The sequence below is a fragment of the Streptomyces taklimakanensis genome (assembly GCF_009709575.1).
Taxonomy (GTDB): Bacteria; Actinomycetota; Actinomycetes; order Streptomycetales; family Streptomycetaceae; genus Streptomyces; species Streptomyces taklimakanensis.
This window is the reverse complement of record NZ_WIXO01000001.1, coordinates 2,859,231-3,089,916: the sequence shown is the minus strand read 5'-3', so window position 1 is coordinate 3,089,916 and position 230,686 is coordinate 2,859,231. Positions and strand designations below refer to the sequence as shown.

196 protein-coding genes, 4 tRNA genes and 8 pseudogenes (1 of these 208 running past the window's edge) are annotated in these 230,686 nt (G+C 71.3%); 112 read left to right on the top strand and 96 right to left on the bottom strand.

Annotation, left to right across the window (positions count from 1 at the left end):
• Positions 1-682: 682 nt before the first annotated feature.
• Positions 683-2,170, bottom strand: coding sequence for an aldehyde dehydrogenase family protein (locus tag F0L17_RS13460; protein ID WP_155071265.1), 1,488 nt, complete (start codon positions 2,168-2,170; stop codon positions 683-685).
• 130 nt (positions 2,171-2,300) lie between these two features.
• Between F0L17_RS13460 and F0L17_RS13455 the strand changes: the two are divergent.
• Both F0L17_RS13455 and betT read left to right on the top strand, forming a co-directional pair.
• Positions 2,301-2,519 (top strand): annotated as a pseudogene (locus F0L17_RS13455) (GMC oxidoreductase); the annotation flags it as partial.
• 4 nt (positions 2,520-2,523) lie between these two features.
• Positions 2,524-4,686 carry a choline BCCT transporter BetT gene (betT, locus tag F0L17_RS13450; RefSeq protein ID WP_162466160.1) on the top strand — a complete coding sequence of 721 codons (2,163 nt, stop codon included), beginning with the start codon at positions 2,524-2,526 and terminating at the stop codon, positions 4,684-4,686.
• Positions 4,687-4,754: 68 nt separating this feature from the next.
• On the opposite strand, the gene F0L17_RS27555 is transcribed toward betT, so the two are convergent.
• Positions 4,755-5,801, bottom strand: a complete 1,047-nt coding sequence (locus F0L17_RS27555; protein ID WP_338018076.1) for an LAETG motif-containing sortase-dependent surface protein — start codon at positions 5,799-5,801, stop codon at positions 4,755-4,757.
• A gap of 204 nt (positions 5,802-6,005) precedes the next feature.
• Between F0L17_RS27555 and F0L17_RS13440 the strand changes: the two are divergent.
• The 3 genes and pseudogenes from F0L17_RS13440 to F0L17_RS13435 form a co-directional block, all read left to right on the top strand.
• Positions 6,006-6,389: pseudogene (locus tag F0L17_RS13440) on the top strand (protein spdB); the annotation flags it as partial.
• Positions 6,389-6,735: pseudogene (locus tag F0L17_RS27550) on the top strand (RRQRL motif-containing zinc-binding protein). The pseudogenes F0L17_RS13440 and F0L17_RS27550, both read left to right, overlap by 1 nt.
• Positions 6,736-6,737: 2 nt before the next feature.
• Positions 6,738-6,989 (top strand): hypothetical protein, encoded by a 252-nt coding sequence (locus tag F0L17_RS13435; RefSeq protein ID WP_155071262.1) that lies wholly within the window; start codon positions 6,738-6,740, stop codon positions 6,987-6,989.
• A gap of 150 nt (positions 6,990-7,139) precedes the next feature.
• On the opposite strand, the gene F0L17_RS13430 is transcribed toward F0L17_RS13435, so the two are convergent.
• Positions 7,140-7,502 carry a hypothetical protein gene (locus tag F0L17_RS13430; protein ID WP_155071261.1) on the bottom strand — a complete coding sequence of 121 codons (363 nt, stop codon included), beginning with the start codon at positions 7,500-7,502 and terminating at the stop codon, positions 7,140-7,142.
• A gap of 194 nt (positions 7,503-7,696) precedes the next feature.
• On the opposite strand from F0L17_RS13430, the pseudogene F0L17_RS27545 reads away from it, so the two are divergent.
• Both F0L17_RS27545 and F0L17_RS13425 read left to right on the top strand, forming a co-directional pair.
• A pseudogene (locus tag F0L17_RS27545) lies at positions 7,697-7,923 on the top strand (ATP-binding protein); the annotation flags it as partial.
• 53 nt (positions 7,924-7,976) lie between these two features.
• Positions 7,977-8,984, top strand: coding sequence for a tyrosine-type recombinase/integrase (locus F0L17_RS13425; RefSeq protein ID WP_202917871.1), 1,008 nt, complete (start codon positions 7,977-7,979; stop codon positions 8,982-8,984).
• 141 nt (positions 8,985-9,125) lie between these two features.
• Here F0L17_RS13425 and F0L17_RS13420 read toward each other — a convergent pair.
• A tRNA-Ser gene (locus F0L17_RS13420) sits at positions 9,126-9,212 on the bottom strand.
• A gap of 47 nt (positions 9,213-9,259) precedes the next feature.
• Positions 9,260-10,930 (bottom strand): trypsin-like peptidase domain-containing protein, encoded by a 1,671-nt coding sequence (locus F0L17_RS13415; RefSeq protein WP_162466159.1) that lies wholly within the window; start codon positions 10,928-10,930, stop codon positions 9,260-9,262.
• A 177-nt stretch (positions 10,931-11,107) separates the two neighbouring features.
• On the opposite strand from F0L17_RS13415, the gene F0L17_RS13410 reads away from it, so the two are divergent.
• From F0L17_RS13410 to F0L17_RS13400, 3 genes are all read left to right on the top strand, one after another.
• The gene (locus F0L17_RS13410) at positions 11,108-11,935 is read left to right on the top strand and encodes a glycerophosphodiester phosphodiesterase family protein (protein ID WP_338018075.1); all 828 of its coding nucleotides are present in this window, start codon (positions 11,108-11,110) and stop codon (positions 11,933-11,935) included.
• A 225-nt stretch (positions 11,936-12,160) separates the two neighbouring features.
• Positions 12,161-12,646, top strand: coding sequence for an ATP-binding protein (locus F0L17_RS13405; RefSeq protein ID WP_162466158.1), 486 nt, complete (start codon positions 12,161-12,163; stop codon positions 12,644-12,646).
• A gap of 106 nt (positions 12,647-12,752) precedes the next feature.
• Positions 12,753-13,721, top strand: a complete 969-nt coding sequence (locus F0L17_RS13400) for a DUF5926 family protein (RefSeq protein WP_155071258.1) — start codon at positions 12,753-12,755, stop codon at positions 13,719-13,721.
• A gap of 241 nt (positions 13,722-13,962) precedes the next feature.
• On the opposite strand, the gene F0L17_RS13395 is transcribed toward F0L17_RS13400, so the two are convergent.
• Together F0L17_RS13395 and F0L17_RS13390 are read right to left on the bottom strand one after the other, a co-directional pair.
• Positions 13,963-14,541, bottom strand: coding sequence for a hypothetical protein (locus F0L17_RS13395; RefSeq protein WP_155071257.1), 579 nt, complete (start codon positions 14,539-14,541; stop codon positions 13,963-13,965).
• A gap of 345 nt (positions 14,542-14,886) precedes the next feature.
• A complete protein-coding gene (locus F0L17_RS13390; protein ID WP_155071256.1) occupies positions 14,887-15,573 on the bottom strand; it encodes a bifunctional DNA primase/polymerase in 687 nt (228 codons plus the stop codon).
• 750 nt (positions 15,574-16,323) lie between these two features.
• Here F0L17_RS13390 and F0L17_RS13385 point away from each other — a divergent pair.
• Both F0L17_RS13385 and F0L17_RS13380 read left to right on the top strand, forming a co-directional pair.
• Positions 16,324-17,871, top strand: coding sequence for a PP2C family protein-serine/threonine phosphatase (locus F0L17_RS13385; protein WP_202917870.1), 1,548 nt, complete (start codon positions 16,324-16,326; stop codon positions 17,869-17,871).
• 157 nt (positions 17,872-18,028) lie between these two features.
• Positions 18,029-19,513, top strand: a complete 1,485-nt coding sequence (locus F0L17_RS13380) for an aminopeptidase P N-terminal domain-containing protein (protein WP_162466157.1) — start codon at positions 18,029-18,031, stop codon at positions 19,511-19,513.
• Positions 19,514-19,648: 135 nt separating this feature from the next.
• On the opposite strand, the gene F0L17_RS13375 is transcribed toward F0L17_RS13380, so the two are convergent.
• On the bottom strand, positions 19,649-20,296 hold the full coding sequence (locus tag F0L17_RS13375) for an ATP-binding protein (protein WP_155071255.1): 648 nt from the start codon (positions 20,294-20,296) through the stop codon (positions 19,649-19,651).
• A gap of 237 nt (positions 20,297-20,533) precedes the next feature.
• On the opposite strand from F0L17_RS13375, the gene F0L17_RS13370 reads away from it, so the two are divergent.
• The 9 genes from F0L17_RS13370 to F0L17_RS13330 all read left to right on the top strand — a co-directional run bounded on the left by F0L17_RS13370 (position 20,534) and on the right by F0L17_RS13330 (position 30,915).
• A complete protein-coding gene (locus F0L17_RS13370) occupies positions 20,534-21,433 on the top strand; it encodes a hypothetical protein (RefSeq protein ID WP_155071254.1) in 900 nt (299 codons plus the stop codon).
• Positions 21,434-21,656: 223 nt separating this feature from the next.
• The gene (locus tag F0L17_RS13365) at positions 21,657-22,460 is read left to right on the top strand and encodes a YcnI family copper-binding membrane protein (protein ID WP_155071253.1); all 804 of its coding nucleotides are present in this window, start codon (positions 21,657-21,659) and stop codon (positions 22,458-22,460) included.
• Positions 22,461-22,582: 122 nt separating this feature from the next.
• Positions 22,583-23,290, top strand: coding sequence for an SCO family protein (locus F0L17_RS13360; RefSeq protein WP_155071252.1), 708 nt, complete (start codon positions 22,583-22,585; stop codon positions 23,288-23,290).
• Positions 23,287-23,757, top strand: coding sequence for a copper chaperone PCu(A)C domain-containing protein (locus F0L17_RS13355; RefSeq protein ID WP_162466156.1), 471 nt, complete (start codon positions 23,287-23,289; stop codon positions 23,755-23,757). The genes F0L17_RS13360 and F0L17_RS13355 overlap by 4 nt, the downstream gene beginning before the upstream one ends.
• A gap of 37 nt (positions 23,758-23,794) precedes the next feature.
• Positions 23,795-25,834, top strand: coding sequence for a copper resistance CopC/CopD family protein (locus F0L17_RS13350; RefSeq protein ID WP_155071251.1), 2,040 nt, complete (start codon positions 23,795-23,797; stop codon positions 25,832-25,834).
• 77 nt (positions 25,835-25,911) lie between these two features.
• On the top strand, positions 25,912-27,177 hold the full coding sequence (efeB, locus tag F0L17_RS13345; protein WP_155071250.1) for an iron uptake transporter deferrochelatase/peroxidase subunit: 1,266 nt from the start codon (positions 25,912-25,914) through the stop codon (positions 27,175-27,177).
• A gap of 42 nt (positions 27,178-27,219) precedes the next feature.
• Entirely contained in the window at positions 27,220-28,158 is a 939-nt protein-coding gene (gene pheA, locus F0L17_RS13340; protein ID WP_155071249.1) for a prephenate dehydratase, read from the top strand.
• Between the two features lie 649 nt (positions 28,159-28,807).
• Positions 28,808-30,085, top strand: coding sequence for a serine--tRNA ligase (gene serS, locus F0L17_RS13335; RefSeq protein ID WP_162466155.1), 1,278 nt, complete (start codon positions 28,808-28,810; stop codon positions 30,083-30,085).
• Positions 30,082-30,915: an HAD-IIB family hydrolase gene (locus F0L17_RS13330; protein WP_162466154.1), complete on the top strand. Its 834-nt coding sequence runs from the start codon at positions 30,082-30,084 to the stop codon at positions 30,913-30,915. Before serS ends, F0L17_RS13330 begins: the two co-directional genes overlap by 4 nt.
• Positions 30,916-30,945: 30 nt before the next feature.
• On the opposite strand, the gene F0L17_RS13325 is transcribed toward F0L17_RS13330, so the two are convergent.
• The 5 genes from F0L17_RS13325 to F0L17_RS13305 form a co-directional block, all read right to left on the bottom strand.
• Positions 30,946-31,443 (bottom strand): MarR family winged helix-turn-helix transcriptional regulator, encoded by a 498-nt coding sequence (locus F0L17_RS13325; protein WP_155071248.1) that lies wholly within the window; start codon positions 31,441-31,443, stop codon positions 30,946-30,948.
• A 169-nt stretch (positions 31,444-31,612) separates the two neighbouring features.
• Positions 31,613-32,332, bottom strand: a complete 720-nt coding sequence (locus tag F0L17_RS13320; protein ID WP_155071247.1) for an ABC transporter permease — start codon at positions 32,330-32,332, stop codon at positions 31,613-31,615.
• 49 nt (positions 32,333-32,381) lie between these two features.
• On the bottom strand, positions 32,382-33,299 hold the full coding sequence (locus tag F0L17_RS13315; RefSeq protein ID WP_155071246.1) for an ABC transporter ATP-binding protein: 918 nt from the start codon (positions 33,297-33,299) through the stop codon (positions 32,382-32,384).
• A gap of 119 nt (positions 33,300-33,418) precedes the next feature.
• Entirely contained in the window at positions 33,419-34,357 is a 939-nt protein-coding gene (locus F0L17_RS13310) for an ABC transporter permease (protein WP_238419367.1), read from the bottom strand.
• On the bottom strand, positions 34,347-35,402 hold the full coding sequence (locus F0L17_RS13305) for an ATP-binding cassette domain-containing protein (RefSeq protein ID WP_162466153.1): 1,056 nt from the start codon (positions 35,400-35,402) through the stop codon (positions 34,347-34,349). Before F0L17_RS13305 ends, F0L17_RS13310 begins: the two co-directional genes overlap by 11 nt.
• Before the next feature lie 229 nt (positions 35,403-35,631).
• On the opposite strand from F0L17_RS13305, the gene F0L17_RS13300 reads away from it, so the two are divergent.
• Complete coding sequence (locus F0L17_RS13300) at positions 35,632-37,557, top strand: SDR family oxidoreductase (protein WP_155071245.1); 1,926 nt, start codon at positions 35,632-35,634, stop codon at positions 37,555-37,557.
• Between the two features lie 30 nt (positions 37,558-37,587).
• Here the strand turns inward: F0L17_RS13300 and F0L17_RS13295 are convergent, their stop codons facing one another.
• The gene (locus F0L17_RS13295; RefSeq protein ID WP_155071244.1) at positions 37,588-38,475 is read right to left on the bottom strand and encodes an LLM class flavin-dependent oxidoreductase; all 888 of its coding nucleotides are present in this window, start codon (positions 38,473-38,475) and stop codon (positions 37,588-37,590) included.
• 202 nt (positions 38,476-38,677) lie between these two features.
• Here F0L17_RS13295 and F0L17_RS13290 point away from each other — a divergent pair, with 202 nt between their 5' ends.
• Positions 38,678-39,547: a Cof-type HAD-IIB family hydrolase gene (locus F0L17_RS13290; protein WP_155071243.1), complete on the top strand. Its 870-nt coding sequence runs from the start codon at positions 38,678-38,680 to the stop codon at positions 39,545-39,547.
• Positions 39,548-39,647: 100 nt separating this feature from the next.
• On the opposite strand, the gene cydD is transcribed toward F0L17_RS13290, so the two are convergent.
• From cydD to hisC, 4 genes are all read right to left on the bottom strand, one after another.
• The gene (gene cydD, locus F0L17_RS13285) at positions 39,648-43,202 is read right to left on the bottom strand and encodes a thiol reductant ABC exporter subunit CydD (protein ID WP_162466152.1); all 3,555 of its coding nucleotides are present in this window, start codon (positions 43,200-43,202) and stop codon (positions 39,648-39,650) included.
• Complete coding sequence (cydB, locus tag F0L17_RS13280; protein ID WP_155071242.1) at positions 43,199-44,266, bottom strand: cytochrome d ubiquinol oxidase subunit II; 1,068 nt, start codon at positions 44,264-44,266, stop codon at positions 43,199-43,201. The genes cydD and cydB overlap by 4 nt, the downstream gene beginning before the upstream one ends.
• Positions 44,267-44,286: 20 nt before the next feature.
• Positions 44,287-45,798, bottom strand: coding sequence for a cytochrome ubiquinol oxidase subunit I (locus F0L17_RS13275; protein WP_162466151.1), 1,512 nt, complete (start codon positions 45,796-45,798; stop codon positions 44,287-44,289).
• 151 nt (positions 45,799-45,949) lie between these two features.
• Entirely contained in the window at positions 45,950-47,029 is a 1,080-nt protein-coding gene (gene hisC / locus F0L17_RS13270) for a histidinol-phosphate transaminase (RefSeq protein ID WP_155071241.1), read from the bottom strand.
• A gap of 382 nt (positions 47,030-47,411) precedes the next feature.
• Between hisC and F0L17_RS13265 the strand changes: the two genes are divergently transcribed.
• From F0L17_RS13265 to F0L17_RS13245, 5 genes are all read left to right on the top strand, one after another.
• Positions 47,412-48,524, top strand: coding sequence for a LacI family DNA-binding transcriptional regulator (locus tag F0L17_RS13265; RefSeq protein ID WP_155071240.1), 1,113 nt, complete (start codon positions 47,412-47,414; stop codon positions 48,522-48,524).
• Positions 48,525-48,744: 220 nt separating this feature from the next.
• Positions 48,745-49,920 carry a metallophosphoesterase gene (locus F0L17_RS13260; protein ID WP_155071239.1) on the top strand — a complete coding sequence of 392 codons (1,176 nt, stop codon included), beginning with the start codon at positions 48,745-48,747 and terminating at the stop codon, positions 49,918-49,920.
• A 147-nt stretch (positions 49,921-50,067) separates the two neighbouring features.
• The gene (locus tag F0L17_RS13255; protein ID WP_338018074.1) at positions 50,068-50,916 is read left to right on the top strand and encodes a Mut7-C RNAse domain-containing protein; all 849 of its coding nucleotides are present in this window, start codon (positions 50,068-50,070) and stop codon (positions 50,914-50,916) included.
• Positions 50,917-51,029: 113 nt separating this feature from the next.
• On the top strand, positions 51,030-51,890 hold the full coding sequence (locus F0L17_RS13250; RefSeq protein WP_155071238.1) for a M23 family metallopeptidase: 861 nt from the start codon (positions 51,030-51,032) through the stop codon (positions 51,888-51,890).
• A 138-nt stretch (positions 51,891-52,028) separates the two neighbouring features.
• A complete protein-coding gene (locus tag F0L17_RS13245) occupies positions 52,029-52,964 on the top strand; it encodes an SCO4651 family lipoprotein (protein ID WP_155071237.1) in 936 nt (311 codons plus the stop codon).
• A 136-nt stretch (positions 52,965-53,100) separates the two neighbouring features.
• Here the strand turns inward: F0L17_RS13245 and F0L17_RS13240 are convergent, their stop codons facing one another.
• Complete coding sequence (locus F0L17_RS13240) at positions 53,101-53,643, bottom strand: GNAT family N-acetyltransferase (RefSeq protein WP_202917869.1); 543 nt, start codon at positions 53,641-53,643, stop codon at positions 53,101-53,103.
• Positions 53,644-53,710: 67 nt separating this feature from the next.
• Between F0L17_RS13240 and F0L17_RS13235 the strand changes: the two genes are divergently transcribed.
• Positions 53,711-54,229, top strand: a complete 519-nt coding sequence (locus tag F0L17_RS13235) for a tetratricopeptide repeat protein (RefSeq protein ID WP_155071236.1) — start codon at positions 53,711-53,713, stop codon at positions 54,227-54,229.
• Between the two features lie 124 nt (positions 54,230-54,353).
• On the opposite strand, the pseudogene F0L17_RS13230 reads toward F0L17_RS13235, so the two are convergent.
• Positions 54,354-54,503 (bottom strand): annotated as a pseudogene (locus tag F0L17_RS13230) (thiamine biosynthesis protein ThiC); the annotation flags it as partial.
• Positions 54,504-54,573: 70 nt separating this feature from the next.
• Here F0L17_RS13230 and F0L17_RS13225 point away from each other — a divergent pair.
• Entirely contained in the window at positions 54,574-56,142 is a 1,569-nt protein-coding gene (locus F0L17_RS13225) for a recombinase family protein (protein WP_338018073.1), read from the top strand.
• Positions 56,143-56,304: 162 nt separating this feature from the next.
• Here F0L17_RS13225 and F0L17_RS13220 read toward each other — a convergent pair whose 3' ends face one another.
• From F0L17_RS13220 to F0L17_RS13205, 4 genes are all read right to left on the bottom strand, one after another.
• Complete coding sequence (locus F0L17_RS13220; RefSeq protein WP_155071235.1) at positions 56,305-57,747, bottom strand: replication initiator; 1,443 nt, start codon at positions 57,745-57,747, stop codon at positions 56,305-56,307.
• A gap of 262 nt (positions 57,748-58,009) precedes the next feature.
• Positions 58,010-58,201 (bottom strand): hypothetical protein, encoded by a 192-nt coding sequence (locus F0L17_RS13215; RefSeq protein ID WP_155071234.1) that lies wholly within the window; start codon positions 58,199-58,201, stop codon positions 58,010-58,012.
• Positions 58,198-59,502, bottom strand: coding sequence for an FtsK/SpoIIIE domain-containing protein (locus F0L17_RS13210; RefSeq protein ID WP_155071233.1), 1,305 nt, complete (start codon positions 59,500-59,502; stop codon positions 58,198-58,200). The genes F0L17_RS13215 and F0L17_RS13210 overlap by 4 nt, the downstream gene beginning before the upstream one ends.
• A complete protein-coding gene (locus tag F0L17_RS13205) occupies positions 59,502-59,843 on the bottom strand; it encodes an SCO3933 family regulatory protein (protein ID WP_155071232.1) in 342 nt (113 codons plus the stop codon). Before F0L17_RS13205 ends, F0L17_RS13210 begins: the two co-directional genes overlap by 1 nt.
• Positions 59,844-60,009: 166 nt before the next feature.
• Between F0L17_RS13205 and F0L17_RS13200 the strand changes: the two genes are divergently transcribed.
• Positions 60,010-60,783, top strand: a complete 774-nt coding sequence (locus F0L17_RS13200; protein ID WP_155071231.1) for a GntR family transcriptional regulator — start codon at positions 60,010-60,012, stop codon at positions 60,781-60,783.
• A 453-nt stretch (positions 60,784-61,236) separates the two neighbouring features.
• Here the strand turns inward: F0L17_RS13200 and F0L17_RS13195 are convergent, their stop codons facing one another.
• The 9 genes and pseudogenes from F0L17_RS13195 to F0L17_RS13160 form a co-directional block, all read right to left on the bottom strand.
• Positions 61,237-64,836, bottom strand: coding sequence for a DEAD/DEAH box helicase (locus F0L17_RS13195; RefSeq protein WP_162466150.1), 3,600 nt, complete (start codon positions 64,834-64,836; stop codon positions 61,237-61,239).
• Positions 64,829-67,573: a DUF1156 domain-containing protein gene (locus F0L17_RS13190; protein ID WP_238419356.1), complete on the bottom strand. Its 2,745-nt coding sequence runs from the start codon at positions 67,571-67,573 to the stop codon at positions 64,829-64,831. The genes F0L17_RS13195 and F0L17_RS13190 overlap by 8 nt, the downstream gene beginning before the upstream one ends.
• Before the next feature lie 15 nt (positions 67,574-67,588).
• Positions 67,589-67,777 (bottom strand): annotated as a pseudogene (locus F0L17_RS28515) (DUF1156 domain-containing protein); the annotation flags it as partial.
• A gap of 241 nt (positions 67,778-68,018) precedes the next feature.
• Positions 68,019-68,432 carry a DUF7680 family protein gene (locus F0L17_RS13185; RefSeq protein WP_155071228.1) on the bottom strand — a complete coding sequence of 138 codons (414 nt, stop codon included), beginning with the start codon at positions 68,430-68,432 and terminating at the stop codon, positions 68,019-68,021.
• The gene (locus F0L17_RS13180) at positions 68,429-71,428 is read right to left on the bottom strand and encodes a DUF499 domain-containing protein (RefSeq protein ID WP_162466148.1); all 3,000 of its coding nucleotides are present in this window, start codon (positions 71,426-71,428) and stop codon (positions 68,429-68,431) included. Before F0L17_RS13180 ends, F0L17_RS13185 begins: the two co-directional genes overlap by 4 nt.
• A gap of 553 nt (positions 71,429-71,981) precedes the next feature.
• Complete coding sequence (locus F0L17_RS13175) at positions 71,982-72,344, bottom strand: hypothetical protein (protein ID WP_162466147.1); 363 nt, start codon at positions 72,342-72,344, stop codon at positions 71,982-71,984.
• A gap of 364 nt (positions 72,345-72,708) precedes the next feature.
• Positions 72,709-73,038 (bottom strand): hypothetical protein, encoded by a 330-nt coding sequence (locus tag F0L17_RS13170; protein ID WP_338018072.1) that lies wholly within the window; start codon positions 73,036-73,038, stop codon positions 72,709-72,711.
• 123 nt (positions 73,039-73,161) lie between these two features.
• Complete coding sequence (locus tag F0L17_RS13165; protein ID WP_155071226.1) at positions 73,162-73,404, bottom strand: DUF7848 domain-containing protein; 243 nt, start codon at positions 73,402-73,404, stop codon at positions 73,162-73,164.
• Positions 73,405-73,810: 406 nt separating this feature from the next.
• Positions 73,811-74,356 carry an ATP-binding protein gene (locus tag F0L17_RS13160; RefSeq protein WP_155071225.1) on the bottom strand — a complete coding sequence of 182 codons (546 nt, stop codon included), beginning with the start codon at positions 74,354-74,356 and terminating at the stop codon, positions 73,811-73,813.
• 218 nt (positions 74,357-74,574) lie between these two features.
• Here F0L17_RS13160 and F0L17_RS13155 point away from each other — a divergent pair, with 218 nt between their 5' ends.
• Complete coding sequence (locus F0L17_RS13155; RefSeq protein ID WP_155071224.1) at positions 74,575-75,945, top strand: NsdA family TPR-like regulatory protein; 1,371 nt, start codon at positions 74,575-74,577, stop codon at positions 75,943-75,945.
• A 23-nt stretch (positions 75,946-75,968) separates the two neighbouring features.
• On the opposite strand, the gene F0L17_RS13150 is transcribed toward F0L17_RS13155, so the two are convergent.
• The gene (locus F0L17_RS13150) at positions 75,969-76,889 is read right to left on the bottom strand and encodes a phosphotransferase enzyme family protein (protein WP_155071223.1); all 921 of its coding nucleotides are present in this window, start codon (positions 76,887-76,889) and stop codon (positions 75,969-75,971) included.
• A 202-nt stretch (positions 76,890-77,091) separates the two neighbouring features.
• Entirely contained in the window at positions 77,092-78,891 is a 1,800-nt protein-coding gene (gene thiC, locus F0L17_RS13145; RefSeq protein WP_155071222.1) for a phosphomethylpyrimidine synthase ThiC, read from the bottom strand.
• 168 nt (positions 78,892-79,059) lie between these two features.
• Here thiC and F0L17_RS13140 point away from each other — a divergent pair, with 168 nt between their 5' ends.
• A complete protein-coding gene (locus F0L17_RS13140; protein ID WP_162466146.1) occupies positions 79,060-80,661 on the top strand; it encodes a YibE/F family protein in 1,602 nt (533 codons plus the stop codon).
• Positions 80,662-80,770: 109 nt separating this feature from the next.
• Here the strand turns inward: F0L17_RS13140 and F0L17_RS13135 are convergent, their stop codons facing one another.
• Together F0L17_RS13135 and F0L17_RS13130 are read right to left on the bottom strand one after the other, a co-directional pair.
• A complete protein-coding gene (locus F0L17_RS13135) occupies positions 80,771-80,974 on the bottom strand; it encodes a DUF5326 family protein (protein ID WP_155071221.1) in 204 nt (67 codons plus the stop codon).
• Positions 80,975-81,131: 157 nt separating this feature from the next.
• Complete coding sequence (locus tag F0L17_RS13130) at positions 81,132-81,449, bottom strand: cupin domain-containing protein (RefSeq protein WP_155071220.1); 318 nt, start codon at positions 81,447-81,449, stop codon at positions 81,132-81,134.
• A 71-nt stretch (positions 81,450-81,520) separates the two neighbouring features.
• Here F0L17_RS13130 and F0L17_RS13125 point away from each other — a divergent pair, with 71 nt between their 5' ends.
• The 6 genes from F0L17_RS13125 to F0L17_RS13100 all read left to right on the top strand — a co-directional run bounded on the left by F0L17_RS13125 (position 81,521) and on the right by F0L17_RS13100 (position 86,662).
• Entirely contained in the window at positions 81,521-81,898 is a 378-nt protein-coding gene (locus tag F0L17_RS13125; protein ID WP_155071219.1) for a phage holin family protein, read from the top strand.
• An 88-nt stretch (positions 81,899-81,986) separates the two neighbouring features.
• Entirely contained in the window at positions 81,987-82,553 is a 567-nt protein-coding gene (locus F0L17_RS13120) for a low molecular weight protein-tyrosine-phosphatase (RefSeq protein ID WP_155071218.1), read from the top strand.
• Positions 82,550-83,593 carry a fructosamine kinase family protein gene (locus F0L17_RS13115; RefSeq protein WP_338018070.1) on the top strand — a complete coding sequence of 348 codons (1,044 nt, stop codon included), beginning with the start codon at positions 82,550-82,552 and terminating at the stop codon, positions 83,591-83,593. Before F0L17_RS13120 ends, F0L17_RS13115 begins: the two co-directional genes overlap by 4 nt.
• Positions 83,594-83,659: 66 nt before the next feature.
• Positions 83,660-84,901, top strand: coding sequence for a cystathionine gamma-lyase (locus F0L17_RS13110; protein ID WP_155071217.1), 1,242 nt, complete (start codon positions 83,660-83,662; stop codon positions 84,899-84,901).
• Between the two features lie 275 nt (positions 84,902-85,176).
• Complete coding sequence (locus tag F0L17_RS13105) at positions 85,177-86,076, top strand: LysR family transcriptional regulator (RefSeq protein WP_155071216.1); 900 nt, start codon at positions 85,177-85,179, stop codon at positions 86,074-86,076.
• A gap of 76 nt (positions 86,077-86,152) precedes the next feature.
• Positions 86,153-86,662, top strand: coding sequence for an NUDIX hydrolase (locus F0L17_RS13100; protein WP_155071215.1), 510 nt, complete (start codon positions 86,153-86,155; stop codon positions 86,660-86,662).
• A gap of 127 nt (positions 86,663-86,789) precedes the next feature.
• On the opposite strand, the gene F0L17_RS13095 is transcribed toward F0L17_RS13100, so the two are convergent.
• The 4 genes from F0L17_RS13095 to F0L17_RS13080 form a co-directional block, all read right to left on the bottom strand.
• Positions 86,790-87,935, bottom strand: coding sequence for a pyridoxamine 5'-phosphate oxidase family protein (locus F0L17_RS13095; RefSeq protein ID WP_420802417.1), 1,146 nt, complete (start codon positions 87,933-87,935; stop codon positions 86,790-86,792).
• A 12-nt stretch (positions 87,936-87,947) separates the two neighbouring features.
• The gene (locus F0L17_RS13090) at positions 87,948-89,336 is read right to left on the bottom strand and encodes a globin domain-containing protein (RefSeq protein WP_238419354.1); all 1,389 of its coding nucleotides are present in this window, start codon (positions 89,334-89,336) and stop codon (positions 87,948-87,950) included.
• 631 nt (positions 89,337-89,967) lie between these two features.
• Positions 89,968-91,407 carry a serine hydrolase domain-containing protein gene (locus tag F0L17_RS13085; RefSeq protein WP_155071213.1) on the bottom strand — a complete coding sequence of 480 codons (1,440 nt, stop codon included), beginning with the start codon at positions 91,405-91,407 and terminating at the stop codon, positions 89,968-89,970.
• Positions 91,408-91,888: 481 nt separating this feature from the next.
• Positions 91,889-92,341 (bottom strand): GNAT family N-acetyltransferase, encoded by a 453-nt coding sequence (locus F0L17_RS13080; protein ID WP_155071212.1) that lies wholly within the window; start codon positions 92,339-92,341, stop codon positions 91,889-91,891.
• Between the two features lie 144 nt (positions 92,342-92,485).
• Between F0L17_RS13080 and F0L17_RS13075 the strand changes: the two genes are divergently transcribed.
• Positions 92,486-92,914 carry a VOC family protein gene (locus F0L17_RS13075; RefSeq protein WP_155071211.1) on the top strand — a complete coding sequence of 143 codons (429 nt, stop codon included), beginning with the start codon at positions 92,486-92,488 and terminating at the stop codon, positions 92,912-92,914.
• Here the strand turns inward: F0L17_RS13075 and F0L17_RS13070 are convergent.
• The 6 genes and pseudogenes from F0L17_RS13070 to dnaB form a co-directional block, all read right to left on the bottom strand.
• A complete protein-coding gene (locus F0L17_RS13070) occupies positions 92,884-93,621 on the bottom strand; it encodes a helix-turn-helix domain-containing protein (RefSeq protein WP_162466145.1) in 738 nt (245 codons plus the stop codon). The genes F0L17_RS13075 and F0L17_RS13070 overlap by 31 nt on opposite strands.
• A gap of 353 nt (positions 93,622-93,974) precedes the next feature.
• Positions 93,975-94,328 (bottom strand): annotated as a pseudogene (locus F0L17_RS13065) (VOC family protein); the annotation flags it as partial.
• A gap of 130 nt (positions 94,329-94,458) precedes the next feature.
• On the bottom strand, positions 94,459-95,076 hold the full coding sequence (locus F0L17_RS13060) for a TOPRIM nucleotidyl transferase/hydrolase domain-containing protein (protein WP_155071210.1): 618 nt from the start codon (positions 95,074-95,076) through the stop codon (positions 94,459-94,461).
• Between the two features lie 52 nt (positions 95,077-95,128).
• Entirely contained in the window at positions 95,129-95,548 is a 420-nt protein-coding gene (locus F0L17_RS28510) for a LysR family transcriptional regulator (RefSeq protein WP_155071209.1), read from the bottom strand.
• Between the two features lie 174 nt (positions 95,549-95,722).
• Complete coding sequence (locus F0L17_RS13050; RefSeq protein WP_155071208.1) at positions 95,723-96,223, bottom strand: TnsA-like heteromeric transposase endonuclease subunit; 501 nt, start codon at positions 96,221-96,223, stop codon at positions 95,723-95,725.
• 222 nt (positions 96,224-96,445) lie between these two features.
• On the bottom strand, positions 96,446-97,939 hold the full coding sequence (dnaB, locus tag F0L17_RS13045) for a replicative DNA helicase (RefSeq protein ID WP_162466811.1): 1,494 nt from the start codon (positions 97,937-97,939) through the stop codon (positions 96,446-96,448).
• Positions 97,940-98,431: 492 nt separating this feature from the next.
• Here dnaB and F0L17_RS13040 point away from each other — a divergent pair, with 492 nt between their 5' ends.
• On the top strand, positions 98,432-99,778 hold the full coding sequence (locus F0L17_RS13040) for an MATE family efflux transporter (RefSeq protein WP_155071207.1): 1,347 nt from the start codon (positions 98,432-98,434) through the stop codon (positions 99,776-99,778).
• Positions 99,779-99,892: 114 nt separating this feature from the next.
• On the opposite strand, the gene rplI is transcribed toward F0L17_RS13040, so the two are convergent.
• The 4 genes from rplI to rpsF all read right to left on the bottom strand — a co-directional run bounded on the left by rplI (position 99,893) and on the right by rpsF (position 101,616).
• Positions 99,893-100,339, bottom strand: coding sequence for a 50S ribosomal protein L9 (gene rplI / locus F0L17_RS13035; RefSeq protein WP_155071206.1), 447 nt, complete (start codon positions 100,337-100,339; stop codon positions 99,893-99,895).
• An 18-nt stretch (positions 100,340-100,357) separates the two neighbouring features.
• Positions 100,358-100,594 (bottom strand): 30S ribosomal protein S18, encoded by a 237-nt coding sequence (gene rpsR, locus F0L17_RS13030; RefSeq protein ID WP_027765513.1) that lies wholly within the window; start codon positions 100,592-100,594, stop codon positions 100,358-100,360.
• A gap of 68 nt (positions 100,595-100,662) precedes the next feature.
• Positions 100,663-101,214 (bottom strand): single-stranded DNA-binding protein, encoded by a 552-nt coding sequence (locus F0L17_RS13025; protein WP_155071205.1) that lies wholly within the window; start codon positions 101,212-101,214, stop codon positions 100,663-100,665.
• A 111-nt stretch (positions 101,215-101,325) separates the two neighbouring features.
• On the bottom strand, positions 101,326-101,616 hold the full coding sequence (gene rpsF / locus F0L17_RS13020) for a 30S ribosomal protein S6 (protein ID WP_155071204.1): 291 nt from the start codon (positions 101,614-101,616) through the stop codon (positions 101,326-101,328).
• A gap of 307 nt (positions 101,617-101,923) precedes the next feature.
• Between rpsF and F0L17_RS13015 the strand changes: the two genes are divergently transcribed.
• The 3 genes from F0L17_RS13015 (at position 101,924) to F0L17_RS13005 (ending at position 104,599) form a co-directional block, all read left to right on the top strand.
• Positions 101,924-102,241, top strand: coding sequence for a hypothetical protein (locus tag F0L17_RS13015; protein WP_155071203.1), 318 nt, complete (start codon positions 101,924-101,926; stop codon positions 102,239-102,241).
• A 126-nt stretch (positions 102,242-102,367) separates the two neighbouring features.
• Positions 102,368-103,486 (top strand): lipid II:glycine glycyltransferase FemX, encoded by a 1,119-nt coding sequence (locus F0L17_RS13010; RefSeq protein WP_155071202.1) that lies wholly within the window; start codon positions 102,368-102,370, stop codon positions 103,484-103,486.
• Between the two features lie 81 nt (positions 103,487-103,567).
• Positions 103,568-104,599: an alanine racemase gene (locus tag F0L17_RS13005; protein ID WP_155071201.1), complete on the top strand. Its 1,032-nt coding sequence runs from the start codon at positions 103,568-103,570 to the stop codon at positions 104,597-104,599.
• Between the two features lie 239 nt (positions 104,600-104,838).
• Here the strand turns inward: F0L17_RS13005 and F0L17_RS13000 are convergent, their stop codons facing one another.
• Positions 104,839-105,921, bottom strand: a complete 1,083-nt coding sequence (locus tag F0L17_RS13000) for an inositol-3-phosphate synthase (RefSeq protein ID WP_155071200.1) — start codon at positions 105,919-105,921, stop codon at positions 104,839-104,841.
• Between the two features lie 71 nt (positions 105,922-105,992).
• On the bottom strand, positions 105,993-106,607 hold the full coding sequence (locus F0L17_RS12995; RefSeq protein ID WP_155071199.1) for a PadR family transcriptional regulator: 615 nt from the start codon (positions 106,605-106,607) through the stop codon (positions 105,993-105,995).
• A 486-nt stretch (positions 106,608-107,093) separates the two neighbouring features.
• On the opposite strand from F0L17_RS12995, the gene F0L17_RS12990 reads away from it, so the two are divergent.
• From F0L17_RS12990 to F0L17_RS12980, 3 genes are all read left to right on the top strand, one after another.
• On the top strand, positions 107,094-109,745 hold the full coding sequence (locus tag F0L17_RS12990; RefSeq protein WP_155071198.1) for a transglycosylase domain-containing protein: 2,652 nt from the start codon (positions 107,094-107,096) through the stop codon (positions 109,743-109,745).
• A gap of 126 nt (positions 109,746-109,871) precedes the next feature.
• A complete protein-coding gene (locus F0L17_RS12985; protein ID WP_155071197.1) occupies positions 109,872-111,413 on the top strand; it encodes a glycosyltransferase family 87 protein in 1,542 nt (513 codons plus the stop codon).
• Positions 111,414-111,531: 118 nt separating this feature from the next.
• A complete protein-coding gene (locus F0L17_RS12980) occupies positions 111,532-112,896 on the top strand; it encodes an MFS transporter (protein ID WP_155071196.1) in 1,365 nt (454 codons plus the stop codon).
• Here the strand turns inward: F0L17_RS12980 and F0L17_RS12975 are convergent.
• Positions 112,868-114,352 carry a CCA tRNA nucleotidyltransferase gene (locus F0L17_RS12975; RefSeq protein ID WP_162466144.1) on the bottom strand — a complete coding sequence of 495 codons (1,485 nt, stop codon included), beginning with the start codon at positions 114,350-114,352 and terminating at the stop codon, positions 112,868-112,870. The two genes, F0L17_RS12980 and F0L17_RS12975, sit on opposite strands and share 29 nt — an antisense overlap.
• A 272-nt stretch (positions 114,353-114,624) precedes the next feature.
• Here F0L17_RS12975 and F0L17_RS12970 point away from each other — a divergent pair.
• From F0L17_RS12970 to trxA, 7 genes and pseudogenes are all read left to right on the top strand, one after another.
• Positions 114,625-117,070, top strand: a pseudogene (locus tag F0L17_RS12970) (DUF6049 family protein); the annotation flags it as partial.
• Positions 117,071-117,128: 58 nt separating this feature from the next.
• A complete protein-coding gene (murJ, locus tag F0L17_RS12965) occupies positions 117,129-119,492 on the top strand; it encodes a murein biosynthesis integral membrane protein MurJ (RefSeq protein ID WP_155071195.1) in 2,364 nt (787 codons plus the stop codon).
• A 132-nt stretch (positions 119,493-119,624) separates the two neighbouring features.
• Positions 119,625-121,412, top strand: a complete 1,788-nt coding sequence (locus F0L17_RS12960) for a protein kinase family protein (protein WP_162466143.1) — start codon at positions 119,625-119,627, stop codon at positions 121,410-121,412.
• Between the two features lie 81 nt (positions 121,413-121,493).
• On the top strand, positions 121,494-122,225 hold the full coding sequence (gene sigM, locus F0L17_RS12955) for an RNA polymerase sigma factor SigM (RefSeq protein WP_162466809.1): 732 nt from the start codon (positions 121,494-121,496) through the stop codon (positions 122,223-122,225).
• A gap of 596 nt (positions 122,226-122,821) precedes the next feature.
• Positions 122,822-123,169, top strand: a complete 348-nt coding sequence (locus F0L17_RS28320; RefSeq protein WP_162466142.1) for a hypothetical protein — start codon at positions 122,822-122,824, stop codon at positions 123,167-123,169.
• 131 nt (positions 123,170-123,300) lie between these two features.
• Complete coding sequence (gene trxB, locus F0L17_RS12950) at positions 123,301-124,299, top strand: thioredoxin-disulfide reductase (RefSeq protein ID WP_162466141.1); 999 nt, start codon at positions 123,301-123,303, stop codon at positions 124,297-124,299.
• A 58-nt stretch (positions 124,300-124,357) separates the two neighbouring features.
• On the top strand, positions 124,358-124,687 hold the full coding sequence (trxA, locus tag F0L17_RS12945; protein WP_162466808.1) for a thioredoxin: 330 nt from the start codon (positions 124,358-124,360) through the stop codon (positions 124,685-124,687).
• A gap of 113 nt (positions 124,688-124,800) precedes the next feature.
• Here the strand turns inward: trxA and F0L17_RS12940 are convergent, their stop codons facing one another.
• From F0L17_RS12940 to rpmH, 9 genes are all read right to left on the bottom strand, one after another.
• Entirely contained in the window at positions 124,801-125,418 is a 618-nt protein-coding gene (locus F0L17_RS12940) for a GNAT family N-acetyltransferase (protein ID WP_155071193.1), read from the bottom strand.
• A 45-nt stretch (positions 125,419-125,463) separates the two neighbouring features.
• Positions 125,464-126,567 carry a ParB/RepB/Spo0J family partition protein gene (locus tag F0L17_RS12935; RefSeq protein WP_162466140.1) on the bottom strand — a complete coding sequence of 368 codons (1,104 nt, stop codon included), beginning with the start codon at positions 126,565-126,567 and terminating at the stop codon, positions 125,464-125,466.
• On the bottom strand, positions 126,564-127,637 hold the full coding sequence (locus tag F0L17_RS12930) for a ParA family protein (protein WP_155071192.1): 1,074 nt from the start codon (positions 127,635-127,637) through the stop codon (positions 126,564-126,566). Before F0L17_RS12930 ends, F0L17_RS12935 begins: the two co-directional genes overlap by 4 nt.
• Before the next feature lie 235 nt (positions 127,638-127,872).
• Complete coding sequence (rsmG, locus tag F0L17_RS12925) at positions 127,873-128,604, bottom strand: 16S rRNA (guanine(527)-N(7))-methyltransferase RsmG (RefSeq protein ID WP_162466139.1); 732 nt, start codon at positions 128,602-128,604, stop codon at positions 127,873-127,875.
• Positions 128,601-129,098 (bottom strand): R3H domain-containing nucleic acid-binding protein, encoded by a 498-nt coding sequence (locus tag F0L17_RS12920; RefSeq protein WP_162466138.1) that lies wholly within the window; start codon positions 129,096-129,098, stop codon positions 128,601-128,603. Before F0L17_RS12920 ends, rsmG begins: the two co-directional genes overlap by 4 nt.
• An 11-nt stretch (positions 129,099-129,109) precedes the next feature.
• Entirely contained in the window at positions 129,110-130,219 is a 1,110-nt protein-coding gene (yidC, locus tag F0L17_RS12915) for a membrane protein insertase YidC (RefSeq protein ID WP_162466807.1), read from the bottom strand.
• Positions 130,220-130,231: 12 nt separating this feature from the next.
• Positions 130,232-130,519, bottom strand: a complete 288-nt coding sequence (gene yidD, locus F0L17_RS12910) for a membrane protein insertion efficiency factor YidD (protein WP_162466137.1) — start codon at positions 130,517-130,519, stop codon at positions 130,232-130,234.
• Positions 130,516-130,908, bottom strand: a complete 393-nt coding sequence (gene rnpA, locus F0L17_RS12905; RefSeq protein ID WP_162466136.1) for a ribonuclease P protein component — start codon at positions 130,906-130,908, stop codon at positions 130,516-130,518. Before rnpA ends, yidD begins: the two co-directional genes overlap by 4 nt.
• Positions 130,909-130,941: 33 nt before the next feature.
• The gene (gene rpmH, locus F0L17_RS12900; RefSeq protein WP_037911426.1) at positions 130,942-131,079 is read right to left on the bottom strand and encodes a 50S ribosomal protein L34; all 138 of its coding nucleotides are present in this window, start codon (positions 131,077-131,079) and stop codon (positions 130,942-130,944) included.
• A 377-nt stretch (positions 131,080-131,456) separates the two neighbouring features.
• Between rpmH and dnaA the strand changes: the two genes are divergently transcribed.
• The 11 genes from dnaA to F0L17_RS12845 all read left to right on the top strand — a co-directional run bounded on the left by dnaA (position 131,457) and on the right by F0L17_RS12845 (position 146,517).
• Entirely contained in the window at positions 131,457-133,283 is a 1,827-nt protein-coding gene (gene dnaA / locus F0L17_RS12895; RefSeq protein ID WP_162466135.1) for a chromosomal replication initiator protein DnaA, read from the top strand.
• A gap of 1,069 nt (positions 133,284-134,352) precedes the next feature.
• Positions 134,353-135,483 (top strand): DNA polymerase III subunit beta, encoded by a 1,131-nt coding sequence (dnaN, locus tag F0L17_RS12890; protein ID WP_162466134.1) that lies wholly within the window; start codon positions 134,353-134,355, stop codon positions 135,481-135,483.
• 214 nt (positions 135,484-135,697) lie between these two features.
• Positions 135,698-136,633 carry a phosphogluconate dehydrogenase (NAD(+)-dependent, decarboxylating) gene (gene gnd / locus F0L17_RS12885; RefSeq protein WP_155071189.1) on the top strand — a complete coding sequence of 312 codons (936 nt, stop codon included), beginning with the start codon at positions 135,698-135,700 and terminating at the stop codon, positions 136,631-136,633.
• Positions 136,634-136,649: 16 nt separating this feature from the next.
• Entirely contained in the window at positions 136,650-137,771 is a 1,122-nt protein-coding gene (gene recF, locus F0L17_RS12880; RefSeq protein WP_155071188.1) for a DNA replication/repair protein RecF, read from the top strand.
• 44 nt (positions 137,772-137,815) lie between these two features.
• The gene (locus F0L17_RS12875; RefSeq protein ID WP_338018256.1) at positions 137,816-138,355 is read left to right on the top strand and encodes a DciA family protein; all 540 of its coding nucleotides are present in this window, start codon (positions 137,816-137,818) and stop codon (positions 138,353-138,355) included.
• 452 nt (positions 138,356-138,807) lie between these two features.
• On the top strand, positions 138,808-140,904 hold the full coding sequence (gene gyrB / locus F0L17_RS12870) for a DNA topoisomerase (ATP-hydrolyzing) subunit B (protein WP_162466133.1): 2,097 nt from the start codon (positions 138,808-138,810) through the stop codon (positions 140,902-140,904).
• 42 nt (positions 140,905-140,946) lie between these two features.
• The gene (gene gyrA, locus F0L17_RS12865; protein ID WP_155071187.1) at positions 140,947-143,577 is read left to right on the top strand and encodes a DNA gyrase subunit A; all 2,631 of its coding nucleotides are present in this window, start codon (positions 140,947-140,949) and stop codon (positions 143,575-143,577) included.
• A gap of 120 nt (positions 143,578-143,697) precedes the next feature.
• Positions 143,698-144,339, top strand: a complete 642-nt coding sequence (locus F0L17_RS28315) for a DUF3566 domain-containing protein (protein WP_162466132.1) — start codon at positions 143,698-143,700, stop codon at positions 144,337-144,339.
• Positions 144,340-144,433: 94 nt separating this feature from the next.
• Positions 144,434-144,507: transfer RNA gene (locus tag F0L17_RS12855), tRNA-Ile, on the top strand.
• 278 nt (positions 144,508-144,785) lie between these two features.
• Positions 144,786-144,920 carry a DLW-39 family protein gene (locus tag F0L17_RS27540; protein WP_217655894.1) on the top strand — a complete coding sequence of 45 codons (135 nt, stop codon included), beginning with the start codon at positions 144,786-144,788 and terminating at the stop codon, positions 144,918-144,920.
• Between the two features lie 250 nt (positions 144,921-145,170).
• Positions 145,171-146,517 (top strand): hypothetical protein, encoded by a 1,347-nt coding sequence (locus F0L17_RS12845; RefSeq protein WP_155071186.1) that lies wholly within the window; start codon positions 145,171-145,173, stop codon positions 146,515-146,517.
• A 49-nt stretch (positions 146,518-146,566) separates the two neighbouring features.
• On the opposite strand, the gene F0L17_RS12840 is transcribed toward F0L17_RS12845, so the two are convergent.
• Both F0L17_RS12840 and F0L17_RS12835 read right to left on the bottom strand, forming a co-directional pair.
• Positions 146,567-148,021, bottom strand: a complete 1,455-nt coding sequence (locus tag F0L17_RS12840) for a serine/threonine-protein kinase (protein ID WP_155071185.1) — start codon at positions 148,019-148,021, stop codon at positions 146,567-146,569.
• A gap of 123 nt (positions 148,022-148,144) precedes the next feature.
• Positions 148,145-148,699, bottom strand: a complete 555-nt coding sequence (locus F0L17_RS12835) for a helix-turn-helix domain-containing protein (RefSeq protein ID WP_155071184.1) — start codon at positions 148,697-148,699, stop codon at positions 148,145-148,147.
• 128 nt (positions 148,700-148,827) lie between these two features.
• Between F0L17_RS12835 and F0L17_RS12830 the strand changes: the two genes are divergently transcribed.
• Positions 148,828-148,900: transfer RNA gene (locus F0L17_RS12830), tRNA-Ala, on the top strand.
• A 115-nt stretch (positions 148,901-149,015) separates the two neighbouring features.
• Here the strand turns inward: F0L17_RS12830 and F0L17_RS12825 are convergent.
• Positions 149,016-149,723: a DUF5324 family protein gene (locus tag F0L17_RS12825; RefSeq protein ID WP_162466131.1), complete on the bottom strand. Its 708-nt coding sequence runs from the start codon at positions 149,721-149,723 to the stop codon at positions 149,016-149,018.
• A gap of 210 nt (positions 149,724-149,933) precedes the next feature.
• Here F0L17_RS12825 and F0L17_RS12820 point away from each other — a divergent pair, with 210 nt between their 5' ends.
• Positions 149,934-150,461: a peptidylprolyl isomerase gene (locus F0L17_RS12820; RefSeq protein ID WP_162466130.1), complete on the top strand. Its 528-nt coding sequence runs from the start codon at positions 149,934-149,936 to the stop codon at positions 150,459-150,461.
• A gap of 205 nt (positions 150,462-150,666) precedes the next feature.
• The gene (locus tag F0L17_RS12815) at positions 150,667-151,563 is read left to right on the top strand and encodes a rhomboid family intramembrane serine protease (RefSeq protein WP_155071183.1); all 897 of its coding nucleotides are present in this window, start codon (positions 150,667-150,669) and stop codon (positions 151,561-151,563) included.
• A 371-nt stretch (positions 151,564-151,934) separates the two neighbouring features.
• Here F0L17_RS12815 and crgA read toward each other — a convergent pair whose 3' ends face one another.
• Positions 151,935-152,192, bottom strand: coding sequence for a cell division protein CrgA (gene crgA, locus F0L17_RS12810; protein ID WP_162466129.1), 258 nt, complete (start codon positions 152,190-152,192; stop codon positions 151,935-151,937).
• A 165-nt stretch (positions 152,193-152,357) separates the two neighbouring features.
• Between crgA and F0L17_RS12805 the strand changes: the two genes are divergently transcribed.
• The 5 genes from F0L17_RS12805 (at position 152,358) to F0L17_RS12785 (ending at position 156,203) form a co-directional block, all read left to right on the top strand.
• Positions 152,358-153,125, top strand: coding sequence for a DUF881 domain-containing protein (locus tag F0L17_RS12805; RefSeq protein WP_338018069.1), 768 nt, complete (start codon positions 152,358-152,360; stop codon positions 153,123-153,125).
• A gap of 138 nt (positions 153,126-153,263) precedes the next feature.
• On the top strand, positions 153,264-153,443 hold the full coding sequence (locus F0L17_RS12800) for a hypothetical protein (protein WP_155071182.1): 180 nt from the start codon (positions 153,264-153,266) through the stop codon (positions 153,441-153,443).
• Positions 153,440-154,072, top strand: coding sequence for an aminodeoxychorismate/anthranilate synthase component II (locus tag F0L17_RS12795; RefSeq protein ID WP_155071181.1), 633 nt, complete (start codon positions 153,440-153,442; stop codon positions 154,070-154,072). The genes F0L17_RS12800 and F0L17_RS12795 overlap by 4 nt, the downstream gene beginning before the upstream one ends.
• Before the next feature lie 113 nt (positions 154,073-154,185).
• Entirely contained in the window at positions 154,186-155,370 is a 1,185-nt protein-coding gene (locus F0L17_RS27535; RefSeq protein ID WP_420802472.1) for a class E sortase, read from the top strand.
• Positions 155,371-155,531: 161 nt separating this feature from the next.
• Positions 155,532-156,203 (top strand): class E sortase, encoded by a 672-nt coding sequence (locus F0L17_RS12785; protein ID WP_338018067.1) that lies wholly within the window; start codon positions 155,532-155,534, stop codon positions 156,201-156,203.
• A gap of 175 nt (positions 156,204-156,378) precedes the next feature.
• On the opposite strand, the gene pknB is transcribed toward F0L17_RS12785, so the two are convergent.
• From pknB to F0L17_RS12755, 6 genes are all read right to left on the bottom strand, one after another.
• Positions 156,379-158,388 (bottom strand): Stk1 family PASTA domain-containing Ser/Thr kinase, encoded by a 2,010-nt coding sequence (pknB, locus tag F0L17_RS12780; RefSeq protein WP_155071179.1) that lies wholly within the window; start codon positions 158,386-158,388, stop codon positions 156,379-156,381.
• Positions 158,389-158,518: 130 nt separating this feature from the next.
• The gene (locus F0L17_RS12775; protein WP_162466128.1) at positions 158,519-159,988 is read right to left on the bottom strand and encodes a penicillin-binding transpeptidase domain-containing protein; all 1,470 of its coding nucleotides are present in this window, start codon (positions 159,986-159,988) and stop codon (positions 158,519-158,521) included.
• Positions 159,985-161,388 carry an FtsW/RodA/SpoVE family cell cycle protein gene (locus F0L17_RS12770; RefSeq protein ID WP_155071178.1) on the bottom strand — a complete coding sequence of 468 codons (1,404 nt, stop codon included), beginning with the start codon at positions 161,386-161,388 and terminating at the stop codon, positions 159,985-159,987. Before F0L17_RS12770 ends, F0L17_RS12775 begins: the two co-directional genes overlap by 4 nt.
• Before the next feature lie 13 nt (positions 161,389-161,401).
• Positions 161,402-163,078, bottom strand: coding sequence for a protein phosphatase 2C domain-containing protein (locus F0L17_RS12765; RefSeq protein ID WP_162466127.1), 1,677 nt, complete (start codon positions 163,076-163,078; stop codon positions 161,402-161,404).
• Positions 163,079-163,103: 25 nt separating this feature from the next.
• Positions 163,104-163,601, bottom strand: coding sequence for an FHA domain-containing protein FhaB/FipA (locus tag F0L17_RS12760; RefSeq protein ID WP_155071177.1), 498 nt, complete (start codon positions 163,599-163,601; stop codon positions 163,104-163,106).
• 10 nt (positions 163,602-163,611) lie between these two features.
• On the bottom strand, positions 163,612-164,421 hold the full coding sequence (locus F0L17_RS12755; RefSeq protein WP_162466126.1) for an FhaA domain-containing protein: 810 nt from the start codon (positions 164,419-164,421) through the stop codon (positions 163,612-163,614).
• Positions 164,422-164,736: 315 nt separating this feature from the next.
• Between F0L17_RS12755 and F0L17_RS12750 the strand changes: the two genes are divergently transcribed.
• From F0L17_RS12750 to F0L17_RS12735, 4 genes are all read left to right on the top strand, one after another.
• Positions 164,737-164,820, top strand: a tRNA-Leu gene (locus F0L17_RS12750).
• Between the two features lie 428 nt (positions 164,821-165,248).
• A complete protein-coding gene (locus F0L17_RS12745) occupies positions 165,249-166,640 on the top strand; it encodes a DUF2252 family protein (protein ID WP_162466125.1) in 1,392 nt (463 codons plus the stop codon).
• 247 nt (positions 166,641-166,887) lie between these two features.
• The gene (locus F0L17_RS12740) at positions 166,888-167,820 is read left to right on the top strand and encodes a hypothetical protein (protein ID WP_338018066.1); all 933 of its coding nucleotides are present in this window, start codon (positions 166,888-166,890) and stop codon (positions 167,818-167,820) included.
• A 93-nt stretch (positions 167,821-167,913) separates the two neighbouring features.
• The gene (locus tag F0L17_RS12735; protein WP_155071175.1) at positions 167,914-168,255 is read left to right on the top strand and encodes a rhodanese-like domain-containing protein; all 342 of its coding nucleotides are present in this window, start codon (positions 167,914-167,916) and stop codon (positions 168,253-168,255) included.
• A 113-nt stretch (positions 168,256-168,368) separates the two neighbouring features.
• Here F0L17_RS12735 and F0L17_RS12730 read toward each other — a convergent pair whose 3' ends face one another.
• The 5 genes from F0L17_RS12730 to paaA are packed head-to-tail and all read right to left on the bottom strand — an operon-like array spanning position 168,369 to position 172,033.
• Positions 168,369-169,436 (bottom strand): 2Fe-2S iron-sulfur cluster-binding protein, encoded by a 1,068-nt coding sequence (locus tag F0L17_RS12730; RefSeq protein ID WP_155071174.1) that lies wholly within the window; start codon positions 169,434-169,436, stop codon positions 168,369-168,371.
• Positions 169,433-169,972 (bottom strand): 1,2-phenylacetyl-CoA epoxidase subunit PaaD, encoded by a 540-nt coding sequence (gene paaD / locus F0L17_RS12725; protein WP_420802416.1) that lies wholly within the window; start codon positions 169,970-169,972, stop codon positions 169,433-169,435. Before paaD ends, F0L17_RS12730 begins: the two co-directional genes overlap by 4 nt.
• A complete protein-coding gene (gene paaC / locus F0L17_RS12720; RefSeq protein ID WP_162466123.1) occupies positions 169,969-170,691 on the bottom strand; it encodes a 1,2-phenylacetyl-CoA epoxidase subunit PaaC in 723 nt (240 codons plus the stop codon). The genes paaD and paaC overlap by 4 nt, the downstream gene beginning before the upstream one ends.
• Positions 170,688-170,975 (bottom strand): 1,2-phenylacetyl-CoA epoxidase subunit PaaB, encoded by a 288-nt coding sequence (gene paaB, locus F0L17_RS12715; RefSeq protein WP_155071173.1) that lies wholly within the window; start codon positions 170,973-170,975, stop codon positions 170,688-170,690. Before paaB ends, paaC begins: the two co-directional genes overlap by 4 nt.
• Positions 170,972-172,033, bottom strand: a complete 1,062-nt coding sequence (gene paaA / locus F0L17_RS12710; RefSeq protein WP_155071172.1) for a 1,2-phenylacetyl-CoA epoxidase subunit PaaA — start codon at positions 172,031-172,033, stop codon at positions 170,972-170,974. The genes paaB and paaA overlap by 4 nt, the downstream gene beginning before the upstream one ends.
• Before the next feature lie 367 nt (positions 172,034-172,400).
• On the opposite strand from paaA, the gene F0L17_RS12705 reads away from it, so the two are divergent.
• Genes F0L17_RS12705 through F0L17_RS12695 form a run of 3 tightly spaced genes read left to right on the top strand, consistent with a single transcriptional unit; the run spans position 172,401 to position 175,236 of the window.
• Positions 172,401-173,024, top strand: a complete 624-nt coding sequence (locus F0L17_RS12705) for a DUF5819 family protein (RefSeq protein WP_155071171.1) — start codon at positions 172,401-172,403, stop codon at positions 173,022-173,024.
• On the top strand, positions 173,024-174,532 hold the full coding sequence (locus tag F0L17_RS12700) for an HTTM domain-containing protein (RefSeq protein WP_238419351.1): 1,509 nt from the start codon (positions 173,024-173,026) through the stop codon (positions 174,530-174,532). Before F0L17_RS12705 ends, F0L17_RS12700 begins: the two co-directional genes overlap by 1 nt.
• Positions 174,529-175,236 (top strand): TrmH family RNA methyltransferase, encoded by a 708-nt coding sequence (locus F0L17_RS12695; RefSeq protein ID WP_162466122.1) that lies wholly within the window; start codon positions 174,529-174,531, stop codon positions 175,234-175,236. Before F0L17_RS12700 ends, F0L17_RS12695 begins: the two co-directional genes overlap by 4 nt.
• Positions 175,237-175,365: 129 nt before the next feature.
• On the opposite strand, the gene paaN is transcribed toward F0L17_RS12695, so the two are convergent.
• Positions 175,366-177,078: a phenylacetic acid degradation protein PaaN gene (paaN, locus tag F0L17_RS12690; RefSeq protein ID WP_155071170.1), complete on the bottom strand. Its 1,713-nt coding sequence runs from the start codon at positions 177,076-177,078 to the stop codon at positions 175,366-175,368.
• 217 nt (positions 177,079-177,295) lie between these two features.
• On the opposite strand from paaN, the gene F0L17_RS12685 reads away from it, so the two are divergent.
• Positions 177,296-177,922, top strand: coding sequence for a TetR/AcrR family transcriptional regulator (locus F0L17_RS12685; protein WP_155071169.1), 627 nt, complete (start codon positions 177,296-177,298; stop codon positions 177,920-177,922).
• 28 nt (positions 177,923-177,950) lie between these two features.
• Here the strand turns inward: F0L17_RS12685 and F0L17_RS12680 are convergent, their stop codons facing one another.
• Positions 177,951-178,448, bottom strand: coding sequence for an Lrp/AsnC family transcriptional regulator (locus F0L17_RS12680; protein ID WP_155071168.1), 498 nt, complete (start codon positions 178,446-178,448; stop codon positions 177,951-177,953).
• Positions 178,449-178,629: 181 nt separating this feature from the next.
• Here F0L17_RS12680 and pdhA (F0L17_RS12675) point away from each other — a divergent pair, with 181 nt between their 5' ends.
• The 9 genes from pdhA (F0L17_RS12675) (at position 178,630) to F0L17_RS12635 (ending at position 188,310) form a co-directional block, all read left to right on the top strand.
• Positions 178,630-179,799: a pyruvate dehydrogenase (acetyl-transferring) E1 component subunit alpha gene (gene pdhA, locus F0L17_RS12675; RefSeq protein ID WP_155071167.1), complete on the top strand. Its 1,170-nt coding sequence runs from the start codon at positions 178,630-178,632 to the stop codon at positions 179,797-179,799.
• A complete protein-coding gene (locus F0L17_RS12670; protein WP_155071166.1) occupies positions 179,796-180,866 on the top strand; it encodes an alpha-ketoacid dehydrogenase subunit beta in 1,071 nt (356 codons plus the stop codon). Before pdhA (F0L17_RS12675) ends, F0L17_RS12670 begins: the two co-directional genes overlap by 4 nt.
• Positions 180,866-182,251 (top strand): dihydrolipoamide acetyltransferase family protein, encoded by a 1,386-nt coding sequence (locus tag F0L17_RS12665; protein ID WP_155071165.1) that lies wholly within the window; start codon positions 180,866-180,868, stop codon positions 182,249-182,251. The genes F0L17_RS12670 and F0L17_RS12665 overlap by 1 nt, the downstream gene beginning before the upstream one ends.
• Before the next feature lie 16 nt (positions 182,252-182,267).
• On the top strand, positions 182,268-183,170 hold the full coding sequence (locus F0L17_RS12660) for an NTP transferase domain-containing protein (RefSeq protein WP_155071164.1): 903 nt from the start codon (positions 182,268-182,270) through the stop codon (positions 183,168-183,170).
• Positions 183,167-184,681 carry a molybdopterin molybdotransferase MoeA gene (locus F0L17_RS12655; protein WP_155071163.1) on the top strand — a complete coding sequence of 505 codons (1,515 nt, stop codon included), beginning with the start codon at positions 183,167-183,169 and terminating at the stop codon, positions 184,679-184,681. The genes F0L17_RS12660 and F0L17_RS12655 overlap by 4 nt, the downstream gene beginning before the upstream one ends.
• 4 nt (positions 184,682-184,685) lie before the next feature.
• Positions 184,686-185,744: a potassium channel family protein gene (locus tag F0L17_RS12650; protein ID WP_155071162.1), complete on the top strand. Its 1,059-nt coding sequence runs from the start codon at positions 184,686-184,688 to the stop codon at positions 185,742-185,744.
• Positions 185,745-185,753: 9 nt separating this feature from the next.
• Positions 185,754-186,743, top strand: coding sequence for an NAD(P)H-quinone oxidoreductase (locus tag F0L17_RS12645; protein WP_155071161.1), 990 nt, complete (start codon positions 185,754-185,756; stop codon positions 186,741-186,743).
• A 249-nt stretch (positions 186,744-186,992) separates the two neighbouring features.
• Positions 186,993-187,673 (top strand): hypothetical protein, encoded by a 681-nt coding sequence (locus F0L17_RS12640; protein WP_155071160.1) that lies wholly within the window; start codon positions 186,993-186,995, stop codon positions 187,671-187,673.
• A 76-nt stretch (positions 187,674-187,749) separates the two neighbouring features.
• The gene (locus F0L17_RS12635) at positions 187,750-188,310 is read left to right on the top strand and encodes a bacterial proteasome activator family protein (RefSeq protein WP_155071159.1); all 561 of its coding nucleotides are present in this window, start codon (positions 187,750-187,752) and stop codon (positions 188,308-188,310) included.
• 194 nt (positions 188,311-188,504) lie between these two features.
• Here the strand turns inward: F0L17_RS12635 and F0L17_RS12630 are convergent, their stop codons facing one another.
• The gene (locus F0L17_RS12630) at positions 188,505-190,208 is read right to left on the bottom strand and encodes a protein kinase domain-containing protein (protein ID WP_155071158.1); all 1,704 of its coding nucleotides are present in this window, start codon (positions 190,206-190,208) and stop codon (positions 188,505-188,507) included.
• Between the two features lie 446 nt (positions 190,209-190,654).
• Here F0L17_RS12630 and F0L17_RS12625 point away from each other — a divergent pair, with 446 nt between their 5' ends.
• The 7 genes from F0L17_RS12625 to F0L17_RS12590 all read left to right on the top strand — a co-directional run bounded on the left by F0L17_RS12625 (position 190,655) and on the right by F0L17_RS12590 (position 200,140).
• Positions 190,655-192,418, top strand: a complete 1,764-nt coding sequence (locus F0L17_RS12625; protein ID WP_155071156.1) for a protein kinase domain-containing protein — start codon at positions 190,655-190,657, stop codon at positions 192,416-192,418.
• A gap of 184 nt (positions 192,419-192,602) precedes the next feature.
• On the top strand, positions 192,603-193,649 hold the full coding sequence (locus F0L17_RS12620; RefSeq protein WP_162466121.1) for a phosphotransferase: 1,047 nt from the start codon (positions 192,603-192,605) through the stop codon (positions 193,647-193,649).
• A 511-nt stretch (positions 193,650-194,160) separates the two neighbouring features.
• Positions 194,161-195,345: a pyruvate dehydrogenase (acetyl-transferring) E1 component subunit alpha gene (gene pdhA, locus F0L17_RS12615; protein ID WP_162466120.1), complete on the top strand. Its 1,185-nt coding sequence runs from the start codon at positions 194,161-194,163 to the stop codon at positions 195,343-195,345.
• Positions 195,346-195,373: 28 nt separating this feature from the next.
• Positions 195,374-196,339, top strand: a complete 966-nt coding sequence (locus tag F0L17_RS12610; RefSeq protein WP_155073555.1) for an alpha-ketoacid dehydrogenase subunit beta — start codon at positions 195,374-195,376, stop codon at positions 196,337-196,339.
• A 27-nt stretch (positions 196,340-196,366) separates the two neighbouring features.
• Positions 196,367-197,866 carry a dihydrolipoamide acetyltransferase family protein gene (locus tag F0L17_RS12605; RefSeq protein WP_155071155.1) on the top strand — a complete coding sequence of 500 codons (1,500 nt, stop codon included), beginning with the start codon at positions 196,367-196,369 and terminating at the stop codon, positions 197,864-197,866.
• Positions 197,867-198,113: 247 nt separating this feature from the next.
• Positions 198,114-198,830, top strand: coding sequence for a GntR family transcriptional regulator (locus F0L17_RS12595; protein WP_155071154.1), 717 nt, complete (start codon positions 198,114-198,116; stop codon positions 198,828-198,830).
• Positions 198,827-200,140 carry an MFS transporter gene (locus F0L17_RS12590; RefSeq protein ID WP_162466119.1) on the top strand — a complete coding sequence of 438 codons (1,314 nt, stop codon included), beginning with the start codon at positions 198,827-198,829 and terminating at the stop codon, positions 200,138-200,140. The genes F0L17_RS12595 and F0L17_RS12590 overlap by 4 nt, the downstream gene beginning before the upstream one ends.
• 118 nt (positions 200,141-200,258) lie before the next feature.
• Here F0L17_RS12590 and F0L17_RS12585 read toward each other — a convergent pair whose 3' ends face one another.
• Positions 200,259-201,083, bottom strand: a complete 825-nt coding sequence (locus F0L17_RS12585) for a maleylpyruvate isomerase family mycothiol-dependent enzyme (protein ID WP_155071152.1) — start codon at positions 201,081-201,083, stop codon at positions 200,259-200,261.
• Positions 201,084-201,239: 156 nt separating this feature from the next.
• Between F0L17_RS12585 and F0L17_RS12580 the strand changes: the two genes are divergently transcribed.
• From F0L17_RS12580 to F0L17_RS12555, 6 genes are all read left to right on the top strand, one after another.
• Positions 201,240-202,049 carry a nitrilase-related carbon-nitrogen hydrolase gene (locus F0L17_RS12580; protein ID WP_162466118.1) on the top strand — a complete coding sequence of 270 codons (810 nt, stop codon included), beginning with the start codon at positions 201,240-201,242 and terminating at the stop codon, positions 202,047-202,049.
• 76 nt (positions 202,050-202,125) lie between these two features.
• The gene (locus tag F0L17_RS12575; RefSeq protein ID WP_155071149.1) at positions 202,126-202,419 is read left to right on the top strand and encodes a YiaA/YiaB family inner membrane protein; all 294 of its coding nucleotides are present in this window, start codon (positions 202,126-202,128) and stop codon (positions 202,417-202,419) included.
• A 63-nt stretch (positions 202,420-202,482) separates the two neighbouring features.
• Complete coding sequence (locus tag F0L17_RS12570; RefSeq protein WP_162466117.1) at positions 202,483-203,529, top strand: endonuclease/exonuclease/phosphatase family protein; 1,047 nt, start codon at positions 202,483-202,485, stop codon at positions 203,527-203,529.
• A gap of 161 nt (positions 203,530-203,690) precedes the next feature.
• Entirely contained in the window at positions 203,691-204,185 is a 495-nt protein-coding gene (locus tag F0L17_RS12565; protein ID WP_155071147.1) for a DoxX family protein, read from the top strand.
• Positions 204,186-204,198: 13 nt separating this feature from the next.
• Positions 204,199-206,085: an NHL domain-containing thioredoxin family protein gene (locus F0L17_RS12560; RefSeq protein ID WP_155071146.1), complete on the top strand. Its 1,887-nt coding sequence runs from the start codon at positions 204,199-204,201 to the stop codon at positions 206,083-206,085.
• A 296-nt stretch (positions 206,086-206,381) separates the two neighbouring features.
• Positions 206,382-207,248: an alpha/beta fold hydrolase gene (locus tag F0L17_RS12555; RefSeq protein ID WP_155071144.1), complete on the top strand. Its 867-nt coding sequence runs from the start codon at positions 206,382-206,384 to the stop codon at positions 207,246-207,248.
• Positions 207,249-207,389: 141 nt separating this feature from the next.
• On the opposite strand, the gene F0L17_RS12550 is transcribed toward F0L17_RS12555, so the two are convergent.
• The 3 genes from F0L17_RS12550 to F0L17_RS12540 all read right to left on the bottom strand — a co-directional run bounded on the left by F0L17_RS12550 (position 207,390) and on the right by F0L17_RS12540 (position 211,070).
• Positions 207,390-207,620: a DUF6458 family protein gene (locus F0L17_RS12550; protein ID WP_155071143.1), complete on the bottom strand. Its 231-nt coding sequence runs from the start codon at positions 207,618-207,620 to the stop codon at positions 207,390-207,392.
• Positions 207,621-207,819: 199 nt separating this feature from the next.
• The gene (locus tag F0L17_RS12545; protein WP_155071142.1) at positions 207,820-209,124 is read right to left on the bottom strand and encodes a M18 family aminopeptidase; all 1,305 of its coding nucleotides are present in this window, start codon (positions 209,122-209,124) and stop codon (positions 207,820-207,822) included.
• Positions 209,125-209,243: 119 nt separating this feature from the next.
• Complete coding sequence (locus F0L17_RS12540) at positions 209,244-211,070, bottom strand: acyl-CoA dehydrogenase (protein WP_155071141.1); 1,827 nt, start codon at positions 211,068-211,070, stop codon at positions 209,244-209,246.
• Positions 211,071-211,283: 213 nt separating this feature from the next.
• Here F0L17_RS12540 and F0L17_RS12535 point away from each other — a divergent pair, with 213 nt between their 5' ends.
• Positions 211,284-211,817, top strand: a complete 534-nt coding sequence (locus F0L17_RS12535) for an SseB family protein (RefSeq protein ID WP_155071139.1) — start codon at positions 211,284-211,286, stop codon at positions 211,815-211,817.
• A gap of 114 nt (positions 211,818-211,931) precedes the next feature.
• Entirely contained in the window at positions 211,932-212,888 is a 957-nt protein-coding gene (locus F0L17_RS12530) for a pirin family protein (RefSeq protein ID WP_155071138.1), read from the top strand.
• A 49-nt stretch (positions 212,889-212,937) separates the two neighbouring features.
• Here F0L17_RS12530 and F0L17_RS12525 read toward each other — a convergent pair whose 3' ends face one another.
• A complete protein-coding gene (locus F0L17_RS12525) occupies positions 212,938-215,256 on the bottom strand; it encodes an ATP-binding SpoIIE family protein phosphatase (protein ID WP_338018065.1) in 2,319 nt (772 codons plus the stop codon).
• Positions 215,257-215,490: 234 nt separating this feature from the next.
• Between F0L17_RS12525 and aspS the strand changes: the two genes are divergently transcribed.
• The gene (gene aspS, locus F0L17_RS12520; RefSeq protein ID WP_155073551.1) at positions 215,491-217,257 is read left to right on the top strand and encodes an aspartate--tRNA ligase; all 1,767 of its coding nucleotides are present in this window, start codon (positions 215,491-215,493) and stop codon (positions 217,255-217,257) included.
• A gap of 115 nt (positions 217,258-217,372) precedes the next feature.
• Here aspS and F0L17_RS12515 read toward each other — a convergent pair whose 3' ends face one another.
• Positions 217,373-218,629 carry a phospholipase D-like domain-containing protein gene (locus tag F0L17_RS12515; protein ID WP_155071137.1) on the bottom strand — a complete coding sequence of 419 codons (1,257 nt, stop codon included), beginning with the start codon at positions 218,627-218,629 and terminating at the stop codon, positions 217,373-217,375.
• A gap of 298 nt (positions 218,630-218,927) precedes the next feature.
• On the opposite strand from F0L17_RS12515, the gene F0L17_RS12510 reads away from it, so the two are divergent.
• Both F0L17_RS12510 and F0L17_RS12505 read left to right on the top strand, forming a co-directional pair.
• Positions 218,928-219,089, top strand: a complete 162-nt coding sequence (locus tag F0L17_RS12510; protein ID WP_155071136.1) for a hypothetical protein — start codon at positions 218,928-218,930, stop codon at positions 219,087-219,089.
• Positions 219,090-219,271: 182 nt separating this feature from the next.
• On the top strand, positions 219,272-219,652 hold the full coding sequence (locus F0L17_RS12505; protein WP_155073550.1) for a phosphotransferase: 381 nt from the start codon (positions 219,272-219,274) through the stop codon (positions 219,650-219,652).
• Between the two features lie 157 nt (positions 219,653-219,809).
• On the opposite strand, the gene F0L17_RS12500 is transcribed toward F0L17_RS12505, so the two are convergent.
• The 3 genes from F0L17_RS12500 to F0L17_RS12490 form a co-directional block, all read right to left on the bottom strand.
• Positions 219,810-222,023: an MMPL family transporter gene (locus F0L17_RS12500; protein ID WP_155071135.1), complete on the bottom strand. Its 2,214-nt coding sequence runs from the start codon at positions 222,021-222,023 to the stop codon at positions 219,810-219,812.
• Between the two features lie 73 nt (positions 222,024-222,096).
• Positions 222,097-222,705 carry a TetR/AcrR family transcriptional regulator gene (locus F0L17_RS12495; RefSeq protein WP_155071134.1) on the bottom strand — a complete coding sequence of 203 codons (609 nt, stop codon included), beginning with the start codon at positions 222,703-222,705 and terminating at the stop codon, positions 222,097-222,099.
• Between the two features lie 145 nt (positions 222,706-222,850).
• Complete coding sequence (locus tag F0L17_RS12490; RefSeq protein WP_155071133.1) at positions 222,851-223,771, bottom strand: ANTAR domain-containing protein; 921 nt, start codon at positions 223,769-223,771, stop codon at positions 222,851-222,853.
• A 172-nt stretch (positions 223,772-223,943) separates the two neighbouring features.
• On the opposite strand from F0L17_RS12490, the gene F0L17_RS12485 reads away from it, so the two are divergent.
• Complete coding sequence (locus F0L17_RS12485; protein WP_162466115.1) at positions 223,944-224,750, top strand: alpha/beta fold hydrolase; 807 nt, start codon at positions 223,944-223,946, stop codon at positions 224,748-224,750.
• Positions 224,751-224,795: 45 nt separating this feature from the next.
• Here F0L17_RS12485 and F0L17_RS12480 read toward each other — a convergent pair whose 3' ends face one another.
• Positions 224,796-225,764, bottom strand: coding sequence for a DMT family transporter (locus F0L17_RS12480; RefSeq protein WP_155071131.1), 969 nt, complete (start codon positions 225,762-225,764; stop codon positions 224,796-224,798).
• Between the two features lie 102 nt (positions 225,765-225,866).
• On the opposite strand from F0L17_RS12480, the gene F0L17_RS12475 reads away from it, so the two are divergent.
• Complete coding sequence (locus F0L17_RS12475) at positions 225,867-226,541, top strand: TetR family transcriptional regulator (RefSeq protein ID WP_162466114.1); 675 nt, start codon at positions 225,867-225,869, stop codon at positions 226,539-226,541.
• Positions 226,542-226,599: 58 nt separating this feature from the next.
• Here F0L17_RS12475 and F0L17_RS12470 read toward each other — a convergent pair whose 3' ends face one another.
• Both F0L17_RS12470 and F0L17_RS12465 read right to left on the bottom strand, forming a co-directional pair.
• A complete protein-coding gene (locus F0L17_RS12470) occupies positions 226,600-226,992 on the bottom strand; it encodes a VOC family protein (RefSeq protein ID WP_162466113.1) in 393 nt (130 codons plus the stop codon).
• Positions 226,989-227,291 (bottom strand): metalloregulator ArsR/SmtB family transcription factor, encoded by a 303-nt coding sequence (locus F0L17_RS12465; protein ID WP_162466112.1) that lies wholly within the window; start codon positions 227,289-227,291, stop codon positions 226,989-226,991. The genes F0L17_RS12470 and F0L17_RS12465 overlap by 4 nt, the downstream gene beginning before the upstream one ends.
• A gap of 130 nt (positions 227,292-227,421) precedes the next feature.
• On the opposite strand from F0L17_RS12465, the gene F0L17_RS12460 reads away from it, so the two are divergent.
• Together F0L17_RS12460 and F0L17_RS12455 are read left to right on the top strand one after the other, a co-directional pair.
• Positions 227,422-228,942 carry an MFS transporter gene (locus F0L17_RS12460; RefSeq protein WP_338018064.1) on the top strand — a complete coding sequence of 507 codons (1,521 nt, stop codon included), beginning with the start codon at positions 227,422-227,424 and terminating at the stop codon, positions 228,940-228,942.
• A complete protein-coding gene (locus tag F0L17_RS12455) occupies positions 228,929-229,507 on the top strand; it encodes a TetR/AcrR family transcriptional regulator (RefSeq protein ID WP_155071130.1) in 579 nt (192 codons plus the stop codon). Before F0L17_RS12460 ends, F0L17_RS12455 begins: the two co-directional genes overlap by 14 nt.
• Positions 229,508-229,595: 88 nt before the next feature.
• Here the strand turns inward: F0L17_RS12455 and F0L17_RS12450 are convergent, their stop codons facing one another.
• The 3 genes from F0L17_RS12450 to F0L17_RS12440 all read right to left on the bottom strand — a co-directional run.
• Positions 229,596-230,126, bottom strand: a complete 531-nt coding sequence (locus tag F0L17_RS12450) for a pyridoxamine 5'-phosphate oxidase family protein (protein WP_155071129.1) — start codon at positions 230,124-230,126, stop codon at positions 229,596-229,598.
• Between the two features lie 191 nt (positions 230,127-230,317).
• Complete coding sequence (locus F0L17_RS12445; RefSeq protein WP_155071128.1) at positions 230,318-230,521, bottom strand: DUF397 domain-containing protein; 204 nt, start codon at positions 230,519-230,521, stop codon at positions 230,318-230,320.
• 10 nt (positions 230,522-230,531) lie between these two features.
• Positions 230,532-230,686, bottom strand: partial view of a helix-turn-helix domain-containing protein gene (locus F0L17_RS12440; protein WP_338018063.1) — the 3' portion only. The gene runs 658 nt beyond the window's last position; 155 of the gene's 813 nt are visible here — the last part of the coding sequence; its start codon lies off the right edge, out of view; its stop codon occupies positions 230,532-230,534.

Sequence of the window (230,686 nt, the reverse complement as noted above, 5' to 3'; positions counted from 1 at the left end):
CCCGGGTAATCGGCCCCAGGTGCCGAGCCGGATCCCCCTCAGGTCGGACGGGCGGCGACTTCCGCACCTCCCCCAGACGGAGGAGGACCCCCGGCCACCCCCAATCCGGAATGGGGGTTCTCCCGGGGAAGCACGTCCCCGGGCACCTCCGCCCGGTGTCCCCCGCACACGACGGCGCGGCCGCCCCGAGTGCGGCCGCGCCGTCCCATCCCTTCTCCCATCGGGCGTCCGCCGGTTCCCCGCCCGGCGGCGCCCGTCGGCTCACCGGAGCCCGTGAAGCGGACGCACCGTCGCGCCGGGGCGAACGGTGCGGGTAGCTGCCATGTTCTGTCCTCCTGTGGAGCGTGTGTGCTTCCGGTCCAACGACGTCGCGCAGCAAGGCTGCCCGCCGGAAACCCGGCGAATCCCTCCCGGGTCCTCATTCGCTCGCACGCATGACGATGTGTCGATAAACCCCTCACGCAACCACATACCCCCCTCCCACCCGTCCGCAGCAGGGCGGGGGCCGGAATCCGCACCCCGCGCTCCCCGGCCGCGCCCCGGACGCACGGCACACGCGCCGGTCCCAAAGGCCCCGGCGCGCCGTCGAGGGCGCACACGACGCGCCACGCGCTCCCCCGCACCCGGGCCGGAGGTCGGGTTCCGCGCCGCCGTGTCCGCTCGGTGCCCGCTCGGTGCCAGCTCAGCGCGCGAACCAGCGCTGCGGCTCCGGGGCGGTGTTCTCGTAGATGTGCTTGGCCTGCCGGTACTCCGCGAGGCCGTCGTACCCGAGTTCCCGACCGATGCCGGAGCGCTTGAAGCCGCCCCACTCGGCCTGCGGCAGGTACGGTCCGAAGTCGTTGATCCACACCGTGCCGTGCCGCAGCCGGCGCGCCACCCGCTCGGCCCGCCCGGCGTCCCGCGTCCACACCGCCCCGGCGAGCCCGTAGTCGGTGTGGTTGCCCAGCTCGATCGCCTCCTCCTCCTCGGTGAAGCGCTCCACCGTCAGGATGGGACCGAACGTCTCCTCCTGGACGATCCGCATGTCCCGCGTGCAGTCGACGAAGACCGTCGGCCGGTAGAAGAAGCCGTCGCCCAGTTCGGGGTCGTCCGGCCGCTTGCCGCCCGCGACCAGCCTCGCGCCCTCCCGGAGACCGAGTTCCACGTAGGACTCGACCTTGTCGCGGTGCTCCGCGGAGACCAGCGGGCCGCTCTCGGTGTGCTCGTCCATCCCGTTGCCGAGCCGGATCCGCTCGGCGCGCTCCACCAGCGCGTCGACGAACCGGTCGTGCAGGGAGTCCTCGACGACGAGGCGGGTGCCGGCGGAGCACACCTGGCCGGCGTGGAAGAAGACGGCGGTCAGGGCGTAGTCGATCGCGGCCTCGAACTCGGCGTCGGCGAAGACGATGTTGGGGTTCTTGCCGCCCAGCTCCAGGGCGATCCTCTTCACCGTGTCGGCCGCCGAGCGCATGATCGTACGGCCCGTCTCCAGTCCGCCGGTGAAGGAGACCAGATCCACCTGGGGGCTCTCCACCAGGGCCGCGCCGACCGTTCCGCCCGACCCGAGCACCAGGTTGACCACGCCCGCCGGCGCCCCTGCCTCCTGGAGCAGCTCCACCATCTTGATCGTCGTCAGCGGAGTGATCTCGCTGGGTTTGATCACCATGGTGTTCCCGGCGGCCAGCGCCGGGGCCACCTTCCACGACACCTGGAGGAGGGGATAGTTCCAGGGCGCGATCATCGCGCACACGCCGACGGGCTCGTAGACGACGCGGCTGCGCACGCGTGGGTCCCCCGCGTCCACCAGCCGACCGGAATCGGCCTCGGCCAGATTGGCGTAGTAGCGGAACACCTCGGTCACGTCATCGACGTCGATGCCGCTCTCGGTGAGGGTCTTGCCGGTGTCCAGGGTCTCCAGGCGGGCGATCTCCGCCCGGTCCCGTTGGAGGAACTCGGCCACCCGGTGCAGCAGTTCGGAGCGTTGCCGCGCCCGCCAGGAGGGCCACTCACCGCCGTCGAACGCCTCCCTGGCCGCGCTGACGGCGGCCTGTGCGTCCGTACGCCCGCCCTCGGCCACGGTGCGCACCACGGACTGGTCGTAGGGGTTGATGATCTCGCGCGTGGCACCGTCGGACGCGGAGGTCCATGCGCCACCGATGAACAAACTGGACGTGACAGCCTCCTCCGCCATAACCCAAATGAATATCAACCATTGCCCGCAAATAGCATCAATGTCAGATTAGTCACACATAAGAGCGAGGCGCAAAGCGGACCCGAGGAGCGGCATGGGCCAAGCGGGCTACGACCACATCATCGGCGGGATGTCCGTCACCGACCCGACGTCCATGCGCGTCCACGGTGTCGACGGACTGCGGGTGGTGGACGCCTCCGCGGTGCCCTACCTCACCAACGGCAACATCCACGCGCCGGTGATGGTGCTCGCCGAAAAGGCGTCCGACCTCATCCTGGGCGAAACGCCCCTGCCACCGGCCACCGTCGAATTCCACCGGCACCGCCGGCACCGCGCGCAGGAAGGATGAGAACGTGGCGACGGACGGAGAACACGGCCGGAGCCGTGCCGGTGAGGCCGACGGCACCGCCAGAACCTCGACACAGGAGCCGGAAGCGAACGGAGGAGACGGAGGGGGCCGTCTCAAACCCGTCGTCTTCTTCGGCTCCTCCGTCCTGATCCTCGCGATCTCGATCTGGGCGATCATCACCCCCACCGGCGCCGAGAACGCCATCGGCACGGCGGTGAACTGGGTCTCCACCGGCTTCGGCTGGTACTACTTCCTCGCCGCCACCCTCTACCTGGTGTTCGTGGTGTACGTGGCGGCGTCCCGGTACGGCACCGTCAAGCTCGGCCCCCGGCACTCCACCCCCGACTACGGGATCTTCGCCTGGGGCGCGATGCTCTTCGCCGCGGGCATCGGCGTCGACCTGATGTTCTTCTCCGTCGCCGGCCCGGTCAGTCACTACCTGACGCCCCCCGAAGGCGATCCGGAGACCCTGGAGGCCGCCCGCCAGGCCGTGGTGTGGACACTGTTCCACTACGGCATCACCGGTTGGGCCATGTACGCCCTGATGGGCATGGTGCTCGGCTACTTCTCCTTCCGCTACAGCCTCCCCCTGGCCATCCGCTCCGCGCTCTACCCCCTCATCGGTCGGCGCATCCACGGCAGGATCGGCGACACCGTCGACCTCGCGGCCGTCATCGGGACGGTCTTCGGGATCTCCGTCTCGCTCGGCATCGGCGTCGTCCAGCTCAACTACGGCCTGAACTTCCTCTTCGGCGTGCCCGAGGGCGTCGCCGCCCAGACCGGCCTGGTCATCGTCTCGGTGATCATGGCCACGGTCTCCGCCGTGGCGGGCGTGGACCGCGGCATCCGGCGACTGTCGCAGCTCAACGTCCTGCTCGCCATCGTCCTGATGCTGTACGTGCTGATCGCCGACGACCCGATCCGGCTCCTCAACGCCCTGGTGCTCAACGTCGGCGACTACATCAGCCGCTTCCCCTCGATGACGCTGAACACCTTCGCCTACGACCGGCCCCGTCCCACCGAGTGGCTCAACTCCTGGACGCTGTTCTTCTGGGCCTGGTGGATCGCGTGGGCGCCCTTCGTCGGACTGTTCCTCGCCCGGATCTCACGCGGCCGCACCATCCGACAGTTCGTCTCGGCGGTCCTCGTCATCCCGTTCCTGTTCACGCTGACCTTCCTCTCCGTCTTCGGCAACAGCGCGTTGGGCAAGATCCGCCAGGGTGACGACGATTTCGGCCAGACCGCCGTGAGCGCCCCCGAGCAGGGCTTCTACGGGCTGCTCGACCAGTACCCCGGCGTCGTCTTCAGCGCCGTACTGGCCACCTTCGTCGGGCTGCTGCTCTACGTCACCTCCGCCGACTCCGGCGCTCTGGTGATCGGCAACCTCAGCTCCCACCTGCCCACCCCGACCGTCGACTCGGCCCCGTGGCTGCGCATCTTCTGGGCGCTGACGACCGGCCTGCTCACCCTGGCCATGCTCATCGTCGGCGGTGTGGACGCGCTGACCAACGCCACCATCATCATGGGCCTGCCGTTCTCGTTCGTGATGTTCCTGGTGATGGGCGGCCTGTACCGGGCCCTACGGGTCGAACGCTTCCGCGAGGACGCGCTGGCCACCACCCTGCCGTCCTCCCTGTCCGGCCGGACCGCCCACCGCGGCCACCTCCCCGAACCCAACTGGCGCCAACGACTCGCCCGCGCCATGAGCTTCCCGGGCAGGCGGGCCGGCATCCGGTTCGTCGACGAGGTGTGCCGCCCGGCGTTCCGGGAGGTCGCCGAGGAACTGCGGGCCCAGAACGTGGAGGCGGCCGTCACCGAGGAGATGGACGAGGAGATCGGCATCCCCCACCTGGAGCTGCGGGTGCCGATCGGGCAGGGGGAGGAGTTCCTGTACCGGGTGTGGCCGATCGAGGCGCCCACCCCGGCCTTCGCCACCCGCTCGGTCACCCGGCAGGACAGCTACATCCGCTTCGAGGTGCACCTGTCGGAGGGCAGCCAGGGCTACGACGTGATGGGCTACCACCGCGACCAGCTCATCGCCGACATCCTCGACCAGTACGAGCGGCACCTGGAGTTCCTGCGCCTGCACCGGGAGGCCGGAGCCCACTCCTCCCTGCCCGACCACCGCCCCGACACGGCCGAGGTCCACCTCCCCGACGAGGACTGACGGCGGGAAGGAGGAAGGGGCCGCAACCCGGCGCGGGTGCGGCCCCTGACGCGTCACGGCCGGCGCCGTCAGACGGCGGCCTGGGCACCGTCCGTCCTGCGGCGACGGACGAGGAAGATCGCTCCGGCGCCGACCGCCATGGTCACACCGCCGATCAGGGCGATCGTCGGCAGCGCGGAGGACGAACCGGTCTCGGCCAGGGAGCCCTGGAGATCGATCTCGGTGTCGCCCACGGGCTTGACGGAGGGGACCGGCTTCTTGGCCCCGCCCTGCGGCTTGGCGCCGGGGACCTCGCCGGGCTCGGCTCCGGCCTTGAGGACCTCGAACTCGTAGTAGCTGTCGTCGCCGGCGTAGACGCACTCGCCCGCGTCGTTGGCGTACAGGCCGACGCTGACGGCGAAGCCCAGTCCGACCGGGGCGGAGGCGTCCACGCTCAGGCGCAGGTCGACGCTGTAGGAGGTGTGGGCCTTGACGTCGCTGTAGCCGACGTAACCGGCACCCTCGTCGTTCTCGTCGAGGGAGATGTTCCGCCAGGCGCCGGTGGCCGGGTCCCGGTACTGCAACGTCAGGTGACCGGTGGTCACCTCCCAGCTCGCCTCGTCGATCTGCGCGGTGAAGACCCCGAAGTCGACGCGCCGGTAGTCGGTGTCCGAGTTGTTGGCGACGTTCAGCTTGAAGGTGTGGAAGCCGCTGCCCGCGACGACCTTGGAGGGCAGTCCGGACAGGCTGGTGCGCAGGTCCTCGTCGACGAGGAGTTCCTCGCCCTCGTCGCTGCACTCCACCGGTCCCTCGCCCGGGGACGGCTCGTCGGAGGGGGAGGGCGAGGCGGCCGGGGTGGAGGGCATCGGCGACGGGGTACTCCCGTCCTGCTCCCCCTCATCCTCGGCGGACTCCTCCGTCGGCTCCCCCGTCTCCTCGACCGGCTCCTCCGTCCCCTCCTCGATCCCTTCGGCCGGAGTCTCGGTGACGACCTCCGCGTCCGGAGTCTCGACGGGGGTTTCGGCCGGAACGTTCGTGGAGACGCTCGGCTCCGGCGTCCCCTGGGTCGCGTGGGCCACGGGCGCGACAAGCAGCGCGGCGGGCGCGACGACGGCCGATACGACAGCGGTCGCCACAGCATGGCGAAGCTTCATGAAGACCTCTTCTGGGTCCAAGTGCCACGGACGGCACCAACAGGTAGCGGCCGGACGCCCTCGGAAGAGCAGTGCGGCGCGGCCGTGTGAACACTTGTGTGACTCAGGAGGTGTTTCAACGGTTGTACGCACAAACCGGACTATGGTGTGTGTTGTTCGTCACAGCGGCCGACTCCTCCTCACGTCGAGGTGCGGTTGACGGCCGTGACGGCGGCCGGTGCCCGCGTCCAGGCGAAGACGGCGCAGACCCTTGCCGGGGCATGGTCGATGCTGGAGACGGCCCGGCAGGGTGAGGAGACCGGCCGGGCGCTGACCAGCGTGACGGGCCGCGTCACACCCGGCGACACGGCCCGCTGGGAGCTTCCCATGTGGGGACCGACCGAACCGGTTCCGGCACTGGAGACGGCCGCTCCGGCGCTCACGGACGAGGCGCTGGACGCGCTGGTCCACCAGATCCGGCACAGCCAGACCCCGCCCCTGTCCTACCGGGAGATGGCCACCCGCTTCCGCGCGGCCGGCCACTCCGCCTCCGAGGTCCGCCTGCGGGTCGCCTGGAAGCGCGTCGCCTGATGGGCGCACTACCGGTGTTCCGGTGGCGCCTGGCCCCCGACGGTTACGCCACCCGCCGCCAACTGCGGGCGCGCGGTCTGCGGCCCGGCGGTCAGGGCGTGGCCGCGCAGCTCGAACGGCCGCGCCGCCGCCGGGGGCCGCTGGTCGCCCACCTCTACCGCGTCGACCTGGCCAAGCCGGTGCGGCCGATGACCCCGGGCCGGTGGGCGGGCTCGCAGCGGCGAACGCCGCCCACCGCACCTGCCCGCAGTGCCGAACCGATGCGGGCTACGTCATCCCGCCCTCGCTCGGCATGCGCGTGCCCTGCGCCTACCCCGACCCCGCCGACTCCCCGAGGAGTGCCTGATCATGGGCAACGCCGACATCCGTCGTCTGGACCGCGTGATTCAGGCGACCACGAAGAAGCTGGAAGCGGGCCGCCGGGGTGAGTGGTGGCCGCTGAACGGCCACGAGCGCCGGGCGATGGCCCGCGCCCTGGCCGGTGGCGCCTACAAGGTCGCCCGGGGCCGCAGCGCCGACCGCGCCGAGGAGCGCATGGACAGCAGCTCGGCCGGAATGCGGCTGAACTCGGAGCTGACCGCGCTGCACGGCGAGCGGTAGCGGCTCATCACCGAGGCCGCCCGCGCCAAGGCGGTCAAAAAGTTTTCCGGCTGGTGACGACCATCGGATCGCTCTGCGCCGCGCCCGGCCGCTAGGCAAAACCGGCTGGTACGGGCGACGACCGGTAGAGCGTTCCGCGGCTTTGCCCTCTCAACCAGCGGCCAATGTGCGCCACTTGTCTGAGTGCATGAAAGGTGTCACCACGATGGTCTGGAAAGGTCCCGGGGTGCGGAAGGCGATCACCAGCTCGCCCGGCTCGTCACCGTCGCGCACTCCGGCGATCTGGGATCGAGAGGTTCGCCAGCCGCCGTCCGCGGCCGTGAGTTCCGAGTTCGCTGTGAAGTGCACGTGGTCGTCGTAGACCTCCAATACACCCGCAACCCCCTGGCGGACTCCGGATGCCTCGTAAGCGGTGGCATCGGCGACCAGAGCGTGCCCGGAGTTCACCGCATCGACGATTCGCTCGATCTGGGCGCTCGCTTTGCGACTGCGCCACCACCTGCGAACTCCCACACGGTTCTCCGTTCTCTACTCGCCGAGCTGCCCCAGCAGTGTGCATCACCAGGGTGACCAGGCAGTACGCGGGATGCACGTGGTCCTCATGTCTGCCCGCCGGCCACGGCACCGTCTCATGTGCGCCGACCCCGGCCATCCCTGGCGCCCTCTCCTCAACTGCTTCCTTCCTGCTGCGACAGGAGCATCCCCTCATGGGTGACAACATCGTTCACCTGCACAAGAACACCGAACCGGCCGCCGACACGGCCACCGTGACCACCCTCACGGTCGCGCCGGACGCGCCGCCGGCCCGGCCCATACCGCTGTGGGTCCGCTCCGGCCGCGCGGTGAAGAGGGCCGCCACGCACGAGCGCACGAAGGTGGCCCCGTCCGCGCAACGGCCCGGCACGGCCTCTACACCCTCAACGGCGGGCGGGTTCATCACCGTGCGCCCCCACTACATCGACGACGCGAGGGGCGCCGAAACCGGATGTGCTCCGCAGGTCGCTCTACGCCTGGGCGTTCCGCGCGGCGCCGGGGAGCGACGGCACTCTCGCCTCCCTCGCGGACACGACGGAACTCCCGGCGGACGTGCGGGCCGCCCTCGTGTGGGTCGAGAAGCACTCGCTCAAGGTGACCGAGGCGGCCCGGCCGGAGCGGATGCGGGCGGCCCTGGACGCCCTCTCGCGGAAGCTGGACGGGACACCGGCCGCCGACAACAAGCGCATGGTGCTCAGCAACGCCCTGCGCTACGCGGTGGAGAGGGGCGTTCTCTCCACCAACCCGCTCACCCGGGTCGACTGGACTCCCCCGGCCCGTGACGACGAAGTCGACTTCCGCTACGTGCCCAACCCCCGGCAGGCGGCGGCGCCCATCGACGCGGTACGGGAGCAGGGCGAGCGGGGCGCCCACCTCGCCCCGTTCTTCGGCTGCCTGTACTACGCGGCCATGCGACCGTCCGAGATCGCCGCACTGCGGGCCGCGGACTGTCGGCTGCCCGAGGAAGGCTGGGGAGAGCTGATCCTCGCGGGCAGCCGGCCGGAGGTCGGCTCGGGGTGGACCGACGACGGCGAGTCCTACGAACAGCGCGGGCTCAAGCGCCGGGCGCGCCGGTCCACCCGGCCCGTGCCGATCCCGCCCGTCCTCACGGCGATGCTGCGCGAGCACATCGAGGCGTACGGCACGACGGAGGACGGCCGGCTCTTCCGCGCGGCCAAGGGCGGCCGCGTCCGGTCCACCGAGTACTGCGAACTCTGGGACGCCGCCCGCGAGAAGGCGCTGTCGAAGGCCGAGGCCGCGACCCCGCTCGCGGACGTCCCCTACTCCCTCCGGCACGCCGGAGTCTCACTGTGGATCAACTCCGGTGTGGACCCGGTGGAGGTGGCCCGACGGGCGGGCCACAGTCTCACCGTCCTGTTCCGCTTCTACGCCAAGATCCTGCGCGGTCAGCAGTCGCTCGCCAACCAGCTCATCGAGAAGGGGCTGAGCGGCGGCGCGTGACCGGGATCCTGGCCCATGGATGGCCCACACGCGCTGGTCAACGGCGGGATACCGGCGGCCCGGGGTCAGACAGGGCGAACGCCGAAGGGGCGCCTCCCGGTGAGGGGCGCCCCTTCTGAGCTGCTGGTTCGTTCACCTCGGCGGAGGCTGTGGGATTTGAACCCACGGTGGTGTCGCCACCACGACGGTTTTCAAGACCGTTCCCTTAGGCCGCTCGGGCAAGCCTCCCCACGCCGCGCCGTGCGGTGCGGCGTGGGGACAGCCTAACCGGTCCGTCAGTCTCCCTTGCGGGAACCCAGCGTCAGCTCGGTCTTGGTCTCCTTGCCGTCGCGCTCGTAGGTGAGGGAGATCTCCTCGCCCGGTTCGTGGGCCCAGATCTCGCTGATCAGGGTCGGACCGCTGTCGATCGAGACGCCGTCCAGGCGCGTGATCACGTCGCCCGGCCGCAGGCCGGCCCGGTCGGCCGGACCGCCCGGCGTGATCGGCTCACTGCCGTCGCCGGTGTTCTCGATGATGCGGGCGCCGTCGCCCTGGACGCGCAGGTCGACCTGGACGCCGATGACCGGGTAGACCGGTTCGCCGGTCTCGATCAGGGTCTTGCCCACGCGCTGGGCCTGGTTGATCGGGATGGCGAAGCCGAGGCCGATGCTGCCCGGCGTGCCCTGGCCGAGGCCACCGCCGGCCGACTGGATCGCGGAGTTGATGCCGATCACCGCGCCCTCGGCGTTGAGCAGGGGGCCGCCGGAGTTGCCGGGGTTGATGGAGGCGTCCGTCTGGAGGGCGCTCATGTAGGACGCCTGGGAGCCCTGGCCGTCGCTGGAGGCCACGGGGCGGTTCTTGGCGCTGATGATGCCGGTGGTGACGGTGCCGGACAGGCCGTACGGGGCGCCGATCGCGATCGTCGCGTCGCCGACCTGGACCTTGTCGGAGTCGCCCAACGGCAGCGGGGTGAGTTCGGCGTCCCCGGCGTTCCTGAGTTTGATGACGGCGACGTCGTAGCCCTGGGCGCGGCCGACGACCTCGGCCTCGTACTTGCGGCCGTCGGAGAAGGTGGCGGTCAGTTCGCCCCCGTCGGCGGCGCTGGCCACCACGTGGTTGTTGGTCATGATGTGGCCCTGCTTGTCGTAGACGAAGCCGGTGCCGGTGCCGCTCTCCCCGCCGCCCTCGGCCTCGATCGTCACGACGCTGGGCAGGGCCTTGGCCGCGATCCCGGCGACGGAGTCGGGGGCGCGGTTGACCTGTTCGAGGTTGCCGCCGGAGGAGATGGTCGTCGAGGTGTTCTCGGCGCGGTCGGCGGCCCAGAAGCCGATGCCCGTGCCGACGCCGCCCGCGAGGAGGGCGGCGACCAGGATGGCGGCGATCAGGCCGCCGCCCAGCCGGCGCTTGCGCTCCGGGGGCGGCGGGGGCGTGAAGGGGGCGCCCCAGGCGGAGTGGGGGGCGCCGTAGCCGTCGTGACCGCCCGGGAAGCCCCACTGCCCGGCCTGCTGGGGCTGTTGGTGCGGTTGGTGCTGCTGTGCCTCGTGCGGGGCGGTGTGGGCCTGGGGCGGCGGGGCGGGGGACGCCGCGGGCGGGGGGGTGGTCTGCTGTGCCGTCGACGGCTCGTGCTGCGGGGATGGCTGCGCCGAAGGGTGGGGGCGGTCCTGCGGGGGCTCCGCCTCGGGGTCGATCTTCCGCAGGTGGGTCGTCGCCGCGTCGCCGTCGGACGTCGGGGGGGCGGGGGGCTCGGGGGAGGGCGCCGGCGGCGCCGGCTCCGGGGCGGGCGCGGGCGCGGAGGCGGGGGCGGGCGCGGAGGCGGGGGCGGGCGCCTGGAGGTCGTAGTCCTCCGACGGGGTGTCGGGTGTCCTGGGCGCGGCGGCGTCGTTCGCGCCGGACCCGTCGGCCGGCGGGTGCGGCACGGGGGCGCCGGCCGCCGGGTTCTCGGCCGCGCCCTCGTTCTCGGTGCTCACAGCTCTCTCCTCAGGTACACGACAGCGCACGTCTCGTGGGCGGCGTGCGGCGTATTCGGATGTGGTGCCAGCTTCTCCCAGGCTCCGTCAGGCCGGCGTAAACGCGACCGCCCGTCCGGACGCGTACCCGGGCGCGGGCGATCCACGGCGCAGGGAACGGAGTGGCACCATAACGCGGTGAGCTACGGAAACCTCCGGGGATCGTCCGGCTCCCGCCGCCCCATCTCCGTCATCGCCCACCGCGGCGCCTCCGAGGACGCGCCGGAGCACACCCTGGCCGCGTACCGCAGGGCCATCGAGGACGGGGCCGACGCCCTGGAGTGCGACGTGCGGCTCACCGCCGACGGGCACCTGGTCTGTGTGCACGATCGTCGCGTCAACCGTACCTCCAACGGGCGCGGCGCCGTCTCCGCGTTGGAGCTGGCCGACCTGGCCGCGCTGGACTTCGGTTCCTGGAAGGGCCGAGCCGATTCGCACGAGTCGCCGGAGCGCGAGAGCCGCGACCACACCTCCGTGCTGACCCTGGAGCGACTGCTGCGCCTGGTGGAGGAGCAGGCCGCCGCCGGACGACGCGTGGAACTGGCCGTGGAGACCAAGCACCCCACCCGGTGGGCGGGGCAGGTCGAGGAGGAGTTGCTGCGGGTGCTCGCCCGCCACGGTCCGACCTTCCCCGTGCGCGTGATGAGCTTCTCGGCCCGCTCGCTGCACCGGGTGCGGGAGGCGGCGCCGTGGCTTCCGACCGTCTACCTGATGCAGTTCCTGCTGCCGCGCCACCGCGACGGGCGGCTGCCTCCGGGGGTGGGGATCGCCGGCCCGAGCATCCGGATCCTGCGCGGCCATCCCGAGTACGTGGCGCTCGCGCACAGCCTGGGCCACCAGGTGCACGTGTGGACGGTGGACGATCCGGCCGACGTGGAGCTGTGCGCGGTGCTCGGGGTGGACGCGATCATCACCAACCGGCCCCGGCGCGTGCTGGAGCAACTGGCCGCGCGGGAGGAGGCGTAGGGGGCCCGTTCCGGAAGGAGCGGCGGTGTGCGGTACGGGGGGCGCGCTCCGGCGTGTCCCGGCGCCTCCGGTTGCTCCCCGGGGGCGTACCCCGGCGCACGGCGGATCGCCGGCGGTGGTGGAGCTTCGGTGAGGGGTGCGTCACGGGACCGGTCCGTCCGGTTTCCGGCCATGGACAAAGGGGCATTCATCACGTGGCGTGGGGCGAAGAAGGAGGTCTCGGGGGTGGCGTTGGTGGTTGCACAGGAGGCGCCGACGTCGTCGACGATGGCCGTGCCCCACGGCCCCGCGGGCGTGGGAGCGGCGAGGCGCCGGATGCGCGAGGAACTCCTCGGCTCCGGGACGCCCGAAGCGGTCGTGGACGACGCGGTTCTGATCCTTTCCGAACTCCTCAGCAACGCGTACCGGCACGCCCGCCCACTGGGCACGGGCGACTGCGTGCGCGCGGCATGGGGCCGTACGGCCGACGGCGGGGTGAGGGTCTCCGTCACGGACGGCGGGGGCCCGACGCGCCCACGCCCGTCCAACCCGTCGGTGACGGCGCGGGGCGGCAGGGGGTTGTCGATCATCACTTCCCTCGCCCGCGACTGGGGCGTGCGGGACGGCGTGTCCGGCGGTGTGACGGTCTGGGCGGTCGTGGCGCCGTCCGAGGGCGGTGGCTTCGGTCCGGACATGGAGTTCGACCTGGCGGGTCTGGAGGACATCGCGTGACGGCGTAGGCGTTTCGGGTGGCTCCCGTCGCGTGCTCGGACGGCCCGGCCCACAGGGGCTAGGCTCGCGCCGACAAGCGTCCGTACGACCGGGAGAACCGCACGCCATGGCCAAGAAGCGCCGCCCCCAGACCAAGGCCGCCAAGCCGCAGCTCGTCGACGGCGAGGTCCCCGTCGTCGGTGCCCGCGAGCCCTGCCCCTGTGGGTCCGGCCGTCGCTACAAGGCCTGCCACGGGCGTGCCGCCGCCCAGGCGGTGACCGAGCTGGTGCGCCGGCCGTTCGAAGGACTGCCCGGGGAGTGCGACTGGGTCGCGCTGCGCGAGCTGGTGCCCGCCGCGACCGTGCCGCTGAAGTTGAGGGACGGACTGCCCGAGGACGTCCCCTCCGTGACGCTGGCGACCGTCCTGCCCATGGCCTGGCCCGCGCTGCGCCGCGACGACGGCGCCGTGCTGCTCGGGTTGCAGAACGACACCCCCTCCGGTGACGTCAGCCGTGACCTGGCCGACGTGCTCCGGCGTGCCCTGACGGCGCGGCCGGGCACCCCGGTGGCCGCCGAGCGCACGGGTGCCGACGCGCCGCGGCTCCAGGACCTGCTGGATGTGGAGGCGCCCTTCGTGCCCGAGGTGCACGACGGCTTCGAGTTCTGGGTGGAGGACGCGGCGAACCAGAGTCCGGAGGTGGCCGCCTCACTGGAACGCGCCAATTCGGCCGCCCTGCCGACTGCTCGTCTGGGGGTTGTGGAGGCCGCCTACTGGTGCGAGACCCCGGAGAAGAACCACCTGCGCTGGGTCATGCCGCACCCGGAGGACGAGTTGCTGGACGCGCTGGCCCGGCTGCACGCCGCGGGCGCCTCGTCGCTTGGCGAGGGCACTCGGCTGGTGGGCTCCTTCCGGGCGCACGGGCTCCTGGTTCCGGTGTGGGACCTGCCCGTTTCGATGCGCGCGGAGGACTGCGAGAAACCCGCCGCGGCGTTCGCCGAGCGGCTCGGGGAGGCGCTGGCGACCGATGGCCCGCTGTCGGCGGACGAACGCCGGGCGCGCAACGGGTTCACCAACCGCCAGATCACTCTCAACTGAGAGACGATTCAAAATGGAACGACCCGGGAATTCATAGAGTGATTCCCGTCACAACGGGGTGTATCCGCAGGTAAATCGACGGCTTGAAGAGAGCGGTGGAATTTGCGAACGGCCCATAACTTGTTACCGTTCTAGCAGCCCGGTCGCTGGTGCATCCCCCGTCGCCAGCGACCGGGTCTTTCCATGTCCGCCCGCGTGTCGGCTCCCCCCGGGCACATCGGGCGTCGCGCCGACTCCCGTGTCACGGAGCGAATTCGCTACCGGAACGCAGCAGCAGCCCCTCACCGTCCGGTGCCGCGACCTCCGCGATCGCCGTGTACGGATCGGCCTCGGGCTCCTTCTCCCGATCGTCTTCTCGTGTTCTTTCCGTTCCACGGCGCGGGGTGTCGCATACCCCCGATCCACCCGCCGCGGGCATTTCGCAGGAAACGGTCACCGAATGGCCGCCGGGGCCGAGGAGACTGAGAGCGCCGTACAACGGTTCGCCGGTGGTGTTCCGGTAGTACATCCGGCCCCAGGTCACCCCGTTCCGGGACAGCACACAGGTCTGCGCCCCAACGCCCCGGGGGGCCGTGGAGGGCCGACCGCAGACGGCGGTGACCTCCGACGGACCGGCGCCGGGGACGGGCCCGGAGGGTGCGGACGGGGCCGGGGTGGTGACGGCGGCGGCCGGACGCGAACGGCCACCGGCTCCCTCCGCCGACGCCGGACCGTCCTGTCCGGCGGTCGCCACGGCGAGCGGCAGGATCGCCGCGAGCGCCACCCCACTGGCGAGCGCGATCGCGCGGAGGTTGGAGGCGCACTGCTGTGGCTCGTCCATGGGCGTCCACCTGTCAACTCGCTGGAGGGGGAGAGCTTTTCACGCTCCTCGGCGGACCCGAACATATCGGGAGAAAGACGGCACTCACGGGGACAGAGTGCCTGTTTCCCTCCATCTCGGACGCGCTGCTACCCGTACGAGTGAACGCGAGGGCGGACGACCGGCCCCGCCGGGCGCGGGCGGAGGGGACGGGCGGAGGGGTGGGAAGACGAGGGCGGGCCGTGGCGGCCGGGAGCCGGCCGCCGGTGGCCCGTGAGTCGTGCGCCTGTGGTGGTGCCGAGGGAGGGAACGGAGGAACGGGACGGGAGTGCGGGAGAGAAGGCCGATGGGACGGAACGGCGCCGGTCAGTACGCCAGTCGGCTGCCGGTGTCCGGCACCTGCGCGCTGGCCCGCACCAGTACGTCCGCCAACGGCTCCATCCGCGGCAGCCACGGGGCTCCGCCGTTCCCCGCCGACGGCGGCCTCTCCCACCGGACCTCTCCGGCCCCGATGCGCGACGGCGGCAGCGGGACGTAGCCGCCCTCGCCGTGGAAGCGCAGCGAACTGGGCACCCAGTCCTGGGCGTAGAGCAACTCGCCCAACTCCTGCAGGTCGTACGGCGCCACCAGCAGCGCGAAGCGGGTCGGAGTGGCCACCACCGGGCCGGTGCGCAGCCCGAGACGGTCGAACTCCTCCAACGCGCGGGCCCCGGCGGCGGCCGGGAGGCTCACCGCACAGGGGGCGCGGCCGCCGGTGGCCAGGAGGACCGGCGCGTCGGACCGGTTCGTCCACCACCAGCGCACCATGCGCTCATCGGTGGTCGCGGCCAACAGTTCGGGATCGAAGGGGTGGGCGCCCGGCACGACGCAGTCGGGCCGCGGGCAGGAACAACGCCCCGTCGGCTGCCCGGACCGGCGTACGGTCGTGCGCCGGGTGGAATTCCGCGGGGGCACACCGGGCACCACGGGCCACCCCCACCGTGTGGCGTAGACGAGTGCCGCGTTCCGCAGCGCCCAGCGGGTCATGCGTCGCCTTCCGAGGATCTCGCGCATCAGCGCTCGTTCCTTTCCGTAACGCCAAAAATCGACAAGGACCTGACAGAAACGGGGGTCCGTGACGGCCGCCCCGTCCCTCACACCTGTTGCATCTGTGGATCTCGGTGACCGCACGCGCGCGGCCGGAGCAGCGCGTCACCGTGTCGTTTCCGGTGACCGGCCGGACGTCCCGTGCCCGCGGGTCGGGCGTGGTGCGCGACGGAACGGTGCGTGCGCCCGGCTCGGCGCGTCCGGCGGGACGTCCGTACGCGGTGGGCCGTCGGTGGCGAGCGGAGGACTTCGCCGTCGTACGTCCGTGCCACCCGGCGACCGCTCCGCCGACCGTGCCCTGATCTCTTCGCCCGTACGGAGCGCGCCCCGCACTCTCTCGTGGGACGCCCCGGTTCGCCGCCGGGTTCCGCCGCGGTCCGAACGCCGCCGACCGCCCCGCTTCCTCTTGCCGTACGTAACCCACGTACCCACAACGACCGTGATGACGCGTTGTCGTGCAGACGTCAGTCGACCGTGCACCGGTCGATCCATGATGCATTTTCGGCCAAGCTTACGACCCCGTGGGGAACCGTGTCCCGTCCTTCGCGCATCCCCGTGTGACAACCGGGTCCCAGGGACATCGGCCGGCCCGCCGGTGCAGTGCTGGACATTGCGTCATCAGGGCGTGTACACCTGAATACATCGATGGCGGAGCAGCACGACATGGGGGTTTGCGATGCTGTTGAGGATGCTGATCCGCGGTGAGGGTCGCTGCCCATGAGTGCCCAGCAGCCGCCGAAACTGGCCGGAATCGATTCACCTGCCCCTCCTCCCCAGCACACTGCCCCGCACCCCTCCGCCTCACAGACCGCCCGATCCGCCGTTCCGCCCGCCTCCCCCGAGCCGCGCCGGACGCCGCCGATCGACGATCCGGCCCTGACGCGTCCCGTGGACCAGCTCGCCGCCGTACAGGACCGGCTCGCCGGCTGGATCTCCGACCTCACCACCCTCCACGACCTCACCGAACGCCTGGTGCGGACCGACACCCTGGACGGCGCGGTGCGCGAGGCGCTCGGTGCCGGGGCCTCCCTCGTGGGCGCCCGGCGCGGGCTGATCACCCTGACGCCCTCCACCGCCCACGGCGACGGTGACGGCGACCACCACGGGCTCGGCCCCGACACCACCGTCGGGTTGGGCCTGGGCGCGGCGGACCTCGGTCACATCGAGACCATCCCGCGCGAGTCCTCCTCCTTCGCCCGTCTCCTCGACGGACTGCCCGGGGCCGGCGCCAAGGACGGCCAGGACGGCGCGGGCGCCCCCCGGGAGATCGCCAACCCCCACATCGCCGAGGACGCCGACCTCGACCCACGCCACCGCGAGGTCGCCGCCCGGCTCGGTTTCGCCGCCAGTTACGCCGTCCCGCTGGAGACCGAGGCCGCCGGGCGCATCGGCGTCGCCGTCTGGCTCTACGACGAGCCCGCCCAGCCCTCCGAGCGCCAACGCCACCTGCTCGGCCTGTACGTGCGGCACGCCGCCGAGCACATCGCCCGCCAACTCGACCTCACCCGTGCCCGTTCCACCGCGGACACCGTGCGCGAAGGGCTGCTCCCGTCCCGGCTGCCCCGCGTGCCCGGCGTGCGGTTGGCGGTGCGGCACCGCACCGGGCCGCGCGGCGGCGGCGACTGGTACGACGCGCTGCCACTGCCCGAGGGCGCGCTCGGGCTGTCCGTGGGCGGGGTCACCGGCTCCGGACCGGACGCGCTGGCCGCCATGGGGCGGCTGCGGGCGTCGCTGCGCGCGTACGCGGTGATGGAGGGGGAGGACCCGGTGGCGGTCCTGTCCGACCTGGAACTGCTGCTGCGGCTGACGGAACCGGCACGGTCGGCGACCGCGCTGTTCGGGTACGCCGAGCGGACCGGGACGGTGGGCGGGCCGACGGGTTCCGGGGCCGGCGCCAGGGTCGTGCTGGCCGGGGCCGGACACTGCCCGCCACTGATCGTCGGGCCGCGGCGCACCGAGGTCGTGGAGACCACGCTCTCCGCTCCGCTGGGCATGCTCGCCTGCTGGGAGGCGCCCAGCGTCGAGGTGCGCCTGGCCCCCGGGGAAACGCTCCTGCTCTACAGCGACGGCCTGCTGCACCGCACCGGCGAGCCGATGGACCGGGCCTTCTCCCGGCTCCGGGCCGCCGCCGTCGCCGCGGCGCCGGCCGTCCGGGAGGACCCCGAGGCGCTGCTGGACCACCTCCTGAGCACCGTGCTGCCCGACGGACGGGCCGACGACCCCGACAGCCCCGAGGACGTCGTCCTGCTGGCCGCGCGCTTCTGAACCGCGGCCCCTCCGCTGGAACGCGGCTCCGAACCTCCTCCCTCGGGGCCCGCCCCGGTCCCCGTCACGACCGTTCCGGGACGCCCGCGACGGGCCCGACCTACGATGGGAGACGGCCCGCACCCGGCCCACACCACCAGTACGAGGAGGCAGCGACGTGGCTGACCAGCAGACCCCGGAGACCCCGGAGGAGCAGGGCGAACCCACCGAGCCCACGGCGGAGGAGCCGATCAAGCAGCGCAAGAACGGCCTGTACCCGGGCGTCTCCGACGAACTCGCCGAGAACATGCGGACCGGCTGGGCGGACACCGAGCTGCGCGACCTGGAGCCGATCCCCCAGGCCGACCGCACCGCCGAGCGGCGCGCGAAGCTCTCCGCCCGCTTCCCCGGCGAGCGCCTGGTGATTCCCGCGGGCACCCTCAAGACCCGCTCGAACGACACCGACTACCCCTTCCGGGCCTCCGTCGAGTACGCCTACCTCACCGGCAACCAGACGGAGAACGGCGTCCTGGTCATGGAGCCCCGGAACGACGGCGGCCACGACGCGGTCCTCTACCTGCTGCCCCGCTCCGACCGGGAGAACGGCGAGTTCTGGCTCGACGGCCAGGGCGAGCTGTGGGTGGGCCGTCGGCACAGCCTGGCCGAGGCCGAGCGGCTCCACGGCCTGCCGTGCGAGGACGTGCGCACCGTCGCCGACGTGCTGCGGGAGGCCAGGGGCGACGTCCGCGTGGTGCGCGGCCACGACGCCGGGGTCGAGGCCGCCCTGGCCGACAAGGTGACCGCCGAGCGCGACGAGGAGTTGAGGGTCTTCCTCTCCGAGATGCGTCTGGTGAAGGACGACTTCGAGGTCGGCGAGCTGCAGAAGGCCGTCGACTCCACCGTGCGCGGCTTCGAGGACGTCGTGCGCGTCCTGGACAAGGCCCAGGCCACCTCCGAGCGCTACATCGAGGGCACCTTCTTCCTGCGCGCCCGCGTGGAGGGCAACGACGTCGGCTACGGCTCCATCTGCGCCGCCGGCCCGCACGCCACCACCCTGCACTGGGTGCGCAACGACGGTCCGGTCCGCCCCGGTGACCTGCTGCTGCTGGACGCGGGCGTGGAGACCCACACCCTCTACACCGCCGACGTCACCCGCACCCTGCCGATCAACGGCCGTTTCACCGACCTCCAGCGGAAGATCTACGACGCGGTGTACGACGCGCAGGAGGCGGGCATCGCGGCGGTGAAGCCGGGCGCGAAGTACCAGGACTTCCACCGTGCCGCGCAGCGCGTGCTGACGGAGCGGCTGGTGGAGTGGGGCCTGGTGGAGGGGCCGGTCGAGCGGGTCCTGGAGCTGGGGCTCCAGCGGCGCTGGACGCTGCACGGCACCGGGCACATGCTCGGCATGGACGTCCACGACTGCGCCGTCGCGCGCCGTGAGGCGTACGCCGAGGGAACGCTGGAGCCGGGCATGTGCCTGACCGTCGAGCCGGGGCTGTACTTCCAGGCCGACGACCTGACGGTGCCCGAGGAGTACCGGGGCATCGGCGTGCGCATCGAGGACGACATCCTCGTCACCGAGGACGGCAACCGGAACCTCTCGGCGGCGCTGCCGCGCCGTGCGGACGAGGTCGAGGCCTGGATGGCCCGGCTGCGCGGTTGATCCGCCTCGGGGTGTCCTGGGTGGAGGCCTGGGTGGAGTCCCGGGCCGGTTCGGTCCGGCGACGGGAGGGGGCGCGGGGATCCCCGCGCCCCCTCCCGTTTGGTGTGCGGCTTCCCCTCTCCGGTGATGCGCGGGTCAGGACGCCTTGAGCAGCGCGTCCTTCTTCCACTTGAGGAGTTTGTCGAAGCAGACCACCGCGCCGTCGCCCGGTCGGTTGCGGAAGTCGACGTGGTCGGCGAGGGCCTTGATCAGGAACAGGCCCCGGCCGTGCTCCGGAGCATGACCACCGTCGTGCGGGCCGTCGTGCCCGCCGGCGGGTGCTCCGCGGCCGGTCCCGTCGTGGGAGAAGCCGACGCTCCCGGCGAGCAGCGGGCCGAGCGGGTTCGGCGCCGTGCGGCCACTGGCGCCGCCCACCTCGTCCGCGCTGTTGACGGTGCTCCGGGGGGCGGCGTTCGTGGTGTCCGTGGCGTTCGTGGTGTCGGTGACGTGCGGTGCGCCACCCGGTACCTCCCCGAAACCCGGCCCGTGATCGGTGACCTCGATGCGACACATGTCGTCATCGATGAACGCCGTCACGTGGTACTCCCCGGCGCCCGACCGCCCGGGATCCCCCGGCCCGCCGTGCTCGACCGCGTTCGCGCACGCCTCGGAGAGCGCGATCGACAGGTCGTAGGAGACGTCGGGATCGACGCCCGCCGTCTCCATCGCGCCGAGCAGGAGGCGCCGGGCGAGCGGGACGCTCGCGGCCTCACGCCGCAAGTGGAGGGACCACCAGATGCTCATGCTCAGCCTCCTGGCCGCGGCTCGACATACCCTCACGTATTGCCCGGGTCGGCGGCGGTAAGCCCGGGGGCGGGACGCCACCGCTCGTTCGGCGGATGAAACGAGTACCGCAAGATACGTAAAAGAGATGAATTATCCCCAACGCTCCGCTCCTCACCGGCCACGGAGTGTCAGCGGGGTGCTCGGGACGGACGCCCCGTGTTCCTCTCGGGGCGGTGGTGAGAAGATGGCCCGGTCATGAGAGCCCCCGTCGCGCGAGCCGGCGCCGACCTGCGACTGCTGCGAGCCGTGGTGTTCGCCGCGGTCTGCGTCACGCTGTCCGCGACCGGGCACGTCCTCGCGGCCGGGCAGGGGCTTCCCGCCTGGGCGTTGGCCGCGGGCTTCGCGGCCGTCCTCGCCGTCGCCGTGCCGTCGGCCGGACGCGAGCGCGGCCTGCCGGGCATCACGGCCCTGTTGACGCTCGGGCAGACCGGGCTGCATCTGCTCTTCTCCACCGCGCAGACCTCGCCGCCGACCGGGGGCTCCGCCTCGGGCGGCGGCGACCGCGACGGGGTGATCGCCCTGGCCGCGCGGCTGCTGTGCGGCGGCGGGTCCGCCACCGGTCTGACGGAGGCCGAGGCCCGGCGCGTCGTCGCCGAGGCCGGGCTCTCCGGCACGGCTCCCGGGTCCGCCACCGAGGCCGCGGCCCGGAGCACGGCGTTCCACGGTGGTCACGGTCTGACCGCGCCCGCCCCCGGTCCCGAGGCGGCCGGCACGGCCGCCGAGTGCCTCCAGGCGGCGGTGCGCACCGCCCTGTCGTTGCTCTCCGGCCCCATGGTGCTCGGTCACCTGCTCGCCGCGTTCGCCGTGGGGTGGATGCTGCGCCGGGGCGACGCCGCCCTGTGGCGGTTGGTGCGGTTGTCGGGCCACCTCACCGACGAGCTCGCCGACGTGCTGCTCGTACGGGCTCTGCGCGCGGCGCTGCGCTGGGCGCGGGTCCTGTGTCGGGGGATGTCGCCCGACGGGGCCGTGCCACCCCGCGTCCCGCGCGGCGGCGGGGCCGAGGACGCCGTGCCGCCTGCCCCACCGCTGCTGGCGCACTCGGTGGTCCGGCGCGGGCCGCCCGTCTCCCGGCACGACCTCGCCCTCGCGGCCTGACGCGCACGCCCCCACTTCCGTCTCCGGAGGACGTGGTGCGCGCGCCACGCCGCGCGCACCACGCCCAGGCTCGATCCGACCCGGGGCGCACGCCCCGCGCACTGCACACGGTCGGCACCACCGCGCGAACACCAGGCGCGGCGGCGCACGACGGTGCCCGTGCGCCCGTGCGCCCGGCCGCCGGAGGAGCGTTCCCTCCCGACGTACGAGGAGTGTCACCAGCATGCAGTTCCCCACCCGGTTCGCGCTGCCGTCCCTGCCCTCCGCCCGCCGGTTGGCCGCGGTCGGCGCCACCGTCGCGGCCTGCGCCGTCGCGCTCGCCGGACCCGCGGCCGCCCACGTCTCCGTCAACCCCGAGACGGCCGAGCAGGGCGGCTACGCCACCATCAACTTCAAGGTCCCCAACGAGCGCGACAACGCCTCCACCGTGAAGCTGGAGGTCACCTTCCCCGCCGACCACCCGCTCTCCTCGGTGATGCCGCAGCCGGTCCCCGGCTGGGAGGTGGAGGTCACCAGGACCAAGCTGGACGAGCCGCTGGAGGTCCACGGCCGGAAGGTCGACGAGGCCCCCTCCAAGATCACTTGGACGGAGACCGGGGGCGGCATCGAGCCGGGCACCTTCCAGCAGTTCCCCGTCTCCGTCGGACAACTGCCCGAGGACGTGGACCACCTCGTGCTCAAGGCCGTCCAGACGTACAGCAACGAGGAGGTCGTGCGCTGGATCGAGGAGCCGGTCGAGGGCGGGGAGGAGCCGGAGAGTCCGGCCCCCGTGCTGAAGCTGGTCCCGCCCGCCGACGGTGACGGAGGCCACGGCGCCCCGGCCGACGAGGCCTCCGACACCGAAGGCGATGCCGCCGACTCCGACGGCGCCGCGGAGAACGCCGGCGCCGCGGAGAACACCGCGTCCGACGGGTCCTCCGGCGCCACCGACACCACCGCCCGCGTCCTCGCCGTCATCGGCATCGTCGTCGGCGCCGGCGGCGTCGCCTTCGGTGTCCTGGCCGGACGACGCCGCACCACCGCCTGACGCCGCCCGCGCCGTCCGGCGGCCCGGCCCGTCCCCCCACCCGCTCCCGGGCGGGGCGGGCGGTCCGGGCCGCCGGGCCCGCGCGCGACACCACCACCATCCCGAGGAAGAAACGAACCACCATGCACCGCACCACGCGCCGCCACCCCCGGCGCACCCGGCCCACCGCCCTTCCCGCCCGCCGCGCGCTCGGGCTCGCGCTCGCCGGCGCGCTGCTCGCCACGGGCGCCACCGCCTGCGGCTCCGGCGGGGAGGACGGGTCCGACCGGGCCCGGACCGCCGCGGAGGCCACCGACTCCGTCAAGCGCGGCACCGTCCTGTCCAACCCCTTCGACAAGCCCGACCTCGTCCTCACCGACACCGAGGGCGAGAGCTACGACCTGGTCGAGGAGACCGCCGGGCACCCGACGCTGATCTACTTCGGCTACACCCACTGCCCCGACGTCTGCCCGCTGACGATGAGCAACATCGCCGTCGCCAAGTCCGAGCTGCCCGAGGCGGAGCAGGAGAAGCTGCGCGTCGTCTTCGTCACCTCCGACCCCGAGCGCGACACCCCCGAGTCGCTCGGCACGTGGCTGCGCGCCCAGGACCCGGACTTCATCGGGCTCACCGGCGACTTCGACACCATCCAGGCCGGCGCCCGCGACCTGGGCATCGGTCTGGAGCCCCCGGTGGTGGAGGAGGACGGCGACGTCGTCTCCTCCCACGGCACCCAGGTGCTCGCCTTCCTGCCGAAGGACGACAAGGCGCACGTGCTGTACACCTCCGACGTTCCCGTCGAGGTGTACCAGCAGGACCTGCCCAAGCTGGTGAAGGGGGAGCTGCCGTGAACCGACGGCCGCGCGCCCGCCGCGCGCTCGGGCTCGCGCTCGCCGGCGCGCTGCTCGCCACGGGCGCCACCGCCTGCGGCTCCGGCGACGGGGGGAGCGCAGACGCCCCACGACTGACCGTCGAGGGCGCCTACATGCCCGAGCCGGTGACCGCCGACACCGCCGGCGGTTTCCTGGTCATCCACAACGACGGCGGTACGGACGACGCCCTCACCTCGGCGAGCAGCGACGTCTCCGACGACGTGCAGATCCACACCACCGCCGGCGGGCGGATGCGCCAGGCCCCCTCCCTGCCCGTTCCCGCGGGCGGTTCCCTGGAGCTCGGCCGCGGTGGCGACCACCTGATGTTCATGGAGCTCGACCACCAGCCCACCGAGGGCGAGACGGTCCCGGTGGAGCTGCGCTTCGAGAAGTCCGACCCCATCAGGGTCGAGGTCCCGGTCGAAGCGACCAACCACGTCCCCTGACCGCCCCGGCGGTCCCGAAGAGTGAGGTCACCCCGCCATGACCACCGCCACCCCCCACACGGCGTCCCGGCCACCCGGAGCCGCGGCGCGGTCCGCGCCGTCCGTCCGCGCCGTCCTGACGGTCCTCCTGCTCGCCGCGCTGACCGCGCTCGGTCTGCTCGGCGGCGCCGCCCCGGCCGGCGCGCACGCCTCGCTCTCCGGGAGCAGTCCGGAGCAGGGGACGGTGGTCGAGACGGCACCCCGCGAGGTGACGCTCACCTTCACGGAGAGCGTCTCGCTCTCGGAGGACTCCCTCCGCGTCCTGGATCCGGACGGCGAGCGCGTGGACACCGGTGATCCGTCGCCCAGGTCCTCGGACGGCGGGGGGTTCCACTACGGCGTCACCCTCCGCGACGGCCTGGCGGACGGTACGTACACCGTCGCCTGGCGGGCCGTCTCGGCCGACAGCCACCCCATCGCCGGAGGCTTCACCTTCTCCGTCGGCGCTCCGTCGGAGACCTCCGTCACCGTGTCGGGGGAGCAGCCGGGCGGCGGCCCGGTCGGCGTCCTGTACGACATCGCCCGCTACGCCGCCTACGCCGGGTACCTGCTCCTCGTCGGCGGGGTGGTGTTCGTCCTCGCCTGCCGGCCCGGCGCCGCGCGGATCGCCCCGGTCCGGCGCCTGGTGACGGCGGGCTGGACGGCGCTGACCGCCGCCACCATCGCGGCACTGCTGCTGCGGGGCCCCTACACCGGCTCCGGCGGACTCGGCGACGCCCTCGACGCGGACGTGCTCCGGTCGGTCCTCCAGACCCGGCAGGGCACGGCGCTGGTGTCCAGGCTGCTGCTGCTCGCGGGGGCGGCGCTGTTCGTGTCGGTGCTCTTCGGGCCCTACGCGCGACGGTACGCGGACGGGGCCGCCGGCGGCACCGGTGACGAGGACGAGCGGACCCGGCGCGACCTGACCCTCGGCCTCTGTGCCGGCGGCGCGGTGATCGCCGTGGGGATCGCCGCGACCTGGGCCATGGCCGAGCACGCCTCGACCGGCATCCAGACCGGCGTGGCGATCCCGTCCCACATCGCGCACCTGCTCGCCGTCGCCGTCTGGCTGGGCGGGCTGGCGGCCCTGCTCGTCATCCTGTGGCGGGGACCCACCGTCCCCGCCGGGACGGTGCGCCGCTTCTCCCGGCTCGCCCTGGGGAGCGTGGCCGTGCTCGCCCTGACCGGCCTCTACCAGTCCTGGCGGCAGGTGGGCGACTGGTCGGCCCTCACCTCCACCTCGTACGGACGACTGCTGTTGGTCAAGACCGCGTTGGTGGTGCTGATGCTGTCGGCCGCCCGTCTCTCCCGGCGCTGGACCGCGCGCCTGGCCGGCCGTCCGACGGGCGCGGCGGAGGAGCACACCGGGGACGCCGAGGACGCCGGGGAGCGCGGAGCGGCTCCAGCCCGCGTCGGCACGGCCCCCCACGCCGCGTCCGGCCCGACGGACGACCGGGCCCCCGAACCGACCCCCACCCCCGAACGCGCCGCGCAGCTCGCCCGCCAGCGGGCCGCCGTCGACGCCGAACGGCGCAGACGGGAGCGCGACGCCGATCCGACGCGCTCCGGACTGCGGCGCTCGGTGCTCGCCGAGACGGCCGTCGCCGTCGCCGTCCTCCTGGTGACGACCCTGCTCACCGCCACCGAGCCCGCCCGCACCGCCGAGGCCGCCGGGCGCGCCGGCGCGCCGGCCGGACAGCCGGACGTCGGCGACGGGCCCGTCTCGTTGGAGATCCCCTTCGACACCGGCGGGCCCGACGGCAGGGGATCGGCCCGGCTCGACGTCGATCCCGGCCGCAGCGGCGACAACACCGTCCACCTGCGCCTCACCGATCCCGCGGGCGAACCCCTGGACGCACCGGAGGTGAGGGTCTCCTTCACACTGGAGGCGCGGGACGTCGGTCCGCTGACCGTCCCCCTGAACAAGGCCGTCGCGGGCCACTGGTCGTCGTCCCCCGACTTCCAGCTTCCCCTGCCCGGCACCTGGGAGGCCTCCGTGACCGTGCGGACCTCGGACATCGACCAGGTGACCGAGCGCATGACCTTCCTCCTCCCGTGAGCCGCCCCGCCGTCCCCCCTGCCGTCCCCCGAGCCGCACGCCGTCCCGACGGCCCGAGCACCGAGACAGAGAGCACGATGAAGGACCACCACGCCACCCGCCCCGCCGGGGAGCCCACCGGCCCCTCCCGCCGTCGGCTGCTGGGCACCGCCGGGGCGGCCGGCGCCGCCGGGTTGGCGTTCGGCGCGGCCGGCGGCGCCCTGGGAACGGCCGCGGCGACCGAGCGGCCCACCGCCCTGTCCAGTGTCGGCGCCGCCCGCCGGCCCTTCCACGGCGTCCACCAGCCGGGCATCGCCGACCCCGCCCAGGCCCACGGCCACCTGATCGCCTTCGACCTGGCCGCGGACACCGGCCGCACGGAGGCCGCCGCGCTGCTGCGCCGCTGGTCGCGGGCGGCGAGGGCGCTGATGGCGGGCGAGGCGCCGCCCGGCCGGCTGCACGACACCGGCATCGCCCTGGACGCCGGGCCGTCCTCCCTCACCGTCACCTTCGGCTTCGGCCGCACCTTCTTCGACCGCACGGGCCTGACGGCGCGCCGCCCGGCCGCGCTCGAACCGCTGCCGCCGTTCTCCTCGGACGAGCTGGACCCGAAGCGTTCGAACGGCGACCTGTGGATCCAGGTCGGTGCCGACGACTCCCCGGTGGCCTTCCACGCGTTGCGCGCCCTCCAGCGCGAGGCGGCCGGCACGGCGCGGGTGCGGTGGCAGATGACCGGCTTCAACCGCTCCCCCGGCGCCACCGCCTCGCCCCGCACCGCGCGCAACCTGATGGGCCAGGTCGACGGCACCAACAACCCCAGACCGACCGACGAGGACTTCGAGCGGCGGGTCTTCGTGCCCGCCGGCGGCGACCCGGAGTGGATGGCGGGTGGGTCGTACGCGGTGGTGCGACGCATCCGGATGTTGCTGGACGCGTGGGAGGAGGTGCCGCTCGCCGAGCAGGAGAAGGTGATCGGCCGCCGCAGGTCCGACGGCGCCCCGCTGTCGGGCGGCACCGAGACCACGCCCGTCGACCTGGACAAGCGGAACGCGGACGGAGAGCCGGCCGTGGCCGCCGACGCCCACGTACGGGTGACGGCTCCGGAGACGAACGGGGGCGCGGCGATGCTGCGGCGCTCCTTCTCGTACCACGACGGCTTCCGCGACGACGGCGCTCCGGACGCCGGCCTGTTGTTCGTCGCCTGGCAGGCCGATCCGCTGCGGGGTTTCGTGCCGGTGCAGCGGAAGCTGGACCGGGGGGACGCCCTGTCCCGTTTCATCCGGCACGAGGCGAGCGCGTTGTTCGCGGTGCCGGGGGGCGCGCGGGAGGGCGAGTACGTCGGTCAGCGGCTGCTCGAAGGCTGAGACCGGCGGTTGCCGCCTCCGCGGCGGGACTACTGTGGCGGCATGTCACCCGTGAGCCGCTACACGTACCTGGGTCCCGAGGGCACTTTCACCGAGGCCGCGCTCCGTACTCTCCCGGAGGCGGCCACCCGTGAGCTGGTGCCGATGGTGTCGGTGCCCGCCACCCTGGACGCCGTGCGGAACGGGGAGGCCGGTGCCGCGCTGGTGCCGATCGAGAACTCGGTGGAGGGCGGGGTCACCGCGACCGTGGACGAGTTGGCCACCGGTCGGCCCTTGATGATCTACCGCGAGGTACTGCTGCCGATCGCCTTCGCGCTGCTGGCGCGGCCGGGCACCGACCTGGCGTCGGTGAAGACGGTGACCGGGCACCCGGTGGCCCAGCCGCAGGTGCGCCGCTGGCTGGCCGAGCACCTGCCCGACGCGCGGTGGGAGTCGGCGGCCTCCAACGCGGACGGTGCCCGGTTGGTGCAGGAGGGGCGGTACGACGCCGCGTTCGCCGGTGAGTTCGCGGCGGCCACGTACGGGTTGGTGCCGTTGGTCACCGGCATCCACGACGCGGACAACGCGGAGACGCGGTTCGTGCTGGTGGGCCGTCCCGGCCGACCGGCGGCGAGCACGGGCGCGGACAAGACGTCGTTGGTGCTGTGGCTGGGCGACGACCATCCGGGCGCGCTGCTGGAGCTGCTCCAGGAGTTCGCGGTGCGGGGCGTCAACCTGGTGCGGATCGAGTCGCGGCCGACGGGGGAGGGCATCGGTCGGTACTGCTTCTCGGTCGACGCGGAGGGACACATCACCGACCGGCGCGTCGGCGAGGCGTTGATGGGGTTGCGACGGATCTGCCCCGGGGTGCGCTTCCTGGGGTCCTATCCGCGGGCGGGGGTGGACCCGTCCCAGGTGACGCCGTTGCGGCGGGGGACGACGGACGAGGAGTTCGCGGAGGCCGCGGACTGGCTGACGCGCTGCATCGACGGGCGCGGCTGAGGCCCGGGGCGGGGACACCGAACGGGAGCGCCGAACGGGGAGCGCCCGGGGAGGCGGGAGGTCCTGCCCGTTCCGGGATCTCCACAGAGTTATCCACAGGCGCGGCGAACGGCCTGTGCACAACGCGAAATCACGAAACGGACATATTCGACATATGCACCATTAGCCTCTTCTCCTGCCACACCCGGTCAGATCACTTGAGCCCTCCTTGATTCAGGTGATCAACATCCGAGCGGTTGGCATTTCCGTCCGAAAGGGCGTGTAGGAGAGGCGAAAAAGGGGAATCGATGGCCGAGCGCGAATTCCGGCAGGTCACTGGCGTCTCCGTCTTCCACAGCCTCGCGAGTTCTCCTGTGGAAAACTTGACTCAACTTCCCAAGTCTGTGGATAACTTGCTCGGTGGACCCCACCGCGCGCCCTCTTCGCCCCGGCCGCGCGCCCCCGGCGCTCCGACACCCCCGCACTCCCCACCCTCCCGCCGACGTCGCATTCCGTCCACTCCCGCGCCCCGTTTCCCCCGGTACGGTGATGTCGGGAATTCCCTTGACGCGCTCCCCTCCTTTTCTCCAGTAAAGGGCAAAAGCCGCATATCCCCACACAGCCCCGTATCGAGTCGAGCGAGACACCCTCCCCCCGGTACCCTGGCCGCGTGATTGACCTTCGCCTGCTCCGTGAGGACCCCGACCGTGTGCGCGCCTCCCAGCGCGCCCGTGGAGAGGACGTCGACCTCGTCGACGCCCTGCTCTCCGCCGACGAGCGGCGCAGGTCGTCCGGCGTCCGCTTCGACGAACTGCGCGCCGAGCAGAAGCAGCTCGGCAAGCTGATCCCCAAGGCCACCGGCGACGAGAAGGCCGAACTGCTGGAGCGTGCGGGCGAGTTGTCCGCCGCCGTCAAGGCCGCCGACGCCGAACGGGACGAGGCCGAGGCCGAGGCACAGCGGCTGCTCCTGAAGCTGGGCAACCTCGTCCACCCCGACGTCCCCGTGGGCGGCGAGGACGACTTCACCGTCCGCGAGACGTACGGCACCCCCCGCGACTTCGCCGCCGAGGGCTTCGAACCCAAGGACCACCTGGAGCTCGGCCAGGCGCTCGGGGCCATCGACGTCGAGCGCGGCGCCAAGGTCTCCGGCTCGCGCTTCTACTACCTGACCGGTGTCGGCGCCCTGCTGGAGTTGGCCCTGGTCAACGCGGCGATCGCGCAGGCCACCGAGGCGGGCTTCACCCCCATGCTGACCCCGGCGCTGGTCAAGCCGCGCGCCATGGAGGGCACCGGCTTCCTCGGTCAGGCCGCCGAGAACGTCTACCACCTGGAGAAGGACGACTACTACCTCGTCGGCACCTCCGAGGTCCCGCTCGCCGGCTACCACATGGACGAGATCGTCGACGCCGAGAAGCTGCCGCTGCGGTACGCCGGCTTCTCCCCCTGCTTCCGCCGCGAGGCGGGCTCGTACGGCAAGGACACCCGCGGCATCTTCCGCGTCCACCAGTTCGACAAGGTGGAGATGTTCTCCTACGTCGCCCCCGAGGACTCCGAGGCCGAGCACCGGCGGCTGCTGGAGTGGGAGAAGCAGTGGCTGAACTCCCTGGAGCTGCCGTTCCGGGTGATCGACGTGGCCACCGGCGACCTGGGTTCCTCCGCCTCCCGGAAGTTCGACTGCGAGGCGTGGATCCCGACCCAGGGCAAGTACCGCGAGCTGACCTCCGCCTCCAACTGCAACGAGTTCCAGGCCCGCCGGCTGTCCATCCGGATGCGCCAGGAGAAGAAGGTCCGTCCGCTGGCGACGCTCAACGGCACGCTGTGCGCGGTGCCCCGCACCATCGTCGCCCTGCTGGAGAACCACCAGCGGGCCGACGGCTCGGTCCGGGTGCCCGAGGCACTCCGCCCCTACCTGGGTGGGCGCGAGCTCCTGGAACCGGTCGCCGGGTGAGTGCCGAAGCAGCCCCCGGGTTCCCCTTCCGGCTGGTCGCCACCGACCTCGACGGCACGCTGCTGCGCAGCGACCACACCGTCTCGACCCGTACGCGCGACGCGCTCGCCGCCGCCACGGCGGCGGGCGCCGCGCACATCGTCGTCACCGGCCGCTCCGTGCGCTGGACCAAGCACATCCTGGACGACCTGGGCTACGACGGGTTGGCCGTCTGCGGGCAGGGCTCGCAGCTCTACCACGCGGGCGAGCACCGGGTGCTGACCTCGGTCACCCTCGACCGCCGGCAGGCGCGGCTCGCGCTGTCCAAGATCGAGGCCGAGGTCGGCCGGCTGGCCGTGGCCGTCTCGCGGGACGGCGTGGACGGCGACGTGATGTTCGGCCCCGGCTACCGGCTCCAGGGGGAGACCACCCTCCCGTCGACCCTGGTCTCCGGCGAGGACGAGCTGTGGGAACTGCCCGTGAACAAGCTCTACCTCCAGCACCCCGGGGGGATGGGCGACGACGCCCTGGCCGAGGCGGCCCGACGGACCGCGGGCGACCTGGTGAGCGTGGTGGTCTCCGGCGAGGGCATCGTCGAGATGCTGCCGCTGGGCCTGAGCAAGGCCAGGGGCCTGTCGATGGCCGCGCGCCGACTGGGCGCCTCGGCCACCGCCACGATCGCCTTCGGCGACATGCCCAACGACATCCCCATGTTCGCCTGGGCGGCACACGGCGTCGCCATGGGCGGCGCCCACCCCGAGGTGCTGGCGGTCGCCGACGAGGTGACGGCGTCCAACGACGAGGACGGCATCGCGGTCGTCCTGGAGCGCCTGCTCGACGGCGTCCGCTGAGGTCCGCTCGTCGCCGGGCCGCTCCCGGCCTCACTCCGAAGGAGACGACGGGGGCGGCGGGGACGGCGGGGCCTCCCCGCTCCCGTCCCCCAGGACCGCCCGGCAGATGGCGTGGAGCTGGGCGGTCTGCTCGGGGGTGAGGTGGTCGAACAGCGAACGGCGGACCTGCGCCACGTGCCCGGGAGCGACGGACTCCAACTCCGCGAACCCCTCGTCGGTCAGCGTGGCCAGAGTGGTGCGGTGGTCGGCGGGGTGCTGGCACCGGCTGACCCACCCCTTGGCCTCCAGCTTGGCGACGGCGTGCGAGAGCCGACTGGCCGAGGATCGGGTGGTCCGCGCCAGACGGCTCATGGTGAGGGTGCGATCGGGCGCCTCGGAGAGCATGGCCAGGATCTGGTAGTACGCCAGTGGCATCCCGGCGTCGTGCTGCAACTGCCGGTCCAACTCCTCCCGCACCCGTTGGGTCGCCCCCAGGAACGCACGCCAGGTCCGCTGCTCTTCGTCGTCCAGCCACCGTGTCGTACCCATATGTCCCAGCGTACGGGGACGTGTACGGACCCGGATCGCGGCGCTCTGCCCGGTCCCGCCGACGGTCGCCCCGCTCCGTGGGTTCTGCGCCGGGCCGGACGGACCGGGCCGCCCACCGCTCGGGGGAGGGAGGGAGCGGTGGGGCCCGGACGCGTCCGACGGCGCCGGCTCACTCCTCGCCGGCGATGGTGAGGGTGCGCAGCTTCCGCCCGGCGTACCAGGTGCCGGCGGCCGTCACCGCCGCCATCAGCACCACGGCGGCGGGCAGCCCGACCTCGGAGGTGATCTCCGCGCTCGGCGCCGTCTTCTCGGCCAGCGCCAGGGCCCACTGCTGGACGCTGAGGGTGCGGGCGCCGGGCACGAGGTTGCCGACCAGCGCCTCCCAGATGAGGGCGTAGACCAGGCCGAAGACGACGGCGTGCCGGCTGACGGTGCCCAGCAGCAGGAAGACGGCGCTGTAGGCGATGGACGCGGCGACCGCGGCGACGGTGTAGGCGACGGCGATCTGCCCGCTGTTGCCGTTCAGGACGAACCCGGCGATCAGCATCGGGACCGCCGAGAACACCATGGTGACGGCCACGGCGACGGTCAGCTTGGTGAGGATGATCGTGGGCCGCTTCAGCGGCTTGGCCAGCAGGTAGACGATCGAGCCGTCGTCGATCTCCGGGCCGATCGCGCCGGTCCCGGCGACCACGCCGATCAGCGGGACCATCGTGGCCAGCGCGAAGCCGCCGAGCACCTCGATGGCGACGGAGTCGTCGGCGCCGGTCAGCAGGCGGATCGCGACGGAGATCACGATCAGCAGGGCGGGCAGGACGAAGAGGATCAGCGCCCGGCGGCGGCCGAGCAGGGCCCGGTACGTGAGCCGGGCGACCGTGGGGTCGTACATGGCGGTGGGGCTCCTTGGGACGGTTGCCGGTCCGTGGGTCTTCCGGCCCTCAGGCCGTGACGAGGTAGGAGAAGACGCTCTCCAGGGACTCGTCCGAGGGCGAGACCGTGAGGAGCCGGATGCCGTGCTCGCGCGCGATGCGCGGGAGCTGCTCGGTGAAGCGCGTGAAGTCGATCGCCTGGATCCGCAGGGCGCGCTCGGACCAGTCCAGTTCGATGCCCGCCGTGCTGGGGTCGGCGATCAGCGCGGACGCCAGTGCGCGGTCGTCGCTGGAGCGGACGAGGTAGCGGTGGGGCCGGTCGGTCATCAGCCGGCGGATGCGGCGGAAGTCGCCGGACGCCGCGTGCCGGCCGGCCACGATCACCTCGATGTGGGAGGCGAGTTGCTCGACCTCCTCCAGGATGTGGGAGGAGAACAGGACCGTGCGCCCGTCCGCGCCCATCCGCCGCAGCAGCTCCATCAACTGCATGCGCTGGCGCGGGTCCATGCCGTTGAACGGCTCGTCCAGCAGCAGCACGGAGGGGTCGTGGACGAGCGCGGAGGCCATCTTCACGCGCTGCCGCATGCCCTTGCTGTACGTGGAGATCTTCCGGTCCTGGGCGTACTCCATCTCCACGGTGGCCAGCGCCCTCCGCGCGGCCTCGCCCGGGTCGGGCAGGCCGTGCAGCTCGGCGTTGGCCAGCACGAACTCGTGTCCGGTGAGGAAGTCGTACATCGCCTCGCGCTCGGGGACGACGCCGATCTCCCGGTAGACCTGCTCGTTGCGCCAGATCGGCGCGCCGTCGAGGGTGACGGCACCGGTGGAGGGGGCGAGGAAGCCGCCCATCATGTTGATCAGCGTGGACTTGCCCGCGCCGTTGGGTCCGAGGAGGCCGGTGACGCCGGGGCCGATGTCCATCGTCACGTCGTTGACGGCCACCACGTTGCCGAACCAGCGGGACACGTGGTCGATGCGGATGGTGGTCATGGCTCAGGCCGCCTTCTCGTTCGTCGTCTGACTGTTCACGGCCCCGCGCTCCCTCGCCCGCGCGGCGCGGGGACGCGGGCCCGTCGTCGTCCGCGGCGCACAGGCCGCGCGCGTGCCGCTCACAGGCCCGCCTTGCGGTAGCGGCTCATCAGCGCGGCCCAGCAGGCCGCGATCAGGCCGAGGACCACCAGGACGTACACGGCCGCGGCGGCCGCGCCCGGTTCGTGGCCGCCCGGGAAGCCGGAGGTGCCGCCCAGGAGCGCCGCCTGGACACCGTCGACCAGCGAACCCGGGGAGGCCAGGCCCAACCAGGCCACCGCTCCGCCGGCGTCCTGGGTGTGCGCGATGGCCTGGACGGTGGTGACGGCGAAGTACGGGATCGTCAACACCGCGATGACCGCGGCGACGCCGAATCCCCGACGCGGGGTGAGTGCGGCGACGACCAGGCCGATGCCCGAGTGGAGGACGGACAGCACCGCGACCGAGACCAGGCCCTGGAGGAAACCGGTTGTCTGGTCGGCGAAGCCCAGCTCGGCCAGGAGTCCGCCCGCGTACATCACCACCAGCGGCAGGGAGGTGAACAGGAACATCGCCGTCGACATCGCCGCGTACTTGGCGGCCACGTAGTCCATGCGCTCGATCGGTCGCGAGAAGTACAGCGGCACGGTGCGGAAGCGCAGGTCCAGGGAGACCGACTGCGGCGCCTGGGAGGCGAGGTAGAGGCCGATGACCGGTTGGAGCATCAGCGCGTAGTCGGTGTACTTCACCGGCATCTCGTCGGCCTTGGTGAAGACGGTGACGGCGACGATGATCCCGGCGGGCAGCACCATCACGGCCAGCAGGACGAACGGCAGCACCTTGGACTTCGCCGAGCGGCCGAGGCCGTAGGCGCCGCGCAGGGACTGCGAGAACAGGGAACGGCGGGCGTAGGACCTGCCCAGGCGAGGGCCGTCGTAGTGGCGGTAGCCGATGTTGTGGATGCTGGCGTCCTCGCCGCCGCGCGCGGCGGGGACCGCGGGGCCGGCGGTGCCGGCCGGAGCGCCCTGGTCAGGCCGCATCGGTGCCGCCTCCCTTCTGGGTGGTGCCGGTGGTGGTGGCGGTGGTGGCGGCGGTGCCGGTGGTGGCGGCTGCCGCGGTGCTCGCGGCGTCCGCGGTGGTGCCGGACGTCTGGAAGACCTCGGCGATGCGGTGCCTGCGCTGTTCCATGCGCACCAGCCCCAGCCCCAGCTCGGCGACCGCGTCCCGAACGGTGTCGTACACGGTGTCGTCGGACGCCTCGACCAACACCACGTGCCCGGCCCCGGGCAGTCCCTCGCCGCCCGCTGTGGCGGGCGCCACGGTGAGCCCGGCCCCGGCCAGGGCGGTGCGCAGGGCGCCGGTGCCGTCGGGGTGGGCGTCGGTGTCGGTGACCTCGACCGCCAGGGTGGCGGTCCGCTGGGTGAAGTCGGCGGTGGCGGAGGAGCGCAGCAGCTTCCCGCCGTCGATGACGACGACGTGGTCACAGGTGCGCTCCAGCTCGCCCAACAGGTGCGAGGTGACCAGCACCGAAATGCCGAAGTCGGTGTGGACGCGGCGGATCAGGCCGAGCATGTCGTCCCGGCCGACCGGGTCCAGACCGTTGGTCGGCTCGTCCAACAGGACCAGGCGCGGGTCGTGGACGAGGGCCTGGGCCAGCTTGACCCGCTGCTTCATGCCCGTCGAGTAGCCGCCGATGGGCCGGTAGCGCTCCTCGTACAGGCCGACGTGCCGCAGGGTGTCGGCGGTGCGCTCGCGGGCGGCGGTGGCGGGCAGCCCGGACATCCGCGCCATGTGGACGACGAACTCGGTCGCCGAGACATCCGGTGGGAGGCAGTCGTGCTCGGGCATGTAGCCGACGCGTTCACGGATCGCCCCGCCGTCGGTGGAGACGTCCATGCCGAGCACGGAGGCGGTCCCCTCACTGGCCGGGGAGAGTCCCAACAGGATCTTGATCAGGGTCGACTTGCCCGCGCCGTTGGCCCCCACCAGGCCGGTCACCCCAGGGGCGATCTCCATGGTGAGCCGGTCGAGCGCGGTGACCCTCGGATACCTCTTGGTGAGGTTTTCGGTCGCGATGACAGTCACGCGTCGACGGTAGTGGCGCCGGCCGCCCACCACCTCCCCCGGGGGGCGTGGATCTCCCTCGTGCTGGAGGTGGACATGCCCTTAGGGGGCCGGTCCGTGCGGACGAGCGCGGTCGACGGGACGAACCGGTGTCACGGCGCGGGAAACGGCTACTCGCGGTTCCGGAGCCGTACGGCGCCGGGCAGTGCCGTACGGCGCCGGGCGAGCCGAGCGAGGAGGAGAGGCAGGCATGGACGGTGCGCGGGCGGAGTCGGACACGGGGGGTGCGGGGGCGCGGGAGCGGACGGTCGCCGGGGACGGTGTCGAGCTGCGCGTCGCCGAGCTGGGGGAACGCACGGACGGCGATGGCCGCCGCCGTCCGACGGTCGTCCTGGTGCACGGCTACCCCGACTCCAAGGAGGTCTGGCGGCCGGTGGCGGAACGGTTGGCGGACCGCTTCCACACGGTGCTCTACGACGTGCGCGGCTGTGGGGACTCCACGGCTCCCGCACCGCTGCGCGGCGGCTTCACGCTGGACCGGTTGACCGCCGACTTCCTGGCCGTCGTCGACACCGTGAGCCCGGACGCGCCGGTGCACCTGGTCGGACACGACTGGGGCTCGGTCCAGGGGTGGGAGTTCGTCACCTCCCCCCGGGCGAGGGACCGGATCGCCTCCTTCACCTCGCTCTCCGGGCCGTCCCTGGACCACCTCGGGCACTGGTTCCGCGAGCGGCTCGCCGAACCCACCCCACGCCACGCCGCCCAGGCGCTGGGGCAGGGCGTCAGGGCGTCGCACGTGTACCTGATGCACCTGCCCCGCGTCCCGGAGGCGCTGTTCGGCGGGGTCCTGCCCGCCGTCCTCCGCCGCGCGGCCCGCGCGGCGGGAAGCGGTTCCCAGTACGGCCGGCGCGGCGGCTGGTTCCGGAGCGAGGACTACCCGACCGCGTCCCTGCCCCGCGACGCCGCGCACGGCGCCTGGCTGTACCGGGACAACGTGCGGTCCCGGCTGCGCGCCCCGCGCGAGGAGGCCCGCGTCCACGTGCCCGTGCAACTCGTCGTGCCGACCGGAGACCCGTTCCTGTCCCGTGCGGTCCTGGACGAGGTGGAACGGTGGACTCCCCGGCTGACGCGTCGCCTGCTGCGCGCGGGCCACTGGGCACCGCTCACCCATCCCGACCGGCTCGCCCTGTGGATCGGCTCGTTCGTCGGGGCGTGCGAGGAGCGGCGGGAGGATGACGGGGGGCGTGCGCCGGTTGCCACGCGCTCCTCGCCGGACCGGCACGCCTGGCACGGCCGGCACACCTGGCACGGTCGGCGCGACCGGCGAACCCGCAGGCAACAGGAGTACACCGAGCACTTCGGCGAGCAACTGGTGCTGGTCACCGGCGCGGCCCGGGGCATCGGCCGGGCGACGGCGCTGGCCTTCGCCCGGGCGGGAGCGCGGGTAGTCGCCGTGGACACCGATGCCGCCGACGTCGCGCGCACCGCGGAGTCGGCGCGACAGGCCGGCGCCGCGGGGGCCTGGCCGGAGACGGCCGACGTCTCCGACCGACGGGCGATGGAGGAACTCGCCGACCGGGTGACGCGCGAGCACGGCGTGGTGGACGTGCTGGTCAACAACGCCGGGATCGCGGCGGCCGGGCCCTTCCTGGAACACACCCCGGAGGACTGGGAGGCCGTCCTGGGCGCCAACCTGTGGGGCGTCATCCACGGTTGCCGGCTCTTCGGGCGCCCGATGGTCGAGCGCGGCCAGGGCGGGCACATCGTCAACGTCGTCTCCTGCGCCGCCTACGAACCCACCCGCGCCCTGCCCGCGTACTGCACCTCCAAGGCCGCCGCCCTGATGCTCAGCCAGGTGCTCCGCGCCGAGTTGGCCGGGGAGCGCATCGGGGTGTCGGCGATCTGCCCCGGCATCGTCAGCACCTCGATCCTGGAGGACACCCGGTTCCGCGGCCTGGACGCGCGGGACACCGAACGCCGTCGCGAACGGGCCCGGCAGGTCTACCGGATCCGCAGGTTCGCGCCCGAGCGGGTCGCCGACGCGGTGCTGCGCTCGGTGGTGCGGAACCGGGCGGTGGTGCCGGTCAACCTGGAGGCGTGGGGCGGGATCGTCCTGTCCCGGCTCTCGCCGGGACTGCTGCGGGCGTTCGCGCGGATCAACGTCCGGGCGGGCTGAGGTCCCCCGGGGCCCGCCGAGCCGGGGGCGTCAGAGGACGGTTCCGGCGATCTCCTCGAAGACCCCCTCGTCGGCCTCGAACATCGTGCCCCGGATCGGCCAGTGCACCACGAGCTCGTCGAAGCCCAGCTCCCCGCAGGAACCGGCGAAGTCGACGAACGCCTCGCGCGAGGCGAGCGGGCGGTCCGGGGTGAAGCCGGTGAGCAGGGTCCTGGGGAGCCCGGCCGGGTCCCGGCCCTCCTCCTCGCAGATCCGCTCCAGGCGTTCGACCTGCGCACGGAGCGCGTCGCGCGACTCCACCGGGGTGCCCTCGGCGGCCCGGGGGTCGCCGGTGGTCACCCAGGCCTGCCCGTACCGCGCGGCCAGCCGCATGCCGCGCGGCCCGGTGGCGGCCACCGCGAAGGGGAGCCGGGGACGCTGGACGCAGCCGGGGATGTTCCGCACGTCGTGCGCGGAGTAGTGGGTGCCCGCGTGGGTGACGGTGTCCTCGGTCAGCAGTCGGTCCAGGAGGGGCAGGAACGCGTCGAAGTGGTCGGCCCGCTCGCGCGGCGTCCACGGTCGCTCGCCGGGTGCCCTCAGCGCCGTGGCGTCGTACCCCGAACCGCCCGCGCCGACACCCAGCGTGATCCGCCCGCCGGAGAGGTCGTCGAGGGTGATCAGTTCCTTGGCGAGGGTGACCGGGTGCCGGAAGTTCGGCGAGGTGACGAGGGTCCCCAGGCGCATCCGCTCCGTGGCGCCCGCGGCGGCGGCGAGGGTGGGCAGCGCACCGAACCAGGGGCCGTCGCGGAAGGGCTCGCGCCAGGAGAGGTGGTCGTAGGTGTAGGCGGTGTGGAACCCCAGTTCCTCGGCCCGCCGCCATCGCTCGCGCCCACCCTCGGACCAGCGCAGCACGGAAAGGATCACGGTGCTCAGTCGCATGCCCCGAGCGTATGCGCGGGAAGGGGGCGCCGGATCCCCGGCCCTCGGGCCCGCGGTGGCGGCACGGCCGGCGCGGTGCGCGCCGGGATCGTCGAGGACTTCCGGGGCCGAACGTCCTGCCCCGGTTGCCCGCATCCGTCCTGTTCGCGGGCGTTCACCCCCTGGCTCGTTCGGGCGCCTTCGCGCACGTGTGTGCGGGCATATGCGCGACCATGGGAACGTGACTCACGTTTCTGCGCCCCCGATGACGCGTCCGCGCCTGATCGCGACCGATCTGGACGGCACGCTGCTGCGCGACGACAAGTCCGTCTCCCGGCGCACGGTCGAGGCACTGGCCGCCGCCGAGGCGGCGGGGATCGAGGTCTTCTTCGTCACCGGACGACCGGCCCGCTGGATGGACGTGGTCAGCGACCACGTCCACGGCCACGGGCTGGCGATCTGCGCCAACGGAGCGGCCGTCGTGGACCTGCACCGCGGCCGGCGGATCGTGCGGGTGCGCGACCTGCCCACCGACACCGCCCTGGCCGTGGTGGGGGAGCTGCGGAACGTCGCACCGGACGTGAGCTTCGCCGTCGAGCGGACCGGCGGCATCCACTACGAGCCGCGGTACCCGCAGTTCCACCTCGATCCCGGCGCGGTGCACGCACCGGTCGAGAAACTGCTGGCGGAGGGCTCCGAATTCGCCGACCAGCCGGTGCTGAAGCTGCTGGCCCACCACACCGACCTGGCACCGGACGAGTTCCTGCGCCTGGCCCGCGGGGCGGCGGGCCGGCACGCGGAGTTCACCCGCTCCAGCCCGAGCGCGCTGCTGGAAATCAGCGGGCCCGGCGTCAGCAAGGCCAGCACCCTGGCCCTGTGCTGCGAACGGCGCGGCGTCGTGCCCGAGGAGGTCGTCGCCTTCGGTGACATGCCCAACGACCTGGAGATGCTCTCCTGGGCCGGGACCTCCTACGCCATGGCCAACGCCCACCCCGCGGTACTGGCCGCGACGACGCACCGCACGGCCACCAACGAGGACGACGGAGTGGCCGCCGTCATCGAGCGGCTGCTGGAGCTGCCGCCCGCCGACTGACGGCCCCGACGGTACCGGAACGTTTCGGCACGGGACCGTCCCGGCGCGGGGCGCGGGCCCGCCGACCGGGGCCGGAGCACGACGGACCGACGACCGACCGTCATCGCCGGCCCGCGCCCACCGGCTCCTCGGTGGTCCGCTCCCGCTCCAGCATCCGCCGGAAAGGACCGTCCGCCTCGGCCAGCGCCCGGTACGGCCCGCGCTGGACCGCGCGCCCACCGTCGAGGACGACCACCTCGTCCACCGCCTCCAGACCGGCCAGGCGGTGGGTGATCAGCACGGTGGTGCGGCCCTCGGTCGCGGCCAACAGGTCGGTGGTCAGGGCGTCGGCGGTGGCCAGGTCCAGGTGCTCGGCCGGTTCGTCCAGCACCAGCACGGGGAAGTCGGCCAGCAGCGCGCGGGCCAGGGCCAGGCGTTGCCGCTGACCGCCGGAGAGGCGGGCGCCGAACTCGCCGACGAGGGTGTCCAGGCCATCGGGCAGTCCGTCGACCCAGGCGCCGAGGCGGGCCGCGGCCAGGGCGGCGCGGAGGTCGTCGTCGGTCGCGGACGGCCGGGCGAGACGGAGGTTCTCGCGCAGGGAGCTGTCGAAGACGTGCGCGTCCTGCGCGCACAGACCGACCAGGCGGCGCACGGCGTCGCCGTCCAGGGCGGTGGCGTCGACGGCGTCCGGACCGAGGGTGTAACCGCCGTCCTCGGGATCGAGGAAGCGCAGCAGGACGTGGGCGAGGGTGGTCTTGCCCGAGCCGGACGGTCCGACGACCGCCACGCGCCGCCCCCGGGTCAGGCACAGGTCCACCCCCGTGAGAGCGGGACGGTCCTGGCCCGGGTGGCGGGCCGTGAGACCGGCGAGGACGACGGGGAACGGGGACGCGGGCGCCGGAAGTGGATGCTCCGGCTCACGGACGGGCGCGGGAGCGTCGAGCACCTCGTGGAGTCGTTCGGCCGAGCGACGGGTGCGCTGTCGGTACTGGGCCGCCTGCGCCAGTCCGGCGACCGCCTCGAAGGAGGCGAGCGGCGTCAGGACCACCACCGCCATGAGGAGGCCGGCCAGCCGTCCGTCGTGGACGGCGGCGGCACCGAGCCAGGCCGCGGCGGCGACGGTGAGCCCGGCGACCGACGCGGAGAGTCCGCTGCCGAGCGCGGTGACGGCGGAGCTGCGGGCGGCGAGACGGGTGAGCGCGGTGTCGGCGGTGCGCACGGCACCGACACGGCGGGGCAGCGCACCGGCCACGGTCGACTCGGCGATGCCGGTGAGCAGGTCGACGGTGCGGGTGGTCAGCTCGGCACGGGCGGGCGCGAGCTGCCGCTCGGTGCGCCGGGCCGCGGCGGCGACGAGCGCCGGAACGGCGGCTCCCACGACGAGGAGGCCGAGGGCGAGGGCCGCGGCGGCCTCGGGAAGCAGCCACGCGGTGAAGCCGACGGCGGTCAGGGAGACGACGACGGCGACGGCCGCCGGGAGCAACCACCGCAGGAAGTGGTCCTGGAGGGCGTCGACGTCGGCGACGAGCCGGGTGAGCAGGTCGCCGCGCCGGGCGTGGCGCAGCCCGGCGGGGGCGAGGCGCTCCAGGCGGCGGTGGACGGCGACGCGCAGGTCGGCCAGGAGGCGCAGCACGGCGTCGTGGGAGACGAGGCGCTCGGCGTAGCGGAAGACGGCGCGTCCGATGCCGAAGGCGCGCGTCGCGGTGACGGCGACCATCAGGTGGAGCACGGGGGGCTGCTGGGAGGCGCGCGAGATCAGCCAGCCCGAGGTGGCCATCAGGCCGACGGCGCCGAGCAGCGCGAGCGCTCCGAGGAGCAGGGCGAGGGCGAGGCGGGCCCGCTGGGGGCGCGCGATGTGGCGGACGCGGGTGAGGGTGCTCGGCTCGGAGGCGGGAGAGACCGCGGGAGAGGCCGCGGGGGCGGGGGACGGGGCGCGGAGCGGGGTGTGGGTGGGGGCTCCGACCGATGTGCCGGTGATGGCCGGGGAGGTCGGCGCGGTGCCCGGTGTCCCCTTGCCCGCTGTCCCCTTGCCCGCTGTCCCCTCGGCCGGTGCGGTCGTGGGGGCGAGACGGACGACACGGTCCGCGACGGTGAGCAGCGCGGGGCGGTGGACGATCAGGAGGACCGTGCGGTCGCGGGCGAGACGGGCGACCGCTTCGACGACGGCGGCCTCGGTGGCGCCGTCGAGGGCGGCGGTGGGCTCGTCGAGCAGGAGCAGCGGCCGGTCGGAGAGGAAGGCACGGGCCAGGGCGACGCGTTGGCGCTGCCCCGCGGAGAGCCCGGCGCCCAGCTCGCCGAGGAGGGTGGCGGGCGAGAGGTCGGGGGCGCCGGCGTCGCGGAGGGCGGCGCGGACCTCGGCGTCGGTCGCGTCGGGACGGGCGAGGCGGACGTTCTCGGCGACCGTCCCGGCGAACAGGTGGGGGTGCTGGGGGACCCAGGCGATCTGGGAGCGCCAGGTGGACAGGTCGAGGTCGGCCAGATCGAGGCCGTTGATCCGGACACGGCCGGAGGTGGGGGGCGTGAAGCCGAGGAGGACCCCCAGGAGCGTCGTCTTGCCGGAGCCGGAGGGGCCGGTGACGGCGACGGTCTCCCCCGGGGCGACGGTGAGGGTGGTGGCGGGCAGCGAGTCGGTGGCGCGGCCCGCGTGGCGGACGGTGAGGCCGTCGAAGGCGATGGTGGCGGTGCGGGCGTCCGGGGCGGGGACGGTGCCGTTCGGAACGGGCTCGGTCTCCAGGACGTCGAAGACCTCCCCGGCGGCGGACAGTCCCTCGGCGGCGGCGTGGTAGTGGGCGCCGACCTGGCGCAGGGGGAGGTACGCCTCGGGCGCGAGGATCAGCACGACCAGGCCGGTGCGCAGATCCAGGTCGCCGTGGACCAGGCGCATGCCGATGCCGACCGCGACGAGCGCGACGGAGATCGTCGACAGGAGTTCGAGGACGAAGGAGGAGAGGAAGGCGATCCGCAGGGTGCGCAGGGTGGCGCGGCGGTAGTCGGCGGTGATGGCGCGGATCTTCTCGGCCTGGGCCTTGGCCCGGCCGAACACCTTGAGGGTGGGCAGCCCCGCGACGACGTCGAGGAAGTGGCCGGAGAGACGGGTCAACGACCGCCACTGGCGGTCCATGCGGGCCTGGGTCGCCCAGCCGACCAGCGCCATGAAGACCGGGATGAGCGGCAGGGTGGCGACGATGATCGCCGCGGAGATCCAGTCGTCGGTGACGATGCGGGCGAGCAGGGCGGCGGGGACGACGACGGCGAGGGCGAGTTGGGGGAGGTAGCGGGCGAAGTAGTCGTCGAGCGCGTCGATGCCGCGGGTGGCGAGGGTGGCCAGCCCACCGGTGTGCCAGGCCCCGAGCCGGTCGGGGCCGAGGGCGGTGGCGTGGTCGAGGAGGCGGAGCCGGAGTTCGGACTTGACGGCGGCGGACGAGCGGTGGGCGGCCAGCTCGGTGAGCCAGGAGACCAGCCCGCGGCCGACCGCCACGGCCGCGAGGAGGACGAGCGGAGTGGTGAGGTCGGTCGGCGCGGCGCCCTGCCGGAAGACCCGTACGACGACCTCGGCGACGAGGACGGCCTGGGCGATGATCAGGCCCGCCCCGGCCAGGCCGAGCACCACGGCCGCGACCAGGAAGACGCGGGTGGTGCGGGCGTACCGGAGCAGGCGGGGGTCGACGGGCTTCACGAGCGGGTGGGCTCCGGTTCCTGGTGGGAGGCGCCGCCGGGTCCGTCACCGGGGGCGCCCCCGGGGGCGTCGTCGGCGATGTGCTGGGTGCCGATCCGCTTGCGGAACACCCAGTACGTCCACCCCTGGTAGAGGAGGACGAGCGGGGTGGCCAGGGCGGCCAGCCAGGTCATGATCGTCAAGGTGTAGTCGCCGGACGCGGCGTTGGTGACGGTCAGGCTCCAGTCGGGGTCGAGCGTGGAGGGCATGACGTTCGGATAGAGGGCGAGGAAGAGCGTCGCGACGGCGGCGACGACGGTGGTGCCGGAGAGCGCGAAGGACCAGCCCTCACGCCCGGCGGCGATCGCGCGGACGGCGGCCAGGAGGGCGCCCGCGGTCACGGCCAGGGTGAGCAGGCCGACGGGACCGCCCCGGTCGAGCTGGGTCCAGCCGAGGAAGGCGACGGCGAGGACGGCGGTGACCAGGCCCAGGCGGACGGCGAGCGCGCGGGCGCGGACGCGGATGTCGCCGACGGTCTTCAGGGCGGCGAAGACCGCGCCGTGGAAGGTGAACAGGGCCAGGGTCGTCGCCCCGCCGAGGAGGGCGTGGGAGCCCAGGAGGTCGACGAGGCCGCCGACGTACTCCTTGTCGGCGTCGATGGCCACGCCGCGGACGATGTTGGCGAAGGCCACGCCCCACAGGAAGGCCGGCAGCAGGGAGCACCAGAAGATGGCGCGCTCCCAGTTGGTCTGCCACGCCTCCTCGGGCCGCTTGGCCCGGTACTCGAAGGCGACGCCCCTCACGATCAGGCACCCGAGGATGAGGAGGAGGGGGAGGTAGAAGCCGGAGAAGAGGGTGGCGTACCAGTCGGGGAAGGCGGCGAAGGTGGCGCCGCCGGCCGTCAGCAACCAGACCTCGTTGCCGTCCCAGACGGGTCCGATGGTGTTGATCAGGACGCGGCGCTCGCGGCGGTCGCGGGCCAGCAGCCGGGTGAGGACGCCGACCCCGAAGTCGAAGCCCTCCAGGAAGAAGTAGCCGGTCCACAGGACGGCGATGAGGACGAACCAGACGTCGTGGAGTTCCATCGCGGGAAACCTCGGGGGACCTAGTAGGAGAAGGCCATGGGCCGGTCGGCGTCGTCGTGGTCGTGGCCGCCGATCCGGGTGGGCGGGTCGAGGTCGGCCGCGGTGAGCTCGGGCGGTCCGGCCTTGACGTACTTGGCCAGCAGCTTCACCTCGACGACGGCGAGGGTGGCGTACAGGAGGGTGAAGACCGTCATGGAGGTCAGCACCTCGGCCTGCGAGACGCCGGGGGAGACGGCGTCGGAGGTGCGCAGCACGCCGTAGACCACCCAGGGCTGGCGGCCCATCTCGGTGAAGATCCACCCCCAGGCGTTGGCCACGAGCGGGAAGCCGAGGGTGAGGAAGGCGAGCTGCCAGTAGCGGCGGCTGAGGGCGGGGCCGAGGAGGCGGTCGCGGGTGAGGGCGAGCCGGGGCACCTCGTCCTCGGCGGTGCGGTGGCGTTCGGCGAGCCAGAACCGGCGGCGGGTGAGCCACAGGCCGACCACGCCGAGGGCCGTGGAGGCCATGCCGAAGCCGATCATCCAGCGGAAGCCCCAGTAGGCGACGGGGATGTTGGGCTTGTAGTCGCCCTCGCCGTACTTCTCCCGGAGGTCCTCTTCGATGTCGTTGATGCCGGGGACGGGGGTGTCCAGGTCGCTGTGGGCGAGGAAGGAGAGCAGGCCGGGGATCTCGACGGCGACCTCGTTGTGTCCCTCGTCGACGTCGCCGTAGGCGAAGACGGAGAAGGGGGCGGGCCCCTCGGTCTCCCACAGGGCCTCGGCGGCGGCCATCTTCATCGGCTGCTGCTCGTACATGATCTTGCCGAGGTGGTCGCCGCTGACGGCGGTCAGGGCGCCGGCGGTGACCAGGGTGACCAGGCCCAGACGCAGGGAGGTCCGCATCACGGGGACGTGGCGGCGGCGCAGCAGGTGGTAGGCGGCGATGCCGACCATGAAGGCGCCCCCGGTGAGGAAGGCGGCGGTCATGGTGTGGAAGAACTGCGCCACGGCGGTGTTCTGGGTGAGCACCGCGAGGAAGTCGGTGAGTTCGGCGCGTCCGCTCTCGGGGTCGATGCGGTAGCCGACCGGGTGCTGCATCCAGGAGTTGGCGGCCAGGATGAAGTACGCGGACAGGATCGTGCCGATCGAGACCATCCAGATGGTGGCCAGGTGGATCTTCTGGGGGAGCTTGTCCCAGCCGAAGATCCACAGGCCGATGAAGGTGGACTCGAAGAAGAACGCGATCAGTGCCTCGAAGGCGAGGGGCGCGCCGAAGACGTCCCCGACGAAGCGCGAGTAGTCGGACCAGTTCATGCCGAACTGGAACTCCTGCACGATGCCGGTGACGACGCCCATCGCGATGTTGATCAGGAAGAGCTTGCCCCAGAACTTCGTGGCCCTGAGGTAGACCTCCCGTCCCGTCCGCACCCAGGCCGTCTGGAGGCCGGCGGTGAGGGCGGCGAGGGAGATCGTCAACGGCACGAAGAGGAAGTGGTAGACGGTGGTGATGCCGAACTGCCAACGGGCCAGCGTCTCCGGTGCCAGAGCCAGTTCCACGGCACTCTCCCAAAGGTGGACATGGTGTGATGTGACACACGCGCTCGTGAATGCGTTCACATTCACAAGCCAGTATGACCCACCGATGACCACACCCTCCCGCCGGGGGGCGGGAGGGTGTGGAAAGTCACGGCCGGCGGACCGGCGGGGGCTACAGACCCTTGCGGAAGGTCTGCGCGGTCTGGAGGAAGAGGTCGTTGGCCGCGGCCTCGCCGATCGTGACGCGGGCCCCCTCCCCCGCGAACGGCCGCACCATCACACCCGCCGCCTCGCAGGCCGCGGCGAAGTCGGCGGTGCGGTCGCCCAGACGCAGCCAGACGAAGTTGGCCTGGGTCTCGGGCACCGTCCAGCCCTGCGCGGTCAGCTCGCCCACCACCCGCTCGCGCTCGCCGACGAGGGAGTCCACGCGCTCCAGCAGCGCGGCCTCGCTGCGCAGCGAGGCGATCGCCGCGTCCTGCGCGATCTGGCTCACGCCGAACGGCACCGCCGTCTTGCGCAGCGCCGCCGCCACCGGCTCGTGGGCGATCGCGAAGCCGACCCGCAGTCCGGCCAGGCCGTACGCCTTGGAGAAGGTCCGCAGCACGCACACGTTCGGACGGTCGCGGTACAGCTCGACGCCGTCCGGGATCTCCTCGTCGCGGACGAACTCCCGGTACGCCTCGTCCAGCACCACCAGGACGTCGGCGGGGACGCGGTCCAAGAAGCGCTCCAGCTCGGCCCGGCGCACGGCGGTGCCGGTGGGGTTGTTGGGGTTGCAGACGAAGACCAGGCGGGTGCGGTCGGTGACGGCGTCGGCCATCGCGTCCAGGTCGTGCGTCTCGTCCCCGGTCAGCGGCACCCGCACGGAGGTGGCCCCGGAGATCTGGGTGATGATCGGGTACGCCTCGAAGGACCGCCAGGCGTAGACCACCTCGTCACCGGGCCCGGCGGTGGACTGGAGGAGCTGTTGGGCGACGCCGACGGAGCCGGTGCCGGTGGCCAGGTGGGTCACGGGCACGTCGAAGCGGGACGCCAACTCCGCCATGAGGGCGGAGCAGGCCATGTCCGGGTAGCGGTTGAAGGAGCCGGCCGCCGCGGCGGCGGCCTCCAGCACACCGGGCAGGGGTGGGTACGGGTTCTCGTTGGAGGACAGCTTGTAGGCCCTCGGGCCGTCGGCCGCCGGGGGACGGCCGGGCTTGTAGGTGGGGATCCCGTCCAGTGCCGCGCGCAGCTTCGGGGCCATCTCCGTCATGGCAGGTCCTCCTCGACCCTCCGGGCCTGTCGTGGAGCGGCCGTGCCGGCGCACGGACCGCTCGTACCGCTAATGCTGCACACCCTAGAAGGATTCGCGGACGTGTCGTAGGGGTCGGCGTGAGGGGCGTACCGGAGCCGGCGTGCGCGGGTGGCGCGAACCATGGCGCGCATCACCCCTGGGGGTGAGTTGAGACAGCTTTGAGACATGGACCGTTCTGCTGGAGCAATCGGCCAAACGTTCACAGAAACAATGGAGCATCCTGCCAACTGCCCCTTCTTCCATGGTCGTTATGGGGAAATTGGCTTGCAGAATCGTCTCTTCACCCCTTGCCCCGTACGCCCCCGCAAACAGTGCGACACGGCCCTAGTATCGGCACGCCATGACAGCAGCAGGGAAGCACCAGGTGGGCCGGGCTCGCGGTCGCCGACTGGGACGTGCGGGCATCCGCGACGTGGCCGCCGCGGCGGGAGTGTCCATCACGACCGTCTCCGACGCGCTCAACGGCAAGGGCCGTCTGCCCGACGCCACCCGCCGCCACGTCCGCGAGGTCGCCGACCGGCTCGGCTACCGTCCCTCAGCGGCCGCCAGGACACTCCGCACCGGCAAATCCGGGCTGATCGGGCTCACCGTCACCACCTACGGCGAGGAGCCCTTCACCTTCACCGAGTTCGCCTACTTCGCCGAGATGGCCCGCGCCGCCTCCTCCGCCGCCCTGGCCCGCGGCTACGCCCTGGTGATCCTCCCCGGCAGCACCCGGCAGAGTCCCTACGACGTCTGGTCCAACGTCGCCCTCGACGGCACCGTCGTCATCGACCCCTCCGACCGCGATCCCGTCGTCACCGAACTCGTCCGACAGGGCATTCCCGTCGTCTCCGACGGCCGTCCCTGCGGAGAACTCCCCGTCACCGCCTGGGTCGACAACGACCACGAGGCCGCCGTCACCGGCCTGCTCGACCACCTGGCCGCCGCCGGTGCCCGCCGCATCGGCCTGCTCACCGGCACCAGCACCGACACCTACACCCGGCTGTCCACCAGCGCCTACCTCCAGTGGTGCGAGCGTGCCGGCCAGGACCCGGTCTACGAGGCCTACCCCGCCCACGACCCCTGCGCGGGCGCCGTCGCCGCCGACAGACTGCTGGCCCGTCCCGATCGGCCCGACGCCGTCTACGGACTGTTCGACCCCAACGGCACCGACCTGCTCGCCGCCGCCCGCCGCTACGGTCTGCGCGTCCCCGACGACCTGCTGCTGGTGTGCTGCAGCGAGTCCGCCGTCTACGCCACCACCGAGCCGCCCATCACCACCCTGTCCCTCAAGCCCGGACGCATCGGCACCACCGTCGTGCAACTGCTGATCGACGCCATCGAGGGCACCGGAAGCAGCCGCCCGGTGCACCGGATCATGCCCACCGACCTGATCGTCCGCACCTCGTCACAGCGCCGCCGCCCGCGGACGACGGTGAGCGCTCCGCGCTCGCCCGAGCGGCGCGACTGAGGTTACGACCCGGTAATTTCGGGAGCAACTCGGAGGAAACCCGAGCGGGAGACACTCCCGGTCCGACTCCCGTCCGACAGCCGCCCGAATCGTCCTCCCCCGGGTGCGTCACAAGGCGCGACCTGCGTTCCTATGATGGGCGCACGACACCGGGACCGGCTCTCGCCACGGGACGCCCCGAGGGAGACGGAGAGAGGGTTCGGCAGGTGAGGCGCGCGCGATGCTGGAGGGGTCGATGACTCAGGGGGCCGGTCGGGAATCCGACGTGTGGCACGGCGCGGGCGCCGTCGGTGCGGGCACCACGGGCACGGGTCCGACGATCACCGGCCCCGTCGGCGCGGGCCCGGCCGGTGCGGCGCACGCCCACCCCGGCCCTCCCCCTCCCCCTCCCCCCATGCCCCCCGGTCCCGCACCGCACGGCGGCGCGGCCGCCGTACCGGGCGCCCCCGGGCACCCGGGCGTCGAGCCGCACCCGGACGGCTACACCCCCACCCAGCGTGACCTGCCCGTCATCGGGGCCGGGGCATCCCCCACTCCCACCCTGGTCGACTCCCCCTCCCCGGTGCCCGGACCACCCGAGGAGCAGGGCCCGCTGTACGTCGTCGGCGACGTCCACGGCTACCTCGACGAGCTGCGGGCCGCCCTGTCGGACCAGGGCCTCATCGACGCCGAGGACCACTGGACCGGGGGCAACACCCGGCTGTGGTTCCTGGGCGACTTCACCGACCGCGGCCCCGACGGCATCGGCGTCATCGACCTGGTGATGCAGCTCTCCGCCGAGGCCGCGGCCGCCGGCGGCTACTGCAAGGCCCTGATGGGCAACCACGAACTGCTGTTGATCGGCGCCAAGCGGTTCGGCGACACCCCCGTCAACTCCGGCGCGGGCACCGCGTCCTTCCAGGCGGCCTGGCTGCTCAACGGCGGCCAACACTCCGACATGGAACGGCTCCAGGACCACCACGTCCAGTGGATGTCCCGGCTGGACGCCATGGCCCTGGCCGACGACCACCTGCTGGTGCACTCCGACACCACCGCGTACCTGGAGTACGGCAGCAGCATCCCCGACGTCAACGACGCCGTCACCGAGGCCCTCACCCACCACGACGCCGACGAGACCTGGGACCTGTTCCGCAAGTTCACCAAGCGCTTCGCCTTCCGCGACGAGGGCGGGGCGATGGCCGCGCGCGAACTGCTGGACACCTACGGCGGGCGGCGGATCGTCCACGGCCACAGCCCGATCCCGTACTTGTTGGGCGAGGTCGGCTCCGAGGACGGCGGGGACGGCGCGCCGGCTGTCCACGGGCCGCACGTCTACGCCGACTCGCTCGCGGTGGCGATGGACGGCGGAGTGACCATGGCCGGGAAGCTGCTGGTCGCCCCCCTCCCGCTCTCCTGAGGACGGTCGGGCCCCGGCGGGGGTCCCAGCTCCGTCGTCCGCGCCCTTCCCGGACCCGTGGAACACCGAGGGCGCACGGCCCGAGGGAGACCGCCGACCGGCCAAAACCGGTGGGAACGGCGAGGCCCGGCCGGCACCCTGGGGAGGGTGACGGACCGACCACACCACCAGGCCCCGAGCGGCTCCCCGACACCGCGCGAGCTGCTCCTGCGCGTCTCCCCCGAGCTGCGGATCTTCCTCCCCTCGCGCCACCGCGACACCGAACTCCTCCCCGTGCCGTACGACGGCACGTCCTCCCTCGGCCACGTCGTGCAGTCCGCGGGCATCCCGCTGACCGAGGTGGGCGCGCTGGTCCCGGAGGTGGACGGCGCGGCGGGCGGCACCGGGGGGCGGGTGGAGCCGGAGCACCGGCCGCGGGCCGGCGGGACGGTGCGCGTCGAGCCGGTGTCCAGGCCGCAGCCGGTCCCGGGCGGCCCACCCCGCTTCCTGCTCGACGTCCACCTGGGCACCCTGGCCCGGCGGCTGCGCCTGGTGGCGGGCGTGGACACCGCGTACCACAACGACATGGACGACCCCTCCCTGGTGGAACAGGCCAACGCCGAGCGGCGCGTCCTGCTCACCCAGGACCGCGGGCTGCTGATGCGGCGCCGGCTGTGGATGGGCGCCTACGTGCGGGGCTCACGGCCGGACGACCAACTCGCCGACGTGCTGGAGCGCTTCGCACCGCCCCTGACGCCGTGGACGAGGTGCACGGCGTGCAACGGGCTGCTCGACCCCGTGGCCAAGGAGGAGGTGGAGCACCTGCTCCGTCCCGGCACCCGTCGCACGTACGACGACTTCGCCCGCTGCCGCGACTGCGGGCACGTCTACTGGCGCGGAGCCCACGGGGACCGGTTGGAGGCGCTGGTCGCCGGGGCCGCGAGGACGGCCACGCCCGACACGCCCGACGCGCCCGACGCGCCCGACACGGTGGGGGGCCGTCCCCACGAGGGGTGACCGCCCGCCGGACACCGCCGCGCCGCCCTCACCGACGCACCCGCGCCGAACGCCTCGGCCACGCCACCGGGGGAGAGACCCGAACGACTCCTCCCGGGGAAGGAGAACGCCCGATGCCCGAGTCCCGCAGGCCCGGCACCACCGGTACGGCCCGCGTCGTCGCGGTCGCCGCCGTCCGGTGGCTGCGGCCCTGGCTGTACGGGCTGACCGTGGTGCTCGTCCTGACCGATGTCGTCTCCGACGTCCTCGACCTGGGCCCCGGCGTCCCCGGCCCGGTGCTGCTCGTCGCCGCCGCGGTCGCGCTGTCCACGGAGCCGCTGCGGTGGCTCGTCACCCGGAACGGCGGCGGGACCGAGCCCGGCCCCGTGGAGGTCGCGCCCCCGGTCACCGGCCGCTGGAGCGCCCTCAACAGCCCGGCGGACAAGGTGCCCAGCCACGGTGTCCGGGCCTACGGACAGGCGTACGCCATCGACGTCCTCCGGGAGTCGGGGGAGGGGGAGCGGGTCCGTCCGGCCTTCGGCTGGTGGCCGCCCGCCCGCCGCAACGGTGCCTTCCCCGCCTTCGGGGAGCCGGTGCTCGCCGTCGCCGACGCCACGGTCGTACGGGTGCGGGACGGCCGCCGCGACCACCTCAGCCGCAACTCCTTCCCCGCCCTGCCGTTCTTCTTCCTCGAAGCCTCCCTCCGCGACACGGCCGGAGTCGGCGCCATCGTCGGCAACCACCTGGTCCTCGACCTCGGCAACGGCACCTACGCCCTCTACGCCCACCTCGGGCGCGGCTCGGCGGAGGTCCGCGAAGGCGAGCGGGTGCGCACCGGCCAGGTGATCGCCCGGGTCGGCAACAGCGGCAACTCCACCGAACCGCACCTGCACTTCCAACTGATGGACGCCGCCGACCCGTACACGGCACGCGGTGTCCCCTTCACCTGGCGCGGCGTCGGAGTCCCGGCGAACGGCGAGGAGTTCACCGCCTGAACCTCCCCCGCCCCGACCGACCCCGGCCGTGCCCCCCTTGACGGAACTGTCCATTTTTCATCGGTTGACCAGGATGCGACCGGAAACGCGTGGAGCGACGGACGAGTACGACTTCGCGACACCGAGGGAGAACCACGCATGGCGCGCGTTTCACGTCGGACCAGGACGGGTGCGGTACTGGCCGCCGGACTGCTGGCCGGCACGGCACTGGCCGGATGCGGGAGCGAGGAGGACGGGACCGGCGAGAAGGCCGCCGGAACCGGCGCCGAGGAGCGGAACGACGCCGCCGAGGTGGTACGGACGGCCCACGAGAAGACCGTCGCCGCCGAGACCGCCGCGATGACGATGAAGGTGGACGCCACCGTCGGCGGCCGGCAGCAGACCGCCACCGGCAACGGCACCATCGACCTGTCCGACGGCACCAGCGACATGACGATCGAGATGGGCGGAGAGCGCGTCGAGCAGCGCATCGTCGACCAGACCCTCTATCAGAAGCTGCCCGCCGCCCTGCGCGAGAAGCTCTCCGCCGACAAGCCGTGGATCAAGGTGGACCTGCGTGAGGTCGCCGCCCGGAACGGCACCGTGGGCGGTGTCCGGCTCGAGAACCCGGCCCGGGCCGTCGACTACACCAAGGCCCTCTCCGACGACGACGCCAAGCGCCTGGGCACGGAGAAGATCGACGGCGTCAACACCACCCACTACCGCGTGACCGTCGACGTCGAGGAACTGGCCGGCGAGGACGACGCCCGGGGCGAGCGGCTCCGGCAGCAGCTCGGGGAGTCCCTGCCGATGGACCTCTGGCTCGACGAGCAGAACCGCATCCGCCGACAGCAGTTCGAGATCTCCCTCGACAACGCCTCCACCGGATCGCAGTCCTCGCGGAGCCCGCAGGACTCCGGCAAGGCCCAGGAGCAGCCGCAGGACGCCACGGTCCGTACCGTGATGGAGTTCGGCGACTTCGGCACCGAGGTGGACGTCTCCGCGCCGCCCGCCGACAAGACCGCCGACGTCACCGACAAGCTCGCCGGCCAGAGCGGGCGGAACGACGGCGCCCGGGCCTCCTCGGACGGCTGACCCGCCCGCACCGATGCCGGGAGGACCGGTCCCCTCCCCGGTCTCTCCCGGCCCCTTCCGGCCCTGTGGCCGCCCGCGTCCGTACGGACGGGCACGTCGGCGCCCTCGCTCGGCGATGCCGGACCCGCTCCCGCGGTCAGCTCGGTGCGAGCAGGTGGTAGAGGACGTGGTCCTGCCACTGTCCCGCGATCCTGAGGTAGGAGGGGGCCACCGCGAACGGTCTGAACCCGTTGCGGGCGAGCACCCGCTGTGAGGCGGTGTTGTGCAGGAGCGTCCCCGCCTGGAGCCGGTGCAGACCGAGTCTCCCGAAGGCCACCTCGACGGCCTCCGCCACCGCCGCCGAGGCGATACCGCGGCCGGTGTGCGACTCGCTCACCCAGTAACCGAGGTCAGCCGACTGGAACGCACCGCGGACGACGTTGTTGAGGTTGACCCGGCCGATGGGACGGTCGTCCTCGTCGACGATCACCAGCGGCACCATGCTCCCGCGCGCGTACGCGTCGAGTTGTGCCTCCAGCACGGCGCGCTGCCCCTCCACGGTGAAGTAGGCCTCGTCGCGCACCGGTTCCCACGGCGCGAGGAACGCGCGGTTCTCCCGCACACGATCGGTCAACGCTTCGACGTCGTCCACGGAGACGACACGGGTGACGGGCATGTCGCGGACCATGCCGTGCATCATGCCGGCACCCCTCCCACGACTCACCGACCGGGACCGGGCGGCGCCGGGACGCTGGAATGCTGGGGAGATGACGACATCCACGGAAGCGGAGTGGGAGCGGCGGATCGACGAGCTGTGGTCCGCCTTCGACGACCACGAGCCCGCCGACTTCCTCGCCCGCATGGACGAGTTGGTCGCCGAACTGCCGCCGGACGACCCCGTGGCCCTGTACGAGATGGCGTCCGCCCACGACTCCCTGGGGCACGAGGAGGAGGCCGCGCCGCTCTACCGCCGGGCACTGGACGCCGGGCTGCCCGAGGGGCGGCGACGCCAGGCGACGATCCAACTCGCCAGCACCCTGCGCAATCTCGGCCGGGTCCAGGAGAGCGTCGCCCTGCTCACCGCCGAACGGAGCGCCGGATCGGACGAATTGGACGACGCCGTCGCCGCGTTCCTGGCCCTGGCCCTGGTCGACGCCGGGCGGGAGCGGGAGGCCGTCGCCCTCTCCCTCGCCGCCCTCGCGCCCCACCTGCCCCGCTACGGCCGCTCCCTGACCGCCTACGCCCGCGGCCTCACCGACGAGGTCGGGGAGGCCGGGCGGGCGTAGTAGGGCACCCGGCACGGCGCGGGAGCGCGAGCGGCGCCGGACGGGCCCCTCCTCCCGGACGGCGGTGCCCGCGACGGAGTACCGATCGCGGGCACCGCGAGCGTCGATCGGAGCGGGCGGGCGTTCAGTCCGCGATGGGCAGGTAGACGCGGTTGCCCGCCGCGGCGAACTCCTCGGACTTCCGCCGCATGCCCTCCTCCGGGTCGAGCCCGTCGGCGGCGAGGTCGCCGCCGTGCTCCCGACGGATGTCCTGGGAGATCTTCATCGAAAAGAACATGAGCAGAGCCCCCACACGGTCTACGGTGGATGCATCACCGCAGGTCACCGCAGACAAGGGGGCACGCGTGTCGTCACGCGAAGAGATCATCAGCAAGTTACGAGGGGCCCCCGAGGGCCTGCCGTCCGTCGACGAGGTCCGCGCCATGCTCGCGGCGAACCCGGACCTCAAGTGCGTGGTCTGCTACGCGCGCATCTCGTTCGACGGCCGGATGAAGGACGCGCACGGCATCGAGGACCAGCACCGCGAGATGACCGACAACGCGCGGCAGTTCGGTTGGCTGGTCGTCCGCCGTTACACGGACAACGACAAGAGCGCCAGCGACGAGCGGATCGTCCGCGACGACTTCGAGCAGTTGGTCAAGGATCTCGCCGCCGGGCAGACGCCCGAGGGCTACCCCATCCACGGCGTGATGGCCGTCAACGACGACCGCCTGTACCGGCGCCCCGGCGACTGGGAGCGCTACCTCAAGGCGTTCACCGCCCACGAGGGACGCGTCTATCACGACTCCAACGGTCTCCAGGACCTCTACGCCGAGGGGTTCGAGATCAAGGGGCTGGTCGGCGTCGCGATGTCGCTCGCGGAGACCAGGAAGAAGCAGCGCCGTGCGCGCAACAGCCACCGCAACCGGGCGATCCGCGGCCAGTCCGTCGCCGCATGGCGCCCGTTCGGCTGGGACGACGACAAGGTCTCGCTCCGCCTCGACGAGGCCGAGGCGATCCGCCAGGCCGTGAAGGACGTGGTCGCCGGAGCCTCCATCTCGGAGATCACCAGGCGGTGGAAGGAAGCCGGTTTCATCACCAGTCGCGGCAACCCCTTCCAGTACCAGACCGTCAAGCAGGTGCTCCTGAACCCCCGGCTGTGCGGCTACCGCCAGATCAAGGGCGAGTTGGTCAGGGACGGTGACGATCAGCCCGTCATCGGCGAGTGGGAGCCGATCATCACTCCCAAGGAGTGGTTCGCCGTCACGGCGACTATCAGGGAGCGCGGGCAGGGCACCGGGCTGCCGCGCGGCGGACTCGTTCACAAGTACCTGTTCACCGGGATTCTGCGGTGCGGCAACGTCCTGGAGGACGGCACGGTCTGCAACAACAAGATGATCGGCATCAAGGCCAACGACTGGTTGAAGTACCGGCACGCCTACATGTGCAAGAAGACCGTGGACGGCGGTTGCAACAGGACGTACAAGCGCGGTGACAAGACCGACAAGTACGTCGAGGCCCTGGTCATCGCGAAGTTGGAGCAGCAGGCCGCCAGCAAGGCCAGGGACCTCCCTGAATGGGGCAAGGAAGACCAGCTTGAGCGCGCCATCCGGAGCCGCAAGGAGCTGGAGCGCCGATGGCAGGAGGGGGAAGGGGATGAGGCAATCGATGACGAGACCTTCTTCCGCAACCTCCCGGCCATCGAGGAGCGCATCAAGCGGCTGCGCGCCGAGCAGGCCGAGTACCTGGCGAAGAAGGCCGCAGCCGAGTCCGCCGAGGAGGACATCGCCGCATCCTGGGAGACGCGGACGCTCTCCCAGAAGCGCGAGCTGATCAAGAGCGCGCTTCACGCCGTCATCGCCGTCCCCGGCGGCAAGGGGCAGAAGGCTTTCGACGTGACCTTGCTCAGGCCGGTGTGGAGGTCTTCCGAGTGAGGATGACACCCAGGATCTCCCCCATGCGCTTCAACTGAGCGTCGGAGAACGGGGGCGATTCGCGGACGTGGTGTTCTATCCACGCACGCGCCTTCTCCTCCTCGGTCGGCTCCCGCTCTCCCCCGCTCCAATCCTCGCCAGCTCTCCGGTCGGAACCACGACTCATCCCGCACCACCGTCCAGGTCGCCCGCTGCCAACTCGGCACGGGCGATCTCGCGGTTCCGGGCCAGGTCTTCTGCGATGCCCGCGGCGATGAGGGCGGCCCCGGGGGAGTGACCGGAGCCGACGTAGCACCAGTGGGCATCGGTGACCGTGTCCGGGCCGGGGGACAGCTCCGAGCCCTGTGCGGTCCGTTCGTACTCGGCGCGTTCGGCGCGCAGGGCCGCGTAGGTGGTGGAGTAGGCGCGGGATTTGGTGAGGATGTGGCCCCGGTAGCCGAGGGTGTGGGCCCAGGCCCGCAGCCGCAGCGGTTCCAGTTCGGGCAGGCCGCCCAGGCGCCAGCAGGTCGCCATGAGGGTGCGTATGTGCGCGGAGACCGGGGCGGTGTGCAGGTCGTCGGGGCCGGTCAGTCGGTGGTCGAGGCCGGCGGCGGTGTCGGCGGCGCCCTTGGTGACGTACTTGGCCACATATGCGGCGACCGCGTCGTCGGTCAGCCCTTCGGGGCCGTCGAAGGCGCGTAGCGGCCGGACGTCGAGCTGAGTGCCCCAGCGCAGGACGTACTCACCGAGCGCGGCACTGTGGACCGTGGGCAGGCGGATGGCCGCCGCAGCGGTGTGCACGGCACGGGTGAGGGTGTCGGCGTCGAGCCAGGCCGGAGGCGCGATGGCCGGGCCGCCCGCGCCGTCGAGGCGCAGCACGGCATGGACGTGGACGGCCGCGCGCTTCTGGTACTCGGCCACCTTGGCGTAGGACAGGCGCACCGCCCGGCGCAGCCCGGTCCGGGTGCGCCCGGTACGGGCGGCCAGGTGGTTGTAGAGGTTGTCGGTGAACGCCTTCCACAGCCGCCCGGTGTAGGCGTGCCACAGCACGTGGCCGCAGTAGTCGTAGCAGCCGGGGCAGATCGGTTGGCCAACGAGCGGATCGGACGCGTCGTGCACGGCCGGGCAGCCGGCCGGGCGCCCGTGCTCACACTCGTCGGCAGCCCGCCGGGGGCGGCACGGTGAGCCGTCGGTCGCGCGGTGGACCGGGCCGAAGCCGGGGGCGGTCAGGGTCAGGAACAGCCGCGGCCGGTCCCGTACGTCGTCGGGGACGTTCTTGCCGCCGACCAGTCCGGCGCGCACCAGGTGGAAGGTGTCCCCGGCGTGGAGGCGGGAGCAGGGGGCGCAGACGGTGGAGCGGCGGTTGCGGCAGCGGACCGACAGCCGCTCGCCCGGCTCGTTCGTGGTGTCGTAGTGGTGCAGGACTTCACCGGTGAGCGCGTCGTAGGTGGTGGTGGAGCCCGCCAGGTGTACGGGGTGTGTGCAGCCGCCGGTGGCGGTGATCTGCTCCAGCCAGCGCGGGAACAGCGGGTCGGAGGCGAGGCGGATGATGTCGCGTTCGGCGCCGGAGAGATGGCGCAGGCGCGCCGCGCGGTCGAGCACGGCGCGCCTGTCAGCCGAGGTCATGGACTCGGCGGTGATGGTGGGGACCTCCCGGGGTGGGCCGCCGCAGCGGCTCGGATGGATGAGGCTGGGTGGCTTGCGTCCATGGCGATCACTCCTTGACGGATCGGTGTGATGGTGGGCGGGTCAGCGGATGGTTCCGGCGCCCCGGCAGACGCGGCAGCGGTGGCGGCGGCCGGTCCAGGTCTTCCGGGAGCCTTCGCCCTTGCAGATGGGGCAGCGCACGCGGCGCATCGGCATCAGCGGCTCTCTCTTCCTTGTCGTCTCAGGTGTGGAGGAAGCCGCCGGACAGCCAGTCCACGACGGCCAGGACGGTGTCCCGGACTGGGGTGAGGGCCAGGTAGAAGCCGAACAGGCCGACTACGGCCGCTTCCCAGGCCCGCATGTCGCGGGAGCGGACCAAGAGCACGGTGACGAGTCCGAGGACCACCACCAGCGGGATGGGGGAGCCGGTCATCCCTGCTCGCACCCGTCCAGAGCGGCGGTCAGGATGGGCAGGCGCGGAGCGATGCCCGCGTGCTCCGCGGCGATGCGCCGCGCCTCGTCCGGAGTGGTCAGGTGCGAGCGGCCCCTCACCCAGCCGTCGGTGTCATCGGTGGTGACCGCGACACCCTTCTGTCCAGTGCCGATGGTCTGCGCGACGATCACGGCGTCTTTGTGGAGATCGCCCAGGGTCATCTCCGCCGTGCCGGGATCGTTGACCCGATGGCAGATGCGTCCGGTGAGCTGGGCCCGCAGCGCGGTCACGCCCGGCCCCAGGTCGGAGCCGACCCGCTGTCCGGCGACCACCAGGTGCACCCCCAGGGCCGCGCCGAGCTGGGCCAGCCGCAGCAGGTAACTGGAACACTGTTCGGCCTCCGCCCGGTCCTCCTTCGACCCGCTGGTCAGATACAGCTCCGCCAGTTCGTCGACGATCACCACCACGGGCACCGGCCGCGACTTCTCCGGCAGGTCCCAGATGGACCGGGCACCGGCCCGGCGGCACAGGTGCATACGCTCCTGCATGTCGGTGACGAGCGCGCTCAGCACGGCCACCGCCTCACGGCGACAGGTGGTCAGCACCGACAGTCGGTCCCCGAACAACCCCAGCTCCATGCCGCCCTTGCAGTCGATACCGACCAGGGCGACCGGCTGCGGCGCGAGTTGTGCGACGAGCCGGGCCAGGAGCGTGGACTTGCCCGACTGCGTGGCCCCGACGATCAGCCAGTGCGGTACGCGCCGGAAGTCCATCACCCACGCATGGCCGGTCTCCAGCACACCGACCACCGCCGACAGCAGCGACGACGGATCGGTGTCGTCCGGCATGCGCGGATCATCGAGCGGATCGTGTGCCGTCGCCGTGATGAGCACGACGCCCCGCCGAGGGGAGGTGACCCGCGCACTGTGCACGCCCCAGGCATGCGCCAGCGCTTCGGCCGCTTCCACGAACGGGGCCGGAGTCTGCCCAGGGCGGAGCCGCACCAGCAGCGACAGGCCGTTCGGCAGAGCGCACGGGAAGGAGATCCGCGGAGGCGTCGAGCGCAGTGCCGTGCCCTTGACCACCACTGCGCCGAGCACGCGCCGAGGCGGCCGGTAGGAGACGGACAGGTCGTTGAGCTGTGCGACCTTCCGCCAGGTCAGTACCACCCGCGCGGCGGTGCGCGGGTAGCCGGTCAGGTACCAGTGCCAATCCGGCCGCCGCCGGCGAAGCCACTCGCCGCCACCCAGCAGCCAGACCACCGCCACCAGCGCTAAGACGACCGGGATCAGGTCTGCCATCAGACGCCACCGCCCTTGCCGGACGGCGGGGTGACCGGGGTGACGGCAGCCGCGCGGAAGCTGATGCCGTGTCGGTCGCCCATGGACCAGGCGAACGCCTCCAGGCCGGTGATGCGGACCTCGGCCCCCTCGGTGACGCCCCTGGGTTCTCCGGTGACTGCGACCTCGATCACCGACACCCGCCGCCCTTCCTGGCGGACCATGACGCCCACGGTGTAGATCGTGTTGCCCTCTCGGTCCTTCTTGACCTCCTGCTTCTCAAAGTCCGCGATCTTCGGTTCCGGCGCGACGGCGCACCGCAGTACGCCGAGCCGGGATGTGTCCACGGGAATGGACTGCATCAGTGGTGGCCTCCTTGGCCGATCGGACACCAGTACTACACTGACGTCACTCGTGCTGACGAGTGACGACTATGCATGCCTTGACGGCCAAGCGCAACCACTTATGCTGACGAGTGACATCGCGCCGAGCGAGCGGCGCCGCTCCTCACCTGACAGCGAGGCACCTATGGGAGAGATCCAGCGCCCCGGAGCGCTCTACAAGCAGGTGGCCGCCGCCATCCGCGACGCCATCGCATCCGGGGAGTTCGCGCCGGGCGCACCGCTGCCCTCAGAGGCCCAGCTCATCGCCCGCTACCAGGTCTCCCGTCCCACGGTGCGCAATGCGATCGCCGCCCTGCGCAGCGAAGGACTCATCGACGTCATCCACGGCAAGGGCAGCTTCGTCCGCGGCGCCCCCACCCCGGTCCTCACCATCGACCGCACCGTCACCCGAGACACCGCAGGCCACTTCACCACCGGCCACGACGCATGGAAGACCGCCGAGGAGCCCAGCGTCTACCGCACCAAGACCACGGCCACCACCGGCCCGCTCCTCGCCTTGGACGAAGGCGAAGCCCTCTTCGGCGTCGACCGACTCCTGACCGACCCGGCCACCGGCACCCGCGCCCTGCACCGGACCCTGATCCCGTTCGCCACCGCCGAGGGCACCGCACTGGCCGAGCACCCCGACACCGAGCCCGCGCGAATCTACGCCCTGCTCACCGAGGCCGGACACACCCTGTCCTGGACCGAGACCACCCGCGCCCGCATGCCGCTGCCCGACGAGCGCACCACGCTCCAGCTCCCCGACGCCACCCCGGTCATCCACACCACCCGCACCACCCTGGGCCGCGACGACCGCCCGCTGATCCTCGAAGAGCTCACCACCAGCGGCGACCGCGCCCAACTCGCCTACCGCATCACCGCCGACAGCCCCCACCAGGCCCAGCCCACCGGCTGACCCGCCACCTGTCGAAACCCGTCTTCACTTACTCAAGTGCGGCTCGCTGCCGCTCGCCGCGCGCGGCCCGGCTCCCCGCCGGGCCTGCGCTCCTGTCTCCGCCCCGCTCCGCCCCGGCGTCCGCCGGTCGCGCGCCAGCAGCAAGCCGATGGTTGCTGACTAGGCGCCCTCGTGGCTGGGGGTCGGCTCCGACGGCTTTACGCACCTGCCCGGTCCGGGACCCGCGTCGAGCAAGCCCAGGGGGCCACTCGGACACATTGCGGGCAGGTCCACAGCCTGCCCGAGTTGCCAACCAGCGTACGGCCCCCTGGCCACGCTCGACCCCAGCCCGGGCAGGACACCGCCCAAACCCGCTCCGCCGCCCGCTCAACCATCTACGTGTCGGCCGACGCCAGAAAACTCCGATCAGCTGGCTCTCTAGCACCGTGCTCGTTTTACGACCCTTAAGTAAGATTATCCCTTAAACATAGCTGCCCGCAGTGAAACCATCAACTCCCGCAGCTGAAGCCCTAGAGCACGTCGGCGTTCATCCCATTCGTCTGGACTAATCGGCTCTACTTGAGTACTAAGTCGAGCCGGGATGAGCTGAGCCAACGGAATACCTAGTTTCTTACGAGTCGCGTCCGCATATCCCCAGATAGTCGTCTCTCCATTGAGTTTGTGCCATACGGTGATCGGATCAACCTTGACGCCACCGTCGTAACGGGCAGCTGCGCATCCGCTAGCGAGAGCCTCGTGAACGAGCTCAACGAACTTCATATGGATACCGGACAGAACCTGCTGTCTCCTGGTGGTAGCAAGCGCGTCCTCATAGTTACGCTGCTTACGCGCCGCATGAATCCTGATGTTGTTGGCTTCCTCCTCGGCCTGGCCACGGGCGGCTGCCGCACCAAGCGAGTCCACGTCCCTTAGCCCTTGGACAGGCACGGGGGGAGTACGGTCAGCTCGTACCGCAACAGTGGGCCATGCCCCATCACCAGTGATGACAAGGGCGCTATCATCAGGGACATTCGGGCCAGCTCGGCGGGCAAGAGCTTCGGCTAGAGCCGGGTGGCCATAGGTTGCCAACGCAGTCCAGCTCTCACCGTCGCGCGATGCGCGGGAAGGATCGAATGTCACAGGACGTCCTTCCTTATCGAGCACCGCAGCGAACCGCTCGACGAGAACCTCTCTAAGATCTTCCAGCGTGACCGGCGAAGGCGCATGAATGGGCAAAGGCATCGGATCTTCCGCGCCGAAATCGACACCCTCTTGACGCAATTGGTCGATCTGGTTGACCAGCGCATTGATCGCCTCTTGCTGCACTGTTGCCCGCTCGCTTTTGGGTGCCCTAAAGATGGTTTGAAAGGCATGCTCTGTCGCACCTAGGATCGGCTGGAGCTTCCCTAGCAACTGCCTGAAGTCGTCGATTCGCCCGGCAAGTGCGGCGTAAACATCCTGCTCGACCGTGTTCGGTATGAAGTAACTCCGGATGTGCACGACATTACGAGCCTGGCCCAAGCGGTCCACTCGCCCGATGCGCTGCTCGACACGCATGGGGTTCCAGGGCATGTCGTAGTTGATGAGGTAGCTGCACGCCTGCAAGTTGAGACCTTCACTGGCCGCGTCGTTGGCCAGGAGCACCGTCACCCTCCCAGACCGTACGGCGTCAACGAGGTCGCGCTTGGAGATGTCGACCCATCCTTCGGCCTCCCGGAAGACCTGACCACCCTCACCGGTGAAGGTCGCAAGCTGGGAGCGATAGGCGCCAACGAGTTTGTTGCGGAGGTACGTAAGTGTGTCGGTGTACTGGGTGAAGACGATGGTCGAATGACCACGCCCTCGCGCCGCGTTGAGGTCGGAACGCAGCCGATCGAACTTCGAGTCCGGAACGTGCTGCATTCGGTCAATGTAGCCACGGATATCGTCTATTTCCGCAGGCGTCAGCGGCAGCGCCTGAACGTCGTTGACCCGGTGCCCATCGCCAGTCTCCAGGCCCGCATCGTTCCATGCTTCTTCCAGGTCCTCCACAGCCTGGTCGTCATCCAGCGCGAGTTTCTCGCGGTTAAGCCTCTTCGTGAGAGTGGACTGGATCGCAGCCCACGAGGAGGTGAGACGCCGACGGTAGACCGTCAGCACGAAGCCAGCGCCGCGCCTGCTGCCGTGCGCTGCCATGAGGCGGTCAATGAGGTCGTCAAGCTCATCGTAGAGCTCCTGCTCCTCATCCCTGAATGGAATGACGATCGGCTTGGTATCCCGGTCCGCGAGATTCTCTGTGAGCAGGCCGCGATCCCGATACATCTTCAGCGTTTCGCGGCTGTGCCTGGTGACAAACTGTCCGACAGGACTGAGCAGGGAGAGCCACCCTCGCAGAGCTGCGCGCCCTTCCGGTGCCAGCTCCCTGACGATCTCCTCACCGCTCAGGTCGCCGGTGCCGAACTTCTCAATCCGCGCAGCAACAACTGGTCCCAGCCGTTCCCTGGTCTGCCGCAAGAATGCATCTTCGGCAGCAGTTCGCGGCAGGCGGGGTGTGTCCCGCAGTGTCTGGTCCAACCAGGACCAGGCCGTCTTAGGATCCTTTGGACCGTCCCCTTTGCCAACTTCGCGGAAGTACTTTTCAAATGCTCGGGGGTCGGCCAGGGGACCTTGCAATCCCACGTGCACGAGCAGATCGCGTAGCTCGATAGGAGCAACCTGCATCGGTGTAGCGGTCAGCAGCCACAACGCCTTCGCCGCGCCCTGCTGAGTGATGCGGTCGAGCAGTTCCAGCAACCGTCCCGGGCGGTATTCATTCTCATCGATGTGAGTGCGACGTGCGTGGTGCGCCTCGTCAACAATCACCAAATCATACGGCCCGTTCGCAAGGAGTCGCTTCTGTTCGGTTGGCCGGCGCGCCAGATGGCTGGAGGCGATCAAGACATCGGCGGACTCCCAAGGGCTTTGGCCTGAGGGGATTACTCGTACGTCTTTTGGATGAACACCGTAGATTTTTCCCCCGTCGAGCCGAGGAACCCATAGGCCGAACTTCTCAAAAAGCTCATCTTGCCACTGACGGCAGACGTTGGCAGGCGCGAGGATCAGAGCACGACGGACACGCTTCGACAGCAAGAGGCGACGCAACGACATGCCAGCGGAAATCGTCTTACCGAGCCCGACCTCGTCCGCCAGAAGCCACGACCGCGGGTAGAGTCCAGCGAGCCGTTCGACCACCTGCTGCTGGTGAGGGAAGAGCGTGATGCCTGTGGTGGCGACCGGCAGCGCCTCAGCACCTACGAGGGCGGGAGCCACTTGCAGGTATCGGGCGACAACGGCATCGTCGCCCATTGGCTCCGGTTCCTCCGGGTCTCGTTCTCCCGGAAGGACGTCCGGCGCCATGCTGAGCAGGCGTTCCGCCGCCGCATCGGGCAGCGGGTACACCTTGAAACCGACCATCCGGCCAGCCCAGCGTTCTTCGAACTTCAGCTTCCAATGGCTGAAGTACGTGGCAGCCTCCGTCCAGGACGGATAGACCGAGAACGACTCGAAGTTGCGGGTCCACGCCTGCGCGGACTCGTTGACGGACCCCTGGAAGGCGACCCCGTCCCCGATGCTATCCCACAGAACTCCGATCTTCTCGTGAAAATAGGGGTCCATGTCGCTGCCGATCCTCGGCATTCCGTCGCGATCGATCGGGATGGCAATCCGTACTTCGAGGCGCCCTTCCCTAGCCAGCCAGGCCAGTACCTCCAGACGTCGGCGGTCTACTTCCGACTCGGTGACCAGCGCGTCTGCGAGCTTTTTGGCGAACGCTGGCCCGATGGCAGTCTCGCCAAGGAGAGCCTCTCGGTCCCCAGGACTTACTTCCGCACCGCAGAGCAGCCGCACACGCCCGCCACCGTTGACGAACCGCGACAGTCCCCGCGCTGCAACGCTCAGCGACGATGACCGAAAATAACCAACCGACCGGTCATACCGCACTGCCCGGGACAGGGCGGGCACGTAGAACGTCTCCAGGATACGGTCGCTCGAGTCGTAGCCAAGCTTCAGGTCCAAGCCCTTCAGCCCAGGCCGCGCCGCCGAGTTCGCCTCAGACATCGAAGAGCACATCCTGCTGGTCGTCCAGGGCAGCGAGGTCGCTCTCATCAGCTGGCGCCTCTACGTGATCGAAAAGAGCGGTGCGCAAGCTGTCGAGAATTCGTGCTTCAGGCCGTGCAAAATCACCCTTATCCTTCACTCGGGGAATCGCATGCAACGCTGCACGGAAAACTGCAGTGAACGTGGGGTCGTCAGCCAGGCGAGTGCGGTTCAGCCAGGCTTTGGCTGCCCCGAGCCCCTCCGAGTCGTAGATCAGCATCAGAGCGTGCAGCCGATCGATCCAGCTGTCATACTCCCCAGCGTCCGGGTCAAGGCCACCCGCCGTAGCTCGCTGCGTCGGCGTCAGCAGGGTGACACTGCCGCTCGATTGTCTGACTACCTTGCGCCGCTTGGCGAGATCATCGAGGTCTAGGTGCGTCGCGATCGACAACTTACGAGCTTCGTCGTACGGGAATTCTGCGGCAGCGAAGTCGTTCCATGCAAGCAGGTACCAATCAGTGACTCGGTCGAAGTCGATGTCCCGACCGCCGAGCAACTGTCGCTTCTTCAGCGAGGCGACCTTCTCTCGCGCCAGATCAAGCGCCGCATCAGGTCGCAGCACTTCAGGGTTTCCCTCGTCATCCAGTTTTCCGGTGTAGACAGGCCAGCGCTCTGATAGCACAGACAGCACAGGCCCATAAGTGGCAATTGTGAGGTCCACGCCAGTCATTCCTTCGGCAGCGAATCGAGTCGCCGCCTCTTCTGCAGCACGCTCGACCTCATGTCGAATATCTGCCCAATATGCCGGTTCGCTATTCATTCGCTTACGGCAGGCCAGGAAGATTGTTGACTGTGCCGCATTCTTCTTTGCTTGATGCGTGGAGTGCTCGCTTTCGGTGTGCACCGGCCAGGATGCATTGATGGAAAATCCTGCATCGAGTAGAGCTGCTCCCAGAGTGTCCCAAGCATCAATCCGCTTGTGCGTGAACATTACCGTCAAGGCTCCCCGTTCCTTTAGCACACGGTGCGATTCCTTGAACGATTGACGCAGCAACTCTTCGTATCGACCATCGGCTAGCTCTACAGCGGTCTTCCCTGTTTTAGCACTACGCCCCTTCTTCCGTGTCGCAGTAGCGACATCCTTGAAGATTGCGGGATTCGCAACGGCTTCCGAAGCCTTATCGGTCAACACCAGGTCGACAAATTGAGGCCAGGTATCACGCAGGGCCCGCTTGAGCCAAACATAGAAGAAGTCAGAGATTTCCGCATACATGACATTGTCATAATATGGAGGATCTGTGACGATAGCGTCCATCGATGAATCCTCAAGCGGGAGATCGGTGGCCGATCCCCGGATTACTCGCGCCGTCGATTTCCGGGCATCCGAGAAGAGGGATTCCCGTTGAGACATGAGCGCGGAGATCTTCTTGTGATTCACGACCGCATTGTTGACTGCCCATGGCGCCAGAGCATGCGCGCCGTCAAATTCCGCGAACGACCACTTGAAGTTGAAGTTATGCTTGTCGAAAGTGCTCCTAATTTTGGACCGAGAGGAATCCCAACTACATTGCCTACTGTTGTAGTCGACCATTTTGTCAAGGGCAAAGGCGAGATATAGAGCAAGAGCCTTTGCCTTCTCACTGCCGATCTTCTCGCGGGCCTCGCTTACAATGGTCCGCAACTCCTCAAGCGCTGTCACATTAGCGAGAAGTTGGCGAGTCGAGAAGAAATCAGACCATTTATTAATTCCGTACATTCGATGCCCGCGATCGTAATTGGATACGCTGTCGATCGCCTCTGCGGGAATAAGGTCGGAAATTTCCCAGCCTGGCATCCGTGCAGCAAGTTCCTTCTCTGCAGCGGAAACTGCGGCTAGGTCACTGGTGTTAGGCGTGCGAAACTTTCGACCGTTTTTTCCAGCTCGAGTTACGGCTACGGCGAGAAGCATCTGGCCCATTTTGCCAGATTGGGATGCCTGGCGAATATAATCACCAGAGATGGTTTCGCCAGTCCAGATGCTGGTTGCGGTACCACCCTTATAGGTAGATCGGGTACCCCACAGTTTGGCCTCGGGCCCCTCAACGATGCGGAGCTGATAGGTGTCGGATCCAGGCTCGACTTCAAGGGCAACTGCAACACTTTTTCCGGGAGTTGATCTCACTAGCCAGAAGTCGGGTGCCAACGGTGTCGACCGCCCCGTGGTTGGGCACAGCACCGTGTGTGCCCAGATGTAAGCCAGACGCTCATCAGGGTTCTTGGTGGGGAAGAATTTTTCCAGGCGCTTCCGAATGCGCTCAGACCACTTCTCTCCCCACTCGGCAATAATCTGAGAAAAGGAAGGCCCTAGATTACCTGGAAGGACCACAGTCCCTTGGAGAATTGCAGAGGCTACTGGATTCAGTTCATTTGCTACTGAATTAAATCCATAGCGGGCCGCCTCAAAAGGAATCGAGCCGCCCCCAGAGAACAGATCGAGTACTGCAGACCGGCTCTCAGTGGATTCTTCGCCAGCGCGGAGGGAGGCGAGTCGATGGATGCGATCAATGGTTTCCTGGTCAGGGTTAACAGTGAACGCACGATCGTAGCCGTACGCATTTCCATCTGTCCTGACACCCCTTGCCAGTGCTTCCTTGATGGCCTTCCGGCCAGCAACAGGGTCTCCGAGAATTCCTAGAATCTTTACGAACCACGCATGGTATTCATCTTCGCCTTCTGGGAATTCCTTGCGCAGGCCATCCAGGATCCGTGCTGCGTCCACGTCACGCTCGGCCTCATTTGGAGACGGCCAGGCAGGAAGCGCAGACCCTAGCACAGCGGCACGGCTGGCGATAAGAGGCCGCCTCGCCCACCAAACGTGAAGAAAGTTAATCGGCGGGTATGCCTTGGCGCTTCCCCGCTCCCGTAGGCTCTCAGCGCCAATTGTCGCGGCAGGCAACCACTGCTCGATCAAACTGCGGCTCACTGCCGGCCTCCTCCTGCACCACCCAGCAACCCCCGGCTGCTGGGTATCGTGTCTTCCAGATGTGTCATGGACCTCTTCCAGCAGAGGCCTGCCTGAGACGTTCGAAGAGCCAGGATGCTACCTCGCAGTGACACTGGCTGGGCATCCCGCCTGTGCGCATCTACCGCCCCGCCCATAACGGCAACAGCCAGCAACGATGCGTCGAGCACCCTGCCGTCAATCCTCTGTTGCGGGAGCGAGATCACCGACGCTTGCCGCCGTCAAGGAGGATGCGCAGCGCCTTGAGCCCATGGCGATGCTGTACTTGGGCGTGCCAGTAAGCGGCCTCTTCTCGGCTCATCCCTGCCACGCCCTCGGCGATGTCGATGATCCGGTCTGTGCGACGGAGCGGCTTCACGGCACGTAGCAGGAGCTCTGCATGCGCCCCAAGCATGGGGTCAAGCGCAATCGGTTTACACGAGGCCCAGTCTCGGCCGCGTAGGCCGGCGGAGCGCAGGACGTCCTGCAGAGGGGCAGCGATGTGTGCGGCGCGCCCACCATTGACATGGATCTTGCGGTGGCCGCCGTCGAGGTCGTCCGCAGCGACGTCGACGGCGACGATCCGCCCATCCTCATCACGGGTGATCAGAACGGTGTACTGCTCGGCTCGGCTCATCCGTCGCCCTCGGTACGCATTGTGATGGTGCATTTCGTTGGGCCGGTGTCTCGCGCCGCCTGAGCGAACCGTTCCACAACATCGCCGGACAGCGGCAACGGGTCTGCGAAGGCAGCAGTCACCGACGCCTTGACTACAGACTCATGGGGCCCGAGCAACTGCTTGATGGCCTCGCGTAGTGGTGCGTAGTCAGCTGGGGTACCCACGAACTCGATCTTGGCTGCGTGCGAGTGATTAGTCCCGAGGGTGACGACAACTTTCACGTCATAGACCAATTCAGCGCCCAGCGTTGTTGCTGGCACGACCGAGTGGAGGCGCAGCAGTTCCGTACTGCCCCCTGCACCGAGATGATCAATACCGATCGTCAGCTCACACAGACTCTCACGCTGCTTATCAGCCGCTGCGCTCCGCGCTTGGGCAAATGCGCTGCCAGCCGCACCGCTACCTGTGAATGTTGTGGGTTTAGCCGAAGGAAGAGGCGATTGAGCGCCGTCTTCCTTTTCGAAAATATCCGGACACCCGCGCCCAGGGTGAACCGTGTCGCAGAGCGGGCAAACCTGCTCAGCCGGGGCGGGGGCGGAACCAGGCGGATGCAGGAATACATCGGCTGCAATCCGGAAGCTTGCACCCGGCCGATCCTTGGTTGCCCAGCCGTCGTCTCCGCGATCCGGGTCCTGGTACTCCCACACACCGTTGCGGACGCCAGCACTGACCAGGGCGACCAACTGCATCCGGTCGAAGACCATCTTGAGATCGGAGCGCCGGGCAAACGCCTGCTCCAGCTCCTCAGTCGGCTGCGGCCGATTCAGCAGGTCGCCCAGCTTGTTCTTCACATAAGCCGGATCCAGCGGCCTGTCGCCAGCACGGAGTGTTTTCTCCATAGCGGCGAGACGCCCCAAGATCGCGTCGGCCTGGTTCGGAAACACCGAAGAGCTGGTGACCTGATCGAGTTGGACAGCTTCCAGCCCATGCGCGGTGGGTACATACAACACGTTGACGTGGTTACAGACAGCGACTCTAGCCAGGAGTGCTGACTCTTTGGCCCTGTCCTTGAGCTCGGAGCGCTTCTCGGGCGTAAGGGCGTTGAGGGTGTCTGAGCTCGTGGAAAGTTCTTCGAGCGCCAGGTGTTTCTTCACGGCCCGGACCATCGCCTCATGAGTCCCCAGCGAAGGCGCGAGGAAGACGAGGCGGTTCTTGTATTGGCGGAGACCACCAGCCGGGGTCCGTTCCCACAGTTCCTGAATCTTCGCCGGGGTGGGGCCATGCGGATCCACCCCGCGGGGGTCGCCGAAGTCGTCCCAGTGCATGACGACGAGCCAGGCGTCTGCAGCATTGTCCGGAACCTTAGCGTCCTCCCAGTGTCGGCGCACCTTGAGGGTGCTGTCGCGGAACTGGGTGGTGAGGATTTTGGTGGCCTTCTTCCGCGCGTTGGTCACGCTTATTTCGCTCTCGGCCTCCTGAATCAGTTTCACCAGGGATGCTTCGGTCGAGAACCGGTAGCCGCGTACATCGGCGTGCAGGTACCAGCAAGCTGCCTCAAGGCCGTCGAGGGCCTTCTGCAAGAGGTTCGGGTCGTCGCCCGGAACCAGGGCAGCACCGAAGAGCTCAGCCGGTTGCACGCCGGGGACGTCACGGGTGAGCGAGTACAGATAGACCGACGTTGCCAAACGGCGAGCGTAGAAGGATCCCATCCGTTCATCGACACGCTCTGCATGCGAGGGCTCCGCCCTTGCCTGCGAGGCGATGTCCGCGCGGATCACCGGCTCGAATTGCGGGCGCTCAAGACGGCTGGAGAGGTCCTCGGCGATTACCCGCTCGCTGAGATCAATGTGGTGGGGGTGGATCAGGTAGGTGCGCTCAGGCTGCTGTGCCCACAGTCGGCGGACAACACGAGCGAGCAGCCGCAGCGCACCTCGGGTGCGCTGGAAGTTCGGGATCGTGGACAGGCGCTTGTCCAGAATCCTGATGAGCGTCGGGTGGAAGGGGTACGTGCGAGCGATCTCCGTCGCCCAGCCTGTGCCGACCATGCCCTCGGGCAGATCGAGTCCGCTCGCGTAGGCGGTATCCGCCGCTTCTGCGTACGCCTGAGCAACCTCCGCCGCAGCACTGCCATTGTCGCGCTGCTTGAAAAGACGACGCGTGAGGATTTTGGGGAGGTCGGCTTCCTCGCTCGGCCGCAGCACGAGCTCCTTGCGAGCCATGAGGGAGCGAGCCTCGTTTACGGCCTCCAGGATGTCACTGGTCGCCTCGCCGAATGCGTCAGTCACGCCGGTGGTGGTGATCACGAGGACTGCGCGAGGGAGGCCGTCAACGGCTTCCATCAAGGCCATCAGAAACGCCGTCGTCTGCTGAGCGAGTGTGCTCTCGCCGACGCGAACGCCCTTGGCAACCTGGTAGTAGCGGGCGATCTCATCGATGAGGAGAAGCGACGGGCGATCGCCGAGCAGCCGCTTGATCGCATCCGAGCCAGGCGCCGTTAGGGCCTCGTCGTCCGCCCGCACAAACTCGTACCCAGCCGTTCCGCCGACCTGGAGGGCCAGGTACCCCCAGGCGGTGCGGGGCGTGATGCCCGCGATCTCGGGGAAGCTCTGTGCTCCGGTGCTGGTGCCAACGAATGCGCCGACCTGCTCGACGGGCTCGCTTGGCAGCAACGAGGCATCCATGAACTCTGCCGCACGCGCTGCATCGAGTTGCCCGCGGGCAGCGTGAAAGAGGGCGATGAGATTGTGGGTCTTGCCGCCGCCAAGGTTTGTCTCCAGTCGGATCACACTGGCGCCGTCTGGCTTGCCGCCGCCGATGCGCCCAAGCGCCTCATTGAGGAGCGACTTCAGACCAGCCGAGGGATAGGTTGCGGCGAAGAAGTGTTCGGTGTCGCTATACGCCTCCGGAGCCGTGCCAGCGATGACCTCCTCCAGGGACGCAGCAAAGCGCGACTCCGTGAGCTCACCAGCCAACACGTCGTCGCGTGGCTCGACCATCCCGAACAAATTTTCCATTTTGCCTCCCCTTCCCGCAGTTGCGTACACAGTATCCGTCGACCACCGTCCGACGAGGAGGTCGCTCATGCTGACAACTGCCAGTGAGTTGAGCGTGCTCTGAGCCTGGACTTATCGGGCTGGTTCCACCGAAGGTAGGACATGTACAGCTCACCCTCATTGGTAACCATGCTGACGCAGATGATGGCCACAGGACGTGCTCCCATCCTGCCGTTGCGGTTGTCTGAAGTGTCATGTGTTAGCCGAAACCGCCGTCCGGCGACCAGGGCTATTTCCTGGTGCTTGCAGAGTGTTGTACAGCAGCGGAGCACAGCGACCAGCGCGACCGCGGCCGGCCGTCAGCGGCTCTAGGTGGCTAGCTGATCGGGCGAGGAGACCTCAGTGACCGAGGTTGTTCGGCACGAAGTGCAGACGTGCCACAGCCGTGCCAGATGCAGAGGTAAGCCACGGTCAACAGCGGTTAGTGGTGGGAACAGGGCCAGGACGTGAGACCGCAGGTCACGCCGGGCGTGGCCCTACCGCTCTCCTAAAGCGGGTGTCGCGGGGCGGCGTGTCACTCTTCGCGGTACTGAGCGAACACCTTCTGCTGCTCGTCTCGCCAGCTCCAGTTGACCGACCGAGAGAAGGGAAGGCTTCGGGCAAGGCTGGAGAACTGGTCGGATGGCTCCCGGCTGGCCTTGTTCACCACGATTGCCGAGAGCATCGGTGCTCGTCCGTCCTCGTTGCTGTAGAGGCAGACATCCCTGAGCAGGTAGGTCATGATCCCACGGTGAGGCGGGATGGAGTCGAAGCCCTGTGCTGCCAGCTCGGCGCTAAGATCTCCATACGTGATGGTCTGTCCCTGCCGGGCCCGCTTCCGCAGGATCTCTACGGCCGCTTCGACCGCTGCCGGGTACTTCGGATCTTTGATCCTCACTGCCCCTCCCACATCGCATGAACGATGCCTAGCCTGCGCATCGTATCGGCTGAATGCCGGTCCGGTGCTGCCACGAGCGGTACAGCAGCGAAGTACAGCAACCTCCCTGACCTCAGCCGACCACCAACGGCCATCAGCAACCTTCCGACCAGCCCACTGACCTTCAATGCCCCCTCAGCCAGTAGTTCGGGACGAAGGGCAGCCGTGCCAGATGCGTGCCAGAACGGACGGAGAGAGGCGGTCAGCAACGGTTACTTCGGCGTGCCGCGCGGTGGGGTTCGTGGGAGTTCCCGCGCAGGTCAGGGACGCGATGCAGGGTTGATCGCGCGGTGATTCCCAAGCTCATAGCCAGCAGCGTGCCCCGCTACCCCACCAGCCCGGCTACCCTCCGGGCTACCTCGGGAGAACACTTCAGGGTGACGACTCCGGAGCCGTCCGGGTCGGTGTCCGCTCGGAGCTGTATGTCTGCCGCTTTCACGCCCGCAGTTTCGAGTGCATCAGCCAGGGCCCGCGCGGCGTCCGTCGCTTCCCGCCAGCCCGACAGGTAGTCGACGCCGCGGACCCACAGCGTCGCGTCAAGGTCGAGCCCGTCGCTCGTGAAGCCCGTCTCCCCCGGGTCGTGCATCGGCTCGTGCTCCTCTCCCAAGTAGTCGCCTGAACTGCGCTGCTCTGAGACCGAGTTGGTGAAGGGCACGCCGAAGTGCCCCGGTACCATCGGCACCGGGGTCCTCCGGGATCTCCGCCGGGCCACCCCTGGCCTGCCAGGGTTGAGGGGGTGGCCCGGTTGTCGTCTGTGGTGGTGCGGTTCCGCTCCGGCTCAGGGGGGCCGGGGGCCCTCCAGCGGTGCGGCGCGGAAGAGGGTGGTGATGGTGGCCCGGAAGCCGGTGTGGCCGGTGCGGCCCGCGTGGCGCAGGCACCACAGCTCAGGGGTCCTCTTGTCGGCGGACGGTCCCGAGGTGGCGTCGCACGTCGTGCACGCCGCTTCGTAGGCCGGGGTGCCGTCGTCCGGGTCGATGCTCAGCGACCAGTGCACGAACTGCATCCGTGACCGGACGCTCATCGGTGCGTCCCCTGACAAGCCCGCCACGCCGGCACGTTCTCGCCCGCGCGGAGCCGCAGGGCCGGACCGCTCGTGAAGATGAGGGTCACGGTCGGGCCGCCGGAGCCGTGCGGCTGCCTGCGTACGGCCTTGACCTCCTGCCACCGCCCTTGTCGTGTCTTGACCAGGTCGCCCCGGCGTACTAGCGCTGCCAGCATCCGTATCCCTTCTGATCCGTGTTGTTGTGTGCCGTGTCGGGCGGCTCCCCGGGGACGAGTGGGGAACCCGTCCGGCGGGAAGCCGCCCACCGCCCCGGAGCAAGGCCGGTCGGTCTCCGGCGCGGTCCCCGAGGACGCCGCCCGGACCCGTGAGCACGCATCGGGGCCCGGCTGCCTGCGGCGCCTGCGGAGTCTGTGGGAGCGGGTCATCAGCCGGCCCCGCCGTTCAGGTCGAAGCGGCAGAAGACGCTCTTGCCGCCGGTGTCCCGAGGCGCCCACCAGGTCGCGTCGGAGAGGTTCTGGACGATGAGCAGTCCGCGCCCGTTGTCCGGCAGCGTCATCTCGGGTGAGGCGGCGGAGGACAGCGGGGTGAGGAGGTCCCCGACCGGCAGCATCGGCGGTGTGGAGTCCTGGTCGCACACCTCCACGAACAGCCACTTCGGCCAGGCCCGGAAGGCGACGGAGAGATGCCTTTCCCCACCGAGCCCGTCCTGCCAGCCGTCCGGGATCGCGTGGTGCACGGCGTTGCCCACCAGTTCCGAGACGCACAGCGTCACGTTGTCCACCAGGTGGCACAGCCCCCAGTCCCGGAGCACTTCCGCCGCCGTACGGCGGGCGATGCGCGCGGTGTCCGGAGAGTTCGCGTCGAGCACGACCGCGCGGAAGCGTTCGGCCGCCGAGAGCGACGCGGGCTCCAGGGGGGTGCGGCCCGCAGTCCGCAGGAACGGCTCATGTACTGCTGTGCGCGTCTCCATGGCGTGCCCCTTCGAGCCATCGGCGGAAGCGGCGCCCCGCCGTCGTGAGAGAACAGTCAAAGACGGTTTTCACGCAGGTGGGAGTGATCGCCGAAGGGTCCGTGTGCACACCCGGGGGTTCACGCAGGGGCGGGGGGTTCATCAGTGAACCCCCTGACCAGCGGGGGATTTCCCGTGCAACGATGAGCGTCTGACGCCTTCTCGGGAGGGCAGGGAGCATGCACAGGGAACCGAATCACCGGCTGGCCGCCGTCATGGCCGAGGCCGGAGCCTCGAACAAGGGACTCGCCAGGCGCGTGAAGGACATCGCCGCGCGGCGGGGCGTGCACCTCGGGACCACTCACGTTTCCGTTCAGCGCTGGCTGGACGGGGGCGGCATCCAGCCGCAGACGGCCGTGTTCCTGGCGGAAGCGCTGAGTCAGAAGCTGGGGCGGAGGATCACGCCGTCGGATCTCGGATTCCCCGGGACGGCACCGGCCGTGTCCGCCGGCGGCGCCGCCTACGCACGCTCGCTGCCCGAAGCCCTCGGCCACCTGGACACCCTCACCCGGCTCCGCCCCGAGGACGGCCGGAGTGGCGCGGACCTGTTACCCGAGGGCGACGTCAACTCGGCCGTCCTGTCGTGGCTGGTCTCCCGCTCGGACGGACTCGCCACCGACACCCCCGGCGTCCGCCGTGTCGGCATGCGGGACGTGGCCGCCATGCGGACGGCCGCGGAGATGTTCATGCACCTCGACTTCAAGTTCGGGGGCGGGCACGGCCACAAGGCGTTGCGCCACTACTTCCGCGAGGACGTCCTGCCGCTGCTCAAAGCCAGCTACAGCGAGCGTGTGGGCAAGGCCCTCTTCGAGGCCGCGACCGAGATCGCGCAGCTTCTCGCGTGGACCGCGTACGACACCGGCAACCACACCCTGGCCAACCGCTACATGATCGCCACCCTGCGGCTCACCCAGGTCATCGACGACCGGATGATGGGCGCCCGCATCCTCACCAACATGAGCCACCAGGCCAACTACCTCGGCCAGGCACCCCGCGCCGTCCAGCTCGCCCGCGCATCGCTCGAAGGCGGCCGGGGACGGGCCACACCGCGCGCCATGGCCCTGTTCGCCGCCCACGAGGCCCGCGCCCTGTCCACCGCGCAGGACCGCACGGCGGCGGCCCGCGCCATGAACGAGGCCGAACGGTACTTCGAGCGCGCCGACACCGCCGACGACCCCGACTGGCTGTCCTACATGGACGAGGCCGAGCTGTACGGGGAGTTCTGCCACTGCTTCCGCGACCTGGGCCAGGGCGCCGAGGCCGTGCGCTTCGCCGAACGCGCCGTCGCCATCACCGACCCCAGATACGCCCGCACACTCGGGTTCTGCCGGATGGTGCTCGCGCAGAGCCAGCTGCTCAACGGCGAACTGGAAGCAGCACTCGGCACGGCGACGCTGGCCGTCGAGAACGGGGACGCGCTCCAGTCGGCCCGCTTCGTGCGGTACGTCACCGACTTCCAGCGCGAGGTGTCCGCACACGCCCAGAACCCCGCCGTCCAGCGCTTCAACGAGCAGGTGCGCGACGCCCTGGCCGAGCTGGACGAGGAGTAGGCCGACCAAGGGCGGGCGGCCGGTCAGCCCGGCTGCCAGTTCCGGGGCGCGTCGTCGTCCCGCAGGGACGCGATGCGCCGCGCGTACTCCTCGGCCACCGCGGGCCCCTCGGCGATGTTCTGCATGAGCCAGGTCGTCATGTGGAACTCCTGGATGCCGCGCAGGACCGGGAAGCCCTCCCAGTCCCGCAGGTCCCGGCCGTACGCACCGACGAACGCCGCGTACTGCTCCGCCGTCTGCCACCCCAGGCTGTGGTGCTCGGTGGCGGTGACCATCAGGTCCCACTCCGGATGGTCGTGGCTGAACCCCTCGAAGTCGATCAGGAGCGCCCGGCCGCCGGAGTCCACCATGAGGTTCTGCACGTGAGCATCACCGTGGACCGGTCCCCGGGGGGAGTCGAAGTGCAGCTCCGCCAGCCGGTCGCGGAGCTCGCGGCCCCGCTTGCGCAGGAACTCCCGGTCGTCCTCCGGTATCCCCGTCGCCTTCTCGACCCGCAGGTCGGTACGGCCGAAGGCGTCGTAGGCAGGCAGCTCCAGGCCCGCGGGGAGCCGCATCGCGTGCAGGTCCCGCAGCAGGCCGCCCAGCTCCCCGTAGGTGGGTTTCCGGTCGCCCTCCTCGACCAGGTGCCAGAAGGTCACCGGGCGGCCGGCGACGACCACCGGCTGTTCGAGGTCGTCCACGGTCCGCGCGGCCGGGAAGCCCTCCTCGGCCAGCCAGCGCGAGACCGCCACCTCTCTGCGCACCGAGGGCAGGTAGTCGGTCGACCGGGCGATGCGCACGATCACCGGGTGCGCCGCCAGCCGGAAGAGGGCGTTCTCACCGAGGCGGATCAACCGCGCGCCGCCGCTGTCGAGCCCGGCCGACCGGCAGGCCGCAGCCATCACCCGGGCGGCCCCCTCCGAGGTGAACCCCTCTTCCGTCTCCCGCGCAGCGTCGGACGGCATGCCGAACCAACTCCCCAAGGTCGTGACCCTCAGCCGCGCGCCGCCGAGGCAGACGACGGCACGCAGCGGACATCAGCCCGACCGTACCCAGGGAGAAGGAACCACGACGAGACCAAGCGGTGACGGCCGTTCCCCGCGCGTCGTCACATGGGTGAGCGGCCCCGGGGCACCGAGGCCGCTCACAGTCGCGGACAGGAAGGGATCAGTCGGCGATCGGGAGGTAGACGCGGTTGCCCGCCTCCGCGAACTCCTTGGACTTCTCGGCCATGCCGGCGACGGCTTCACGCTCTTCGTCGCTGGTCAGCTCCATGGAATCCCCATAGTCCTCCATGATGCTTTTACTAATCTTCATCGAACAGAATTTCGGTCCGCACATCGAGCAGAAGTGCGCCGTCTTCGCCGGTTCGGCCGGGAGCGTCTCGTCGTGGTAGGCGCGGGCCGTGTCCGGATCGAGGGCCAGGTTGAACTGGTCCTCCCACCGGAACTCGAAACGGGCGTCGGAGAGGGCGTCGTCCCACTCCTGGGCGCCGGGGTGGCCCTTGGCCAGGTCCGCGGCGTGGGCGGCGATCTTGTAGGTGATCACGCCGGTCTTGACGTCGTCGCGGTCCGGCAGGCCCAGGTGCTCCTTGGGCGTGACGTAGCAGAGCATCGCCGTGCCCCACCAGGCGATCATCGCCGCGCCGATGCCGGAGGTGATGTGGTCGTACGCCGGGGCGATGTCGGTGGTGAGCGGGCCGAGGGTGTAGAAGGGGGCCTCGTCGCAGATCTCCTGCTGGAGGTCGACGTTCTCCTTGATCTTGTGCATCGGGACGTGGCCCGGTCCCTCGATCATCGTCTGCACGTCGTGCGACTTGGCGAGCCGGTTCAGCTCGCCCAGCGTGCGCAACTCGGCGAACTGGGCCTCGTCGTTGGCGTCCGCGATGGAGCCCGGCCGCAGCCCGTCGCCGAGGGAGAAGGTGACGTCGTAGGCGCGCAGGATCTCGCAGAGCTCCTCGAAGTGGGTGTAGAGGAAGCTCTCCTTGTGGTGGGCCAGGCACCAGGCCGCCATGATCGAGCCGCCGCGCGAGACGATGCCCGTCTTGCGGCGGGCGGTCAGCGGGACGTAGCGCAGCAGGACGCCGGCGTGGACGGTCATGTAGTCCACGCCCTGCTCGCACTGCTCGATGACGGTGTCCTTGTAGATCTCCCAGGTCAGTTCCTCGGCCTTGCCGTCGACCTTCTCCAACGCCTGGTAGAGGGGGACGGTGCCGATGGGGACGGGGGAGTTGCGCAGCACCCACTCGCGGGTGGTGTGGATGTTGCGGCCGGTGGAGAGGTCCATGACGGTGTCGGCGCCCCAGCGGGTGGCCCACGTCATCTTCTCCACCTCCTCCTCGATGGAGGAGGTGACGGCGGAGTTGCCGATGTTGGCGTTCACCTTCACCAGGAAGTTCTTGCCGATGATCATCGGCTCGGACTCCGGGTGGTTGACGTTCGCCGGGAGGACGGCGCGGCCCGCGGCGATCTCGTCGCGGACGTGCTCGGGCGTACAGCCCTCGCGCACCGCGACGAACTCCATCTCGGGGGTGATCTCGCCCCGCTTGGCGTACGCGAGTTGCGTGACGGCGGTGGTGCCGCCGCGTCCCCGGCGCGGCAGGCGGGGGCGGCCGGGGAAGACGGCGTCGAGGTTGCGCAGGCCGCCGCGCGGCGAGGTGTGTTTGATGCCGTCGTCCTCGGGCCGCACCTCGCGGCCCGCGTACTCCTCGGTGTCGCCCCTGGCGATGATCCAGTTCTCCCGCAGCGGTGCCAGCCCGCGGCGGACGTCGGTGTCGATGTTCGGATCGGTGTACGGGCCGGAGGTGTCGTACAACGTCACGTCCCGGCCGTTGGTGAGGTGCACTCGGCGGACGGGCACCCGGATGTCGGGGCGCGAGCCGCTCAGATAGCCCTTGTGCCAGCCGATCTCGCGCGGCCGCGCGTCGTCGGAGGTGTTTTCGGGCGTGCGTGCATCCTGCGTGGTCATGAGACCCAACTCCCTACGCCGGCATTACCCGGTAACAGGTTCGGCGGTCGACGCAGCCGTTTCCGTGGAATGTCCACGGAGGTCAGCGCCCTCTCAGCCCCGTGCTCGGAGCTCCCGCGGTGTGCGAAGCGCCCCTACGCTAACGGCTGACACCGGCCATGCGCCAGGGTGCCCCTCGCCGGCCCCTGCGATGATCGGGCCGTGGACTCCTCCCCTCCCCAGCCCCCTCCCCAGCCCCCTCTTCAGCCGCCTTCCCGGACTCCTTCCCGGGCTCCCTCGACGCCGCCGGCGCCGTCCGTCCACGGCTCGGTGCCCCGGCCGCCGCGTGAACACGGCTCCGAACACGGCCATGGCCCGGGGCACGGCTCGGGACACGGCTCGGGGCACGGTCACGGGCACCACCACGGCCCTCCCGCCCCCGTGTCGGCACGGCTGCGCCGGGTCATAGCGGCGGTCCTGGTGCCGTTCGCCGTGGTGGTGCTGACCGGCCTGGTGGCGCTGTGGCCGGGTGGGACGCCGGACGGCGAGGGGAACAGCGGCGTCGGCTTCGACCGCCGGACGTTCGACGCGCGGGTCACCGCCGTCGAGGAGGTGGACTGCGCGGAGGTGGGTGCCGCCGGCGGGCCGTCGCTCGGCTCGGAGTCGGGCGGTTCGGAGGGCGCGTCGGGCGCCGCCGGTGCGGGTGGCACGGACGGCGCCGGGGGAGAGGAGGGCGGTGGCAGCTGTCTGCGGGCGACCGTCGAGGTCACCGAGGGCGAGGACGCGGGCCACACCTTCCCCGAGATCGTCACTCCGGACGCCACCCGGCGCCTGTCGGCGGGTCAGGGGGTGGTGGTGGCGTACGCGCCGCAGGCCCCGCGCGAGCTGCAGTACAGCGTGGTGGACGTGCGGCGCGGCGTGCCGATGGTGGCGCTGGGTGCCCTGTTCGCGCTGGCTGTGGTGGTCGTCGGACGGCTGCGCGGGGTGCTGGCACTGGTGGGGCTGGTGGTGAGCTTCGGGGTGCTGACGCTGTTCATCCTGCCCGCGATCCTGCAGGGCTCCGATCCGCTGCTGGTCGCGGTGGTCGGGGGCAGCACGATCATGCTGGCGACGCTGTACCTGTGCCACGGCGTCAACGCCCGCACCTCGGTGGCGGTCCTGGGCACACTGGTGTCGCTGTTGCTGATCGGGCTGCTGGGCTCGGTGTTCATCGCCTGGGCGGCGCTGACGGGCAACACCGACGACCAGACCGGTCTGGTGCACACCCTCTACCCGGACATCGAGATCCAGGGTCTGCTGCTGGCCGGGGTGCTGATCGGCTCGCTGGGCGTGCTGGACGACGTGACGGTGACGCAGACCTCGGCGGTGTGGGAGCTGCGGCAGGCCGATCCGGGGGCGAGCTGGCGGAAGCTGTACGGCGCGGCGATGCGCATCGGGCGCGACCACATCGCGTCGGTGGTCAACACGCTGGTGCTGGCGTACGCGGGAGCCGCGCTGCCGCTGTTGCTGCTGTTCTCGGTGGCCGAGGACGGGATGGCGCAGGTGGCCGGCAGCGAGCTGGTGGCCGAGGAGATCGTGCGGACGCTGGTCGGTTCGATCGGTCTGGTGGCCTCGGTGCCGGTGACGACGGCGCTGGCGGCGCTGGTGGCGATCGCCGACCGCGGCGCGTCCGGCGGTGGCGCGTCCGACCGTGGCGCCGGTTCGGCCGGTGGCGGCGAGGGGGCCGGCGGTCGGGTCCGTCGGGGCCGCTCCGGTTCGGGCTCGCGGGGTCGGCGGCGGGCCCGGCGGTGACGTGACGGTGATGCGGTGCCGACGTGCGGTGCCCGCCGTACGTCCGCGCGTACGGCGCGGGGTGCGGCGGGCGTCCTCGTGGGTCGGGCCGGTCCGTGGCTTCCGTGCGTCAGGTGCCCGACGAGATGAACTTCCGCACCACGTACACCAGGCCGCCGACCAGCGCGACGAACAGCAGCACCTTGAACAGCAGGCCCACGATGAAGCCGACGATGTTGGCGATCAGGCCGCCGAAGACGAAGAGCGCGACGAGCGGGATCGCGACCCACTTCACCCACCACGGCAGCGCCGCGAAGGTCCTCTTGAGATCCATGCCCGTACCCGCTTCCTCGTACCGGTGTGGCGAGCCCTCGTCGGGGCGTTCCACGATCCTTGCGCATCCGATGCTAGGCGGGGAGACGCCGTGCCGGGAGGTGCCCCGGCCCCGGTCCTTCCCTGAACCGCCCCCTACGGAACCCCCGAGGCCGTCGTCACCCTTCCGGGGGAGAGAAGACCACCAGCACCCGAAGGTCCTCGGTGATGTGGTGGAACCTGTGCGGCACCCCGGCCGGGACGTAGACGACACTGCCGCGCGCCACCTGCGTGGTCTCGTCGCCCACGGTGATCAGCGCCCGCCCGCTGGCGACGAAGTACACCTCGTCCTGGCCGTGCGGCTGCTGCGGGTCGAGCTGCCCGCTGTCGAGGGCGTACAGGCCGACGGACATGTTGCGTTCGCGCAGGAACTGCAGGTACGCGCCGTCGTTGGCGAGCCTCTCGGCCTCCAGCTCCTCCAGTCGGAACGCCTTCATCGCGACACCTTCATGGTTTCCGGACCCCTCGACGGTATGCGGTCGGACCCGTTTCTGAAACGATCCCGGGCATGGTGAACTTCCTCGTCAAGACGATCGCCAACGCGGTGGCCCTGGCCGTGGCCGTGTGGCTGTTGGACGACATCACGCTCGCCGGCGGTGACACCGGCGAGAAGACCCTCACGCTGGTTCTCGTCGCGCTGATCTTCGGTCTCGTCAACCTCGTGGTCAAGCCGATCGCGAAACTGCTCTCCTTCCCGGTGATGATCCTCACGCTCGGCCTGTTCGCCCTCGTGGTGAACGCGCTGATGCTGCTGCTCACCTCCTGGTTGGCCGGACTGGCCGACCTGGCCTTCCACGTGGACGGCTTCTGGACGGCGGTGCTCGGCGGCCTGGTCATCTCCATCGTGTCGTGGGCGGTGAACATGCTGCTGCCCGACGGCGACTGACCGGCGAACGCGAGCGAAACGGTGGCGCGGGTCCGGGGCTCGGGACGGTCCGTTCCGAGCCCCGGGGCGGCTCCGTGATGATGGGGACATGCGCACTTCCACGTCCGACACCCCGGAGTCCCCCGACGCCCCCGGTGCCCCGGGCACCCGCCCGCCGTACCGCGTCTGCTTCGTCTGCACCGGCAACATCTGTCGCTCCCCCATGGCGGAGGTCGTCTTCCGCGCCCGGGTCGAGGAGGCCGGGCTGGCGGACGCGGTGGAGGTCGACAGCGCGGGAACCGACGGCTGGCACGCGGGGGACGGCGCCGATCCCCGCACCGTCGCGGTGCTGGCGGCGGCCGGGTACGCGCAGGAGCACGTCGCCCGGCAGTTCCGGCGCGAGTGGTTCGAGCGGCTGGACCTGGTGGTCGCCCTGGACGGGGGGCACCTGCGGAGGCTGCGGGCGATGGCCCCCGGGCCGGAGCACGCGGCGAAGGTGCGTCTGCTGCGGTCGTACGCCCCCGACGCGGGCGGCGAGGGCTGCGACCTGGACGTCCCCGACCCGTACTACGGCGGCCCGGAGGGCTTCGAGGAGTGCCTGGGCCTGGTCGAGGAGGCCGTGTCGGGACTGTTGGAGGAGGTACGGGCGGCACTGGACGGGACGGTGTCGCGGTGACGGACGGCGGATCCGTACGGGGTGCCGCCGGGGCGTCCGGCGCGGCGGACCGGGTGGCCGCCCGGGTCGCGGCCCTGATGGGACACGGGAACGGGCCCGGCGCCCGACCCGTCGACGTGCGTCCGGTGAGCGGCGGTGACATCTGCGACGCGTACCGGATCGTCCTGCCCGGTGGCCGGGCCGTCTTCGCCAAGGCCCTCCCCGACGCCCCCGAGGGCTTCTTCGCCGCCGAAGCCGCCGGTCTGGAGCTGTTGGCCGCCACCGGGGCGCCGGCCGTGCCCACCGTGCTCGCCGCCGAGGAGGACGTGTTGGTGCTGGAGTGGGTCGAGCCGGGCCCGCCGAGCGCCGCGCAGGCCGAACGGCTCGGCCGGGAGCTGGCCGCCATGCACACGGTGCGGGCCCCGGCCTGGGGAGGTGCCCTTTCCAACCGTTTTCCCGACCGTTTTCCCGGTCGTTTTCCCGGCCGTCCTTCCGGCCCTCCCGTCTTCCTGGGCTCGGTGCCCCTGCCCTCGCCGCCCGCCCCGTCCTCGCCCAAAGCCCCACCGGATCGGCGGGCGCCTTCGCGGGAGGAGGGCTGGCCCGCCTTCCACGCCCGCCACCGCCTGCTGCCCCTGCTGCGGCGGGCCGTGGACGCCGGTGGGATCGGCGGTCGGGACGCCCGCGACGTGGAGCGGTTGTGCGAGGAGCTGTCCGCGGACCCGGCGGACGGCACGGGCCTGTCCGGGCCACCGCAACCGCCCGCCGTCGTCCACGGCGACCTGTGGTCGGGCAACGTGCTCTGGGCGGCCGACGGCCGGGCCCGTCTGATCGACCCGTCGGCCCAGGGCGGCCACCCCGAGACGGACCTGGCGGTGTTGGAGCTGTTCGGCTGCCCGCACCTGGAGCGGCTGCTCTCCGCCTACGAGGAGGTTCGTCCGGTGCCCGGTCGCCGCTCCCGGCTTCCGCTCCACCAGCTCCAGCACCTGCTGGTGCACGCCGTGCTCTTCGGGCCCGGCTACGGGACCCGCTGCGGTACGGCGGCGCGGGCCGCGCTGGGCTGAGCCGGTGGAGCACCACGTACGCTCGGGGCCGTACGACGACGGGGGGAGCCGGGAGGAGAGCGGCGCATGACGGACGCGAGGAACGCGCAGGACGCGCGGAGCACACAGCGCACGGAGGTCGCGCGGGGCGCGCGGGACGGCGACGGCACCCGGGTGGTGCGGGCCGGACTGCCGGCGGAGGAGCCGTACGCGCCGCCGATGCCCGGCCCCGTCCTGGCCGCGCACTACCACCTGCCCGGCGATCCGGCGCACGCCCCCTACACCTACGGCCGCGACAACAACCCCACCTGGACGGCTCTGGAGCGCGCCATCAGCGAGTTGGAGGCACCCGGCGACGAGACGGCGCGCACCACCGTCTTCGCCTCCGGCATGGCGGCGATCTCCGCGGTGTTGCTGTCCCGGGCGAAGCCCGGTGACGTGGTCGTCCTGCCGTCGGACGGCTACAACCTGCTGGTCCCGACGCGCGAGCGTCTGGAGGGCTGGGGAGTGGAGGTCCGCACGGCTCCCACCGGCGGGGACGCGCAGTTGGACGCGCTGGACGGCGCGTCGCTGCTGTGGCTGGAGACGCCCTCCAACCCCGGACTGGACGTGTGCGACATCCGGCGTCTGGCCGACGCGGCCCACGAGCGCGGTGCGCTGGTCGCCGTGGACAACACCCTGGCCACTCCGCTGGGGCAGCGCCCCCTGGAGCTGGGGGCGGACTACTCGGTGGCCAGCGGCACCAAGGCGCTGACCGGCCACGGCGACGTGCTGTTGGGGTACGTGACGTGCCGGAGCGAGGAACTGGCGGCGCCGGTGCGGTCGTGGCGCAAGACCGTCGGGGCGATTCCCGGACCGCTGGAGTCCTGGCTCGCCCACCGGTCGTTGGCCACGTTGGAGTTGCGCACCGCCCGACAGGCCGCCAACGCCATCGCCGTCGCCGAGGCGCTGCGCGGACGCGGCGAGGTGAGCGACGTCCGACACCCGGGGCTGCCGGACGACCCGGCGCACGGGACGGCGGCGCGGCAGATGCGGCGCTTCGGCTGCGTGGTGTCCTTCACCCTGCCCGACAAGGAGTTCGCCGAGCGGTTCCTGGCCGCGCTGCGTCTGGTGGGCGACGCGACCAGCTTCGGCGGGGTGCGCTCGACCGCCGAGCGGCGGGGCCGCTGGGGCGGGGACGACGTGCCGGAGGGCTTCGTGCGGTTGTCGGTGGGCGTGGAGGACGCGGCCGATCTCGTGGCCGACCTGCACGCCGCTCTGGACACCGCCTTGGACGCCGCCTTGGACGCCACCGGCGGGCGCGACCGACCCGGGGCGCGGAACGGCTGAACACCGTCCGTCCGCGCCGTCCGTGTGGCGCCTCGCCGGCCCGTACCGCCCCTCGTCGAGCGGGAAACGCGGGCGGCTTGAGACTCCCCCCTCGTGTCTCAAGCCGCCCGTGCGACGCGCGTGGAATGCGCAAGGTCAAGGCTAGTTGACCGAGTGTCATTGTCCAATCACCATATCGACACCCACCCATCACCCCGCTTATCGTTCATCACGTCCCGTATCCGCGGGAAGCACTGCGGAAGGGGCGGTCGACGCCGACGGGAGGGAGCCGAGACATGGATCTGGCCCTGCTGCGCACCTTCCTCGCCGTGCACCGGGCCGGTTCGTTCACCCGTGCCGCCGCGCTGCTCGGGCTCTCCCAACCCGCCGTCACCGGCCAGATCCGCTCGCTGGAGCGGCAGGTGGGGCGTCCGCTGTTCCTGCGCGGCGCCCGCGGCGTCACCCCCACCGGCGTCGGTGACGAACTGGCCCACAAGGTGGCCCCGCACCTGGACGCCCTCCAGGAGATCGCCCGCGGCGACCTGGACCCCGCCGCCCCCACCCGCGCCCTCCACCTCACCGGCCCGCCGGAGTTCACCTCCTTACGGGCCATGCCGGCCCTCGTACCGCTGGTTCGCCAGGGACTCGCGATCCGCGCCGCGTTCTGCTCCTCGGAGGAGAGCCTGCAGGGGTTGGCGGACGGCCGGCACGACCTGGCGATCCTCCCCTCCCGGCCGCGCGGCCCGCTGCTGACCGCCACTCCCCTGTGCGACGAGGAGAAGGTGCTGGTCGCCGCGGAACACTGGGCCGACCGGACCGGCGGACCGGACGCGGTACGGGCCAGGGGGCCGGCCGCGTTGGAGGGCGTGCCGGTGGTCTGCGTCCACGAGGGTCTTCCGCTGCTGACCCGCTACTGGTCCACGGTCTTCGAGGAACCGCCCCCGCGTCGCTCCGGCGTGATCGTCGTGCCCGACCTGAGGGCGGTGCTGGAGTGCGTCGCGGCGGGGGCGGGGATGGCGGTGCTGCCGCGCTACGTGTGCCGGGAGGCGCTGGACCGTGGCCGGGTCGTCGCCCTGTTCGACCCGCTCGTGCCCCCGTTGCGCACCTACTTCCTCGCGGTACGCCCCGGTTCGCTGGCGCAGCCGCACATCGCGCGGGCGCACGAGTGGCTGTTGCGGGCGGCCGCCGACTGGTGACGGGGAGCGTCGGTGCTCCGCGGTCCCGCGCCGCGGTGGAGGTTTCGCCGACCCGGCGCCGGGCCAGATCTTCCCCATGACCGCCGACGCGCGCCCCGTGGTCAAACGCACCGCCCGGGCCATCCTGCTCGACGACGACGAACTGGTCCTGATCAAGCGCACCAAGCCCGGCCGCGATCCGTACTGGATCACTCCGGGCGGTGGTGTCGAGCCGGAGGACGCGACCGTCGTCGACGCCCTCCACCGGGAGGTGGACGAGGAGTTGGGGGCGAAGGTCACCGATGTGGTCCCGGCCTTCGTCGACACCGTCGGCCACGATCCCGCAGAGGATCCGGAGGCCGCCGATCCGGGCTTCGGACCGGGCGTGAAGGTGCAGCACTTCTTCGTCTGCCGGCTGGTCTCGATGGACCTCTCGCGCCGCCACGGCCCCGAGGTGGACGAACCGCGCGGCGAGTACGAGGTCGTCCGCGTCCCCTTCACGCGGGCGGGCATCGCCTCCGTGAACGTGGTGCCGCCCAGGCTGCGGGACTTCCTGACCACCAACATCGAGGGCGTGCTGGCCCTGCTGGCACCGGATCTGGGGTAACCCGCCGGTGGTGCCCCGACGGTGGTGCCCCGACGGCGTCGGCCCGGCGACCGTCAGGGCCGCCGGGCGTCGGGGGGCCGGGCGTCGGGGGGGGCCGGGCGTCGGGGGTGCCGGGGAACCGGCCCGCTCAGCCGAACCAGTCGGTGTACCGGGCCTGTTCGGTCTCCTCGCCACGGCTGAGGGCCCTGGCCAGGATGCGCTCGGCGAGCGCCTGCCAGGCCGTCGGGTCGTCGGCGTCGGGCAGGCCGGCTCCGGCCGGAACGAGCTCCCCGCCCGGGGCGGGGGGCACCGGTTCCGAGGAGGCGGGTTCCGGATCCGGCGTCCGCGGGGCGGGCGGCTGCTGGGTGGACTGCTGCGGGGCGGGCGGCTGCGGGGTGGGCGGCCCCGCGGCGGGCACCGGCGCCGGCCGGTCGTCCGGTGCCGTGGGCTCATGGTTCGGCCGGTGGTCGGCGGCGCGCCCACGGGCGCCCTCCGCCACCCCGAAGAAGTCGCCGCCCTTGCGCCGGTGGTCGTCCGTGCCCCAGTCGCGCGGCGTTCCCTTGGGCGCCTTCTGGAGGTGTGGGATGTGCTTGGCGCAGTGGATGTACGCCTCCTCCACCGTCACCCGCACCCACACCAGCGCCCGGCGACCGGGCACGGAGTCCACGGGCAGGTCGGGCACGGCCCGGCGTATCTCGGCGTCCTCCACGACCTCCGCACGGCCGTTGATGTGCAGACCGACCCGGGAACGGAAGAAGTCGATCAGCAGGATGCCCAGATGCGGGTTCTCCTCGATGTTGCCCAGGCTGGCGTGCACGCCGTTGCCCCGGTACTCGGGGTAGACCAGGGTCCGCTCGTCCACCACGTGCAGGAAGCCCGGCGGGCCGGCCCGGAAGGAGTTGTCGCACTCGCCGTGCCGGTCGGAGGTGGCCAGGAAGAACATCTCCTGTTGCCCGACGAACTCCCGCATCCGCTCGTTGAGGTGGTCGAGCATCTGGTCGTCGTAGAAGCGGTCGGCGCGCGCGGTGGTGCCCAGCCTCCGCTGCACCTCGTGTTCGCCGTCGCTGCCGGGCCGCCGGTGCGTGGAGGTGTCGCCCGTCCCGACGGCGTCCTCCGCCGACGTCCCGCTCCGCCCGTCGTCCGCTGCCGCCGACCGCGCGGGACGTCGTCCCTCGCCTTCCCCGCGGACCGTTCCGAGCATCATGGTCGCGTCGGTCGCTTCCCTGACGTCTTCCCTGGCGTTTTCCCTGGCGTCCACGTCGTGGTTCACGCCGTGGTTCACGTTCCGTCTCACTCGTGTGCCACCTCAGCCCCTCGCGGCGGCCTGGCCGTCGAGGGAGTCGTGCCGTATGCGGTGGGCGGGGATGCCGGAGCCCACCAGCGCTTCCACACCGCTGCGGATCATCCCGGGCGGCCCGGACAGATAGCCGTCGTAGGAGTGCCACGGGCCGCACTGCCGCACGGCGTCCGGGAGCCGGCCGACGAGGCCGTCCGCAGGTCCCTCGACCACCGGGCGCACCGTCAGCCAGCGGTGCCGCAGTTCCAGCTCGCGCAGGGACTCCAGGTCGTACAGGTCCTGGTCGCTGCGGGCGCCGTAGAACACCTCGACCGGTCGGGCCCGGCCGTGCCCGACGACGTCCTCGACCAGTGCCTTGATCGGCGCGATGCCGGTGCTGCCGCCCAGACAGAGCAGCCCGTTGTCGGAGGAGTGGTTCACCGTCATCGTCCCGGCCGGGGAGCCGAGCCGCAGGACGTCGCCGGGACGGGCGCGGTGGACGAGCGCGGTGGAGACCCAGCCCGCGGGCACGGCCTTGACGTGGAAGACCAACAGGCCGTCGGGGCGCGGGGCGCACGCCAGGGAGTAGTTCCGCCACACCTTCGGCCACCAGGGCGTCTCGACACTGGCGTACTGCCCGGCCCGGAAGGGATAGGGATGGTCGGGCCGGACGGTGATGACGGCGATGTCGGAGGTCCGCATCTCGTGCGAGACCACCTCGGCGTGCCACCAGGCGGGCGCGTGCCGCTCGTCCTCGGCAGCGGCGTCGATCATGACCTGGGAGATGGCCGTGTAGGCCCGCACCCAGGCGGCCTCGGTCTGCTCGTCCCAACTGTTCACGGCGTAGCGGGTGAGCGCGTCGATCAGGCACTCGCCGACGGCGGGGTAGTGCTCGGGCCGGGTGCCGTACTTGCGGTGCCCGCGACCGAGGTGGGAGAGGTACTCCACCAGCACGCGGCTGTCGTCGATGAGCCGGGCAGCGGTGAGCAGTGCCCGGAAGAGCCGGTCGCGCTGGGCGTCCATGGCGGCGGGGAACAGGGCGCGCAGCTCCGGGTGCCGCACGAAGAGCAGGGCGTAGAAGTACGAGGTGACGGCCTGGGATATCGGCTCGATCTCGTCCAGGGTGCGGCGGATCAGCGCCACGTCGTGGGACGGGTCGAGCTTGCCGTAACCGGGGTTGGCGGGGAAGTCCGGCTCGGACCCGGACTCCGGGCGGCGGCCCGTCACGGGGGCGGGAGCGGGGGTCGGACCGGATCCGGGGTCGGGGTCGGGACGGGACGACCGCGCCGCGCTCCTCTCTCCCTCACCCGGGGCGAACCAGCTCCACTCCCCGCCTCCGTCACCACCGTCGCGGCCCGCCGAGGGCGGGCCGCCGGCCGTCTCCCGTGGAAGCCCGTTGTCTGCGGACGTAGTGGCCATGGTCAGTCTCGCCTCGAACATCTTCCGATAGGTCCGGCAACTTCCAAAGGCGCCCCGAAGGCGGAAACCACCCGTTCGGATCTCCCCGTGTCATCGGCCGCGGATTTGCTTGAGCAGGCATGTGCGGTGATGTGGACTCGACCATACCGGCGACCCGCCGATACACAAGCACCCATAGCGGTTCCGGTAATTCGACCGCCCGCGCCGCGCCGGGGTTCCGGGGCGACCCGCTCCTCCTCCGCCCACCCCGGACCGCCCGCGCACGGCTCCGCGACCGGGCCGGGAACCCCCCGCTCGGAGCTGGGGATTCACCGCCCGGTGGAGGCGCGGGGCGGTGCGGCCCCGTCCTCCGGCGACCCGTCCCACCGGATGCCCCGTCGCGGGTCGGGCACACCTCCCGTACGGGATCTTCACTCCCTCCGGGCGGTCGGCGGAAGACCGGCGAGAGCGATGTGTCCGTACTTTTCCATGACGGACCCCGCCCCTTTCCCGGCCGCCGGTATTCGACCGAACGCGACCGCCGAAACGGCGGAGGGCCCCACTCCGGACGCGTCGGGCCGGCTCCGCACCCGCGCCCTCGACACGTCCCGGCGGCCCGGCAGCCGCTCTCGCGGACCCCCGCCTCCGGGTGTCAGTCCGCGCGCCACCCCTCGGGGTCCACCCCGCCCGGCACCGGCGCCTGCGGATCGTACGGGTGCCGGGTGAAGACGAACGTCCCCAGGTCCAGATGGCTCACCCCGCCGTCCGCGTCGCGCGCCACGCGCAGCGTCTCCCCCGCGTAGTAGCCGTCCAGCCCCGTCCAGGTGCCGTCCGCCTCCGGGCGGAAGCGGGAGGCCCGTCCCCTGCCGCCGAGCGGCACCAGCTCCAGCGCCCGCCCCTCGCGCAGCCGCAGCGCGAACCCGGACGGCCCCCAGTACCAGGGCCCGGTCAGCGCCAACAGCTCCGGATCGGCCGCCGAGCGGGGACGCCAGGGCGGTGGGAGGGACGGCTCGCGCTCGGCCACGGTGTCCAACAGTTCGGCGGCCAGACCTCCCACCGGCAGCCCCGCGGTGGCGTTGGCCAGGACCACGCTCGCCAGGCGCTCCTCCGGCGCGGTCCACACGGCGGCGAGGAACCCCGGCATGGAGCCGGTGTGCCCGGCCAGCAACCTCCCGCCGGAACGCACCAGTTGCATGCCCAGCCCGTACGACTGGTCCCAACCGGAGGCCTCCGGGGCCACCGCCGGAGTGCGCATCTCCGCGAGGCTCTCCGCGCCGAGCACCCGGTCGTCACCGGCGGTCAGGAACGCCGCGAAGCGGCACAGGTCCGCGGCCGTGGACCACAGCTGTCCGGCGGGTGCCATCCGTCCGGTGTCGCAGAGCGGTTCGGGCAGCACCGCGTCCGCCCACGGGTGCACCGCCCAGCCACGGGCGTACGGTTCCTCGGGCAGCGGCGTCGTGCGGTCCATGCCCAGCGGTCGGAGCACCTCCTCGCGCAGTACGTCGCTCCAGGGTGCGCCGCGCAGTCGCTCCACGAGGGCGCCCAGCAGCGCGTAGCCGAGGTTGGAGTAGTGGTGCCGCCGCCCGGCGGGGTGCCGCACGGGACGCTCGCCGAACAGGTCCGCCGGCTCGGAACGCAGTTCACCGGGCGTCCGCTCCCACCAGGGGCCGCGCGGTTCGGCGGCCAGCCCGCCGGAGTGGGACAGCAGTTGGGCGATCGTCGCCGAGGCCGGCTCCTCCCCGGCCTCGGCGGGCACCTCCAGATACCTGCCGAGCGGGTCGGCCAGATCGAGCAGCCCCGCGTCGCGCAGCCGCATCACCTGCACGGCGACGAACGTCTTGGTGAGCGAACCGATCCGGTACTGGGTGTGGGGGGTCGGCTCCCCTCCCTCCGGCTCCTCACCGCCGGCCGCGACCGCGCCGCCGCGCTTCCCCGTCCACACCGTCCGTCCGTCGCGCACCACGGCCGCGACGGCCGACGGCACCCGTCCCTCGGCCTGTGCGACGGCCAGCCCGTGGCCGAGCGCGCGCCGGGTCTCGGGCAGCAACCCGGCGTCCTCGCGCGAGTCGGATTCTCCGTTGGAAGTGATCATGCGACCACTCTCCACACCCCCACCGACAGTCGCCACCGTTTTCCACAGGGGAGATTTTCGTGCGGTTTCACGCCATTCACCCTTTTTCCCTGCATCTTCTGCGTTGCTCCCCCCGGTGAGGGGCCATCGGGTGCCGCCCGGTCGGCGGCGGAGGAGGAGACGGCGGTGGTGGACGGTCGTCCACGCCGTCGCACCTCGGGCGCGCACCTGCCTGTCGGGCCGCGAACAAAACACTCGTCCACACCCTGTGGACAACCCGGCCCGCGCCCGCGCGGCCATCGACCCGACGGCCCCGGCGAACGCATCGCCCACTCGGGGCGGGGAGCGCGGGCCGCGCCACCGGCCGGACGGTCGTCCCCATGGTGAACCACCTCGTCCGGGCCTTCGGCGAGCAACACCGCGAGCCGTTCGGAGTCCGTCGAGGACCCCGAACGGGCCAGGCGGACCTCCGCGAGAGGCGGCCGGCCCGTGGCGCCGGTCCTCAGAACACCAGCTTGAAACCCACGTGCGAGGCGACGAAGCCCAGCCGCTCGTAGAACCGGTGGGCGTCCGCGCGGGTGGCGTCGGAGGTGAGCTGGACCAGGGCACAGCCCTGCCGGCGCGACTCCTCGATCGCCCACTCGATCAACCGGGTGCCCAGACCGCCGCCGCGTTCGTCGGAGTGGACGCGCACGGCCTCGACGAGCGAACGGCTCGCACCGCGCCGCGACAGCCCGGGAACGACGGTGAGCTGGAGCGTGCCGACGACCCGGCCGCCGCGGACGGCGACCACCAGGTGCTGCCGGGGGTCGGCGGCGATCTCCTCGAAGGCCGCGCGGTAGGGGGCGAGGTCACCGGGCGACTCGCGCCGCGCGCCCAGCGGGTCGTCGGCGAGCATGTCCACGATGGCGCCCAGATCGCCGGCCGCCGCGGGCCGTATGTCGAGATCGCTCATGATCGCAGCCTAGGCCGGCCCGGTGCCGTGCGGCGGTGGTGAGGCGGATTCCGAGCCCGCCGTCGGACACCACGCCCCAGAACGGACCCGAGGACGTCCGATTCCTTCAAGACCACCGGGCCACCCGCCGCATAGCGTGCCCACATGGCACCTCGCTTCGACCTCATCGGCCTGACCGTGACCGACATGGCCGCCTCGCTCGCGTTCTACCGCCGCCTCGGGCTCGACATCCCCGCCGACGCCGACGGACTGCCCCACGTGGAGGCGGCGCTGCCGGGCGGGCTGCGCATCGCCTGGGACACCATCGAGACCGTCCGCTCCTTCGACCCCGACTGGACCCCGCCACGGGGCGGCGACCGCATGGGCCTGGCCTTCCGCTGCGACGACCCGGCCGACGTCGACCGGCAGTACGGGGAGCTGACGCGGGCCGGGTACACCGGACACAAGGAACCCTGGGACGCCTTCTGGGGACAGCGGTACGCCATCGTCCTCGATCCGGACGGCAACGGGATCTCCCTCTTCGCCCCCCTGCCGGGCGGGGATCAGGCTCCCGACAGCAGCACCGAGAGCTGAATCCCGGCCAACGCCCTCACCTCGCGCGACAGATGGGCCTGGTCCGCGTACCCGGCCGCCACCGCCACCGACGCCGGCGGCGCGCCTCCGCGGGCCAAGCTCAGCGCCCGCACCAGCCGGAGCACCCGCGCCAACGTCTTCGGCCCGTACCCGAAGGCCGCCAGCGAGCGGCGGTGGAGCTGCCGCTCGCTCAGCCCCACCCCGCGCGCCACCCCGGCGACGCTCCCGCCGTCCCGCAGCCCGATCGCCACCGCCCGCACCAGCGGGTCGTCCGGCGCCTCGCGCAGCCGCCCGACGGCCATCTCCTCCAGCACCGCCGCCTTGTCCGACGCCTGCGCCACCCGCTCGGTCAGCTCCCGCACCCTCCGCTCCGGCCAGAGGGCGGCCAGCGGCACCCGCGCGTCCCGCAGCTCGCAGGCCGGCAGGCCCAGGACGCGCGGTCCGGTGCCCGGGGCGAAGCGCAGGCCCACGTGCTCGGCGCCGCGGGAGCGCCTCCCGGACCCAACGGGCCCCGGGGCACGGTCCTCGACGAGGTGCGCCCGAGTGTCGGGGCCGGCCACCAGCAGCCCGCCGTCCGTCCAGATCACGTCCATGCAGCCGTCCGGCAGCACCCGGACCGGTCCCCCGGCCCGACGGGCGTCCGGGAGCGCCTCCCGGCGCCACACCACCGCGCCGGTCACCCGTCGGGAGCGCCACTCCTCGTACACCTCTTCAGCCTCCCACCGTCCGCGCCCCGCCGGGCGGGTTCCTCACGGGCCCGGTGCCGACGGCAGCGGACCGAGGTGCTCCTCGACGCGGCCGCGCAGCACCAGGTACTCCTCCCAGCGGCGGCGCGCCCGTCCCGCGGGCCGCTCCACCGCGTCGCTGTAGGTTCCGCGTCGGCTTGTCCACTGACGTCGCTCTGACCATCGGCTCCCGCCTCCGTCCCCTCAGGTGTCCACAGGGTCTCGTCCCGTCGTTGTGTCCATTTCCTGATGGCGTCCCGCCAAGTGGTGTCAACGACCCTCGCGCTGTGTCGGAGGTCCTGTCTTCATGCACCCACCCCACTCCGAGGCCTATCGGGGGTCATCACACAGAACTCGTGACCGTCGGGATCGACGAGCACCACATGCCCCTCCTCCGGGCGTTGACCGATGTCGATGTGCCGGGCACCGAGTCGGAGCGCCCTCTCCACCACCTGCTTCTGGTCGCCGAGGGACGTGCTCGTCAGATCGAAGTGCATGTGGTTCTGGCCTGTCTTCCGCTCCTAGGTCGGGAGGAAGCGGAGCCGGAACCCGGTGTCATCGCGGGGAAGCAGTGTGGTGCCGTCGGAGGAGTCCTCGGCTGTCTCCCAGCAGAGAAAGTCCGCCCAGAAGCGCGCGAGACGGAGCGGGTCGTGCGCATCGAAGCAGAGCGCGTACAGGTGAGAAGTCATCCGTGGGTCTCCCGGTAGGGGCAGGCGGGTCGTGCTGGAGCCTGCCCAGCCGTTGCCACCCGGTCAACTGATCGACGCCCCGCGCTCGTGCGCTGTCGAGCACGCTCGAAACGGCAGTCCGTCCACCGCCTCACAGGCTCGCGAGCAGTCCGTCGAGCGGGGGCGGTGTCCGGGCCGGTGTGAGGGCCTCGACAAGGAGACGGCCGTATCGGATCTTGCGGCCCTTCTTCGTGCCGAGGAAGCGCCGCACCTGCTGATGCCGGGGCCGGCCCTGCTGTGCGGGCTGACGCTGGAAGGACCGCCAGGCACGAAAGTCGCCTTCAGCGTGGAGGATCTCCTCGACTTCTGCCGTGCCGAGCGCGCGGATGAGTTCGTCCTCCAGGTCTGCGGTACATACGTGGATGTCCTGGAGCGGTGCCTGCGCCCGTGTCAGGCCGCGCTCGTAGAAGCCCTTTTCGCCCTCATCGCACAGTCCTGTCAGGCGCAGACCGAGGCCGGGCGGCCCGAGGAGCCCGGCATAGCGGCCGACGCTCATCGCCCCGCCCATCGGCACGACACACACTCCCTCGGCGGCCAGGTCCCGGCCCCGCCGGGCGGCCAGCGCCTCGACGGCCGCGAGATCGCTCAGCCCTTCCAGGAGCACAGCGGTCCGTGCCCCCAGGCTTTCCGCCAGATCGCGCGCCGGCCCGTCGGGACCGCCCGTCGCCCAGCCGGTGACCGCATCCTGGAACGCCCTCATGTCCGCCATGGGGCGAGTCTGCACGTCAACCGGTGACACGGCACGGGATTATTCGACGGCCTCAGGAGCTGCGACGGTCCTCAGGCCCTTGCCGCCCAGTCCACCAATCCCCTGGCATTTCCTCGACCGCATCGGCCACCTGTTGTCCGAATTCGGTGGCCTGCCTGGCGCGGCCGCGCTCGGCTCGTTTCAGAAGAGGTGGTCCGAGATTCTGCTCCAAGATCCGGATCTGGTTGATGAGAACAGACGGGTGGATGCCCAGGTTGTGAGCGGCTTCGGTGCGGGTTGGATGGGCCGGACATCGAGCGAAACGCCGCAGCCGCTGCTCGGCATGTGGACCGGTGAAGGCTCTGCGCGAGATCTCGGGATGGCAGGCCGCCGAGTCGGCTACGTGGAGCGCACTGTGGTGGCTGCCCCCACCACGAGAACGAAGGGGAACGCCGTGACGGTGAGCCCATCCGGTCGTGTTGGCGACGCTCATGTCCTTCTCGCGGGCGAGATCTCGGGAAGGGTCCGGCGAAGATTGACGCACTGCTCGAACAGCCGGTCACGGTCGATGATCCCGTAGCGGTTGTAGTCCTGAGGGCCGTCTCGTGAGGGGATGCCGTAGATCTGAGCAAGGCGGATCGGGATCTGGCGGGAGAAGTCGGGGAGGTCAGCGATCCGCTGGAACGATCGGTATCGGCTCGCTCCACACCTCGTACTGCCACCCGCGCGAAGTGACCGCCTCCCGCGTCCATGCGAACGTGAGGGCGACCTCCGGCTTGTGAAGCCGGTGCTGCGGCTTGACGTCCACCACCAGCGGGCCCTCATCGGTCAGCAGCAGGTAGTCCGGGATGTGCTTGCGGACCTTGCCGTCGATATCGACCTCGGGTAGGAACGGTTGGGCGACGATGTGCCGCACCTCTGGAGCGAAGTCGGCGAACAGCAGCCGCCCCAGTTCCAGCCGCGACTCACAGATCACGTGGTCGCCCATGGTCACCGACCAGTACGCGCCCCAGTGGTGCTGCTGTTCCTTGTGCCAACGGAACGCCCGCCACGGCCGGGCCTCCCGCAGCGGCCCGAGCGACACCGACGGCCACTCCAGGTCCTCCACCACGGCCTCGTCCCCGCGCCGGACGCCCAGCCGTACCGGCGCGGACACCGCTGTACCCATCGGGCCACCGACTCCGCGTTTCCCGAGACAGCCCCACTGGCCGCCGAACGCCGAGGTCCCGCCCCCAACCCGCACTCAGACGACGACCAGGGCGGTCCTGTGCACAAGGGGGGGAACTACTCCCTCACACGGCATGAATCCCATTCCCCTGTCCGATTGGCCACGCGGTGGACATCGCCGGTGGGAGAAGGACACGAGATCTGGGAACCTACACGCGCCCCGTCACGTCTGGGCCATGTCCACGAATCGCGAGTAGTGGCCCTGGAAGGCCACGGTGATGGTCGCCGTCGGACCGTTGCGGTGCTTGGCCACGATCAGGTCCGCCTCGCCCGCGCGCGGCGACTCCTTCTCGTAGGCGTCCTCACGGTGCAGCAGGATGACCATGTCGGCGTCCTGCTCGATCGAACCCGACTCACGGAGGTCCGAGACCATCGGCTTCTTGTCCGTGCGCTGCTCGGGACCGCGGTTGAGCTGGGAGAGCGCGATCACCGGCACCTCCAGCTCCTTGGCCAGCAGCTTCAGGTTCCGGGACATCTCCGAGACCTCCTGCTGACGGCTCTCGGGGCGGCGGGAACCGCCCGACTGCATCAGTTGGAGGTAGTCGATGACGACCAGCCGCAGGTCGTTCCGCTGCTTCAACCGGCGGCACTTGGCGCGGATCTCCATCATCGTCAGGTTCGGCGAGTCGTCGATGTACAGCGGCGCCTCCGTGACCTCCGGCATCTGGCGCGCCAGCCGGTTCCAGTCCTCGTCCGTCATGCTGCCCGACCGCATGTGGTGCAGCGCCACCCGCGCCTCGGCCGACAGCAGACGCATGGCGATCTCGTTGCGCCCCATCTCCAGCGAGAAGATCACGCTGGGCAGGTTGTGCCTGATCGAGCAGGCGCGGGCGAAGTCCAGGGCCAGGGTGGACTTGCCCATGGCCGGCCTCGCCGCGATGACGATCATCTGGCCCGGGTGGAGGCCGTTGGTGAGGGAGTCCAGGTCGGAGAAGCCCGTCGGGACGCCCGACATCTGGCCGCTGCGCGAACCGATCGCCTCGATCTCGTCGAGCGCGCCCTCCATGATCTCGGCGAGGGGGAGGTAGTCCTCGGAGGTGCGCTGCTCGGTGACGGCGTAGATCTCGGCCTGGGCGGAGTTGACGATCTCGTCGACGTCGCCGTCGGCGGCATAACCCATCTGTGTGATGCGGGTGCCCGCCTCGACCAGGCGGCGCAGGACGGCGCGTTCGTGGACGATCTCCGCGTAGTACTGGGCGTTGGCCGCGGTGGGGACCGTCTGGACCAGGGAGTGGAGGTAGCCGGGGCCGCCGACCTTGGCGATCTCGCCGCGCCGGGTGAGTTCGGCGGCGACCGTGATGGGGTCGGCGGGCTCGCCCTTGGCGTAGAGGTCGAGGATGGCCTGGTAGATCGTCTCGTGGGCCGGACGGTAGAAGTCCTGGCCCTGGATGGTCTCCACCACGTCGGCGATGGCGTCCTTGGACAGCAGCATGCCGCCGAGGACCGACTGCTCGGCCTCGAGGTCCTGCGGGGGGACGCGGTCGAAGGCTCCCCCGGAGCCGGAGCCGCCGTGTCCGCCGTGGCCCCCGGGCTCGCCCGCCCAGGGCTCGGGGCCGCGGTCGTGGCGTTCGCCGTCCGGTTCCGGACCGCGGCGCTGACGGGACACGGGGAGGTGGTCGCTCGGGCCGGCTCCCACCGAACCGAGGGCTCCCGCGATGTGACCGGGCGCCGGGCTGTCGACGTGTTCGGACTGCGCCACCCCGTCACCTCCTCCCGTGGTTCACGGCCGGGCCCCTCTTTCCTACGGCACGGCTCTGACAGCGAAGGCCCGTCGATTCACCGGCCGCGGCGGGGCGGGGCCGCGGTGAAGAGGAGGAGAACGACGGGCGGGCGCCGGTCAACGGTAGGGCTGCGGAGAGCCACAGCCAATCCTGTTATCCACAGGGCATGTGGACGACCGGCCCCATCCTGTGGAGAACTCGGCGAAACCTGTGCACGGGGCGGGGGACGGGCCTGTGGAGAACTTGTCGCCTCCCTTTCGAGACCGGCTCTGACCTGCTATTTCGCCGTCCACCGGCTGTGCAGGAGAAAAACTTCGCATCGTGTGCCGAGATCGCGACAAACGGCGCAGCGGATCTCACCCCGCGTGAGGAGTGGTAATAACCACATAGCTATTGCGACCATTACCTGTGGATGTTTGGATCGGATCATGACACACGCTCCCCAGCCCGCCGGACGCACCGCGGTGCGCCGCCACGACCGCGAGATCGTCGCACTGGCGCTTCCCGCCTTCGGCGCGCTCGTCGCGGAGCCCCTGTTCGTCATGGCCGACAGCGCGATCGTCGGACATCTGGGCACCCCGCAGCTCGCCGGGCTCGGCGTCGCGGCCACCCTGCTGACGACGGGGGTGAACGTGTTCGTCTTCCTCGCCTACGCCACCACCGCCGCCGTCGCCCGCCGCGTCGGCGCCGGGGACCTGCCCGCGGCGATCCGCCAGGGCATGGACGGCATCTGGCTGGCACTGCTCCTCGGCGCGGCGGTGGTGGCCGTCGTCCTGCCCACCGCGCCCACCCTGGTCGACCTGTTCGGCACCTCCGCCACCGCGGCACCGTACGCCGTGACCTACCTGCGGATCAGCGCGCTGGGCATTCCGGCGATGCTCGTCGTCCTGGCGGCCACCGGAGTGCTGCGCGGCCTCCAGGACACCCGGACGCCGCTGTACGTCGCCGTCGCGGGATTCTCCGTCAACGCCGTGCTCAACCTGGTCCTGGTCTACGGTGCCGGGCTCGGCATCGCCGGTTCGGCCTGGGGCACGGTGATCGCCCAGTGCGGCATGGCGGCCGTCTACCTGGCCGTGGTGGTCCGGGGCGCCCGGCGGCACGGGGCCTCGCTGCGGCCGGACGCCGCCGGGATCCGGGCGAGCGGCCGGGCCGGGGTGCCGCTGTTGGTCCGCACGCTGTCGCTCCGAGCCGTGCTGGTGCTGGCCACCGCCGTCGCGGCGCGGCTGGGGGACGCGGAGGTGGCCGCCCACCAGATCACCCTGACGATCTGGTCGCTGCTGGCCTTCGCCCTGGACGCGATCGCCATCGCCGGACAGGCGATCATCGGCCGCTATCTGGGGGCGGAGGACGCGGCCGGGGCGCGGGCGGCCTGTCGGCGGATGGTGCAGTGGGGAGCGGCGTCCGGCGTGGTGTTGGGCGTGCTGGTGGTCGCGGCGCGTCCGCTCCTGCTGCCGCTGTTCACCTCGGACGCGACCGTGCACGACCGGTTGACGCCCGTGCTGCTGGTGGTGGCGGTGGCCGCACCGGTCGCGGGGGTGGTGTTCGTGCTGGACGGGGTGTTGATGGGGGCCGGGGACGGGCCGTACCTGGCCTGGGCGTCGCTGGCGACGCTGGTGGTGTTCGCCCCGGCGGCGCTGGCCGTCCCCGTGGTGGGGGGAGGGCTGACCGCTCTGTGGTGGGCGGTGGCGGGCCTGATGATGGTGGTCCGGTTGATCACCCTGTGGCTGCGGGCCCGTTCGGGGCGGTGGATCGTCACCGGAGCGGTGCGCGCCTGATCCGGGGCCGGACGCCGGGCGGCGCCGGGCCCCGGGAACGGCGCGGGCCGCGGCCCCCGTGTGCGGGAACCGCGGCCCTGTACGCCCTTGTCCGCCGTGGGCTCGTGCCCTGGCTCAGGCGGCGCCGACCTCGACGCCGACCTTGGCGACGACCTCGGGGTGCAGGCGCACCGTGACCTGGTGCGAGCCCAGGGTCTTGATCGGCGAACCCAGCTCGATGCGGCGCTTGTCGACGTCCGGGCCCCCCGCGGCCTTCACCGCGGAGGCGATGTCGGCCTGGGTGACGGAGCCGAACAGGCGACCCTGGTCACCGGCGCGGACCTTCAGGCGCACGGTGACGCCCTCCAGCTTGCCCTTGATCTCGTTGGCCTGCTCGATCGTGGCGATCTCGCGGATCTTGCGGGCGCGGCGGATCTGCTCGACGTCCTTCTCCCCGCCCTTGGTCCAGCGGATGGCGAATCCGCGGGGGAGCAGGTAGTTGCGGGCGTACCCGTCCTTCACCTCGACGATGTCGCCGGCGTTGCCGAGACCGGAGACCTCATTGGTCAGGATGATCTTCATGCGTCGGTCATCCTTTCCTTATCGAGCGGTCGAGGTGTAGGGCAGCAGCGCCATCTCACGGCTGTTCTTCACGGCCGTGGCGACGTCGCGCTGGTGCTGGGTGCAGTTGCCGGTGACCCGGCGGGCACGGATCTTGCCGCGGTCGGAGATGAACTTCCGCAGCAGGTTCGTGTCCTTGTAGTCGACGTACTTGATCTTTTCCTTGCAGAACACGCAAACCTTCTTCTTCGGCTTGCGAGCAGGCGGCTTCGCCATTGTCTCTCTCCGTATGGTTCAAGAAGTCTGTGCTGTGAGCGCAGCCCTCCCGGAACCCTCGCGGGCCCTCAGAAGGGAGGCTCGTCCGAGTAGCCACCGCCGGAACCGCCGGAGCCACCGCCCCAGCCGCCACCGCCGCCCTGGCCACCGGCCGGCGCGCCGGTCGCCCACGGGTCTCCCGCGGGTGCGCCGCCGCCCTGCTGGCCGCCGCCGGGGCCACCGCCCCAGCCGCCACCGCCGCCCTGGCCACCGCGGCCGGTGGTCTTGGTGACCTTGGCCGTGGCGTTGCGCAGGCTGGCGCCGACCTCGTCGACGTCCAGCTCGTAGACCGTGCGCTTGACGCCCTCGCGGTCCTCGTACGACCGCTGCTTGAGCCGGCCCTGCACGATGACGCGGGTGCCCCTGGTGAGGGACTCGGCGACGTTCTCCGCGGCCTGCCGCCACACCGAGCAGGTCAGGAACAGGCTCTCGCCGTCCTTCCACTCGTTGGTCTGACGGTCGAAGATGCGCGGAGTGGACGCGACGCGGAACTTCGCGACCGCCGCACCGGAGGGGGTGAAGCGCAGCTCGGGGTCGTCGACCAGATTGCCGACGACCGTGATGACGGTCTCGCCTGCCATGGGTGAACCTCTCGGCGGGTGCTGCTGGCTGCTAGTGCTGCTGTGGTGCTGGTGGTGGTCTCCGGAAGGACCGGGGTGCCACCGGTGCTCGATCCGTACCGAGCCGGCGGCTCAGTGCGTCTCGGGGCGGAGGACCTTGGTCCGCAGAACCGACTCGTTCAGGTTCATCTGACGGTCGAGCTCCTTGACGACCGCGGGCTCGGCCCGCAGGTCGATGACCGAGTAGATGCCCTCGGGCTTCTTCTTGATCTCGTACGAGAGACGACGACGGCCCCAGGTGTCGACCTTCTCGACCTTTCCGTTGCCCTCACGGACGACGGAAAGGAAGCTCTCGATCAGCGGGGAGACGGCGCGCTCCTCGAGATCGGGGTCGAGGATGACCATCACCTCGTAGTGACGCATGTCGGAACCCACCTCCTCTGGACTCGGCGGCCACGGTCGTTCCGTGGCAGGAGGGTCGTGATGCGTGAGCAACGGTATCGGCCGGCACTGACAATCCCGGACGGTCCCGGGTCTCCCCGGCACGGACTCGGGTCCGTGCCTCGGAGCAGGCGCGACAAGGGCCGACACCGCGCAGACGGTACAGAGTACCCGGCACCGCCACTCGGGTTGAAATCCGGTCGCTCATCACCGCAATCTGGACACAACGGATGTGAGTGGCGTCACCCGGCGTCCTTTCGGCGACCGCACGAGCAACGGGAGGCACCCGATGGCACAGGCGGTGCACAGGGGCAGGAAGAGGAACGGCATCACGGCCGTCCTCAACAGCGACGGACGGGCGCACCCGCTGGTGAACGGCCTGGTGGCGGCGACGGCGGTGCTGGCACTGATCGCGGTCGTCACGGCCTTCTTCCCGGGGCTGAGCCTGATCACGTCCTGGGCGGGGCTGCTGGGCGTGGTGGCCGGCGGCTGGGGCCAGATGATCTCGGCGACCACGGAGGAGCGCTTCGTGCTGGTCGTCGGGATGGGCGCGGCGGCACTCGGCCTCTTCTTCGGGATGTGGAACGGGGGGCTGTTCGGCACCTGACCGACGACCCCGCGCCGTCCCCCCGTCCGGCTCGCCGCCGTCCCCCCACTGGCACGTACGGGGCGCTTCCGACCACAGTAGGCTTCCGGCCAGACCCTGCGAAGTACGCCGGAGGAGCGCCCCGTAATGAGCCTGACCCTGAGGACGATCAGTCGCGAGCAGCACCTGGCGTATATCCGTAACCTCCCATCGGCCAGCCACATGCAGGTCCCGGCATGGGCGGACGTGAAGGCCGAGTGGGGTTCGGAGAACCTGGGCTGGTTCGACGCGAGCGGCGAGCTGGTCGGCGTGGGCCTGGTGCTCTACCGACAGCTGCCGAAGGTCAAACGCTACCTCGCCTACCTGCCCGAGGGGCCGGTGATCAACTGGTACGCGCCCAACCTGGAGGAGTGGCTGCGTCCGATGCTGGCGCACCTGAAGTCCAAGGGCGCCTTCTCGGTGAAGATGGGACCGCCGGTGGTGATCCGCCGCTGGGACGCCCCCGCGATCAAGGCGGGCATCCAGGACCCGGACGTCAAGCGGCTGCGGGACGTGGAGGCCACGCACATCGAGCCGCGCGCCTTCGAGGTGGCCGACCGGCTGCGCCGGATGGGCTGGCAGCAGGGCGAGGACGGCGGCGCCGGCTTCGGCGACGTCCAGCCGCGCTACGTCTTCCAGGTGCCGCTGGAGGGCCGCACCCTGGACGAGGTCCACAAGGGCTTCAACCAGCTGTGGCGCCGCAACATCAAGAAGGCCGAGAAGGCCGGCGTCGAGGTCGTGCAGGGCGGCTACGAGGACCTGCCCGCCTGGCAGGAGCTGTACGAGGTCACCGCCGAGCGCGACCGCTTCCGGCCGCGTCCCCTGGGCTACTTCCAGCGGATGTGGAAGGCGCTGAACAACGAGGACCCCAACCGCATGCGGCTGTACTTCGCCAAGCACGAGGGCGAGGCGGTGGCCGCGGCCACGATGCTGATCGTGGGCGGGCACGTGTGGTATTCCTACGGCGCCTCGGCCAACCACAAGCGGGAGGTACGCCCGTCCAACGCGATGCAGTGGCGGATGCTCCAGGACGCCTACGCGCTGGGGGCGAGCGTGTACGACCTGCGGGGCATCAGCGACTCCCTGGACGACGGCGACCACCTCTTCGGGCTCATCCAGTTCAAGGTGGGCACGGGCGGGCAGGCAGCCGAGTACCTCGGGGAGTGGGACTTCCCGCTCAACAAGCTGCTGCACAAGGCGCTCGACATCTACATGTCGCGCCGCTGACGCCTGCCCCCCGACCCCCACGCAGCACGCCGGCGGGCCGTGTACGGTCCGCCCGGACGATGAGAAAGGTTCCGCACGGCCATGGCGCTCTCCCTCTACGTCGACACCGAACGCTGGCGGGCGCACCAGCGGACGGTGCTCGAGCAGTTCCCGGGCCTGGTCCCGGTCTGCAAGGGCAACGGGTACGGATTCGGTCACGAGCGACTGGCCGAGGAGGTGGCACGCTTCGGCTCGGACGTCATCGCCGTGGGCACGACGTTCGAGGCCGCCCGCATGAAGGACTGGTTCAGCGGGGACCTGCTGGTGCTCACCCCCTTCCGCCGCGGTGAGGAACCGGTGCCGCTGCCGGACCGGGCGATCCGCACGGTCTCGTCGGTGGACGGGGTGAACGCGCTGGTGGGCGCCCGGGTCGTCATCGAGGTGATGAGCTCGATGAAGCGGCACGGAGTGCGGGAGGAGGACCTGGGCAAGCTGCGCGCCGCCATCGACGACGTGCGGCTGGAGGGCTTCGCGATCCACCTGCCGCTGGACCGCACCGACGGCTCGGACGCGGTGGAGGAGGTCATCGCCTGGATGGACCGGCTCCGGGCGGCCCGACTGCCGCTGGAGACGATGTTCGTCAGCCATCTGAAGCCGGAGGAGTTCGCCCTGCTCCGGCAGCAGTTCCCCCAGACCCGTTTCCGGGCGCGGATCGGGACGCGGCTGTGGCTGGGGGACCACAAGGCGACCCAGTACCGGGGCTCGGTGCTGGACGTGACGCGGGTGACCAGGGGCGACCGGTTCGGCTACCGCCAGCAGAAGGCGCTGGGGGACGGCTGGCTGGTGGTGGTGGCCGGCGGCACCTCGCACGGGGTGGGCCTGGAGGCACCCAAGACGATGCACGGCGTGACACCGCGGGCCAAGGGGGTGGCGCGGGCCGGGTTGGCGACGGTCAACCGCAACCTCTCCCCGTACCTGTGGGACGGCAAGCAGCGGTGGTTCGCCGAACCGCCGCACATGCAGGTGTCGATCCTGTTCGTGCCGGCGGAGGCGGCGGAGCCCAAGGTCGGCGACGAGCTGGTGGCGATCCTGCGGCACACGACGACGCAGTTCGACCGGTTGATCGAGCACTGAGAGGTCCGGCCCCGCCGCCCGACCGGCCGTCGTCCCCCGGCGGCGGGGCCGGTGGGCGGCGGGCGGCGGGACGGCAACGGTGAGGGCCCGGACACGATGTCCGGGCCCTCACCGTGTGCCGCCGGCCGGGCGGGGTGCGGCGCCCACGGCCCGACGGAGCCGCCCACCGGCCCCGTCAGCGCGCCGCCCGCCTGCCGTCGGCTCGTCGCCGCCGGTACGTCGAGGTCGGCCCGGCGTCGTCAGCGCTCGAGCTCGCCGCGGATGAACGCCTCGACGTTCTCGCGGGCCTGGTCGTCGAAGTGCTGGACCGGCGGGGACTTCATGAAGTACGAGGAGGCCGAGAGCACCGGACCGCCGACGCCGCGGTCCTTGGCGATCTTCGCGGCGCGCAGGGCGTCGATGATCACACCGGCGGAGTTCGGGGAGTCCCAGACCTCCAGCTTGTACTCCAGGTTCAGCGGGACGTCACCGAAGGCGCGCCCCTCCAGGCGGACGTAGGCCCACTTGCGGTCGTCCAGCCAGGCCACGTAGTCGGACGGACCGATGTGGACGTTGCCCTCGCCCAGGTCCCGGTCGGGGATCTGGGAGGTGACGGCCTGGGTCTTGGAGATCTTCTTGGACTCCAGGCGGTCGCGCTCCAGCATGTTCTTGAAGTCCATGTTGCCGCCGACGTTGAGCTGCATCGTGCGGTCGAGGACGACGCCGCGGTCCTCGAAGAGCTTGGCCAGCACGCGGTGCGTGATGGTGGCGCCCACCTGGGACTTGATGTCGTCGCCGACGATCGGCACACCGGCCTCGGCGAACTTGTCCGCCCACTCCTTGGTGCCGGCGATGAAGACCGGCAGGGCGTTGACGAAGGCGACCTTGGCGTCGATGGCGCACTGCGCGTAGTACTTGGCGGCCTCCTCGGAACCCACCGGGAGGTAGCAGACCAGGACGTCCACCTGGCGCTCCTTGAGGACCCGGACGATGTCGACCGGCTCCTCGGCGGACTCCTCGATGGTCTCGCGGTAGTAGCGGCCCAGGCCGTCCAGGGTGTGACCGCGCTGGACGGCCACACCGGTGCGGGGCACGTCGCAGATCTTGATGGTGTTGTTCTCGCTGGCGCCGATGGCGTCCGCCAGGTCCAGGCCCACCTTCTTGGCGTCCACGTCGAACGCGGCCACGAACTCGATGTCCGAGATGTGGTAGTCGCCGAACTGCACGTGCATCAGACCCGGCACGCGGCTCTTCGGGTCGGCGTCCTTGTAGTACTCGACGCCCTGCACCAGCGAGGCGGCGCAGTTGCCCACGCCGACGATGGCTACGCGAACCGAACCCATTGGCGGTTGCTCCCTGTGTTCTGTGGTCGTTTCCGACGGTGTTTTCCGGCGAGGACCCGCGGCGCGGACCCTCACGTGGCGGTGTCATCGGACGGATCGGGCGGGGTCTCCCCCCGTTGCTGATCACGCCCCGCCCGCTCGCTCTCGATCAGCTCGTTGAGCCAGCGGACCTCGCGCTCCACGGACTCCATGCCGTGTCGCTGCAGTTCGAGGGTGTAGTCGTCCAGACGCTCGCGCGTACGAGCCAGGGAGGCCCGCATCCTGGCCAGGCGCTCCTCCAGCCGGCTGCGCCGGCCCTCCAGCACACGCATCCGCACATCGCGTGAGGTCTGACCGAAGAAGGCGAAGCGAACGCCGAAGTGCTCGTCCTCCCAGGTGTCCGGGCCGGTCTGGGAGAGGAGCTCCTCGAAGCGCTCCTTGCCCTCGGCCGTGAGCCGGTAGACGATCCTGGCCCGTCGGCCGGTGAGCGGGGCCGTGAGGGAGTCGTCCGGTTCGCCCCCGGACTCCTCGATCAACCATCCCCGCTGCACCAGCGTCTTGAGGCAGGGGTAGAGGGAGCCGTAGCTGAACGCCCGGAAGACGCCCAGCGATGTGTTGAGTCGTTTGCGCAGCTCATAGCCGTGCATGGGCGACTCACGGAGCAGTCCGAGGACGGCGAACTCCAGGATGCCCGAACGCCTGCCCATCGCCGTCACCCCTTCCCGTCGTCTTCCCGTCGTCATCTCCCGTGGCTTCGCCGCCCCGCCCACGGTTCGCCCCGCGGCCATGTCCCACGGCGGTGTCTCACGGCGGTGTCTCACGGCGATGCATCGATCGATGTCTCGTGGCGATGTATCGAGTCGATACATCGTAACGATAGCGCAGACAATAGAACGTGACTCCGGAGGGAACAAGGGGATGACGCCCACAAGCGGAGTGAGCGGGTTCACATCCTGAATTCACCGAGGCCCGCTCATCCCTTTTCTCCTTGTACGCGGCAGTTGGCGGCCTTTGGCGCTGCGTAGTCTGTCCGCTGTGCAGAAAGTCCCCGGGAACCGACGAGGCCACGAACGCGTCCTCGTCCTGGGTGCAGTGCGGTCAGTTCTGGGAACGTGGGCGGACCGCACTTCGGGGGACTGGAAGTACACTGCCGCCTTCAGGCGCGAGCGCCTGCCCTAGGAGTAGCTGTTCCAATGAGCGAGCACCGTCGTAAGCCGCCGCAGTCCCGTGGTCGGCGCGCCGCACCGCCGCCGTCCGGTGGCCGTCGTGCCGCACAGCCGCGCGGCGCCGCCCCCGACCCCCACGGCATGCCCATGGACCGCCCCCACGGCGGCCGTGCCGAGGCCCGGCGCGCCGCGGCGGGAGGCGGCCGGCGCCGCGCCGCCGGGGCCACCGCGGCGAGCGGCCGAGCGCGTTCCGCCGCACCGGGGCGGAAGCGCCTCATCGACTATCCGCGGTCGGACAAGTACGGCTGGCGGCGCTGGATGCCGTCCTGGAAACTGATCACCGGCTTGTGCGCGACGGGCTTCGCCCTGCTGATCGGCATGGTGGGCCTGGCGCTGGCCTGGGTGGAGGTGCCGTCCGAGGCCAATGCCGCGGCGACCCAGCAGAACAACGTCTTCTACTGGTCCGACAACACCGTGATGGCCCGGGTCGGCGAGACCAACCGGCAGAACGTCAGCATCGACGAGATCCCCGCCTCGATGCAGAACGCGGTCGTCGCCGCGGAGAACGCCACCTTCTGGAAGGACAAGGGCGTCGACCCGGTCGGCATCGGCCGGGCGGTCGTCAACATGGCCACCGGTGGTGACACCCAGGGCGGCTCGACCATCACCCAGCAGTTCGTCAAGAACAACTACCTGACCCAGGAGCAGACCATCACCCGCAAGGTGAAGGAGCTGTTCATCTCCATCAAGGTGAACACCAAGATGGACAAGGATGCCATCCTCCAGGGGTACCTCAACACCAGCTACTACGGACGCGGTGCGCACGGCATACAGGCCGCCGCCCAGGCCTACTTCGGGAAGGACGCCAAGGACCTCGACCCGGCCGAGAGCGCCCTGCTGACCGCGGTCCTCAAGGGCGCCGATCTGTACGACCCGGCCGGCGGCGTGGGGCCGGACTCCACTCCCCAGAAGAACCTCAAGCGCGCCAAGAAACGCTGGAACTGGGTCATGGACCGCCAGGTCGAGCTGGGGATGATGAGCCAGAGCGAGCGGGACAAGTACACGTTCCCCGAGATCGCTCCCCGCAAGCCCCAGGCGGGCCTGAGCGGCCAGAACGGCTATCTGGCCTCCATCGCCGAGGAAGAGGTCAAGAAGAAGCTCGGCCTCAGCAAGAAGCAGTTCGACCAGGGCGGCTACCAGATCTACACGACCTTCGACAAGAAGAAGGTCGCCGCGATGGCCAAGGCCGTCGAGCAGATCAGCAAGAAGCACATCAAGCCCGAGGAGCGTCCCGAGAAGGACAAGTTCGTCCAGTTCGGTGCCGCCTCGGTCGAGCCGGGCACGGGGAAGATCGTCGCCCTCTACGGCGGCCCCGGCTTCGACAAGGGCCACTTCATCAACAACGCGGACACCGCGGGCATCCCGGTCGGTTCGACCTGGAAGCCGTATGTGATGGCCGCGGCCATGGAGTACGGCACGTACAAGAGCGACGGCGTGGGCATCTCGCCGGCGAGCAAGTACAACGGCGACAACGAGCTGAAGGTCAAGAAGCAGGACGGCACCGACTACCTGGACAAGAACGGCGACCCCTTCTACCAGGTCAACGACGGTGACCGGAGCCACGGCTACATCACGCTGCGCAAGGCCATGGAGATCTCCGCCAACACCCCCTTCGTCCAGCTCGGCATGGACGTGGGCATGAAGAAGGTGCGCGACGTGGCGGCGAGCACGGGCATCGAGGACGACAGCTTCGACCCCAACCTCAACCCGTCCTTCGCGCTGGGCACCTCCACTCCGGGCGCCATCGAGATGGCCAACTCCTACGGGACCTTCGCCGCCTCCGGAACCCACGTCGACGCCTACTCGGTCACCAAGGTGCTGCACAACGGCGAGGAGAAGGAAGGCTTCGAAAAGCCGCAGAAGGAGACGGTGATGGACTCCGACATCGCCGACACCATCACCGACGTCCTGCGCGGCGTGATCGAGAAGCCGCACGGCACCGGGTACGCCTGGGCCCGTGAGCTGGGCCGTCCCGCAGCGGGCAAGACCGGTACCACCGACGAGAACAAGTCCGCCTGGTGGGTGGGGTACACCCCGCAGTTGTCCACCGCGGTCACGATGTTCCGCACGGATCCCGACGAGGGCAAGCTGCTGTCGATGAACGGCACCGGTGGCTTCGAGTCGATCCACGGTGGTGAGCTGCCCACCCAGGTGTGGACGGCCTACATGAAGCCGGCCCTCCAGGGTCAGCCCGCCAAGGACTTCCCCGAGCCCGGTTCGGTCGGCAAGAAGATCGACCAGGTCGGTGCGCCGTCGCCGTCCCCGTCCGCGAGCGAGGAGCCCGAGCCGTCTCCGTCCGAGACCGAGACGGCCGAGCCCAGCCCGGACCCGAGCACCCCCACCCCGACGCCCCCGTCGCCGTCCGGCTCGGAATCCTGCCGTCCCATGGACTTCCTCTGCGAGGACACGGGTGGCAACGACAACGGCGGCAACGACAACGGGGGCACGGAGACCGAAGGCAACGACAACGGCGGCACGGAGACCGAAGGCAACGACAACGGCGGCACGGAGACCGAAGGCAACGACAACGGCGGCACGACCACCGAGGGCAACGACACGGGACGTCCCGGCAACAACGACAACGGCGGCAACTCCATCTGGGGTCCCAACGGCGGCTGACCCGACACGCCGCTCCGTCGCCCATCGCCCAGGGGGCGGCACCGGACTCCGGTCCCGGTGCCGCCCCCGTCGGCTGTGCGGCTCCGGACACGTCACCCGGCGGGGCGGTGCGGCAGTATGTGGCCCATGACGAGCGTGCGCCAGGCCCCCCAGGCACCGGACCCCCAAGCCCCGGATCCACAGGACCCGGTACGGCCCACCGAACAGGACGAGATCGCGGCCCGCGGTAGCGAGCTGATCGGTGGACCGGTGGGCCGTCGCGCGTCGACCGGGCGGCACTGGTGGTCTCCCGTGCGGATCGTGCTGTTGGTGGCGATGGGCATGTTCGCGCTTGGGATGGTGCAGAAGCTGCCCTGCTACGAGAGCGGCTGGTTCCGCGGTGCGACCAGCCAGTACGTGCACGCCTGCTACTCCGACATCCCGCACCTCTACACCGGGCGCGGTTTCGCCGAGGACCTCACGCCGTACTTCGACCGCATCCCTCCGGAGGTCTCCGGAGGGATGGAGTACCTGGAGTATCCGGTGTTGACCGGGGTGTTCATGGAGGTCGCCTCCTGGTTCACCCCGAACGGCGGCGAGATGATGCAGCGACAGCAGATCTACTGGATGGTCAACGCCGGAATGCTGATGATCTGCGCGGCCGTCCTGGTGGTGTGTGTCGCCCGCACCCACCGGCGGCGTCCCTGGGACGCCCTGCTGGTGGCCCTGGCTCCCTCCCTGGCTCTGACCGCGACCATCAACTGGGACCTGCTGGCCGTGTCCCTGACCGCGGCGGCGATGGTGATGTGGTCACGGGAGCGACCGCTCGCCTTCGGGGTGCTGCTCGGTCTGGCCACCGCTGCCAAGTTCTATCCGTTTCTGTTGCTGGGGCCCCTGCTGGTGCTCTGCGTACGCGCCGGCCGTTGGAAGGAGTTCGGAGTCGCGCTGGGGGGCGCCGTACTCTCCTGGCTGGCGGTGAATCTGCCGGTGATGACACTGGCGACGGAGGGCTGGGGCAAGTTCTACGCCTTCAGCCAGGAGCGAGGCGTCGACTTCGGATCCTTCTGGCTGATCGTCTCGCAACGCACCGGTGATCCGGTGGAGAACGCCAACACCTATGCCATGGTGCTGGTGGCCCTGGGGTGCGCGGCGCTCTGCGTTCTGACACTGCGGGCTCCGAGGCGGCCACGCTTCGCACAGCTCGCCTTCCTGGTCGTCGCCCTGTTCGTGGTGACCAACAAGGTCTACTCACCGCAGTATGTGTTGTGGCTCATCCCCCTGGCCGTCCTGGCCCGGCCCCGTTGGCGTGACTTTCTGATCTGGCAGGCCTGTGAGGTGATGTACTACCTCGGCATCTGGTACTACCTCGCCTACACCGGCAGCGGTGACGACCGCCACGGACTGCCGACGGAGGGGTACCAGTTGGCCATCGTGATCCACCTCCTGGGCACGCTGTACCTGTGCGCCGTGGTGGTGCGGGACATCCTCACGCCGGAGCGCGACGTCGTACGACTGGACGGCTCCGACGACCCGTCGGGAGGTGTCCTGGACGGCGCTCCGGACGTCGTCTCCTTCGCTCGCCCGCACCGGATCCGCCCGACGCTTCCGAACGATTCCTTCGAGGCAGTGCGTCAGTGGGACGTTCCGGACGGGGCGGAGCAGCGAGGCCACACAACCAACGGGAGCTGAGCCCGGAGCTCGAGCTCTCCCTTCGGGAGCGCGGAGCGTTTCACGTGAAACATCGACCTGCTCGCCGTGGGCGGGAGCCCCCCGCACCCGACGCCGGCGAGTGTGTGAGGCTGACCGCATGGCTGTTGTGCGTGATCTGCGCGTGCTCCTACGCTTCTCCGGCTTCCGCCGACTGCTGACCGTGAGGCTGCTCTCCCAGTCGGCCGACGGAGTCTTCCAGGTCGCGCTCGCCGCCTATGTGGTCTTCTCACCCGAGCAGCAGACCTCTCCCGTCGCCATCGCCTCCGCGATGGCGATCCTGCTGCTGCCGTACTCGCTGCTCGGCCCCTTCGCCGGGGTACTGCTCGATCGCTGGAAGCGACGACAGGTGCTGCTGTACGGCAACCTGCTGCGGGCCGTACTCGCCACCGTGACGGCCCTCCTGGTGCTGGCATCGGTGCCGCTGTGGCTGTTCTACCTCGCGGCGCTCTCGGTCACGGCCGTCAACCGCTTCGTCCTGGCCGGCCTCTCCGCGGCGCTCCCCCATGTGGTGGACGGCGAGCGGTTGGTCATGGCGAACTCCCTGTCTCCCACCGCCGGCACCCTGGCCGCCACCGCCGGTGGTGGGCTCGCCTTCCTGGTGCGGATCCCCGCGCCCCGGGGCACGGGGTCGGACGCGGCGGTCGTGCTCTTGGGGGCCGGTCTCTATCTCCTGGGTGCGTTGGCAGCCCTCCGGATCGGCCGTGCGACGCTCGGCCCTGACGCCACCGTACGACCACCCCGGCTGGGCACGGCCGTCGTCGAGGTCACGCGCGGGCTGGTCGCCGGAGTACGTCATCTGGGCGAGCGGCGCGGAGCCGCACGGTCGCTCGCCTCGATGGGGGTGATGCGCTTCTGCTACGGCGCCCTGACGGTGATGGTGTTGATGTTGTGCCGGTACGCCTGGGACGACGGCACCGGGGACACGGTCGCCTCCCGCACGGAGATCGCCGGTGTCGCACTCGGCGGCATGACACTGCTCGGGCTGGCGGTGCTCATCTCCGGAGTGGGGTTCTTCGTGGCGGCGGTGCTGACTCCCTGGGCCGTGCGGCGCACCGGCCGGTTCGGCTGGATCGCGGTGTGCTCGGCCGGCGCCGCCCTGCTGGTTCCCGCGTTGGTGTTGCCCTTCTCTCCCGTCCCGGTGCTGTGTGCGGCCTTCGCAGTGGGCCTGGCCACCCAGGGCGCCAAGATTTCCACGGACACGATCGTCCAGTCGTCGGTGGACGACGACTACCGAGGACGGGTCTTCTCCCTGTACGACATGCTCTTCAACGTCGCCTTCGTGGGCGCTGCGGGCGTAGCGGCCCTGATGCTCCCGTCCGACGGGCGATCGGCCACCCTGACGCTGATGGTGACAGTCCTGTACGCAGGGGTGGCCGTCGCCATGTTTCACGTGAAACACGCAGACGGCCACCATGGCGGACAAGACGGCGCGATCAGCCCCGGTCGGCCCACCACTGCCTGAGGGCCTCGGTCGCCGCTTCTCGCCCCATCGGGCCGTTCTCCAACCTCAGCTCCAGCAGGTGCCGGTAGGCCTCGCCCACCTCGGGTCCTGGCCTCAGCCCGAGGATCTCCATGATCTCGTTTCCGTTGAGGTCGGGGCGGATGGAGTCCAGTTCCTCCTGCTCCTTCAGCCGTGCGATGCGCTCTTCCAGGCTGTCGTACGCTCGCGCCAGGGCGTTGGCCTTGCGCTTGTTCCGTGTGGTGCAGTCCGAACGCGTCAGTTTGTGCAGCCGCTCCAGCAGCGGGCCGGCGTCACGGACGTACCGCCGCACCGCCGAGTCCGTCCACTCCCCGGTGCCGTAGCCGTGGAACCGCAGATGCAGCTCGACCAGGCGCGATACGTCCTTCACCATCTCGCCCGGGTACTTGAGCTTGGTCATCCGGGACTTGGTCATCTTGGCGCCGACCACCTCGTGGTGGTGAAAGGAGACCCGCCCGTCCTTCTCGAACCGACGTGTCCTCGGCTTGCCGATGTCGTGCAGCAGTGCGGCCAACCGCAGGGTGAGGTCGGGGCCGTCGTCCTCAAGGTCGATGGCCTGCTCCAACACGGTGAGGGTGTGCTGGTAGACGTCCTTGTGACGGTGGTGCTCATCGCGCTCCAGGCGCAGCGCGGGCAGCTCGGGCAGCACCCGCTCCGCGAGCCCGGTCTCCACCAACAGCTCCAGGCCCTGGCGGGGCCGATCGGCGAGGACCAGCTTGTTCAGCTCGTCACGGATGCGCTCCGCCGAGACGATCTCGATCCGTCCGGCCATGGCCTTCATCGCCGCGACCACGTCGTCCGCCACCTCGAAGCCGAGCTGGGCCGCGAAGCGGGCGGCGCGCATCATCCGCAGCGGATCGTCGGAGAAGGACTCCTCGGGGGTCCCGGGGGTGCGCAGCACTCGACGGGCCAGGTCGTCCAGGCCGTGGTGCGGGTCGACGAAGGTCTTCTCCGGCAGCGTCACCGCCATGGCGTTGACGCTGAAGTCACGGCGAACGAGGTCCTCCTCGATGGAGTCGCCGTAGGAGACCTCGGGCTTGCGGGAGGTACGGTCGTACGCCTCCGAGCGGTACGTCGTCACCTCGATCTGGTAGTCGTCCTTGCGACACCCCACCGTGCCGAAGGCGATGCCCACCTCCCACACCGCGTCCGCCCAGGGCCGCACCAGCGCCAGGATGTCCTGCGGACGGGCGTCGGTGGTGAAGTCCAGGTCGTTGCCGAGCCGTCCCAGCAGGGCGTCGCGTACGGAGCCGCCGACCAGGGCCAGGGTGAAGCCGGCATCCTTGAAGCGGCGGGCGAGGTCGTCGGCGACAGGGGACACCCGCAGCAGTTCGCTCACGGCTCTGCGCTGAGCCTCCCCGAGCACCGCTGGGGAAGCTTCCCGGGAGAGCCCGCGGGCCGGCTGCTGGGCGTGGCTGTCAGTGTTGGCGTTCGGCACAGCAGAACAGGGTACGTGGCCCGCCCCCCGGCCGTTCCTCCCCGTTCCACCGCCTCCGGGTCGCGCCCCTCCGCGAGGCCACGGCCGGCCACGCCTCGACACGGATCGTGGACCGGGTGGGGACGGACCGTGGCTCCCTTCCCGGTCCGGCCCGCTCCACGGCACTCACGGGCGACGGGAGTCGTTAGCATCTGGGTGCGTGCGTGCGCCAGGCACACCGGCCGCACACACCGGCACCGGAGGACCGACCGGCGAACAGGATGGACGAGCACGTGGCCGAGGCGGCAGAGACCCCAGGGACGACCCCCATCGCTCCCGCCCGACGCCGCCGGATGGTGTGCCTTCCGGCCGCGCTGACCGCCGCCCTGCTGCTCGTCGGTGTCCCTCCCGCCCTGTCGGAGGCCACCGCCGCGGACCGCGGTACCTCCGTGGCCCTCACCACAGCCGCGGCCGCCGCACCGACCGCCCCCACGGCTCCGTCCGCCGACGACTCGACGGCCACCGTCTCCGTCACCGGACTCACTCCGTCCGTCCCGAGTGAGGACGACACGGTCACCGTCTCCGGCCGGGTCACGAACACGAGCGGTTCCACCATCGAAGACGCCCGTGTCGCGCTCCTCGACGGTCCCCGGCTGACCACGCGCAGCGCCATGGCGGAAGCCGCGTCGCGTACGGGCTTCGCCCCCGGTGCCGACGGTGTGGAGGTCGGTGGCAAGGGCACCGCCCGGATCGGCGACCTCCCGGCGGGCGGCAGTCGCTCCTTCACCCTGGGCGTGCCGGTGGAGAAGCTGTCGCTGGACGAGCCCGGGGTGTACCAGCTCGGTGTCTCCCTGTCGGGCAAGCAACGCGGTGACGCCTACGAACGCGTCCTGGGCATCGGACGGACCTTCCTGCCCTGGCAGCCCACCGCCCCCGACGAGCCGACCCAGCTGACCGTCCTGTGGCCGCTGATCTCCTCCACCCACATCGGCGCCTACACCAAGCCCGAGGACCTGGAGCAGACGCCGGTGTTCGAGGACGACGGACTCGCCAGGGAGATCGCTCCTGGTGGGCGCCTCCAGCAGCTGGTCTCCCTCGGCAAGGACCTGCCGGTCACCTGGGTGGTCGACCCGGATCTGGTGGCCTCGGTCGCGGCGATGACCGAGCGGTACGAGGTGCGTACCGAGGACGGCACCACGGTCGAGGGCAAGGCCCAGGCGGATGCCCGCACCTGGCTGTTCGACCTCCAGCAGGCGGTGGAGGACGACGAGGTGGTCGCGCTCCCCTTCGGTGACCCCGACCTGGCCTCCCTCGCACACAGCGGCAGAAACGTCCCCGGAGCCCTCGGTCTCCTCGGTCCGGCCACCGAGCTGGGCAGGAAGACGGTGGAGACCGAGTTGCACGTCGATCCCAGCACCGACTTCGCCTGGCCGGTGGAGGGCGCCGTCGACCCGTCGGTCGTCTCCGTGGCCACCTCCGCCGGTGCCCACAACGTCATCGCCCGCAGCGACAGCCTGCGCGAGAACGGCGGGCTGAACCACACCCCCACCGCCGCCCGGCCGATCGGCGGCGGCACCACGGCGATCGTCGCGGACGCCCGGCTGTCGAAACTGTTCCAGGGCGACATGACGCGCGCCGCGAACTCGGTGGAGGCCGTACAGCGCTTCCTCGCCCAGACCCAGGCCATCACCGCGCAACAGCCCGGCAAGCAGCGCAGCATCGTCGTCGCCCCGCAACGCAGGCCCACCGCCAGTCAGGCCCAGGCGATGGCCGAGGCCGTCGACGCACTTCAGCTCGACGGCCGCTGGGTGGAGTTCGTGAGCCTGACGGAGGCGTCGAAGGCCAAGCCCGACCCCCGGGCCAACCGCACGGTGCCGGGACAGGGCTCCTACCCCTCGGCGCTGCGCAAGCGGGAACTGCGCACCGAGGCCTTCGAGGAGATCCGCGCCGTCAGTGACTCCCTGGAGGACTTCAAGAGCATCCTCTCCCAGCCCGACCGGGTGGAGACTCCCTTCAGCAACGCCCTCCACCGCGCGATGTCCGCCTCCTGGCGGGGTGAGCGGGAGGAGGCCGCCGAGTACCGGGCGGCGGTGGGGGAGGACCTGGAGGAGCTGACCGACGGGGTCCGACTGGTTCGGAAGTCGGAGATGAAGCTCTCCGGCCACAGCGCCACCATCCCGGTGACGGTGCAGAACAGGCTCCTCCAGGACGTGGAGAACCTGGAACTGCGGCTGACGTCCGGACGCCGGATCGGCCTGAAGGTCGACGAGGCGCAGCCGGTGAGGGTGGCGGGTGGCCACAGCCAGTCCGTGAAGGTCCCCACCACCGCCAAGGCCAACGGGCGCACCTGGGTGCAGGCGCAGCTCTACACCGAGGACGGCGAACGCTGGGGCGATCCGATCAGGTTCCAGGTGGAGGTCACCGAGATCACCTCCGCGGTGATGCTGGTGATCTCCGGCGGTGTGCTGTTGGTGGTCCTGGCCGGGGTGCGGATGTACACCCAGCGCAAGCGCAGGACAGAGCCCTTCCCCGACCCGGACGCCCCCCTGGCGTCCCCGGCCACCGACGTCGGAGAGGATTCCGTGGACGACCCGCGGGACGGCTCGGGAGGCGGAACGGCCGGCGAGGGCTCCGGCGGGGGGCGTGACGGGGAGCAGGCGGGTGACCGGTCCGAGGACACAGGCTCCCCGGGCCACCAGAGGAAGCGCCCCCTCCGTCACGGGTGAGAAGGTGGACCGTCGAGCAAGCTGTCGGGGCCGAGCACAGCGGCCGCGGACGATGAGGTGGGGTTGCAGCGATGAACGCACCGTACGACCGTGACCGCGGCGGCAGGCCCGGGGACCGGGACACCGCCGGAAGCGGCCGGGAGCCGTACGGAGACGGCCCGTACGGGCGGGAGCAGGAGTACGGGCAGGACCCGTACGGCCGGAGCACCCCACGCCCCGACGTCCGGGACATGTACCGACAGCCACCGCCGTCCCGGCACGCCCCCGACCCGCGGCGCTGGGCGCCCACTCCCGCGCCGGAGCCGGAGGGCCCGTCCCGGCGGCTTCCCTACGGGGACGACCCGGCGACCGTGCGCTTCACCGGGGTGGACGACCTGTTGAGCGGAGCCCCCGGCGAGGAGGACGGACGGGCGCGCGACGGTGCTTTCGAGCACCTCTACCGCGACCAGCGGGCTCCCGCACCGCAGCAACCGCACCCCCATGCGCACCCGCCGCACTGGCACCAGGGCCCGCCGCCACCGCCGTACCAGCAGCCACAGCAGCCCCAGGCGGGTGCTCCGGGCCCGTACGGCCACCAGGGGGAGCCCATGCCCTCCCAAGATCTCTCCGGCCCCCCTGGGCCTTCCCAGGGCTTCGAGGGACAGCACCCTCCGGCGCCCGGTGCCTCGTACCCCTCCTCCCCGTCGTCACCGTCGTTCGCCCCCGGCCCCCAGACCTCACCCGATCCGGAGGACGCCGCGGAGCCACCGGCCGAGACCGCCGCCAAGCCGACCCGCCGCGGCGGGGGCGGGGGCGGGGGCGGGGGCGGGGGCATTCTGAAGTCCAGCGCCATCATGGCCGCGGGCACCATGGTCTCCCGGCTCACCGGCTTCCTCCGCACCCTGGTGATCACCGCCGCGCTCGGTGCCGCAGTGCTCGGCGATGCCTACACCGTCGCCTACACGCTGCCGACGATGATCTACATCCTCTCCATCGGCGGCGGCCTGAACTCCGTCTTCGTGCCCCAGCTCGTCCGGGCCATGAAGAACGACGAGGACGGCGGCGAGGCGTACGCCAACCGTCTGCTCACCCTGGTCGTGGTCCTCCTCGGCGGCCTGGTGGCGCTCACCGTGCTCGGGGCCCCGCTGCTGGTGCGGCTGATGTCGGTGTCCATCGCCGGCAACCCCGAGGCCAACAACGTGGCGGTCACCTTCGCCCGCTACTGCCTGCCCACCATCTTCTTCATGGGCGTCCACGTCGTCATGGGCCAGATCCTCAACGCCCGCGGCCGTTTCGGCGCGATGATGTGGACCCCCGTCCTGAACAACGTCGTCATCATCACCACCTTCGGCCTGTTCATCTGGGTGTACGGCACGGCCCGCACCTCCGGGATGAGCGTGGAGACGATCCCGCCGGAGGGCGTCCGGCTGCTCGGCGTCGGCACCCTGCTGGGTCTGGCCGTCCAGTCGCTGGCGATGATCCCCTACCTGCGCGCCGCCGGGTTCCGCGTCCGGCTGCGTTTCGACTGGCGCGGCCACGGGCTGGGCAAGGCCGCTCGACTCGCCAAGTGGACCTTCCTGTTCGTCCTCGCCAACCAGGCGGGCGTGCTGGTCGTCACCCAACTCGCCACCTGGGCCGGTAAGGCGGCCGAAGCCGATGGTCACTCCGGCGCCGGCATCCTGGCCTACAGCAACGCCCAGCTGATCTGGCAGATGCCGCAGGCCATCATCACCGTCTCGGTGATGGCCGCGCTGCTGCCGCGGATCTCCCGCGCGGCCCACGACGGCGACCCGGGTGCCGTCCGCGACGACATCTCCCACGGGCTGCGCACCTCGGCCGTCGCCATCGTGCCCGTCGGCTTCGCCTTCGTCGCCCTCGGCGTGCCGATGTGCCTGCTGATGTACTCCTCCGCGACCGTCGACGCGGCCATGTCGATGGGGTACACCCTGATGGCCTTCGGTCTCGGCCTGATCCCCTACTCCGTCCAGTACGTCGTCCTGCGCGGTTTCTACGCCTACGAGGACACCCGCACCCCCTTCTACAACACCGTCATCGTGGCCGCCTGCAACGCCGTCGGCTCCGTGCTGTGCTTCCTGGTACTGCCCAGCCGTTGGGCGGTCGTCGGCATGGCCGCCGTCTACGGCGTCGCCTACGCCGTGGGCGTCGGCGTCGCCTGGAAGCGGCTGAGCCGGAGGCTCGGTGGCGACCTGGACGGCTCCCGCGTGGTGCGTACCTACATCAGGCTCTGTGGTGCCGGTGTTCCCGCCGCGCTCGCCGGCGGGGGTGTCGCCTACGCCGTCCTGGGCGCCCTCGAGCCCGGTTTCCTCGGTGGCGCGGCCTCACTGGTCGCGGGCGGGTTGGTGTTGGGCGTGGTCTTCGTCCTGGCCGCCCGGCGTATGCGGATCGAGGAGCTGACCGCCATGATGGGCATGGTCCGGGCCAAGCTCGGCCGCTGACGGCCGCTCGCCGACCGCCGCCGTACAACCATGGGCCGCACTCGTGTGTCGTGCACACCGGCGGACTGCGGGCACAATTGTCTCTGGCTGTGTTGGGAACAGGCTGCAACGACTGGGGAGGCGGGACCGACGGTGGCGGAACGGAGCACGGCTGCCGTCGACGTGGCCGATGTGAGCGGTGGGGCGAGTGGCAAGGAGAAGCCCTCGACCACCGAAACGGAGCAGGCCACGACCGACGGCGCGACGGAGCACGACAGTGATGACAACGCCACGGCGGACAGCACCCGCGCCAAGGGCACCACAGCGGATACCGACACCTCCGCACCACGTTCCTCCAAGCCGGTGAGCTCGGCCTCCCAGCCTCCCCAGCCCCCCGAGTTGCACAGCGGCCACAAACTCGCCCGCCGCTACCGTCTGGAGGAGTGCGTCACCCGCCTCGACGGTTTCAGCAGTTGGCGCGCCGTCGACGAGAAGTTGCGCCGTGCCGTCGGTGTCCACCTCCTCGCAGCCGATCACCCGCGTGCCCGACCCGTCCTCGCCGCGGCCCGTTCCGCGGCCCTCCTCGGCGACCCCCGCTTCGTGCAGGTCCTGGACGCGGTCGAGGACGACGACATCGTCTACGTCGTCCACGAGTGGCTTCCCGACGCCACGTCCCTCGCCACCCTCCTCTCTTCCGGCCCGCTGCCGACCCATGAGGCCTACCAACTCGTCAGCCAGGTCACCCAGGCGATGGCCGCCGCCCACCGCGAGGGACTCTCCCACCTGCGGTTGACCCCGGGTTGCGTACTGCGCACCGGCGCCGGTCAGTACCGCATCCGCGGCCTCGCGGTGAACGCGGCCCTGCGCGGCATCACCTCCGACCATCCCCAGCGCACCGATACCGAGGCGATCGGCGCCCTGCTCTACGCCTCCCTCACCCAGCGTTGGCCGTACCGCGAGGACGCCTACGGGCTCAGCGGCATGGCCGAGCTGACCGGCGACTCCCTGGTGCCACCGGACCAGGTCCGGGCCGGGGTGCACCGCGGCCTCTCCGAACTGGCCATGCGCGCACTCGTCAACGACGGCGCCACCGCCTCCCGCCAGGAACAGCCGTGCACCACTCCCGAGGAGTTGGCCAAGGCGATCGCCGCGCTGCCGCGCATCCGCCCGCCGGAGCCCGAGTTCGTCGCACCGCCCTTCCACCCCACCACCTACCGGCAGGGGTCCTACGGCGCTCCCGCGAACCGTGTCGCCGCCGGCCCGGCGGCTCCCGCCCCCTCCCCCGCTGCCCTCGCCCCGCCCGCGCCTCCGACCTTGCCCGGCCGCACCGGCAGGTTCCTGAAGTGGAGTGTCTCCGCTCTCCTCATCGCGGCGCTGGGCCTGGGGAGCTGGCAACTGGCCGACGCGTTGATCAACGGGGACTCCGGCGCGTCGTCCTCAGACGACCAGGGCCAGGTCGAGCAGCAGAAACAGCCGGGGGCCGATCCCACCGGCAAGCCGGTGAAGGTCTCCGCCGCCCATGCCTTCGACCCGCTCGGCGATGGCGCGGAGAACGGCGACGACGCCGACGCGGCCATCGACGGGGACACGGGCACCTCCTGGCCGACGGTCCCCTACTTCGGGAATCCCCGACTCGGCAACCTCAAGGACGGGGTCGGGCTGATCCTCGATCTCGGCAAGCCCCAACAGGTCAGCAGCATCGAGGTCACCTTCAGGGGCAGAACCTCGGTGGACTTCCTCGCCGCCGCCAAGGACACCACCGCTCTGCCCACCTCCGTGGGCGACTTCAGCAAGGTCAGCAGCGGCACCGGGGAGAAGGTCGAGCTGCGGGCCAAGAAGCCCATCACGACGCAGTACGTCCTGGTATGGCTCACCGAACTCCCCATGAGCCCGGAAGGCAACTACCGTGGCCGCATCGCGGAGGTCGAGGTCCGTAGCTGACCGGCTCACCGGCCGGCACCGACCCGCTCGGCTACCGCGGACACAACGGTTCGAGGAGGGAAGCGGTCGGTGGGCGACGAGGTGAGGGACGGTTCCGACGACGGCACGGAGGGCTCGCGAGATCCCGGTGACGTCCGCGATCTCGACGACCGGGAACTCCTCGCCCGCCACGTCGCCGGCGACACGAGCGCCTTCGGTGAGATCGTGCGTCGCCACCGCGACCGGCTGTGGGCGGTCGCCCTGCGCGTGCTGGGAGACCGTGAGGAGGCCGCCGATGCCGTCCAGGACGCCTTCGTGTCCGCCTACCGCGCCGCCCACACCTTCCGCGGCCGATCGGCCGTCACCACCTGGCTGCACCGGATCACCGTGAACGCGTGTCTGGACCGTGCCCGCAAGGCCGCCGGCCGCCGCACCTCGCCCGTGGCCGAGCCCGAGCGCCTGGAGCGTTTGCTGGAGCCTCACGAGTCCGCCGCCGTACCGGCCGAGCGCCAGGACCTCCGACGGCAGCTCGTCGCCGCGCTCTCCGAGCTGCCGCCCGAACAACGGGCCGCGCTCGTCCTCGTCGACATGCAGGGGTATCCGGTGGCCGAGGCCGCCCGGATCCTCGATGTCGCCGTCGGAACCGTCAAGAGCCGCTGCGCTCGGGGGCGCGCCCGACTGTTGCCGCTCGTCAGCCATCTGCGCCCTCAGGGACCCGCAGGGGATAGCCTGCGGGAAACAGGGGGAAGGAACCGGACGCAGGGGACGTCCGTCCCACCGGCACGAGAGAAGCCGGGTGCCAGGGCCGTGAAGGGCGGAGGTGAACACGCATGACATCCACGTCCTCCGCGCCGTACGGAAGGGAAGAGCACCCCGAGGTCACCGAGATCTCCGACCTCACCGAGGGGCTGCTCCCTCCTGATCGATCGGCCCGGGTACGCGCCCATCTGTCCGACTGCGGGCTGTGCATGGACGTGCGGACATCCCTGGAGGAGATTCGCAGCACCTTGGGGACCCTTCCGGGACCGGCGCGCATGCCCTCCGACATCGCGGGCCGCATCGACGCCGCCTTGGCCGCCGAGGCCCTCTTGGACGCGTCGGGTGCCGGCTCCGCCCCTTCCGTGGACGCTCCCACCTCCCAGCGGGAGCACGACATGTCCCGCCCCCCTCACCCTGGGCGAGACACCGTTTCACGTGAAACAACGCGCGCCGATCGCCCTGCGGGGCACGCCCGGGGAGCAACCGGACCGGGCCGCTCGTCCCGTGATCGCACCCGGCGACTGCGCGGTGCCCTCATCGGTGCCGTGGGGACCGCGGCCGCGCTCGCCTTGGGCGTTCTCCTCCTGCCGGGCCCGGAAACGGGCGGTGGAGCCGATCAAGCCGCCTCGGGGACTGCGGAGAGTTCCACGGAAGACCGATCCGATCTGGCGTTGGAGGAACAGGTCCGGTCCCTCCTCTCCGACGGCGCGGCCGAGAAACCGAAGCAGAAGAAGAACGCGAACCCCGGGCTGCTGGAGTCCGAGGAGTCCGACTTCAGCACCAAGGCCAGCCCCGAAGCCCCCGCCGTACCGCCGTGCGTCCGCGAGGGCATCGGCCGGGACGAGACCCCCTTGGCCGTCGGTCTGGAGCCCTACCGCGGACAGCAGGCGTACATCGTGGTCCTGCCGCATCACAGCGGTGGAACACATGTGGACGCCTACGCGGTCGACGCCGCCTGCGTCGAGAAGAATCCTCCCGCTCCGGGCGAGGTCATCGGCACCGGCACCTACGAGCGCTGAGTCTCTCCGCGCGCGCCGTCACGGACGGGAATGCCCGCCTCATAGGATTCGTTGGGTGGGATGGGTCTCCAGCGGAGGCCCATCCCCACGGCATCCACCGGCAGACCCATCGGCAGACAAGGAAGACTCCCGTGAGCGACGTCCGCAACGTGATCATCATCGGCTCCGGGCCGGCCGGCTATACCGCAGCGCTCTACACTGCTCGCGCTTCGCTGAAGCCTCTGGTCTTCGAGGGCTCGGTGACCGCCGGTGGCGCGCTGATGAACACCACCGAGGTGGAGAACTTTCCCGGCTTCCGCGACGGCATCATGGGCCCGGACCTGATGGAGAACATGCGCGCCCAGGCCGAGCGCTTCGGCGCCGAGCTGGTCGCCGACGACGTCACCGCCGTGGACCTGGAGAGCGAGGTCAAGTCGGTGACCGACTCCGCCGGCACCGTCCACCGTGCCCGGGCCATCATCATCGCCACCGGATCCCAGCACCGCACGCTCGGTCTGCCGAAGGAGGCCGAGCTGTCCGGGCGCGGCGTGTCCTACTGCGCCACCTGCGACGGTTTCTTCTTCAAGGGCCAGCACATCGCCGTGGTGGGCGGTGGCGACACCGCGATGGAAGAGGCCACCTTCCTCTCGCGGTTCGCCGAGAAGGTGACCATCGTCCACCGCCGCGACACCCTGCGTGCCTCCAAGGCCATGCAGGAGCGGGCCTTCGCCGACGAGAAGATCGAGTTCGCCTGGAACAGCGAGGTCGCCGAGCTCCACGAGGCCGGAGGCAAGCTGTCCGGGCTGACCCTGCGCGACACCGTCACCGGTGCCACCTCCGAGCTGCCGGCGACCGGCCTGTTCGTCGCCATCGGTCACGACCCGCGCACCGAGCTGTTCAAGGGCACCCTGGAGCTGGACGGCGAAGGCTATCTGAAGGTCGCCGCGCCCTCCACCCGGACCAACATCCCCGGCGTCTTCGCCGCCGGCGACGTGGTCGACCACACCTACCGCCAGGCCATCACCGCCGCCGGCACCGGCTGCTCCGCTGCCCTGGACGCCGAGCGCTACCTGGCCGCTCTGGTCGACGCCCCCGAGAAGCACGTCGCCGAGCCGGAGAAGACCGACGAGGCCGCGGCCGCCGTCCTCTGACACGCCCGAGAACAGCTTCACCTCGAAGCCCACATTCCCTACCCCGAGAAACAAGGAGATTGCCATGGCCACCGTGACCGCCACCGACGCCGACTTCGAGGACGTCGTCCTCAAGAGCGACAAGCCCGTCCTGGTCGACTTCTGGGCGGCCTGGTGTGGTCCGTGCCGTCAGATCGCCCCGTCGCTGGAGGCGATCTCGGAGGAGCAGGCGGACAAGATCACCGTCGTCAAGCTCAACATCGACGAGAACCCGGCCACCGCCGCCAAGTACGGGATCATGTCCATCCCGACGATGAACGTCTACCAGGGCGGCGAGGTCGTCAAGACGATCGTCGGCGCCAAGCCCAAGGCCGCCATCGAGCGCGACCTGGCCGACTTCATCGGCTGATGTTTCACGTGGAACAGGCCCGCTCCCGATCGGGGGCGGGCCTGTTCCGTTGAAAGACGCGTGTCCTCTCCCGAGCGCATCTCCTCTCCCGAGGAGCCGTCCGCCTCGGGGCCTCACAGAGGGCGGAGGGCGGGTTCCTTCTGCACTGCTCCCAGCAACCGATCGATGGCCTGCTCGACATCCTGCCGCCAGGAGAGAGTGGTCCGTAGCTCCAGCCTCAACCGGGGATAGGAGGGGTGCGGCCGGACGGTCTTGAAACCGACCGCGAGGAGGTGCTCTGCGGGAAGCAGGCAGGCGGGCTCCTTCCAGCGCGCATCCCCGAACGCCTCGATCGCTTTGAAGCCCCGCCGCAGTACGTCCTTCGCCACCGTCTGCACCATCACCCGTCCCAGCCCTTGCCCCTGGTACCCGGGCACCAGCCAGGCCGTCATCAGCTGCACGGCATCCCGCGAAACGGGGCTGGTGGGAAACGCGGTCGACCGCGGCACATAGGCGGGCGGCGCGTACAACACATACCCCACCGGCACATCATCGATGTAGACGATCCGCCCGCAGGACCCCCACTCCAGCAGGACCGCCGATATCCAGGCCTCTTTCTCCAGCTCCGGCCGACCCGCCTTCACCGCGGCCTCACCGCTGACGGGATCCAGCTCCCAGAAGACACACCTGCGGCAGCGTTTCGGAAGGTCCGGCAGGTTGTCCAAGGTGAGAGGAACGAGCCGACGCCCCATGGACACATGGTATCCATGGGGCGCCGTCTTTCCGGTTCATCCGGCTCACTCGCCGCTGTCGTCGTCTCCCTTGGAGAGCTGCTCCTCCAGCAGTTGGTTCTCGCCGGGAGCGAGCTGACTCAGGATTCTCTCCAGATCCTCCATCGAGGCGAACTCGACGACGATCTTCCCCTTCTTCTGTCCCAGATCCACCTTCACCCGGGTCTCGAAGCGGTCCGAGAGACGGGTCGCCAGGTGGTCCAGGGCGGGGGAGACCCGCTTACCGGCTCGTGGCCCCTTGCGTGCCCTGCTCTTCGGCTTTGCCCCCATCAGGGTCACGATCTCCTCGACCGCCCGCACCGAGAGTCCCTCGGCCACGATGCGGTGAGCGAGCTTGTCCTGCTCCTCGGAGTCCTCCACCGAGAGCAGGGCACGGGCGTGCCCTGCCGACAGCACTCCGGCAGCCACTCGCCGTTGCACCGACGGCGAGAGCCGCAGCAACCGTAGTGTGTTGGAGACCTGAGGACGGGAGCGACCGATACGGTCGGCCAACTGATCGTGAGTGCAGTTGAAGTCCTTCAGCAGTTGGTCGTATGCCGCCGCTTCCTCCAACGGATTCAACTGCGCCCGGTGCAGGTTCTCCAGCAGGGCGTCCAGAAGGAGCTTCTCGTCCTCCGTGGCACGGATGATCGCCGGGATCTTCTCCAGGCCGGCTTCGCGACAGGCCCGCCAGCGCCGCTCTCCCATGATGAGCTCATAGCGCTCCGCCCCCAGCTGCCGTACGACGACGGGCTGAAGGAGGCCCACCTCTCGGATGGAGGTGACCAGCTCCGCCAGAGCGTCCTCGTCGAAGACTTCCCGGGGCTGCCTGGGGTTCGGTGTGATCGAGTCGATCGGCACCTCGGCGAAGTGCGCCCCGGCCGACTCACCGGTCACCGTTCTGTCCACCGTCTCGGTTTCACGTGAAACACCGGATGCGGATCCGTCGTCGGTCAGAGCCGCCACCTTGGCCGCCGCCACCCCGCGTCCCGGCGTCAACACCGGAACCGCGGTGGGAGAGAGCGTACCGTTCTCGTCCACCACCGGGGTGATGGTGTCGTCCGTTCCCGTGGGCGCCGCGGGGATCAGTGCACCGAGCCCTCGACCCAGCCCTCTACGCCGTTCTGTCACTGAGTCCCCTCCACCATGTGCTGTTCCTGCTGCGTGCGGACGCCCCGCAGCGCGATTTCCCGGGCCGCTTCCAGATAGGAGAGCGATCCGCTGGAGCCCGGGTCGTAGGTGAGAACCGTCTGCCCATAACTGGGCGCTTCCGAGATGCGGACCGAACGGGGAATGTTGGTCCGCAGCACCTCCTTGCCGAAGTGCCCACGTACCTCCTCCGCCACCTGGGAGGCCAGCCGCGTCCGACCGTCGTACATCGTGAGCAGGATCGTCGAGACATGGAGCTTGGGGTTGAGGTGGCCCTTCACCAGCTCGACATTCCGCAACAGCTGTCCAAGCCCCTCCAGCGCGTAGTACTCACACTGGATCGGAATGACCACCTCGGCACCGGCGACCAAGGCGTTGACGGTCAACAGGCCGAGCGAGGGCGGACAGTCGATGAAGATGTAGTCCAGGGGCTGCTCATAGACCGCGATCGCCTTCTGTAGACGGCTCTCACGCGCCACCAGCGACACCAGTTCGATCTCCGCACCGGCGAGATCGATCGTGGCGGGGGCACAGAAGAGGCCTTCCACCTCCCGCACCGGCTGGACGACATCGGAGAGGGGCTTGCCGTCCACCAGGACGTCGTAGATCGACGGCACCTCGGCATGGTGGTCTATCCCCAGCGCCGTGGAGGCGTTTCCCTGTGGATCGAGGTCGATCACCAGCACCCGGGCCCCGTGCAGGGCCAGCGAAGCCGCGAGGTTCACCGTGGTCGTGGTCTTGCCGACCCCGCCCTTCTGGTTGGCCACCACCATCACCCGTGTCTCCTCGGGCCTGGGGAGGGTCTCACCGGCACGGTTCATCGCCTCGACCGCCTGCTGGGCAGCACGTCCGACCGGGGCGGAGGCATCCGCTTCGTAGCCGGAGGAAACGTCCATCGGGGGCGGTGTCTCACTCGGCGTTTCACGTGAAACATCCGCCGTTTCGGAACGGGGACCCGGGACCGGATCGGTCATCGGTCCCGCGATATGGCCGTCGGACCGCAACGGTTCACTCTCCTCGACATCAGGCTCGCTATGGGAAGAGCCTGCCATGCCCTCCGGGCCGGGAACCAGCGAGCCCCGCTCACCTGTGGACGAATCCACCGTGGAGCGGGGCTCTGATGGGCTCGGAGTGTCCGCCGCACGCCCTCGGCGAATGAATCCATGCAGCAAAAAGCGACGTTTCACGGGAAGCACGATGCATCCGCACCGTGCTTCCCACGCGGAGACACTCCGAAGCGGAATCTCTATGGGGGCTCTACGGAGTAATCGGACTCGTCCGGATCCGTCACCGCCGACGGCGCACCCCTCGGGAGCGACCGGTTCTGGCGGCCTTGGCCCGCTTGGCGGCGAAACGGACTCCACCGGGGCTCTCCCCGACCTCGGCCCGCACCACGGTGGCCGGCTGCTCCACCAGTCCCTTGCCGACTCGGAGCACCGATGACTCCACCACGCCGAGTTTCTGGAGCGCGGCCCGCGCCGCCTTCAGCTCCTCCTCCGCGGTGTCGCCCTTCAGTGCCAGCATCTCGCCGTAAGGCCGCAACAGTGGTACACCCCACCCCGCGAGCCGATCCAACGGCGCAACCGCCCGAGCCGTCACCACGTGCACCGGCGGAAGCGAACCGAGGACCTCCTCGGCCCGGCCCCGCACCACGGAGACATGATCCAGGCCCAACAGTTCCACGGCCTCCTGGAGGAAGGTCGTCCGCCGCAGCAACGGCTCCAGCAGCGTGATCCTCAGATCCGGCCGCACCAGTGCGAGCGGAATGCCCGGCAGACCGGCGCCCGATCCGACATCACAGACCGTGACGCCCTCGGGCACCACCTCCGAGAGCACCGCGCAGTTCAGCAGATGGCGCTCCCAGAGCCGCGGCACCTCGCGCGGCCCGATCAGTCCACGCTTGACCCCCACCTCAGCCAGCAGCTCCGCGTAGCGGGACGCATCGGCGAGGCGCTCACCGAAAACCTCCCGCGCCACCTCGGGCGCGGGAGGAAGGTCCGACGACGTGGGCTCCGTCACGGCAGCACGACCACGCAGCGCTGTGGCTCCTCGCCCTCGGACTCGCTGTGCAGTCCGGCCGCGGCCACCGCATCGTGTACGACCTTGCGCTCGAAGGGCGTCATCGGCTTCAGCTTCACCGGTTCGCCGGTGCGCTTGACCTCCCTGACCGCCCGGTCGCCCAGCTCCGTCAGTTCCTCGCGCTTGCGCGCTCGGTGACCCGCGATGTCCAGCATCAGCCGGCTGCGGTCCCCGGTCTCCCGGAGCACCGCGAGGCGTGTCAGCTCCTGGAGTGCCTCCAGGACCTCACCGTCCCTGCCGACGAGCTTCTGCAGATCCCGGCTCTCGCCATCGCTGATGATCGACACGGCGGCACGGTCGGCCTCGACGTCCATGTCGATGTCGCCGTCGAGGTCCGCGATGTCGAGGAGCCCCTCAAGGTAGTCGGCCGCGATCTCACCCTCCTGCTCAAGGCGGGTCAGGGTGTCGGCGCCCTCTGCGGTCGTGTCCGTCACGGGTGGACTCCTTACTTCTTGGAGGGGTGCTTGGGACGCTGCGGGCCCTTGCGCTGCCCGGACTTCTTCTTCGCCTTCTGACCGGGACGCGCCGCCTGGGAGCCCCCGGAGCTGCCCTTGGTCATCGAGGGCTTCTGCTCCTCGGCCTCGGCCTCCGCCTCGGCCGCCTTCTTCGCCTCGGCCTGCGCGATGGCCGCCTGACGCTGGGCCTTGGTCATACGCTTGGGCTGCCTACGGTTGGCGCGGGCGGCCTCCACGGCCTTCTTCGTCTGGACCTCGGCCGGGTCCTCCTTGAGCTTGCCCTTGGCACGGAGCTTCTCCTGGCGCTGCTTGTAGGCCAGCGAGCCCGGGGTCGGGTTGCGCTTGATGATGTACATCTGCTGCCCGAGGGTCCACACGTTGGTGGTCAGCCAGTAGACGAGGACACCGACGGGGAAGTTGATGCCGAAGACGGCGAAGATGATCGGGAAGACGTACATCAGCATCTTCTGCTGCTGCATGAACGGCGTCTTCACCGTCAGGTCGACGTTCTTGGTCATCAGCTGGCGCTGCGTGTAGAACTGCGACGCCGACATCAGCAGGATCATGATGACCGTGACGACGCGGACGTCGGTCAGCGTGGCGTGCAGCGCTTCGACCTTGTCGGCGCTGTCCATGAACCGGGCCGCGATCGGGGCCCCGACGATGTGCGCGTTACGGGCGCTGTCGACCAGCTCGGCGTCCATGGCGCCGACCTGCTGGTCGTTGGCGATCTTGTTCAGTACCTGGTAGAGCGCCAGGAAGAAGGGCGACTGGAGCAGAATCGGAAGGCAGCTGGAGAGCGGGTTGGTGCCCGTCTCCTTGTACAGCTTCATCATCTCTTCCGACTGGCGCTGCCGGTCGTTCTTGTAGCGCTCCTGGATCGCCTTCATCTTCGGCTGGAGCGCCTGCATGTTCCGTGTCGCCTTGATCTGCTTCACGAAGAGCGGGATCAGGGCGATACGGATCACGATCACCAGCGAGACGATGGACAGACCCCAGGCCCAGCCGCTGTCCTCGTCGAAGACGAGGCTGTACAGCTTGTGGAACTGGACGATGGTCCAGGAAACAACGGCATAGAGAGGACCGAGGATCGTGTCGATCGTGTCCACGAGTCAGGCTCCTTGGGCATTGGACTGGGTCCGGTGCTCCCAGCGGCTGCGCAGTCGCTGATGCCAGACCGGGTGCTTCCGGGCGGGAACGTGGTCGACCCCTCCGGGCGACCACGGGTTGCAGCGCAGGATGCGCCAAGCGGTCAGCGCCGTCCCCTTCACCGCGCCGTGCCGACGGATGGCCTCGTAGCCGTAGCGCGAACACGACGGGTAGTACCTGCACACCGGACCGAGCATCGGGCTGATGGTCCACTGGTACAGCTTGATCAACCACAGCAGCGGGTACTTCACGACGGCCCTCCAAGCAGCCGCTGCAGTGCGGAGTCCAGATCACGGGCCAGCTTGTCGTGGTCCGCCTCGCCCGCACCGGGCAGCGCCCGTATGACCATCAGGCTACCGGGCGGCAGGAGTGCGAGCCGATCCCGGACGAGATGACGCAACCGCCGCTTCACACGGTTGCGGACCACCGCGTTGCCCACGGCCTTGCTCACGACGAAACCCGCACGCGGCGGAGGGACGACTCCCTCGGCTGCGTGCGGGTCCGTACGCCCCCCGGAATCGCTCCGGGGGGACCCCCTGCGCAGATGGACGACGAGAAGCGGGCGGCCGGCCCGGCGTCCTCGCCGTACCGCGATCGCGAAGTCCTCGCGCCGCCTCAGCCGGTTCTCGGTGGGCAGCACGTCACAAACCCGCGGTCTGGTCTTTCGGGCCGGTCAGGCCGACAGGCGGGCGCGGCCCTTGCCACGGCGGGACGCGATGATCGCGCGACCGGCACGCGTCCGCATGCGCAGCCGGAAGCCATGGGTCTTCGCGCGACGGCGGTTGTTCGGCTGGAAGGTGCGCTTGCTCACTCGGGGGCTCCAGAAATGTCTTGTGTCTCAAGCGAGACGTGTGGGGCGCCGAATGGCTGTCACCGTGCGCCCACGAGTAGCTCGCATACGCCCGAGTGCACCGCTTCTATGATCACCAGGATCTTGCCCATCGGAGGCAGGCGGCAGCAGCCATCGACAACTCGACCTGGTTACGGTACGCGGGCCCGAGGCGTCCGGTCAAACCAGAGCCACCCGAGCGGTTCTGTACACAGCCTGTGGACAACGACTTGAACCGTGCACGCCGCGCTGACTACCTTGGCTGGACCTCGTTTCCTTCCGGACCGTCCCAAGCACCACACACGGGTGGGACTGTCGAAGACCATCCAACCCACCCAGCGAGTGAGAGAGCGTGCCCTGTGGCTGACGTACCTGCCGATCTTGCCGCAGTGTGGCCACGCGTGCTGGAACAGCTCCTCGCCGACGGCCAGGGAGTCGAGGCCAAGGACCAGCGGTGGCTCAAAGACTGCCAGCCCCTGGTGCTGGTGTCCGGCACCGCGCTGCTCGGCGTGCCCAACGAGTACGCCAAGGGTGTCCTGGAAGGTCGTCTCTCCCCCCTGATCACCGATGCCCTCAGCCGCGAGTGCCGGCAGCCCATCCGGCTCGCCATCACCGTGACCGGACCGGCTCCCGAACCGCCGGCGCCCACGCCTCCGACGTCCCACGAGGCATCCCAGCACCCGCAGCACCAGCAGCCCGCGCCGCACCAGCAGGCCCTCCACTACGACGAGCCGCCCTACGACCCCCACGGCGGCCCCCAACACGGCGAACCCCGACACGGAGGTCCACGGCACGGCGGGCGGCGCGGCCCCCAGCACGAGGAGCACGAAGAACTCGAGCTGCCCAACGCGCGCCCCGCCTACCCGGACTACCCGCGCTCCCCCCGGCAGCACCAGCCGGGCGCCTGGCCGCGCCCGCAGGACAACGAACCCTGGCAGCCGTCCCGTGAGCCGTACCCGTCACCGGCTCCACCGTACGAACAGCCCTCCTACGACGGTCGCCACCACGGTTCTCCCTACGACCAGCCGCCGGTGCCGCGCTACGACGGGTCCGGGGCCACGGGCCGCGCGACCACACCCCAACTCCCCGCGCCCAGCGGTGCCCCCGGCCCGCTCGCCGCACAACCGGCGCCCGCTCCCGGACCGGGCGAGCCGACCGCCCGCCTGAATCCCAAGTACCTCTTCGACACCTTCGTCATCGGCGCGTCCAACCGCTTCGCGCACGCCGCCGCGGTGGCCGTCGCGGAGGCTCCGGCGAAGGCCTACAACCCGCTGTTCATCTACGGCGAGTCCGGGCTGGGCAAGACGCACCTGCTGCACGCCATCGGGCACTACGCCCGCAGCCTGTATCCGGGCACCCGGGTGCGGTACGTGAGCTCGGAGGAGTTCACCAACGAGTTCATCAACTCCATCCGCGACGGCAAGGCGGACGCGTTCCGCAAGCGCTACCGCGACATGGACATCCTGCTCGTGGACGACATCCAGTTCCTCGCGAGCAAGGAGTCGACGCAGGAGGAGTTCTTCCACACCTTCAACACCCTCCACAACGCCAACAAGCAGATCGTGCTCTCCTCCGACCGGCCGCCCAAGCAACTGGTCACCCTGGAGGACCGGCTGCGCAACCGCTTCGAGTGGGGGCTGATCACCGACGTCCAGCCGCCCGAGTTGGAGACGCGCATCGCGATCCTGCGGAAGAAGGCCGTCCAGGAGCAGTTGAACGCGCCGCCGGAGGTGCTGGAGTTCATCGCCTCCCGCATCTCGCGCAACATCCGCGAACTGGAGGGCGCGCTGATCCGGGTGACGGCCTTCGCCAGCCTCAACCGGCAGCCCGTCGACCTCGGCCTGACCGAGATCGTCCTGAAGGACCTGATCCCCGGCGGCGAGGACACCGCCCCGGAGATCACCGCCACCAACATCATGGCCGCCACCGCCGACTACTTCGGGCTGACGGTGGAGGACCTGTGCGGCTCCTCGCGCAGCCGTGTCCTGGTCACCGCGCGCCAGATCGCGATGTATCTGTGCCGCGAACTGACCGACCTGTCGCTGCCGAAGATCGGCGCCCAGTTCGGCGGTCGGGACCACACCACCGTCATGCACGCCGACCGCAAGATCCGCGCCCTGATGGCCGAGCGACGCTCCATCTACAACCAGGTCACCGAGCTGACCAACCGCATCAAGAACGCCTGACGGACGGCCGTCGCCGGGCGGGAGCGCGTCCACCGCCCCTCCGCCCGCCCGTTCCTCCTTCCCGCGGCTTCCCGCGGCTTCCCCGGCTCCGCGGCCCCCGCCGCTGCCACAGCCCCCGCCCTCCGGAGTCCTCGGCCACCGGAGGGCCTCGGTGTTCTCGCGGTGTCTTCCGGCGCCCGCGGCCGCCACGGCCGGCGCTCCCGAACTCCACCGGGTGTTTCCGACGCGCCCGCGGGCTTTCGGTGGCCCGTCCGCCCGGGCCGTCCGCTCCGGCGCCTCCGCCTCGACCCGTCCCCGGGGGACGGGAAGCGCCGGCCGCTGTTCGAATCCTCAGCTCCGGGACGCCTCGATCCACAGATTCTCCGACTTTCTCCCGTCCACACGTTGGGGACCGTCCGGTTGTCCCGAAAGCGTCCACAGGCGGCCTGCCGAATGATCAAATGGACCAGGTCAGCCGCCTGTGGATCTGTGGTCAGAAGTTTTCCACAGGCTGTGGAACACGATCCCGTCCACCGAAGGCGGGTCGAGTTGTCCACCGCCTGCCCACAGCAGGAGCCACGTTGTGCACAGCTTTTCCCCCGCCCTCCACAGGGCTGTCCACTGTTCGACAACATGACGCGCAACGTCACCGGTAAGTGTGAAAGGCGTCACACCAAGAGGCTCGGTTGGCCTGTTGAGAACCTGGGTAAAACTGTGGGCGCGCCTGGGGAGAAGTCCCGGGACGCTGTGAATCGGGTGTGCAGAACTCTCCGGCGTCCACAGGCACCCCCGCGTCGTCCACCGCCGCGCACACAGGGCCGGTGGACAAAATCTCCGCGCTGACCTGCATGGATCGAGTTATCCCCGGTTTCCACAGGCCCTACTACTACGACCACGGATATAAAGCGCGAACTTCGACCGGAAACGGGCCCTGTGCACAACTCGGCCCGACCGCCCTTCGCGCACCTCCTCCCGACTTGACCCCGACCCGCTCCTCCTGTCAGCGGTGTGCGTCAGACTGGTCTCCGGCGACAAGCCGACGACGAAGATCAGCAAGGCGAGCAGCCAGCAACAGCGGGAGGCGGCTTAAGTGAAGATCCGGGTGGAGCGCGACGTCCTCGCGGAGGCGGTGGCCTGGGCGGCCCGCAGCCTCCCGGCCCGGCCTCCGGTGCCGGTCCTCGCGGGGCTCCTGCTGAAGGCCGAGGAAGGTTCGCTGAGCCTGTCCGGGTTCGACTACGAGGTCTCGGCGCGGGTCTCGGTGGAGGCCGATGTGGAGGAGGAGGGGACGGTCCTGGTCTCCGGACGTCTCCTCGCCGACATCTCCCGAGCCCTCCCCAACCGTCCCGTGGAGATTTCCACAGACGGTGTACGGGTGAGCGTCGTCTGCGGCTCCTCGCGGTTCACACTCCACACACTGCCTGTGGAGGAGTACCCGTCGCTTCCCCAGATGCCGAGCGCGACTGGCACCGTCCCCGGCGAGGTCTTCGCCGCGGCCGCCGCCCAGGTCGCCATCGCCGCCGGGCGCGACGACACCCTGCCGGTGCTCACCGGTGTGCGGATCGAGATCGAAGGCGACACCGTCACCCTGGCCTCCACCGACCGCTACCGCTTCGCGGTCCGCGAGTTCCTGTGGAAGCCGGAGACGCCGGACGCCTCCGCGGTCGCCCTGGTACCGGCCAAGACGCTGCTGGACACGGCGAAGTCGCTCAGCGGTGGGGACAACGTGACGCTGGCGCTGTCCGGCTCGGGCACGGGCGAAGGCCTGATCGGCTTCGAGGGCAACGGCCGGCGGACGACGACGCGCCTGCTGGAGGGGGACCTCCCCAAGTACCGCACGCTCTTCCCGACGGAGTTCAACTCGGTCGCCGTGATCGAGACGGCCCCCTTCGTCGAAGCGGTCAAGCGTGTGTCGCTGGTGGCCGAGCGGAACACCCCGGTGCGGCTGAGCTTCGAGCAGGGCGTGCTGATCCTGGAGGCGGGTTCCAGCGACGACGCCCAGGCCGTGGAGCGCGTGGACGCGCGGCTGGAGGGCGAGGACATCTCGATCGCCTTCAATCCCGGCTTCCTGCTGGAGGGCCTGAGCGCGATCGACGCCCCGGTCGCCCAGCTGTCCTTCACCACCTCCACCAAGCCGGCCCTGCTCAGCGGCAGGCCCGCCGTGGACGCCGAGGCGGACGAGACGTACAAGTACCTGATCATGCCGGTGCGGCTGTCGGGCTGACGCGGAGGGCGGTCTTCCCGGCCGGTCCGGCCGGGAGCGTTCCCCGAGGGATGTGCTCGGCGGGTTCGGTGCGGCCGTCCGCCGGGGCGCGGGGGCGTCGGAAGCGCCGTTCGCGCGCAGACGAGCGGGGTGTGCCCGCAGCTGTGCGTGGTACCCCCGGGCGTAGGCTCGTACCCGGGTACGCAACACCAGGACACCGAAGAAAGGCCCCCTGATGGAGCTCGGTCTCGTCGGTCTCGGCAAGATGGGCGGCAACATGCGCGAACGCATCCGCCGCGCAGGCCACACCGTCGTCGGATACGACCGCAACCCGGACCTCGCCGACGTCCACAGCCTCCGGGAGCTCGTGGATTCCCTGAAGGCCCCGCGCGTGGTGTGGGTCATGGTCCCGGCCGGTGCCGCGACCCAGTCGACGATCGACGAGCTGGGCGAGTTGCTCTCTCCCGGCGACGTCGTCGTGGACGGTGGAAACTCCCGTTGGACCGACGACGAGCGGCACGCGGAGGAGCTGGCCGCCAAGGGCGTCGGCTTCGTGGACTGCGGCGTCTCCGGAGGCGTGTGGGGCCTGGAGAACGGCTACGCGCTGATGTACGGCGGCGACCCCGAGAACGTCGCCAAGGTCCAGCCGGTCTTCGACGCGCTCAAGCCGGAGGGCGAGTTCGGTTCCGTGCACGCCGGGAAGGTGGGCGCGGGCCACTTCGCCAAGATGGTCCACAACGGCATCGAGTACGCGATGATGCAGGCCTTCGCCGAGGGCTGGGAGCTGCTGGAGGCCGCGGAGGCCGTCACCGACGTCCGCGAGATCTTCCGCTCCTGGCGGGAGGGCACGGTCATCCGCTCCTGGCTGCTGGACCTGGCCGTCCGTGCGCTGGACGACGACGAGCACCTGGGGGCGCTGCGCGGCTACGCGGCCGACTCCGGTGAGGGACGCTGGACGGTGGAGGCGGCCATCGACCACGCCGTACCGCTGCCCGCGATCACGGCCTCGCTCTTCGCCCGCTTCTCGTCCCGGCAGGACGACTCCCCGCAGATGAAGATGATCGCCGCGCTGCGCAACCAGTTCGGTGGCCACGCGGTCACCTCCGCCGCCGGTGGTGAGAAGGGCGCCGACTCCCCCGGCGCGGACGTCGACCCGCCGGTCGGCGGCTGAACGGTCCAAGGATCCGATGCACGTCACGCATCTGTCGTTGGCCGACTTCCGGTCGTACGCCCGGGTCGAGGTTCCGCTCGATCCGGGCGTCACCGCTTTCGTCGGTCCGAACGGTCAGGGGAAGACCAACCTCGTCGAGGCGGTCGGCTACCTCGCCACGCTGGGCAGCCACCGGGTGTCCTCCGACGCGCCGTTGGTGCGGCGGGGAGCGGAGCGCGCGGTCGTGCGGGCGGTGGTGCGGCAGGGGGAGCGGCAGCAACTGGTGGAGCTGGAGCTCAATCCCGGGCGGGCCAACCGTGCCCGGATCAACCGGTCCTCGCAGGTCAGGCCGAGGGATGTGCTGGGCATCGTGCGCACGGTGCTGTTCGCGCCGGAGGATCTGGCGCTGGTGAAGGGCGATCCCGGCGAGCGGCGGAGGTTCCTGGACGAGCTGGTGACGGCGCGCTCGCCGCGGATGGCGGGGGTGCGGTCGGACTACGAGCGGGTGCTCAAGCAGCGCAACACCCTGTTGAAGACGGCGGCGATGGCGCGCCGGCACGGCGGGGGCTCCGGCGGCGGTGCGCTGTCCACGCTGGACGTGTGGGACCAGCACCTGGCGCGGGCCGGCGCGGAGCTGCTGGCCCACCGTACGGCGCTGGTGGCCGCGCTGGGGCCGCTGACGGACAAGGCGTACGAGCGGTTGGCGCCCGGGGGCGGCCCGGTGGTGTTGGAGTACCGCTCCCCGGTGGAGGGCGGCAGCCGGGAGGAGTTCTACGAGGGCATGTTGGCGGCGTTGGCCGACGCCCGCCGCCAGGAGATCGAGCGGGGTGTGACGTTGGTGGGTCCGCACCGTGACGACCTGCTGCTGCGGCTGGGTGAGTTGCCCGCGAAGGGGTACGCGAGCCACGGCGAGTCGTGGTCGTACGCGCTGGCGTTGCGCCTGGCCTCGTACGACCTGCTGCGCGGCGAGGGCAACGAGCCGGTGCTGGTGCTCGACGACGTCTTCGCGGAGTTGGACGTACGCCGTCGTGAACGGTTGGCGGAGCTGGTGGCGCACGGGGAGCAGGTGTTGGTGACGGCGGCGGTGGAGGAGGACGTGCCCGGGGTGTTGGCCGGGGCGCGGTACGCGGTCGCGGAGGGGGAGGTGGCCCGCCTGTGAGCGACGGCGGGGGCGCCGTGGGCGGAACGGGTGGTGGAGGCCCGGTGGGCGGCGGGGAGGGGTTCTCCCCGGCTCCGGTGGTCGAGCCCTCGGGCGTGGACCTGGCGAGGGTGGCGCTGCGGGCGGCCCGGGAACAGGCGAGGGCGCGCGGCGCGGCGGCACGGCAGAAGCGGCAGGCCCGCACCGGCGGCGGGCTGCGGTCGGGCGCGCGGCGGGACGGCCGCGATCCGCTGCCGCTGGGTGCGGCGATCGAGCGGTTGAAGACCGAGCGCGGCTGGGAGATGCCGATGGCGGTCGGCGGTGTGATGGGCCGCTGGCCGGAGCTGGTGGGGCCGGAGCTGGCCCGGCACTGCGTGCCGCAGTCGTACGACGAGCAGGCGCGGGTGTTGTCGGTGCGCTGCGACTCGACGGCGTGGGCCACGCAGGTGCGGTTGTTGGCTCCGCAGCTCGTGGCGCGGCTCAACGCCGATCTGGGACAGGGGTCGGTGAAGCTGATCAGGGTGCGGGGGCCGGAGGCGCCGGACACCCGGCACGGTCCGCTGCGTGCGCCGGGCAGTCGGGGGCCGGGGGACACCTACGGCTGACGGGTTCCGCTCGGTGGTCGGTCGGTTCGGCGACCGCCCGGGCCGCTCGGAACCCTTCCGGTCCGCCCCTCATCGCCCTTTTTGCCCCCTCTTTCTTCACCTCTTCTCCCTCTTTCCCGCGCTCTGCTCCCACCCCGGGGCGAGGGGTCGGAGCCGGCTGCGGAACGACTGGCTCCGAGGCTGCGCCGACAGTGATGGAGCGCTGACGACGTGAAGCGCTGAGTGCCGCTGTGAACGTCCTGAGGGGCCGGTCCGCATATGGGGATTCGGAAGAGCCCGGTTCAGGGCGGCACATGCGGGCTCAGGTACCGGCAAACCCCCATCGTTGTCAGTGGTACCGGTAGACTGGAGAAACATCCGCCTCGCTGCGGAACATGTCGAACGACGCAGCCGCTCCTGCTCGTGCGGAGAGGGCCCCGAGGGGTCTCGACTCCGGTCGCAGGGGAAGGCTTGTGCTGTGCCAGAAAGGGCGCTTCGTGGCCGATTCCGGCAACTCCAACGAAACCTACCCCGCTTCCGGTGGGGAGACCCCCGTACCGCCCGCGACCCCGCCCGCCCCCGGCGCCGGAGGCGGTGAGTCGTCGTACGACGCCAGTGCGATCACGGTCCTGGAGGGCCTGGACGCGGTCCGCAAGCGGCCCGGGATGTACATCGGCTCCACCGGTGAGCGTGGTCTGCATCACCTGGTGCAAGAGGTGGTCGACAACTCGGTCGACGAGGCGATGGCGGGGCACGCGGACACCATCGAGGTGACCCTGCTCGCCGACGGCGGCGTCCGGGTCGTGGACAACGGCCGGGGCATCCCGGTGGGCATCGTCCCCTCGGAGGGCAAGCCGGCCGTCGAGGTCGTGCTGACGGTGCTGCACGCGGGCGGCAAGTTCGGTGGCGGCGGCTACGCGGTCTCCGGCGGTCTGCACGGCGTGGGCGTCTCGGTGGTCAACGCGCTGTCCACCAAGGTGGCGGTCGAGGTGAAGACCGACGGCTACCGCTGGACGCAGGAGTACAAGATGGGCGTGCCGACCGCCCCCCTCCAGCGGCACGAGGCCACCGAGGAGACCGGCACGTCGGTCACCTTCTGGGCCGACGGCGACATCTTCGAGACGACCGACTACTCCTTCGAGACGCTCTCGCGGCGCTTCCAGGAGATGGCGTTCCTCAACCGCGGCCTGACGATCTCGCTGACCGACGAGCGGGAGGCCGCCAAGCAGACGGCCGGCGCGGACACCACGGACACCTCCGAGGACGACAAGCCGCGCTCCGTCCGCTACCACTACGAGGGCGGCATCTCCGACTTCGTCCGCCACCTCAACTCCCGCAAGGGGGAGCCCGTCCACCCCTCGGTGATCGACATCGAGGCCGAGGACAAGGAGCGGATGCTCTCGGTGGAGATCGCGATGCAGTGGAACACCCAGTACACCGAGGGTGTCTACAGCTTCGCCAACACCATCCACACCCACGAGGGCGGCACCCACGAGGAGGGCTTCCGGGCGGCACTGACGGGTCTGGTCAATCGTTACGCCCGCGACAGGAAGCTGCTGCGGGAGAAGGACGACAACCTCACCGGCGAGGACATCCGCGAGGGCCTGACGGCGATCATCTCGGTGAAGCTGGGCGAGCCGCAGTTCGAGGGCCAGACGAAGACGAAGCTGGGCAACACCGAGGCCAAGACCTTCGTCCAGAAGATCGTCCACGAGCGCTTCGGCGACTGGCTGGACCGCAATCCGAACGAGGCCGCCGACATCGTCCGCAAGGGCATCCAGGCGGCCACCGCCCGTGTGGCGGCCCGCAAGGCGCGTGACCTGACGCGGCGCAAGGGCCTGCTGGAGACGGCGTCGCTGCCGGGCAAGCTGAGCGACTGCCAGTCCAACGACCCGGCCAAGTGCGAGATCTTCATCGTCGAGGGCGACTCCGCGGGCGGCTCGGCCAAGTCCGGCCGCAATCCGCAGTACCAGGCCATCCTCCCGATCCGCGGCAAGATCCTGAACGTGGAGAAGGCGCGGATCGACAAGGTTCTGCAGAACCAGGAGGTCCAGGCGCTGATCTCGGCCTTCGGTACCGGGATCCACGAGGACTTCGACATCGACAAGCTCCGCTACCACAAGATCATCTTGATGGCGGACGCCGACGTCGACGGTCAGCACATCAACACCCTGCTGCTGACGCTGCTGTTCCGTTTCATGCGCCCGCTGGTCGAGGCCGGCCACGTCTTCCTCTCGCAGCCGCCGCTGTACAAGATCAAGTGGTCGCGCGACGAGTTCGAGTACGCCTACTCGGACCGCGAGCGCGACAGCCTGATCCGGCTCGGCCGCGAGCGGGGCAAGCGCATCAGGGACGACTCGGTGCAGCGCTTCAAGGGTCTGGGCGAGATGAACGCCGAGGAACTGCGCATCACCACCATGGACCCGGCCCACCGGGTGCTGCGCCAGGTGACGCTGGACGACGCGGCCGCCGCCGACGACCTGTTCTCGATCCTGATGGGCGAGGACGTGGAAGCCAGGCGCTCGTTCATCCAGCGCAACGCCAAGGACGTCCGCTTCCTCGACATCTGAGTCGGCCGTACGCCGCAGAACGAAAAGGACCGATAGCCAGCCATGGCCGACGAGACTTCCCAGACTTCCCCCGAAGGGGACGCCCCCGTCCCCGCGGGTACGCCCGTGGTCGACGAGAACGCCGGGTTCCGCGTGGAGCCGGTCAGCCTCGAGACCGAGATGCAGCGCTCGTACCTCGACTACGCGATGAGCGTCATCGTCTCGCGCGCGCTGCCCGACGTCCGCGACGGCCTCAAGCCGGTGCACCGCCGCGTGCTGTACGCGATGTACGACGGCGGATACCGGCCCGAGAAGGGCTTCTACAAGTGCGCCCGCGTCGTCGGTGACGTGATGGGCACCTACCACCCGCACGGCGACACCTCCATCTACGACGCCCTGGTGCGCCTCGCCCAGACGTGGTCGATGCGGATGCCGCTGGTGGACTCCAACGGCAACTTCGGCTCGCCGGGCAACGACCCGGCGGCGGCCATGCGCTACACCGAGTGCAAGATGGCGCCGCTGGCCACGGAGATGCTCCGGGACATCGACGAGGAGACCGTCGACTTCCAGGACAACTACGACGGCCGCAACCAGGAGCCCACGGTCCTGCCGTCGCGCATCCCCAACCTGCTGGTCAACGGGTCGGCGGGCATCGCGGTCGGCATGGCCACCAACATCCCGCCGCACAACCTGCGCGAGGTGGCCGCCGGTGCCCAGTGGTACCTGGAGCACCCCGAGGCCTCCGGCGAGGAGTTGCTGGAGGCGCTGCTGGAGCGCATCAAGGGCCCCGACTTCCCCACCGGCGCGCTGGTGGTGGGCCGCAAGGGCATCGAGGAGGCCTACCGCACCGGCCGCGGCTCGATCACGATGCGCGCGGTGGTCGAGGTCGAGGAGATCCAGGGCCGCCAGTGCCTGGTCGTCACCGAGCTGCCCTACCAGGTCAACCCGGACAACCTGGCGCTGAAGATCGCCGAGCTGGTCAAGGACGGGAGGATCGCCGGCATCGCGGACGTCCGCGACGAGACGTCCTCCCGCACCGGCCAGCGCCTGGTGATCGTCCTCAAGCGGGACGCGGTCGCCAAGGTCGTGCTGAACAACCTCTACAAGCACACCGACCTGCAGACCAACTTCGGCGCCAACATGCTGGCCCTGGTCGACGGGGTGCCGCGCACCCTGTCGCTGGACGCCTTCATCCGCAACTGGGTCTCGCACCAGGTCGACGTCATCGTCCGACGCACCCGCTACCGGCTGCGCAAGGCCGAGGAGCGCGCCCACATCCTGCGCGGCCTGCTCAAGGCGTTGGACGCGATCGACGAGGTCATCGCCCTGATCCGGCGCAGCAACACCGTCGAGGTGGCGCGTGAGGGCCTGATGGGCCTGCTCTCCATCGACGAGATCCAGGCGAACGCCATCCTGGAGATGCAGCTGCGGCGCCTGGCGGCCCTGGAACGGCAGAAGATCACCGCCGAGCACGACGAACTCCAGGCGAAGATCGACGAGTACAACGCCATCCTGGCCTCCCCCGAGCGGCAGCGGCGGATCATCGGCGAGGAGCTGGCCGCGATCGTCGAGAAGTACGGCGACGACCGGCGCAGCAAGCTGGTGCCCTTCGAGGGCGACATGTCCATCGAGGACCTGATCGCCGAGGAGGACATCGTCGTCACCATCACGCGCGGCGGTTACGTCAAGCGGACGAAGACCGACGACTACCGCTCGCAGAAGCGCGGTGGCAAGGGCGTGCGCGGCACCAAACTGCGCGAGGACGACATCGTCGACCACTTCTTCGTCACCACGACCCACAACTGGCTGCTGTTCTTCACCAACAAGGGCCGGGTCTACCGGGCGAAGGCGTACGAACTGCCGGACGCCGGGCGCGACGCGCGCGGCCAGCACGTCGCCAACCTGCTGGCCTTCCAGCCGGACGAGACGATCGCCCGGATCCTGGCGATCCGGGACTACGAGGCCGCGCCCTACCTGGTGCTGGCCACCAAGTCCGGGCTGGTGAAGAAGACTCCGTTGAAGGACTACGACTCCCCGCGCTCCGGGGGCGTCATCGCCATCAACCTCCGCGAGATGGAGGACGGCACCGAGGACGAGCTGATCGGCGCCGAGTTGGTCTCGTCCGCCGACGATCTGCTGCTGATCAGCAAGAAGGCACAGTCGATCCGGTTCACCGCCACCGACGAGGCACTGCGTCCGATGGGGCGCGCCACCTCGGGCGTGAAGGGCATGAGTTTCCGCGAGGGCGACGAACTGCTCTCGATGAACGTCGTGCGAGCCGGTACTTTCGTTTTCACCGCCACCGACGGCGGGTACGCGAAGCGCACGGCCGTGGACGAGTACCGGGTCCAGGGCCGTGGCGGTCTCGGCATCAAGGCGGCCAAGATCGTCGAGGATCGCGGCTCGCTGGTGGGTGCCCTGGTGGTCGAGGAGACGGACGAGATCCTCGCCATCACCCTCGGCGGCGGTGTGATCAGGACCCGGGTCGACGAGGTCAGGGAGACGGGCCGTGACACGATGGGCGTCCAACTGATCAACCTCGGCAAGCGCGACGCCGTGGTCGGCATCGCGCGCAACGCCGAGGCCGGCCGTGAGGCCGAGGAAGTCGAGGCCGAGGACGGCACCGCGGAGGCCGCGGAGACGTCCTCCCCGGAGACGGCCGCACCGGCCGTGCCGGACGACAACCAGGAGTAGGCAGATCGTGAGTGGACCCACGGGCGCGGACAGAGGCGACGGCGAAGCGCCGTCCGCGCCCGTGGGTCTGCCGCTGACGACGCTCGCTACGAGGGCGAATCCCACCGTGGGGGAACAAACGTGACCAGTGCCCACCCGCAACCGCAGCCGCAGGCCCAGCCGCACGCGAGCGCGCCGCAGCCGCACCATCCGCCGCAGGCGTACCCGGCCCCGCCGGGCAACGCCGCACAGCCGCGGGGCGCCCAATCCCAGGCCCGGAACCGGGGCCAGGGAGGCGGCGTCCAGCCGGCCGGCCATGACTACCAGAACGTCCACGACGCACACGGCGGCCAGGGCGATCTTCAGCAGGACATCATGCGGCGGTCCCGCACCGGCGCCCGCACCGTTCCCCGGACGCGCAAGGCGCGGCTGCGGGTGGCGAAGGTCGACCCGTGGTCGGTGATGAAGGTCGGCTTCCTGCTGTCGATAGCGCTGGGCATCTGCACGATCATCGCGGTGGCCGTGCTGTGGATGGTGATGGACGCCATGGGCGTGTTCTCGGCCGTCGGCGGAATGGTCAGCGAGGCGACCGCCACGGACGACGGCGGCGGCTTCGACCTGCAGAACTTCCTCTCCCTGTCCAGGGTGCTGACGTTCACCTCCGTCGTCGCGGTGATCGACGTGGTGCTGGTCACGGCGCTGGCCACGCTGGGGGCGTTCATCTACAACCTGTCGGCCGGTTTCGTGGGCGGCGTCGAGGTGACGCTCGCGGAGGACGAGTGACCCGTTTCCGGGTCGATGGCGCCGCACCCGCCCCGGCCGCGGACCACACGATTTTGGGACGCGGCTGAAGTGCGCTAATCTTTCGGTGCAGCGCGGGGCTATAGCTCAGACGGTTAGAGCGCTTCCCTGATAAGGAAGAGGCCACAGGTTCAAGTCCTGTTAGCCCCACAGCGAAGACCGGAAGCCCGGAACCTCCGAGAGGTTCCGGGCTTCCGGCGTATCCGTGCCCCTCCCCGCTCCCGCCCGTGTCCCGTCCGGGACGGCGAGTGCCGTACGTCACACGGAGGGATGCGGCCGGCCACGGGGCGTCCGCGGGCCCCGCGTCCCCGATTCCGCGGGGCGTCGGCCGGGTCGCCCGGCCCGAGTCGGTCGCTCTGGGGCGCTGTACGCTTGGGTATCATCGGGCGCGAGTAGGTCCCAACGTCTATGAAGGACGAGGTAGCGCGGTGAAGAAGCTTCTCCTGATCGCACTGGCCGCCGTGGGCGGGCTCCTCGTGTACCGCCAGATCCAGGCGGACCGCGCCGAGCAGGATCTGTGGACGGAGGCGACCGACTCCGTGCCCGCAGGTTCGGGCGTCTGAGAGCATCCGGTCTTCCGAACGAGGCCCCGGCCGTGTCGGCCGGGGCCTCGTCGTGTGTCGTGGGCTCCGGCGGCTCCGGAGCCGTCCCGGCGGGGTGACGGGGCGGCCGGGAGCGGCGACGCGCACCCGCGACAGCTCCGGTGCCGACGGTGCAGGATGGTCCACGGGGCCGGGAGGCCCGCGGGGAGAACGGAACGAGGGCGCGGTCGAGTCGACGAGGGGGCCTGGGGTGGAGGGGCGCGCGGGACGTGTGGCGCACACGGGAGGCGCGGCGCGTACGAGGAGGAGCGGACTGGCCGCCGCGGTGGCGCTGTGCGCCCTCGTCTCGGTCGCCGCGGTACCGGGCCCGGCCCGGGCCGCGGCATCCGGATCCGCTCCGGAGGACCTGCCCGCCTACCGCACGGCCGCCGGGGCCCGGCACGTCAGCGGGGCCCCGGACGGCGCCGGTCCGGTCGTCGAACCCGGCTTCTACACCGACGACATCGGGCCGGGCGAGCGGAAGCACTACAGGGTGGCCTTGGACGACACCTCCGACGTCTGGATATCCGTCGTCGCGCTGCCCGAACCGGGGAGCGCGGTCGGCGGTACCGAGGGCATCGAGGTCGAACTGCGCTCCGCGGACGGTGACAACTGCGGCGAGTCCTCGGTGGACTTCGGCAGCGGGGAGTCCGCCCGACCGATCGCCGACCACGCCTGGCGGATGATCAGGAAGGACGGCTACTGCCAGGAGGCCGGCGAGTACGTCTTCGCCGTGGAACGCCGAGGCGCGCGGGCCTCCGGCTCCTCCGGTACCGCCCGCTGGCCCCTGGAGATCCGCTTCATGCGGGAACCGGGCCTGCGGACGCCCGTGGACACCTCTCCGCCGCCCGCGGAGACGCACGTACCGCCGGGGCCGCCGTCCGGGAGGACCAGGGCGCTGCGGGGCGGCACCGGATTCAACGACGCCGCCGAGATGGGCGAGGGCAACTGGAGCGACGCACTGCGGCCCGGCGAGACCCGCTTCTACAAGGTGCCGCTCGACTGGGGCCAACGGCTCTTCACCGAGGTGGAGTTCGGCGCGGCCGGCGCCGGCGACGCCCCCTACGTCGGCAACGGCCTCCGCGTGGACTTCTACAACACCGCACGCGGCCGGATCGGCACCAGGTCCCAGGGCTACCAGGCCGGCAGGCCCGCCAGGCTCTCCGTGGAGAGCGAACGCGTGGCCTATGCCAACCGGTACGCGCTCGGCACGGAACTCGGCGACACGCGCTTCGCCGGGTGGTACTACATCGCGGTGCACGCCCACGAGGATCTGGCCGGAGGCGTCGACGACACGGTGCCGCTGGTGCTGCGCACCACCGTCGAGGGCGAGCCGCAGCCCGGCCCCGAGTACGACGGGGACGCCGTCCGGGCGGGCTTCGGAGTGACCGAGGAGGACCGCGAGGCCGCCGCCTCGGGCCGGGACTCGGCGGCGGCGCCGCGGGACGGGGAGGCCGAGGAGGGCGGTGGCGCCCTGCGGATGGTCGGCTGGGTCGGCATCGGGACGGGGACGGCGCTGTTGGCCGGGCTCGGCCTGTGGACCTTCCTGGCCAGGAGGGGTGCCGCGCAAGCCCGTTGAGCGTGGCGGCGCGGTCGGTGCGCGGTCGGCGCTGGGGCCGCGGGCGGGGTCAGGACCGGCTGAGGGCCCACACGCCCACGGCGAGACAGAGCAGGGCGAGCAGCAGGACGGGGAGCGCCACGGCGGGGGGCGGGCCCGGTTTCCGGGAGGGCCTCGCGCGGTGCGAGACGCGTCCGGGCGTCCCCCGCCCCGGTGGTGGGGGCGCCGGAGCCGGGGGAGCGGCGGGCGCCGGTGTGGGGGCGTGGGGGGCCGGCGCGTATCCGGGAGCGGGGCGCCGGTCGGTGGTGTGGGGGCGGGTCGGTGGCGTGCCGGTGGGGGGCGGTGACCCGTACGTCCCCCGGTGTGGTTCCGCGTACGACTGCGGCTGTGGCTGCGGCTGTGACCACGGCCGTTCGGGGCCGGAGGGGGGCACCGGTGGAGCCGGAGGCCGCCTCGGGGGTCGGGAGACCTCGCGAACGGGTGGGGGAAGGGGGAAGCTTCCGGTGTCGGACGGCGAAGGGGGCGTGTGCGCGGGCGCGGGGGGTGGGGGAGACGGGGGGACGGCGGACGAGCGTCCGGTGGATCCAGCCCCTTCCGGGGTCCGGGACGCGGCGCTGTCCGTCGTCCTCCGGGGACGTCCCGGCCCGTCCGGCCCGTCCGGCCCGAATCCCGGCGGCAGTGGCCCCACCTGGTCGAAGACCTCCACGGCCTCCTGTTCCGCCGCGGTGTCCTCCGGCAGCAGTTCCACGGCGGACGCCAGCGCCTTCCGCACGCCCGTCGCCGTACGGAAACGGTGGTCCGGGTCGGGGTGCAGCAGGGTGCCCAACACCTGCCACAGCGGCTCGGGGACGTCCCGGGGCGCCGGCGGTGTCCCGCGGGTGTACGCCTCCACCAGAGCCTGGGAGTCCGGCTTCCGGCCGGTGAGCAGGTACACCGCGACCAGCCCGACCGCGTAGAGGTCGGCGGGGAAGTCCGGTTCGGCGCCCAGGAGTTGCTCGGGCGCGAAGTAGCCGGGCGTACCGACCACGTAGTCGGCCTCGGTCAGTCGGGGTTCGCCCTTGCGCATCGCGATGCCGAAGTCGGACAGCCGCAGGTGGGGGCGGCCGGTCCCGGTGGCGTCCAACAGCACGTTGGCGGGCTTGATGTCACGGTGCACCACGTCCTCGGCGTGCACCGCCGCCAGTCCCGACAGCAACTGGTCGAGCAGGACGCACACGTACGCCGGGGGCAGCGGACCGTAGTCGCCGATGAGGTGGGCGAGCGAGCCGCCGCGGACGAGGTCCATGGTGAACAGGACCTTGTCGTCGTCGGCGGCCCAGCTCATGGGGGCCAGCACGTGGGGGTGGTCGATGCGCAGCGCCTGCTCGCGGACGAACCGCAGCAGGGTGTGCGCGTCGCTCTGTTGGAGGACCTTGGCGGCCACGTAGCGCCTGCGCCGATGGTCCCAGGTGCGCCAGACGGCGCCCACCCCACCGCGTCCGATCGGATCGACCAGCTCGTACCGACCAGCGAAGATCTCACCCATCGTGCCGCGCCCGTCCCTGTCCCTGTGTCCGCGTGCCCGTCACGTCTCGCCGGCCCCGGGGCCGGCGAGACGGGTCCGGAAAGGCCCGGACGGCTCCGTGCCGCCGCGCCGCCCGGCCGGTGCTCAGGCCTGGTGCGCCTCGTAGTGCCGGACCGCGTCCGCCGTCTTTCCCGCGCCGTACACCCGGAGGAACTCTGCCAGTTCGGGGTGGCTGGGGGCGAGGATGCCCGCGGCGTCGATGATGTCGGCCGCGTCGGACACCGAGCGCAACAGCGCCTGGATCTCGCGCACCACGCGCTTGACGGCCGTGGCCTGCCCGCCGGAGGGGGTGAGCTGGGAGGAGGAGGTGCTCAGCACGTTGCCTCCCGCGGTACGGCGGATCTCGTCCATGCGCTGGGTGGCCTCGGCGGCGGTGACCACGCCCTTGCTCACCTCGCCGGCCAACTCCTGGAGCGCCTGGACCCGTTGCACGACGGCGGGATTGCCTATCTTCGCCCGCTGACCGCTCATCAACTGGGAGAGCATGGGCGCGGAGAGCCCCAGGACGGTCGCGAGCCTGGCCTGGTTGAGGCCGAGGTCGTCGATGAGCCTCCGGAAGAGGGTGCCCAGGGGTTCCCCGTACCACTGGCTCTGCAGTTCCCGTGCCTTCGCGGTGGCCTCCTGCTGCGCTGCGTCCATCGCAATCTCCCCTGTGTCCCCGTGTCCGCTTCGCTCAAGCGAACTCGCGGAGCATCCTACGGAGCGGGCGGACGCGTAGCGATACCCGGTCGGAAGCAACCTCGGTGATTGGGTACTCTGGTACCGATGGGGCTTTAGCTCAGTTGGTAGAGCGCTGTCTTTGCATGGCAGATGTCAGGGGTTCGACTCCCCTAAGCTCCACACCGCGCGCAGGCCCGGTGCCGAGGACTCCACGTCCTTTGCACCGGGCCTGTGGCGTTGCCGCGGTGGTTCCGTCCTCCCCCGCCGTCCCGTCGGGCGCGGGAGGGGGCGGCCGTCAGCGCTCCTCGTCGGCCGGAGCGGTGGCGGCCTCGGCGGCCTCGGCGTCGGAGACCGCGTCGGAGTCGGTCGCTCCGGCACCGGCCTTCCGGGTGGCACCGGCCTCGGCCTCCGGCTCCAGGGCGCCTCCGCCCTCGTCGCCTCCGCCCTCCATGAGGGCCTCGCCGCCGCCGACCTCGGTGGCGGCCGGGGGCTCGACCAGCCAGTCGGGGCTGGACTGCCTCTCCCACCACTTCCAGACGGCCGCCGCGCCACCGGCGACCACACCGACCACCGCCAGCTTCCGGAACGCCCGGCCCGTGCGGGCCCGGCGGGCCTTGCGCCGAGCGAGCCTGCGGATGTCCGCGGCGGTCAGCTCGCCGCGCAGCGCGGCGACGGCGGCGGTGGAACGCGCCATGGCCGCCTCCCGGACCGGTCCGGCGGCGGCACGGGCGGCCTCGACGCGGGGCGCGGTGTACTCGCCGGCCATCCGGGCGGCCTCACGGGTGCGCTGGGCCGCGCGGGCGGCGGCCAGGTCGACGGCCGGAGGCAGGGTCTCGCGGGCCTGTGCCAGCCGGGGCCCGACATGAGCGGCGTACTGTCCGTACACGGTGGACTTGGCCTGTCCGGCCGCGAGGGCCACTTTCGGCGCCACCGCTTCCGCGGCGTGCCGCACGGTGTCCCTCGCATTGTCGGTCGCGCTGCGCACGCTGTCCATGCGGGTCACGGGATCTCCTCTTCATCGGTGGCGTGTGTCTTCCGCCTTCCACCCATGCCGAAGATCATGCCTTCACAACAGCGGCGAGGCATGCCCCAACGGGCATCCGGGCTATAGCGGAACCGGAGGGAGCAAGGGCGTGGAAGCGGCGTCGCCGACGGGGCGTGTCGGGCTGTGCGAGGATCGGAGGGTTCCGAACAGGCAGATGGAAGGTAGATCGTGGCCGAGCAGCTGTACGCCACCTTGAAGACCACCCGCGGCGACATCGCCATCCGGCTCTTCCCGGACCACGCGCCGAAGACGGTCAAGAACTTCGTCGAGCTCGCCGAGGGCAAGCGCGAGTGGGTCCACCCGGCCACCGGGAAGAAGTCGACCGACAGGCTGTACGACGGCACGGTCTTCCACCGCGTGATCGAAGGCTTCATGATCCAGGGCGGTGACCCGCTGGGCAACGGCACCGGCGGTCCGGGCTACGAGTTCGGGGACGAGTTCCACCCCGACCTGGCCTTCGACAAGCCGTACCTGCTGGCGATGGCCAACGCCGGTCCGGGCACCAACGGTTCCCAGTTCTTCATCACCGTCGCCCCGACCGCCTGGCTGACGGGCAAGCACACCATCTTCGGCGAGGTCGCCGACCAGGAGAGCCGGAAGGTGGTGGACTCCATCGCCACCACGCGGACCAGCCCGCGCACGGACCGGCCGGTCCAGGACGTCGTGATCGAGTCGGTCGTCGTCGAGCGCCGCTGAGCCGCGCGAGCGCGTGGCGCGCCGAGGGCGTTCCGGACGTCCTCGGCGCACGACGCGGTCCGGGGCGGGCGCCGACGGTGCCCGCTTCGGGAACCCGTCGTCCGCCCTGCCCGTAGGAGGAGGTGGGACGACGTTCCCGGCGGGGTACGAGCCGCAGGGGCGGACGTGCCCGTTGTTTCGTGTACGAGGGGGCCGAGGGGTGGCGATGGAGGACCGACAGGACCGGCAGGACGGGCCGGGCCCGGCGGCGAGGTACTGCTACCGGCACCCGGAGAGGGAGACGGGCATCTCCTGCACCCGGTGCGAGCGGCCGATCTGCCCCGAGTGCATGATCCCGGCGTCCGTCGGCTACCAGTGCCCCCAGTGCGTGCGCGAAGGCTCCGGCACGGGGCACGCGCCGGGCGCCTCCCGCCCGCGCACCCTGGCGGGCGGCACGGTCACGTCCGATCCGCGGCTGGTCACCAAGGTGCTGCTGGGAATCAACCTGGCGCTCTTCGTGCTGGTGCACGCCTACGGCGACCGCTCGCTGGTCAACGAGCTGACGATGCTGGGCTACGCCTACGACCCGGTCGCCGGCGAGGTGGTCGGGGTCGCGGACGGCGAGTGGTACCGCGTGCTGACCTCGGCCTTCCTCCACTGGGAGATCTGGCACATCGGGTTCAACATGTTGGCCCTGTGGTGGCTCGGCCCGCCGCTGGAGGCGGCCCTGGGAAGGCTGCGCTACCTGGCGCTGTACCTGCTGTCCGCGCTGGGCGGCAGCGCGCTGGTGTACCTGGTCGAGTCGCCCGCCCAGGGGTCGCTGGGGGCCTCCGGAGCGATCTTCGGCCTCTTCGGCGCGACGGCCGTGCTGATGCGGCGCATGAACCAGGACATGCGTCCGATCCTGGCGCTGCTGGTGATCAACCTGATCTTCACGTTCGCCATGGGCGGCATCTCCTGGCAGGCGCACGTCGGCGGCCTGGTGGTCGGAGCGGTCGTGGCCTACGCGATGGTGCACGCACCGCGCCGGAGGCGGGCGCTGGTCCAGTACGGCACCGTGGCGGCGGTGCTGCTGGTGGTCGTCGTGGTGTGCGTGGTGCGCACCGCGCAGTTGGTCGGCTGACGGCCTCCGCCTCGCCCGCCGCCCCGTCGAGGGCGGGAGCAGCGGGCTCGGGCGAGGCGCCGGGACGGCGGTCCGTCGGGCCGGCCGCAGGGCCGGCGTGGAGCAGCGAACAGAAGCCGTGACCAGAGGTTATCCACAGCAGGTGACGGATCTTGTGCATGGTGTGGGCAGAGCCGTGACGCACGTCCCACGTCGCACACTCGTGCGTTTCCCCAGGAAGACGGGGGTTTGCCGGTGGGTCTGGTGCGGGGCACCAGTCATAACGAAAGCCAAGCCGGAAAAGTTATCCACAGATCTTCGTAAGTTTTCCCAGGGCTGTGGAAGACCTGTGGATAACGCGTCACACCGCGTCTTCGGCGAGTGGGCCGCGGCTACTTCCACTGGGTGGAGACGACGAACCCCGCCGCGATGAAGCCGAAGCCCACCACGATGTTCCAGTTGCCGATCGACTTGAGCGGCAGGTCGCCCGTCGTCACGTAGAAGACGACGATCCAGGCGAGGCCGATCAGGAACAGCGCCAACATCAACGGCGCGACCCAGCTACGCCCGGAGGTGAGGCTGATGTTCGTGCTCTGCTTCGCCGGCGGCGGCGTGAAATCGTCCTTCTTGCGGATCCGTGACTTCGGCACGAGGGACTCTCCTGTCGATGCGCTGCGTGACCGCGCTGGCTGCTGTTCCTGACGATCCGGCCCCGGCGACGTCCGGACTTCGATCCGGAGGGGGTGCCGAGGAGGAGACGCTGCTTGGTTCCGTTAGCGTAGTACCTCCGCGTGCTGGAAGGAGACAAGGGTAAGGTGACCAATTCCCGCCTTCGGCACCTCCGGCACCTCCGGCACCTCCGACCCCTCCGGCTCGCGACCGCCGGCATCTTCGCCCTGGCCGGCTTCCTCTTCTGGGCCAGCTTCAACACCGCCCAGGGTACCGACCTGCGCAGCGACGACTCCATGCTGCGCCTGTCCGATCTGGTCCAGGAGCGCAACCGGTCCAACCAGGCGCTGGAATCCTCCGTGGCCGGACTGCGCCGGGAGGTCGACGACCTCGCCCGACGCGACAGCGGGAGCACCGAGGCCGAGCGGCGTGCCCACGAGGAAGTGGAGAGGACCGCGGGAACCCGCGAGCTGTCCGGGGCCGGCCTCAGCGTCACCCTCGACGACGCCCCGCCCGACGCCACCGCCCGGATGCCCGGCATCCCCGAGCCCCAGCCCGACGACCTCGTCGTCCACCAGCAGGACCTCCAGGCCGTGGTCAACGCCCTGTGGGCCGGTGGCGCCCGGGGCATCAAGGTCATGGACCAGCGGCTGATCTCGACCAGCGCGGTGCGCTGCGTCGGCAACACCCTGATCCTCCAGGGCCGGCTGTACTCCCCGCCGTACACCATCACCGCCGTCGGCGACACCGACGCGTTGCACGAGGCGCTGGAGGAGGCCCCGGCCGTGCGGAACTACCGCGAGTACGTCGACGCCTACGGCCTGGGCTGGTCGGTGGAGGAGCACGACGAGGTGACGCTCCCCGGCTACTCGGGGACGGTCGACCTGCACCACGCGGAGCCCGCCGAGGACTGAGGGACGTCCCCCGCCCCGCGGGGGGCTCCGCGCGGAACTCCGCGCATCGCTCCGCGATTGCTCCGCTTGCGTCCCCCGACACACCCGCCTACCCGTAGTCTGGGGTGCGCGAGAGAACAGAAGGGACGGCTACACGGCATGTACGGCTGGATCTGGCGGCATCTGCCGGGCAACACGCTCGTACGGGCACTGCTGTCGCTCGTGCTGGCCATGGTGGTTGTCTTCGTGCTCTTCCAGTACGTCTTCCCCTGGGCTGAGCCGCTGCTGCCGTTCGGGGACGGGACGCTCGACGAGGGCGGAACGGAGCGGAACGGATGAGCGCGCGCGTCCTGGTCGTCGACAACTACGACAGCTTCGTCTTCAACCTCGTCCAGTACCTCCACCAGCTCGGCGCCGAGTGCGAGGTGCTCCGCAACGACGAGGTCGGTCTCGAGCACGCCGACGGGGAACGCTTCGACGGGGTGCTCCTCTCCCCCGGACCGGGCACGCCCGAGGAGGCCGGGGTCTGCGTCGACATGGTCCGGCACTGCGCCGCGACCGGCCTGCCCGTCTTCGGCGTCTGCCTGGGGATGCAGTCCATGGCGGTGGCGTACGGCGGTGTGGTGGACCGGGCGCCGGAACTGCTGCACGGCAAGACCTCGTCGGTCACCCACGAGAACGGCGGCGTCTTCGCCGGGCTGCCCTCCCCCTTCACCGCCACCCGTTACCACTCGCTCGCCGTCGAGCCCGCCACCGTGCCCGCCGAACTGGAGGTCACGGCGTGGACGGAGAGCGGCGTCGTGATGGGCCTGCGCCACCGCGAGCTGCCGGTGGAGGGCGTGCAGTTCCACCCCGAGTCGGTGCTCACCGAGTGGGGTCACCTGATGCTCGCCAACTGGCTGGTGCGCTGCGGTGACACCGGAGCCGTGGAGCGTTCGCGGGGGCTGGCCCCCGTGGTAGGGGCGTGACGGCCCTGCGGCCGGAGGGCACCTGGGGCGGTCCGTCCGCCGGGCGCCACCGCGCCGGCCCGCCACCCGCCGCCCCGTACGCCGAGTACGACGGTCACGGCGCGTCGTACGATGTGTACGCCGACCCGACCGAGTACGCCGAGCAGCAGGCCTTCGAGGCCGCGGTCGGACGGCTCGCCGACCCGTTGAACGACCCGCTGCCGGGCCCTGACGCGGGACTCCGGGCGCCTGGGCCGGAACCGTACCCGGAGGCGTACACGCCGCCGTACGGGCCCGTCCCGCCGCAGTACGGGGCCGTGCCCGACGGGACGGCGTACGCGGCGCCGGGCCCGGCCGTCACCTCCCCGGCCCCTGTCCCTGCCCCGACTCCTGTCCCTGCCCCGACTCCGGCCCCTGTCCCCGTCGACGACGGAACGGTGACGCTGTGGCAGGTGGGAGGGGAGCCGGCGGACCGTGCCGGGCGGGCCGACGAGACGATGGCGCTGCGGCGGGTACGGCGGACACGGGACGAGCCCGAGGAGCCCTACGAGCCCCACGAGCCCGAGGAGCGGAACCCGTCGCCCCCGATCGGCGGCCGAGCCGCCCGGCGCCGGGCCCAGCGCGCCGCCCGGGAGAGCCCGGCGGTGATAGCCAGCCGCGTCGCCGGTGAGGTGTTCATCACCCTCGGTGTGGTGATGCTGCTGTTCGTGTCGTACCAGCTGTGGTGGACGAACGTCCTGGCCGACCGCCACGTGGGCAACGAGACCAAGAAGCTCGAACAGCAGTGGGGGGACGAGGAGGAGCGTGACCGCGACCGCGACCCCGGTGTCTTCTCGCCCGGCGAGGGATTCGCGATCATGCACATCCCCCGCCTGGACGTGAAGGTGCCCGTCGCGGAGGGCGTCGACGAGGACGGCGTCCTCGACCGCGGCATGGTCGGCCACTACGGCGAGGAGCCGCTGAAGACGGCGATGCCCTGGGACGAGAAGGGCAACTTCGCGGTGGCCGGACACCGCAACACCCACGGCGAGCCGTTCCGGTACATCAACAAGCTCGACCCCGGCGACCCGATCGTGGTGGAGACGCGGGACACCTACTACGTCTACGAGGTGACGAGCCGTCTCGACTCCACCCCGCCCTCCAACGTCGACGTCATCGGACCGGTGCCCCCGGGCTCCGGTTTCACCGAGCCCGGCCGGTACATCACGCTGACCACCTGCACCCCCGAGTTCACCTCCGAGTACCGGCTGATCGTGTGGGGAGAACTGGCCGAGGAGCACCCGCGGAACGAGGGGAAGCCGGACGCGCTGGTCCGATAGCCTGCGCGGGAGGGAACTGCGGAGGGAAGCGGACGGTGCGCCGGGTGTCAGTGAACGACGAGGAAAACGACGCGGGGGCGGATCCGCACCGTGCCCCCGGCCGCGAACGCGGAAACGGGAGCGGACGCCGGGGACGCCGAGGGCGTCGGGGACGCGGCCGGGTGGCCGCCGTCGTCGGGGTGGTCGGCGAACTGCTGATCACCGCCGGTGTGCTGTTGGGACTCTTCGTCGCCTACTCGCTGTGGTGGACGAACGTGGTCGCCAACCGCGAGGCCGAGCGGGACAGCGCCGAGGTGCGCGAGAACTGGGCCCGGGACGACCCGAAGGACGCGGGGGAGCCCAAGGAGTACGGCGCCGGGGACGGTGTGGGCTTCCTGCACGTCCCGTCGATGGGCGACGAGGTGCTGATAAAGAAGGGCACCGAAACCGAGGAGCTGAACAAGGGCGTCGCCGGTTACTACACCGAACCGATGGAGGCCACTCCCCCCTGGGAGGGCGACGGCAACTTCTCGCTGGCCGCGCACCGCGACGGGCACGGCGCCAAGTTCCACGACATCCACAAGGTCGAGGAGGGCGACCCGATCGTCGTGGAGACCGAGGACACCTGGTACGTGTACAAGGTCTACGCGACCCTGCCGAAGACGTCCAAGTACAACGTGGCGGTGCTGGCGGACGTCCCGAAGGAGTCGGGGAAGAAGGAGAAGGGGAAGTACATCACCCTGACCACCTGCACCCCGGTCTTCACCTCCGACTACCGCTACATCGTCTGGGGCGAGCTGGTGCGCACCGAGAAGGTGGACGAGCGGCGCACCCCGCCGCGGGAGATCCGCTGACGGTACGCCACGGCCGCGCCCCGCGCGGCCCGGCCGTGGCGCGAGCGCGAGGCGCGCCCCGCGAACCGAGGCGCACGCCACGGGGCCCCGGCCGGTTTCCCACCGGCCGGGGCCTCGTGGCTCTCCCGGTCCTCCCCGTCGCCCCTCCGGGGGCGGGTCGGTCGTTCCGCTCCGGTCAGTCGTCCCGTTCCCGGCCGAGCCCGTCGAAGAAGCCGCCGGGGCCGCCGCCGTTCCCGTTGTTCCCGTTGCCGCCGCCGAAGGTCTTCACGGTGACCGTGTCGCCCTTCTTGAGCTGGGTGCCGGCCGGCGGGTCGGTGCTGAGGACGATGGCGTTGGGGTCGTCGGGCCCCTCGCCCACGGCGACGTTGAAGCCGGCGTCCTCCAGCGTCTTGCGGGCGTCCTTGAGCGGCTGGCCCGGCTGGATGGGCGGAACGGCGACCTGTTCCTCCGGGGGCGCCTTGGCCACGATCAGGGTGATGGGGGCGTCCGCCTCGGCCTTCTGCCCCCCGGGCGGGTCCTGCTTCAGGACCGTGTTCGGGGGCTGGTCGCTCTCCTGCTCGGCCCGCTCGATGTTGGTGAAGCCCACGCCCTGCAGGTGCTGCTTGGCCGTCTCGAAGTCCTGCCCGACCACGGGCGGCACGGTCGGCCGCGGGTCCTCCCGGGCCACGGTGATGGTGACCGTGGACTCGGGCTTGGCCGTGCTGCCGCCCGCCGGGTCCTGCTCGATGACCGTGCCGGCCGGCTGGTCCGAGACCTCGGTCTCGCGCTCGACCTCGAACCCGGCCTCCCGCAGCTCCCGCTCGGCTTCGTCGGCGTTGTCGCCCTTGACGTCCGGGACGTCGATCTCGCTGGGGCCCTTGGACATGATCAGGGTGATCGTCTCACCCTCCTCGACCTCCTGGCCCTCGCCCGGCTCGGTCCGGCAGACGGTGTCCTTCTTCTCCTCGCAGAACTCGCTCTCTCCCTTGACGACCTCGAGTCTGGAGTTGGCGGCCCGTTGCTGGGCCTCCTCGAAGGTGTAGCCGGCGAGACCGGGTACGGACGGGTTGCTGTCGTTGGGGCTGAGGAGCACCTTGCCGATGAAGGCCGCTCCGACCAGGACGAGGATGCCGCCCAGCACCAGCAGGATCGTGGAGAGCGGGTTGCGGCCACCGCCGCCGCGGCGTCTGTCGGGCCGGTCGTCGTAGCCGTAGCCGCCGTCGTCCTCGCGCATCGGCGGCAGCATGGACGTCTGGGCGGACGCCGGGGACGCCGCGCGCAGCGCGGTGGTCGGCTGGTCGTCGGGGTGGTAACCGCCGCCGGGACCGTAGGACGCCGCGCCCATCGCCGCCGCGGCGCCGACGGGCTGGCCGTCGAGGGCGGCCTCGATGTCGGCACGCATCTCGTCGGCGGACTGGTAGCGGTAGTCGGGGTCCTTGACCAGCGCCTTGAGGACGATGGCGTCCATCTCCGGCGTGATCTCGGGGTCGAAGGAACTCGGTGGCTGTGGTTCCTCCCGCACGTGCTGGTAGGCGACCGCGACGGGGGAGTCCCCGACGAACGGCGGCCGCACCGTCAGCAGCTCGTACAGCAGGCAGCCGGTGGAGTACAGGTCGGAACGGGCGTCCACCGTCTCGCCCTTGGCCTGCTCCGGGGAGAGGTACTGGGCGGTGCCGATGACGGCCGCGGTCTGGGTCATGGTCATGCCGGAGTCGCCCATGGCACGGGCGATGCCGAAGTCCATCACCTTGACCTGGCCCGTGCGCGTCAGCATGACGTTCGCGGGCTTGATGTCCCGGTGGACGATGCCGTTGCGGTGGGAGTACTCCAGGGCCTGGAGGATGCCGACGCACATCTCCAGGGAGCGCTCGGGCAGCAGTTTGCGCCCCGAGTGCAGCAGCTCGCGCAGGGTCGAGCCGTCGACGTACTCCATGACGATGTACGGAATGGAGACACCGTCGACGTAGTCCTCGCCGGTGTCGTAGACGGCGACGATCGCCGGGTGGTTGAGCGAGGCCGCCGACTGGGCCTCACGGCGGAAGCGGGCCTGGAACGTGGGGTCCCGGGCGAGGTCCACCCGGAGCGTCTTCACCGCGACGGTGCGTCCCAGGCGGGTGTCGTGGGCGAGGTGGACCTCGGCCATACCGCCTCGGCCGAGCACCGAGCCCAGCTCGTACCGGCCGCCGAGGCGACGCGGCTCTTCCATAGTCTCCAGCCCTCTCCGTTCGTCCTGACCGTCTCCCTGCGCGGTCCGGCGGTGCTGTTGCTCGCCATACCGTACCCGGACCGGATGAGAGGCCGGGACGCCGCTGTCACCGACGTGAGGTGCCTCTCGGTCACCCCTTGCCTTCGAGCGCGGCCTTCATCATGGCCTTGGCCACCGGTGCGGCCAGCTTGCTGCCCGCGATGTCGTCGCGGAGAACGTCGGCGCTCTCGATGATGACCGCGACGGCGATCGGCGTGGACCCGTCGGCGGTCTTCGCGTAGGAGACGAACCAGGCGTACGGGTTCTCCTCGTTGTTCTCGCCGTGCTGGGCGGTTCCGGTCTTGCCACCGACTGTGACGCCGTCGATCTGGGCGATGGTTCCGGTGCCCTTCTCGACGACCGTCTCCATCGCCTGCTGGAGCTTCTGCGCGGTCTCACCCGAGATGGGCTGTCCCATCTCCTTGGGCTTGTGCTCCTCGACGGTGCTGAGGTTCGGCGCGACGAGCCGGTCCACCATGTACGGCTCCATCATCTTGCCGTCGTTGGCGACCGCCGCGGTGACCATGGCCATCTGGATCGGGGTGGCGCGGTTGGACGCCTGGCCGATGCCGGCCTGGGCGTTCTGCGGCTGGTTGTCCTCGGGGTAGACGGAGACCGCGGTGCGGACCGGGACGAAGTGCTCCTGACCGAAGCCGAACTTCTCGGCGTACTCGATCATCTCCTCGTTGCCGACCTCGTGGGCGATCTTGGCGAAGACCGTGTTGCAGGACCACTGCATCGCCACCCGGAGCGAGGCGTTCTCACAGGAGTGGTTGCCGTCGTTGGGCAGGTTCGTCCTGGTGCCCGGGAGGAGGTACGGGTCCGGGGAGTCGGTCTTCTCGTCGATGTCCTCGTACAGACCGCTCTCGATCGCGGCGGCGGCGGTGACGATCTTGAACGTCGAACCGGGCGGGTAGGTCTGGCGCAGCGCCCGGTTGAGCATCGGGTCGCTGGGGTCGTTCTCCTTCTGGAGCTTCTTCCAGGCCTCGGCGTCCTTGGCGGAGTTGCCCGCGAAGACGGAGGGGTCGTACGAGGGAGTGCTGATCAGGCCGAGGATGGCACCGGTCTCGGGATTGATCGCGACGGCCGCGCCCCTCTTGTCGCCCATCGCCTCGAAGCCGGCCTGCTGGACGGACTGGTCCAGCGTCGTGACGACGTTGCCGCCCTTCTGGTCCTTGCCGGTGATCATGTCGATGGTGCGGTTGAAGAACAGCCGGTCGTCGTCCCCGGTGAGGATGCCGTCGTAGATGGCCTCCAACTGGGTGGCGCCGTACGCCTGCGAGGCGTAGCCCGTGACCGGGGCCCACATCTCGCCGTTCTTGTACGTCCGCTTGTACCGGAAGTCGGTCCCCTCGACCTCGGTCGAACCGGTGATCGCCTCCCCGTTGGAGAGGATGATGTTGCCGCGCGGCTGGCCGTAGCGCTCGATGGCGACGCGGCGGTTCTTCGGGTCGCTCTGCAACTCGTCGGCCTGGACGAACTGGATCCAGTTGGCGCGGACCATCAGGGCGACCATGAGCAGACCGCAGAAGATGGCGATGCGGCGCAGGGGCTTGTTCACGATCGGACCACCTGGGTCATCTCGACGTCGGGTGAGGGCGCGGGGGCGGGGGCGGGCCGTCGGGCGGTGTCGCTGATCTTCAACAGGATCGCGACGAGCGCCCAGTTGGCGATGACGGACGAGCCACCCTGCGCCAGGAAGGGCATGGTCATGCCGGTCAGCGGGATGAGGGCCATCACACCGCCGGCCACCACGAAGACCTGGATGGCGAAGGCCGCGGACAGGCCCACGGCGAGCAGCTTGCCGAACGGGTCGCGGGCGGCCAGGGCGGTGCGGACCCCGCGCTCCACGAGGAGGCCGTACAGCAGGACGAACGCCATGACGCCGGTCAGACCCAGCTCCTCGCCGACGGTGGCGAAGATGTAGTCGCTCCTGGCGGCGAAGCCGATCAGGTCGGAGTGGCCCTGACCGAGCCCGGCGCCGATGATGCCGCCGGCACCGAAGGCCCACATGGCCTGCGCGGGCTGGTTGGCGTTGCCGGTCTCCCGGACGACGTGGAAGGGGTCCAGCCAGTCCTCGACACGGCCCTGTACGTGGGGCTCGAAGCTGGCCACGGCCACCGCGCCGGCCACGGCCAGGGTGAGGCCGAAGAGGATCCAACTGGTGCGCTCGGTGGCCACGTACAGCATCACGACGAAGAGGCCGAAGAAGAGCAGCGAGGTGCCCAGGTCGGTCTCGAAGACCAGGATGAGGACGCTGAGCGCCCAGATCACCAGGATCGGACCGAGGTCGCGGCCGCGCGGCAGGTACAGGCCCATGAAACGGCGGCTGGCCAGCGCCAGGGCGTCTCTCTTCACCATCAGGTAGCCGGCGAAGAAGACCGCGATGATGATCTTCGCGAACTCGCCGGGCTGGATGGACATCCCGCCGATGGTGATCCAGATCTTGGCGCCGTAGACCGCCGGGAAGAACATCGGCAGGATCAGCAGGACCAGCGCCACGGCCATCGAGATGTAGGTGTAGCGCTGGAGGATCCGGTGGTCCTTGAGGAAGATCAGCACGGCGAGGAAGAGCGCTATGCCCAGCGCGGACCACATCAGCTGGTTGGGGGCGGCGGCGCCCTCCCTGACCAGAGGGACCCGTTCGGACTGGTCGAGCCGCCAGATCAGCACCAGCCCCATCCCGTTGAGGAGCGTGGCGATGGGCAGCATCAACGGATCGGCGTACGGCGCGAACTTCCGCACCACCAGGTGCGCGATGCCGGCGAGCAGGCCGAGACCGAGGCCGTAGCCGAGCATGCCCGCCGGGACCTCGCCGTTGACGGCCAGGCCCACGTTGGCGTAGGCGAACACCGGGATCAGCACCGCGAAGGCGAGCATCGCCAGCTCGGTGTTGCGGCGGCTGGGCAGGTCCCCGGAGGAGATCGTGGTGTTGCTGCCCGTGGTGTGACTGGTGCTCATGGAGTGCGGCCCCCTATGGCGTGGTGCACTGCTTGGCGAGCTTCTGCTGTTCCTCCGGAAGGGTGGGGCCCGGGGTGGGAGCGGCGGTGGAGCTCTGGGTGCTGTCGCTTGCGGTGCGGACGGACGTGGCGGTGGTGTGGGTGAAGAGGGCGGCGAGAGACGCGGCGGAGGGGTCGCCGGACGGAGGCGCGCCGTTCCCGGTCTCCTCGCCCGTGCCGGCCCCGCCGCCTTCCGTGCCGCCTTCCGCGCCTCCCGTCGTGTCGCCGACCTTGTCGTCGGACTCCGCCTCGGCCTCGGCCTCGGCACGCTGCCGTTCCTGGCGCTGCTCGGCCACGATCCTGCAGACCTCGGCCTGCTCCTCCAGCTTCCTCAGCCGGTCCTCGGCCTGCGCGAGGCTGCCCATGGAGATGCCCTCCTCGACCTCGTTGCGCTGGTAGGCCGGGAGGTACTTGAGTTCGACCGCGGAACGCCGCTCGATCTCGCTGAGTTCGATCCAGCCCAGCTTCTGGGTGATGCCGCGGTAGATCGCCACGTGGTCGCCCTCGACGCCGACGTAGTACTGCGTCTGCGTCCAGCGGTGGCCCGCGTACAGGCCACCGCCGACGACACCGAGCACGAGCGCCACGAGGAGGGAGCGCTTGAGCCAGGTGAGGCCTCTGCGTGGCTTGTCGAAGGCGCCTTCGGCGTACGCCCCGAAGGCGCCGTTCGGCGGTGCCGCCCCGGCCCCGCCGCCGGGCGGGCCGAAACCGCCCGAGGAACCGTCCGACGTCTGCTGCTGGGGCACGCCGCCGCGGCCGAGTTCGGCCGCGCGCGCGGCGGGGGTCTGGAGGGTGCCCGGGTCGCCGAGCTGGTGCTGGTTCTCGGCGACGGCGCCCACGATCACCGGGGTGTCGTTGAGCTGCCCGGCGAGGGTGTCGCCGTCGTCGACGTCGAGGACGTCGGCGACGATGCAGGTGATGTTGTCCGGGCCGCCGCCGCGCAGGGCGAGCTGGATCAGCTCCTGCACGGTCTCGTGCGGACCCTGGTAGCCGGCGAGGGTCTCCTCCATCGTCTGGTGGCTGACGACACCGGAGAGGCCGTCGGAGCAGAGCAGATAGCGGTCCCCGGGCCGCACCTCGCGGATGGACAGGTCGGGCTCGACCCGGTCGCCGCTGCCCAGCGCGCGCATCAGCAGGGAGCGCTGCGGGTGGGTGGTGGCCTCCTCCTCGGTGATCCGGCCCTCGTCCACCAGCCGCTGGACCCAGGTGTGGTCCTGGGTGATCTGGGTGAGCCGGCCGTCGCGCAGCAGGTACGCGCGGGAGTCGCCCACATGGACCAGGCCGAGCCGGCGGCCCGTCCACAGCAGGGCGGTGAGCGTGGTGCCCATGCCCTCCAGCTGCGGGTCCTCCTCGACCATGACGCGGAGCTGCTCGTTGGCGCGCTGCACGGCGGAGCCGAGCGAGGTGAGGAGGTCGGACCCGGGAACGTCGTCGTCCAACTGGACGAGGATGGAGATCACCTCGGAGCTGGCGACCTCGCCGGCGGCCTGGCCCCCCATGCCGTCGGCGATCGCGAGCAGCCGGGGACCGGCGTAGCCGGAGTCCTCGTTGCCCTCGCGGATCATGCCTTTGTGCGATCCGGCGGCGAAGCGCAGTGACAGGCTCATGCGCACCTCGCCCGTCGGCTCCGGGTACATCCGCACGGTGCCCACCCTCCGGTCGTCATGGTCGCGTCCACTACTTCCGCAGCTCGATGACCGTCTTGCCGATGCGGATCGGCGCACCGGGCGGAATCGGTGTCGGCGTGGTGAGCCGGGTCCGGTCGAGGTACGTGCCGTTGGTGGAGCCCAGGTCCTCGACGATCCACTGGCCGTCGCGGTCCGGGTAGATCCGGGCGTGGCGGCTGGAGGCGTAGTCGTCGTCCAGCACGATCGTCGAGTCGTGGGCCCGGCCGAGCGTGATGGTCTGTCCCTGGAGGGCCACGGTGGTGCCGGTGAGCGACCCCTCGGTCACCACGAGCTTGGTCGGGGCGCCGCGCCGCCGTCCGCCGCCGCGGCCGGTCGGCTGCTGGGCCTGGCGCGGCTGAGGCGGACGTTGCGCCTCGCGGCGGGCGGTGCGTTGGGTCACGCGGGTGCCGAAGAGGTCGCTCCTGATGACCTGCACGGTCACGATGACGAACAGCCACAGTACGGCGAGAAAACCCAACCGCATGACCGTCAGGGTCAGCTCTGACATTGCCCCCGCTTCACCCTTCGGCTTGCCGGTAAATGATCGTCGTGCTGCCCACGACGATGCGTGAGCCGTCGCGGAGCGTAGCGCGCGTGGTGTGCTGTCCGTCCACCACGATGCCGTTGGTGGAGCCCAGGTCCTGGATCGTGGTGGGGTTTCCGGCCCGGATCTCGCAGTGCCGCCGGGAGACGCCGGGGTCGTCGATCCGCACGTCGGTCTCGGTGGAGCGGCCCAGCACCATGGTGGGGCGGGAGATCTGGTGGCGGGTGCCGTTGATCTCGATCCAGCGGCGAGTCTGGGCGGAGGGCAGCGCCCCGCCTCCGCCGGGGGCCCCGGGCGGCGGGCCGGCGGGCATGGGCGGGGGCCCCGCGGGCCGCTGCGGCGGGTATCCGTAACCGCCGCCGGGGGCGCCGTGCGGAGGCGGCGGGGACTGGGGGCGGGGCTGGGAGGTGCTGGAGGCGAGAGTGCGGCTGCGGACCCGGTACAGGCCGGTGTCGAGGTCGTCGGCGCGCTCCAGGTGGACCTTGACCGATCCCATGAAGGTGTAGCGCTGCTGCTTGGCGTACTCGCGCACCATCCCGGCCAGTTCGTCGCCGAGCTGCCCGGAGTACGGGCTGAGGCGTTCGTGGTCCGGGGCGCTGAGCTCGACGATGAAGTCGTTGGGCACGACCGTACGCTCGCGGTTCCAGATGGTGGCGTTGTTGTCGCACTCGCGCTGGAGGGCGCCCGCGATCTCGACGGGCTGTACCTCCGACTTGAACACCTTGGCGAAGGTGCCGTTGACGAGACCCTCGAGTCGCTGCTCGAAGCGCTTCAGAACTCCCACGGTGCACCTCCTTCCCCGATGCCCTCGGCTCTAGTGCGCCGGTCGCACACGACGCGTCGCCTCCGATACTGCTTACTGATCGTATCCACGCGCGAGGAAAACGGCTGGTTCCCTTCCGGGCCTGGCGCGCGGGTGTCAACCCTCACACGGATCGTAGAGCCGGCACGCGACCAGTGTCCCAAACCGGCGGGGTCGATACGGGTGTGAGACCACCCCGCGAGGCGTGCTAATGTTCTGGGTGTCGCCAGGCGATCCCGACGGAACGGAGCGAAACGCTCCGGGAAGTGTGGGAGAATCCGAAGCGACAGCACCCATGCGCGGGTGGCGGAATAGGCAGACGCGCTGGATTCAGGTTCCAGTGCCCGAAAGGGCGTGGGGGTTCAACTCCCCCCTCGCGCACAGAGAACGCGGAGCGGGCTCCGATCGTGACAAGAGTCACGGTCGGGGCCCGCTCCGCGTCGTGTCCGGGGGCGGCTCCGCGTTCGGTTCCGGCTCTCGACCGAGGGCGCGCCGGAGGGCGCCGGAGCCCGGCGGGGCCCCCTCGGGCCGCACCCTCCTTTGAAGTTCCTTCGCGGCGGCGCGGACGCGACGACCGGGGTGTGATCTGTCGCACTCTCCGCCTCGGGGAGGCGCGCCGACCGGCCGGACGGAGGTCCCCGCACCCGGGAGCGGGCTCCGGACACGCGCCCGGGGCTGCACAACCGGGGGGACGGACAAGTACCTTCTTCCCCACTGATCGTCATCGGCCGGCCGGTCCGCCGACTTCGGGCGCCGGCCACCGGCGCCCGTCGGCCCGGTCGGCGGCAAGTCGCACAGGGGGTGGGGCCGTGACCGAGCGGCTGCCGTACGTGCCGGGGTTCGCGGACCGGGGGAACCGGGAGTCGCCGAAGCGGGTGGGCAAGGCGCTGCGCGAGGCGGTGCCCCGGAGGGCGCACGCCGCGTTCACCGAGGTACCGAACCGGCCGGACGCGCCGACCGCCGTCGAGGAGTCCAACCGCGGCAGGATCGAGGAACTGGTTCCGATCCGGGTCGGACGCATGATCGCCTCGCCCTTCGCGTTCCTGCGCGGCTCGGCCGGGCTGATGGCCCACGACCTGGCGTACGGCACGCCCACCACCGGACCGGCCGCGCAGCTCTGCGGGGACGCGCACGCCGCCAACTTCGGCATCTACGGCGACGCCCGGGGCGGCCTGACCATCGACCTCAACGACTTCGACGAGACCGTGCGCGGTCCCTGGGAGTGGGACCTCAAACGGCTGGCCGCCTCCCTGGTGCTGGCCGGGCGCGAGGCGGGCGTGGGCGAGGACGTCTGTCGGCGGGCGGCGTACGACGCGGCCGGGGCGTACCGGCACACCCTGCGGCTCCTGGCGAGGATGTCCGCGGCGGACGCCTGGAACGCCGTCGCCGACGAGGAACTGGTCTCCCACGCCGACGCCCACGAACTGCTGGGCACCCTGGAGCGGGTCTCCGCCAAGGCACGGCGCAACACCAGTGCCCGCTTCGCCGCCAAGTCGACCCGCGAGACGGAGGACGGCGGCCGGGTCTTCGTGGCCGCCCCACCCGTGCTGCGCAGGATCGGCGACGCGGAGGCGGCCGCCGTGGTGTCCTCGCTGGAGGAGTACCTGCGGACGCTGCCGGAGGACCGGCTGCCCCTGCTGGCCCGGTACGCGGTGCACGACGTGGCGTTCCGGGTCGTCGGCACCGGCAGCGTGGGCACCCGCTCGTACGTGGTGCTGCTCCTGGACCACCGGGGCAAGCCGTTGGTGCTCCAGGTGAAGGAGGCCCGCCCCTCGGTGTTGCGCCCGTACACGGCCCGGGTGGGCCTCGCCGAGCCGGAGCCGGAGCACGAGGGGCGCCGGGTGGTGCTGGGACAGCAGCGGATGCAGGTGGTGTCGGACACGCTGCTGGGGTGGACGACCGTGGAGGGGCGGCCGTACCAGGTGCGACAGTTCCGCAACCGCAAGGGCAGCGTGGACCCGGCGGCGCTGGTGGCGGAGGAGATCGACGACTACGGGAGGATGACGGGCGCCCTGCTGGCCCGTGCGCACTCCCACAGCGCCGACCCGAACGTCCTGGCGGCCTACTGCGGCAAGTCGGACGAGCTGGACGCGGCGGTGGCCGCGTTCGCCGTGGCCTATGCGGACCGCACGGAGAAGGACCACGCGGACCTGGTGGCCGCCGTGCGGGCCGGGAGGCTGCCGGCCGAGACGGGGGTGTGAGGGGGCGGGCACGGATCCGGGGGCCTGGGGCGGAGGAGAGGACGGAAGGCCGGGATCCGGGCCGGTGCCCGGTGGGGCGTGAGCCGCGCGACGGCATGGGGACGGAGCGTTCCGGGGCCGTAGGCTGGCTGGGTGACGCCGCGGTCCTCCCGGGCGGCGACCCGGGGATGGGACCGTGGCGCGAGAGCCCCGGGCCGGTGGATCCCGGCCGGGGAGGCAGACAACCGCCGTCGCGACGAGGATGCCCGTGAAACCGGAAGCCCAGCAGGAAGCCGAAGCCCGGCAGACCGGTCCCCAGGCCGAGCGGGAAGCCGTCGAGCGCCTCGACCGTGCCGTCCGTGCGGCCGAGACCGCGCTGATCGAGTACGAGATCGCCGTGGAGACCTTCCGCATCGAGGTGGAGAACTTCTCCCGGCTGCACCAACAGCGGCTCGGGCCGCTGTACGTCAGGCTCGACGAACTGGACGCGTTGATCGCGGAGGCGGTGGCGGCACGCACCGGCGACCCCGAGGACCTGCGCAAGGCGCGGGAGGCGAGGGCCTCGGTGCTGCCGATGCCGCGGGTCGAGGAGTTGCTCCAGGGGTGGATGGACTCCGACGGGCTGCCCCCGGAGGCCACCGCGATGCTCACCGATCAGCGGGTGCGGCCGCCGGAGCGGGTGCGGCCCGGCGAGCGGGCCAGGCGGTTGTACCGGGAGCTGGTGCGCCTGGCCCACCCGGACCTGGCCCAGGAGGAGGCGGAACGGGAGCGGCGCGAGGAGTTCCTCGTCCGCGTGAACAAGGCGTACGCCGACGGGGACGAGGAACTGCTGGCGGAGCTGACCGAGGAGTGGGCCGCCGGGCCGCCCGATCCCGCGGCGCGGGAGGAGGCGCGTGCCGAGGAGCTGTACGCGCGTCTGGAGTGGTTGACCTACCGCAGGGAACTGCTGGCCCGGGTGGTCTCCGGGCTGGAGGAGAGCGCGATCGGGTCGATGCTGAAGCTGGCGCCGGACGACCCGGACGGGTTGCTGGAGGAGATCGGCGAACGACTTCGGACACAGATCGCGGAGAAGGAGGCGCGTCTGGTCGAGCTGTCGGCCGCCGTGGCGACGCCCGACGGTGGCGCGGGCGCCGGTGGGGCGGGGGCGCCGGGCACGGGCGCGTCGGGTGCCGGGACGACCGGCGCCGGCCGGGCGGGTTAGGTTCGGGGTGGGCCGCCGTGCGCCGGCGGCCGAGAAGTGCGAGTGTTCCGACGGTGCCGGTGCGGCCGGTGCCGGAGAGAGGGGCGTGGCCCGATGCAGTACGGCCGACTTCCGTCGGTGGATGTCGCGGCGGTGCCGTCCGACGGTCTCCTGCTGGACGTCCGGGAGGACGACGAATGGGCGGCCGGGCACGTCGAGGGAGCGGTACACGTTCCGATGAGCCGGTTCGTGGAGCGACTGGGCGAGGTGACGGAGCGCGCCGCCGATCGGACGGTGTACGTGGTCTGTCGGGTCGGCGGCCGTTCGGCACAGGTCACCCGGTACCTGTTGGCGCAGGGCGTCGACGCGGTGAACGTGGACGGCGGCATGTTGGCCTGGGAAGCCACCGGACGTCCGCTGGTGAACGACGGGCAGGGGCCGGCTCACGTGGCCTGAGAACCGTGGGATCCGAGGACACGGGCCCCGGTGCCGTCCCCCTGTCGTGTGGGAGGGGACGGCACCGGGGCCCTGTGCGCCGGCAGGCGCCGAGCTTTCGCGAGTGGGACCCGTCAGGCGTCGAAATCGACCTCGACGGCCTCGGTGACCGGACGTGACTGGCAGGCCAGCACGTACCCGGCCGAGACCTCGTCCGGCTCCAGCGCGAAGTTGCGGTCCATGCTCACCTCGCCGGAGACCAGCTTCACGCGGCAGGTGCCGCACACCCCGCCCTTGCAGGCGTAGGGAGCGTCGGAGCGGTTGCGCAGCACCGTCTCCAGCAGCGTTTCGCCGCCCCCGACGGGCCAGACGCCCATCCGGCCGCCGAGCGTCGCAGTGAGCTTCGCGCCGCTCGGCGCGGACCGGTCCGCGGCCCGCTTCCGCGGACCGGCGGAAGCGTCGTCCACATGGAAGATCTCCTGGTGGATCGAGGTGGCGGGCACTCCGAGCGCGCCCAGCGCCCGCGCGGCGCCGGAGACCAGTCCGTGCGGTCCGCACAGGAACCAGTCGTCGACATCGTCCACCGGCAGCAGGGCGGGCAGCAGCGTGGTGAGGCGCTCGGTGTCGAGCCGCCCGGTGGATGGGCCCGCCTGCCGCTCCTCTCGGGAGAGCGTGTGCACCAGGTGGAAGCGGTCGGGGTGGCGGTCCTTCAGCTCGGCGACCTCCTCCAGGAACATCGCCGACGCGGCGGTGCGGTCGCTGCGTATCAGGTGGAACTTGGCTTCCGGTTCTTCGGAGAGGAGCGTGGCGGCGATGGAGAGCACCGGGGTGATGCCGCTGCCGCCCACGATCGCCGCGAAGCGGCCCGGACGGGGCCGTAGGGTGAAGCGGCCCGTCGGGGGCGTCACCTCGATCGTGTCGCCGACGGACAGCTCCTTGAGGGCATGGGTGGAGAACGCGCCGCCCTCCACCAACCGGATGCCGACCTTCAGCAGTGGGGTGGCGGGTGCCTTCGCGGCCGGTGCGCAGACGGAGTAGGTGCGGCGCACCTCCGTACCGTCCACCTCGTGCCGCAGCGTGACGTGCTGGCCGGGAACGTGCCGGAAGATGTCGTGCGCCTCGGGCGGGATGTCGAACGTCACGGCCACCGCGTCGTCCGTGAGCCGTTCGACCTCGCGGACCCGGAGCGGGTGGAACCTCATGTCAGCTCCTTGAAGTGGTCGAACGGCTCCCGGCAGGAGGCGCAGCGGCGCAACGCCTTGCAGGCGGTGGACGAGAAGCGGCTGAGCAGGGTGGTGTCGGTCGAGCCGCAGCGGGGACAGCGGACGGCCAGGTCCACCGCGACCGGCCCGCCCCCCGGGGCGCCACCGGTGGGGCGGGGCGGCGCGATGCCGAACTCGGCCAGCTTGCGGCGGCCCTCGGCGGTGATCGCGTCCGTCGTCCAGGGCGGGGAGAGGACGGTGCGGACGCTCACGTCCGTCATGCCGTGTTCACGCAGAGCCTGTACGACGTCGGCGGACATGGTCTCGACCGCCGGGCAACCGGTGTAGGTCGGGGTCAGTTCGACCTCCACCCGGCCCGGCCCGAGGACGTGGAGCCCGCGCAGCACGCCCAACTCGGCCAGGGTGAGCACCGGCAGCTCCGGGTCGGGGACGGAACCCGCGACGCCGAGCAGCTCCTTCTCCAGGGCGGTCGGCTCCTCCGGTGTCCCGGCGGGGAAGCCCGCCCCGCGCGTCACCACGACGCCCCCGGGTGACTGCGGTGCAGATGCTGCATCTCGGCGAGCATCCGGCCGAACGGCTCGGTGTGGACGCCCTGTCGTCCGGCGCCGGCGGCCCAGGAAGCGTTCCGCGGGCCCTGGGGAAGGGACAGGGAGGCGCGTTCCAGCACGGCCGTGACACGCCGTGTCCACTCCTCGCGCAGGCCGTCCCAGTCGACGTCCAGGCCCTCGATCGGTTGGGACAACTCGCCGGTGTAGCGCCACAGTCCGTCCAGCGCGGCCCGCATGCGCTCGTGGCTGACATCGGTGCCGTCGCCCAGGCGCAGCGTCCAGTGCTCGGCGTGGTCGCGGTGGTAGGCGACCTCCTTGACCGCCTTCGCGGCCAGCGCGGCCAACTCGCCGTCATCGGTGCCACCGTCGGCCAACCGCTCGTAGAGCAGTTCCTGATGGGTGGAGAAGTACAACTGACGGGCGATGGTGTGGGCGAAGTCGCCGTTCGGCCGCTCCACCAGTTGGACGTTGGTGAAATCCCGCTCCTCGCGGAGGTACGTCAGCTCGTCCTCGTCGCCCGCCATCGACAGCAGGGTGCGGGCCTGGCCCAGCAAGTCCAGCGCGATGTTGGCGAGGGCGACCTCCTCCTCCAGGACGGGGGCGTGGCCGGCCCACTCGCCCAACCGGTGGGAGAGCACCAGGGCGTCGTCGCCGAGGGCCAGGAGTGCCGTGCGGGGGGCGCTCACAGGTGCTTCACCCCTTCGGGGACCTCGTAGAAGGTGGGGTGGCGGTAGGGCTTGTCGGCGGCGGGCTCGAAGAACGGGTCCTTCTCGTCCGGCGAGGAGGCGGTGATCTCGGCCGAGGGCACCACCCAGATCGAGACTCCCTCCGAGCGACGTGTGTACAGGTCTCGCGCGTTGCGCAGGGCCATCTCGGCGTCGGGTGCGTGCAGGCTGCCCGCGTGGGTGTGGGACAGGCCGCGCCTGCTGCGGACGAAGACCTCCCACAGGGGCCATTCGCTGGTGGTCATGCCGTCGCCCTTCCGTGCCCGTCGCCGTTGGTCGTGCCGTTGGTCGTGCCGCTGCCGCCGTGGTCATGACGGCGGTCGTCACCGTGACCACCACCGTGTTTGCGGGCGTACGCCGCCGCGGCCTCGCGCACCCAGGTGCCCTCCTCATGGGCGCGGCGCCGCTGCTCCAGCCGCTGTTCGTTGCAGGGGCCGTTGCCGCGCAACACCTCGTGGAACTCGGACCAGTCGATCGGACCGAAGTCGTAGTGGCCGCGCTCCTCGTTCCACCTCAGCTCCGGATCGGGGAGGGTCAACCCGAGGGACTCGGCCTGGGGAACGCAGATGTCCACGAAGCGCTGGCGCAACTCGTCGTTGGAGTGTCGCTTGATCTTCCAGGCCATGGACTGTGCCGAGTGCTTCGACGCGTCGTCGGGCGGACCGAACATCATCAGCGAGGGCCACCACCAGCGGTCCACGGCGTCCTGCGCCATCGCGTGCTGGGCCGGCGTGCCGCGGCTGAGGGCCAGCAGCAGTTCGTACCCCTGGCGCTGGTGGAAGGACTCCTCCTTGCAGACGCGGACCATGGCCCGCGCGTAGGGCCCGTAGGAGCAGCGGCACAGCGGAACCTGGTTGGTGATCGCCGCGCCGTCCACCAGCCAGCCGATCGCGCCGACGTCGGCCCAGGTGAGGGTGGGGTAGTTGAAGATCGAGGAGTACTTCTGGCGCCCGGTGTGCAGCTTGTCCAACAGCTCGTCGCGGCTGACGCCCAGCGTCTCGGCGGCGCTGTAGAGGTACAGGCCGTGCCCGGCCTCGTCCTGCACCTTGGCCATCAGGATCGCCTTGCGGCGCAGTGAGGGCGCCCGGGTGATCCAGTTGGCCTCCGGCTGCATGCCGATGATCTCGGAGTGGGCGTGCTGGGCGATCTGGCGCACCAGCGTCGCGCGGTAGGCGTCCGGCATCCAGTCGCGCGGCTCGATCCGCTCGTCCGCGGTGACGGCCGCGTCGAACACGGCCTGCCGGGCCTCGGCGTCGGCCTCCGGGCCGTCGTCCTGTCCCGTCTCCGGCAGCAGCGTCGTCATGCACAGCTCCCTTTGTTCCGAGGGGCCCGGACTTCCGGGGCGCCCGTGGATCCGGACACCCGGGCTTCGGGACACCGAAAACCTGAACCAACCGACCGATCGTTCGGTTCAATGGTGGTCATCGGCCCCCCACGGTGTCAAGGCTGTGGATAACCTCGTAGGGCCCGGGGCGGTCGCGGAGGGCGGCGGTCGCGGGGCACGGGACCGGCGACGCGGGTACGGAGCGCGCACCGCGGGAGTGCCCGGCGCGGCACGCACGGCGTGGCGGGCGGTGCGCCACCGCGCCGGAGATCGGATCGGGGAGGGCATGGAGCCACAAGCACAGACGCGCCGGGACGCGCCGGCGCCCGGTGGGAGGACGGGGGTGATGGCACTCCCGCCGGGCGCGCGGATCGCCGTCGCGGCGGCGCTGGGGGTCGTCACCGTGCTCGTCGCCGCCCACCTGGCGATGGTCTTCCTGCACATCGCCCCGTCGAACACCCTCAGCAAGCGGTACGGCGAACTGGTGTCGGAGCACATCAACCCGGAGTTCGAGCAGAACTGGAAGCTGTTCGCGCCCAATCCGCTCCAGCAGAACGTCGCCGTCCACGCCCGCGCCGAGGTGCTCCGGCCGGACGGCACCACCGAGCGGACCGGCTGGGTGGACCTGTCGGGCATGGACGTGGAGAACATCCGGGGCAATCCCTTCCCCAGCCACACCGACCAGAACGAGCTCCGTCGGGCCTGGGACTTCTTCACCGGTTCGCACGACGAGGAGAACCGTCCGACCGGCCTGCGCGGCGAACTCTCGGAGGAGTACCTCAAGCGGATCGTGATGCTCCGCTTCGGGAGCGAACTGAACGGCGGAGAGGTCAGGAAGATCCAGGTCCGGTCGGCGACCACGCCGGTCGGGACACCGCCGTGGAGTGACGAGAACGTCGGCACGGAGACCACCTACCGGGTGCTTCCCTGGTGGGCGGTCGACAGCACGGATGTACCGGAGGGCAAGTGATGCGGTCCGAAGACGGCTCCTCCGTCCCGTCCGTCCCCGCGGCGCGGTCGCCCGAGGAGCGTGACGCCGGGGACCGTACGGCCGAGGGACCCGGGGAGCACGTGCCGCGGCGGCGGCCCGCCACGGGCGGGGACGGCGGGGCCGAAGGAGCCGAGGCGGCTCCCGTCTCCCTCCGGGGGTGGGCGCGGCGGTTCGCCGCCGGTGTCGACGACGCGATCGTCCGCGGCATCGTCCGGGTCGGCGATCACGCGCTCGGTCCCCACCAGGCCGCGGTCGTGCGCATCGGCTTCGCCTTCACCTGGCTGGTGTTCCTGCTCTTCGAATGGCCGAACCGGCGCGAACTGTACGGGCCCAACGGCCCGTGGAGCCGGGAGCTGGCCGAGCGGCTGATCGACACCAATCACGCCTTCACGGCGTTGCTGTGGTTCGACGGGACCGTCTGGTTCGAGGTCGTCTACGCCCTCGCGCTGCTCTCCGCCGCGGCTCTGCTGGTGGGCTGGCACACCCGGGCCACCTCGGTCCTGTTCATGATCGGTGTGCTGTCGCTGCAGAACCACAGCGTCTTCATGGGCGACGGAGGCGACAACGTCATCCATCTGATGGCGCTGTACCTGGTGTTCACCCGCTGCGGTCTGGTCTGGTCCCTCGACGCGCGCCGGGCCCGACGGTCCCCCGCCGCGGCCGGAGGCTCGGGAGCGGACCCGACCGGTGTGGTGCTGTGGTCGGTGCTGGGCGCCGTCCTGCTGTTGGTCACCGTGCGCGGTGAGCTGAGCTGGTTCGGTGACGACGGACCGGTGCTCCACGTCGGCTGGGCCACCGTCCTGTGGGGGCTGTGGCTGGTGTACGGCCTGTGGTGGTACGTCTCCCGGCCCGGCGCCGGTGCGGACGCCGATACGGACGCCGGTGCGGACCCCGGTGCCGCGGGGCGACCGGCCGGGGGTCGGCGCGCCGCGGTCCGCGGACTGATGGACATCCTCGGCAACATCGTGCACAACGCCACCCTGCTGGTGATCATGGCAGAGGTCTGCCTGATCTACGCGACGGCCGGTTGGTACAAGATCCAGGGCTCGCGCTGGCAGGACGGCACCGCCGTCTACTACCCCATGCACCTGGACTACTTCGCCCCCTGGCCGGCCCTCTCCGAGCTGCTGGGCAGCAGTGGCCTGATGATCATGGTGTTGAGTTACGGCACGGTGATCGTCCAGGTCGCCTTCCCCTTCACCCTCTTCAACCGTCGGGTGAAGAACGTGCTGCTCGTGATGATGATGGTCGAGCACGCCGGTATCGCCGTCATCCTCGGCCTGCCGTTCTTCTCGCTGGCGATGATCGCCGCCGATGCCGTCTTCCTGCCGACGGTCTTCCTGGTGTGGGCCGGCGCCCGGGCCTCCGGCGCGGCCGGACGGATCCGCGGACTGATGGGGAGACGGGGGACTCACCAGGAGTCCGACGGCGGAGAAGGGGCGGAGCGGTCGGACACCGGTGACCCCACACGTACTCTCGTGGGGTGAACGGCAGCGAGACGGAGGGCCGGGAGGAACCGGTCCAGTACGACGAGGGCCACGGGCCCGAGGTGGGAGTCGGCCCCCATCCCGAGCCGTGGCCGACGGACGAGCGGTACGACCCGGAACTGTTGGCGCACGGCGACCGGCGCAACGTCGTCGACCGCTACCGTTACTGGAAGCGCGAGGCGATCGTCGCCGACCTCGACACCCGGCGGCACGACTTCCACGTCGCGGTGGAGAACTGGAGCCACGACTTCAACATCGGCAGCGTCGTGCGCACCGCCAACGCCTTCCTGGCCGGAAAGGTCCACATCGTCGGCAGGCGCCGCTGGAACCGGCGCGGCGCGATGGTCACCGACCGCTATCAGCACATCGTCCACCACCCCGATGTCGCGGCCCTCGCCGAGTGGGCCCGGGGCGAGGAACTGCCGATCATCGGAATCGACAACCTTCCCGGTGCCGTCCCGTTGGAGACCACCGAGTTGCCGCGCCGCTGTGTTCTGCTCTTCGGACAGGAGGGACCGGGGTTGACGGAGGAGGCGTGGAAGCACGCCGAGAAGGTCTGCTCCATCGCCCAGTTTGGTTCCACCCGCTCCATCAACGCGGGAGCGGCCGCGGCCATCGCCATGCACGCCTGGGTCCGCGCGCACGCGGGAGTCGGTCAGGACGCTCCGACCTCCCGGGAGCGCCGCGCCGTCGAACGGCCGTGACCGTTGTGAAACGGCCGTGACGACCACGGGGACGAGGAGCGGCCCACCGGACGCTCCCCGCCCCGCCGTCATCGGCCCGAGGCCGCCCGACCCGGATCACCGGCGGGCGCGGGACCGCGCCGGGCGGTGTCAGGCCGGCCTGCGCACCTCCACCACACGGAAGCGGCTCGCCACGAACGCGCCGTCGCACAGGGCGGCGTTGGCCGCCGGGTTGCCGCCGGAGCCGTGGAAGTCGGAGAACGCCGCCGTCTGGTTCACGTACACCCCGCCGGTGAGGTTCAACGAGAGCTGGGCGCACTCCTCCAGGCAGGCCTCCTCCACCAGCCGCTCGGCGTCCGGCGAGGTGGTGTACGCGCCGACCGTCATCGCGCCTCGGTGTCGGATGGTGCGGCGCAGCAGCTCCACCGCCGCCTCGGTGGACTCCACCGCGACGGCGAAGGAAACCGGACCGAAGCACTCCGACATACAGACCGACTCCGACTCCGGCGCGCCGCCGTCCAGCTTGACGATCACCGGGGTACGGACCGTGGCCTCGGGGAACTCCGGGTGCTCCACCGCGCGGGAGGCCAGGGCGACCTCGCCCAGTTCCGCCGCGCCCTCCAGGCGTTCCCGCACTCCCGGATTGACGATCGCCCCCAGCAACGCGACGGCCCGCTGGTCGTCGCCCAGCAGTTTGTCCACCGCGGTCGCCAGGTCGGAGACGACCTCGTCGTAGGACTTGTGGCCCGCGTCGGTGTCGATGCCGTCGCGCGGGATCAGCAGGTTCTGCGGGGTGGTGCACATCTGGCCGCTGTAGAGGGAGAGCGAGAACGCCAGGTTGCCCAGCATGCCGCGGTAGTCGTCGGTGGAGTCGACGACGATCGTGTTGACCCCGGCCTTCTCCGTGAAGACCTGGGCCTGACGGGCGTTGGCCTCCAGCCAGTCGCCGAAGGAGGTCGAGCCGGTGTAGTCGATGATCCGGACCTCGGGCCGGAGGGCGAGCTCCTTGGCGATTCCCTCGCCGTCCCGCTCGGCGGCCAGCGCCACCAGGTTCGGGTCGAAGCCGGCCTCGGCGAGCACCTCGCGGGCGACCCGCACCGTCATGGCGAGCGGGAGGACGGCCCGGGGATGCGGCTTGACCAGCACCGGGTTGCCCGTGGCCAGAGAGGCGAACAGACCCGGGTAGCCGTTCCAGGTCGGGAAGGTGTTGCAGCCGATGAGCAGCGAGACGCCGCGCGGCACCGGCGTGAACTCCTTGCGCAGCCGGAGCGGGTCGCGCTTGCCCTGCGGCTTGTTCCACTCCGCCGCCTCCGGCGTGCGGCTCTGCTCGGCGAAGGCGTACGCCACCGCCTCCAGGCCCCTGTCCTGGGCGTGCGGGCCGCCCGCCTGCATCGCCATCAGGTACGCCTGCCCGCTGGTGTGCATCACCGCGTGGGCGAACTCGTGGGAGCGGGCGTTGATCCGGGCCAGGACCTCCAGGCACACCGCCGCCCGGACCTCGGGCCCGGCGTCCCGCCAGGCGGGCATCGCGGCGCGCATCGCGGGCAGCAGCACCCCCGCGTCGGCGTGCGGGTACTCGGTGCCCAGCTTCGGGCCGTACGGCGACACCTCGCCGGCCACCCAGCCGTCCGTGCCGGGCTGGTCGAGGTCGAAGCGGGTGCCCAGCAGCGCGTCGAAAGCGGCCTTCCCCTCGGCGGCGCTCAGGGAACCGTGTTCCTCGCCGTACGCCTTGGGATGCTCCGGATACGGGGACCAGTACTCCCGGGAGCGAATCGCTTCCAGCGCCCGATCCAGCACGGGACGGTGCTTCTCCACGAGCCGTGCCGTGGTCTGCGGCGGAGCCTGGGTGGGTGCGGCGGCCATCGGGGACCAACTCCTCATCGAGTGGGGTCGAGCGGGTCGAGCGGGTGGGTGGCGGTGCGCGCACGGAACGGTGTACCGAGGCCGGCCGCGACCGGACTGCCGGTGCGCGGGCGGACGGCGCGGAAGGCCGTGCGCGAACGGAAGGACAGGTAGATACTGCTACCGAACGATCGGTCGGGGCAAGAGGGGCAGGCCGCCTGTGGATAACATCGGGACCATGCCAGTCAAGCCATCGGACAGGGCGCCCAGGCGCGACACCTACACGCCCGAATCGCTCCTCGCGGTGGCCGTGGAGGTCTTCAACCGGCGCGGTTACGACGGCACCTCGATGGAGCACCTGTCCAAGGCGGCGGGGATCTCCAAGTCCTCCATCTACCACCACGTCAAGGGCAAGGAGGAGCTGCTGCGCCGGGCGATATCCCGTGCGCTCGACGGCCTCTTCGCGATCCTGGACGAGCCGGAGGCCCGCCGCGGCCGGGCGATCGAACGGCTGGAACACGTCGTCCGGCGCACCGCCGAGGTGCTGATGGCCGAGTTGCCCTACGTCACCCTGTTGTTGCGGGTGCGCGGCAACACCCGCACCGAACGCTGGGCGATGGAGCGGCGGCGGGAGTTCGACCACCGGGTCGCCGAACTGCTCAGGGCCGCCGCCGCCGAGGGCGACCTCCGCGCCGACCTCGACGCCCGGCTGGCGACCCGACTGCTCTTCGGAATGATCAATTCCATCGTGGAGTGGTACCGACCGCTGCCCGACGACTCCTCCGACCGCGGGCCGGTCGCCGACGCGGTGGTGCGGATCGCCTTCGAGGGGCTGCGCGACCACGGCGGTCCGACGCGTCCCTGAACCGCGCCTCCCCGGCCGCGGCCCCGGCTCACGGCTCCGGTTCCAGGTCGGTCTCCTCGAAGACCAGCAGCGTTCGGGTGCTCAGCACCTCGGGTATCGCCTGTATGCGGGTGAGCACCAGCTCCCGCAGGGCCCGGTTGTCGGCCGTGTGGACCAACAACAGCACGTCGAAGTCGCCGCTGACCAGCGCGATGTGCGCGGCTCCCGGCAGCGCCTTGAGTTTCTCGCGCACCGTGCGCCAGGAGTTCTGCACGATCTTCAGCGTGATGTAGGCGGAGGCGCCCTGACCCGCGCGTTCGTGGTCCACCCGGGCCGCGAAGCCGCGGATCACGCCGTCCTCGACGAGTCGGTTGATCCGGGCGTACGCGTTCGCCCGCGACACGTGCACCCGCTCGGCGATCGACCGCACCGAGGCACGGCCGTCCAACTGGAGCATCCGCAGGATGGCCCGGTCGACCGGGTCGAGCGGCCTGGCCGGCGGCCGGGTCTCTTCCGGCGCCCCGGGAGCCATCTGTTCCTCCGGCATGGCCTGCCGCCTCCCCTCGGTGGACGTACTGCCGACATCCCACGCTCCGCAGAACCGTTTGTCCACAGGGCGGTGCCCACCCGTAGCCAAAATGCGCCGGCGACCGAACAATCGGTAGGGGAAGTCGCCGGACCGGCGTCTGCCCCTGTCCGCCGATGCCCCCTACCAGGAGGTGCTCGCCATGACGGTCCTGGAGCAGCCAGGCTCCCACCGCCCCTCGCCACCGCCCGCCTGGCGGCCGCGCACCGATCCGGCCCCGCTGCTGCCGGACGCCGAGCCGTACCGGCTGCTGGGCACCGGGGCGGAGCTGGATCCGGAACTGCTCGGGGCGCTGTACCGGCAGGTGGTCAAGGGTCGGCGTTACAACCGCCAGGCCACCGCGCTCACCCGGCAGGGCAGGCTGGCCGTCTATCCCTCCTCGACCGGCCAGGAGGCGTGCGAGGTGGCCGCCGCCATGGTCCTTCGGGAGCGGGACTGGCTCTTCCCCAGCTACCGCGACACCCTGGCCGCCGTCGCCCGCGGCATGGATCCGGCCGAGGCCCTCGGCCTCCTCCGTGGTGACTGGCACACCGGCTACGACCCGTACGAACACCGGGTCGCCCCGCTCTCCACCCCGCTGGCCACCCATCTGCCCCACGCCGTCGGCCTCGCCCACGCGGCCCGCCTCAAGGGTGACGACGTGGTGGCGCTGGCCATGGTCGGCGACGGCGGCACGAGCGAGGGCGACTTCCACGAGGCCCTCAACTTCGCCGCCGTCTGGAAGACCCCGACGGTCTTCCTCGTCCAGAACAACGGCTTCGCGATCTCCGTCCCGCTGGCCAAGCAGACCGCCGCTCCCTCGCTGGCCCACAAGGCCGTCGGCTACGGCGTGCCCGGCCGGCTGGTGGACGGCAACGACGCCGCCGCCGTCCACCGGGTGCTGTCCGAGGCCGTCGACCGCGCCCGCGCCGGTGGCGGACCGACCCTGGTGGAGGCCGTCACCTACCGGATCGACGCCCACACCAACGCCGACGACGCCACCCGCTACCGCGGTGACGACGAGGTGGCGGCATGGCTCGAACACGACCCCGTGACGCTACTGGAGCGCGAGCTGGCCGACCGCGGGCTGCTCGACGACGCCATGCGCGACGGGGCGCGGGACGAGGCCGAGGAGATGGCCGCACGGCTGCGGGACCGCATGAACGAGGACCCGGTGCTCGACCCGATGGGTCTCTTCGACCACGTCTACGCGGAGAAGACGGCGCAGTTGAGGGAGCAGGCCGCGCAGCTGCGCGCGGAGCTGGAAGCCGAGAACGGCGACCACGGCGACCACGGCGACCACGACGGACAGGCGAAGGGGGACGGACGATGACGACCGCGACCACCGACAGGAGCGGCGCCACCGCGACCACCCGCAAGCCGGCCACCATGGCCCAGGCCCTCACCCGGGCGATGCGCGATGCCATGGCCCAGGATCCGACCGTGCACGTGCTCGGTGAGGACGTCGGCGTGCTCGGCGGCGTCTTCCGCATCACCGACGGCCTGACGAAGGAGTTCGGCGAGGACCGCTGCACCGACACCCCGCTGGCCGAGGCCGGCATCCTCGGCACGGCCGTCGGCATGGCGATGTACGGCCTGCGGCCGGTGGTGGAGATGCAGTTCGACGCCTTCGCCTACCCGGCGTTCGAACAGCTCCTCAGCCACGTCGCCAAGATGCGCAACCGGACCCGGGGGAAGATGCCGCTGCCCATCACCATTCGGGTGCCCTACGGCGGTGGGATCGGCGGGGTGGAGCACCACAGCGACTCCTCCGAGGCCTACTACATGGCCACCCCCGGCCTCCACGTGGTGACCCCGGCGACCGTCGCCGACGCCTACGGGCTGCTGCGGGCCGCCATCGCCTCCGACGACCCGGTGGTCTTCCTGGAGCCCAAGCGGCTGTACTGGTCGAAGGCCGACTGGTCTCCCGAGGAACCGCAGGCCGTCGCGCCCATCGGCCGGGCCGAGGTCCGCCGCCGGGGCACGTCCGCGACGCTGATCACCTACGGCCCGTCGGTGCCCGTCTGCCTGGAGGCGGCCGAGGCCGCCCGCGAGGAGGGCTGGGATGTGGAGGTCGTCGACCTGCGGTCCCTCGTCCCCTTCGACGACGAGACGGTCTGTGCCTCGGTGCGGCGCACCGGGCGCGCCGTGGTCGTCCACGAGGCCAGCGCGTTCGGGGGGCCCGGTGGCGAGATCGCCGCCCGGATCACCGAACGCTGCTTCCACTACCTTCAGGCGCCGGTGCTGCGGGTGGCCGGATTCGACATCCCCTATCCGCCGCCCATGCTGGAGCGCCGACACCTGCCCGGCGTGGACCGGGTGTTGGACGCGGTCGCCAGGCTCCAGTGGGAGTCGGAGTGGACCGAGCGCCCCGAGGCGTTCGAGGGAGGCACCCGCTGATGGCCGAGGTCCGCGAGTTCACCCTGCCCGATCTGGGCGAGGGGTTGACGGAGGCCGAGATCGTCCGCTGGCTGGTGGACGTCGGTGACGTCGTCGCCGTCGACCAGCCGGTGGTGGAGGTCGAGACGGCCAAGGCGATGGTCGAGGTGCCGTGCCCGTACGGCGGTGTGGTCACCGCCCGGTTCGGCGAGGAGGGCTCCGAGATCCCCGTCGGGGCTCCGCTGGTCACGGTGGCCGTCGGCGCGGCCGCCCGGGAGGGTACCGGGGAGAGCGCCGGGGGAAGCGCCGGGGAGAGCGCCGCCCCTCGGAAGGCGCCGGAGGCGAACGGCGCCGAGCGCGCGGCCGACGAGACGTCCGAGGCGTCGGGGAACGTACTGGTGGGGTACGGCACCGGCGCCTCCACGGCCCGGCGTCGGCGGATCCGTCCACTCCGCGGCGCCCCGGGGCCCGAGCCCACTTCGGCACCGGCCGCTCCCGTGGACGGCCCCGTCCCCGTGATCTCGCCGCTGGTGCGGAGGCTCGCCCGGGAGAACGGGATCGACCTGCGGCAGGTGTCCGGCACCGGTCCACAGGGGTTGATCCTGCGCGCGGACGTCGAGCGCGCGATGGCGACTCCCGCGGCCACGCCGACCCCCGTCCCGGCGACGGTCGGCGGAACCGACGCGGCGGCGCACGGCGGGCACGGCGGGGCGGGCGAGGTCGCCGAGCGCGTTCCGCTGCGCGGACTGCGCGGCGCCGTGGCCGAGAAACTGACCACCTCGCGTCGCGAGATCCCCGACGCCACCTGTTGGGTGGACGCCGACGCCACCGAACTGCTCGCCGCCCGCCGGGCGATGAACGCGGCGGGACCGAAGGTCTCGCTGCTGGCCCTCCTCGCCCGGATCTGCACGGCCGCCCTCGCGCGTTTCCCCGAGCTGAACGCGACGGTGGACACCGCCTCCCGCGAGATCGTCCGGCTGCCCGCCGTCCACCTGGGGTTCGCCGCGCAGACCGAGCGCGGTCTGGTGGTGCCCGTCGTACGGGACGCCCATCGGCGCAACGCCGTCGACCTCACCGGGGAGATCGCCCGACTGACCGAGGCCGCCCGCGCGGGCACCCTGAAGCCCGCCGAACTGACCGGTGGCACCTTCACCCTCAACAACTACGGCGTCTTCGGGGTGGACGGCTCGACACCGATCATCAACCATCCCGAGGCGGCGATGCTCGGCGTCGGACGCATCACCCCCAAGCCGTGGGTGCACGAGGGCGAGCTGGCCGTGCGCCAGGTCGTGCAACTGTCGTTCACCTTCGACCACCGGGTGTGCGACGGCGGAACGGCGGGCGGCTTCCTGCGGTACGTGGCCGACTGCGTCGAGCACCCGGCCGTGCTGTTGCGCACCCTGTGAGGGACATACTCGTGGCATGACCCACGCGTACGACGCCGTCGTCATCGCCGGTGGCGCGGCCCGCCGGCTCGGCGGTGCGGACAAGCCGGCCCTCACGGTGGGGGGCCGAGCACTGCTGGACCGGGTGCTCCACGCCTGCGCGGACGCGGCGCGGACGGTCGTCGTCGGGCCCCGGCGGCCGACCGCGCGGCCGGTGGAATGGGCGCGCGAAGAGCCGCCCGGCGGCGGGCCGCTGGCCGCGCTCGACGCCGGGCTGCGCCGAACGGAGCGCGGGACGGTGCTGGTGCTCTCCGCCGATCTGCCGTTCCTGACGTCCGCCACCGTGCGGAGGCTGCTGGACCGGGTGGGCGGGACTTCGGGCGGGGGTGGGACGGGCTCCCCGGTCGACGGCGCGATCGTCGACGACGGTCGCGCCCAGCCCCTCCTGGGCGTCTACCGAGCCGAGTCGCTCCGCCGTGAACTGGCCCTCGTCGCCACCGAACACGGGCGGCTGGCGGGCCTCCCCCTGCGGTTGCTCACCGACGAGTTGGTGCTGCGCCGGGTGGCCCCGGCCGATCCCGCCGAGGCCCGTGACTGCGACACCTGGGAGGACATCGCGTCGGCCCGCTCCCGGATCAGGGAGCATGGGCGTGTGCTGAACGAATGGATGACCACCGCGAAGTCCGAACTCGGGATCGATCTCGACGTCGACACCGCGCTCCTCCTCGACCTCGCCCGGGACGCCGCCCACGGCGTGGCCCGTCCCGCCGCTCCCCTGACGACCTTCCTCGTCGGGTACGCGGCGGCGCGCGCGGGCGGTGGGGCCGGGGACGTCGCCGAGGCCGCCCGGAAGGCCGGCGAACTGGCCCGTCGCTGGGCCGAGGAGGCGGCGGCGCCGGGCGGCGGGGACGGAGACGCGAAGGGGCCGGACGCCGGATGAGCGGTGACGAACTGGCCGACGCCCTCGCCCTGGTCAACGACCACCGCGGCGACCACCGTGACGACCACCGCACCGCCGACCGCACCGCCGGCGCGGCCGGCGCGGAACCATCCGGCCCGGACGGTTCCCGCGGGACGGCCCATGACGGCCGGAGCCACTCCACGCACCGCGCCCGGCACCACGACTGGCCCACCGCCCGCGCCGTCGCCGCCCGCGCCGGGGCGGAACGGCGTCCCGAATCCGCGACCGTCCCCCTGGCCGAAGCGCTCGGCCACCGCCTCGCCGCGCCCCTGACGGCGCTCACCGACCTGCCGGCGTTCGACACCTCGGCCATGGACGGCTGGGCCGTCTCCGGCCCCGGCCCCTGGGAACTCGACGGGCCCGAGGACGGTCGGCACGACGGCTCCCCCGGCCCCTCCGGTGTGCTGGCCGGCCACGACGCCCCCGCTCCCCTCCTCGACGGGCACGCCGTCCGCATCGCCACCGGTGCCCGCGTACCGCCGGGCACCACCGCCGTGTTGCGCTCCGAGTACGGGGAGGTGCGCGACCGGTGGCTGCGCGCCCCCCGCGCTCCCCACCACGGTGCCGACATCCGTCCCCGCGCCCAGGAGTGCCGTCGGGACGACCACCTGCTGCCCGCCGGTACGGCCGTCACCCCGGCCGTGCTCGGCCTCGCCGCCGCCGCGGGCCTGGACGAGCTGCCCGTCCTTCACCGCCCCCGCGCCGAGGTGTTGGTGCTGGGCGACGAGCTGCTGTCGTCCGGCCTGCCGGAGGGGGGCCGGGTCCGCGACGCGCTCGGTCCCATGGTCGGTCCCTGGCTGGAGGCGGTGGGTGCCGAGGTCGTCGCCACCCGCCGGCTGGGCGACGACGCCGACGCGCTCCTCGCCGCGCTGGCCGGCACCACCGCCGACCTCGTCGTCACCACCGGGGGCACGGCCGCCGGGCCGGTCGACCACGTCCATCCCGCCCTCCACCGGCTGGGTGCCGAACTGCTGGTGGACGGTGTGGCGGTACGTCCCGGTCACCCGATGCTGCTGGCCCGGCTGCCGGGCGGGGCCCATCTGGTGGGGCTGCCCGGCAATCCCCTGGCCGCGATCTCCGGACTCCTCACCCTCGCCGAGCCCCTGCTGCGCTCCTCGCCCCGTGTCCCGTCCCGCACCTCTCCCGGAGCCGTCCCCCGGGCCACGCCCGGCACCACGCCGCCCGACGACGTCTCCCACGACCTCCCCGACGGGGTGTCAGGCGGTGTATCCGGTGGTGTTCCCCGCGATCCCCGCCACGGCGCTCCGGTCCCCCTCCCCACCGCCCGCCTCCTCGACGAGGTCCAGGGACACCCCCGTGACACCCGGCTGGTCCCGGTCGTGCACGATGGCCGAGGTGTACGGCCGCTGCGTTTCTCCGGTCCCGCGATGCTGCGGGGCGTCGCGACGGCCGGCGCCCTCGCGGTCGTGCCGCCCGGCGGCGGTGCCACCGGGTCCGCCGTACCCCTCCTGAGACTTCCGTGGGTGTGACGTCATGAGGAACACCTCGCCCGAGGACCTGCAGCATCGGGTGCTGCTCCCCGAGCCCGTCGCCGGCCCGCTGCGTCAGGTGGGGCGTCGACTGCTGGCGGCGCTCGCCGTCCTGGCCCTCACGGTCCTGCTGGTCTACTTCGAGCGAGCCGACTACACCGACAACGCCGACGGCGAGGTCTCGCTGCTGGACTGCGTGTACTACACCACCGTCACGCTCTCGACCACCGGCTACGGCGACATCACCCCGGTCACGGACGGTGCGCGCCTGGTGAACGTCCTGGTGGTCACACCGCTGCGCGTGATGTTCCTGATCATCCTCATCGGCACCACCCTGGAGGTGCTGGCCGAACGCACCCGTGAACAGTGGCGCCTGGCCCGTTGGAGGTCCTCCTTGCGTGATCACACGGTCATCATCGGTTTCGGCACCAAGGGGCGCTCCGCCGCCGAGACGCTGATCTCGACCGGAATCCCCCAGGACCGGATAGTGATCATCGATCCCAGCCGGAAGGTCATCGAAGCCGCCAACGCCGACGGCTACACGGGCGTCATAGGCGACGCCACCCGCAGCGACGTGCTGTTGAAGGCGGAGGTGCAGCGCGCGGGGCAGGTCGTCATCGCCACCCAGCGCGACGACACCGCGGTGCTGGTGACGCTCACCGCGCGCCAGCTCAACCGCAATCTGCGGATCGTCGCCGCGGTCCGCGAGGAGGAGAACGCGCCGTTGCTGCGGCAGTCCGGCGCCGACTCGGTGATCACCAGCGCCAGCGCCGCCGGCCGGTTGCTGGGCATGTCGATGCTCAGCCCGAGCGCGGGCGCGGTGATGGAGGACCTGATCCACCAGGGCACCGGTCTGAACCTCACCGAGCGCCCGGTCACCCGGGCCGAGGCCGGGCGTTCCCCGCGCGAGTGCAAGGACCTGGTGGTCTCCGTGGTGCGGGGCCACCGGGTGTTGGGGTACGACGATCCGGAGGCGGAGTCCCTGGAGCTCACCGACCGTCTCGTCGTCATCCGCAGGGCCTCGCCGTCCACCACCGTCATCCCACCGGAACAACGGAGGTAGCACCCACCCATGCACGCGATCACCATCACCGAACCCGGCGGCCCCGAGGTCCTGACCTGGAGCGAGGTGGACGACCCCGAGCCCGGTGAGGGCGAGGTGCTGGTCGAGGTGGCGGCCGCGGCCGTCAACCGCGCCGACGTCCTCCAGCGGCAGGGTTTCTACGACCCGCCGCCCGGCGCCTCGCCCCACCCCGGGCTGGAGTGCGCGGGCCGGATCGCCGCCGTCGGTTCGGGCGTGGGCGGTTGGCGGGTCGGCGACGAGGTGTGCGCGCTGCTGGCCGGCGGTGGTTACGCGGAGAAGGTGGTCGTGCCGCACGGTCAGTTGTTGCCGGTGCCGTCCGGTCCGGACGGGCCGCTGGACCTCGTCTCGGCCGCCGCGTTGCCCGAGGTCGTCTGCACCGTCTGGTCGAACGTCTTCATGCTGGCGAAGCTGCGGCCCGGTGAGACGCTGCTGGTCCACGGCGGGGCCAGTGGCATCGGCACCATGGCGATCCAGCTCGCCAAGGCGATCGGCGCCCGGGTGGCGGTCACCGCGGGCGGCCGGGAGAAGCTGGAGCGCTGCGCCGAGCTGGGCGCGGACGTCCTGGTGGACTACCGCGAGCAGGACTTCGTGGCCCGGGTGCGGGAGGCGACCGGCGGGCGCGGCGCGGACGTCGTGCTGGACATCATCGGCGCCAAGTACCTGGAGCGGAACGTGCGGGTGCTCGCCAGGGGCGGCCGCATCGTGGTCATCGGCCTCCAGGGCGGGGTGAAGGGGGAGCTGCACCTGGGGGCGTTGCTGGCCAAGTGCGGGACGCTCTCGGCGACCTCGTTGCGCGGCCGTCCGCTCGACGAGAAGGCGGAGATCGTCGCGGCCGTGCGGGAGCACGTGTGGCCGCTGATCGAGGCCGGGCGGGTCCGGCCCGTCGTGGACCGCACGATGCCCATGAGTAATGCGGCGGGGGCACACGGGGTACTCGAGCAGAGCGGCCACGTGGGGAAGGTCGTCCTCACGGTGTGAGGGCGCCGCCTCCCGGATCACTCTTCCGGAGCAACCCGGCGCGGCCTCGGGGACGGGAGCGACCGAGCACCGGTCGAGCCCTCTCCGGGCCGTGTCCGCTCGCCGTTCGCGGAAGCGTCGTCCACGGAAACCGTCCGGGAAGACCGTGTGAGGATGCGGTTCGAGGACGATGCCCGAGGATGCCGGGCCCACGCGTCCGTGTGACGCTTGTTACACCACTGGACACCTGGCACGGGAGGGGGCGAAGCGGTGAGAGAGACCGTGATCACCCTGCTGGCCTGCCTGATGGTGCTCATACCGGCACCCCTGGCGCTGGCCTCCCATCAGACGGCCCCCCGGGCGGCCGTACCCGACACCGGCCAGGGCGGCACGGAGTCCGTACAGGACGGACCCTCGTCCTCGCCCTCCCCCTCGGAGGATCCCGGGCACTCCGAGGAACCGGACGAGCCGGGCCGCCCCGACGACAGACCGTCCCGCCCGTCCTGGCACACCCTGCCGCCGTGGTCACCGGACGACACCGAGCCCACGCCGACGCCCTCGCCCACCACCGCGCGGCCCAGCGCGGGCGAACCCTCCGGTGAGCCGTCCGAGACGGACCCCGGACGCAACGGCGACGCCGACGGGGACGACCGGCGGGGGAGGGAGCGGCCGGAGGGGAAGCCCTCCGCCACCCGGCGCGACGTGTCGCGGCAGACCCCGCATGGATGGACCGAGCAGATCAGCGACCACCGTCCCCACGGCAGCGTCCGGATCGACGACTACGAGTACGAGGACGGCGAGAACCAGGACGACGGGGAAGGTGTCGAGGGGTACACCCGGAACCGCGCGACGCCCCCCACCGGCCAGTTGCTGCCCGTGCTGCCGCTGGGCGCCGGGCTGACGTTCCTCGGCCTCGGCCTCGCCGCGCTGGCCCTGCGGCTGCGCCGCTGAACCCCGCACCGCCGGCGTCCGGCCCGTCCCGGGGATCACCCGCCGGCGGGGCGGGCCGTGGAGGCAGAATGGGGGTATGACACAGCCGACGAACGAACGCTCGCAGGAGAGCCGGCAGGTCCTGGTCGTCGGACCGGACGGAATGGCCCTCGGCAGCGCCGCCGCCAAGGGCGGGGAGGGCGACTCCGACGAGGAGTCGCGCGAGGTCCCCGTGACGGAGATGGTCGAGCAGCCCGCGAAGGTCATGCGGATCGGCAGCATGATCAAGCAGCTCCTGGAGGAGGTCAAGTCCGCTCCCCTGGACGAGGCCAGCCGGGCCCGGCTCAAGGAGATCCACGCCAGTTCGGTCAAGGAACTGGAGGACGGCCTGGCGCCGGAGCTGATCGAGGAACTGGAGCGGATCTCGCTGCCGTTCACCGACGACGCCGTCCCCTCCGAGGCGGAGCTGCGTGTCGCGCAGGCCCAGCTCGTGGGGTGGTTGGAAGGTCTGTTCCACGGCATCCAGACGGCGCTGTTCGCCCAGCAGATGGCGGCCCGTGCCCAGTTGGAGCAGATGCGCCGCGCGCTCCCGGCGGGCGTGGTGCCCGACGAGGAGGGCGAGGGCCGCGGCCACGCCCGTTCCGGCCCCTACCTCTGACGGGCCCGTCTTCCGGCGGCCTTTGAAGGACTTCGACGGGCGGGGCACTCCCGATCCGTACCCACCGACGCCACAGGCCCCGGGTTCCGGGGCGCGGACCGGTCCGCGCCCCGGAACCCGGGGCCTGTGGCTTTCCTCCGTCCGTCTTCCTCCGTCCGCCCTCCGGCGCCCCGGCGGCCGGGCGGCCGGGCGGGTCAGTCCGACGGGTTGCCGGTGGAGACGGTGAGGGTGATCTTGTCTTTCTTGGGGTCGAAGCCCTCGTACGCCGAGGGGGACTGTTCGAGGACGGTGTTCTTGCCGTAGAGGTTCTCGTCCTCGTACTCGACGTCCTCCAGGATCCAGCCCGCCTTGCGGACGCACTCCTTGACCGAGTCCAGGTGCTTGAACGTCAGGTCGGGCATGGTCGTCTTGCCCTTGTCGAAGATGCTCGCCGAGGCGTCCGTGCACTTGGTCGGGTCGATGGTCTTGGACGGGTCCTCGTCCTTGAAGCCGCTGTCGCCGCCGTTGTCGTCGTCGGTCTGCCGGCCGTCCGCGTCCCCGGTGTCGCCCCCGGTCGCCGCGGGCTGCTGCTGTGCCGACCGGCTGGGGGACGGGTCGCCGCCCGCCTGGGGGTCGTCCTCGGTGCCGCCGTTGAGGGCCACCGCGACGATCACGGCGGAGACCACGATGATCGCGGCCACCACCGAGCCGACGACGACCGACGTGTTCCTCCGCCCCCCGCCCGTGCCGGACGGGGCGGGGGACATGGCGTACGGCGGCGGGGTCGGGGCGCCCTGGTGTCCGTACGGGCCCGGCGGGGGGGACGGGTAGGCCGGGGCGGGCGGCGGGGAGGCGCCGAACCCGCCCTGCGCCGCGTGGGGCGGGCCGTAGGGCGTCTGGTACGGCTGCTGCATGCCGGCGGTCGGTGGCGGGGTGCCGGTGGAGTCCACGGGTGGGAAGACCGACTGGGCGACGGCCGCGCCGCTCTGTCCGGCCGGGCCACCGCCGACGATCAACGGGGTGGTGTTGGCGGAGATCACCGCGTTCCGGACGCGCTCGCACTCGTCGCGCATCGCCTCGGCGGTCGGGAACCGCTCGTTGGGGTTCTTCCTCAGCGCCCGCGCCACCAGCGCGTCCACCGCCGGCGGCAACGACCGGTTGATCGACGACGGCGTGGGCGGCTCCTCCTGGACGTGCGCGTAGGCGATGGCCAGCGGGGAGTCGGCGTCGAACGGGAGCCGTCCGGTGAGCAGTTCGAAGAGCATGACGCCCACCGAGTACAGGTCGGAGCGGGCGTCCACGCCGCGCCCCAGCGCCTGCTCGGGGGAGAGGTACTGCGGGGTGCCGACGACCATGCCCGTCTGGGTCATGGAGGTGACGCCGGACTGCATGGCGCGGGCGATGCCGAAGTCCATCACCTTCACCACGCCGCGCCGGTTCAGCATCACGTTGCCCGGCTTGATGTCGCGGTGCACCAGGCCCATCTCGTGGCTGACGTCGAGGGCGGCGAGCACATCGGCGGTGATCTTCAGCGCCTTGTCGCTGGGCATCGCGCCGAGCCGTGCCACGTCCTCGTCGAGCGCCGAACGCAACGGCCGGCCCTCGACGTACTCCATGACGATGTACGGCACCGGCGCGCCGTCCAGTTCGTCCTCGCCGGAGTCGAAGACCGAGACGATGTTGGTGTGCGTCAACTTCGCGACCGACTGGGCCTCGCGGCGGAAGCGCTCGCGGAAGGACGCCTCGCGCCCCAGCTCGGTGTGGAGGGTCTTGACCGCCACCCGGCGGTCGAGCACGGTGTCGTAGGCGAGGTGCACCGAGGCCATGCCGCCCTGGCCGAGCAGCTCACGCAGTTGGTAGCGCCCACCGCCGACCGCACGGCCCCGATGCCGATCGGTCTGCGCGCCGTCGTCGCTCATCTGAACTGCTTCCCCCTCGGCGCGGCAGGACCGCCGGCTCGGACCCGCGCGTGTACGGTTTGCTCTGCTGCCGCTTCTTCTGTTCTTCCTGGTGCTTCCGCGGACCGGTGTCTCCGTGGACCGGGCCGCCGGGTGGGCGGTGTGTCCGGTTCCCGGCCAAGTCTGCCCCAGCGTCCGGACACGTCAAGGAGCTTGCCCGTTCCGTGACCGGATGCGCGCACGGGTGACACACACCCTCGCGGGGGCGTCCGACATCGTAACTTGCCAGTTCCAGGCCCGAGCGGGTTGGATGGTCTGTCGCTGCCCCGACGCTCCCGGTACCGCACTCCGCGCCGTTCGCTTCGTCATCACCGCGGGGCACGGCCCCCGGATCCTGTTAGCGTGCACCACGGAGCAGTGCGTACATATCCCGCGTGTCCTGCGGACCTGAACTACGGCGAGGACTGATGGCACAGACACAAGCCGCCGGAGGGCCTTCGGAGCCCGACGAGACAGCTGGTGGGGTGTCCGATTCGCCCGAGTCTTGGCCCGGTGGCGGTGTGGTGGGCGACGGGCGTTACCGCCTCACGCGCCGACTCGGACGGGGCGGCATGGCGGAGGTGTTCGCCGCCGAGGACGTGCGTCTGGGCCGCACCGTCGCCGTCAAGCTGCTGCGCGCGGACCTCGCCGAGGACCCGGTCTCCAAGGCGCGCTTCACCCGCGAGGCCCAGTCCGTCGCCGGGCTCAACCACCACGCGGTGGTGGCCGTCTACGACTCCGGCGAGGACGTGGTCGGCGGCAACACCGTGCCGTACATCGTCATGGAACTGGTCGAGGGGCGCACCATCCGCGACCTGCTCCTCAACGCCGACGCACCGCCGCCCGACCAGGCGCTGATCATCATCTCCGGGGTGCTGGAGGCCCTCGCCTACAGCCACCAGCACGGCATCGTCCACCGGGACATCAAGCCCGCCAACGTCATCATCACGACCAACGGCGCCGTGAAGGTGATGGACTTCGGCATCGCCCGCGCGCTGCACGGCGCGTCCACCACCATGACCCAGACGGGCATGGTCATGGGCACCCCGCAGTACCTCTCCCCGGAGCAGGCGCTGGGCAAGACGGTGGACGCCCGCTCCGACCTGTACGCCACGGGCTGCATGCTCTACGAGCTCCTGGCGCTGCGCCCGCCGTTCACCGGCGAGACCCCGCTGTCGGTGGTCTACCAGCACGTCCAGGACGACCCGGTGCCGCCGTCGGAGGTCTCCGACGCGGTGCCGCCGGAGCTGGACGGCCTGGTGATGCGCTCGCTCGCCAAGGACCCGGACGACCGCTTCCAGACCGCCGAGGAGATGCGCGGCCTGGTGCAGTACGCGCTGCGGATGCTCCAGGAGCAGGGCGGCCACACCGGCGGGCTGTGGAACACCGGCGCGGTGATCTCCACCGGCGCCACCCCGGCCATGGGCACGCCCGGCGTGTACCCGCCGGGCGGCGACACGCCTGCCGGGGCCACCACGGCCATGGCGGGCGTCCCCGACGACGGCACCCGGGTCGGTCCGCCGCTGCTGATGGGCTCCCCCGGCGGGGGTTCGTACGGCGGCGGGGCCCACGACTCGGGCGGCTACGGCGGCGAGGGCCGGGGCGGTGGCGTGAAGTACGCGCTGATCGCCTTCTTCGCGGTGCTCGCCGTCGCCGCGGGCGTCATCTTCGCCCTCAACGGGACCGGGGACGACGGCGAGACGAAGCCCCCGAGCGAGACCAGCAGCACGCCGACGGAGCGGGAGACGTCCCCGGAGCCGACCGAGGAGGAGCCCACCGAGGAGCCCACCGAGGAGGAGACCACCGACCCCGGTGGCACCGGCGGCTGGCAGAACGGCGGTGGTGGCGGCGGCTGGGAGCAGCCCAGCGACCCGCAGACCGAGGGATCGTCGTCGCCGACCGGCGAGCCCACCACCGGTGGCCAGGACGGCGGTACCGACGAGGGCACCGACCAGGGTCAGGACGGCGGTACCGACGAGGGCACCGACCAGGGCCAGGACGGCGGCACCACGGACGGGGGCACCGACCAGGGTCAGGACGGCGGCACCGCGGACGGGGGCAACGGTGACACCGGCCCCGGCACCACCACCGAGGGGCAGACCGGTACCACCACCGAGGGCCAGACCGGCACCACCACCGGCGGCACCACCACTGCCGGCGCCGACGCGGGGACCGGCGCCGCCACCGGTTGATCCGGCCGGTCGAGAACCCCACGGGCCCCGGAGCGTCCACCGCGCTCCGGGGCCCGTCGCCGTCCGCCGGGGCCGAGCCGGGCGCCGGACGACGAGCGACGGGGACACGGCCCCAATATCATCTCCGGGTGCCCGTTGCCGAACGCGAGCGGTGTGTCGCCGACGGTAACCTACGATTCCCGGCGTGCAGTCCTCCCAGCTCATCGGCAGAACGCTGCCCGGCAGAACCCTCACCGCGCTGGCGCGCCGCTTCGGCGCCGGGGAACCCGTCTCGTGCGAGCCGGTGACGCAGGGCCTGTTGAACCGGGGCTACCGGCTCTCCACCACCCGCGGTCGGTTCTTCCTCAAGCACCACCTCGACGGCGACCCCGCCGCCCCGGACCGCATCGAACACCAGCACCGCGTCACCGTCCGCCTCGGTGACCTCGGCGTTCCGGTCGTCCCGCCCGTCCAGGATGCGGCGGGCCGCACCGTCGCCGTCGTGGAGGGCCGCTGCTACGCCCTGCACCCGTGGGTGAACGGTCGGCACCGCGACGGCGGGGAACTCTCCCCGGCCCAGTCCCGCCGGCTGGGTGCCCTGCTGGGTCTGGTGCACATACGGCTGGAGGAGGCCGTACCGGTTCCCGAGGCCGAGTGCGCCGGGCGGCACACCAGCGCCGACCCCGAGGCGACGTTCGCCCTCATCGACGAGCTGCTCACCCGGATCCGTGCCCGGAGCCGGCGGGACAGCTTCGACGAGCTGGCCGAGCACCGGCTGGTGGAGCGCCGCGCCCTGCTGCGCCGGCACGCCCACCGCCGGCCGCCCGCCGGGGCCGAGCCGGTCGCCGGGTGGGTGCACGGCGACTTCCACCCCCTGAACCTCCTCTACCGGGACCGGGAGCCCTGGGAGCCCGTCGCGATCGTGGACTGGGACCGACTCGCCGTCCAACCGAGGGCGGAGGAGGCCGTACGGGCCGCCGCGATCTTCTTCCTGCGCCCCGGCGGCACCCTGGACCTGGCCAAGATCCGTGCCTACGCCCGTGCCTACCGGGCGACCGCGGGGGCCGGCGCGGACGAGATGGCGGCGGCCGTGCACCGGGTCTGGTGGGAGCGGCTCAACGACTTCTGGATGCTGCGTTGGCGCTACCAGTTGTGCGACCGCCGCACCGATCCGCAGTTTCCGGCGGCCGCGGCGCTGGTGGTGTGGTGGACCGGCCGCTACGACGAGGTGCGCGACGCCTTCTGCGCGTGACGCCTGCTGCGCGTGACGCGTGCGGCGCGCGTGACGCACACGGTGTGGGGGACGCGCCGGAGACGGAAAGGGAGGGTGGGGCGGAAGGTTCCTTCTGCCCCGGAACACCCACCCGTGTCACTCCCTCACCCTCCGTGTCCGTCTCACATACCGATCCGTTCACCATTCCGCCCCGCGCCCCCACGGCTCTTCCCGTCACCCCGGTACCGGGATAACGTGCGCTTGTCCCAGGCGCTTGCGAGGCTGTGACCAGTGACGTTCCACATTTCTGCGGTTTACTTGGAAATCCAAGCAAAATTGCAGGTCAGGGACCCTTCGCGCAGAGGCGGAGATACTGGGTAACGTGCTGACAGCGGGCCGTCGAACGGGACACCTGTCACCGCTCGGTTCCGTCCGCGCCGCACCCAACCCCGTGGGCCGTACGGAATCGGGCGAGCCTTCTCCCCACCACCGGTGGGGACACCCCAGGCTCCCCGGCGACCCCGGGGGCCGGACAGACGGAGGAGCACACGTGACCGTGGAGAGCACTGCCGCGGGCAGCAAGCCGCGCCGCAGCAGCGGAAAGCGCACCACGACGGGCGCCGCCAAGGCGGGCGGGAGCAGGAAACGCACGCGGCCGGCCGAGCGTCCCGAACTCGTGCAGTTGCTGACGCCCGAGGGCGAACGGGTCGAGCACCCGGACTACTCGCTGGACCTGAGCGCCGACGAGCTGCGCGGGCTGTACCGGGACATGGTCCTCACCCGCCGCTTCGACGCCGAGGCCACCGCGCTCCAGCGCCAGGGCGAGCTGGGCCTGTGGGCCTCGCTGCTGGGCCAGGAGGCCGCCCAGATCGGCTCCGGCCGGGCCCTGCGGGACGACGACTACGTCTTCCCGACCTACCGCGAGCACGGTGTGGCCTGGTGCCGCGGGGTGGACCCGACCAACCTGCTGGGCATGTTCCGCGGCGTGAACAACGGCGGCTGGGACCCCTACGGCAACAACTTCCACCTCTACACCATCGTGATCGGTTCCCAGGCGCTGCACGCCACGGGCTACGCGATGGGCGTCGCCAAGGACGGTGCGGACAGCGCGGTGATCGCCTACTTCGGCGACGGCGCGTCCAGCCAGGGCGACGTGGCCGAGGCGTTCACCTTCTCCGCGGTCTACAACGCGCCGGTCGTGTTCTTCTGCCAGAACAACCAGTGGGCGATCTCCGAGCCCACCGAGCGCCAGTCGCGGGTGCCGATCTACCAGCGGGCGGCCGGCTTCGGCTTCCCCGGTGTCCGGGTGGACGGCAACGACGTGCTGGCCGTCCTCGCCGTGACCCGGGCCGCCCTGGAGCACGCCCGCTCCGGTCAGGGCCCGATGCTGGTCGAGGCGTTCACCTACCGCATGGGCGCCCACACCACCTCCGACGACCCCACCCGCTACCGCAAGGACGCCGAGCGCGAGGAGTGGGAGGCCAAGGACCCGATCCTGCGGCTGCGCACCCACCTGGAGAAGGAGGGCCTGGTCGACGCCGACTGGCTCTCCGGACTCGACGCCGAGAGCGACGCGCTGGCCCAGCGGGTCCGCGAGGCCATCCGGACCATGCCGAACCCGGACACCATGGCCATCTTCGAGAACGTCTACGCCGACGGGCACGCGCTGGTGGACGAGGAGCGCGCCCAGTTCGCCGAGTACCTGGCGTCCTTCGCCGACGAGGAGGGCCGCTGAGATGGCCGCCAAGACCGCCAAGAACACCATGCCCATGGCCAAGGCGCTCAACGAGTCGCTGCGCACGGCCCTGGAGAGCGACCCCAAGGTCCTGATCATGGGCGAGGACGTCGGCAAGCTCGGCGGCGTCTTCCGCATCACCGACGGACTGCAGAAGGACTTCGGCGAGAGCCGGGTCATCGACACCCCGCTGGCCGAGTCCGGCATCATCGGCACCGCGATCGGCCTGGCCCTGCGCGGCTACCGGCCGGTGGCGGAGATCCAGTTCGACGGCTTCGTCTTCCCCGCCTACGACCAGATCGTCACCCAGCTGGCCAAGATGCACGCCCGGGCGCTGGGCAAGGTCAAGCTGCCGGTCGTCATCCGCATCCCCTACGGTGGCGGCATCGGCGCGGTGGAACACCACAGCGAGTCCCCCGAGGCGCTGTTCGCGCACGTGGCGGGCCTGAAGTGCGTCTCGCCGTCCAACTCCTCGGACGCGTACTGGATGCTCCAGCAGGCCATCGCCTCCGACGACCCGGTGATCTTCTTCGAGCCCAAGCGCCGATACTGGGACAAGGGCGAGGTCGACACCGACGCCATCCCCGGCCCGCTGCACAAGGCCGTCGTCGCCCGCGAGGGCACCGACCTGACGCTGGTCGCCTACGGCCCGATGGTCAAGACCTGTCTGGAGGCCGCGGCGGCCGCCGCGGAGGAGGGGAAGTCGCTGGAGGTCGTCGACCTGCGCTCGATCTCCCCGATCGACTTCGACACCGTCCAGGCGTCGGTGGAGAAGACCCGCCGGCTGGTGGTGGTGCACGAGGCGCCGGTCTTCCTCGGCTCCGGATCGGAGATCGCCGCCCGGATCACCGAGCGGTGCTTCTACCACCTGGAGGCACCGGTGCTGCGGGTCGGCGGCTTCCACGCGCCGTACCCGCCGGCCCGCCTGGAGGACGAGTACCTGCCCAACCTGGACCGGGTGCTCGAAGCCGTCGACCGCGCGCTCGCGTACTGAGAGTTGGGGCTGAGGAGAGTCGTGACGATGACTGATACGACTGCCGCGGGGGCAGGTGCCCAGCGCATCCGCGAGTTCAGGATGCCGGACGTGGGCGAGGGGCTGACCGAGGCCGAGATCCTCGCCTGGCACGTCAAGCCCGGCGACGAGGTCACCGACGGTCAGGTGGTGTGCGAGGTGGAGACGGCCAAGGCGGCCGTCGAGCTGCCGATCCCGTACACCGGCGTGGTGCACGAGCTGCGCTTCGACGAGGGCACCACCGTGGACGTCGGCACCCCGATCATCACGGTGGACACCGACCCGTCGGCCGGGCCGCCGGAGCCGGCCGCCGCGTCCGCGCCCGCCGCCGCTCCGGCCGAGCCGGAGGCCGACGCGGAGCCGGAGGGCGAGGGCGGCAAGCGTCAACCGGTGCTGGTGGGCTACGGCGTGGGCACCTCGTCCACCAAGCGCCGCCCGCGCAAGCAGCCCGCCGGCGGGCAGGCGCAGGCCGCTCAGTCGGCGGTCCAGGCGGAGCTGAACGGCACCGCCACGCCCGCCGTCGAGGCGCCCGCGGTGCCGGTGGCGGACGAGCCCTCCCCGTCCCGTCCGCTGGCCAAGCCGCCGGTGCGCAAGCTCGCCAAGGACCTGGGCGTGGATCTGGCCGCGGTCGTCCCCAGCGGCGAGGGCGGGATCATCACCCGCGAGGACGTCCACGCCGCCGCGTCCGCCCGCGCCGCCGCCGACCGCGGGCCGGCCGCCGAGCCCGCCGCGCAGCGGGAGCCCGCGCCGGCCGCCCCGGCGCAGGCGCAGGCGCAGGCGCCGGCGCCGGCCGTCCGGTCGACCGGGGAGCGCGAGCGCCGGGTGCCGATCAAGGGCGTGCGCAAGGCGACGGCCCAGGCGATGGTCTCCAGCGCCTTCACCGCGCCGCACGTCACCGAGTTCGTCACCGTGGACGTCACCCGCACCATGAAGCTGGTGCAGGAGCTCAAGCAGGACCCGGACATGGCGGGCCTGCGGGTCAACCCGCTGCTGCTGGTGGCCAAGGCGTTCCTGGTGGCGATCCGCCGCAACCCGGAGGTCAACGCGGCCTGGGACGAGGCCAACCAGGAGATCGTCCACAAGGAGTACGTGAACCTGGGCATCGCCGCGGCCACCCCGCGCGGTCTGATCGTGCCGAACATCAAGGACGCGCACGCCAAGACCCTGCCGGAGCTGGCCCGGGCGCTGGGCGAGCTGGTCGCCACCGCCCGCGAGGGGAAGACCTCCCCGGCGGACATGGCCGGCGGCACGGTCACCATCACCAACGTGGGCGTCTTCGGCGTCGACACCGGCACCCCGATCCTCAACCCCGGGGAGTCGGCGATCCTCGCCTTCGGCCAGGTCAAGCTCCAGCCCTGGGTCCACAAGGGCAAGGTCAAGCCGCGTCAGGTCACCACCCTGGCCCTCTCCTTCGACCACCGCCTGGTCGACGGCGAGCTGGGCTCCAAGGTGCTGGCCGACACCGCGGCCGTCCTGGAGCACCCCCGGCGGCTGATCACCTGGGCCTGACGCCCGGTACGGTCCGGCGGGGGCCCGGCACGCGCACCGCGTGCCGGGCCCCCGCCGTCCGGTTCTCACGCCGGTGAGTGCCGGACCCGGACGTTCGGCTCGACGTACACCGCGTGGTCGTGCTCGGGGAGGCACCGCACCGGTGTCAGGGCGCCGGGCACCTCGATCGCGCTGACCGTGTCCGGGGCGTGTCCCGCATCGCGGACGCGAGGTGAGGACGCATACCTGTTGTATCTATGGTGTGTTCATGCCTGCCACGCCGTCTCTGTCGTCCGCGTCGTCCGCGTCGTCCTCCGCGGCCGTCGCCGCGCCCCCGACCCCGCCCGTCAAGCCGCCGCCGGCCGCCGAGCGCGTCTACACCCACGTCAAGCAGGGTGTGCTGGAGCGCCACTACGAGGGCGGGACGCTGCTCACCGAGGGCGATCTCGCCGAGGCCGTCGGCGTCTCGCGCACCCCCGTGCGCGAGGCCCTGCTGCGGCTGGAGGCCGAGGGACTGCTCCGGCTGTACCCGAAGAAGGGCGCCCTCGTCCTGCCCGTCTCCGTGCAGGAGATCGGCGACGTGGTGGAGACGAGGCTGCTGGTCGAGGAGCACGCCGTCCGCAAGGTGATGCCCGCGTCGGCGCCCCTGCTGGACCGGCTCTCCGAACTCCTGGAACAGCAGCGCCGGCAGGCCGAGACCGGCGACCTGGCGGCGATGGCCGCCACCGACCGCTGCTTCCACGCCACCATCGTGAGGGCGGCCGGCAACCAAATCGTCGAGCGGCTCTACGACCAGCTCCGCGACCGCCAGCTCCGCATGGGCGTCGCCGTGATGCACTCCCACCCCGGACGGGTGGCCAAGAACATCACCGAGCACACCGAGATCCTGCGGACCCTGCGCGCCGGCGACGTCGAGGCGGCGGCCGAGGCGATCCGCGGCCACGTCGGTTCGGTGCGGCACCTGCTGCGCGGTGAGGTCCGGTGAGCGGCGGTTCCCTGCCCGGTGGGGCACGGCTGGGCGGACCGCGGGCCGCCTTCGTCTGGGGCATCGGCGTCGCCGTCTACTTCACCGCCATCACCTACCGCACCAGCCTGGGCGTGGCGGGCATCGACGCGGCCGAGCGCTTCGACATCAACGCCTCCGCGCTGTCGACCTTCTCCATCCTCCAGCTGCTGGTCTACGCCGGGATGCAGATACCCGTCGGCCTGCTGGTGGACCGCTGGGGCACGCGCAAGGTCCTCGTCCTGGGCATCGTGCTCTTCACCACCGGCCAGTTCGCGTTCGCGCTCTCCGGCTCGTACGCCATGGCGCTGGCCGCCCGCGCGCTGCTGGGCTGCGGTGACGCGATGACGTTCATCAGCGTGCTGCGGTTGGGCTCGCGCTGGTTCCCGCCCCGCCGCGGGCCGCTGATCGCCCAGGTGGCGGCGCTGTTCGGGATGGCGGGCAACCTGCTGACCACGCTGGTGCTGGCCCGGGTGCTGGCCGAGGCGGGCTGGACGCCGACCTTCGCGGGCAGCGCCGTGCTGGGCGTGGTGGTGCTGGGGCTCGTCCTGCTCTTCCTGAAGGACCAGCCCGAGGGCGCCGCGCCCGCGCCGGCGCACGCGGTGGAGCCGGAGCCGGTCCACGAACACGGCTACGTGCGTCGCCAGCTCGCCGCCGCCTGGCGGGAGCCGGGCACCCGGCTGGGCATGTGGGTGCACTTCACCACCCAGTTCCCCGGGATGGTCTTCCTGCTGCTGTGGGGGCTGCCGTTCCTGGTCGAGGCGCAGGGCCGCAGCCGCGCCGAGGCGGGCAACCTGCTGACCCTGGTGGTGCTCTCCAACATGGCGATCGGGCTGGTCTACGGCCAGGTCATCGCCCGGCACCGGGGCGCGCGTGCGCCGTTGGCGCTGGGCACGGTGCTGACCACCGCGGTCGCCTGGGCCATGGTGCTGCTGTGGCCGGGACAGGCGCCGACGTGGGTGCTGGTGGTGCTGAGCCTGGTGCTCGGAGCCTGCGGGCCGGGCTCGATGATCGGTTTCGACTTCGCCCGCCCCGCCAACCCGCCCGAGCGGCAGGGCACGGCCTCGGGCATCGTCAACATCGGCGGCTTCACCGCCTCCATGACCACGCTGCTGGCGGTGGGCGTCCTGCTGGACGCGACCGGCGACGACTACCGGATCGCGTTCGCGTCGGTCTTCGTCCTCCAGGCCCTGGGCGTCTCCCAGATCCTCCGGCTGCGCGGCCGGGCGCAGCGCCGCGAGCACGAACGGGTGGTGGCCAGCCGCGTCGAGACGGTCCACGTCCCGGCCTGAGACCGCCGGCGGGCGGTCGGCCGGACGTGTGGGCGCGCGCGGGCGCGTGCGCCGTCCGGGCCCGGGGCGCCCCGTCCCATGCGGCGCGCCCCCGCTCGGTCCGTCCGGCGGCGCCGGGTCAGGGCGTGACGGAGAAGTGGGCGAGGATCGCGTCCGCGAGCTCCCGGTCGCCCTCGATCTTGACGTCGTCGCGCACCGCCGAGGGCCGCACCCGTCCGCACGCGAGCCGCAGGTACGTCTCCCAGTCCGTCGCCACGGTGACCGCCGGACCCAGGGAGACGCTGCCGTCCACCGTGCCCCGGCCCTCGCCGTCCACGCGCACCGTCCGCATGAACTCCACCGGCCCGCTCACGTCGAAGACGACCGCCGTGTTCGGGGGCGCGCCCGCGTCCTTGGCGACGACCTTCGGCAGCCCCTCCAGCAGCACGTCCCGGGCGACGTACGCGCCGGGGGAGTCCAGGTTGCCGGGCTTGCCCAGCGCGCGCCGCAGGTCCTGCTCGTGCACCCACACGTCGAACGCCCGCGTCCGCAGTGCCCGCTCCAGCGTCATCTCCACGCCCAGCGGGGTCGTGACCTTCGTCGACGGGTCGCGCTTCTCGTTCCGCAACTGGCGCGACCGGCGGATGATCGTGTACTCCAGCTCGCTGGTCATCTCCGGCGCGGTGTGACAGCGGCGCACGTCCACCTGCACCTCGATGCGGCGGCTGAGGTCGTCCTTGAGGTGGAACAGGTCGCGCGGCAGGGAGTGGATCGGCCGGGGGTCGCCCAGCATCTCGCACTCCGAGCCGATGATGTGGGAAACGACATCGCGGACGGACCAGCCCGGGCACTCGGTCGCGTGGTTCCACTCGCCCTCGACGAGCGGGGTGACCAGCTCGGATATCGCCTCGATGGAGTGGGTCCAGGCGTCGGCATAGGGCTGAAGGCTTGGGTGGTCGGTCAACGGGACCCCTCGGTACGTGCGGAGAAAGTGTGGGTTCGCGGACTGGGTGCTCTCAAGTTACGCTGCGGGCGGGCAGCCTGACAGAACTTTCGAGTGACGATCGTAGGCTGCTTGCCCACGGGTTTTGACCCCCGCGACCTCACGGACGGTGGTACGGTGCGCGCCTCCCTCATCCAGCTCGACGTCGATCCGGACGAACCGGTCGAAGCCCGGCGGGTGCGGGCGGCCGGGCTGGTGCGGGAGCAGTCCGGTTCCGACCTGGTCGTCCTCCCGGAGCTGTGGACGGTCGGGGCCTTCTCCTACGACTCCTTCGCCGCGGAGGCCGAGCCGCTCGACGGGCCCACGGCACGGATCATGTCCGAGGCGGCGCGCGACGCGCGCGTGTGGCTGCACGCCGGGTCCGTGGTCGAGCGTGCCCCGGGAGCGGGTGGGGACGGCACCCCCGACGACCGCCGCGACCTCTACAACACGGCCCTGTTCTTCTCCCCCGACGGCGAGTTGGTCCACGCGTACCGCAAGATCCACCGCTTCGGCTTCGACCGCGGCGAGGCCGCCCTGATGTCCGCGGGCGCCGAACCGGCCACCGTCCCGCTGCCCACCACCACCCTGGGCCTGGCCACCTGCTACGACCTGCGCTTCCCGGAGTTGTTCCGGGCCCTGACCGACGCCGGCGCCAAGACGCTGGTCGTCTGCGCGGGCTGGCCCGCCCGCCGCGCCGCCCACTGGAGCCTGCTGGCCCGCGCCCGCGCCGTGGAGAACCAGGCGTACGTCCTGGCCTGCGGCACCGCCGGCACCCACGCCGGCGTGCCCCAGGCGGGGCGCAGTGTGATCGTCGATCCGTGGGGCGAGACGCTGGCCGAGGCGGAGGACGCCGGGGAGCGGGTGGTCACCGCCGAGCTGGACCCGGCGTACGTGGACACGGTCCGCGCGGACTTCCCCGTCCTGCGGGACCGCGTGCTGCGCTGATCCGCACGCCGACCGGTGCTCTGCCCTGAGTAGCCGTACTCATGTGGTGGCCACGGCCCCGCGCCACGCTGTGGCCATGACCACACCACCGGTGCAGCGGCCCATGACGGCCGCGTTCTTCGTGCAGGCCGTCCTCTCCTTCGGCCTCTCCCTGCTGGCCGTGGCCCTCGGCGTCGCCTACCTGCCGTTGGGGCCGTGGGAGCGGGGCTTTCTGGCGCTGGGCGTGCTCTTCCTGGTCTCCTCCACCTTCACGCTGGCCAAGTGCGTGCGGGACCGGCAGGAGCTCCAGGAGGTGACCACCCGGGTGGACAAGGCCAGGATCGACAAGCTGATCACCGAGCACGACCCGTTCGACCCCAAGAACCTCTGACTCTCGTCGCCGCGTCATACTCACCGGCACCGTCCGCGGGGGGCGGGGACGGAGGGGGTACGCGTGGGACGGGTGTCGAGGGCACGGCGGGTGGTGCGGCGGCGGTGGGGAGCGGACGAGAGGGGCCGCACCCCCTGGACGCGGGGCCGGGTCACCGCCGCGTTCGCCGTGGCGGTCGCCGCCCTGATGGCCCTGCACTCCCACGTCCCCGGCGTCCTGGGGCTCGGCAGCCTGTGGGAGACCTTCCTGCCGTGGACGGGCCTGGCCGTCCCGGCGCTGTCGGTCGTGGCGCTGCTGCGCCGCTCGACCCTCGCCCTGGTGGCGCTGCTGCTGCCCGCGGTGGTCTGGCTGGGCCTCTTCCACCGGGCGGTGGTGCCGTGGGACCGGGGTCCGGTGGAGGAGGGGACCGGCGCCGCGGCGATCACGGTCGTCCAGCACAACGCCGGCGACGAGAACCGTGACCCCACCGGCACCGCACGGGCGGTGGCCGCGGCCGGACCCGACCTGGTCGCGCTGCAGGAGCTGCTCCCCGCCGCGCTGCCCGCCTACGACGCGGTCCTGGCCCCGGGCCACCCCCACCACGTGGTGGTGGGGTCCGTCGGTCTGTGGTCGAAGTACCCCCTGGTGGACAGCCGGCCGCTGGACATCCGGCCCGCGGGTTTCGGGACCGACTGGAACCGGGGACTGCGCACCACCGCGCGCACCCCGTACGGGGACGTCGCCGTGTACGTCGTCCACCTGCCCTCGGTCCGCGTCCGGCCGAGCGGCTTCGACACCGCCCGCCGGGACGAGAGCGCGGTCCTGTTGGGCGCGGAGCTCCGAGCGGAGGAGTCGCCCCGCGTGATCCTGCTGGGCGATCTCAACGGCACCCTGGACGACCGCGGGCTGGCGCCCGTCCTGAACCGGGTGGACTCCGCGGGGGAGGGCGTGACGGACGGCTTCGCCTTCAGCTGGCCGGTGTCCTTCCCCCTCGCCCGCATCGACCACGTCCTGGCTCGTGCGGGTGCCGTCACCCGGCTGTGGACCCTGCCGGCGACCGGGAGCGACCACCTCCCGGTCGCGGCCCGCGTCACGTTCCCGTCCGGGGCGGACCGGGGCGCCTCGGGGTAGGCGGTCCGGCCTCCGGGGCGGGGTGCGGGAACCCGCTCGCGAATGGTCTAGACATGTAATCGGCGCGTCGCTACGGTGCGTTAGGTCTAGACCAAGGCGCCCTGTGTCGCGCGTCGCACGCCCGTCCGTAAGGCTCGTCGGCCCCCACCCCAGGAGCACCCATGCGGAAGAACACCGACACGTCCCCCACCTCGCCCGCGCCGCTCGTGCCCCCCGTGCTCCCCGCCCGCCTGCCGGCGGAGGTCCGGGAGTACGTCACGGCGCTCTTCCGCGTCGTCATCGGCCTGCTCTTCGCCTGTCACGGCGTCGACACCCTGTTCGGCGTGCCCGGCGACCCGCGCGGCGGGGACGCCCCGGACGTCGGCCAGTGGCCGAGCTGGTGGGCGGCCGTCGTCCAGCTCGTCGGCGGGACGCTGGTGGCGGTCGGGTACGGCGCCCGGACCGCCGCCGTCCTCTGCTCGGGATCGATGGCCTACGCGTACTTCGTCGTCCACCAGCCCAGGGGGCTGCTCCCCATCGAGAACGGGGGCGAGGCGGCGGCGGTGTTCTGCTGGTCGTTCCTGCTGATCGCCGCCGTCGGGCCGGGGCGCTGGTCGCTGGAGGCCCTCCGCGCGGGGCGCGGGGAGGGCCGGGCGGGAGATCGTCCGCGGTCTTGACACACTGGAGGACATGAACGTTCCGCCCCCCGCCTCCGCCTCTGCCGCCCCGGCCCCCCGACGGGCCCGCGTCCGCGCCCCCGAGCTGATCGGCAAGGGCGGCTGGCTCAACACCGGCGACCGGGAGCCGACCCTCGCGGACCTCCGGGGCAGCATCGTGATCCTGGACTTCTGGACCTTCTGCTGCATCAACTGCCTGCACGTCCTGGACGAGCTGCGCGAGCTGGAGGAGAAGCACCGCGACACCGTGGTGGTGATCGGCGTCCACTCGCCGAAGTTCGTCCACGAGGCCGAGCACCGGGCCGTCGTCGACGCCGTCGAGCGCTACGGGGTGCACCACCCCGTCCTGGACGACCCCGAGCTGGCGACCTGGAAGCAGTACGCGGTGCGCGCCTGGCCCACGCTCGTCGTCATCGACCCGGAGGGCTACGTCGTCGCCCAGCACGCGGGCGAGGGGCACGTCCACGCCATCGAGAAGCTGGTGGCGGAGCTGGAGGCCGAGCACGCCGCCAAGGGCACCCTGCGGCGCGGTGACGGTCCCTACGTGCCGCCGGAGCCGGAGCCGACCGACCTGCGCTTCCCCGGCAAGGCGATCGTCCTGCCCTCGGGCAACCTCCTGGTCAGCGACACCACCCGGCACCAGTTGGTGGAGCTGGAACCGGACGGGGAGACCGTCGTGCGGCGCGTCGGCGACGGGGAGCGCGGGCTGGTCGACGGTCCGGCGGAGCGGGCGCGGTTCGGCGAGCCGCAGGGCCTGGCGACGCTGCCCGACGGAACGGTGGCGGTGGCCGACACCGTCAACCACGCGCTGCGGGCCTGGGACCCGGCCACCGGTGAGGTCACCACGCTCGCCGGGACCGGCCGCCAGTGGTGGCAGGGCTCGCCCTCCGCGGGCCCGGCGCGCGAGGTGGACCTCTCCTCGCCGTGGGACGTGGCCTGGTGGGAGGGGCGGCTCTGGGTCGCGATGGCCGGGGTCCACCAGCTGTGGGCGTACGACCCCCGGACGGGCACGGTGGCCGTCGCGGCGGGCACCACCAACGAGGGGCTGGTCGACGGTCCGGCGGAGCGGGCGTGGTTCGCGCAGCCCTCCGGGCTCGCGGCGGCCGGGGAGCGGCTGTGGGTGGCCGACTCCGAGACGTCCGCCCTGCGGTGGGTCGAGCGCGCCGGCGACGGCTCCGGGGACGGCACCGGGTTCGTCGTCCGCACGGCCGTCGGCACCGGTCTGTTCGACTTCGGCCACCGCGACGGCACCGCCGACCGGGCACTGCTCCAGCACCCGCTGGGCGTCACCGCCCTGCCCGACGGCTCGGTGGCGGTGTGCGACACCTACAACCACGCCCTGCGCCGCTACGACCCGGCCACGAACGAGGTCACCACCCTCGCCACGGACCTGCGCGAGCCGTCCGACGCCGTGCTCCCCGGGGACGGCTCCGACGACATCGTGGTGGTGGAGTCCGCCCGCCACCGGCTGACCCGGCTGCGGCTGCCGGAGGAGGCCGTGCGCGTCGAGGCGGTCGCCCACCGCACGCGGCGCGAGGCCACCGAGGTGGCGCCGGGCAGGCTCCGGCTGGACGTGGTCTTCCAGGCCCCGCCCGGACAGAAGCTGGACGAGCGCTACGGACCCTCCACCCGGCTGCTGGTCGACGCCACCCCGCCGGAGCTGCTGGCGGACGGCGCCGGCCAGGGCACGGACCTGACGCGGGAGGTGACCCTCGCCGACGGCGTCACCGAGGGCGTGCTGCACGTCTCGGCGATGGCTGCCTCCTGTGACGACGACCCGGCCACGGAGTACCCGGCCTGCCACGTCCACCAGCAGGACTGGGGCGTTCCGGTGCGCGTCACCCGGGACGGGGCCTCCCGGCTGCCGCTGGTGCTGGCGGGGATGGACGACCGGGCGTAGCGCCCGCGGTGCGGGGCGGCGCCTGTCCGGTCCGGCGGTGATCTCCTCCGCCGGACCGGGGGCGGGCTTCCCGCCCGCCGGAAAACACCTGGTGACGGCGGTCTTCCGGCCAGTAGGGTGCCCGGTCGGAGACCGGGCGCCCCACCGCGTCACCCGTCGATCGGAACTCCGCGCTCGGGCACGTGGTGCCCACCGCGCACGATCGCTTTCCCGCGGTGGATGGTGCGCGGGACGACGGCCCGCTCTCCGGACGCGCGTACCGCCGACGCCACACGGACCGGAAAGCGAGCAGACCCATGCGACCGACGTTCGTACTGGTGCACGGAGCCTTCGCGAACTCCTTCTCCTTCGCGCCGCTCCAGGCCGAACTCGCCCTCCTCGGGCACCGGTCGGCCGCCGTCGACCTCCCGGGCCACGGATTCGGGGCCACCTACCCGCGCGCCTACCAGGCACCGCAGGACCTCGACGGGCTCGCCGCCGCGCCCGGCTCGATCAGGGGCGTCACGCTCGCCGACAACGTCGCGCACCTGATCGGGGTCCTGGAACGGGCCGGGGAGAACGGGCCGGTGATCCTCGTCGCCCACAGCCGCGGCGGCGTCACGGCCACGGCCGCGGCCAACGCGCGGCCGGACCTGATCGACCGCCTCGTCTACGTCGCGGCCTGGTGCCCGGTCGCCCTCGACGTGGGCGACTACTACGCCGAGCCGGAGATGGCCGAGGTGGACACCGCCTCCCTGGGCCCGGCGATGGTCGGGAACCCCGCCGAACTCGGCCTGCTGCGCGTGAACTTCCGCACCGCGGACCCGGACGCCCTCGCCGCGCTGAAGGCGGCCTTCCTCGCCGACGGCACCGACGACGAGTTCCTGGCGTTCCTGGGCACCTTCCAGCCCGACGAGGGTCTGGACGCCGGTACCTGTGCCGATCGGGCGCAGGCCGCGACCTGGGGTCGTGTCCCGAGGACCTTCGTGCGGCTGGCCGACGACGCGAGCATGCCGCTCGCCCTGCAGGACCGGTTGATCCGCGAGGGCGACGCGCTGACGCCGGACAACCCGTACGACGTCCGCACCCTGGCGGGCAGCCACCTGAAGTGGCTGGTCGATCCGGTGCCGGCGGCCCGGCTCCTCGGTGAACTCGCCGCGCTCACGGCCCGGTCCGCCGGCTGAGCCGTCCGGCCGAAGACGCGGCGCGGCCCGGTCCGGCGTTCCCGGACCGGGCCGCGCGGACGCTCTTCCGCCGACGTTCCCGCCGATGTCCCCGTCGGCCTCCCGACCTCCCGGCCTCCCCGCCGACGCCGCCGCGCGCCGTCAGGCACGCCACTGGTGGCGGTGGTTCTCCTCGACGACCGGTGCGGCCGGGCTCGGGGGCTGCACACGGCGGCGCTTGAAGATGCTCACGTACGACGCCAGCCCGATGAAGCCGACCGCCATCAGGATCAGGCCGATCACATCGAGGTTGACCCCGGAGATGTCCCAACTGACCCCGAAGGTCAGGATCGCGCCCACCGCGATCAGTACGATGGTCAGTGCCATGCCCATGAATAACCGCCTCCGTCCGGCTGGTTGAGGGCTCGTTCAACCAACCGCCTACCCCCGGCTCCCCCGCACATGCGGCTCGTGACCGCGGGGGTCGCGGGCACGGGCCGCGCGGGGGGCCGGGTGGAGGGGCGGACGGGCCGGCCGACGGGCTCGCCGGGCGGCGTCCTTGACGGGCCGTCGGGGCGGAAACCCGGGCGTCTCACCCCTCCAGAAAGGCCGTCAGGGCGTTCGCCAGCAGGAACGGGTCGTCGGCGCCGCACAGTTCGCGGGCGGAGTGCATCGACAGGATCGCCACGCCGATGTCCACCGTGGCGATGCCGTGCCGCGCCGCGGTGATGGGGCCGATCGTCGTTCCGCAGGGCACCGCGTTGTTGGAGACGAACGTCTGCCACGGCACCCCGGCCCGCTCGCAGGCCGTCGCGAAGACCGCGCGGCCGGTGCCGTCGGTGGCGTACCGCTGGTTGACGTTGACCTTGAGGATCGGTCCGCCGTTGGGCAGCGGGTGGTGGCCCGGCTCGTGCCGCTCGGAGTAGTTGGGGTGGACGGCGTGGCCGGTGTCCGACGACAGGCAGACCGTCCCGGCGTACGCGCGGGCGCGGTCCTCGTGGCCGCCGCCGCGCGCGAGGACGGAGCGCTCCAGCACGTTGCCCAGCAGCGGGCCGTCGGCGCCGGTGTCGGACTGGCTGCCGTTCTCCTCGTGGTCGAAGGCGGCCAGCACCGGCACGTGGGGCAGTTCGCCGCCCCGCTCCCGGTCGTGTTCGGCCGCGGCGACGAGCGCGGCCACGCCCGCGTGGACGGAGAGCAGGTTGTCCATGCGTGGTCCGGCCAGCAGTTCGCGGTCGCGGCCGAGGTAGGCGGGCGGCTCGACGCTGTGGACCATCAGGTCCCAGCCGATGACGTCGGAGGCGGTCAGTCCGGCCTCGCCCGCGAGGAAGTCGACGAGGTCGCCCTCGCGCGGTTCGCCCAGGCCCCAGATCGGCGTCATGTGGCGCTGACGGTCCAGCTTGAGGCCGTCGTTGGCCTGCCGGTCCAGGTGGATGGCGAGCTGCGGGACGCGCAGCAGCGGCCGGTCGACGTTGACCAGACGGGTGGAGCCGTCGCGCAGTGCCAGCCGTCCGGCCAGTCCCAGGTCGCGGTCGAGCCAGGTGTTGAGCAGGGTGCCGCCGTAGATCTCCACGGCGACCTGCCGCCAGCCGGACGCGCCGGTGTCGGGGAGGGGCTTGACGCGCAGGTTGGGGGAGTCGGTGTGGGCGCCGACGATCCGGAAGGGGGTGGCCGCACCGGCGCTCTCCGGCACGTACCAGGCGATGATCGCGCCACCGCGCAGCACGTACCGACCGCCGCTGCCGCCCTCCCAGACGTCTGTTTCCGACAGCCGGCGGAAGCCCGCCTTCTCCAGCCGTTCCGCGGCGTTCGCGACCGCGTGGTAGGGGGTCGGGGACGAGCGGAGGAAGGACGCCAGGTCGTCGGTGTGGCCACGGTCGAAGCGGCTGGGGTTGCTCATGTGTCCAGCATACGAACGCGAGGGGGCCCCGCTCCCCCCTGACCTGGGAACGGGGCCCCTGACCCGTGGTGCGCGCGTCCCGCCCCCGGCGGCTCGGACGCGTCCGCCGGAGGCGTCCGTCAGAACGCGGCCTCGTCCAGCTCCATCACGGAGAGGTCGGTGGCCTCGGCGATCCGGCGCTGCGTCCCGACGTCCGGCAGGATGTTCGCCGCGAAGAACTTCGCGGCGGCGATCTTGCCCTCGTAGAAGGACTTGTCCTTGGCGGCGGCGCCCGGCAGCTTGTCGGCGGCCACGGCCGCGCCCTTCAGCAGCAGGTAGCCGACGACGACGTCACCGGAGGCCATCAGCAGGCGGGTGGTGTTCAGGCCGACCTTGTAGATGGACTTGACGTCCTTCTCGGTGGCGGCCAGGTCGGTCAGCATGGTGCCGACGATGGCCTCCAGGTCGCCCGCGGCCTTGGCGAGCTGCTCGCGGGCCTCGGCCAGTTCCTCGCCTCCGGCGGCCTCGGCCAGGAACTTCTTGATCTCCTCGGACAGGGCGGTCATCGCCTGGCCCTGGTCGCGGACGATCTTGCGGAAGAAGTAGTCCTGGCCCTGGATCGCCGTGGTGCCCTCGTAGAGGGTGTCGATCTTGGCGTCCCGGATGTACTGCTCGACCGGGTACTCCTGGAGGTAGCCGGAGCCGCCGAAGGTCTGCAGCGACTGGGCGAGCTGCTCGTAGGACTTCTCCGAGCCGTAGCCCTTGACGATCGGCAGCAGCAGGTCGTTCAGGCGCTTGGCGGCGGAGGCGTCCTCGCCGTTGGCCTCCTTGACCTGTACCTCGTCCTGGACGGCGGCGGTGTAGAGCACCAGGGAGCGCATGCCCTCGGCGTACGCCTTCTGCGTCATCAGCGAGCGGCGCACGTCGGGGTGGTGGGTGATGGTGACGCGCGGGGCGGTCTTGTCCGTGAACCGGGCCAGGTCGGCGCCCTGGACGCGCTCCTTGGCGTACTCCAGGGCGTTGAGGTAGCCGGTGGACAGGGTGGCGATGGCCTTCGTGCCGACCATCATCCGCGCGAACTCGATGATCTTGAACATCTGGCGGATGCCGTCGTGCTTCTCGCCCAGCAGCCAGCCCTTGGCGGGGCGGTTGGCGCCGAAGGTCATCTCGCAGGTGTTGGAGACGCGCAGGCCCATCTTGTGCTCGACGTTGGTGGCGTAGACGCCGTTGCGCTCGCCGAGCTCACCGGTGGACCAGTCGAAGTCGTACTTGGGGACGATGAACAGGGACAGGCCCTTGGTGCCCGGGCCGTGGCCCTCGGGGCGGGCGAGGACGAAGTGGACGATGTTCTCGGACATGTCGTGCTCGCCCGAGGTGATGAAGCGCTTGACGCCCTCGATGTGCCAGGAGCCGTCCTCCTGCCGGATCGCCTTGGTGCGGCCGGCGCCCACGTCGGAGCCCGCGTCCGGCTCGGTCAGCACCATGGTGGAGCCCCACTGCCGGTCCACCATCAGCTGGGCGATCTTGTGCTGCTCCTCGGTGCCCTCCTCGTGCAGGACGCCCGCGAAGGCCGGGCCGGAGGCGTACATCCACACGGCCGGGTTGGAGCCCAGGATGGTCTCGGCGAAGGCCCACAGCAGGGAGCGCGGGGCGTTGGTGCCGCCGATGGCCTCCGGGATGCCCAGGCGCCACCACTCGGCGTCCATGTAGGCCTGGTAGCTCCGCTTGAAGGACTCCGGGACCGGCGCGGTGTTGGTCTCCGGGTCGAACACCGGCGGGTTGCGGTCGGCGTCCTCGAAGGAGGCGGCCAGCTCGTTCTCGGACAGGCGGGCGACCTCGGACAGGACGCTCTTGGCGGTCTCGACGTCCATCTCCGCGAACGGGCCGGTGCCGTACACCGTGTCGCGGCCGAGCACCTCGAAGAGGTTGAACTCGATGTCGCGGAGATTCGACTTGTAGTGCCCCATGGCGACGGCTCCGTAGTGGATAGGGAGGAGAGTCCTCGCATACGCGTACCGGAAAGTAGCTCTCATCATGCTACCCGTCGGTAATAAGAATCAACCCCGATCCGCCCGACTGTGACGGAGCCCCCAGGTCCTTCGGGGCGCGTCCGCTCCGGAGGGCCCCCGCGGGCCCGTTCGCGGGACGCGGCCCGCCCCCAACTCGGTAGGCTTGCCCCCATGTACGGCTACGACCAGACCGGGAACGCGGGGCAGCACGCCGGTCACGGCGGTCATGCGGGGCACCCCGGACACGGGGCCCACGGCGGGCACGCGGGACAGCAGCACTACGCCTCCCAGCCGCCGCCCGGTTACGGCCGGCAGCAGCAGCACCAGCAGCACTACCCGGAGCCGTCGCCGCCGTCCCTGGCCGAGGCCGTGCGCGCCTTCACCACCGGGGTGATGACCCCCGAGGACTTCCAGGCGATCTTCGCCACCTCGAAGGTGTACTGCCCGCGCGGTGACACCCCGGGGTTCCTGGCGCTGCACAACACCCAGCAGCCGGTGATCCCGATGTTCACCACGCTCAAGGAGCTGCGCGCGTACGCGGGCAAGGAGTCCAAGTACTTCGTGATCACCGGTGCCGAGGTGCTCGACCTGCTGCCGTCGGGCTACGGCTTCGTGCTGGACATGGAGGGCGACCACCGGATCGTCTTCGACGCCAAGGCGGTGGAGGAGATGGTCGACTTCGCGATGCGCCGGATGTACGGCTGAGGCGGCCGGGGCGGCGCGGGCGCGGGACGGGCCGCCGTCCGGTCGGCTCGCCCTGGATTTATGTTGAACGTTGAAATACTCTGGGTTCTCCACGCTGTCCCGAGGAGGCCCTCCTTGCCCGCCATCACCGCCGAGAACCCACTCGCGCTCCCCCGCGTCGACGTCCCCGCCGAGCGGGCCGCGGCCCGGCCCGTCCTGACGGTGACCACCGCCCCCAAGGGCTTCGAGGGCGAGGGCTTCCCCGTCCGCCGCGCCTTCGCGGGCATCGACCACCGCCACCTCGACCCGTTCATCATGATGGACCAGATGGGTGAGGTGGAGTACGCGCCCGGCGAGCCGAAGGGGACGCCCTGGCACCCGCACCGCGGCTTCGAGACCGTCACCTACCTGATCGACGGCTCATTCGTCCACCGGGACTCCGCGGGGGGCGGCGGCGTCATCAACGACGGCGACACCCAGTGGATGACCGCCGGGAGCGGCCTGCTGCACATCGAGGCGCCCCCGGAGGAGCTGGTCGTCAGCGGCGGCCTCTTCCACGGGCTCCAGCTGTGGGTGAACCTCCCGGCCAAGGACAAGATGAGCCCCCCGCGCTACCAGGACATCGGCGGTGGGCAGGTGAAGCTGCTCGCCTCCGCCGACGGCGGCGCGCTGCTGCGGCTGATCGCCGGCGACCTGGCGGGCCACCGGGGTCCGGGCGTCACCCACACCCCGATCACCATGATCCACGCGACGGTCGGCCCCGGGGCCGAGCTCACCCTCCCCTGGCGCGAGGACTTCAACGCCCTCGCCTACGTGCTCGCGGGTCGGGGGACGGTGGGCACCGACCGCCGGCCGATCGAGCTGGGCCAGGCGGCGGTCTACGGCCCCGGCTCCTCGCTGACCGTCCGCGCGGACGCGAGGCAGGACTCCCACACCCCGGACCTGGAGGTCGTCCTGTTGGGCGGGCGTCCCATCCGCGAGCCGGTGGCCCACTACGGTCCGTTCGTGATGAACAGCCACGCCGAGCTGGTGCAGGCGTTCGAGGACTTCAAGGCGGGGCGGTTGGGGCGCGTCCCGGCCGACCGTCTGTGAGGTCCGCCCCGACCGGCCGGAGACCGGCCGGAACCGCCCGCTCTCGGCCTCAGTCGCCGCCCGCGGGCCGTTCCGGTCCGGTCGTCCGGCCCGACCCGGCGCTCTCGCGGAGCTCGAACCAGATGCTCTTCCCCACCCCCCTGGGCGCCACCCCCCAGGAGTCCGCCAGCATCTCCAGCAGCAGCAGTCCCCGACCGCGTGAGGCCAGCTCGCCGGGCTCGCGCCGGTGGGGCAGCTCGTCGCTGGGGTCGGCGACCTCCACCCGCAGCCGGCGCGAGCCGCGCTCCCCGGACAGCTCGGCGACCAGCGAGGCGTCCCCCTCGGTGTGCACCAGGACGTTGGTCAGCACCTCCGACAGCAGCAGCACGGCGCCCTCCGCCTGGTCGTCGGACGCCCAGTCGTACAGCAGCTCGCGCAGTTGGTGGCGGGCCGTGGCGATCCGGGCCGGCTCCGTCTGGGCGACGGACAGGACCAGGCGGCGGACCGTCGGCCGCCGGGGCGACGGGCCCTCGGTGCCCCGGCTCAGGAGCAGCAGCGCGATGTCGTCCTCGCGGCCTCCCGTGTGCGGTTCGTCCCCGGCGCCGGTGCCGGTGACGTGGCGCGTGGGAGGGCCGTTCATGGTGTCGATGAGCCCGTCGGCGAGGTCCTCCAGCGAGGTGCAGGGGTGCTCGGCCAGGGCCTTCCGGAGCCGCGCCCACCCGGTGTCGTAGCTCAGGCCGCTCGTCTCCACCAATCCGTCGGTGCACATCAGGAGCGTCTCGCCCCGGTTCAGCACCGTTCGGGTGATCGGGTAGTCCGACTCCGACTCCACTCCCAGCGGCGGTCCGGCCGGGGTGGCCAGGGTCAGCACGGTGCCGTCGGCCAGGCGGACGACCGGGTCGGGGTGCCCGGCGCGGGCGATGTCGAGGGTGCCCGTGGCCGGGTCGGTCTCCACGTACAGGCAGGTGGCGAAGCGGTGGTCGTCCAGCGGGGGCGCGTCGCTCCCGCCGGTGTCGGACTCGGGCAGCTCGTCGGAGTCCAGCCCGGCCAGGAAGCGGTTGGCCCGGGAGAGCACGGCGTCGGGTCGGTGCCCCTCCGCGGCGTAGGCGCGCAGCGCGATCCGCAGCTGCGCCATGATCCCCGCGGCCCGCACGTCGTGCCCCTGCACGTCGCCGATGACCAGCGCGGTGCGGCCGGACGGCAGCCGGATCACGTCGTACCAGTCGCCGCCGACCTGGAGCCCGCTGCCGGCCGGCAGGTAGCGGCCGGCGATCGTCATGCCCGGCACCCGGGTCCGGCGGGCGGGGCGCATGACGCGCTGGAGGCTGTCGGACAGCTCCCGCCGGGACTCCTGGACGTACACCCGCGACAGCGCCTGGGCGAGCATCCGGGCCACCGTGACCAGCAGGTACCGGTGGTCCGGGGAGAAGGTCGTCGGCTCCCGGAAGGCGATCAGCCAGGAGCCGATCGTCCGTCCGCCCACGATCAGCGGCAGGTACGCCCAGGAGCGGTGCTCGTAGTGCCTGACCAGCGACCAGGCGGCGGGGAAGCGGCGACGGTACTCGTCGGGCGAGGACAGGTAGACGGCCCGGCCGGTGTGGACCACGGTGCTGCCGGGGTAGTCGCTGTCCAGCGTCATCTCGGCGAACGGCCGCCGGTCGAGTTCGCGCGGCCCGTAGACGCCGATCGGCGCCAGCCGGTCGCCCCGCACCCCGTAGACGACCATGGCGGCGGGGGAGAGGTCGGGCAGCGACAGCTCGGCCGCCACCCGCAGCACGTCCCGGGTGGTGTGGGACTCGGCCAGCGAACGCCCGAGGTCCGTCAGGAACGCCTCGCGGGAACGTCGCCACTCGTCGGTGACGGGTGCCTGCCAGGTCGGGGAGCGCACGGCGGGGGTGCCGCCCGACGGCTCGGGGGCGGAGCCCGCCGGGCCCGCCGGGTCCGCCGGCTCGTGCTCCTCCAGCAGGGCCCCGGCGGGGACCTCCTGGGGCGCCCGGCCGGAGGCGGCGGGCCGGGACGTCTCGACGATCAGCCCGTGGAGCACGAAGTTCGTCGGGGTCGGGTCGGTGCCGGTCGGGTCGACGGGGCCCTGTCCGACCAGGGCCATGCGGTTGCGCACGATCCGCAGCACGGTGCCGTCCTCCGAGACCACCCGCAGCAGTGCCTCGGCGATGGTGCCCTCGGTGAGGGCGAGGGCGGCGATGTTGGCCAGTTCGGCGTAGTCGAGCGAGTGGTAGTGGCGGCGCAGTTCGGCCTCGGTGAGGGCGGTCTCCTCCGGGGGGAGGCCGAGGAGCCGGGCCGCGGTGGCGTCCAGCGTGATGAGGCCGGCGGTGCTGTCCCACCGCCAGAGCCCGACTCCGTTGATCGACAAAATGTCCTCGATACGCACTTTTACACTCTATGTGCGCGTGTTCGGAGGGCAACCAGCGGAAGAGGCTCGGGCGGTAGTCTGTGAGGCGTGCGTGCCCGCCCCGAGAGCGGCCCCGGACGGCCCGGTGCGGTTTCCGGCGCGGCTCCGACGCAAGCCCGGACCGGCGCCCGGACGGATGTGCCGACGGACGTGCTGCCGGAGCGCCGACAGGCGGCCCGACGAGACCCGACAACCTGACGACTTGGACGAATGATGCATCGGTACCGGTCCCACACCTGCGGCGAGCTCCGTGCCGCGGACATCGACACGGATGTCCGCCTCTCCGGCTGGCTGCACAATCGGCGGAACCTGGGCGGCATCCTCTTCATCGATCTGCGGGACCACTACGGGATCGTCCAGCTCGTCGTCCGCCCGGACACCGCCCCCTACGAGGCGCTGAGCTCGATCACCAAGGAGTCCGTCGTCCGCGTCGACGGCCGGGTCGTCGCGCGCGGCGAGGAGAACGTCAACCCCGAGCTGCCCACCGGCGAGGTCGAGGTCGAGGTCGCCGAGGTCGAGGTGCTGGGCGGCGCCGACCCGCTGCCGTTCACCATCAACACCGAGGACGGCGTCAACGAGGAGCGGCGCCTGGAGTACCGCTTCCTCGACCTGCGCAAGGAGCGCATGCACCGCAACATCATGCTGCGCTCGGCCGTCATCGCGGCCATCCGGCAGAAGATGACCGCGCTCGGCTTCAACGAGATGGCCACCCCGATCCTGTCGGCCACCTCCCCCGAGGGCGCCCGCGACTTCCTGGTGCCCTCCCGGCTGCACGCGGGGAAGTTCTACGCCCTGCCGCAGGCCCCGCAGCAGTTCAAGCAGCTGCTGATGATCGCCGGCTTCGACCGCTACTTCCAGATCGCGCCCTGCTTCCGCGACGAGGACGCCCGCGCCGACCGTTCGCCGGGCGAGTTCTACCAGCTCGACGTCGAGATGAGCTTCGTCGAGCAGGAGGACGTCTTCGGCGTCATCGAGAAGGTGATGACCGAGCTGTTCGAGGAGTTCGGCGGCGGCCGGCACGTCACCTCCCCCTTCCCGCGCATCCCGTTCCGCGAGGCGATGCTCAAGTACGGCAGCGACAAGCCGGACCTGCGCGTTCCGCTGGAACTGGTCGACGTCTCCGACGTCTTCGCCGGTTCCGGTTTCAAGGCGTTCGCCGACCGGCACGTCCGCGCCCTGGCCGTGCCCGACACCGCCGACCAGCCGCGCAAGTTCTTCGACCAGATGGGCGAGTTCGCCGTGGAGCAGGGCGCCAAGGGCCTGGCCTGGGTGCGCGTCGGCGACGAGGGCAAGCTCACCGGCCCGATCGCCAAGTTCCTCACCGAGGAGAACGTCTCCGCGCTGCTGTCCCGGCTGGACGCCAAGCCGGGCACGGCGGTCTTCTTCGGCGCGGGCGAGTTCGACGAGGTCTCCAAGATCATGGGCGCGGTCCGGGTCGAGGCCGGCCGCCGCACCGGCCAGTTCGAGGAGAACGTCTTCCGCTTCTGCTGGATCGTCGACTTCCCGATGTTCGAGAAGAACGAGGACACCGGGCAGATCGAGTTCTCCCACAACCCGTTCTCCATGCCGCAGGGCGGTCTGGAGGCGCTGGAGACCAAGGACCCGCTGGACATTCTGGCCTGGCAGTACGACATCGTCTGCAACGGTGTCGAGCTCTCCTCGGGCGCGATCCGGAACCACGAGCCGGAGATCATGTACAAGGCCTTCGAGATCGCCGGCTACGGCCGCGAGGAGGTCGAGCACGAGTTCGGCGGCATGCTCCGCGCCTTCCACTTCGGCGCCCCGCCGCACGGTGGCATCGCCCCGGGCGTGGACCGCATCGTGATGCTGCTGGCCGACGAGCCCAACATCCGCGAGACGATCGCCTTCCCGCTCAACGGCAACGCCCAGGATCTGCTGATGGGCGCCCCGAGCGAGGTCGACGAGGCCCGTCTGAAGGAGCTGCACCTCTCGGTGCGCAAGCCTCCGCAGGCCAAGTAGTCCGCGGTGCCGCCCGAGGCGGTGGCACCCGTCGGGTGGGGCCCCGGTGCCGTCCGTGGGGACGGTGCCGGGGCCCCACCCGTCTCCCGTCCGTCCCGCCGTCCGGTCGCGCCGCTCACAGGAAGCGCCGGACGGGCAGGACGGCCGCCTCCTTCAGCCGCTGCGCGAGCGGACGCCGTCGCCAGCGCACGCCCCTGATGCGGACGCTGTGGCGCACGTCGTCGTCGAAGTCGCGGTCGAGCCGCGCGGTGAAGTCCTCGTCCAGCACGACGAGCATCACCTCCTCGTCGTGGTCCAGGGAGCGCCGGTTGAGGTTGGTGGAGCCCACCAGGGAGGCCACCCCGTCCACGGTGACGATCTTGGCGTGCATCATCGTCGGCTGGTAGTGCAGGATCCTCACCCCGCACGCCAGCAGGTCCTCGTAGAAGTTCTGTCCGGCCAGTTGGCACACCCGCTGGTCGGTGTGCGGACCGGGCAGCAGGATCTCCACCTCCACCCCGCGCCGGGCGGTGGCGCAGAGCAGCTCCACGAAGTACGGGTCCGGGGCGAAGTACGCCGTGGCCAGCCGCACCCGCTCCCGGGCCGTCTCCAGCACCACCCGCAGCAGCGTCTGCATGTCCTGCCAGCCGAAGCCGGCCGAGCCGCGCACCACCTGCACCACCGCGTCGCCCTGCGGTTCGTGCTCGACGAAGCGGTCCCGCTCGTCGAAGAGCACGTCGGAGCACTCGGCCCAGTTCTGCGCGAACGCGGCCGCGATCCCGTCCACGGCCGGACCGCGCACCCGGACGTGGGTGTCGCGCCACTCGCCCTCGTTCCGGGCGTCGCCGCACCACTCCTCGGCGATCCCCACGCCTCCGGTGTAGGCGACCTCCTCGTCCACCACCAGCACCTTGCGGTGGCAGCGGTGGTTCTGCTTCATCGGGGAGATCCACAGCGGTCTGCGGAACCAGGCGACCCGCACCCCGGCGTCGTCCATCAGCTCCAGCAGGTCCTTCTCGATCAGCCGGCTGCCGAAGCCGTCCAGCAGCAGCCGCACCCGGACGCCCGCGCGGGCCCGCTCCGCCATCGTGTGAGCGAACTCACGGGCGATCTCGCCGCGCCAGTACACGAACGTCATCATGTCGACGGTGTGCTCGGCGGTCCGGATGCTCTCCAGCATCGCCGGGAAGATCTCGTCGCCGTTGCGGAGCCGGACCAGGGAGTTGCCCTCGGTGGCGGCGATGCCGATCAGCCGCTCCAGCCGGCGTCTCAGCCGCCGCTTGCGCTCCTCGGCCGTCTCCCCGGCCGCGGCGGTGCCCACGGCCGTCTCCCCGGCCGGCACGTGCGGCTCCGCGCGCGTCCGGTCCCGTGTCAGCTCGTCTGTGTCGTCCATCGGTCCCTCTTCCCACGGGATCCGTGCCGGATCCCGTCGGAAATCGAAAATTCTCCCGAGGCGTATGCCCCGTCCGATGTGTTTCAGGGCGGGTATGGGACATTCCGCCGCCCCGGACCCCCGGCCGTCCCGGTCCGCCCGGAGACGGGCCCGCGCCCGGGACGTGCCGTGCGCCCCTGCGTGCGCTGTTGTCGAAGGGGGAAGGGGAACGGCACGGACCGCGCCGGCGCCATCCGTGGCGACCGCGACGGTTCCACGGTACGAGTCCCGCGAGGGCCCGGGAGGAAGGGGAACCGCCATGAGTTGGTACGCCCACGCCGCGCAGGGCGGCGCGCTCGTGAACCTGGCCGAGGAGGAGGGGGGCTTCCCCGGCGGCCTGGCCATAGCCCTGGTCTTCCTCGCCATCATGGTCGCCTGCCTGACCGCCGCCTACCTGGTCAAACGGAGCGCCCAGCGGTGACGGGGCCGGGCGGTGGGCCCGGCGGGAGATCCGGAGCGTCCCACCGCCCGCGCGGGTAGGGTCTCCTCCCGCACGGCGCCCGTGGAACCGCCGTGCGGGAGGGGACGAGAGCGTCCGGCACGAGAGCGTCCGGCACGAGCGCGTCCGACCCCGGGCCCTCCGTGGTGGTCGTCACCGGGGTGATGGCCTCCGGCAAGTCGACCGTCGCCCAACTCCGCCTGCGGTACCGCCTGTCGGCCTCGACGGCCGACGCCTACGCCGAAGCCGGCCGGACCGCCGTCGTCCAGGACGTCCTGCTCGGCGAGGAGCCGGCCCGCTACACCACCTTGGTCCATACGCGCCCGCTGTACGTGGTGGTGCTCGCCCCGGGCCCCGACGCGGTCGCGGCCCGCGAGGCGGGGCGCGCGAAGAAGGGGTACGGCGCGTGGACGGTCCGGGAGCCGGACCGCTCGTTGCGCGAGGAGACCCCGCGCCTGGGCCTGTGGCTGGACACCTCCGACCGGACGCCGGGGGAGACGGTGGACGCGATCCTGGCCGCCCTCCCCGCCGCCCGCGTCCGCTGACGCGCGCGGGCCCGGCCGCGGTCCCCCTTCCGGGGGAGCCGCGGGCCGGGCCCGTCGGCGCCACGCCGTTCCCCGTCCCCACGGGCTCGGCGTGGCCGGGGCCGTCGCGTCTCCGCTTCCGTTCGCGCGGCGGCCCCGTGCCGTGGTGCTCCCGGTGTCAGGAGCGGTTGGCGGCCGGCTCGGGTTCGGCCGGCGTGTCGGAGTCGGCCAGTTCGCGCTGGAGCTTCTCGCCCTCGACGTCCACGTTGGGCAGGGCCTTGTCCAGCCACCGCGGCAGCCACCAGGCGGACTTGCCCAGCAGGGCCAGGACGGCCGGGACGATCGCCATGCGGACGACGAACGCGTCGAAGAGGACGGCGATCGCCAGACCGAAGCCGATCATCTTGATCATCGACTCGGAGGAGCCGATGAACCCGGCGAAGACGCTGATCATGATCAGTGCGGCGGCGGTCACCACGCGGGCGCCGTGCTCGAAGCCGGTGACGACCGACTCGTGCGGGCTCTCGCCGTGGACGTGGGCCTCCCGCATCCGCGTGACCAGGAAGACCTCGTAGTCCATGGCCAGGCCGAAGACGAGCCCGATCAGGAAGATCGGCATCAGGCTCATCACCGGACCGGTCTGCTCCACGCCGAAGACGTCGGCCAGCCAGCCCCACTGGAAGACCGCCACGACGGCGCCGAGCGCGGCGATCACCGACAGCAGGAAGCCGAGCGCGGCCTTGAGCGGGACCAGGATCGAGCGGAAGACCACCATCAGCAGCAGGAAGGCCAGGCCGACCACGAGCGCCAGGTAGGGCGCCAGGGCGTCGTCGAGCTTCTGGGAGACGTCGATGGCCATCGCCGTCTGCCCGGTGACCAGCACCTCCGCGCCCGTGGCGGCGGCGATGTCGCCGGCCTCGGAGCGGATGTCGTGGACCAGGTCCTCGGTCGCGGTGCTGCTCGGCGCGGACGTCGGGATGACGTTGATCATCGCGGTGTCGCCGGCCTCGTTGAACGTGGCGGGGGTCACGGCGGCGACGCCCTCCAACTCCCGGACGGCGCCCGCGGTCCGCTCGGCGGCGGCCTGGGGGTCGTCGCTGCCCCGGGCGTCGACGGTCACGACCAGGGGGCCGTTGGTGCCCGGACCGAAGCCCTGCGCGATCAGGTCGTAGGCCCTGCGCTGGGTGGTGCTGGTGGGCTGGGAGCCGTTGTCGGGCAGGGCCAGCTCCAGGTCGGAGGCGGGCAGGGCGATCAGGCCGAGGCCCACCACGCCGGCCAGCAGCACCGCGACCGGGCGGCGCAGCACGAGCCGCGCCCAGCGGATGCCCGCGCCGGGCTTGTCCTTCGGCGCGGCGGCCTCGCCGTCGCCGAGGGAGCGCTGCTTGCGGGGCAGGACCCGCTTTCCGGCCAGGCCCAGCAGCGCCGGGATCAGGGTCAGGGCGACCAGGACGGCCAGGACGACGGCGCCGGCGGCGGCCAGCCCCATCTTGGTCAGGATCGGGATGTCCACGACCGCCAGGCAGACCAGCGCGATGACGACGGTGAGCCCGGCGAAGACCACGGCGGAACCGGCTGTTCCGACCGCGCGGCCGACGGCGTCCAGCGGCTTGCGGCCCTCGGCGAGTTCGGCGCGGTAGCGGGAGACGATGAACAGGGCGTAGTCGATGCCGACGGCCAGGCCGATCATGGTGGCCAGGATCGGCGTGGTGTTGTCGAGGTCCAGGACCCCGGTGAGCGCGGTGATCACCGAGACGCTGATGCCGACCCCGATCAGCGCGGTGATCAGCGGCAGGCCGGCGGCGACCAGCGCGCCGAAGGTGACCAGCAGCACGACGGCGGCGATGATCACGCCGATCACCTCGGCGCTGCCGGTCTCCGGGATCGTCGCCAGCGCGTCACCGCCGATCTCCACGGTCAGCCCGGCCTGACGGCCGTCCTCGGCGGCGGCCTTCAGGGCCTCGCGGGAGTCGTCGGTCAGCTCGAAGGCGTTCGTCTCGTAGGAGACCTGCGAGTAGGCGATGGTGCCGTCCGGGCTGACGGCCCGCGCCTGGAAGGGATCGACGGCCTGCTGGACCTGGGACCCCTCGGAGATCTCGGCGACGACCTCGCCGACGGCGGCCCTGTTCTCCGGGTCGGTGATCTTCTCGCCGTCCGGGGCCTGGAAGACCACCTGGGCGGTGGCGCCGTCGGGGCTGCTGCCGGGGAAACGTTCTTCCAGCAGCTCGAAGGCCTTCTGCGCCTCGGTGCCGGGGATGGATATGGAGGAGGACGCTGTCGAGGTGGAGGCGGCGGCGGCGCCGCCCGCGACCGCCAGCACCACCACCCAGAGCAGTGCGACCAGCCCGCGCCGCCGGAAGGCGAAGCGGCCGAGCCGGTACAGAAGCGTGGCCATGATGTGTAAGGGCTCCTGAGTCGGAGTGGACGGGATTTTCCAGATGCGGTGGCCCGTAGCGGAACCGGGCCGGTCAGGAGACGCCGAGCGCCGGGAAGACGATCGCCCGCAGGTAGCGCTCCAGGTATTCGGCGTCCGGGTCCTTGTTCTCCACCAGCCGGCGGGTGCCCAGCGCCCCCACCAGCAGGTGTACGACGAACTCGGTGGCGGGGTTGTCGGCGTCCAGCTCGCCGCGCTCGACGGCCCTGCGCATGATGGCGTCGAGCGTCTCCAACTCGGGCCGGATGTACAGGTCGTGCAGGGCCTGTTGGAGTTCGGGGTCCTTGGTGACGGCGTGGGCGAGGCCGCTCAGCAGGGCGTTGTCCTCGACCGCGTGCTTGGCGGCCTCCCGGGTGATCTGCCGCAGGTCCTCGGCGAGGGAGCCGGTGTCGATGCAGGAGGGGGAGAACCTGGCCAGGTGCCGCAGCGCGGTGGCGACCAGCTTCGGCTTGCTCTCCCACTGCCGGTACAGGGTCGCCTTGCTGGACCGGGTGCGGGCGGCCACCGCGTCCATCGTCAGTGCCTCGTAGCCGTGCTCGCGGACCAGGTCGACCACGGCCTCGAAGAGTTCCCGCTCCCGCTCCGGGGTCAGTCGGGTGCGCCGGCCGGAGGGGATGGCGGCGGCGGTCGACCGGTCGGTCATCCTGGACGCTCCATCGTGAACGAAACGGTTTCGTACACATGGGAGTGTAGGCACGGCCCCCGTCGGAGAACAAACGGACCGAAACGGTCCGGTCCCCGCCCGATCCCGGCGCGGGGCCGGTGGGGGCGGTGGGAGCGCCGGGAAGTCAGGACGCCGGACCCGCCGGACCCGGCGGGGCGAGCGGAGCCCGGGGGCGGGTTCCGCCGTCCGCTCCCGCCTCCGGGCGCCCTCCCGCACCGCTCCGCCGCTCCCTCCGCGCGACGGACCGGCGGCCGGAGGGGGCGGTACCCGACGGGAACTCCGGCAGGAGGAGCCCCGGTGGGGTGTCCTCGGCCCGCCGGACGAGGGCCGTGGCGATGTCGCGGAGCTTGACGTTGGTGCGTTGGGAGACGGTCACCAGGATCTGGAAGGCGTCCTCGGGGTTGCAGCGCCGCTCGGCCTGGACGATGCCGATGGCCTGGTCGATCACGGCCCGGGAGTGCAGCGCCTGCCGGAGCTGCTCGACCTCCTCCCGGAGTTCCTCCAGGCGCCGGACCTCGTCCGCCGCCTGGGCCAGGTGGCGCGCGTAGCCGCGTTGGGCGACCGCGGTGTGGGTGCGGGGGGTGGGGGTGTCGGTGCGCCGGTAGGCGTGTTCGATGCGGGCCAGCTCCTCGTGGAAGCCGGTGACGTCCTCGACGTGGTGCAGCAGCGCGGTGACCTCCCCGTCCGGGGCGAGGACGGGGCTGTTGAGGGGGAGCCAGTACTTCTCGCGGAAGCCGGTGGGGGAGTCGGGGAAGGGGATGTCGTACTTCTGGACCCCCATCGCGTCCTCGGTCCTTCGGGCCAGCACGCGCCGGAACGAGGCGTCCAGGTTGCGCACCCCGTCCGCGTCCGGGTCGTGCGGGTTGGCGGGGAAGGCGTCGAACATGTGCCGTCCGACCAGCTCCTCCCGCTCGCGGAACGTCACCGCCGCGTAGGAACGGTTGACGTCCCGGATCACCAGCGCGGTGTCGAGGACGAGGAGGGGCGAGACCGTGGTGTGGAATATCGCTTCGAAGTCCGCGGGCGTCGAGAAGGACGGTGCCATATACCGCCTCCTGCTCCGGAACCGCCGAACAATGTCCCCCGGTTTCCCGGGCGTTGCCGACGTCACAGGCGTCCGGCGCCGGCGGTGTCGGCGGGGGCGCCCCGACCGATGAGTTCGGCGGTCCGCTCCGGTCCACCCCCTGACGACCGAACGCCCCTGGGAGGAACGGCACGTGGGACTCGTGGACGCGAACGGAACGCCCCTGTACGTCGAGGAGCGCGGTGCGGGACCGGGTGAGCCGCTGGTGCTGCTGCACGGTGGGTACGGCGCGGGCGAGTCGTTCGCGCCCGTCCTGCCCGAGCTGGCCGAGGGACGCCGGGTCTTCCTGGTCGATCTCCAGGGCCACGGCCGCTCGCCGGACGCCGACCGCCCGTTGCGGCCGGAGACGATGGCCGACGACGTCGCCGCCCTGATCGGGCGCCTCGGCCTGGGGAGGGCGGACGTACTGGGCTACTCCATGGGCGCGGGCGTGGCCCTGCGCACCGTGATCCAGTACCCGGCCGTGGTGCGCCGTCTGGTGGCGGTCTCCTTCCCCGCGCGCCGGAGCGGCTGGTTCCCGGAGGTGACCGCCGAGATGGACCGGATGGACGCGGGGATGGCGGAGGCCATGCGGCGGTCACCGCTCCACGAGCGGTACGAACGGCTGGCGCCCCGGGTGGAGGACTGGCCGGTGCTGGTGGCCAAGACGGCCGAGATGCTGGGGCGGGAGTACGACTGGACGTCCGAGGTCTCGGGGATCACCGCGCCGACGCTGTTGGTCTTCGCCGACGCCGACGCGGTGCGGCCCGCGCACGTCGCGGAGTTCTTCGCCCTGCTCGGCGGCGGTCTGCGGGACGGCCGCCGGGACCACTCGGGGCGCCCGGTCTCCCGGCTGGCCGTCCTGCCCGGAGCCACGCACCACGACCTGCTGTCCTCCCCCCTGCTGGGCGGAGCGGTCGTCCCGTTCCTGGACGCCGACCTCCCGGGCGCCGCCGGGTGAGGGTCCCGGCGTGGAGGCTCCGGGTGGACGAGGGGGCGCGGGTTCTCAGGCCCGTCCGGTGCCGCACCGGCCCGGGAGGCGGTCCCCGTCCTCGGCCGGCTCGCCGGTCCGCACCGGTCGTGCGCGGCGTGTCCGGATCCGGGCGGACCGCGTGCCCCCGCGGTGGACGATGACGGCCGCGGCGAGGCCGAGGCCCAGCCCGACGACGGTCCGGGGTCCGAAGGGCTCGTCGAAGGCGAGGGCGCCCCACACGGCGGTGACCGGGGCCATGAGGAACATGAGGGTGTTGACCTTCGTCACCCCCGAGCGTTCGAGGACGAGCCAGTACAGGCCGTAGGCGACGAAGGTGGCCACGAGGGCGAGCCAGCCCACCGCGAACCAGAACGAGGGGTCCGCCGGTGGTGTCGCGGTACCGGTTCCGACCGCCAGGGCGGTGAAGAGAACGGTGCTGGTGGCGCAGTGCACGGTCATCGAGACGGTGGGGGCGACGCGGGTGCGGGACCGTTCCTCCAGGAAGGTCGCCGCCACCAGCGCGAGCATGCCGAGGAACGGAACGAGGTAGGCCCACCAGGCCGCCCCGGCGGCGGAGGAGGCGTCGGCGGTGGCGACCACGGCGGCGCCGCCCACGCCGAGCCACAGGCCGATCCACTGCCGGCGCGAGACGTACTGGCGCAGCAGGGGACCGGCGAGCGCTCCGGCGACGAGGGGTTGGATGCCGTCGATCAGGGCGGTGGTTCCGCTGGAGACGCCGAGCTGGATCGCGTAGTAGACGGTGAACAGGTAGGCGCTCTGCGACAGCAGGCCGATGGCGGCCTGCCTGCCCAGGACGCCTGCCGACAGTCCGCGCCAGGCGTCCCTGGCGCGGAGGGCGACGACGAGGGCCAGTACGGCGGTCAGCGGCAGGAAACGCCACATCAGGAGCGTGACCGCGGGCGCGCTCTCCGCCCCCAGCTTGGCCCCGATGAAACCGGAGCTCCAGCTCAGCACGAGCGCGCCCGAGAGCAGGGCGTTCATCGCCGTTCCCTCCGTAGGGCCGTCCGGCCGGACGGCGCGACGAGCCGGGGTAGACCGATCTGTCTACTCTGTGGAGTATACAGATCGGTCTACTATGGGGGTGTGGAGAACGGAACGGAGCCGAGGCGCGTCACGGTGACACCCGCCGCGAGACGGGTCCTGGAGGCGGCGGAGAGACTCTTCTACGGCCGGGGCATCCACGCCGTCGGGGTGGACCTGATCGCCGTCGAGGCGGGCGTGGCGAAGAAGACCATCTACGACCGGTTCGGCTCCAAGGAGCAGATCGTCGTGGAGTACCTGGCGGCCCGCGACGAACGGTGGAGGGCCTTCCTGGCCGACTTCCTCGACGCGGCACCGGGCGAACCGGTGGCACGCTGCCTGGCCGTCTTCGAGGCGTCCCGCGCGTGGGCCGAGGAGAACGGCTCCAAGGGGTGCGGCATGGTCAACGCCCATGCCGAGATCAGCGATCCCTCCCACCCGGCCCACGCCGTCATCACGGGTCAGAAGCGTTGGATGCTCGGGCTCTTCACGGACCTCGCCCGCGAGATCACCGCCGGCGGGGCCGCTGCCGGCGAGGCCACCGCCTCCGGGGGGCTCGAAGGGGATTCGGAGGCGGAGGAGCTGGGACGGACGCTCATGCTGTTGCACGAGGGCGCTCTCGTCGCCCACGGCCTGCGTGTCCTCCCCGACCCCTTCGGCCACGCCCGCGAGCAGGCGCGGCGCGCGGTGGAGGAGCCGCGCGCGCGGCGGGCGGCGGGGGCGCGCCGAGCGCGGTGACGATCCCGGACGGCCCCGGCCCGGACCCGGGCCGCCCCCGGGCCGTCCCGGAGCGGGCTCACCGCGGCCGTGTCGCGAGCTGGATCAGATTGCCGCAGGTGTCGTCGAAGACGGCGGTGGTGACGGGGCCCATCGCCAGGGGCTCCTGGGTGAAGCGGACGCCGAGGGCGCGCAGGCGCTCGTACTCCGCCTCCACGTCGGCGACGGCGAACTGGGCGAGCGGGATGCCGTCCTTGACGAGCGCGTCGCGGTAGGGCTTGACGGCCGGGTGGCCGGCGGGTTCCAGGAGGAGTTCGGTGCCGTCGGGCTCGTCGGGCGCGATGACGGTCAGCCACCGGGCCTCCTCGCCCAGGGGGACGTCGTGCTTCTTCACGAAGCCGAGGATCTCGGTGTAGAAGTGCTCGGCCTTGTCCTGGTCGTCGACGAAGACGCTGGTCAGATGGATCTTCACGGAGTGCTCTTCTCTGGTTCGGAGGGGGCGGGCGTGGGCCACCGCTCGGTTATCCGCCGCAGCGGCGCCGTGTTCAGGTCGTGGAACTTGTAGCGGCCCTCCCGTCTGGTTTCGACGAGCCCGGCGGCCTCCAGCAGGGCGAGGTGCTGGGAGACCGCCTGGCGCGAGATGCCGAGCCGGTGCTTCATGCTCAACCGCGAGCAGATCTCGAACAGGGTCTGTCCGGACTTCTCCGTGAGCTCGTCGAGGATGGTGCGGCGGGTGGGGTCGGCCAGGGCTTTGAAGAGGTCGTCGGCCACGGCCACAGAATAGGCAAGTATCTGCTTGCCTATCAAGCCGAGGGCCGCGGCCCGTGCGGTGAGGCGGCTCACTCCTTGACAAACCATTTGGACCGCTTAACCGACCAAATGGTTTGTTAGGGTCGATGATGTGATCGATGTGAATCCGACGCCGCGGCTCGCCGGCCCCCGCGAGTGGGCCGCGCTCGCCGTGCTCGTGCTCGTCGTGATGCTGCTCGCCATCGACGGCACGGTGCTGTACCTCGCCGTTCCGTCGCTGACCGAGGACTTGTCCCCGACGGCCACCCAGGTGCTGTGGATCGGTGACATCTACGCGTTCGTGCTGGCGGGACTGCTGATCACGATGGGCAATGTCGCCGATCGGATCGGTCGCAAGCGCCTCCTGCTGACGGGGAGCGCGGCGTTCGGCACGGCTTCCGTGCTCGCCGCCTTCGCGCCCGACGCGGAGACCCTGATCGCGGCCCGTGCCCTGCTCGGCGTGGCCGGGGCCACGCTGATGCCCTCGACCTTGTCGATCGTGCGCGCCGTGTTCCTCGACCCCGCGCAACGGACCCGCGCGATCGCGCTCTGGTCCGTCGGTGCCACCGCGGGAGCCGCTCTGGGGCCGCTGGTGGGCGGTGTGCTCCTGGAGCACTTCTGGTGGGGGTCGGTGTTCCTGATCAACGTGCCGATCATGGTGCTGGCGCTGGTCGGCGGGTGGTTCCTCCTGCCGGAGTCCCGCGGCACCGCCGGCCGACGGATCGACCTGACCTCCTCGGTGCTCTCGATCCTGGCGATCGTGCCCCTGGTGTATGCCGTCAAGCGCTGGATCGGCAGCGGACCCGACACGATCGTGCTCCTCGCCGCCGCCGTGGGAGCGCTGGGCGGGTGGGCCTTCCTGCGCCGACAGACACGCCTGGACGTTCCGCTGCTGGACGTCTCGCTGTTCCGGCTCCCCGCTTTCGCCGGCGCCGTCGGCGCGAACGCGCTGGCCATCTTCGCCTTCCTCGGCCTGCTCTTCTTCTTCTCCCAGTACCTGCAGATGGTGCGGGGCTACGGGCCGCTGCACGCCGGGCTCGCCGAGCTGCCCGGAACCGGTGCCGCCATCGTGGTGATCGCCGTGATCGGCTTCCTGGTCGCCCGGCTGGGCACGGGGCGCTCCATCGGCTTCGGCCTCGGTCTGGGAGCCCTCGGACTCGCCGGGATCGGCGCGACCGCGCCCTGGACCTCCTACTGGGGACTGGGAGCCTCACTGGCCGTCCTGGGCCTCGGGATCGGGATCGCGATGACGCTGTCGACCGACTCGGTGGTCGGTGTGGTGCCGAAGGAACGGTCGGGTGCCGCGGCCGCCATCGCGGAGACCGGTTACGAACTCGGCGGCGCCCTCGGTATCGCGGTCCTGGGATCGTTGCAGACGGCGGTGTACCGCGCACGGCTGGAGCTGCCGGGGAACCTGGGCGCGGGGGAACACGCCACCGTCAACGAGTCATTGGCATCGACGCTGGCCACGATCGATGATGGCGCGGTCGTCGCCGCCGCGCGGGACGCGTTCGCCTCGGCGATGCGGACGACGTCGTTCGTCGCGGCCGTCCTGCTGCTGGTGGCGGCCGTGATCGCCTGGCGAGTGATCCCGTCGAGCCCCGTGACGAAGGTGCACCATGACGTTGCCTGAACGAGAACCGCTGCGCGACCGTGAGCGCACGCGCCGCGCGATCCTGGAAGCGGCGGAGCAGGCGTTCGAGCAGCGGGGGGCCAAGGCCAGCCTCGCGGAGATCGCGGCGCTCGCCGGAGTCACCAAGAGCGGGCTGATGCACCACTTCCGGAGCCGGGAGGAGCTGATCGGCCAGGTGATCGAGCACACCATCGGCCGCTGCTGGGAGGAGGTCCGGGCCCACGTCGATCTCTCCGAGAACCGCCCCGGCAAGTTCACCCGCGGATATGTCCGCGCCTTCACCGGGGGGAGCGAGTACCTGACCCGCGTCTTCAGCCCCAGCGGTCTGCTCGCCGCACTGGGCGTCCTGGAGGTCGCGGAGTGCGCCGAAGCGCTCCAGCAGGCCGACGCCCGCGCCTGGAACGAGGCGTTCGAAGCCGACGGCCTGCCACCGGGACGGGCCCTGACCATCCGCTACGCCGCGGAAGGGCTGATCGCCGCGATGAACACGCCGTATCTGACCCCGGAACAGCTTGCCCAAGCGCGCGCGGAACTCCTGGCGCTCACCGAGGTGGAGCGGGCTTGAAGCCCGCGGTCGGGGAACTCCCGACGCGACGAGCCGCGCTTGGGCCGCTGTGCCGTTGCCGGGACGGCGCCGGGCGGCGTGCCGCGGATCAGGACCGGTCGGACGCGGTGAGCTTCGCGAAGTCGGGAGCGTAGACGGTCATCCAGTGCGGATGCAGCCGGTAGTAGACCACGTCGTCGTCCCAGTCGAAGGCGTCCCCGCCGTAGAAGTCCTTGAAGTACGCGAGCAGGTCCGGCCAGTCCGCGGCCGGTTCGCCGCCTTGGGGGTTGAGGACCTCCACCGTGCCGTGCGTGAACACACCCAGGTCCTCGCCGCGCAGGTGCGCGGCGCTGACGGCGGGCCGCGCGGCGAGGTGGCGGGCCTTGGCGGCGTCGCGTGCCGTGCCGAAGTGCCACTTCCCGTGCAGGAAGTGCCCGTCCGCGCCGCTGATCCGCGGTTCGCCCTTCGCCGTCACGGTGGACAGGGCGAGGGTGCACATCCCGGTGAGGACCCGGGTGAGTTGCTCCGCGGTCAGCGTGCTCCCGGTGGTGATGATCGAGCGGAGGTGCGAGGTGGAGCGGGAGAGCGAGGCGTCGAGGAGTTCTTGGAGTGCTGCGAGTTCTTCCGGCGTTTCACGCATGGAGGTCCTTGTCCGTTCGTGGGAACCCGGCCCGCGTCCACCGTTGGCGCCGGCCGGTGGGACCATGCTCGACCCGAAACCCGACACCTTGTGTCGTGTTTCTTCGCTCGTCCTGCGGATGTCACCGGACTGCCCGGCCGGACGCCGCCGTGCGGGTGCTCCGCCCCACCGGCACACCACGAAGGATGACTTCAGCGATCGACGAAGTGGTCGAACTCGCCCGCCTTGACGCCCTTGAGGAAGGCGTCGAGCTTCGCGGGCGTGGTGACGACGATCTCGTCGGGTCTGTCGCTCTCGCGTATGAGGACGCGATCGCCGTCCCGCGTGACCTCGACGCAGTTGGCTCCTTCTCCCTCGGAGAAAGAGGATTTCGTCCAGGTAGTGGAGTCGGGCATGCCGGACACCTCACAAGTCCTTGATGATTTTCCTGATCATGGTGCGCGTCTTGTCGGTACTGAGGGGAACTTCCTCCAATGCGCTGTACACCGCCCTGTACTTGTCCAACTGGGCGTGCGCATCCAGAAACGCGGAACCGTATGCGCTGTCCAGCAGGACCGTGT

Excerpts from the sequence above, each read along its gene's own strand:
- F0L17_RS13460 (WP_155071265.1), bottom strand. The coding sequence starts at position 2,170 with ATGGCGGAGGAGGCTGTCACGTCCAGTTTGTTCATCGGTGGCGCATGG.
- F0L17_RS13435 (WP_155071262.1), top strand. The coding sequence starts at position 6,738 with ATGGGCAACGCCGACATCCGTCGTCTGGACCGCGTGATTCAGGCGACC.
- F0L17_RS13400 (WP_155071258.1), top strand. The coding sequence starts at position 12,753 with ATGGCCAAGAAGCGCCGCCCCCAGACCAAGGCCGCCAAGCCGCAGCTC.
- F0L17_RS13395 (WP_155071257.1), bottom strand. The coding sequence starts at position 14,541 with ATGGACGAGCCACAGCAGTGCGCCTCCAACCTCCGCGCGATCGCGCTC.
- F0L17_RS13390 (WP_155071256.1), bottom strand. The coding sequence starts at position 15,573 with ATGCGCGAGATCCTCGGAAGGCGACGCATGACCCGCTGGGCGCTGCGG.
- F0L17_RS13385 (WP_202917870.1), top strand. The coding sequence starts at position 16,324 with ATGAGTGCCCAGCAGCCGCCGAAACTGGCCGGAATCGATTCACCTGCC.
- F0L17_RS13375 (WP_155071255.1), bottom strand. The coding sequence starts at position 20,296 with ATGAGCATCTGGTGGTCCCTCCACTTGCGGCGTGAGGCCGCGAGCGTC.
- F0L17_RS13370 (WP_155071254.1), top strand. The coding sequence starts at position 20,534 with ATGAGAGCCCCCGTCGCGCGAGCCGGCGCCGACCTGCGACTGCTGCGA.
- F0L17_RS13365 (WP_155071253.1), top strand. The coding sequence starts at position 21,657 with ATGCAGTTCCCCACCCGGTTCGCGCTGCCGTCCCTGCCCTCCGCCCGC.
- F0L17_RS13360 (WP_155071252.1), top strand. The coding sequence starts at position 22,583 with ATGCACCGCACCACGCGCCGCCACCCCCGGCGCACCCGGCCCACCGCC.
- F0L17_RS13350 (WP_155071251.1), top strand. The coding sequence starts at position 23,795 with ATGACCACCGCCACCCCCCACACGGCGTCCCGGCCACCCGGAGCCGCG.
- efeB (WP_155071250.1), top strand. The coding sequence starts at position 25,912 with ATGAAGGACCACCACGCCACCCGCCCCGCCGGGGAGCCCACCGGCCCC.
- pheA (WP_155071249.1), top strand. The coding sequence starts at position 27,220 with ATGTCACCCGTGAGCCGCTACACGTACCTGGGTCCCGAGGGCACTTTC.
- F0L17_RS13325 (WP_155071248.1), bottom strand. The coding sequence starts at position 31,443 with ATGGGTACGACACGGTGGCTGGACGACGAAGAGCAGCGGACCTGGCGT.
- F0L17_RS13320 (WP_155071247.1), bottom strand. The coding sequence starts at position 32,332 with ATGTACGACCCCACGGTCGCCCGGCTCACGTACCGGGCCCTGCTCGGC.
- F0L17_RS13315 (WP_155071246.1), bottom strand. The coding sequence starts at position 33,299 with ATGACCACCATCCGCATCGACCACGTGTCCCGCTGGTTCGGCAACGTG.
- F0L17_RS13310 (WP_238419367.1), bottom strand. The coding sequence starts at position 34,357 with ATGCGGCCTGACCAGGGCGCTCCGGCCGGCACCGCCGGCCCCGCGGTC.
- F0L17_RS13300 (WP_155071245.1), top strand. The coding sequence starts at position 35,632 with ATGGACGGTGCGCGGGCGGAGTCGGACACGGGGGGTGCGGGGGCGCGG.
- F0L17_RS13295 (WP_155071244.1), bottom strand. The coding sequence starts at position 38,475 with ATGCGACTGAGCACCGTGATCCTTTCCGTGCTGCGCTGGTCCGAGGGT.
- F0L17_RS13290 (WP_155071243.1), top strand. The coding sequence starts at position 38,678 with ATGCGCGACCATGGGAACGTGACTCACGTTTCTGCGCCCCCGATGACG.
- cydB (WP_155071242.1), bottom strand. The coding sequence starts at position 44,266 with ATGGAACTCCACGACGTCTGGTTCGTCCTCATCGCCGTCCTGTGGACC.
- hisC (WP_155071241.1), bottom strand. The coding sequence starts at position 47,029 with ATGACGGAGATGGCCCCGAAGCTGCGCGCGGCACTGGACGGGATCCCC.
- F0L17_RS13265 (WP_155071240.1), top strand. The coding sequence starts at position 47,412 with ATGACAGCAGCAGGGAAGCACCAGGTGGGCCGGGCTCGCGGTCGCCGA.
- F0L17_RS13260 (WP_155071239.1), top strand. The coding sequence starts at position 48,745 with ATGCTGGAGGGGTCGATGACTCAGGGGGCCGGTCGGGAATCCGACGTG.
- F0L17_RS13250 (WP_155071238.1), top strand. The coding sequence starts at position 51,030 with ATGCCCGAGTCCCGCAGGCCCGGCACCACCGGTACGGCCCGCGTCGTC.
- F0L17_RS13245 (WP_155071237.1), top strand. The coding sequence starts at position 52,029 with ATGGCGCGCGTTTCACGTCGGACCAGGACGGGTGCGGTACTGGCCGCC.
- F0L17_RS13240 (WP_202917869.1), bottom strand. The coding sequence starts at position 53,643 with ATGATGCACGGCATGGTCCGCGACATGCCCGTCACCCGTGTCGTCTCC.
- F0L17_RS13235 (WP_155071236.1), top strand. The coding sequence starts at position 53,711 with ATGACGACATCCACGGAAGCGGAGTGGGAGCGGCGGATCGACGAGCTG.
- F0L17_RS13220 (WP_155071235.1), bottom strand. The coding sequence starts at position 57,747 with ATGACCTCGGCTGACAGGCGCGCCGTGCTCGACCGCGCGGCGCGCCTG.
- F0L17_RS13215 (WP_155071234.1), bottom strand. The coding sequence starts at position 58,201 with ATGACCGGCTCCCCCATCCCGCTGGTGGTGGTCCTCGGACTCGTCACC.
- F0L17_RS13210 (WP_155071233.1), bottom strand. The coding sequence starts at position 59,502 with ATGGCAGACCTGATCCCGGTCGTCTTAGCGCTGGTGGCGGTGGTCTGG.
- F0L17_RS13205 (WP_155071232.1), bottom strand. The coding sequence starts at position 59,843 with ATGCAGTCCATTCCCGTGGACACATCCCGGCTCGGCGTACTGCGGTGC.
- F0L17_RS13200 (WP_155071231.1), top strand. The coding sequence starts at position 60,010 with ATGGGAGAGATCCAGCGCCCCGGAGCGCTCTACAAGCAGGTGGCCGCC.
- F0L17_RS13195 (WP_162466150.1), bottom strand. The coding sequence starts at position 64,836 with ATGTCTGAGGCGAACTCGGCGGCGCGGCCTGGGCTGAAGGGCTTGGAC.
- F0L17_RS13185 (WP_155071228.1), bottom strand. The coding sequence starts at position 68,432 with ATGAGCCGAGCCGAGCAGTACACCGTTCTGATCACCCGTGATGAGGAT.
- F0L17_RS13180 (WP_162466148.1), bottom strand. The coding sequence starts at position 71,428 with ATGGAAAATTTGTTCGGGATGGTCGAGCCACGCGACGACGTGTTGGCT.
- F0L17_RS13165 (WP_155071226.1), bottom strand. The coding sequence starts at position 73,404 with ATGAGCGTCCGGTCACGGATGCAGTTCGTGCACTGGTCGCTGAGCATC.
- F0L17_RS13160 (WP_155071225.1), bottom strand. The coding sequence starts at position 74,356 with ATGGAGACGCGCACAGCAGTACATGAGCCGTTCCTGCGGACTGCGGGC.
- F0L17_RS13155 (WP_155071224.1), top strand. The coding sequence starts at position 74,575 with ATGCACAGGGAACCGAATCACCGGCTGGCCGCCGTCATGGCCGAGGCC.
- F0L17_RS13150 (WP_155071223.1), bottom strand. The coding sequence starts at position 76,889 with ATGCCGTCCGACGCTGCGCGGGAGACGGAAGAGGGGTTCACCTCGGAG.
- thiC (WP_155071222.1), bottom strand. The coding sequence starts at position 78,891 with ATGACCACGCAGGATGCACGCACGCCCGAAAACACCTCCGACGACGCG.
- F0L17_RS13135 (WP_155071221.1), bottom strand. The coding sequence starts at position 80,974 with ATGGATCTCAAGAGGACCTTCGCGGCGCTGCCGTGGTGGGTGAAGTGG.
- F0L17_RS13130 (WP_155071220.1), bottom strand. The coding sequence starts at position 81,449 with ATGAAGGCGTTCCGACTGGAGGAGCTGGAGGCCGAGAGGCTCGCCAAC.
- F0L17_RS13125 (WP_155071219.1), top strand. The coding sequence starts at position 81,521 with ATGGTGAACTTCCTCGTCAAGACGATCGCCAACGCGGTGGCCCTGGCC.
- F0L17_RS13120 (WP_155071218.1), top strand. The coding sequence starts at position 81,987 with ATGCGCACTTCCACGTCCGACACCCCGGAGTCCCCCGACGCCCCCGGT.
- F0L17_RS13110 (WP_155071217.1), top strand. The coding sequence starts at position 83,660 with ATGACGGACGCGAGGAACGCGCAGGACGCGCGGAGCACACAGCGCACG.
- F0L17_RS13105 (WP_155071216.1), top strand. The coding sequence starts at position 85,177 with ATGGATCTGGCCCTGCTGCGCACCTTCCTCGCCGTGCACCGGGCCGGT.
- F0L17_RS13100 (WP_155071215.1), top strand. The coding sequence starts at position 86,153 with ATGACCGCCGACGCGCGCCCCGTGGTCAAACGCACCGCCCGGGCCATC.
- F0L17_RS13090 (WP_238419354.1), bottom strand. The coding sequence starts at position 89,336 with ATGGCCACTACGTCCGCAGACAACGGGCTTCCACGGGAGACGGCCGGC.
- F0L17_RS13085 (WP_155071213.1), bottom strand. The coding sequence starts at position 91,407 with ATGATCACTTCCAACGGAGAATCCGACTCGCGCGAGGACGCCGGGTTG.
- F0L17_RS13080 (WP_155071212.1), bottom strand. The coding sequence starts at position 92,341 with ATGAGCGATCTCGACATACGGCCCGCGGCGGCCGGCGATCTGGGCGCC.
- F0L17_RS13075 (WP_155071211.1), top strand. The coding sequence starts at position 92,486 with ATGGCACCTCGCTTCGACCTCATCGGCCTGACCGTGACCGACATGGCC.
- F0L17_RS13060 (WP_155071210.1), bottom strand. The coding sequence starts at position 95,076 with ATGGCGGACATGAGGGCGTTCCAGGATGCGGTCACCGGCTGGGCGACG.
- F0L17_RS28510 (WP_155071209.1), bottom strand. The coding sequence starts at position 95,548 with ATGAGCGTCGCCAACACGACCGGATGGGCTCACCGTCACGGCGTTCCC.
- F0L17_RS13050 (WP_155071208.1), bottom strand. The coding sequence starts at position 96,223 with ATGGGTACAGCGGTGTCCGCGCCGGTACGGCTGGGCGTCCGGCGCGGG.
- F0L17_RS13040 (WP_155071207.1), top strand. The coding sequence starts at position 98,432 with ATGACACACGCTCCCCAGCCCGCCGGACGCACCGCGGTGCGCCGCCAC.
- rplI (WP_155071206.1), bottom strand. The coding sequence starts at position 100,339 with ATGAAGATCATCCTGACCAATGAGGTCTCCGGTCTCGGCAACGCCGGC.
- rpsR (WP_027765513.1), bottom strand. The coding sequence starts at position 100,594 with ATGGCGAAGCCGCCTGCTCGCAAGCCGAAGAAGAAGGTTTGCGTGTTC.
- F0L17_RS13025 (WP_155071205.1), bottom strand. The coding sequence starts at position 101,214 with ATGGCAGGCGAGACCGTCATCACGGTCGTCGGCAATCTGGTCGACGAC.
- rpsF (WP_155071204.1), bottom strand. The coding sequence starts at position 101,616 with ATGCGTCACTACGAGGTGATGGTCATCCTCGACCCCGATCTCGAGGAG.
- F0L17_RS13015 (WP_155071203.1), top strand. The coding sequence starts at position 101,924 with ATGGCACAGGCGGTGCACAGGGGCAGGAAGAGGAACGGCATCACGGCC.
- F0L17_RS13010 (WP_155071202.1), top strand. The coding sequence starts at position 102,368 with ATGAGCCTGACCCTGAGGACGATCAGTCGCGAGCAGCACCTGGCGTAT.
- F0L17_RS13005 (WP_155071201.1), top strand. The coding sequence starts at position 103,568 with ATGGCGCTCTCCCTCTACGTCGACACCGAACGCTGGCGGGCGCACCAG.
- F0L17_RS13000 (WP_155071200.1), bottom strand. The coding sequence starts at position 105,921 with ATGGGTTCGGTTCGCGTAGCCATCGTCGGCGTGGGCAACTGCGCCGCC.
- F0L17_RS12995 (WP_155071199.1), bottom strand. The coding sequence starts at position 106,607 with ATGGGCAGGCGTTCGGGCATCCTGGAGTTCGCCGTCCTCGGACTGCTC.
- F0L17_RS12990 (WP_155071198.1), top strand. The coding sequence starts at position 107,094 with ATGAGCGAGCACCGTCGTAAGCCGCCGCAGTCCCGTGGTCGGCGCGCC.
- F0L17_RS12985 (WP_155071197.1), top strand. The coding sequence starts at position 109,872 with ATGACGAGCGTGCGCCAGGCCCCCCAGGCACCGGACCCCCAAGCCCCG.
- F0L17_RS12980 (WP_155071196.1), top strand. The coding sequence starts at position 111,532 with ATGGCTGTTGTGCGTGATCTGCGCGTGCTCCTACGCTTCTCCGGCTTC.
- murJ (WP_155071195.1), top strand. The coding sequence starts at position 117,129 with ATGAACGCACCGTACGACCGTGACCGCGGCGGCAGGCCCGGGGACCGG.
- F0L17_RS12940 (WP_155071193.1), bottom strand. The coding sequence starts at position 125,418 with ATGGGGCGTCGGCTCGTTCCTCTCACCTTGGACAACCTGCCGGACCTT.
- F0L17_RS12930 (WP_155071192.1), bottom strand. The coding sequence starts at position 127,637 with ATGGCAGGCTCTTCCCATAGCGAGCCTGATGTCGAGGAGAGTGAACCG.
- gnd (WP_155071189.1), top strand. The coding sequence starts at position 135,698 with ATGGAGCTCGGTCTCGTCGGTCTCGGCAAGATGGGCGGCAACATGCGC.
- recF (WP_155071188.1), top strand. The coding sequence starts at position 136,650 with ATGCACGTCACGCATCTGTCGTTGGCCGACTTCCGGTCGTACGCCCGG.
- gyrA (WP_155071187.1), top strand. The coding sequence starts at position 140,947 with ATGGCCGACGAGACTTCCCAGACTTCCCCCGAAGGGGACGCCCCCGTC.
- F0L17_RS12840 (WP_155071185.1), bottom strand. The coding sequence starts at position 148,021 with ATGGGTGAGATCTTCGCTGGTCGGTACGAGCTGGTCGATCCGATCGGA.
- F0L17_RS12835 (WP_155071184.1), bottom strand. The coding sequence starts at position 148,699 with ATGGACGCAGCGCAGCAGGAGGCCACCGCGAAGGCACGGGAACTGCAG.
- F0L17_RS12815 (WP_155071183.1), top strand. The coding sequence starts at position 150,667 with ATGGAGGACCGACAGGACCGGCAGGACGGGCCGGGCCCGGCGGCGAGG.
- F0L17_RS12800 (WP_155071182.1), top strand. The coding sequence starts at position 153,264 with ATGTACGGCTGGATCTGGCGGCATCTGCCGGGCAACACGCTCGTACGG.
- F0L17_RS12795 (WP_155071181.1), top strand. The coding sequence starts at position 153,440 with ATGAGCGCGCGCGTCCTGGTCGTCGACAACTACGACAGCTTCGTCTTC.
- pknB (WP_155071179.1), bottom strand. The coding sequence starts at position 158,388 with ATGGAAGAGCCGCGTCGCCTCGGCGGCCGGTACGAGCTGGGCTCGGTG.
- F0L17_RS12770 (WP_155071178.1), bottom strand. The coding sequence starts at position 161,388 with ATGAGCACCAGTCACACCACGGGCAGCAACACCACGATCTCCTCCGGG.
- F0L17_RS12760 (WP_155071177.1), bottom strand. The coding sequence starts at position 163,601 with ATGTCAGAGCTGACCCTGACGGTCATGCGGTTGGGTTTTCTCGCCGTA.
- F0L17_RS12735 (WP_155071175.1), top strand. The coding sequence starts at position 167,914 with ATGCAGTACGGCCGACTTCCGTCGGTGGATGTCGCGGCGGTGCCGTCC.
- F0L17_RS12730 (WP_155071174.1), bottom strand. The coding sequence starts at position 169,436 with ATGAGGTTCCACCCGCTCCGGGTCCGCGAGGTCGAACGGCTCACGGAC.
- paaB (WP_155071173.1), bottom strand. The coding sequence starts at position 170,975 with ATGACCACCAGCGAATGGCCCCTGTGGGAGGTCTTCGTCCGCAGCAGG.
- paaA (WP_155071172.1), bottom strand. The coding sequence starts at position 172,033 with ATGACGACGCTGCTGCCGGAGACGGGACAGGACGACGGCCCGGAGGCC.
- F0L17_RS12705 (WP_155071171.1), top strand. The coding sequence starts at position 172,401 with ATGGCACTCCCGCCGGGCGCGCGGATCGCCGTCGCGGCGGCGCTGGGG.
- F0L17_RS12700 (WP_238419351.1), top strand. The coding sequence starts at position 173,024 with ATGCGGTCCGAAGACGGCTCCTCCGTCCCGTCCGTCCCCGCGGCGCGG.
- paaN (WP_155071170.1), bottom strand. The coding sequence starts at position 177,078 with ATGGCCGCCGCACCCACCCAGGCTCCGCCGCAGACCACGGCACGGCTC.
- F0L17_RS12685 (WP_155071169.1), top strand. The coding sequence starts at position 177,296 with ATGCCAGTCAAGCCATCGGACAGGGCGCCCAGGCGCGACACCTACACG.
- F0L17_RS12680 (WP_155071168.1), bottom strand. The coding sequence starts at position 178,448 with ATGCCGGAGGAACAGATGGCTCCCGGGGCGCCGGAAGAGACCCGGCCG.
- pdhA (WP_155071167.1), top strand. The coding sequence starts at position 178,630 with ATGACGGTCCTGGAGCAGCCAGGCTCCCACCGCCCCTCGCCACCGCCC.
- F0L17_RS12670 (WP_155071166.1), top strand. The coding sequence starts at position 179,796 with ATGACGACCGCGACCACCGACAGGAGCGGCGCCACCGCGACCACCCGC.
- F0L17_RS12665 (WP_155071165.1), top strand. The coding sequence starts at position 180,866 with ATGGCCGAGGTCCGCGAGTTCACCCTGCCCGATCTGGGCGAGGGGTTG.
- F0L17_RS12660 (WP_155071164.1), top strand. The coding sequence starts at position 182,268 with ATGACCCACGCGTACGACGCCGTCGTCATCGCCGGTGGCGCGGCCCGC.
- F0L17_RS12655 (WP_155071163.1), top strand. The coding sequence starts at position 183,167 with ATGAGCGGTGACGAACTGGCCGACGCCCTCGCCCTGGTCAACGACCAC.
- F0L17_RS12650 (WP_155071162.1), top strand. The coding sequence starts at position 184,686 with ATGAGGAACACCTCGCCCGAGGACCTGCAGCATCGGGTGCTGCTCCCC.
- F0L17_RS12645 (WP_155071161.1), top strand. The coding sequence starts at position 185,754 with ATGCACGCGATCACCATCACCGAACCCGGCGGCCCCGAGGTCCTGACC.
- F0L17_RS12635 (WP_155071159.1), top strand. The coding sequence starts at position 187,750 with ATGACACAGCCGACGAACGAACGCTCGCAGGAGAGCCGGCAGGTCCTG.
- F0L17_RS12630 (WP_155071158.1), bottom strand. The coding sequence starts at position 190,208 with ATGAGCGACGACGGCGCGCAGACCGATCGGCATCGGGGCCGTGCGGTC.
- F0L17_RS12625 (WP_155071156.1), top strand. The coding sequence starts at position 190,655 with ATGGCACAGACACAAGCCGCCGGAGGGCCTTCGGAGCCCGACGAGACA.
- F0L17_RS12610 (WP_155073555.1), top strand. The coding sequence starts at position 195,374 with ATGCCCATGGCCAAGGCGCTCAACGAGTCGCTGCGCACGGCCCTGGAG.
- F0L17_RS12605 (WP_155071155.1), top strand. The coding sequence starts at position 196,367 with ATGACTGATACGACTGCCGCGGGGGCAGGTGCCCAGCGCATCCGCGAG.
- F0L17_RS12595 (WP_155071154.1), top strand. The coding sequence starts at position 198,114 with ATGCCTGCCACGCCGTCTCTGTCGTCCGCGTCGTCCGCGTCGTCCTCC.
- F0L17_RS12575 (WP_155071149.1), top strand. The coding sequence starts at position 202,126 with ATGACCACACCACCGGTGCAGCGGCCCATGACGGCCGCGTTCTTCGTG.
- F0L17_RS12565 (WP_155071147.1), top strand. The coding sequence starts at position 203,691 with ATGCGGAAGAACACCGACACGTCCCCCACCTCGCCCGCGCCGCTCGTG.
- F0L17_RS12560 (WP_155071146.1), top strand. The coding sequence starts at position 204,199 with ATGAACGTTCCGCCCCCCGCCTCCGCCTCTGCCGCCCCGGCCCCCCGA.
- F0L17_RS12555 (WP_155071144.1), top strand. The coding sequence starts at position 206,382 with ATGCGACCGACGTTCGTACTGGTGCACGGAGCCTTCGCGAACTCCTTC.
- F0L17_RS12550 (WP_155071143.1), bottom strand. The coding sequence starts at position 207,620 with ATGGGCATGGCACTGACCATCGTACTGATCGCGGTGGGCGCGATCCTG.
- F0L17_RS12545 (WP_155071142.1), bottom strand. The coding sequence starts at position 209,124 with ATGAGCAACCCCAGCCGCTTCGACCGTGGCCACACCGACGACCTGGCG.
- F0L17_RS12540 (WP_155071141.1), bottom strand. The coding sequence starts at position 211,070 with ATGGGGCACTACAAGTCGAATCTCCGCGACATCGAGTTCAACCTCTTC.
- F0L17_RS12535 (WP_155071139.1), top strand. The coding sequence starts at position 211,284 with ATGTACGGCTACGACCAGACCGGGAACGCGGGGCAGCACGCCGGTCAC.
- aspS (WP_155073551.1), top strand. The coding sequence starts at position 215,491 with ATGCATCGGTACCGGTCCCACACCTGCGGCGAGCTCCGTGCCGCGGAC.
- F0L17_RS12515 (WP_155071137.1), bottom strand. The coding sequence starts at position 218,629 with ATGGACGACACAGACGAGCTGACACGGGACCGGACGCGCGCGGAGCCG.
- F0L17_RS12510 (WP_155071136.1), top strand. The coding sequence starts at position 218,928 with ATGAGTTGGTACGCCCACGCCGCGCAGGGCGGCGCGCTCGTGAACCTG.
- F0L17_RS12505 (WP_155073550.1), top strand. The coding sequence starts at position 219,272 with ATGGCCTCCGGCAAGTCGACCGTCGCCCAACTCCGCCTGCGGTACCGC.
- F0L17_RS12500 (WP_155071135.1), bottom strand. The coding sequence starts at position 222,023 with ATGGCCACGCTTCTGTACCGGCTCGGCCGCTTCGCCTTCCGGCGGCGC.
- F0L17_RS12495 (WP_155071134.1), bottom strand. The coding sequence starts at position 222,705 with ATGACCGACCGGTCGACCGCCGCCGCCATCCCCTCCGGCCGGCGCACC.
- F0L17_RS12490 (WP_155071133.1), bottom strand. The coding sequence starts at position 223,771 with ATGGCACCGTCCTTCTCGACGCCCGCGGACTTCGAAGCGATATTCCAC.
- F0L17_RS12480 (WP_155071131.1), bottom strand. The coding sequence starts at position 225,764 with ATGAACGCCCTGCTCTCGGGCGCGCTCGTGCTGAGCTGGAGCTCCGGT.
- F0L17_RS12455 (WP_155071130.1), top strand. The coding sequence starts at position 228,929 with ATGACGTTGCCTGAACGAGAACCGCTGCGCGACCGTGAGCGCACGCGC.
- F0L17_RS12450 (WP_155071129.1), bottom strand. The coding sequence starts at position 230,126 with ATGCGTGAAACGCCGGAAGAACTCGCAGCACTCCAAGAACTCCTCGAC.
- F0L17_RS12445 (WP_155071128.1), bottom strand. The coding sequence starts at position 230,521 with ATGCCCGACTCCACTACCTGGACGAAATCCTCTTTCTCCGAGGGAGAA.